This is a genomic window from Variovorax paradoxus EPS (genome assembly GCF_000184745.1).
Taxonomy (GTDB): Bacteria; Pseudomonadota; Gammaproteobacteria; order Burkholderiales; family Burkholderiaceae_C; genus Variovorax; species Variovorax paradoxus_C.
Map to the genome: position 1 here is coordinate 279,559 of NC_014931.1, position 226,313 is coordinate 505,871.

A 226,313-nucleotide genomic window follows, 5' to 3' on the forward strand; every position below is an offset into this window, starting at 1 on the left:
CGGCCACGGACACGGTGCGCGCGTTGCGGTCGATCTCCAGCGTGCCGAAGCGCATCACGGTGGAGGCTTCGCTCTCGGTGGCGTTCTCGCTGCGGCGGCGCAACACGGCGCGGATGCGCGCCAGCAGCTCGCGTGGCTCGAAGGGCTTGGGCAAGTAGTCGTCGGCGCCGATTTCCAGGCCGATGATGCGGTCCATCGGGTCGCCCTTGGCGGTGAGCATCAGCACCGAGACCTTGGAGATCGGGCCGGGCAGCGCGCGGATGCGGCGGCAGACTTCGAGCCCGTCGGTGTCGGGCAGCATCAGGTCGAGTATCACGAGGTCGGGGGCGTGCTGCTGCAATTGCTCCAGGCCGCTCGCGCCGTCACCGGCGTGGTTGAAGGCGAAACCCGACTGCGTCAGGTACTCGCCCACCATCTGCGCCAGGCGGGCGTCGTCTTCGATCATCAGGAGTTGGGGGGTGCTCATGCGCTTCATGGTCGTCCACAGGGAGCAAGCGGGCTTGAACGCTCCGTAAAGTTGGGTAAACCTCAGGCGTGGGTGTCAACCGGAGGTGCTGCGAAAAGCATAGCGTCGCGGGCCGTGGTCGCGGGTGTTTTCCCACGGTTTTCTTCGAGAAGCGCCAGCAGGGCGCCGGCCTCCACGTCCGGATCGGCGGTGCGAGCCCGCCCGAGGATTTCGCCGGCCAGTTGCCGCAGCATGACCGTCGAAGCCCGGATGCGGTCCTTGAAGCCGGCGTCGTCGAGCGTGTCCTTCAGGCTGCGGTTGAGCTCGGCGAACCACGGCATCGCGGCCTGGTCGAGCATCGCGGCCGGGTTGCTCTTGTTGCTCGACGCCGACCAGTCGCGCATCAGCCGCTGCACCGCGACATTCAGGCGCTGGCAGTGCTGCAGTTCGTCCTTCAGGCTTCCGAGCGCCGGCAGGTCGGTCAGGCGCCGCTGGAAGAAGATCTGCGCGAGCACGCCCCAGTAGTACGCGTAGTCCCAGATCACCTTCACCGGCAGCACCTCCGGGTCACCGAAGAGCGGGTACTGGTCCTGGTAGAGCGCGAGCGTGCTTTCGTAGAACGAGTGGTAGATCTGGTCGTAGAGCTGGGCTCGGGCTTCCAGGGGGCGGCCCGCGCGGTCCTGCGCAATGAGGTCGGTGATGTAGGTGTTGGCGATCGCGATGAAGTCGCTGCCGGGCGAATAGAACGGGTCGAGAAAGAGCCCCGCCTCGCCCGTCATCGCCCAGCGCTCGCCCGAGAACACCTGCTTGCAGCCGTGCGAGAAGTGCCTGAGGAACGCGAAGTCCTGCAGCAGGTGGCGCTTGCCGTCCAGCGCCTCGTACAGGCGCGGCTGGTAGGTGGCGAACCAGGCCATCGCCTTCTCGAAGGTGTCGATGGTGTCCAGCGGATGCAGCGCCGGGTCGGCCACGATGCCCACCGAGTGCGAGCCCGAGGCCAGCGGAATCAGCCAGGCCCAGTAGCCGGCGCCCACGAAGTGGTTGGTCGAGAGCCAACGCGCCTGCGGGTTGCAGCGTTCGCGCCATTCGGCGTTGTCGCTCCAGTCGTCGACCGCGATGCGCTCGCCGATGCGGAACCACACCGCGTTGACGTCGTGCGCGTTGGGCTCGGCAAGGCCGAGCTTGCGCTTGAGCATGCCGGCGCGGCCGCAGGCGTCGATGAGCCAGCGCGCCTCTGTGGCGTGGGTTTCTTCGCCGCGCGTCCATTCGATGCGGTGGGGCGTCGCGGGGTCTGCGGCCAAATCGATGCGCCGCACCAACGCGCTGTCGACGAAGCGCACGCCGTGCCGCACGGCTTCCTCGGCCAGGAAGTTCTCGAAGATGCCGCGGTCGATCTGGTAGCTGGGCACCGCCAGGTAGCGGCTCGCGCCGATCTCGGTGACGTTGTCGATGTCGCTGCGGCCTTCGCTGAAGAAGAAGCGAAAGCCGAACTTGCGCAGCTGCGCTTCGTCCATGTGCGCCTTGAGCCCGAGCACCGTGTCGAAGTAGTGCGCCCCGATCTCGACCGACGATTCGCCCACCTTGTGGGCCGCGTGCGGCACCGGATGCGTGCGGCGCTCCAGCACCAGCACCTTCAGGTCGCCGAAGCGCTGCTTCAGCTGGATCGCCAGCGTGAGGCCGGCGAGACCGCCTCCCATGATCACTGCGTCAAACGAATCCAGCGCAGTGTCGGTCATGGTCTCAGTCCTTCGGAGGAGGCCGCAGCTGCAGCCTGAGTGACAGGGTGGGCGAGAGCTGCAGGCCGAACGCCGGTTCGTCCTCGCCTTCGACGTGCGCCAGCGATTCGAACAGGCCGAGCGCCTGCGCCATCGGGTTGATGGCCACCAGCGACTTTGCGGCTTCCGATCGCAGCGGCGTGTAGGTGGCCGCCGCGTCGTCGCCCGCCGCACCGTGGGAGGCCAGCGACCACTGCAGCGCGGCCACGCTGCGCTCGGTGCGCACGGGCGCGATCACCATCGCCACCGCGAGCATGCCGCGGCTTTCGGTCACCGATGTCAGGGCGCCGACGGTGGGCGTGTCGTAGCCCACCAGCAGCACCGGCTCCTGGTCGGCCGCGCATTGCACGGCCGCTTCGAGCAGGCCGGAGGCGAAGCTGTTTTCATAGGCCGACACGGCATTGCTCGCCGCCATGCAGCCCGTGCCGATGGTCCAGTACCCCACGGCCGCGTTGTGCACGGAGTTGTGGAACTTGGTGGGCGAAAGCATCTTCGGATCGCTCGCGAGCGTGCCGCACATGTAGTCGTTGATCGACAGGTCGCCGTGCGCCGAGGCGAACACGCAGGGCACGTCGGCCGCGTTGCGGCCCGAGGCGGCCATGGCGGCGGCGGCCACTTCGAGCGCCAGCGCCACGGTGTCGGGCGCACGGCGGCGCTCGGCCGGGGCCAGCACCTGCGGCGAGGGCCGCTTGGCCGGCGGATCGGCCAGCGCACCTTCGCCGCGGAAGGCCGCGCGCGCGGCGTCCCAGCCGGGGAGGGTCGGCGTCCAGAAGGCCGGGCCTTCGATGTAGAGGGTGGGGGGCATCGGGGGCATCGGGGGCGTCGGGGGCGTCGCTGTCGTGCTCATGCGGCGTCCGCCTTGCCGAACACGAGCGAGCAGTTGTTGCCGCCGAAGCCGAAGGAGTTGGAGAGCGCATAGCGCACCTCGCCGTGTTCGGGTGCGAGCCGGATCTGCGGGCCGAAGCCTTCGTCGATCGTGCGGGTGCCCACCGTGCCCGGCTTCAGGCCGCGTTCGATGGCCAGCAGGCTGATCACCGCCTCGACGATGCCCGCCGCGCCCAGCGTGTGGCCCATGAAGCCCTTGGTCGAACTCGCGTGCGTCGTGGCCGGGAAGCGGCGCGCCACCAGGGCGCCTTCGACCTCGTCGTTCTTCTGGCTCGCGGTGCCGTGCATGTTGATGTAGTCGATCGCCTCGGGCGGAAGGCCCGCGCGCAACAGCGCCTCGTCGAGCGCGCGCTCGGCGCCCAGGCCCTCGGGATGCGGCGTCGACATGTGGTGCGCGTCGCTCGCCTCGCCGTAGCCCAGGAGGCGCAGCGGTGCCGCATCGGCCCCGCCCTGCACGCGCTCGACCAGCGCGAAGCCCGCCGCTTCGCCCAGACTGATGCCGTCGCGTCCGGCATCGAACGGACGGCAGGGCTCCGTCGACACCAGCTCCAGCGAGTTGAAGCCGAACAACACGCTGCCGCAAAGCGTGTCCACGCCGCCGACCACCGCCGCATCGGCCAGGCCCAGGCGGATCAGCCGCTCGGCCGAGGCGAACACCTTGGCGCTCGACGAACAGGCGGTCGAGATCGTCTCGGCCGGGCCTTCGAGGCCGAGCACCTGCCGCACGAACATGGCGAGCGAATGGGGCGTGTGCACCGCGGCGCGGCGCTGGTCCGGCGGGAACATGCCGTTCCCGTCGAGCTGGGTGTAGGCCAGCTCGGTCTCGCCGATGCTCGAGGTCGAGGTGCCCAGGATCAGCGCGACGCGCGAGGCGCCGTACTTCTTGCGCGCGGCGGCCACCGCTTCGAGAAAACCATCGGCCTGCAGGCCCAGCCAGGCGAGCCGGTTGTTGCGGCAGTCCCACGAGGCCAGCGGCTCCGGCAGGCGAACGTCTTCGAGCCCTTCGACGCGGCCGATCCATGTGGGCAGGGGCGCATCGCCGAAGTCGTTGGCACGCAGGCCGCTGCGCGAGTTTTCGAGCGCTTCGGCCAGCGGCGCCTTGCCGACGCCGACGGCCGAGGTGGCCGTGTAGGCGCTGATCTGTAGAGGGGAAATACGGGAGAGCACGATGATTCTTGGAGCTGCGACAAGCGAAAGAACGTCGGTGTGACGACAGGCGTAATTTTCAGGCAATGAATGTCACGCAGCCTACCAGCAGAGCGCCCGGGCCCGCGTCGGCTGTTTCCCATAAGTGCAGCGTAGGGCCACGGCCCTATTGACGGTCGGCGGCGCTTGTGGTCGTCGTGAGGCGCGAGGCCAGCGCGACCAGGAGCAGCACCGGCACGCCCAGCAGCGCGGTGGCGGTGAAGAACTGGCTGTAGCCGTAGGCGTCGACGAAGGCGCCCGAGTAGCCGGCAATGAATTTGGGCAGCAGCAGCATCAGCGAGCTGAACAGGGCGTACTGCGTCGCCGAGTAGCTGATGTTGGTCAGGCTCGACAGGTAGGCGATGAAGGCCGCCGAGGCGATGCCGCCGGCCAGGTTGTCGGCCGAGACCACCGCGATGAGTGCTGTGAGGTCGTGCCCGCGCGAGGCCAGCCAGGCGAACAGCAGGTTGCTCGCGGCACTGAGCACCGCGCCCAGCATCAGCACGCGCATCACGCCCAGGCGCATCGAGAGCACGCCGCCCACGAAGGCGCCCACCAGCGTCATGACCACGCCGTATATCTTGCTGACCGTGGCCACCTCGTCCTTGGTGAAGCCCATGTCCACGTAGAACGGGTTGGCCATGATGCCCATCACCACGTCGCTGATGCGGTAGATGGCGATCAGCGCGAGGATCAGCGCGGCCTGCCACTTGTAGCGGCGGATGAAATCGGCAAAGGGATCGATCAGCACGTTCTGCAGCCACTCGGCCGCGTTCTTCGCCTTGGGCAGCACGAGCCGTACCGGCTCGGGCGACAGCAGCACCGTGAGCACGCCGACGCCCATCGAGGCGGCCATCACGAGGTAGGCGGTTTTCCAGGCGCCGTTCTGGTAGGCCGCCGCGCCGGTGGCGGCGACGGCGGGCGCCACCTCGGCCCAGGCCGCGACCCACAGCACGCCGGCGCCGGCCCAGATCATCGCGAGCCGGTAGCCCGTTTGATACGCGGCGGCGAGCGCGGCTTGCTTGCGCGTCTCGGCCGATTCGATGCGGAACGCGTCCAGCGCGATGTCCTGCGTGGCCGAGCCGAAGGCCACCAGCAGCGCGCACCAGACCAGCGGCGCGAGCCCGTTGCGCGGATCGTTCATCGCCATGCCGACCAGCCCGACGATCACCAGCGCCTGCGCCAGCAGCAGCCAGCCGCGGCGCCGCCCGAGCAGCGTGGTCAGCGGCGGCAGCGGCATCCGGTCGACCAGCGGCGCCCAGACCCACTTGAAGCCGTAGGCCAGGCCCACCCAGCTCAGATAGCCGATGGTGGTGCGGTCGATGCCCGCTTCGCGCAGGCGAAAGCTCAGCGTGCCCAGCACCAGCAACAGCGGCAGCCCGGCCGAGAAGCCCAGCGCCAGCATGCGCAGCGTGGCCGGCTCGAGGTAGACCTTCAGCGTGTCGCGCCAGGACGGTGAGGGGGTGGTGGGGGTTTCGAGCGGCGGAGCGGACATGAGCCCCGGATTGTCCATGAGCCGCCGCGGGAATCGGCCGGCCCGTTTGTCTTCATTTGTTCCTATGATCCGCCCCCTATGTGCACACGATGCGAACGCCCCATTTCCGCCGCCTCGGCCGCTTCCCCGGCCTCGCCCTGGCAGCCGCGAAGAGCCTTCCTGCTGGCCGCGGCCGGTGCGGCCACCACGGCGCTCGGCGGTCCGGCCTTCGCGCAGGTCAACGTCGGCAACGCCTCGGTGGCGCGCAACCTCGTGCCCGCGGACAAGATCGAGGCGGCCGGCGTCCAGCAGTACGGCCAGTTGCTTGCCCAAGCCCGCGCCAAGAACGCGCTCGCCGGCGACAACAACGCGCAACTGCAGCGGCTGCGTGCCATCGCGCAACGGCTCATTCCCTTTGCCACGCCCTGGAACACGCGGGCGCGCGAATGGAAGTGGGAGGTCAACCTGATCGGCAGCAAGCAGATCAACGCCTTCTGCATGCCCGGCGGCAAGATCGCTTTCTTCACCGGCATCCTCGAGCAGCTCAAGCTGAGCGACGACGAGGTCGCGATGGTGATGGGCCACGAGATGGCCCACGCGCTGCGCGAACACGCCCGCGCCCGCATGGCCAAGAGCGCCGGCACCGGTGCGGCGCTGTCGATCGGCGCGCAGCTGCTGGGCCTCGGGCAGGTGGGCGACATCGCGGCGCGCGCCGGCACGCAGCTCATCACGCTCAAGTTCAGCCGCAGCGACGAGACCGAGGCCGACCTCGTGGGGCTCGAACTCGCGGCACGCGCGGGCTACGACCCGAAGGCTTCGGTGTCGCTGTGGAACAAGATGGCGACCGCTTCGAAGAACCAAGGCGGCTTGAGCTTTCTCTCGACGCACCCGAGCGGGACGGACCGGATTGCGAAGCTCGAAGCGAACATCCCGAAGGTGGAGAGCCTCTACCGGAACGCCAAGCGGAGCTGAGTCCGGCTCCCTGCATGACTCCCTCTCCCTCTGGGAGAGGGCGAGGGTGAGGGCAGCGGCCTTCATATAAGAGTTGCGCCTCATCGGCGGCACCTCACCCTCACCCCAACCCTCTCCCCGAGGGGAGAGGGAGCAAATCTCTCCAACCCGGTCTTCAGCACAGCCGTCATTCCGGCTGGCACATTGCTTGCATCTCGACTTGTACACAAGTTTGGATGCCTGAAGATGGTGCATGAATACGACCCGCTGACCGCCGCCGCCTGGATCGCGAAATTCCCGACGCCCGTGGCCGGTGCCGAAACTGCCGACACCCCCGGCGTGACCCTGCCGCTCGCCGGGCTGCGCTTCGCGGTCAAGGACAACATCGACGTGGCCGGCGTGCCCACCACCGCCGCCTGCCCGGCCTTCGACCGCCGCCCGACGGCACACGCGGCCGTGGTGCAGCGGCTGCTCGAAGCCGGTGCGTCGCTGGCCGGCAAGACCAATCTCGACCAGTTCGCCTGCGGCCTGAACGGCACGCGCTCGCCGTATGGCGAGGTGCCCAACGCCTTCGATGCGCGCTACGTTTCCGGCGGTTCCAGCTCCGGTTCGGCGTACGTGGTGGCTGCGGGCGAGGTCGACTTCGCGCTCGGCACCGACACCGCCGGCTCCGGCCGCGTGCCCGCCGGGCTCAACAACATCGTCGGCCTCAAGCCTTCGCGCGGGCTGCTCAGCACCTTCGGCGTGGTGCCGGCTGCGCAGAGCGCGGACTGCGTTTCGATCTTCGCGCGCACCGTGGCGCTGGCCGTCGACGTGATGCTCGCCGCCTCCGGCCACGACCCGCGCGACCCGTACTCGCGCGACATCGCGATGCACCGCAAGCCGCTGCCCGCACGCTTCAACTTCGGCGTGCCCGACACGCTGAGCTTCTTCGGCGACACCGTGGCCGAAGAAGCCTTCCGCGATGCGCAGGCCAAGCTCGTGGCATTGGGCGGCACGGCCGTCACCATTCCCTACGCGCCGCTCGCCGAGGCCGCAGCACTGCTTTATGAAAGCGCACTCGTCGCCGAACGCTACGCCGCCGTGCGCGAGTTCTTCGACGCGCATGCCGACGAGGTGATCGAGCCCGTGCGCAGCATCCTCGCGAGCGGAAAGAAATATGTCGCCGCCGACGTGTTCGACGCGCAGACCCGCCTTCGCGCCATCGCGCAACAGGTCGAGCCGATGTGGCGCGACATCGACGTGCTGCTGGTGCCCACCGCGCCCACGCACTACACGCGCGAAGCCATGCGCGCCGACCCGGTCGTGCTCAACCGCAACCTCGGCGCGTACACCAACTTCGTCAACTTGCTCGACTACGCGGCCCTTTCTGTGCCGAGCAGCCTGCGTGCGGACGGCCTGCCGTTCGGCATCACGCTGATCGGCCCGAGCGGGAGCGATCTCGCACTGGCCGACCTCGGCCAGCGCTATCACCACGCGACCGGCCTTGCGCAAGGCGCGACCGGCCAGCCGCTGCCCGCACCGCGCCCGGTGCCGGGCCTCATGGCACCGGTGCCGCAGACGCTCGCCATCGCCGTGGTCGGCGCGCATCTGTCGGGCATGCCGCTCAATGGCCAGCTCACCGAGCGCGGCGCCACGCTGCTGCGCGCCACGACCACATCGCCGGCCTACCGCCTCTTCGCACTCCCCGGCACCACGCCGCCCAAGCCCGGCCTGCAACGCAGCGCGGAAGGCGGCGCCGCCATCGCGCTCGAAGTGTGGGCCGTGCCCATCGCGCAGGTCGGCAGCTTCCTCGCGCTGATCCCGCCGCCGCTCGGCCTCGGCAGCGTCGAGCTGGCCGACGGCAGCTGGGTCCACGGCTTCATCTGCGAAGGCCATGCGCTGGCCGACGGGCAGGACGTGACCCACCACGGCGGCTGGCGCGCTTACGTCGCGAGCCGCGCCACCACCCCTTCCAACTGACCGACCGATCCAGGAGTCCCGATGAGCACCTTCGACAAATCTTCCGCCTCGCGCCGGCAGTTGCTGCAGGCCGGCATCGGTGCAGCGGGCCTGGCCGTGCTGGCCGCGCCCGCCATCGTGCGTGCACAGGCCGCGCCCAAGCTGCGCATCGGCTACTGGCCCGTGGCCGCCGGCCTGCCGTTCTTCGCGGCGGTGGACCGCGGCTACTTCAAGGAAGCGGGGCTCGACGTGGAGCCGCTCAAGTTCGCCGCCGCGCAACAGATCATGGAAGGCATGCTCGCGGGCCGTTGCGACGGCAGCGCCAACGGCACCGGCTCGGCCAACCTCGCGATCGGCGAGATCGCGCAGCCGGGCCTCTTCAAGATCTTCTGCACCAACCCGAGCAACGCCAAGTTCGTGCTCGACGAGTTCATCGTCGCCAAGGACAGCCCCGTCAAGACCGTGGCCGAACTGGCCGGCAAGAAGGTCGCCTCGGGCCCCGGCATCCAGAACGTCACGCTGTGCAAGACCATGCTGGAGCGCGCCGGCGCCAAGGGCGCGGTGGTGAGCGAGCTGCCCATCGGCCAGCACGTGGCGGCGCTCGCCGCAGGCCAGGTCGATGCCTGCTACACGCTGGAGCCCACCGGCACCGTCGGCCGCATGAACGGCACCACGCGGGTGATCGAGGCGGGCGTCGTCGCCAGGTACATCCTCGGCGACCCGATGGCGCCGTGGCATGGCGGGGCAGCGAGCCTCACCTCCGAGTTCATCAAGAAGAACCCCGAGGTCGCGAAGAAGTACATCGCGGCGTACGCCCGCGGCGTGGAACTGGTGCGCACCAAACCCGACGACGCACGACAGCACATGAAGGGCTACACCGCCATCGAAGGCAAGCTCACCGCCGAAGTGCCGCTCGCCTCGTACATGCTCTACAACGAGTTCAAGCCGAGCGACGTCGCGTACTTCCAGAAGTTCTACGACCTGTTCACCGAGAAAGGCATCTTCGAGAAGAAGGTGCCGGTGGACGCACTTCTCTACAAGGCCTGACCATGGCCGACGCAAGCACGACCACGGCCGCGCCGTGGACCCCGCCGGCCAGCCTCAACGCCGCTGTGCCCAAGCCGCCCCTGCGCGACCGCCTGCTGCCCTTCATTGGCCCAGTCGCTCTCTTCATCGCATGGGACCTGGTGGTGCGCCTGGGCTTCATCAAGCCCATCCTGCTGCCCTCGCCGGCCGACACCATCGCCGCGCTCATCACGGGGCTCGCGGGCGGGCCGCTGCTCACCGACTTCGCGATGACGGTGTGGCGCACGCTGCAGGCCTTTGTCATCGCTGCGGTGGTCGGCGTGCCGCTGGGCGTGCTGCTCGGCAGCAACGAGAAGGCGTACCGCAGCGTCGAGTTCCTGATCGACTTCTTCCGCTCCACGCCATCGTCCGCGCTCATTCCGCTGTTCCTCCTGATCTTCGGCGTGAGCGACGTCAACAAGATCGCCATCGCGGCGTTCGGCGCGCTGCTCATCGTGGTGTTCAACAGCGCCTACGGCGTCATCAATGCGCGCAAGCAACGCGTCATGGCGGCCAAGGTCATGGGCGCCTCGCGCTGGCAGGTCTTCAAGGACGTGCTGATCTGGGAGAGCCTGCAGCCCAGCTTCGTCGGCCTGCGCTCGGCGGTGTCGATGGCGCTGGTGATCGTCATCGTGGCCGAGATGTTCATCGGCTCCGACACCGGCCTCGGCCACCGCATCATCGATGCGCAGCAGGTGCTCAACGTGAAGAGCATGTACGCGGCGATCCTGGCAGCCGGAGCGCTCGGCTACGCGCTCAACATTCTTTTCCTCCTCGCCGAGCGCCGCATCGTGCACTGGAGCGGACGATGAAAGTCACGCAAGACATCGTCATCAACGGCCCGGTGTACGCCGACGTGCCCAAGCCGGTCTTCAAGCCCGGCCCGGCCGGCACGCACATCACCATCCGCGGCCTCACCAAGTACTTCGCGGGCTGGCCGCTGTACGAGAACTTTGACCTCGACATTCCCAAGCACAAGATCGTCTCGGTGTTCGGACCCAACGGCTGCGGAAAGTCCACGCTCATCAACATGATCGCGGGGCTCGTTCCCATCGACGCGGGCGAGATCCTGTTCGATGGCAAGCAGCGCAAGGACACCAAGATCGGCTACGTGTTCCAGAACTACCGCGAGGCGATGTTCCCGTGGATGCGCACCATCGACAACATCGCCTATCCGCTGAAGCTCGAAGGGCGCAGCAAGGCCGAGGTCGATCGGCGCATGGAAGAACTCGTCGCATCGTTCGATGTGAAGTTCGACCTCAAGCGCTTTCCGTATGAGCTCTCGGGCGGCCAGCAGCAGACCGCATCGATCATGCGGGCCCTCGCCCCCAACCCCGAGGTGCTGTTCCTCGACGAACCCTTCTCCGCGCTCGACTTCGAGATGACGCTCTTCATCCGCGAGAAGCTGCAGGAGGTGTTCATGCAGACCGGCACCACGATGCTCCTGGTGTCGCACGATCTCGAAGAGGCCGTGTACCTCGCCGACGAGGTGTTGCTGCTGACCAAGCGGCCCACCAAGGTGGCCGAGATCCTGCGCTACGGCGATGCGCGCCCGCGCACCGTCGAGACGCTGAGCACCGAGAGCTTCGTCGCGACGAAGAAGCTCAGCCTCGACATCTTCCAGCGCGAGGTGCGCCGATGACATTGGAAATCAATATCCCCGAGGTGCACGCCGAAGTCAGCGCCGTGTTCGCGCGCTACGAAGAAGCCCTCGTGACCAACCAGCGCGCCGTGCTCGACGAGCTGTTCTGGAACAGCCCGCACACGCTGCGCTACGGCTTCTCCGAGAACCACTACGGCCACGCCGACATCAGCGCCTTCCGTGCATCGCTGCCGGTGCAGAGCCCGCCGCGCGAGCTGCTGCGCACCGTCATCACCACCTACGGGCACTACTTCGCGACGGCGAACGTCGAGTTCCGGCGCGAAGGCAGCCGCGAGATCGGCCGCCAGAGCCAGACCTGGATCCGCACCGCCGACGGCTGGCGCGTGGCCGCCGCGCACGTGAGCCTGCCCGTCTGAACGGACGGCACATTTTTTGCACTTCATCCTCACCCCTCGAAAGAACGCCATGACAACCCCACTCAATCGTCGCGATTCCCTCAAGTCCCTGGCCGCGCTCGGCGCCGCCGGCACCCTCGGAGGCTGGAGCGCCCTCGCCAGCGCACAAGCCAAGCCGCTTACCGTCGGCGTGATCTACGTCGGCGCGCGCGACGACTACGGCTACAACCAGGCGCACGCCATGGCCGCCGCCGAAATCAAGAAGCTGCCCGGCATCAAGGTGGTCGAGGAAGAAAACGTGCCCGAGACCGCCGCCGTGCAGAAGACCATGGCCGGCATGATTTCGCAGGACGGCGCCAAACTCCTGTTCCCGACCTCGTTCGGCTACTTCGATCCGCACATCCTGGCCGTGGCGCCCAAGTACCCCGACGTGCGCTTCTCGCACTGCGGCGGCCTCTGGACCGAAGGCAAGCACCCGAAGAACGCGGGCAGCTTCTTCGGCTACATCGACGAGTGCCAGTTCCTGAACGGCGTGATCGCCGCGCACATGACCAAGAGCAACAAGATCGCCTTCGTTGCCGCCAAGCCGATTCCGCAGGTGCTGCGCAACATCAACGCCTTCACGCTCGGCGCGCGCTCGGTCAAGCCGAACATCACCTGCAGCGTGATCTTCACCGGCGACTGGTCTATGGCCGTGAAGGAGGCCGAGGCCACCAACAGCCTGGCCGACCAGGGCTGCGACGTGTTCACCATGCACGTCGACGGCCCCAAGGTGGTGGTCGAGACAGCAGCCAAACGCGGCAAGATGGTCTGCGGCTACCACGCGAGCCAGGCCAAGCTCGCGCCCAATGCGTACCTCACCGGCGCCGAGTGGAACTGGCTCACCGCCTACAAGACCGCCATCGAGGCTGCGCAAGCCGGCAAGCCGCATCCCAACTTCCTGCGGGGCGGCCTGAAGGAGGGCTACGTGAAGATGTCCGCCTATGGCCCGATGGTGCCGGACGCCGCGAAGAAGCAGGCCGACGACATCAAGGCCAAGATGATTGCGGGCACCTTCGACATCTTCAAGGACGGCATCAAGGACAACAAGGGCGCGGTCGTGGTGCCGGCCGGCAAGGTGCTGAAGCAGACGGACCTCGAACTTGAAAAGATGAACTATCTCGTCGAAGGCGTCATCGGCCAGGCCTGAGTTCCGAGTTCATGCCCATGCCCATGCCCATGCCTTCGCCCATGCGCAGCGCGCTCAAGGAATTCGCCCTGCCGGTGTTCGCCATCGCGGCGGCGCTGTTGCTGTTCGGCGTGCTCGTGGCCTTCGCCGGCGTCGATCCGGTGGAGGTGTGGGCAACCCTCTTCAAGGGCGCGTTCGGCGACTGGTTCTCGTGGCAGAACACCTTGCAGCGCGCCGCACCGCTGATGCTCACCGCGCTGTGCGTGGCACTGCCGGCGCGTGCGGGGTTGATCGTCATCGGCGGCGAAGGCGCGCTGGTGCTGGGCGGGCTGGCCTGTGCGGCGCTCGCGCATGCGGTGCCGCTGCCCGGCAATGTCGTGGGCACGGCGATCGTTTGCGTCGCGGGTGCGCTCGCCGGTGCGCTGTGGATCGTGCTCGCGGGCTGGCTGCGCCAGTACCGAGGCATCAACGAAACCATCAGCAGCCTGCTGCTGGCCTACATCGCCATCGGCATCTTCAAGCACCTGGTCGAAGGGCCGCTGCGCGACCCGGCGAGCCTGAACAAGCCATCGACCTATGCACTGAACGACGGGCTGCTGATCGGCGGCATCGGCGGATCGGATGTGCACTGGGGCCTGGCGATCGGCGTCGTGGCGTGCCTGGGGCTCGGCTGGTGGCTGCGCGCGACCGCCTCCGGCTTCTCGGTGCGCGTGGTCGGCGGCAATCCGCGCACCGCGCAGCTCGTGGGCCTGCCGGCCACGCGGCTCATTCTCGGCAGCTGTGCATTGGGCGGCGCCTGCGCGGGTCTCGCGGGTGCGGTCGAGGTGGCGGCGGTGCACACCAACGCCAACGCCTCGCTGATTGCGGGGTACGGCTACGCGGGCATCCTCGTGTCGTTCATCGCGCGGCACAACCCGGTGGCCATCGTGCCGGTGGCAATTTTGTTCGGCGGCTTCGGTGCGGCGGGCAGCCTGCTGCAGCGGCGGCTCGGGTTGCCCGATGCGTCGGTGCTGGTGCTGCAGGGCATCGCGTTCGTGCTGATCCTTGCGAGCGAGGGCCTGCGCATGATCGACTGGAAGGCGCTGCGTGCGCGCCTGTTCCGCGCTTCGGGGAGCCCGGCATGACCGCCCTTTTCATGCTCCCTCCCCTTCCGGGGGAGGGCTGGGGTGGGGGCACGACGGCGCTCACTCAACCACGGCGCTTGATCAAGGGCCTGCCCCCATCCCAGCCTTCCCCCGGAAGGGGAAGGAGCAAGAACGGGGAGGTTGCCGCATGACCGCCGATCAATGGATTGCTCTTGTGGCCGGCATCGTCGGCGGCGCGCTGCGCGTGGGTGCACCTTTTCTTTTCGTGAGCCTCGGCGAATGCCTCACCGAGAAATCGGGCCGCATCAACCTCGGTCTCGAAGGCGTGCTGGTGCTGTCGGCGATGGCGGCGTTCGGCGGCGCCTACCTCACCGACTCGGCCTGGCTCGGCGTGCTGATCGGCGCGATGGCCGGGGCCGTGCTCGCGTTGTTGCACGGCCTTCTGTGTTCGCTCGATCGCGTGAACGACGTGGCGACGGGCATCGCGCTGATGCTGCTCGGCACGGGCCTCGCGTTCTATCTCGGCAAACCGCTGATCCAGCCGCAGGCGCCACAGATTCCCGCGATACCGCTGGGCTTCTGGAGCGACAACACGGTGGTGCGCTCGGCGCTGCAGCTCAATGCGCTGGTGCCCATCGGCGTCGCGCTGGCGGTGCTGCTCTGGTGGGGCTTTGCACGCACACGCGCGGGCTTGCTGGTGCGCATGGCCGGCGATTCGGCGCAGGCCACTCGCGCGCTCGGCTACTCGGTCTCGGGCCTGCGCATCGCGGCGACCACGGCGGGCGGCTTCATCGCCGGGCTCGGCGGCGCATCGCTCACGCTGTTCTATCCGGGCAGCTGGAACGAAGGCATCTCCAGCGGCCAGGGCCTGATCGCCGTGGCGCTCGTGATCTTCGCGCGCTGGAGCCCGCTGCGCTGCGTGGGCGCGGCCTTTCTCTTCGGCGGTGCGGGCGCCATCGGGCCCGCGCTGCAGTCCATCGGCATCGGTTGGGGCTATCACCTCTTCAACACCGTGCCGTACGTGCTCACGCTGGTGATCCTGGTGCTCACCTGCAAGCCGGGCAGCGCGGCCATCGGCAGCCCCGGCGAACTGTCATCGACAAGGAACTGAACACCATGAGCGGTCTGGGTGGCCTCAACAAATCGGCGCATGGCGTCGTCGTCGGGCTGGTGCAACTGCAGTTGCCGAACGTGAAGACGCCGGCCGACCTTGCCGCGCAGACGCAGCGCATCTGCGACATGGTGGGAAAGGCGCGCCGCAACCAGTCGACGATGGACCTCGTGGTGTTTCCCGAGTACGCGCTGCACGGCCTCTCGATGGACACCAACCCCGAGATCATGTGCACGCTCGACGGCCCCGAAGTGGCGGCCTTCAAGCGCGCGTGCATCGAGCACCGCATCTGGGGCTGCTTCTCGATCATGGAGGCCAACCCCGGCGGCAACCCCTACAACAGCGGGCTCGTCATCGACGACCAGGGCGAGATCAAGCTCTACTACCGCAAGCTGCACCCGTGGGTGCCGGTCGAACCGTGGGAGCCCGGCAACCTCGGCATTCCGGTGTGCGACGGACCCAACGGCAGCAAGCTCGCACTGATCATCTGCCACGACGGCATGTTCCCCGAGATGGCGCGCGAGGCCGCATACAAGGGCGCCGACATCATCCTGCGCACAGCGGGCTATACCGCGCCGATCCGCCATGCGTGGAAGATCACCAACCAGGCCAACGCCTTCTGCAATCTCGCCTACACAGCGAGCGTGTGCCTGTGCGGCAGCGACGGCAGCTTCGACTCGATGGGCGAGGGCATGTTCTGCAACTTCGACGGCACGGTGCTGGTCGAGGGCGGCGGCCGGGTCGACGAGATCATCACCGCCGAACTGCGGCCCGACCTCGTGCGCGAGGCGCGCACCGGCTGGGGCGTGGAAAACAACATCTACCAGCTCTACCACCGCGGCTACGTCGCGGTGAAGGGCGGCGCGCAGGACTGCCCCTACACCTACATGCACGACATGGCTGCCGGCACCTACAGGCTGCCGTGGAGCGCCGACGTGAAGGTGACCGACGGCACCTCCTGCGGCTTCGCGCCGCCGGAACGCAACTACCAAGGATGAGCATCGACATGACCACAGCAGCAGCAACCACCGCCGAACGCCATGTGGCCGCCGAGCCCTACGCCTGGCCCTACAACGGCGACCTGCGACCCGAGAACACCGCGCTGATCGTCATTGACATGCAGACCGACTTCTGCGGCAAGGGCGGCTACGTCGACGTGATGGGCTACGACCTCTCGCTGGTGCAGGCGCCGATCCAGCCGATAGCGCGCACGCTCGCCGCGCTGCGGCCGCTGGGCTTTCACATCATCCACACGCGCGAAGGCCACCGGCCCGACCTCGCGGATCTGCCGGCCAACAAGCGCTGGCGCTCGCGGCAGATCGGCGCCAACGGCGTAGGCATCGGCGACGACGGCCCGTGCGGCCGCATCCTCGTGCGCGGCGAGCCGGGCTGGGAACTCATTCCCGAACTCGCGCCGCTGCCCGGCGAGGTGGTGATCGACAAGCCCGGCAAGGGCTCGTTCTATGCCACCGACCTGGAGCTGATCTTGCGGACCCGCGGCATCGAGAACCTGATCCTCGCGGGCATCACGACCGACGTGTGCGTGCACACCACGATGCGCGATGCGAACGACCGCGGCTTCGAATGTTTGCTGCTGTCGGACTGCACGGCCGCCACCGACCACGGCAATCACCTCGCGGCGCTGAAGATGATCACGATGCAGGGCGGCGTGTTCGGCGCGCACACGACCTCGCAGCAGCTGCTGGCCGCGCTGGGCTGATGCGGGCATGAGCGCCGTTCCTCACGCCATCGGCGCACTGCCCGCGGGCAGCGGCGCACTCGCGCTCGACACCTACGAGTTGACCAAGCGCTTCGGCGCCTTCACCGCGATGGACCGCGTGACGATGCGCGTCGAACCCGGCACGGTGCATGCGCTGCTTGGCGAGAACGGCGCGGGCAAGAGCACGCTGGTGAAATGCGTGGCCGGTTTCCAGCGCGCGGAGGAGGGCAGCATCCTGATCGACGGGCGCGAGCAGGACATCGCCAACCCCATCGTCGCGCGCGCGCTGGGCATCGGCATGGTCTACCAACACTTCACGCTGGCGCCGGGCATGACTGTCGCCGAGAACCTGCTGCTGGCCGGCGGCAAGACGCCCGCGCTGATCGACTGGAAGACCAAGCGCGCGGAGCTGAAGGCGTTTCTCGCAACCACGCCCTTCAGCCTCGACCTCGATGTGCGGCCTTCGGAGCTTGCAGCGGGCGAGAAGCAGAAGCTCGAACTGTTGAAGCAGCTGTACCTGAAGCCGCGCCTCCTGATCCTCGACGAGCCCACCTCGGTGCTCACGCCGCAGGAGGCCGACGAGGTGCTGGGCCATGTGCGCGAGTTCGCGCGCAGCGGGCTGTGCACCGTGCTCATCATCACGCACAAGTTTCGCGAAGTGATGGCGTATGCGGACAGCGTGACGGTGCTGCGCAGGGGCAAAGCCGTGCATCACTGCCGCGTGGCCGACACGAGCCCGGCGCAATTGGCGCAGGCCATGATGGGTGGCGAAGATGCGGCGGTTGCCACGCCGGCTTCATCGCCTGCCATCAGGAAGCCCGTGGCCGATGCGGCGCCCATCGCGTTGAAGGTCGAAGGCCTAAAGGCGCAAGGCGACCGCGGCACGCTCGCGCTGCATGACCTGAGCCTGGCCGTGCGCGCGGGAGAAATACTCGGCGTGGCGGGCGTCTCCGGCAACGGACAACGCGAACTGGTCGAGGCCCTGGTCGGGCAGCGCCCGCGGCTGGCCGGCCGCGTGAGCGTGATGGGCCAGCCGTACAACGCGCGCCGCGCCGAGAACCGCAGCCTCAAGGTTCGCAGCCTTCCCGAGGAGCCGCTGCGCAACGCCTGCGTGGGCGACCTCAGCGTGGCGGAGAACATGGCGCTGCGCGATTTCGACAGGCCGCCCTTGTCGCGCGGCGGCGTGCTGAACTTTCCGTACTGGCGCAGCCGCGCACGCGAATGGATCGCCGAGTACGGCGTCAAGACGCAGGGCGAGGGCGCGCCGATCCGCAGTCTTTCGGGCGGCAACGTGCAGCGCGCGGTGCTCGCGCGCGAGCTGGCCGGCGACATCAACGTGCTGATCGCGGCGAACCCGGTGTTCGGCCTCGACTTCGCCGCCGTCGCGGAGATTCACGAACGCATCGTGCAGGTGCGCGAGAAGGGCGGGGCGGTTTTGTTGATCAGCGAAGACCTCGACGAGCTGCTCGAGCTGGCCGACCGCATCGTGGTGATGAGCGAAGGGCAGATCGTGTTCGAGACTTCTGCCGCGGGTGCGGAGCGCCACGTCATCGGCGCGCACATGGGCGGCGGACACCACTGACCGGAGCCAGCATGCGCATAGAACAAGCCAACCCCTTCGCCTACGAATTCGAGATCAGGAACACGGCGCTGGTCCTCATCGACATGCAGCGGGATTTCATCGAGCCCGGCGGCTTCGGCGAAACGCTGGGCAACGACGTATCGCTGCTCGAGGCGATCGTTCCCGCGACGCAAGCCGCGCTGGCGGCATGGCGCAAGGCCGGTGGCCTGGTGGTCCACACGCGCGAGGCGCACAAGCCGGACCTCTCCGACTGCCCGCCCGTCAAGCGCAACCGCGGCAACCCGAGCCTGCGCATCGGCGACGAAGGCCCGATGGGACGCATCCTCGTGGCGGGCGAGCCCGGCAACCAGATCATCGATGGGCTTGCGCCCATCGACGGCGAACTCGTCATCGACAAGCCCGGCAAAGGCATGTTTTACGCGACCGGCCTGCACAAGGTGCTGCAGCAGCGCGGCATCACGCACCTGCTGTTCGGCGGCGTCACCACCGAGGTCTGCGTGCAGACCAGCATGCGCGAAGCCAACGACCGCGGCTACGACGGCCTGCTGCTCGAGGACTGCACCGAGAGCTACTTCCCGGCGTTCAAGGCAGCCACGCTCGACATGATCCGCGCGCAAGGCGCCATCGTCGGCTGGACCGCGCCGAGCGCGGCGTTGCTCGCCGCGCTGAGCCACGCGACCTGAAGCCGGTGCCAGCGACTACCATCCCCACGTGTCTACCGTCCGACCCCGCCCAGCTCCCTCCGCGCCCGCGCCCGCCGCCGATACGGCCGTTTTTCGTACACGCGCCGACGAGGTCTACGCGCAGCTCAAGCGCGATGTGGCCGAGTTCATCCTCGTGCCCGGCGACCGCTTCACCGAGAACGAGATCAGCGACCGGCTCGGCGTCTCGCGCACGCCGGTGCGGCAGGCGCTGTTCCGGTTGCAGCAAGAAGGTTTCGTCGAGGTGCTGTTCCGCAGCGGATGGCGCGTGCTGCCCTTCGACTTCGACCAGTTCGAGCAGCTCTACGACCTTCGCATGGTGCTGGAGACCACCGCGGTGCACCGCATCTGCGAGGCCGACCACCGCGTCGACCGCAGCCTGCTCGACATGCTGGCCGGCATCTGGCTCGTGCCGGTGGCCGAGCGCAGCACCGACACGGCGCAGGTCGCGCAGTGGGACGAAGCCTTTCATTGTTCGCTGGTCGCGGCCGCCGGCAATGCCGAGATGGCGCGTGTGCACAGCGACGTGACCGACCGCATCCGCATCATCCGCCGGCTCGACTTCACGCAGCAGCCGCGCATCGAAGCCACCTACGACGAGCACGCGAAGATCCTGAAAGCGATCCGCGCGAACCGGGGCGATCAGGCCGCGATGCTGCTGCGCGCACACATCGAGACCAGCCAGGCGGAGGTGCGGAAGATCACGTTGCACCAGGTGCATCTGGCGCGGCATGCGGGGAAGACGGCTCCGCGCTAAGGGTTTGCTCCTTCCCCCAGCGGGGGAGGGAGAAAAACGGGGACTCAGTCCGCGGTGATGTTCCCCCGCTTCACCACCCCCGCCCACCGCTCCGCATCCTTCTTCACCAGCGCCCCGAACTCCCCCGGCGTCGAGCTCGCCGGCACCATCCCCTGAGACTCGAAGGACTTCGCCACGTCGGGTTGCTTCAACACCGCAGCGATCTCCTTGTTGAGCCGCGCAACCACATCAGGCGGCGTGCCCTTGGGCGCGAGCACGCCGTACCACATGTCCACGTTGTCGGCAGTCACGCCAGCCTCGGCGAGCGTGGGCACATCGGGCAATTGCGGCAGCCGCTTGCTGCTGCCGGTGGCAATGGCCTTGAGCTTGCCGGCCTGGATGTGCTGCAGCGCCACGTGCACCGGCAGGAACATGTAGTCGATGCGCCCGCCGAGCAAGTCTGTCACCGCGCCGGCCGTACCCTTGTACGGCACGTGCAGCAGGTCGGTGCCGGTGCCCTGCATCAGGAGCGCCATCGAAAGGTGATGCGGCGTGCCCACGCCTGGCGTGGCGTACGTCAGCTTGGCCGGCTCCGCCTTGGCCGCGCTCACCATCTGCGCGACCGACGTCGCCTTCTGCACGTTCGGGTTGGTCACCAGCAGCAGCGTGCCCCACGAGGTGAGCGACGCCGGCGCGAAGTCGGCCACGGGGTCGTAGCTCAATGACTTGTAAAGGCTGCGGTTCATCACCAGCGTGTTGACCTGCACCAGGAGCGTGTAGCCGTCGGGCTTGGCGCGCGCGACTTTCTCGCTGCCGATGTTGCCGCTCGCGCCGGCGAGGTTCTCCACGATCACCGGCTGGCCCAGCAGCGCGGGCAGGCGCGCGGAGAGTTGGCGCGCGACGAGGTCGATGCCGGTGCCCGGCGTGTAGGGCACGACGAGTGTGATCGGCTGGTCGGGCCAGGCGTGGGCCGCGGCGGCGCTTGCCGCAACGAGCAGGGTGGTCAGGGTCTTGGCAATGAATCGCATGGTGTCGTGTCTCCGTCTTGTTCTGTGAGGGAAGTGCAGGCGCTCAGAGGTAGGAGGCGCGCGCCTTCAGCGCGACCGGGTCGTAGCCCGCCACGCGCTTGTAGTTGTCCGAAATGGCCTGCAGCTCGGCGTGGCTCACCACGTCCTCGATCTGCCCGAAGCGCTTGCCGCCCGAGCGCTCGAACACTTCGCGCAGGATCGCGTCGGGCGGGTTGCTGCGGTTGGTCAACACCACGTTGGTGGTGGCCTTCACGCGCGCGCGGTCGTAGTCCTCCAGCGCCGCGGTGCCGACGCCCAGGTCCTTGAGCGCGCCCGCAAGAAAACGCGCATCGATGATCGCCTGTCCCGCGCCGTTGGAGCCGCGCGGCACCATCGGGTGTGCGGCGTCGCCCAGGAGCGTGAGGCGGCCGTGCGTCCAGCGCGGCAGCGGGTCCTGGTCAACCATCGGGTACTCCAGGATGGTGTCCGATGCGCGGATCAGCGCGGGCACGTCGAGCCAGTAGAAGTGCCAGTCGGCGAACGCCGGGAGAAAGTCCTCGAGCCGGCCGGCGCGGCTCCAGTCGCGCATCGCGGGCTGCGGCGCGTGGATCTCGGCGACCCAGTTCACGAGCTGGTGGCCTTCGGCGTCGATGTCGTTGCGGATCGGGTAGATCACCATCTTGCCGACCGCGAGCCACCCCGCGCGCACCATGCTCGCGCCCGAGAGAAAAGGCTTCCATCGCGCGGTGCCGCGCCACATGTTCACGCCCGAATAGCGCGGCGCGCCTTCGTTGGGATAGAGCTGCTTGCGCAAGGCCGAGTGAATGCCGTCGCAACCGATGGCTACGGCACCGCGTACAGCAGGTGCGTCAGCGAAATGCACGGTGACGCCGCCCGCGTCCTGCGTCACGCCGGTGCAGCGGTGGTTGCAGACCACGCTGTCGGGGCCGAGGCGCTTGAGCGTTTCTTCGAGCAGCACCGTCTGCAGATCACCGCGATGGATCGAGAACTGCGGCCAGTCGTAGCCCGCATGTTCGCCCGCGGCCTCCTGAAAGATCAACTGCCCGTGCTCGGTGAAGAAGATCGACTCCTTCGTGCGCACGCCCACCTTGTCCAGTTGTGGCAGCAGGCCGAGCTCGGTCAGCTCGCGCACCGCATGCGGCAGCAGGTTCACGCCCACGCCCAGCGGCTCGAGTTCGGGCACGGCCTCGTAAACGCGGCATGCGATGCCGGCCTGATGCAGGCTCAGCGCGAGGGTCAGGCCGCCGATGCCGGCGCCCAGGATGATCACTTGCTTGTCGTTCATGGCTCTTTCGAAAGGGTTCCGTTTGTCTCCAGCCGTATTGGGAACGGAAGTTCGCCATTTGTGAAATTTAGATGTGCTATGGATTTATCATGAATCCTTATGAACCTCTCGACCCGCCAGATGCGCGCCTTCCTGCAGGTGGCGCGCCTGGGCAACTTCACACGCGCGGCGGAGCAGGCCCACATCACGCAGGCGGGGCTCAGCATCCTGATCCGTGAGATGGAAAAGCAGTTGGGCTGCCGGCTCTTCGACCGCACCACGCGCGTGGTGACGCTCACGCCGGCGGGCCGGCGGCTGCTGCCGGTGGTGGAGCGCCTCGTCACCGACCTGGACGACGTGGCCGCGCAGCTCGGCGCCGAGGGCGATGAGGCGCGGCAGACCCTGCGCATCGCGGCGACGCCGCTGGTGTCCTCGCACCTGCTGCCGCAAGTCTTCAACACCTTCCGCCAGGCGCATCCGCAAGTGAGCCTGCGTCTCTTCGATGCCGACCTGCGCGATGTGGAAGCGATGGTCACGGCCGGCGATGCGGACATGGGCCTCGGCTTCTTCTTCAAGGCGGCAGCGGGCCTGGAGCGCACGCCGGTCGGGCGCTTTCACCTGATGCGCGTGGCGTCGTCTTCAGCGGATGAAGTTGATGAAGCGCCGGCCATCGGCACCGCGCCGTGGTCCGCGCTGCGCAGCGCCGAACTCATCGGCCTGCCGCCGGGCAACCCGATCCAGAAGGTGATCGACCAGCACCTGGTGGCCACCATCGGCCGCGCCGATGCGCAGCGGCCCACCTTCAATTTCTTCGGCACGCTGATCTCAATGGTCGAGGCCGGCTTCGGCACCGCGGTGATGCCGACCTTCGCGCTCGCGGCCTGCCGCCGCCACCGGGTGCGCACCGACGTGCTGGTCAAGCCGAAGGTGGGGCTGGACTTCTATCGCATCGCCAAGCGCGGCACGCACGAGACCGAGGCGATGCAGGCCTTCGTCGCGACGCTGGAGAAGGCGCTGCCCGCGCTCTCGCGCTGAACGCTCAGCTCAGAGCGTGAAGTCGTAGTCCACCGTGATCGGCGCGTGGTCGCTGAACTTGATGGTCTTGAAGATCTGTTCGGTGCGCGCGAGCGCCGCGGTCTTCGGCGTGGCCAGGTGGTAGTCGAGCCGCCATCCCACGTTGTTCGCATAGGCCTGGCCGCGGTTGCTCCACCAGGTGTAGGCCTCGTCGGTGGTCTCGGGCTTGAGCATGCGGTAGACGTCCACCAGGCCCGCACCCTCGGCACCGGCGTCCAGCAGCTTCGTCATCCAGGCGCGTTCCTCGGGCAGGAAGCCGCTGTTCTTCTGGTTGCTGCGCCAGTTCTTCAAATCGATCTGCTGGTGCGCGATGTTGATGTCGCCGCACAGCACGAACTCGCGCTCCTTCTTGAGCGCCACCAGGTGCGGGAAGAAGCCCTTGAGAAAACGGAACTTGGCCAGTTGCCGCTCCTCGCCCGAACTGCCGCTCGGGAAGTAGCAGCTGATGACGGAGAACTTGCGTTTGGGCGTGTCGAAGCGCAGTTCGAGGTAGCGGCCCTCGGCGTCGAACTCGGCATCGCCCCAGCCCACGATGACCTGGCTCGGTGCGTGCTTGGTGTAGATCGCGGTGCCGGCATAGCCTTTCTTCTCGGCGAAGTGGAAGTGGCCCTTGAGGCCCGCCATCTCCTCGAAGCGGCCTTCGATGTCGCTCGCCTGGACCCGGATCTCCTGCATGCAAATACAATCCGGCGCAAGTTCGGCCACCCAATCGGCGACGCCCTTGGTGGCCGCCGAACGCAGGCCATTGAGATTGAGACTGGTCAGTTTGAACACAAGGAATTTCCCGATGGCTGTAGATGGTGAGAAAAGCAGCGCGGTGGCGCAGGACTTCGTCCAGTTCGCGCGCGATGCCGGCGTGCTTCGCTTCGGCGAGTTCAAGACCAAGGCCGGCCGGATGAGCCCCTACTTCTTCAATTCGGGGCTCTTCGACGACGGCGCCAAGATCGCACGGCTCGCGGGATTCTATGCAGACCGGCTGATCGAGAGCGGCCTCGAATTCGACATGATCTTCGGCCCCGCCTACAAGGGCATTCCGCTGGGCGCCACAGTGGCCGCCGAGCTGGCGCGGCGCGGCCGCAACTACCCCTTTGCCTACAACCGCAAGGAAGCCAAGGCGCACGGCGAGGGCGGCAACCTGGTGGGCGCGCCGCTCCAGGGCCGCGTGCTGATCGTCGACGACGTGATGTCCGCCGGCACCGCGGTGCGCGAATCGATCGCCGCGATCCAGGCCGCCGGCGCCACGCCGCATGCCGTGGCCATCGCGCTCGACCGCCAGGAAAAAGCCACCGAGAACGGCGTCGACGTGGACCACAGCGCCGTGCAGTACGTGCGCAACCAGCTCGGCCTTTCGGTGATCGCCATTGCCACGCTGGACGACCTGCTGAGCTACCTCTCGGGCGATGCCGCCGCCGACCTGGGCGCGCACCGCGAGCGCGTGCTGGCCTACCGCACGCGCTACGGCGCCCACTGAGGAACCAACAGCGATGCGCACACGCGATCACGGCAAGCCCCACCGCCTGCTGGCGGCGGCATCGTTTTTCCTGGTGGCCTTTGCTGCTGTTGGCGTTGCGCATGCACAGGGCAAGGACGTGCCCGCCGGCAGCATCTACACCTGCACCGATGCGCAGGGCCGCACGCTCACGGCGGACCGTCCGATTCCTGCCTGCAACGACCGCGAGCAGCGCGAGCTGAGCCCGAGCGGCCTCACGCGCCGCAAGATCGAACCGACGTACTCGGCGCGCGAAATGGCCGAGCGTGAAGACCGCGCCCGCGAAGCCGCGGTGCAGGCCGCCAAGGCAACCGACGAGCGCCGCCGCGAGCGCGCGCTGCTGGTGCGCTACCCGAGCCCCGCCTCGCACGATCGCGAGCGCAAAGAAGCGCTGTCGCAGGTCGATGCCGTGATCCAGGCGGCGCAGAAGCGCATCGCCGAACTGAGCGAAGACCGCCAGAAGATCGACGAGGAGCTCGAGTTCTACAAGAAGGACACGAGCAAGGCGCCGGGCGCGATGCGCCGCAAGCTCGAAGACAACACGCAGAGCGTGGCGGTGCAAAACCGCTTCATTGCCGAGCAGGAAGAAGAGAAGAAGCGGGTGAATGCGCGCTTCGATGAAGAGCGTGGGCGGTTGAAGCCGCTGTGGGGACCCGCCCCGAGCGCAGCCGCAGCAGCAGCATCACGCTGAACCTGCCGGGGCCGCGATGGCCCCGGGATTCGTTGATCGATCTCAGCCCAGCTTGGCTTTCAGCAGCTCGGTGACCTGCGCGGGGTTGGCCTTGCCGCCGCTGGCCTTCATCACCTGACCCACGAGGCCGTTGAGCGCCTTCTCCTTGCCGCCGCGGTATTCCTCGACGTTCTTCGCGTTCCTGGCGATGACTTCGTCGAGGATCGCGTCGAGCGCACCGGTGTCGGCCATCGGCTTCAGGTCCTTGGCCTCGATGATCGCGTCCACGTCGCTGCCTTCGCCGATCCAGAGGGCATCGAACACCTGGCGCGCCGCGTTGTTCGGCAGCGTGCCGTCGGCGATGCGCTTGACCAGCTGGCCAAGCTGCTGCGCGCTGACCGGTGCCGCTTCGATGCCGATCTCTTTTGCGTTCAGACGACGCGCCATCTCGCCGGTGATCCAGTTGCTCGCGAGCTTCGGCGTCGCGCCGGCCTTCACCGCTTCATCGAAATAGTGCGCGAGCGCAAGGCTCTGCGTGAGCTGCGCCGCGTCGTATTCCGACAGGCCATGGTCGCGCACATAGCGCTCGGCCATCGCGCGCGGCAGCTCGGGCATTTCGCCGCGCACGCGTTCGATCCAGTCGGCCGCAATCACCAGCGGCGGCAGGTCGGGGTCGGGGAAGTAGCGGTAGTCGGCCGAGTCTTCCTTGGCGCGCATCGCGCGCGTCTCGCCGGTGTCGGGGTTGAAGAGCACCGTCGCCTGCTCGACCTTGCGGCCGTCCTCGATCTCCTCGATCTGCCAGCGGATCTCGTAGTCGATCGCCTGCTGCATGAACTTGAAGCTGTTCAGGTTCTTGATCTCGCGCCGCGTGCCCAGCTTGTCGCCGGGCTTGCGCACCGACACGTTGGCGTCGCAGCGGAAGCTGCCTTCCTGCATGTTGCCGTCGCAGATGCCGATCCACGTGACGATCTTGTGCAGCTCGCGCGCATAAGCCACGGCCTCGGCGGTGGAGCGCATGTCGGGCTCGGTCACGATTTCCAGCAGCGGCGTGCCGGCGCGGTTCAGGTCGATGCCGCTCTGGCCGATGAAGTCCTCGTGCAGCGACTTGCCCGCGTCTTCTTCCAAGTGGGCGCGCACGAGGCGCACGGTCTTCTTCTCTTCGCCGAGGAAGAACGACACCGAGCCACCCTGCACGACCGGAATCTCGAACTGGCTGATCTGATAGCCCTTGGGCAGGTCGGGATAGAAGTAGTTCTTGCGCGCGAAAACGCTGCGCGGCGCCACGTGCGAGCCGAGCGCGAGGCCCAGCTTGATGGCGCGTTCGACCGCGCCCTTGTTCATCACCGGCAGCGTGCCGGGCAACGCGAGGTCCACCGCGCAGGCCTGCGTGTTCGGCTCGGCGCCGAAGGCCGTGGAGGCGCGGCTGAAGATCTTGCTGTTCGTCGACAGCTGCGCGTGCGTCTCGAAGCCGATGATGACTTCATAGCCGCGCACCAGCGGGCCGGTCGGGCGGCCTTGTTGTTGTGCTTCGAATGTGTTCACGGTCTCGCTCATCTCAAAAGCCCTCCGGCGTGCGCGTGTGCCAGTCGGTGGCTTGCTGGAAGCGGTGGGCTGCGTTCAGCAGCTTGGCTTCACCGAAGTAGTTGCCGATCAGCTGCAGGCCCACGGGCATGCCGCCGTCGAAGCCCGCGGGCACGCTCATGCCCGGCAGGCCGGCCAGCGATGCGGGCAGCGTGAAGATGTCGGCGAGGTAGTCGGCCACCGGGTCGTCGCCGTGTTCGCCGATCTTCCATGCGGTGGTCGGCGCGGCGGGGCCGGCGATCACGTCGCATTGCTTCAGCGCCTGCTGGAAGTCGTCGGCGATCATGCGGCGCACCTTCTGCGCCTGCAGGTAGTAGGCGTCGTAGTAGCCGTGCGAGAGCACGTAGGTGCCGATCATGATGCGGCGCTTCACTTCGTCGCCGAAGCCTTCGGCGCGCGTCTTCTCGTACATGTCGGACAGGTCCTTGTACTGCTTCGCGCGATGGCCGAACTTCACGCCGTCGAAGCGGCTCAGGTTGCTCGACGCTTCGGCCGCGGCAAGGATGTAGTACACGGGAATCGACAACTCGGTGCGCGGCAGCGACACCTCGACGCGCTTGGCGCCGAGCTTCTCGTACTGCGCGAGCGCTGCGTCGATGGCGGCGCGCACGCCGGGTGCCACGCCTTCGCCGAAGAACTCCTTCGGCACGCCGATGCGCAAGCCCTCGAGCGAGTCGTTCAATGCGCGGCCGAAGTCTTCGGCGGGCTTGTCGATGGAGGTCGAATCGCGGTCGAGATCGGGGCCGCAGAAAGCCGACAGCAACAGCGCGCAGTCTTCGGCCGAACGGGCCATCGGGCCGGCCTGGTCGAGGCTCGATGCGAAGGCCACCATGCCGTAGCGCGAGGCGCGGCCATAGGTCGGCTTGATGCCGGTCACGCCGCAGAACGATGCGGGCTGGCGGATCGAGCCGCCGGTGTCGGTGCCGGTGGCTGCGGGCGCAAGGCGTGCCGCCACGGCCGCCGCGCTGGCGCCCGAGGAGCCGCCCGGAATGCGGTCGCGGTTCCACGGGTTCCGCACCGGCACGGCTTTGTCGTGGCCCACGGCGGGCACGGCGACGTTCTCGTTGGCTGAGCCCATCGCGAACTCGTCGCAGCTCAGCTTGCCGAGCGTGACCGCGCCGGCCTCGGCCAGGCGGCGCACCACGGTGGCGTCGAAGGGCGAGCGGTAGCCCGCGAGCATCTTCGAGCCGGCGGTGGTGGCGAAATCGGTGGTGACGAAGATGTCCTTGTGCGCGATCGGCACGCCGGCCAGCGCCGGAGCATTGCCGGCGGCGAGGAGCGCGTCGGCCTTGCGGGCCTGGGCCAGCGTGACTTCCTCATTGACGTCGACAAAGGTGCCGAGCGATTCGTGGGCCTTCATGCGGCCGAGAAAAGCCTGCGAGGCTTCGACGGCCGAGACCTTGCGCTCGGCCAGGGCCTTGGCCAGGGCGACCACGCCCATCTGGTGCAGTTGCTGTTCGCCGCTCATTATTCGATCACCTTGGGCACGAGGAAAAGGCCGGCTTCGACGGCGGGGGCGCTCTTCTGGTTGGCTTCGCGGTTGTCGGGTTCGCTCACCACGTCATCGCGCAGGCGCAGGGTGATGTCTTCGATGGCGGCAACCGGATGGGCCAGGGGCTCGATGCCGGCGGTGTCGACCGAACGCATACGTTCGACTAAATCGAAAAAGCCGTTGATCTGGCTGAGCATGCGCTCGCTTTCGTCGGAGGCAAGCTGCAGCCGCGCCAGGGAGGCGATGCGTGCGATATCTGAAGCGTCAAGGGACATGGGTCGGACCGGTCAAAAAACCGAAGGTAATCGCACGCCTAAGGGGGTGCTAACACGGGAATCAGAGGGGATTCGGGTATTATCCCGCCTTTGCCGCAACCCCCGCGAACGCGCCGGCTTTTGCGCCAAAAACGATCAATTCACCCCGTCAAACGACCCAAAAATAGAGCGACGACCTGCCGATGCGCAGGCCGTGCTCAGAGGATTCCGCACATGTTTGGAGCTTTCCGTCGGTACTTTTCCACCGACCTTGCGATCGACCTCGGCACCGCCAACACCCTGATATTCGCCCGCAACAAGGGCATCGTGCTGGACGAGCCCTCGGTCGTCGCGATCCGCCACGAAGGCGGCCCCCACGGCAAGAAGGTGATCCAGGCCGTCGGCCGCGAAGCCAAGGCCATGCTGGGCAAGGTGCCCGGCAACATCGAGGCGATCCGCCCGATGAAAGACGGCGTGATCGCCGACTTCGTGATCACGGAGCAGATGATCAAGCAGTTCATCAAGATGGTGCACCCGCGCACGCTGCTCACGCCGAGCCCGCGCATCATCATCTGCGTGCCTTGCGGCTCGACCCAGGTCGAGCGCCGCGCCATCAAGGACGCGGCCGAAGCTGCCGGCGCCACGTCGGTCTATCTCATCGAAGAACCCATGGCCGCGGCCATCGGCGCCGGCCTCCCCGTCAGCGAGGCCTCGGGCTCGATGGTGGTGGACATCGGCGGCGGCACCACCGAAGTGGGCGTCATCTCGCTGGGCGGCATGGTCTACAAGGGGTCGGTGCGCGTGGGCGGCGACCGCTTCGACGAAGCCATCATCAACTACATCCGCCGCAACTACGGCATGCTGATCGGCGAGCCGACGGCCGAAGTCATCAAGAAGACCATCGGCTCGGCCTTCCCGGGCTCCGAAGTCAAGGAAATGGAAGTCAAGGGCCGCAACCTTTCCGAAGGCGTCCCGCGCAGCTTCACCATCAGCAGCAACGAAGTGCTGGAAGCCCTGACCGATCCGCTCAACAACATCGTCTCGGCCGTGAAGAACGCGCTGGAGCAGACGCCGCCCGAACTGGGCGCCGACATCGCCGACCGCGGCATGATGCTCACCGGCGGCGGCGCCCTGCTGCGCGACCTCGACCGCCTGCTGGCCGAGGAAACGGGCCTCCCGGTGCTCGTGGCCGAAGACCCGCTGACTTGCGTGGTGCGCGGCTGCGGCATCGCCCTGGAGCGCATGGACCGTCTGGGCAGCATCTTCACTAGCGAGTAAAAGGCGAAAGCCATCATCGGCCGGCCTCTGCTTGCATAGGCCGGCTTTTTGTTATTTGATTCCGCACCACCGCCGGGTCTGAATTCATGCCTCTGGGCACGCTCGATCGCACAGCGCCACCCCTGTTCAACCAGGGACAGTCGGCACTCAGCAAGCTGATCTTCTTCGGCGCGCTCTCCCTGTTCCTCATGGTGGCCGATGCACGCTTTCATATCGTGCAGCCGATCCGCGCGACCCTCGGCGCGGTGCTCTACCCGGTGCAATGGGTGGCGCTCAAGCCGGTGCAGCTCATGATGGGCGGCGGGCGCTACCTCGAAGACCTGCAGACCGCCCAGCGCAACGAGGCCGATGCCCGCAAGGCGCTGATGATGCAGGCCCAGCGCGCGAGCCAGGCCGACACGCTGGCGCAGGACAACGCGCGCCTGCGCGAGCTGCTCGAGCTGCGCCAGACCACCGCAACGCCGGGCCGCGCGGCCGAGGTGCTCTACGACGCGGCCGACCCCTACACCCGCAAGATCGTCATCGACCAGGGCCTCGCCCACGGCGTGGCCGCCGGCTCGCCGGTGATCGACGCGCACGGCGTGCTCGGCCAGGTCACGCAGGTGCTGCCCCTCACGAGCGAAGTCACGCTGGTGATCGACCGCGACCTCGCGATTCCCGTTCAGAACACCCGCACGGGCGTGCGCAGCGTGGCCTTCGGCGACGCCTCGGCGCACGGCGGCGGGCTGGAGCTGCGTTTCATGGCCGCCAACGCCGACCTGCAGGAGGGCGACCTGCTCTCCACCAGCGGCGTCGACGGCATCTACCCGGCGGGCCTTCCGGTCGCGAAGATCGAGCGCATCGAGCGCCGCGCCGACTCGGGCTTCGCCCGTATCTACTGTGTGCCGCTCGCCAGCGTGACCGCCGCGCGCTACGTGCTGGTGCTCGAGCCGACCGGTGCCCCGACCGCGCCGCCACCCGCCGCGCCCGCGACCACGCAGCGCAAGCGCGCCGAGGGCAAGCCCGGGGCCGGCAAGAACGAGAAAAAGCCCGCGGCACCCGCGGGCGCAGGAGGCGGCCGATGATCAAGCGTCCCGGCCAGCAGCAGCTCCTGCTGCCCGTCAGCCCCCTCTTCATGTGGACCAGCCTCGTCGTGGCGCTCCTGGTCAACATGATCCCCATCGGCCGTGCCGCCTGGATGCCCGACCTGCTGGCGCTGGTCATCGTGTTCTGGGGCGTGCACCAGCCCTCGCGCGTGGGCATCGGCGCGGCCTTCGTGTTCGGCCTCTGCATGGACGTGCACCAGGCCTCGATGCTCGGCCAGCATGCGCTGTCCTACACGACGCTGGGCTTCTTCGCGATCACGATCCATCGGCGCCTGCTCTGGTATCCGGTGCTGTCGCAGGCGCTGCAGGTGCTGCCGCTCTTTGCGCTGTCGCAGCTTATCGAGGTCATCACGCGGATGATCGGCGGTGGCGTGTTCCCGGGCTGGTCGGTGCTGATCTCGCCAGGCGTGGAGGCCGCGCTGTGGCCTCTGGCCTCCGCTCTCTTGCTGGCCCCCCAACGCCGCACCCCGGAACCCGACGAGAACCGCCCCCTCTAAGCCTTGCCCGCGGCATTTGCCATTGCCCCAGCGCGCGCCTAAGCTCCCACCGCCATGACCGAAATCCGCAACGTCGCCGCCGACCTCGCGCGCTTCAAGCGCCGCGTGATCGTGATCGGCCTCGCTGTGCTTTTCGCGTTCGGCCTGCTGAGTTCGCGGCTGATCTACCTGCAGGTCACGCGGCATGAAGACCTGGCCGAGCAGGCCGAGAGCAACCGCACGGCCATCGTGCCGGTGGTGCCCAACCGGGGCCTGATCCTCGACCGCAACGGCATCGTGCTGGCCTCGAACTACTCGGCCTACACGCTGGAGATCACGCCTTCGAAGGTGAACGATGTCGAGGAGACCATCGACAACCTCACGCAGGTGCTCGAAGTCTCGCCGCGCGACCGCCGCCGTTTCAAGCGCCTGCGCGAAGACTCTCGCAGCTTCGACTCCATTCCGATCCGCACCCGCCTGAGCGACGAAGAGGTCGCGCGCTTCGCGGCCCAGCGCTACCGCTTTCCGGGCGTGGAGATCAAGGCACGGCTCTTCCGCAACTACCCGAACGGCGAGACCGGCGCGCACGTGCTCGGCTACATCGGCCGCATCAACCAGCGCGAGAAGACCGCGATGGAAGACTGGGAAGAAGAGGAACAAGCCAACTACAAGGGCACCGACTACATCGGCAAGCTGGGCATCGAGCAGAGCTACGAGAAAACGCTGCACGGCCAGACCGGCGTGGAGCAGATGGAAACTTCGGCCGGCGGGCGCGCCATCCGCCGGCTCGCAAGCCACCCGGCCACACCGGGCAATACCGTGATGCTGTCGCTGGACATCAAGCTGCAGAAGCTGGTGGAAGACATGTTCGGCGACCGCCGCGGCGCGCTGGTGGCCATCGACCCCAAGACGGGCGAGGTGCTGGCCTTCGTGAGCAAGCCCACGTTCGATCCGAACCTCTTCGTCGAAGGCATCGACACCGAGAGCTGGAAAGAGCTGAGCGAATCGCTCGACAAGCCGCTCCTGAACCGCGCGCTGCGCGGCACCTACCCGCCCGGCTCCACCTACAAGCCCTTCATGGCGCTGGCGGCGCTGCAGACCGGCAAGCGCGGCGCGAGCGTGGTGGTGAACGACCCGGGCTACTTCAACTTCGGCGGCCACCGCTTCGGCAGCCCCGAAGGCAACCTGGGCGGCGTCGACATGCGGCGTTCGATCCAGCTGTCGAGCAACATCTACTACTACTCGCTGGCCAACGAGATGGGCGTGGACCTGATCCACGACTTCATGAAGCCGCTGGGCTTCGGCCAGATCACCGGCATCGACCTGGGCGGCGAGGTGCGCGGCGTGCTGCCCAGCACCGAGTGGAAGCGCAACGCCTACAAGCGGCCCGAGCAGAAGAAGTGGTATGCGGGCGAAACCATTTCGCTGGGCATCGGCCAGGGCTACAACACCTTCACGATGCTGCAGCTCGCGCAGGCCACGGCCATCGTGGCCGACGGCGGCATCAAGCGCAAGCCGCACCTCGTGCTGGCGACGCGCAACACGGTGAGCGGCCAGGTGGTGCCGCTGCCGCAGCCGCCGCCGGAGAACCTGGGCTACACCGCGGCCAACGTGGCGGTGATTCGCGAGGGCCTCACCAGCGTGGTCACCAGCGGCACCGCGCGCAGCGTGTTCGCGGGCGCGGGTTACCAGGCGGCCGGCAAGACCGGCACGGCGCAGGCGGTGACGCAGGCGCAGAACACCAAGTACAACGCCCGCGCGCTCGAGGAGCACCAGCGCGACCACGCGCTCTTCATGGCGTTCGCACCGGTCAGTGATCCGAAGATCGCGGTGGCGGTGATCGTGGAGAACGCCGGCTGGGGCGCTGGCGCCGCGGCACCCATCGCGCGCCGGGTGTTCGACTACTGGCTCATGGACCAGTACCCGAGCGAGGCCGACATGGCCGCCATCAAGATCGGCAAGGCCGGCGCGCCGATGGGCAAGCCGCGCGTGGCGAGCGAAGTGGCGTGGCCGGTGGCGACGACGACGCCTGCCACTGCTCCCTGATCTCTTGCTCCCTCTCCCCTTGGGGAGAGGGTTGGGGTGAGGGTGAGCGGCATTCGAGGCCGCGCGATGCTGTGAGGCCGACTGCCCTCACCCTAGCCCTCTCCCGCTAGCGGTAGAGGGAACAACGCGGAAGCCTCTCAGCCAGCCACCGTGCCGCTGACTTCACCCAGCCCGATACGCACAGCCCCCGCGCGCTCGCAGTAGCCGCGCATGACCAGCGTGTCGCCGTCTTCCAGGAACGTGCGCTTCTCGCCGTTCGGCAGCGTGATCGGCTGCTTGCCGCCCAGCGTGAGTTCCATCAGCGAACCGGCCTCGTCGGGCTTCGGCCCCGAGAGCGTGCCCGAGCCCAGCAGGTCGCCCGGCTGCAGGTTGCAGCCGTTCACCGTGTGGTGCGTGATGAGCTGCGCGGCGGTCCAGTAGGCGGCCTCGGTGGTGTTGCCGCGCGTGAGGCGCGCGGGCGCGATGCCTTCGGCGCGCATCTTCGCGGTCTGCAGCAGCACTTCGAGCGTGATGTCGAGCGCGCCGGCCTCGCGGTTCGACGGCGCATCGAGATACGGCAGCGGTTGCGGATCGCCCGCGGGCCGCTCGAACCTCGCGCGGAACGGCGCGAGCGCCTCCATGGTCACGATCCACGGCGACAGCGTGCTCGCGAAGTTCTTCGCGAGGAACGGGCCGAGCGGCTGGTATTCCCAGGCCTGCAGGTCGCGTGCCGACCAGTCGTTGAGCAGCGTCACACCGAACAGGTGCTCTTCGGCCTCGCCGATGGCGATCGGCTCGCCCAGCGCGTTGCCCTGGCCGACCAGAAAGCCCAGCTCCAGTTCGTAGTCGAGGCGCTTGGACGGGCCGAAGCTCGGCTCGGCCGCATCGGGCGCCTTGGTCTGGCCCTGCGGGCGCTTGAAGACCTGGCCGCTCACGCCGATGGACGAGGCGCGGCCGTGATAACCGATGGGCACCCACTTGTAGTTGGGCATCAGCGGCTGGTCGGGGCGGAAGAGCTTGCCGATGGTGGTCGCGTGGTGGATACCCGTGTAGAAGTCGGTGTAGTCGCCGATGCGGCAGGGCACCGTCATCTCGGCCTTGGCTTGCGCGAGCAGCGCCTTCGACCATGCGGCCTGCTTGTCGCTGCCTTCGGCGAGGCCCGCGGAGATCGCGGCGCGCAGGGCCTGGCGGTCCTTCACGCTCGCGCCCATCAGCGCGTTCATGTCGTCGGTGTCCACGAGGCCCGCGGCCTTCAGGTCGAGCACCTGGTCGCCGATCGCGACGCCGATGCGGAAGGCCTCGCTGCTGCCCGCGGTGCGGAAGCGGCCGAAGGGCAGGTTCTGGATCGGGAAGTCGGTGCCGGCTTCGTTGGCCGAGGCGACCCAGCTGCGCAGCTTGGGGTCGTGGGTGGCGTTCAGTGCGGTCATGCGTGTCCTTGAATTGGGTGGGAGAGGAATCCGGATTGGTGGAAGGAAATCCGGCACCGTTCGGACTGAGCTTGTCGAAGTCTTGCGCGGCGCTTCGACAAGCTCAGCGTGAACGGTGGGTGGATGGTGTGTGAGTGGATTGCGTGCGCGTCGGTCTTCAGTCCGCGGTCATGCCGGCTTTCCTGGCCACATCACCGAGGCGCTGGTATTCGGTCTGCGTGAGCGTCGCCAGCTCCTGCGCGGTCGAGCCGCGCGGCGAGAAGCCGGCCTGCTGCAGCTTGGCCTTCACGTCCGGCATCGCGAGCGCTTCGACGAAGGCTTCGTTCAGCGCTTTGACCACGGGTGCCGGCAGGTTCGCCGGTCCGTACACACCGAACCACGGATCGAGCGCGTAGCCCTTGAGGCCCGCCTCAGCCATCGTCGGCACGTCGGGCAGCGAAGGCGACCGCGCCGGCCCGGCGACAGCCAGCGCGCGCAGCTTGCCGGCCTGGATGTGCGGCAGCGACGCCGGCAGGTTGTCGAACATCAAGCCGATGTTGTTGCCCAGCATGTCGGTGATGGCCGGGCCGCTGCCCTTGTAGGCCACGTGCACGAGCTCGGTGCCGGTCATCTGCGCGAACATCACGCCCGCCAGGTTCATCGAGGTGCCGGCGCCCGCGGTGGCGTAGGGCAGGCCCGGGTTCTTCTTCGCGGCGGCGATCAGGTCGGGCACCGACTTGATCGGCGAGGCGGCCGGCACTTCGAGCACGATGGTCGAGGTGCCCAGCAGGCTGATCGCTGTGAAGTCCTTGCGCGGATCGAAGGCCATCGACTTGTAGATGTGCGGGTTCAGCGCATTGGTCGAGATCGCGCCGAAGCCGATGGTGTAGCCGTCGGGGGCGGCCTTGGCCACGGCGTCCATGCCGATGTTGCCGCCCGCGCCGCCGCGGTTGTCGATGAGCACCGGCTGGCCGAGCTTTTCCGACACCTTCTGGCCCACGGTGCGCGCCACGAGGTCGGTGGTGCCGCCGGGCGTGTAGGGCACGATGAAGCGAATCGGCTTCGACGGAAAGTCCGCCGCGTGCGTGAGCAAGGGCGCAGCGAGCAGGGCGAGAGCCGCCGCGCGGCGCGTGAGAGCGAAGGCGTTCTTCATCATGGCTTGAACTGGTCCTTCAGCCCCGCCCAGCAGTCGGCGTAGTCGGTGTCGAGCGCCGGGCTCTTCAGCGCGAAGTTCGTCGGAATGAAGCGAAAGCGGCTCTCGAACATGAAGGCCAGCGTGTTGTCCAGCTTGTGGGGCTTGAGGTCCGCGTGCGTCGCCTTGTCGAAGGCTTCCTCGTCCGGGCCGTGCGGCACCATGCAGTTGTGCAGGCTCGCGCCGCCGGGCTTGAAGCCGCCCGGCTTGGCGTCGTATTCGCCGAGCACCAGGCCCATGAACTCGCTCATGAGGTTGCGGTGGAACCAGGGCGGACGGAAGGTGTTCTCCATCACCATCCATCGCGGCGGGAAGATCACGAAGTCGCAGTTGGCGGTGCCGGGCGTGTCGCTGGGCGATGTCAGCACGGTGAAGATCGACGGATCGGGATGGTCGAAGCTGATCGAGCCGATGGCCATGAAGCGCGCCGTGTCGTACTTCACCGGCGCGAGGTTGCCGTGCCAGGCGACCACGTTGAAGGGCGACTGCTTCGTCGGCGCTTTCCAGAAGCGGCCGGCGAATTTCTTGACCAGTTCATAGGCGCCGCCGTCTTCCTCGAACGCCGCCACGGGTGCCTGGAAATCGCGCGCGTTCGCGAGGCCGTTCGAGCCAATGGGACCCAGCTCGGGCAGCCGGAAATGCGCGCCGTAGTTCTCGCAGACGTAGCCGCGCGAGAGACCGTCCGGCAGCGCCACCTTGAAGACCATGCCGCGCGGCAGCACCGCGATTTCGCCGGGCTTCACGTCGAGCACGCCGAGTTCCGTCGTGATGACGAGGCGGCCTTGCTGCGGCACGACCAGCATCTCGCCGTCGGCGTTGACGAAGGCGCGCTTGTCCATCGAGCGGCCGGCCAGGTACATCAGCGAGCCGATGCCGACCTGCGATTCGGCATCGCCGTTCGCCGCGACCGTGTGCATGCCGTCGATGAAGTCGGCCTCGGCCGCGCCATCGAGCGGCATCGGGTGCCAGCGCATCGGCTCGGGCGGCAGCGCGATCTCGCGGGCGCCACCGGTCGTCCAGTGCGGCTGTGCGTAGGGCTGGTAGCGGCCTGACACCACCGAGGGCTGGCGGCGGTAGAGCCAGGTGCGGCGGTTCTCATGGCGCGGCGCGGTGAAGGCGGTGCCCGAGAGCAGTTCGGTGTAGAGATCGAAGGGCCCGCGCTGCGGGTTGTTGCGGCCCTGCGGCAGGGCGCCAGGCACAGCTTCGGAGGCGTATTCGTTGCCGAAGCCGCCGAGGTAGCGCCGTTCGGTGGCGGGAATGTCGGTCATGGTGTTCTCTTTCGAAAATCGCGATGAGGTGGGAACGCGCGCCTAGCTGCCGCGCGCGGCTTCGAAGGCCTCGCGCAGCACGGCGAGCGAGCCGATGTGGTTGGCCAGCACGAGCGCGAGGCGCGCGTTGAAGGCGTGGCTCTCCTCGGTGGAAAGCCCCTGGTGCGCCGCGATGAGCGCTTCGTAGAAATCGTCGGGCGCCTCGAGGTTCGGCGTGGTGATCAGTGCTTGCATGCTCATGCCTTTGTCATGCTCTTGCCAGTGCGCGGTCGATGGCCGCACGGATGTTCGCAGGTGTGGGTTGCCGCCAGCGCGCGCACACATGCTGGTCGGGCCGCAGCAGGTAGACGGTACCGGGTTGCGCGTCGTAGCGCTGGGTGGCGAGTTCGCCTTCGGGCGTCGTGCCTTGCACGCGCACGATGTGCAGCGGCGCGTCGAAAGCCTTCAGCACCTCTGCACTGCGCTCGGCGGCTTCGCCCGCGCCGAAGACCAGTGCAGTGAACTGCTGGCCATGGCATTCGCGCAGCAGCCAGCCGGTGCTTCCGTCGGCTCGCACGGCCGGCGCATCGGCCGCGGCAGCGCCCGGCACCATAGCGCCCTTGAAGGCGTCGGCATCGACCGTGTTGAGCGGCGAATCGCGCAGCACCGCCGGCACCGAGAGCCGCCCGCTGTTGACCAGCGTGCGCGCGAACGCATGGCGCTTGGTCAGTTCCAGCACCGCGTCGCGGAACAGGCGGCTCACCTCGCTCTTGGGCGTGATGAAGTCGGTCGCACGCGTGGAGTGGCGGATGTTTTCGTCTGCCGCGTATTCGCGCTCGCTCGCGTAGCTGTCGAGCAGTGCATCGGGCGCATCGCCCTTCAGCACGGCAGCAAGTTTCCACGCGAGGTTGTCCGCGTCCTGCACGCCCGAGTTGGCGCCTCGCGCGCCGAAGGGCGACACGCCGTGCGCCGAGTCGCCCGCGAACAGCACGCGGCCGTGGCGAAAGCGCTCCATGCGCTGGCAGGCGAAGGTGTAGACGCTGGCCCAGCCGATCTGGAACTGCACGTCCGCAAAACCGATGCTGTCGAGCAGCGCGCGCACCCGCGGCGTGATGTTCTCGGGCTTGCGCTCTTCCACCGGGTCGGCGTCCCAGCCGAGCTGGAAGTCGACGCGCCACATGCCATCTGCCTGCTTGTGCAGCAGCACGCTCTGGCCCGGGTGGAAGGAGGGGTCGAACCAGAAGCGGCGCTCGGTGGGGAGAATGTCGCCCCCCACGCTCGGCACTTCGTGTCCTCGCTGCCCCCCCGAGGGGGGCGCGTCCGCCTTGGGGCGGCCCGGCGGCGGACCGGCATCCATCGTGATGTCGGCGATCAGGAAGCGGTCGCGGAAGGTGCGGCCCTTGGCCTCCTGGCCGAGCAGCTGGCGCAGGTTGGAACGCGAGCCATCGCAGGCGGCGACGTAGCCGGCCGCTAGTTGATAGTTGCCTTCGGGCGTCTCGACCGTGAGCACCGCGCCTTCGTCGCGCTGTTCGATGCCCGTCACCTTGTTGTTCCAGCGCAGGTCGATCAGCGGCAGCGCGGCGGCACGTTCGACGAGGTAGCCCTCGACGTAGTACTGCTGCAGGTTGATGAACGCGGGCCGCTCATGGCCGGGCTCGGGCAGCAGGTCGAAGCGGTAGACCTGCTCGTCGTGGAAGAACACCTTGCCCACGCTCCACGAGACGCCCTTGTCGACCATGCGGTCGCCGCAGCCGAGGCGGTCGAACACTTCGAGCGAGCGCTTGGCAAAGCAGATCGCGCGCGAGCCGCTGGAGAGGGTGTTGTCGTTGTCGAGCAGCACGACAGGCACCTGGCGCAGCGCGAGGTCGATGGCGAGCGTGAGGCCGACCGGGCCGGCACCGACGATCACAACGGGGTGATGAGCGGGGGGCGCTGCGTCCTGGTCGGCGTGGCGGCGGTAGTCGAAGCGCAGACTTTGATAGTCGATCACGTTTGTCTCCGTGTCTTTTGTCTTTGTCTTGCTCCTTCCCCCTTTGGGGGAAGGTTGGGATGGGGGCGAGCGGCGCTCGAAACCGGCGCTCTGCCTGCCCCCACCCCAGCCCTCCCCCAGAGGGGGAGGGAGCAAGGCAGGACCGATCAGCCTTCCAGCGCCTTCCACATCTCGATGTCCCGCTCGGCCGTCCACACGCGCGGATCGGCGTGGCCCGAGGCCTCGTCGTACGCGCGGCTCACGTCGAACGGCATGCAGTGGTCGAAGATCACCCACTGGCTGTACTTGGGCTTGAGCTTCGCGTAGGTGTCCTTGTAGACCGTGTTCAGGTCGCGGCCTGCCTTCACGCCTTCCTGCACGCTCGCATACACGTCGGAGATGAAGTTGCGTGTGCCGGTGAGGCCCTCGGCCACTTCGGCCGGCGTGGTGAGCGCCGCGCCGCGGCCCGGCACCAGTGCGGCGGGCTGGAGGGCTGCGATGTTGTCCAGCGTCTGCGGCCAGTCCTGGAAGTAGGCGTCGCCGGCATACGGCGTGGCGCCGAACTCCACCAGGTCTCCCGACAGCAGCGTCTTCTCGCCTGGCAGCCAGACGACCGTGTCGCCCTTGGTGTGGCCGCGGCCCAGCTGGATCAGCTGCACCTCGAGCTTGCCGAGCCACAGCGTCATCTTGCCGGCGAAGGTCATGGTGGGCCAGGTCAGGCCCGGGGGCACGGTCTCGACGTTCTGGAACAGGCGCGGGAAGCGGCCGATTTCGCTGGCCTTGTCGGCCTCGCCGCGCTCCACGATCAGGTCGCGCGTGTCCTGGCTGGCCAGGATGTGCTCGGCCCCGTAGCCCGCCGCGCCCAGCACGCGCACCGCGTGGTAATGGGTGAGCACCACGTACTTGATGGGCTTGTCGGTCACTTCGCGGATGCGCCGCACCACGTCGGCGGCCATGGCGGGGGTGGCTTGCGTGTCGGCGACCAGCACGCAGTCGTCGCCGATCACGATGCCGGTGTTCGGGTCGCCCTCGGCGGTGTAGGCCCAGGCGTGCTCCGAGATCTGGCTGAAGGTGATCTTCTTTTCTTCCATGTCGGCCTGGCTGGCGAACTTCTTGGCTTGGCTCATCGTGTTGTCTCCGGTCTGTGTGGGGTTGGAAAGCGTTGTGAAAATTCGTTTAGGGCAAATGAATTCGCGGATAACGAATTTTCGCAGTGTAAGCCTCGGATCAGGTAATGTCTAATCCCTTCTTCATGAACGAACGATCGGCAGCCCTGTGACCAAGGACTCCAGCCACACCGGCGACAGCAGCGACCCCCCCGAGACCGACCGCTCCGCCCAGCGCGGCATCCAGAGCATCGAGGTCGGCGGCCAGTTGCTGCGTGCGCTGGTGCACCACGGCAGGCCGATGGCGCTGAAGGACCTGGCGCGCGAGGCCGAAATGACGCCCGCCAAGGCCCACCCCTACATGGTGAGCTTCGGACGGCTCGGGCTCATCGAGCAGGACCGCGCCAGCGGCCACTATCTGCTCGGTCCGCTGGCCTTGCAACTGGGGCTCATCAGCCTGCAGCAGGCCGATCCGGTGCACATCGCCACCCCGCTGCTCAGCCCGCTGGCGCTGCAGATCGGCCACACGGTGGCGCTGGCGGTGTGGGGCGCGCGCGGCGCGACCATCGTGCGCACGGCCGAATCGCCGTCGCCGGTGCATGTGACCATGCGGCACGGCACGGTGTTCTCGCTGACCAACACCGCTTCGGGCCGCATCTTCGCGGCCTACCTCGATGCCGACGCGGTGCGGCAACTGCTCGAAGAGGAGCGCCAGCGCCAGAAACCGCGCAAGGGCGCAGCCGCCGAGCCCGCTGCACCCGCCGGCGGCATGCCGGCCGTGCAGCCGCTGCCGTCGTGGAGCGACTTCGAGCGTCAACTCAAAGAAGTGCGCGCACACGGCATCAGCCGCTCCGACGGCGAGGTGATCAAGGGCGTGAGCGCCATGGCCGCGCCGGTGTTCGACCACACCGGCGCCATCGTGCTGGCCGTGACCGCGATCGGCCCGGCCGGCGTTTTCGACACCGCGTGGGACGGCGAGCTTTCACGCGCACTCAAGGCCTGTGCGGGCGCCGTGTCGCAGCGGCTCGGCGCGCCCGCCGCGGGACCTTCCGGATCTTCGAAACCTGAGCGATGACGCGACCCGACGCCACCGACACCACCTCTATCTCTTCCCCGCTGGCAGCCGCCATCGCGCTGCTCCGCGACGCCCGGCGCATCGTCGTCTTCTCGGGCGCCGGCTTGTCCCGCGCCTCGGGCATCCCGACCTACCGCGATGCCGACGGCCTCTGGAAAAGCCAGAACGCCCTGCAGTTTTCCCATGCCGAAGACCTCAAGCGCGACCCTGCGGGCTTCACGAAGTTCTGGGGGCAGCGTATGTCGGTCGTCGAATCGGCCACACCCAATCCGGGGCACCGGGCGCTCGCGCAGTTGCAGCGGCTGCGCCCGGCGACGCGGCTGGTCACGCAGAACGTCGATGGGCTCCTCACCCAGGCGGGCGGGCTCGACGTGCTCGAACTGCACGGATCGCTGCGCCGCTGGCGCTGCGATCACTGCGGCAACCGCAGCGGCCCCTGGCCCTTTCACCGGTGCCTGCGCTGCGGCTCGCATGCGCGGCCCGACGTCGTGATGTTCGGCGAGATGCTCAACCCCGGCGTGCTGCTCGAGGCCCAGGTGGCGGCGCAGGAGTCGGACCTCTTCATGGTGGTCGGCAGCACGACCATCGTCTATCCGGCGGCCGAACTGCCCGAGCTGGCGATGGCGCGCGGCAGCCGGCTCATCACGCTGAACCTGGAGCCGCTGCCGCACCTGGACGATTCGGCGGCGGTGGTGCTGCGCGGGACTTCGGAAGACCTGTTGCCGCGCTTGCTGGCAGGGCTGGGCGGCTAGCGCAGCACCACTTCTCCGTCAGTTGATGCGCGCGTTGGTGAACTGCATGTCCTCGAACCGGCTTCCCGTGAAGTCCACCTGCTCGCCGACGAGGTCGGCGGCGCTCACTTGCTGGCCCCGGCAATCGAGCAGCTTGACCCGGGACCAGTGGCTCGCATCGAAATTCAGCGAGATGAGGTTGCAGTGACTGAACGTGCAGTCGCTGAAGATGCTGGCCCTGAGTTGCGATGCCGCGAAGGTGCAGCCCACGAATGAACAGCCGTTGACCTTGATCCGCTGCATGTCGCACCGGCTGAACGAGCAGCCGGTGAAGCGGCACGCGGTCCACACGGCATCCACGAAGCTGGTGGTGCCGAAGCGGCTGCTCTTGAAGGTGCTGGACGTGAAGGTGATCAGGCCGAGATCGAGGCCGAGGTAGACATTGCCGTCGCTTTCACCCGCCAGTCCCGCGGGCGCGCCGCCCGTGCCTTTGCGCCATTTGTCGTGGTCCTGGATGATCTGAAGAGAGCTCATGGAAGTGCGCCAGAAATGAAGGAGGGCGCATTGTGCGAAGGCACCCTCGGCGCAAGAACTGCGAGAAATGTTCCGGCCACCATTGCACCGCCAGCAGCGTGACGGATTGCATGGGAGGCCGGCTTCGCCCCGCCGCGACCTTCCTCTTCACCCACCGATCCCGCAGCGCGCGGGGCGGGCGCTCAACTCTTCTTGCCGCCCAGCAGCACCAGCGCGCCGCCCACCACGATGGCGGCCACGCCGGCCCAGGCCGGGAAGTTGACGGTCTGCTTTTCCTTCACCGAGAACTCCAGCGGCCCGAGCTTGGCCTGGTGCGTTTCCTTGGTGAAGCTGAAGCCGCCGAGGCCCAGCCCCGCGATGCCTGCCACGATCAGCAGGATGCCGACGATGCGTGTTGCGTTCATGGGGCGGGTCTCCTCGTCTTTGGTTTGAAGCTGCGCGCTGCGCAGGGGGATTGCAGCTTACTGCCGCGGTTGCCGCTGCAATGCATCCATCCACTGCGTGACTTCGGCCACGGCCGCGTCGCTGGCCGCCGCGAGGGCCTTCACGCCGCCGGGCGCGTCGGCGCTGGGCGCGGGGCGGCGCACGGTGAAGGTCTTCTGGCCGAGCACGCGGTCGCCGCCGGTGCCGCCGCGAATCAGCGTGGCGCGCAGGCGCACCAGGCCGGCGCTGCTGGCGGGCGAATCGAAGTAGTGGCTGAACTCGTCCAGCGAGATGCGCAGCGTGTCGGGCACCTCGCCCTTGCTGCGCGCGAGCGTGGCGCTTTCCTCCGGGCCGAGCACGGTGCGGCGCTCCGCAAGGCTGTCGCGCAGCCGCTGGCGAAGCAGTTGCGCGGGCGGCTGGCTCCAGCGCGACTGGCCATAGGGGCGCAGTTCGTTGGTGTCCGCGTACCCGAGGCGATAGAGGATCTGCGTGCCGTCCAGCCGGGTGTTGGCCTCGATCTCGGCCAGCGCGAGCATCGGCAGCGCGGGTGAAGCCGCGGCGGCCGGCGCCGTGGCCATGGCTGAAACGCCGGGGCCGAAGTCGTACAGCTTGGCGCGCGCCGGCTTGTCGGGCAGCGCGCCGCAACCGGCGACCAGCAGCGCGATGCCGAGGCCCGCCAGGGCCGATGCAAGAGGATGGGTGGTTGTCTTCATGCTCATCACCTTCGATCAAGGACGCGCGGCCGGCGCGGAGAAACCCGGCTCGCCCGGGCCCGCCGCGGCGCCGCCGTTGCCGAACAGGAGCGATTGCGGGTTGTCGTTGATGCTGTCCGCCGCGCGGCCCAGTCGGCGCACCGCGTGCGAGGTGTCGTCGGCCACGCGGTTCACGCGCGGCAGCGTGGCGGCGTTGAATGAATCGACCGCCTGCGCGAGCGCCTTGGTGCCGTCGCTCAGCCGCTCGACCGGGCCGTCGGGCGCATTCAGCCGGCCCACGGTGGTGTTGAAGTTGTTGGCTACGCGCGAGACATCGCTGGCCGCTTTCTTCACCGTGCCCAGCGTGTCGGGCAGCTTTTCCAGCGCGGGGTTCAGGCCGGTCTTCACGGTGTTGTCGAGCGTCTTGAGCAGCGTGTTGGCGCTGGCCGAGGCGGCTGCGATGTTCTCCAGCGCATCGGCCGCGCGCTTCTGGTTCGGGTCGCTCAGCAACTGGTTGGCGCGCTTGGTCACTTCCTCGACCTGGTTGATGATGGCTTCGCCCCGGTCCTGCAGCTGCGCGAGCATCGAGGGCTTGAGCGGAATGCGCGGCGGATCGTCGTCGTTGGGCTTGAGTGCGACCTGCGATTCGCCCTTGTCGTCCAGCGCGATGAAGGCCAGGCCGGTCACGCCCTGGTAGCTCAGCGTGGCGAAGCTGGAGGTGGTGAGCGGCACGCGCTGGTCGACCGTGATGCGCACGCGCACATTGCCCTTCACCTTGGGGTCGAAGTCGATCGACGCCACCTTGCCGACCGCGATGCCGCGGTAGCGCACCATCGCCTGCGGCTGCAGGCCGCTGACGGCATCGCGGGTGGACAGCTCGTAGACGTTGCGCACGGTGTTGTCGCGCGTGAACCAGATCACCAGCCCGACGAGCACGGCCAGAAGGCCGAGCACGAAGGCGCCGGCGGCGAGGGCATGGGCCTTGTTTTCCATGGTGGCTACCTACCTTTCGGCGCGCGCGGCTTCGGGCCGCGGCGCGTGTTGTTCTGTGGCTGGCTTGTCATGCAGCGCCTCCAGGGCGCGCTGGCCGCGCCCTCCTAGAAAGTATTCGTGGATGAACGGATGCGGGTAGGCGATGACCTCGCGCGCCGTGCCGCTGACGATGACTTTCTGGTCGGCCAGCACCGCGATGCGGGTGCTCAGGTCGAACAGCGTGTCCAGGTCGTGCGTGACCATCACCACCGTCAGGCCCAGCTCGCGGTGCAGGCCGCGCAGCAGATTGCAGAAGCTGTCGGAAGCCTCGGGGTCCAGGCCCGCGGTGGGCTCGTCGAGCAGCAGCAGCGGCGGGTCCATGATGAGCGCGCGCGCCAGCGCCACGCGCTTGATCATGCCGCCCGACAGGTCCGACGGGCTCTTGTTCGCATGCTGCGGCTCCAGCCCGACCATCTGCAGTTTCACGAGCGCCGCGTGGCGGATCAGCTCGTCGGGCAGCAGCTTCAATTCGCGCAGCGGAAAGGCGATGTTCTCCAGCACGCTGAAGGCCGAGAACAGCGCGCCGTGCTGGAACAGCATGCCCACGTTGGCCGCGCCCGAGGCGCTGAGTTCGCCCGGCTGCTGGCCCAGCACCTCGACCACGCCCTGCGTCGGCTTTTCCAGTCCGAGGATCTGGCGCAGCAGCACCGTCTTGCCGGTGCCCGAGCCGCCCACCAGCGAGAGCACCTCGCCCCGGTCGATATGCATGTTGAGATCGCGATGCACCACCTGCTCGCCGTCGGCGTTCTTGAATACCGTCCAGAGCTTGCGGATGTCGACGACGGTGGGGTCGCTGCTGCTGCTGCTGTTGTTCACGGCGGTATTCATCCCCGGAATCCGATGCCTTTGAACAGCACCGCGAACAGCGCGTCGACCAGGATCACCGCGGTGATCGAGGTCACCACCGACGAGGTCGTGCCGCGCCCGAGGCTTTCGGTGTTGGGCTTGACCTTCATGCCGAAGTAGCAGCCGATCAGAGCGATCAGGATGCCGAACACGGCCGACTTGGCCATCGCGAGCCACAGGTTGGCAATCGGCACCGCGCGCGGCAGCGCCGAAAGAAAGTAGGCCGGCGAAATGTCGAGCGCCGCGTCGGCCGCGAGCATGCCGCCCAGCAGCGCCGCCATCGAGGTCCACAGGCTGATGAGCGGCATCGCGATGGCCAGCGCCAGCACGCGCGGCATCACGAGGCGAAAGCCGTGCGGAATGCCCATGACGCGCATCGCGTCGAGTTCCTCGGTCACCCGCATCACGCCGATCTGCGCGGTGATAGCCGATCCCGAGCGCCCGGCGATCAACACCGCGGCCAGCACCGGCCCGAGTTCGCGCACCAGCGAGAGCCCGAGGATGTTGACCACGAAGGCCTCGGCGCCGTAGTTGCGCAGCTGCTGGGAGATCAGGTAGGCCAGCACCACGCCGATCAAGAGGCCGACCAGCGCCGTGATGTGCAGCGCCGTCGCGCCGAACTGATAAAGATGTCCCGAGAAGTCGCGCCACGGCGCGCGGTGCGGGGCACGGATCAGCGTGCCGACATCGATCGCGAGCTGGCCGATCAGCCCGATGAAATCGCGCGCCACGACCATCGCGCGCGGCCCGTTGTGCGAGAAGGTGCGGATGCGGTCGGCCAGCGTCTTGGGCGGTTCGACCGGCGTGGCGACGGTGTACTGCGCCACCTGGTCGAGCACCGCCTTGTGCTGCGCTTCCATCTCCAGCGTGGCGGGCCATTCGTGGCGCCAGTGCTCCCACAGGAGCTGGGCGCCGATGTGGTCGAGCTGCTCGATGGGGCGCAGGTCCCAGGCGCGGTCGTCCGCGGGAGGTGCCGCCGCCAGGCTTTTGGAGAGCGCCTGCCAGGCCGGCAGCGACGACATGCCCAGCGCGGTCCAGCGGCCGGTGGCCACCGTCCATTGACGGCCTTCCTGCTCCTGCTGCGCTACACGCGGCCACGCGCTGTCGGCGGCTGGGGCGTCGGCAGTCTGGGTGGCGGAAGGCATGGGTCGGAGGATGAGCAGAAAGTTAACAAATGACCGGTTTTGGGGGACGCGCGCATCGTAACCGGGTGCATCCCGCGCCCATGTGCTCCAGACCCCTCATTGGCGTAGGGCAGAGCGCCGTTTTTTCAGCTTTCTTCAGTTCCAGGCTTTAGCCAATGCGTCCCAGGCGCTCGCGATCACCGGCTCGTCTCGCCGCGACGCGAGCGAGACGAAACGCAGCGCGCAATCGAGCTGCACCCGGTCGGCCATCGCGAGGCCGTGGGCCTGGCATTCGCGGATCGCGATCGAGTCGCGCACGAGGCTCAAGCCGATGCCCGATTTCAGCAAGTCGAGCATCGATGCCTCCTGGTCGACCATCGCCACCCGCCGCGGCGAAAGGCCCAGCGGCGCGAACACGCGTTCCAGCAGCCGGTGGTGCGCCGACTCGGGCGGCGTCGCGAGCCAGGGCAACGCGGCCAGCGCCTTCCAGTCGCGGCCCTGCACCTGCGGGCCCCAGCCGGCAGGCGCGACCACGCGGTAGGTGAAGCGGGTGAGGGGGCGGACCGAGAGCGCGGGCGCGGGTGTTGTCGCGGCCTGGTCGTCGTCGCCGGGGTCAAGGTGAAAGCCCACGTCCAGGTCGCCGCGCAGCACCTGCGCGAGCACGCTGCCGCTCATGCCGTGGCGCAGCTCGGTCTCGATCTGGGGCGCGGCCTCGACCAGCTCGCGCAGGAACACGCCCAGCCGCGTGAACTCCGGATCGAGGATGGTGCCGATGCGCAGCGCCCCGCGCACCGTGCCCTGCAGCTTGCGCGCGGCCTGCTGCAGGTCGCCGACGGCCGCCAGCACCCGCTCGGCCTGCGGCAGCATCGCCGCGCCGTCGGCCGTGAGCGCCAGCCCGTGCGGCGTGCGCGTGAAGAGCACGAGGCCGGTTTCCTCGGCAAAGCGCTTGAGCTGCAGGCTCACCGCCGGCTGCGTGAGGTGCAGCCGCTCGGCGGCGCGGGAAACGTTGCCTTCCTTCGCTGCGAGAACGAAGGCGCGCAAAATCTGGAGGTCCATGGCGGCGGTAGTCATATAAGTCCGATTTATAAGGCTGCGGCGCCGAATTCATTGGCCTTTCCTTCGAGGAACGGGCCAAATTGCCTTCAGGAGACCCCAACATGTCCATGAATATCAGAAATATCGATCATTACATCGCCGGCCTGCCGGCCGCCAACGCCTCGGGCCGCACGCAGGACGTGACGAACCCCGCCACGGGCGCCGTCACCGGCAAGGTCGGCCTCGCCGACGCCGCGCAGGTCTCGGCCGCCGTGGCCGCCGCCCAGGCCGCCTTCCCCGCCTGGGCCGACACCCCGCCGATCCGCCGGGCGCGCGTGATGTTCAAGTTCCTGCAGTTGCTCAACGAGCACAAGGACGAGCTCGCCCACCTCATCACCGCCGAGCACGGCAAGGTCTTCACCGACGCGCAGGGCGAGGTCAGCCGCGGCATCGACATCGTCGAATTCGCCTGCGGCATCCCCCAACTCCTCAAGGGCGACTTCACCGACCAGGTGAGCACCGGCATCGACAACTGGACGCTGCGCCAGCCGCTGGGCGTGGTCGCCGGCATCACGCCCTTCAACTTCCCGGTGATGGTGCCGATGTGGATGTTCCCGGTGGCCATTGCCGCGGGCAACACCTTCGTGCTCAAGCCCAGCCCGACCGACCCGAGCCCGTCGCTGCTGATCGCCGAACTGTTCAAGCAGGCCGGCCTGCCCGATGGCGTGTTCAACGTCGTGCAGGGCGACAAGGTCGCGGTCGATGCGCTGCTCGAGCACCCCGACGTCAAGGCCATCAGCTTCGTGGGCTCCACGCCGATTGCCAACTACATCTACGAAACCGGCGCGCACCACGGCAAGCGCGTGCAGGCCCTCGGCGGCGCGAAGAACCACATGGTCGTCATGCCCGACGCCGACATCGACCAGACCGTGGATGCGCTGATCGGCGCGGGCTACGGCTCGGCGGGCGAGCGCTGCATGGCGATCAGCGTCGCGGTGCTGGTGGGCGACGTGGCGGACAAGGTGATTCCGAAGCTCATCGAGCGCACGAAGACGCTCAAGGTCTTGAACGGCACCAACCTCGCGGCCGAGATGGGCCCGATCGTCACGCGCGCGGCGCACGAGCGCATCACCGGCTACATCGCGCAAGGCGAGAAGGAAGGCGCGAAGCTGCTGGTCGATGGTCGTTCGTTCGATGGCAGCGTGGCTGGCGAAGGCTGCGGCGACGGCTTCTGGATGGGCGGCACGCTGTTCGACCACGTCACGCCCGAGATGCGCATCTACAAGGAAGAGATCTTCGGTCCGGTGCTCAGCTGCGTGCGCGTGGAGAACTTCAAGGACGCGGTGGACCTCATCAACGCCCACGAGTTCGGCAACGGCGTGAGCTGCTTCACCCGCGACGGCAACGTGGCGCGCGAATTCAGCCGGCGCATCCAGGTGGGCATGGTCGGTATCAACGTGCCGATTCCGGTGCCGATGGCCTGGCACGGTTTCGGCGGCTGGAAGAAGAGCCTGTTCGGCGACATGCACGCGTACGGTGAAGAGGGCGTGCGCTTCTATACGAAGCAGAAGTCGATCATGCAGCGCTGGCCAGAGAGCATCGGCAAGGGTGCCGAGTTCGTCATGCCGACGGCCAAGTAACAACGAACGCCACGCGCCGAAAGCAGGCATGCAAGAAAGCGGCTGGCAGCCGATCGCGGGCCGCGTCGGGCATGTGGGCGGCATCGAGTCGTTCACGCTCGATGGCAGGCACCACTACTTCGGCTTCGACCACAAGCGGGGGCTCGTGCTGTCCCCGGCCATCGACGATGCGGCGGCGATGGCGCATTTCGCGAGCCGCCACATGCAGGCGATTTACAGGGGCCGCCTGTTCGGGCTGCTCGGCAAGACCGGGCCGCGCGATGAAGCCTTCTGGGCCGAGGCGGTGGAATGGTCGGAAAACGCCACCGACCTGCCCGGACAGCCCGAGCGCGCGCTGGCAAGCGCGCAGCTTGCCGCGAGCGTATCGAAGCTCGGCCTTGCCGCACAAGAGAACCGCATCGCGCGCGAGTTCATCCCCGACGCATTGCCGTGCATGCTGCTCGCAGCCGCGGGCGACGGATCGCCCGATGAAGCCGAAGGCATCCAGGCCGAGGTCGCCATCGTCTGGGGCCGCGAGCCGCTGCCGCCGGGGCGCGAGATCGCCGATGTGGCGCGCGCGTTGCAGGCCCGCCTGAACGCGCTGGTCGACCGCGCGCAAGGCAACTGGGCGCAGATTTTTTCGATGCTGAAATCCTGAGCAGTGATCCCAAGAAAAGAAGAACCATGCGAGACAACGACAACACCTTCGACTACATCATCATCGGCGCCGGCACCGCCGGTTCGCTCATCGCCAACCGCCTGAGTGCCGACAAGAGCAAGCGCGTGCTGCTCATCGAGGCGGGCCGCAAGGACGACTACCACTGGATCCACATTCCGGTCGGGTATCTCTACTGCATCGGCAACCCGCGCACCGACTGGCTCTACAACACCGAGCCGGACGCCGGCCTCAACGGCCGCGCGCTGCGCTATCCGCGCGGCAAGACGCTGGGCGGGTGCTCCAGCATCAACGGCATGATCTACATGCGCGGCCAGTCGCGCGACTACGACCAGTGGGCCGACCTCACCGGTGATGACGACTGGCGCTGGCAGAACGTGCTGCCGGCGTTCAAGAAGCACGAGGACTTCTATCTCGGCGCCGACGAACTGCATGGCGCGGGCGGCGAGTGGCGCGTGGAGAAACAGCGCCTGCGCTGGGACATCCTCGATGCCTTCGCCGAAGCGGCGGTGCAGGCCGGTGTGCCACACACCACCGACTTCAACCGCGGCAGCAACGAAGGTGTGGGCTACTTCCAGGTCAACCAGAAGAACGGCTGGCGTTGGAACACGGCCAAGGCGTTCCTCCGGCCCACCTGCTACGGCCGGCCCAACTTCGAACTGTGGACCGGCGCGCAGGTCTCGCGTCTCCTGTTCGAGACGCAGCCCGACGGCACGAAGCGCTGCATCGGCGCCGAAGTCTGGAACGGCAGCGAGATGGCGACCGCGCATGCCGAGCGCGAAGTGATCCTCTCTGCGGGCGCCATCGGCTCGCCGCAGATCCTGCAGCTTTCGGGCGTGGGCCCGGCTGAGTTGCTGCGCCAGCACGGCATCGACGTGGTGCTCGATGCCCCCGGCGTCGGTGCCAACCTGCAGGACCATCTGCAGATCCGCGCGGTCTACAAGATCGACGGCGCGCCCACGCTCAACGTGCTCGCCTCGTCGATGCTCGGCAAGGCGAAGATCGGCCTCGAATACCTGATGAAGCGCAGCGGCCCGATGAGCATGGCGCCTTCGCAGCTCGGCGCCTTCACGCGCAGCTCCGACGCCTACGAATGGCCGAACCTCGAATACCACGTGCAGCCGCTCTCGCTCGATGCCTTCGGCGATCCGCTGCACAGCTTTCCGGCTTTCACCGCGAGCGTGTGCAACCTCAACCCGACGAGCCGGGGCTCGGTGCGCATCAAGAGCAAGCGCTTCGAAGATGCGCCCGCCATCGCGCCCAATTACCTGAGCACGGATGAAGACCGCAAGGTGGCCGCCGATTCGCTGCGCGTGACGCGCCGCATCGCCGCGCAGCCCGCGCTCGCCAAGTACAAGCCCGAGGAGTGGAAGCCCGGCGTGCAGTACCAGACCGACGAAGACCTCGCGCGCCTGGCCGGCGACATCGCGACCACCATCTTCCATCCGGTGGGCACCACCAAGATGGGCGCTGACGGCGACCCGATGGCGGTGCTCGATGCGAAGCTGCGCGTGCGCGGCATCCAGGGCCTGCGCGTGGTGGATGCGGGCGCGATGCCCACCATCACGAGCGGCAACACGAACAGCCCGACCTTGATGATGGCCGAGAAGGCCGCGGGCTGGATTCTCGAAGCCAGCCGCGCGGCGTGAGGCCCGAGCCTACTTCTCTATCGTCTTGTTCCAGCGCGAATTCCACGCGGGCCGGTTCGCGTTGATGCTCTCCCAATCGATGGTGATCGCCGTCTTCATCCACTTGTTGATGTCCGCCACCTGCGTCGCGCCTTCGCCCACGGCCGGCGCCTTCGGGTTGGTCGGGATCTGCGCGCCGTACTGAAGCACGTTGGCTTGCGCAAGCGGGCTCAGCAGGAACTCGGCGAGCTTTTGCGACAGCTCGGGCTCGCTGTTGTTGGCAATCACGCACTGGCCCACCATCAGCACCACGGCGCCTTCCTTGGGCGGCGCGTACTCCACCGGAATGCCCTTGGTCTTGAGCGCGGCCACCGCAGTTGGCGTGAGCGGGAAGATCGCCGCTTCGCCCGTCTGCACCATCTCCGAGAGCTTGGCCGAGCTCGGGATGTACTCCAGCACGTTGGGGCCGACGGTGGTCGGCCAGGCCTTGAAGCCGGGCTCCACGTTCTTGTCGTTGCCGCCCTGGATGCGGTTGAACATCAAAAAGCCGTGCAGCCCGAACGACGAAGACGACATCGACTGGAACACCACCTTGCCCTTGAACTTCGGATCGGCCAGGTCCATCCACGACGTGGGCGCGGCCCAGCCCTTTTCCTTGAACATCTTCGCGTTGTAGGCCAGGCCCGTCATGCCCAGGCTCACGCCGCTGGCCATGTCGTCCTTGAAGCGCGCGGCGGGGTAGATCTCGGCGAGCGACGGGTTGGGCTTCTGCTTCTGGCACAGGCCCATGCCGATGGCGCGCACCATGATCCCGTCGTCCAGGAACATCACGTGCATCTGCGGGCGGTCCTTGTTGGCCTGTGCCTTCGCGAGGATGTCCGACGAGGTGCCCGGCACCACCACCACCTTTGCGCCGTACAGCTTCTCGAAGGCCGGGAACACGTACTGCGTGTACGCCTTCTCCATGGTGCCGCCGTTCATGCCGATGTAGAGCGTCTTGGTCTGCGCGCTGGCCGCGCCGGTGGCCGCGAGCAGGGAAACCGCCGCCGCCCCGAGCAGGGTCCGGCGAAGGGAAAAGGTCTTCTGGGTACGGGACATGGTGGTTGCCTTTCAGGGAAGGGTGGGAACGGAAGTGAGAGGGGAGTGGGTCTGTTCTTCATCCGCTGCTTCCCCGTCTTCTTCGGGAAAGGAGCGGTCGACCGCGAACGCGTCGATCGGCGTGCTGCTGTGGCCGTCGCGCACCAGCTCGGCCAGTACTTCGCCGGCAGCAGGTCCGATCTGGAAGCCCGCGCCCGAGAAGCCGAAGCCATGGAACAGACCCGGCGTGGTGCGGCTGGGGCCGAGCACCGGCTGGCGGTCGGGCATGTTGCCCTCGGTGCCGCTCCAGGTGCGAATGAAGTGCGCATGGCGCAGCGCGGGCAGCAGTTCGATGGCCTGCGTCGCGAGCGTGGCGATGGCGTCGCGATCGACACGCGCGCGGTCGGCATCGAGCGCATAGCCCCGGCCGCCGCCGAGCACGAGGTTGCCGCGCGCCACCTGCCGGCCGTAGATGCCGCCGCCCTCGACGCCCAGGCTCCAGACCATGAAGTGCGGCAGCGGCTCGGTCACCACCATCACCGGATGGCTCGCGCGCAGCGGCACCGCTTCGCCGAACTGGGCGGCGAGGGGGCCGGCCCACGCGCCCGCGCAGTTGAGCAGCACCGGCGCATGCACTTCGAGCGCATTGCCCGAGCGCAGCATGAACATCGCGCCGTCGTGCGCCACCTCGTCGACCTTGTGGCGCTCGAAAATCTGCGCGCCCGCGCGCTGCGCCGCGAGCGCGAAAGCGGGCGACACCAGCCGCGGGTTGGCCTGCCCGTCTTCCACGCACAGCGAGCCGCCGACCGCGCGCGGGCCGAGCCAGGGGCAGCGCTCGCGCAGGCGGGCGGCGGAGATCAGTTCGAGCCCGAGGTCGAAGTCCAGGCTCTGCGCGCGATAGCGCTCGAGCGAGGCCATGTCGGATTCGCTGCGCGCGATCTTGAAGTGCCCCGAGCGCAGGTACTCGCCATCGGTGTCGAGCAGCGACGGCAGGCGGCCCCATATCCGATGCGCGCGCTGCGCGAGCGGCAACTGGCTCAGCGGTCGTCCCTGCCGTCGCACGCCGCCGAAGTTGACGCCGCTGGAGCGCGAGCCGCAGAGGTCGCGCTCCAGCAGCGCGACGCCGATGCCCATCTGCCGCAGCGCGAGCGCGGCCGACGAACCGACGATGCCGCCGCCGACGATGGCGACGTCGGTACGCAGGGTCCGAATCGAACTCATGCGCCGGCTCCTTCGCTGGCCGCGTGCACGGCGAGTTGGATCGGGATCGGCTTGATCGGCGCCTGTCCGCGCAGCCGGCCCACCTGTTGCAGCGGCTGGCCCGTCGCATGCGCGAGGATTTCTGCCGCTGCCACGCCGCACATGCGGCCCTGGCAGCGGCCCATGCCGACGCGCGACAGCGCCTTGAGGCGGTTCATTTCGTCGGCGCCGTTGACAGCAATGGTCTGGCGCAGCGTGCCGGCGGTGACGTTCTCGCAGCGGCAGACGACAAGGTCGTCGGGCGCGTTCGCGGCCCAATCGTGTGGCAGCGGAAAGGCGCGTTCCAGCCCGCGGCGAAAACCCATCAATCCTTCGAGCTTGGCCTCGAGCGCAGCGGCGCGCGCGGCGTCGATGGCCACGCCGCGGTCCGCGAGCAACGCGAGCGCGGCGCGCTCGCCGGCCCACTCGGCCGCATCGGCACCCATGATGCCGGCGCCATCGCCCGCGAGGTACACGCCTTCGACGCTGGCGCGGCCCGCCGCATCGCGCACCGGCAGGTGGGCGCGGTGCATGGGCGCGAACTCGAAGCGGCAGCCGAGCAGGTCGGCCAGTTGCGTCTCGGAGCGCAGCGCATAGCCGAAGCCGACGGCATCGCAGGCCAGCGTGCGCTCTTCGCGGCCGTCATTCCAGGCGACGCCGGTGACACGCCGCGCCTCGTCGTCGCCGATCACGCGCAGCGGACGCACGCCGCTGTGCAGCGGCACGCCGTGCGCACGCAACCATGCGACGAAGTACACGCCCTTCGCGAACACGGCCGGTTGGCGCAGCATCGCGGGCGTTGCCGCGATCTGGTCTGCGAGCCGCGCGGTGTCGAGCACCGCCGCGACCTTCGCGCCGGCTTTTGCATATTGATAAGCCACGAGGTACAGCAGCGGCCCGGTGCCCATGAACACCACGCGCTGCCCGATGGCGCAGCCCTGGAACTTGAGCGCCACCTGTGCGCCGCCGAGCGTGTAGACGCCGGGCAGCGTCCAGCCCGGCACGGGCAGCACGCGGTCGGTCGCGCCCGTTGCGACGATCAGCGCGCCATGCGGCACGCGCGTCGTGGTGCGCGTCGGGTTGTGCAGCACGTCGAGCATGCCGCCCTGTGCGTTCCACACGAGGCTGTCGGGGCGGTAGTCGATGTGGTCGTGCAGTGTGTCGAAGGCCAGGTGCACCGCGTTCGCGCGCGAGGCCTCGAAGCCGTAGAGCGTGGCCGCCGTGCGCTGGATGAAGTTGGCGGGCGGGCGGCGGTAGATCTGTCCACCGGCCCGCGAAGCCTCGTCGATCACGAGGGGCCGCAGTCCATGCGCGACCAGCGCCTCCGCCGCGCGCACACCGGCCGGCCCGGCGCCGACGATCACGGGTTGAAGCCCGGCATTCGTCGTCATGCGCCGCTCCGCCCAGTGACCAGCGCCATGCCCGGCGCGATGAAGGTCGAGCAGGCGCGCAGGCGTTCGCCTTCGGCGGTCGCGATCCAGCAGTCCTGGCACGCGCCCATCATGCAGAAGCCGGCGCGCGGCATGTCGCTGAATTCGTTGCGGCGAAGTTGGCCTGCCTGCGTGAGCACGGCCGTGAGCACCGTGTCGCCGGCGAGTGCCGAAGCGGGCTCGCCATCGAGCGTGAAGGCCACGGCCGCGCGGCCGGTCTCGGCTACGCGATGCAGCAGTGCGTGTGATGCAGTCGATGCCATCTACTTGCGTCCCACCAGCACCCGGTCCAGCCCGTAGAGCCGGTCGAGGATCACCATCGCGATGGCGGTCACCGCCACCATCAGCGCCGACACCGCCGCCATCAGCGGATCGATCGATTCGGTCGCATACATGTACATGCGCACCGGCAGCGTCACGGTGCTCGGCGAGGTCACGAAGATCGACATCGTCACTTCGTCGAAGCTGTTGATGAAGGCGAGCATCCAGCCGCCCGTGACGCCCGGCAGGATCATCGGCAGCGTGATGCGCCTGAATACCGTCGCCTGGCTCGCGCCGAGCGAGAGCGCCGCCTGCTCGGCGCTGCGGTCGAAGCCCACGAGCGCGGCGACGACGAGGCGCAGCGTATAGGGCGTGACGATCAGCGCATGCGCCATCACCAGCCAGCCGAAGCTGCCCGTGCCGCCCACCAGCGCGAAGAGCCGCAAGAGCGCCACGCCCAGGACCAGGTGCGGAATGATCAGCGGCGAGAGAAACAGCGCATTGAGGAAGTCGCGCCCCGGAAACTCGTAGCGCGTGATCGCCATGCCGGCTGGCACCGCCAGCAGCGTGGCGATGGTGGCCGAGGCCAGCGCGAGCCACAGGCTGTTCCAGAACGACTGCATGAAGTCGGGGTGCGCGAACACCGCGGCGAACCAGCGCAGCGAGAAGCTGGTGGTCGGAATCGTCAGCGTGTTCTCGGGCGTGAACGCGACGATGCACACCACCAGGAGCGGCGCGAGCATGAAGGTGATGACGAGTGCGTTGAACGCGAGGGCGAAGGGGCCGTTCTTGCTCATCGCTTCAGCCCAGCGCTTTCTTGTAGCGGCCTTCGACGAGGCGGTTGTAGCTCAGCATCACGATGAGGTTCGCGGCGAGCAGCGTGAGTGCGATCGCTGCGCCGAGGGGCCAGTTCAGCTCGCTCAGGTACTCGTCGTACACCACCGTCGCGACCATCTTCAGGCGGCGCCCGCCGAGCAGCCCCGGAATCGCGAACGAACTCGCGGCGAGGCCGAAGACGATCAGGCTGCCCGAAAGGATGCCGGGCATCACTTGCGGCAGCACGATGCGCCGCAGCGTGGTGAATGGCGAGGCCTTGAGCGAGAGCGCCGCGTTCTCCACGCCCGCATCCAGCTTCTGCAGCGAGGTCCACACCGGGATCACCATGAACGGCAGCATCACGTGCACCAGCGCGACGATCACCGCGATCTCGGTGTAGAGCATCTTCACCGGCCCGATACCCACGAGGCCCAGCAGCGAATTGACCGCGCCCTCGGGCCCGAGCAGCATGCTCCAGCCGAAGGCGCGCACCACCACCGACACCAGCAGCGGCGCGAGCACGACCAAGAGCAGGATCGAGCGCCACGGGTTGCGCATGCGGCTGAGCACATAGGCCTCGGGTGCGCCGATGACCACGCAGATCAGCGTGACCAGCGCCGAGATCCAGAAGGTGCGCCAGAAGATGCCGTGGTAGTACGAGTCGGTGAACACATGCGCGTAGTGCGCCAGCGTGAATTCGCCGGCCTTCGGCCCGGTGGCCGGGTCGTATACGTTGAACGACAGCACCGCGGTGAGCAGCAGCGGCACCAGCAGCAGTGCGGTGAAGAGCAGCAGGGCGGGGCCCGAGAGCCACCACGGTGCGGCCTTGTTTCGGATGCCGCTCATGCCGCGACCGCCTCCTCGGCCGGCAAGAGCCGCGTGCAGTGCGCGGGCCAGTCGATGCCGACGGCGTTGCCTTCGTCCAGCGCATCGCGGCCGTCGTTGGGGCTCAGCACCATCAGGTCGCCTGCGGGCGTGGCGATGCGGTAGAGCCACTGGCTGCCGAGGAAGAAGCGCTCCTGCACCGTACCGTCGAGGCGGCCACGGCCTGCGGTGACCAGCTGGAGCTTTTCGGGCCGCACGCTCAGGAGCACCGCAGCGCCGGACTTGAAGCCGTCTTCGTCGACCTGCACCGCGAGTGGGCCGACCTCGACGTTGCAACTGCCGGTGCTGCAGGCCGTCACGCGTCCGTTCAGCAGGTTCGCCTTGCCCACGAAGGTGGAGATGAAGCGCGTGCTCGGATGCTCGTACACGCGGTGCGGATGGTCGATCTGCGTGGCGCAGCCGCCTTCCATCACCACCACGCGGTCGCTGATCGACATGGCCTCGCTCTGGTCGTGCGTGACCATCACCGTGGTGGTGCCGACCTTGCGCTGGATCTGGCGCAGCTCGAACTGCATCTCCTCGCGCAGCTTGGCGTCCAGGTTGGAGAGCGGCTCGTCCAGCAGCAGCACCGGCGGCTCGATCACCAATGCACGGGCGAGCGCCACGCGCTGCCGCTGGCCGCCCGAGAGCTCGCGCGGGTAGCGCGTGGCGTGCGGCTCCAGGTGCACCAGCGCCAGCGCCTGCTTCACCCGGTCGGCGCGCTCGGCCTTGGGCATCTTGCGCATCTCCAGGCCAAAGCTCACGTTGTCGGCCACCGTCATGTGCGGAAAGAGCGCGTAGCTCTGGAACACGATGCCCAGACCGCGCGTGTTGGCCTTGGCGTTCGTGATGTCCTTGCCCGCGAGTTCGATGCGGCCGCTGCTGACGGCCTCGAAGCCCGCAATCATCTGCAGCGTCGTGGTCTTGCCGCAGCCCGAGGGGCCGAGCAGCGAGACGAACTCGCCTTTTTCGACGCTGAGGTTCATCGCCGACACCGCGCGGGTGCTGCCGTAGAACTTGGTCACGTCGGTAAGCCGTAGGAATGACATGGAAGCGCCTTTCGTGGGAGACCCAAAGATGGCGTGCGACACCTTGGTGCAGGCCATGGACTGCTGAGTACTTTCAATTCACTCTATTGCAACGATTGCGCCAGAACGCCTCGGGTATTCCATTAATCAGAATATTTCTGCGATTTATTCCGTTCATTGGAATATCATCGCCAAAATCTATCCACAGAATTCCACGGGAGCAAGGTATGGAAAGCAATTCGGAGGCGGCCGCAGCGTCGCCCGCGTCCAGCGGCGGCGTGCCGCGCGTCTTTTCGGTGATCCGCGCGCTCGGCGCTGTGCAGGCCGAAGGCGGCCGCGTGACCCAGATCGCACGGTCCGTGGGCCTGACGCAAGCCACCACGCACCGTTTGCTGCAATCGCTCATGGCTGAAGGCATGGTCGAGCAGGACGAGCGCAGCAAGCTCTATCGGCTGAGCATCGATTTCTTCGCGCTTGCGGCCAGCGCGGGCAACCCCGGCGACCTGCGCTCGATATGCCGGCCAGTGCTGCTGCGGCTGTGCGCGAGCCTGGGCGACAGCATCTTCCTGTTGGCGCGCAGCGGCTTCGACGCAATCTGCCTGGACCGCAGCGAAGGGCCGTTTCCGATCCGCTCGTTCACCGGCGATATCGGCGGGCGCATCGCGCTCGGAGTGGGGCAGGGGGCGCTGGCGATCCTGGCCTTCCTGCCGGAAGCCGAGCGTGAAGAAGTGATCCGCTTCAACCTTTCGCGGGTGCGCGAGTACGGCGTGTACGACGAGGTTTATCTGCGCACCGAGATCGAGCGCGTGCGTCAGCAGGGTTATGCCGGGCGCAACACCGGGCTGCTCGAAGGCATGGCGGGCGTGGCGGTGCCGATCCTCGACCGCGAAGGCCGTGCGGTGGCCGCGCTGAGCGTGGGCACGATTGCCGATCGACTCAATGCGGACCGCATGCCGACGGTAGTGGAACTGCTCAAGCGGGAAGCGGCGGCCATCGGGCCGAAGATCAACCCGTTCGATGCGACGCTGAGGCGGCCGGCGCAGAGCCTCGCGGGCTCGCCGGGCGGGCAGAAGATCGCGTTGCCCGAGGCGCCCGGGCCGGGCTGATCACTTCAGCTTGCGGTCTTCGCTCTTGGCTTCTTCCATCGCCTCGGGCTCCAGCTCTTCCGCATAGCGGTTGAAGCGGATGAAGAGGCCCCAGCCCGCCATCAGCAGCCCGACCGCACCCAGCATCGTGGCGGCATGCAGCATCAGCTCGGGCGCCTCGCGCGCCTTGAAGGTCGCGACCAGCCCTTCGACCGCGACGGCCACGACGATGACGACCATGAAGCGCGAGAGAAAGCGCCGCACACGGGTCGGCGCGCTGATGTGCGCCTCGCGCAGCACTTCTTCCTCGAGCACGGTCTGCGAGATCTGCAGCGCGACCACGCCGGCCGCCAGCACGCCCACCGCTTCGATGATGGCCTCGGCCGTCGGAAGGCCCAGGCCCTGCATCACGGCGCCCCAGCCGGCACGCGCCGCGATCACGACCAGCACGATCGAGGCGATGGCGAACGCGAGCGCCATCAGCGCATGGATCGCGGCGTAGAGGGCGTGGATGAGCTTCATGGCGCTCCGGGCGGTGAAGTGAAGGTGCGGAATCTTCAGCGCGCACCGCCGCGCCGTGCGTAGGCGCGCAGCCCGACGCGCGGGGAGCGGACGCCGAGTTCATTCCGCAAACGCATCAAGTCCTTCCTTTTTTTCACTAGGCAAGCGCGCGGGATTCGCAGATATTGGCCGCATTTCCCCGGCCTCCTGTTGCCTTTCTTCTTCTCCCTCCTTCCCGGAGCGCGCCCATGTCCGAAGCCCAAGCCATCCTCTCTGTCCCCACCGAAGTCGAACAACTGCTGCAGCGCCTGGGCGTGCCCCGCACCGCCTATACCGGCGGCGAGCTGACGGTGCGCTCGCCGGTCAGCGGCGAGGTCATCGCACAGGTGCCGCAGACCACGGCCGTGGAAGCCACCGGCGCCATCGGCCGCGCGCACGAGGCCTTCAAGGCCTGGCGCAATGTGCCGGCGCCGCGCCGTGGCGAGCTGGTGCGCTTGCTCGGCGAAGAGCTGCGCGCCGCCAAGCGCGACCTGGGTAGCCTCGTCACGCTGGAGGCCGGCAAGATTCCGTCCGAAGGCGCGGGCGAGGTGCAGGAAATGATCGACATCTGCGACTTCGCGGTCGGCCTCTCGCGCCAGCTCTACGGCCTCACGCTGGCCACCGAGCGCGCCGAGCACCGGATGATGGAAACCTGGCATCCGCTGGGCGTGTGCGGCGTGATCTCGGCCTTCAACTTTCCCGTGGCCGTGTGGTCGTGGAATGCGGCGCTCGCGCTGGTGTGCGGCGATTCGGTGGTGTGGAAGCCGTCCGAGAAAACGCCGCTCACCGCACTGGCCGTGCATGCCATCGCGCAGCGCGCCATCGAACGTTTCGGCGATGCGCCTGAAGGCCTGCTGGGTCTCTTGCTGGGCCAGCGCGACATCGGCGAAGTGCTGGTGGACGACCACCGCGTGCCGATCCTCTCGGCCACCGGCTCCACGGCGATGGGCCGGCAGGTCGGGCCGAAGCTCGCTGCGCGCTTCGCCCGTGCCATTCTTGAACTGGGCGGCAACAACGCCGCCATCGTCACGCCCTCGGCCGACCTCGATCTCACGCTGCGCGGCATCGCGTTCTCGGCGATGGGCACGGCCGGCCAGCGCTGCACGACGCTGCGGCGCCTCTTCGTGCACGACAGCGTGTACGACCAGCTCGTGCCCAAGCTCGCGAAGGTCTACGGCAATGTGCAGGTGGGCGATCCGCGCGAGGCCGGCACGCTGGTCGGTCCGCTGATCGACCGCGCGGCCTTCGACGGCATGCAGAAGGCACTGAGCGAAAGCCGTGAGATCGGCGCCAAGGTGCACGGCGGCAGCCGTGTCGACGGCATCGGCACGCAGGACGCCTACTACGTGCGCCCCGCGCTGGTGGAACTCAAGTCGCACGACGGCCCGGTGCTGCGCGAGACCTTCGCGCCCATCCTCTACGTGGTGCGCTACAGCACGCTCGACGAAGCCATCGAATGGCACAACGCTGTGGGCGCGGGCCTGTCGTCGTCGATCTTCACGCTCAATGTGCGCGAGGCCGAGCGCTTCATGTCGAGCGCGGGTTCGGACTGCGGCATCGCCAACGTCAACATCGGCCCGAGCGGCGCCGAAATCGGCGGCGCCTTCGGCGGCGAGAAGGAAACCGGCGGCGGGCGCGAAGCAGGCTCGGACAGCTGGAAGGCGTACATGCGCCGCGCGACCAACACCATCAATTACTCGACCGCACTGCCCTTGGCCCAAGGCGTGACCTTCGACATCGGCGACTGATCGACCCCGGCCTGTTGTTCTTGCCGCGCAGCGTTTCGCTGCAGCGGCGAGGCGACGGCCGCGCGCATCCAAGAAAAAACCACCAGGAGACAGAGAAGATGAAGAAGCAACTGAAGACCCTCGCCACCGCAGCGCTGCTCGCGCTCGCGTTCGGCGCCACAGCCACCGCGCAGCAGGCCCCGACTGGCGGCACGCTCGACAAGATCAAGGCGAGCGGCAAGGTCGTGCTCGGCGTGCGCGAAGCCTCGCCGCCGATGGCCTACATGCTGGGCGCGGGCGAGAAGTACGTGGGCTACCACGTCGAGCTCTGCGAGCGCGTGCTGAAAGACATCACGCCGAATGCGAAGCTCGAATACATGGCGGTGACCGCGCAGAACACGATTCCGCTGGTGCAGAACGGCACGCTGGACATCGGCTGCGGCCCCACCACCAACAACACCGCGCGCCAGCAGCAGGTGGCCTTTGCGCTCACCACGTATGTGAGCGAAGTGCGCATGGCGACCAGGGTCGATTCGGGCATCACCACGCTCGACCAGCTCGCGGGCCGCAACGTGTCGGCCTCGACCGGCACCACCGCCGTGCAGTTGCTGCGCAAGCGCGAGCGCGCGCAGAACGTCTCGTACAACACGATGCTCGGCAAGGACCATCTGGAGAGCTTCCTGCTGATGGAGTCGGGCCGCGCCGATGCCTTCGTGCTCGACGACAACCTGCTTGCCGGGATCATTGCGAACTCGAAGAACCCGGCGGCCTACCGCATCGTGGGCGATGCGCTGGGCTCGGAGCCGATCGCGCTCCTGTTCCGCAAGGACGACCCGGCGTTCAAGACCGCGGTGGACGAGTCGCTGCGCAAGCTCATGAAGAGCGGCGAGCTCGAGAAGATCTACACCAAGTGGTTCGTGGCCGCGATTCCGCCGAAGAACACCAGCCTCAACCTGCCGATGAGCCCGGCCCTGAAGCAACTGCTGCTCGAACCCAACGACAAGCCATTGGAAGCCTACGCCAAGTGACAGACGCAGCCGTGTTCTCGCCGGCGCAACGTGTGCGCGCCATCCACGTCTCGGAGATCCTGCGCATCACCGATCATGCGCAGGCGCTCAAGCGCGCCGGCCGGCCGGTGATCGTGCTCGGTGCGGGCGAGCCCGACTTCGACACGCCCGAGAACATCCGGCATGCGGCCTCGCAGGCGATTGCGCGCGGCGACACGCGCTACACGGTGCTCGACGGGAGCCCCGCAATGAAGGCGGCCGTGCAGCTGAAGTTCAAGCGCGACAACGCGCTGGACTTCGCGCCCGACGAGATCAGCGTGAGCGCGGGCGCCAAGCAGGTGATCTTCAATGCGCTGATGGCGAGCCTTGATCCGGGCGACGAAGTGATCCTGCCCGCGCCGTACTGGACCTCGTACGCGGACATCGTGCAGATCTGCGGCGGCGTGCCGGTGTCGGTGGCGTGCGGCGAGGAGAACGGCTTTCGCCTGACCGCGGCGCAGCTGCAGGCGGCCATCACGCCGCGCACGCGCTGGCTGTTTCTCAACTCGCCGTCGAATCCGAGCGGCGCGGCCTACAGTGCCGCGCAACTCAAGCCGATCACCGATGTGCTGCTCGACCACTCGGGTGTCTGGGTGTTGGCGGACGACATCTACGAACACATCCTCTACGACGGCCTCGCCTTCGCAACGCCGGTGGCTGTCGAGCCGCGGCTGCGTGATCGCACGCTCACGGTGAACGGCGTGTCGAAGGCCTATGCGATGACCGGCTGGCGTGTCGGCTACGGCGCCGGGCCGCGCGCGCTGATCGCGGCGATGGCGGTGGTGCAGAGCCAGTCGACCTCGTGCCCGTCGTCGGTGAGCCAGGCCGCAGCGATCGAGGCGCTCACCGGCCCGCAGGGCATCGTGGCCGAGCGTTGCGCATCGTTTCAACAGCGCCGCGATTTCGTCGTGGCCGCGCTCAACCGCACGCAAGGCCTGCACTGCCGCGTGCCCGAGGGCGCCTTCTACACATTCGCAAGCTGCGCCGGCGTGCTCGGCAAGCGCACCGCCACGGGCGCGCTGCTGCAGACCGACAGCGACTTCTGCCGCTACCTGCTGCAGGACTTCGACGTGGCGGTGGTGCCGGGCAGCGTGTTCGGGCTCGCGCCGTATTTCCGCATCTCGTATGCGACGTCGATGGCGCAGCTCGAAGAGGCTTGCGCGCGGATTTCCGCCGCTTGCGCCGCGCTCACATGACCCCGCATTTCTCCCTCCCCTTCCGGGGGAGGGTCGGGGTGGGGGCGCGCGGCGTATCCATTGCCATCGGCGCATCCAACGCCGCTTGCCCCCATCCCAGCCTTCCCCCGGAAGGGGAAGGAGCGAACACCAAGACCTTCATTGCATTGGACACAGCATGACTTCCTCCCGCACCGGCGGCCAGATCCTGGTCGACCAGCTCATCACCCACGGCGTCCAGCAACTCTTCTGCGTGCCCGGCGAAAGCTTTCTCGCCGTGCTCGATGCCTTGCACGATGCATCGATCGACGTGACGGTGTGCCGGCAAGAGGGCGGCGCCACGATGATGGCCGAGGCGCAGGGCAAGCTCACCGGCAAGCCCGGCATCTGCTTCGTCACGCGCGGCCCCGGCGCCACCAATGCGGCAGCGGGCGTGCACATCGCGCACCAGGACTCGACGCCGCTCCTGCTGTTCGTCGGCCAGATCGCACGCGATGCGATGGGACGCGAAGCCTTCCAGGAGTTGGACTACGGCGCGGTCTTCGGCACGATGGCCAAGTGGGTGGTGCAGATCGACGATCCGGCGCGGGTGCCCGAACTGGTGTCGCGCGCCTTCCATGTCGCGACCTCGGGCCGCCCCGGTCCGGTGGTGATCGCGCTGCCGGAAGACATGCTGACCGAAGCCGCCGTGGTGGCCGATGCGCTGCCCTACGCAGTCACTGAAACCCATCCCGGCGCGGCGCAACTGGCCGAGTTGCAGCAGCGCCTGTCGCAGGCGCAGCGGCCGGTCGTCATCCTGGGCGGCAGCCGCTGGTCCGAAGCCGCGACGCAGCAGTTCGCGAAGTTCGCCGAGGCGTATGCGCTCCCGGTGTACTGCTCGTTCCGCCGCCAGATGCTGATGTCCGCCGAGCACCCCTGCTACGCGGGCGATCTGGGGCTCGGCGCGAATCCGCGCATGCTGGCGCGCATCCGCGATGCGGACCTCGTGCTGCTGGTCGGCGGCCGGCTGTCGGAAGTGCCGTCGCAGGGCTACGAGCTGTTTGCGATTCCGCAGCCGAAGCAGGCGCTGGTGCATGTGCATGCCGATGCCGACGAGCTCGGCAAGCTCTATCGACCGGCGCAGGGCATCCATGCCACGCCGCAGGCTTTCGCGGAGGCGGTGTCCGCGCTGCGTCCGGCGTCGGCGCCCGCCTGGCAGGCCGAGACGAAGACCGCGCGCGAAGATTTCCTGCGCTGGAGCGACCCGGCCCCCATCCGCATTCCCGGCCCGCTGCAGATGGGCGAGGTCATGCAGCACCTGCGCGAGGTGCTGCCGGCCGACACCATCTTCTGCAACGGCGCGGGCAACTTCGCGACGTGGGTGCATCGCTTCTGGCCGTTCCGCGCGTTCGCGAGCCAGCTCGCGCCGACCAGCGGCTCGATGGGCTACGGCCTGCCGGCCGGCGTCGGTGCCAAGCGTCTGTGGCCCGAACGCGAGGTGGTCGTGTTCGCGGGCGACGGCGATTTCATGATGCACGGCCAGGAGTTCGCCACTGCCGTGCAGTACGGCCTGCCGATCCTCGTCGTGCTGCTGGACAACGGCATGTACGGCACGATCCGCATGCATCAGGAAAAGCACTACCCCGGCCGCATCAGCGCCACGCAATTGAAGAACCCCGACTTCCGCGGCTATGCCGAGGTGTTCGGCGGCCACGGCGAGCGCGTGACCACGACGGAAGAGTTCGGCCCCGCACTCGCGCGTGCGCGGGCGAGCGGCAAGCCGGCCATCCTGCATTGCCTGCTGGACCCCGAGGCGATCACGCCGGCCAGCACGCTGCAGTCGATCCGCAAGGCTGCGCTGGCGGCGAACTGAAGCGTTGTTCGGGACGGCCCTTGCCGGCCGCACACCGAACCAACGGTCAGCCGTTCAACCGTTCAGGCCATCCACCGCCTGGAACATCGCCTGCCGCGCCTGGCTGACGATCTGCCCGCGCCAGGCGTCGGTGTCCGTATAGAACGCCTCGACCATCCGCGCACGGATGCCGTCGGCGAGGTCGGCCGGCGCATCCGGGTGCTTGTGCAGCCAATGGTCGGCGCGGAGGGCACCCGTCACTTCCAGGATGGGCAGCGTGCCGTATTCAAGCGCGATGCCGGTGTATTCGGCCTTCGGGCATTCCTCGTAGACGGCGTCCCACATCAGCCCGCGCAGCAGCGCCGAAGTCGATGAGCCGTCGTAGATCGACGTGACGGGCGCCGCGGGCGTGCCCCACCAGGCGTTCGCGCGGGCGTAGGCGGTCTTGTCGTCCTTGCCCGCATAGATGCGCTCGCCCAGGCCGTTGGGGCCGAGCCCCGTGTGCAGGTCGATCCAGGCGATGCGTTTGGCATTGCCCGCGTGGCGGCGCAGCACGCCGCGGATGGTCTTGTTGCTCCAGGTGGGCGCCTTGCCGCCGAAGAACAGGCCATCGTCGAACTGGTACTGGCCGCTGGTAACGGCCGCTTGGTAAGCAGTGGTGCCGTGCTTCTCGATCCACTTCTCGACCGCCGCCTGGTTCTCGGGCGTGGGCGGCCAGGTGTCGGGCAACAGCAGCGGATGCAGCTTGGCGTAGGGCTCGTTGACCGGCACCGGCTGCGAGAAATCGATGAAGTTGCGGTTCAGGTCGACGTTCTCGTGCGTCACGCGCCGGGCGTACGAAAAGCCGTGCGGGTTGAGCGCGTGCACGTAGAGCACCGCCACGCCCTGTGCCTTGGCCTTGTCGCGCCACTCGGCATCGTGCAGCGCGAACACCTGCACGCCGCTGCCGCAATGGCCCTCGACGCCGTGGCAGGCGCTGGTGACGAGCAGCAGGCGCTCGGCGTTCGCGTCACCGTCCAGCGCCACGTCCATCGACAGGTCTTCGCCGTCGCGGCCCTTGAGCGGATGTGCATGCGGCTCGACGGTAAGGCCTGCGCTCACGCAGCCTTGCAGGAACTTCTGGCGCGCCTGGGCATAGCGCGGCGAAAAGGCCTCGCCGATGCCGATCATGAGACGTTGCCGCCCGGCTTGTTCAGGAACTGCTCGGCGATCTGCACCCAGCAGGTGGCACCCAGCGGGATCAGGTCGTCGTTGAAGTCGTAGCTCGCGTTGTGCAGCGTGCAGGGGCCTTCGCCGTGGTGCACGTCGCGGTGCGTGCCGTCGCCGTTGCCGATGAAGGCATAGGCGCCGGGCTTGGCCTGCAGCATGAAGGCGAAGTCTTCGGAGGTCATGGCGGCCTCTTGCTTGAGCACGTTCTCGGGGCCGACGATGCCGGCCATCACGTCGCGTGCGAAGTGGGCCTCGGCCTCGGTGTTGATGGTGGGCGGGTAGTAGCGCTCGAAGCGGAAGTCGCAGGTCGCGTCGTGCGCCGCGCAGATGTGCTCGGCGATCTGGCGCATCTTGGCCTCGATCATGTCGAGCACCTCGATCGAGAATGTGCGCACCGTGCCCGACAGCTCGCAGTTGTCGGGAATCACGTTGTTGGCTTCGCCCGCATGGATGGTGGTGACCGAGATCACGGCCGAATCGGTCGGCTTCATCTTGCGGGTGAGCACGGTCTGGAAGGCCTGCACGATCTCGCAGGCGATCGGCACCGGGTCGATGCCGGTCTGCGGCAGCGCGGCGTGGCCGCCCTTGCCGATCACGTTCACGAAGAACTTGTTGCCCGAGGCCATCACCGGGCCGGGGCTCACGGCGAACTGGCCGGCCTTCATGCCGGGCCAGTTGTGCATGCCGAAGACGGCGTCCATCGGGAACTGCTCGAAGAGCCCTTCCTTGATCATTTCGCGGGCGCCGCCGCCGCCTTCTTCAGCCGGCTGGAAGATCAGGTAGACGGTGCCGTCGAAATTGCGGTTCTTCGCCAGGTGCTGGGCGGCTGCGAGCAGCATCGCGGTGTGGCCGTCGTGGCCGCAGGCGTGCATCTTGCCGTGGTGCTTGCTGGCGTGGGCGAAGGTGTTGAGCTCGGTGACGGGGAGGGCGTCCATGTCGGCCCGAAGACCGACCGCGCGGTTGCTGGTGCCGTTCTTGACGATGCCGACGACGCCGGTGGTGCCCAGGCCCCGATGGATGGGAATGCCCCATTCGGTGAGCTTGCCTGCCACCACGTCGGCGGTGCGGACTTCCTGGAAACAGAGTTCGGGGTGGGCGTGGAGGTCACGTCGGACGGCGGCGATGCCGGCCGCCTGCGTGACGAGCGAATCGATGAGTTTCATAGGACACAGTCTAGGCTTTGCAAACTGCTCCGCAAAGACCGTGCCGGGCAAACCCTCAGGCTGCGTTCAAGAACCCGATCAGCGCCCCATGCTCTTCAGATAGTCGGCCCGCGCAGCCAGCGCGGTATCGGTGAAGTCGGTGAAAACGCCGTCCACGCCGAGCTTGTAATAAATCGCGTACTCGTTCTTGCCGTCCTTGTTGTAGTCCGCAGCCAGGCGGCGCGACTCGTTGCGGAAGGTGAAGGGGTGCACGAAGAGACCCGCCTTGTGGGCGTCGGCGATCAGCGTGGTGGGCGAGACCGAGGTGGCGTCGGCGTCGTTGACCTTGCCGTCCTTGTTCACGTCCAGCGGCTTGCCGTCCGGGCCGATGCTGCCCTTGATGGTCACGATGTAGCGCTTCCACGGGCCAATGCCGTCGGCATAGGTCTTGATCTCGGCCAGGCCCGCGGGCGTGACCATGACGTCGAAGTTGCGCGTGTCGCCGGCCTTGGTCCATTCATAGGGGCGGTCGACCGGAATCGCATAGGTCATGGCGCCGGTCTTCATGTCGATGCCGTCGCCGTCGATCAACTGGATGAGCTTGGTGTTCAGGCCCTTGGCCTTCATGTACTTGAGGCTCCCGGGCTCGAACGACTGCACGTAGATCGGCGCGGTCTTGCTGTTCCAGCCGGCCGCGTTGATGGCGGCGACAACCTTGTCTTCCATCGGCATGCCGAGGTCGCGGAAGTAGGTCGGGTTCTTGGTTTCTGGGTAGATCGCGATGGTGCGGCCGGTTTCCTTCGACTTGGCCTTGGCGAAATCGATGATCTCCTGGAAGGTCACGATCTTGAACTTGCCGTTGAATTCCTGCGGGCGCTCGGCATCGGTCGAGATGCCGCCCAGCGTCTTGATCTCGGCCAGCGTGAAGTCGTTGCTGAACCAGCCGGTCTGGGTTTCGCCGTCGACCTTGATGGTCTTCTTGCGCGAGGCGAAGCGGGCGTGCTTGGCCACGTCGGTGCTGATGGCCAGGTTGGGATCGTGGCGGGCGATGAGCACGCCGTCCTTGGTGGAGACCAGGTCCATCTCGATCACGTCGGCACCCAGTTCGATGGCTTTCGCATAGGCCTCCAGCGTCTGTTCCGGCAGGTAGCCCGAGGCGCCGCGGTGGGCGATGACCAGCGGCGGATTGCCGTCGAGCGTCAGCAGCTTGGCGGGGCCCGAGGGGCCGGTGCCGCTGCAGGCCGCAACGCACAGGGCGGCGGTGGCGGTCAGTGCGATCTGAAGGGTGCGCATGGTTTTTTTCTCCATCCAAAAGAGGCGCAGGGTACCCGCTCCCGATGACAGCCGGGACAACCGCAGACGCGGGGCATCGACTTCTTGGACAATCTGTTGCATGCCCCACACGCTTTCCCCCCAAAGCCTCGCGCTGGCCCAGTCGCTGGTGCGCATGAACACCGTCAGCGAGAACAGCAACCTGCAGCTGATCGACCTCGCGCAGAGCCACCTCGCCGCCCTCGGCGTGAAGAGCCGCATCACCTACAACGCCGAGCGCACCAAGGCGAACCTCTTTGCCACACTGGGCGAGGGCAAGCCAGCCGGGGTGATCATTTCGGGGCACACCGACACGGTGCCCTGGGACGGCCAGGACTGGAGCGTCGATCCGCTCTCCGCCGTGGTGCAGCACGAGCGCCTCTACGGCCGCGGCTCGGCGGACATGAAGAGCTTCATCGCCATCGCGCTCTCCAATGCCAAGCGTTTTCTTGAAAGCGACTCGCCCTTCGCGGTGCACTTCGCCTTCAGCTACGAAGAAGAAATCGGCTGCTTCGGCGTGAAGGAACTCATCGCCGACATGCGCGATGCGGGCATCAAGCCGCTCGCCTGCATCGTGGGCGAACCCACCAGCATGGTGCCGGCCATCGCCCACAAGGGCGTGTACCGCTACAAGTGCTGCGTGCGCGGCAAGGAGGCGCATTCGTCGCTCACGCCCAAGTCGGTCAACGCCATCGAGATGGCTGCGCGCGTGATCGGCAAGGTGCGCGACATGGCGGAAGACTTCGAGCGCAGCGAGCCGCGCTACGAGGGCTTCGATGTGCCCTTCAGCACCGCGAGCGTGGGCCAGTTCCATGGCGGCATTGCCGACAACGTGGTGCCGCGCGATGCCGAGTTCCGCTATGAATTCCGCGACCTGCCCACGGCCGATGCCAAGCGCATGCAGTCCGATGTGCTGGCCTATGCGGCGGGACTGGAGCCCGCGATGAAGAAGGTCGCGCCCGATGCGGGCTTCAAGTTCGAAACGATCTGCGAGATACCGAGCTTCCTCGGCGCGGCGAACGATCCGGTCACGCTGCTCGCGCAGCGCCTGGCGGGCGAGGACCGCACCACGCTGGTGGCCTTCGGCACCGAAGCGGGCCTGTTCAAGAACGCGGGCATCCCCACGGTGGTGTGCGGCCCGGGCAGCATCGAGCAGGCGCACCAGCCCGACGAGTTCGTGAGCCTGGAGCAACTCGCGCGCTGCGAGCTGTTCATGGAGCGCCTCGCGACCTCGCACACCATTGGCTGAAGAAGACCCAAGCAGCGCCGCGCTGCGGCGCATGAAGCGCGTCGCGCTCGGCCTCTTGTGCGCGGCGGCGCTGCTTTACGCGCTGGCCAGCGCGCTGCACGCGCAGCATCCGGCCTGGGGCTACGTGGCCGCGTTCGCCGAGGCCGCGATGGTCGGCGCAATTGCCGACTGGTTCGCCGTGGTGGCGTTGTTCCGCCATCCGCTGGGCCTGCCGATCCCGCACACCGCGATCATCCCGAGCAACAAGGACCGCATCGGCGCCAAGCTCGCGGGCTTCATCTGCAACAACTTCCTGAGCACCGCGCAGGTGCTCGCCAAGCTGCGCGAGTTCGACACCGCCGGCCGCATCGCCGATTGGCTCGCGCGGCCCGCAAGCGGCGAGAAGCTGGGCGAATGGGGCGTGGCCGCCACGCGCTACGGGCTCACGGCGTTCGACGACGACCGGGTGCGCGATTTCATGGGCCGCGCTGCCGCGGCGGGCCTGGAAAAGATCGACCTCTCGCGCCTCACCGGCCAGGCGCTCGATGCGCTCACCGCGGGCGGCCGTCACCAGGCGCTGCTCGACGACGTGCTGCAGCAGGTGGCGGGGCTGCTCGAAGGCGAGGAGGTGCAGGCGCACATCACCGAAGCCATCGCGCGCGAGATCAAGACGCTGCGCTACGTCGGCCTCGACCAGGTCGCGGCCAAGCTCGCCACGCGCAAGATCGTGGCCGCCGTCGCGCACACCATCGGCGAACTGGCTGCCGAGCCCGACCACCCGATGCGCAAGCGTTTCGATCATTTCGTCGACGACTTCGTGGTGCGCCTGAAGCTCGACCCCGAGTTCCAGCAGCGCGGCGAGCAGATACGCGCCGAGCTGATGGCGCACCCTGCGCTCGGCGACTACCTGCACGGGCTTTGGGGCGAGCTGCTCGCGTGGCTGGACCGCGACCTGCGCCGCGGCGACTCGACGATCCGCCAGCGCATCGCGTCGATGGCCGGCGCGCTGGGCACGCGGCTGCAGGCCGACGAGGCCATCCGCCACTGGATCAACGAGCAGATCGAGGCCGCCGCGCCGCTGGCCATCGAGCGCTATCGGGAGGACATCCGCCGCTACATCGAGGAGCGGGTCGGCGAGTGGAACGCCGAGGAGATGACGGTGGAGCTCGAGCGCCACATCGGGCGCGACCTGCAGTTCATCCGCATCAACGGCACGCTGGTGGGCGGGCTCGTGGGCCTTGCGATCCACACCGCCACGCAGTTGCTGCGCGGCTGAGTGGCCCTTGATCCGCGGGTAATCCGCAGCGGACGAAAGTCCGCATGTCGCGGAAGAGATCGCGCCACGGCCCTGGACTCCTTCTAGACTGCGCGCGCATTCACAAGAAGGAGAAGACATGCCTCGTGGCTCGTTCCGCAGCGCTGCTGCGCTGGTCGCCGTGCTCGCCCTGCTGGGCGCCTGCAGCACCGTTGCACCGCTTTTGCCCTCGCCCACGCCTGCGGTTCCGGCATCGACGCCGCCCTCGCCGTCGCCCACGGCGGCCGGCCGGCCCGCTTCATGGGCCGCGCCCGAGGCGCTGGTGCCGCCGTCGTCGTTCTCGGGCGTGCACGGCCTGGCCATCGATGCCAAGGGCCGGCTGCTCGCGGGCTCGGTGCTCGGCAACACGCTGTGGGAAGTCGACCGCACCACCGGCGCGGCCAAGGTGCTGATCGACGCGCCCGAAGGCCAGGCCGACGACATCGCGGTCGGCCCGCAGGGCGAGCTGGCGTGGACCAACTACCTCATGGGCATGCTGCGCTACCGCGAGAGCGACGCCGCGCCGATGCGCGTGCTCGCCAAGGACCTGCCCGGCCTCAACTCGCTCGACTTCGACCGCAAGAACGGCAAGCTCTACGCCTCGCAGGTGTTCCTGGGCGATGCGCTCTGGGAAATCGACCGCGCCGGCCAGAAGCCGCCGCGGCTCATCAAGAAGGACATGGGCGGCTTCAACGGCTTCGAGGTCGGGCCCGACGGCCTGCTCTACGGGCCGCTGTGGTTCAAGGGCCAGGTCGTGAAGATCGATCCGGCGAACGGCAACATGACCGTGATTGCCGATGGCTTCAAGATCCCGGCCGCGGCCAACCTCGACGGCAAGGGCAACCTGTGGCTGGTCGATGCGCGCAGCGGCGAGCTGGTGCGGGTCGAGCTCGCCACCGGCAACAAGACCGTCGCCAAGCAGCTTCGGCCCTCGCTCGACAACCTCGTCATCGCGCCGGACGGCACGATCTACGTGTCGAACATGGCCAACAACGAGGTGCAGGCCTTCAATCCCGCCACGGGCGAGCTGCGCACCCTCACCAGCGGCAAGGTGGCGGTGCCCGCGGGGCTGAAGATCGACGGCAACGACCTCTGGGTGGCCGACGTCTTCGGCTTCCGTCAGGTGGACGTGCGCACCGGCGAAGTGCGCGACGTGTTCCGCATGCAGCGCGAGCCGGAGCTCGACTATCCCTTCGCGGTCGGCCTCTCGCCCACGCGCTTCGCGCTGACCTCGTGGTTCACCGGCACGGTCCAGCTGGTCGACCGCCAGACGCTCAAGACCGTCGCAACCATCCATGGCCTGAAGGCGCCGTTCGATGCGATCCCCATGCCCGACGGCAGCGTGATCTACGCCGAAATCGCGACCGGCAGCATCACGCGGGCCAGCGGGCCGAAGTTTGCAGACAAGTCAGTGCTTGCTAGCGGCTTGAATGGCCCGGTGCAGATGGTCCTGGGCCAGGACGGCGCGCTCTACGTCACCGAGGCCGCCGGCAAGCTGCTGCGCATTCCGCTGGATGCCAGCGCGCCGCTGCGCACCATCGTCGACGGGCTCGCGCTGCCCGAGGGCGTGGCAGAGACGCCGTGGGGCACCTTCATCGTGGCCGAGAGCGCGGCGGGGCGGCTGGTGGAAATCGACCCGGCCAACGGCACCCGCCGGACCATCGCCGAGAACCTGCCGATCGGCCTCGCTCCCGGGCCCGCCCTCCCGCCGCCCTATGTGGTCACCGGCGTTGCGGTCGGTGCCGACGGCACCGTTTACGTGAGCGCTGATCGCAACAATGCGATATATCGAATCCGCGCCGTAAGGTAGGGTAACGATAAGTACATTTTTCGATTTACTTTTAAAAACAAATATTACAAACTGGCCGGGACGCCGCTCTGGTGCCCCGGTCACCTCCGTTTTTCCGGGGTTTTGCAGGCGTTTGGCTCTGAAAGGAAAAACGCATGACTCCCCTCGTCGTAGGCCAGTTGCTGTCGCCCGAGTACTCATTGGGGCTGGTGGCGCTTTCATTCCTCATCTCGTTCGCGGGATCGCTGGTGGCGCTGATCTGCGCGGGCCGCATGGTCAACGCGGACGGCAAACCCAACTTGGCCCTCGTGGCCTGCGCCGCAGTGGCGCTCGGGGGCATCGGCATCTGGTCGATGCACTTCATCGGCATGCTGGCCTACCGGTTGCCGGTGGCCATTTCGTACAACATGCCGCTGACGATCGTGTCGCTCGTGGCGGCCATCCTGATCTCCGGCATCGCCCTCTACCTGGCCGGTGGCCGGCGCAAGTTCAGCAAACCCGGCTGGGCAGCCGGCAGCCTGCTGGCAGGCGTCGGCGTCTGCGTGATGCATTACATGGGCATGTTCGCGATGAACATGCGCGCCACGATGGAGCTCGACATGGGCACCGTCGCGCTATCTGTGGTGATCGCCATCACCGCCGCCGCGGCCGCCTTGTGGCTGGCCTTCAACCTGCGCAAGTTGAGCCACCAGATCGGCGCCGCTGCGGTGATGGGCGTGGCGGTCTGCACGATGCACTACGTGGGCATGACCGCCGCCAGCATGATCTGCACGGCCGCGGCGCCGACCGATGCGCTCGCCATCGGCGGCAGCTACATGGGCCTGTCGGTGTTCGGCACGGCCGGTGCGGTGCTGATCTTCATCTACTGGGTGGCCACCGGCAACAGCCTCGACGCCCCGACGCCGCAGCGCGCCCGCCCCCGCACCAGCTAGTTGGCGCAAGCGGGCGGAAGGCCCGGTCCCTACAGTCTGTGCAGAGCGAAAACCAGCGACCTGCACAGACCCCCATGCCCGTCATCGAATCCCGGCTGTCATCGGCCAGCGACACCTTCCAGGCCAACCGCACCGGCATGCTCGCGCTGCTGGACCAGGTGCGTGCGCACGAGGCCCGCGCCGCGTCTGCCTCGGGCGCCTCGGCCGAGCGCTTTGCCAAGCGCGGCCAGCTCTTGCCGCGCGAACGCATCGCGCTGCTGCTGGACACCGGCGCGCCCTTTCTTCCGCTGGCTTCTCTCGCAGGCCTTGGTCATGACAACCCCGATCTTTCGAAGAGCGTGCCCGGCGGCGGGTTGATCTCCGGCATCGGCCAGGTCGCGGGCGTGCGCTGCATGGTGAGCGCCTCCGATTCGGGCATCGACGCCGGCGCGCTGCAACCGATGGGCCTGGACAAGCAGCTGCGCGTGCAAGAGATCGCGCTCGAGAACAAGCTCCCCTACGTGCAGCTGGTCGAAAGCGCCGGCGCCAATCTCATGCAGTACCGCGTCCAGGACTTCGTGCGCGGCGGCAGCATCTTTCGCAACCTCGCGCGGCTCTCGGCGGCGGGGCTGCCCGTGGTGACGGTGACGCATGGCTCCTCGACCGCGGGCGGCGCCTACCAGACGGGTTTGTCGGACTACATCGTGATGGTGCGCGATCGCACCCGGGCCTTCCTCGCCGGACCGCCGCTGCTGAAAGCCGCCACCGGCGAAATCGCCACCGAAGAAGAACTCGGCGGTGCCGTGATGCACACCCACATTTCGGGCCTGGGCGACTACCTCGCCGAAGACGACCGCGACGCCATCCGCATCGCACGCTCGATCCTCGGCGGCATCGACTGGACCCGCGACGAAGCACCGCGCGCCTTCACGCCGCCGCGCTACGACGCCGAAGACCTGCTGGGCATCATGCCGAGCGACGGACGCCGGCCGGTGGACATGCGCGAGGTCATCGCGCGCATCGCCGACGGCTCCGAGTTCCTCGAATTCAGCGAGCACTACGGCAGCGCCACCGTCTGCGCCCACATCCGGCTCGAAGGCCATGCGGTGGGCATCGTCACCAACAACGGCCCGATCGATTCCGACGGCGCGACCAAGGCCACGCACTTCATCCAGGCCTGCTGCCAGTCGCGCACGCCCATCGTCTACCTGCAGAACATCACCGGCTACATGGTGGGCCGCGCGCACGAGGAGGCCGGCATCATCAAGCACGGCGCCAAGATGATCCAGGCCGTGACCAACGCCACGGTGCCGCAGATCACGCTGTACTGCGGCGCCTCGTACGGCGCGGGCAACTACGGCATGTGCGGCCGAGGCTTCGCTCCGCGCTTCTGCTTCTCGTGGCCGAACGCGCGCACCGCCGTGATGGGCGGCGAGCAGGCCGCCAAGACCATGGCCATCGTCATGGAGGCCGGCATGGCGCGCAAGGGCGCGGTCGACACCGCGAAGATCGATGCGATGCAGCAGCAGATCGTCGAGCGCTTCGACCGGCAGATGAGCGTGTTCACCACCAGCGCGATGCTGCTGGACGATGGCGTGATCGATCCGCGCGACACGCGCGCGGTGCTGGCCGAGGTGCTGTCGGTGTGCCGCGATGCCGATGCGCGCGTGCCGCAGGCGATGCAGTTCTCGGTGGCGCGGCCATGAAGGGGTTCAACAAGATCCTCATCGCCAACCGCGGCGAAATCGCGGTGCGTGTGATGCGCACCGCACGCACCATGGGCTATCGCACCGTCGCCGTGTATTCGAGCGCCGACGCCGATGCGGAACATGTGCGGCAAGCCGACCAGGCCGTGTGGATCGGTGAGTCGCTGCCCGCGCAGAGCTACCTCAACATCGCCGCGATCATCGAAGCCGCGCGTGCGAGCGGTGCACAAGCTGTGCATCCCGGCTACGGCTTCCTTGCGGAGAACGCCGGGTTCGCAGAGGCCTGCCGCAACGCTGGCCTCGTCTTCATCGGCCCCTCGCCCGAAGCCATTCGCGCGATGGGCGACAAGGCGGGCGCCAAGCGGCTGATGCGGGCGGCCGGCGTGCCGTGCATTCCCGGCTACCAGGGCGAAGACCAGAGCCAATCCACGCTCGCAGCCGAAGCTGCCCGCATCGGCTGGCCCGTGATGATCAAAGCAACCGCCGGCGGCGGCGGGCGCGGCATGCGGCTGGTGCCATCGGCCGCGGCCTTTGCCGATCTGCTGCAGAGCGCGCAGTCCGAAGCACTCAACGCCTTCGGCAATGCGACCGTGATCCTGGAGCGCGCCGTCGTCGCGCCGCGCCACATCGAAATCCAGGTGTTCGCCGACCGCCACGGCAATGGCATCCACCTCGGCGAGCGCGACTGCTCGGTGCAGCGTAGGCATCAGAAGGTGATCGAGGAATCGCCGTCGCCGGCGGTGTCCGCCGAGTTGCGCGAACGCATGGGCGCGACCGCCGTTGCCGCGGCAAAAGCCATCGCGTACGAAGGCGCTGGCACGCTCGAGTTTTTGCTCGACGCCGACGGCCAATACTGGTTCATGGAGATGAACACGCGGCTGCAGGTGGAGCATCCCGTGACCGAGGCGGTGACGGGGCTCGACCTCGTCGAACTGCAACTGCGCGTCGCCGCCGGAGAGCCATTGCCGCTCACTCAGCAGGACGTGCAGATGAACGGCCACGCGATCGAAGTGCGCCTGTGCGCCGAGGACCCGCAGCAGGGCTTCATGCCGCAGAGCGGCACGCTCGCTGCATGGCGGCCGTCGCCGGCTCTTCGTATCGAACATGCGTTGCGCGATGGCGCCGAAGTGCCGGCGTTCTACGACTCGATGATCGCCAAGCTGGTGTCGCACGGACGGACCCGCGACGAAGCGAGGCAGCGTCTCATCGCAGGCCTGCAGGACACTGTGGCGCTCGGCATCGCGACCAACCAAGAGTTTCTGCGGCGCGCGCTGTCGCACCCCGTGTTTGCCGAGGGTGCGGCGACGACGGCGTTCATCGCCGAGCATGCCGAGGCGCTGCTCGCGCCTGACGCCGCAATGGAAGGCCGCGCCGCGTTGCTCGCCGCACTACTGCTTCAACTCGGCGAACGTGGCTGGCCTTCACCGCTTGCGCACACGCTGCCTAACGCACTGCGCTTCTCGCTCAACGGCGAGGTGCATGCAGCGCGTGTGACGCCGCAGGGCGCAGGTCGTTTCGATGTCGCAGTCGATGCAACCGGGCCTGAGCGCATCGAACTGCTTGCGCTGCCCGGTGACGGCGTCGTGCGCTTCTCATGCGGCGGTGTTTCCGAGCAGGCCATGTCGGTGCGCAAGTCCGCCACGCACCTGTGGATTCATTTCAGCGGCCAGGCCTTCGAACTCGAGAATCTCACGCATGTGGCGGTGCCTCGCGCCGGTGCTGCTGGCGGCGACGGCCTGCTGCGCGCCTCGATGAACGGCCGCGTCATCGCCCTGCTCGCCGCCGAGGGGGACACGGTCGCTGCCGGCCAGCCCCTCGTCACGCTCGAAGCGATGAAGATGGAACACGTGCATTGCGCACCGCGCGCCGGCCGCGTCGCCGCGCTGCATGTCGCGGTGGGCGCGCAGGTGGCCGCGCGCCATGTGGTGGCGGAGATTGCCGACGCATGACGCGGCGCACCGTCTTCCCGATTTCCTGAAAGCCATTCGAATGAACGCCTCTTCCCGCTACCGCTCCGTGTTCTCGCCCGGCCTGTTCGATGGACAGGTGATCGTCGTTACCGGTGGCGGCTCGGGCATCGGCCGCTGCACGGCGCACGAGCTCGCATCGCTCGGCGCGCAGGTCGTGCTTGTCGGCCGCAATGCCGAGAAGCTGCAGCAGGTACAGAAAGAAATCGCCACCGCCGGCGGCAAAGCCAGCACCCAGGCCTTCGACATCCGGCAAGAAGAAGCCGTGCGTACGGCGATTGCCGAGGTGGTCGCAGCACACGGCCGCATCGACGGCCTCATCAACAACGCCGGCGGTCAGTACATCACGCCGCTCGCCGCCATCTCGGCCAAGGGCTGGGAAGCGGTGATCCACACCAACCTCACCGGCGGCTTCCTCGTCGCGCGCGAATGCTTCGTGCAGAGCATGCAGGCGAACGGCGGCGCCATCGTCAACATCGTGGCCGACATGTGGGGCTCGATGCCCAACATGGGCCACAGCGGTGCCGCGCGCGCGGGCATGGTGAGCTTCACCGAAACGGCCGCGCTCGAATGGGCCGCGAACGGCGTGCGCGTGAACGCGGTGGCGCCGGGCTACATCGCATCGAGCGGCATGGACCACTACCCGCCCGAGGCCGGCGACATGCTGCGCGCGATGCGCAAGACCGTGCCTGCCGGCCGCTTCGGCAACGAAGCCGAGACCTCCGCGGCCATCGCCTTCCTGCTGAGCCCCGCGGCGAGCTTCATCAGCGGCAGCGTGCTGCGCGTGGACGGCGCGCGGCCGCAGGTGCGCATGGGCTGGCCGATGGCGCTGCCGGATGCAGCGGCGCAGCAGCGCCCGGCAGTGCGGGCGTTCGACGGCTTCCATCTGGCGCAGACGCCCCGCGTGTTCCAGGACAAAGAAACGAACGACTGATTGATTGATTGACTGATCGGAGACAAGCGACATGCAGTACACCCACGAACACCTCGAGATTCAGAAGACGCTGCGCCGCTTCATCGATGACGAGATCAACCCGCACGTCGACGAATGGGAAGCGGCCGAGATCTTCCCCGCGCACGAGGTCTTCAAGAAGCTCGGCAACCTGGGCATGCTGGGCCTCAACAAGCCCGAAGCCTTCGGCGGCGCCGGCCTCGACTACTCGTATGCGATGGCGATGGCCGAGGCGCTCGGCCACGTGAGCTGCGGCGGCGTGCCGATGGCCATCGGCGTGCAGACCGACATGTGCACGCCCGCGCTCGCACGCTTCGGCAGCGACGAGCTGCGCCGCGAATTCCTCGCACCCGCCATCGCGGGCGACACGGTCGGCTGCATCGGCGTGAGCGAGCCCGGTGCGGGCAGCGACGTCGCGGGCTTGAAGAGCCACGCACGCAAGGACGGCGACGACTACCTCATCAGCGGCCAGAAGATGTGGATCACCAACAGCCTGCAGGCCGACTGGATGTGCATGCTGGTCAACACCAGCGACGGCCCGGTGCACCGCAACAAGTCGCTGGTGATGGTGCCGATGGACAGCCCCGGCATCGAGAAGGCCAAGAAGATCCGCAAGATCGGCATGAACTCCAGCGACACCGGGCTCATCTATTTCGACAACGTGCGCGTGCCGCAGCGCTATCGCATCGGCGAGGAGGGGCAGGGCTTCGTCTACCAGATGCAGCAGTTCCAGGAAGAGCGCCTCTGGGCCGCGGCCAGCTCGCTCGAGCCGATGGAAGACTGCATCGCGCAGACCATCGAGTGGGCGCAGCAGCGCCACATGTTCGGCGGCACGCTGGCCGACCAGCAATGGGTGCAGTTCAAGCTGGCCGAACTGAAGACCGAAGTGGAAGCGCTGCGCGCGCTCACCTACCGCGCCTGCGACCTGCATGTGCAGGGCGAGGACGTGCTCGAACTCGCCTCGATGGCCAAGCTCAAGACGGGGCGGCTCACGCGGCAGGTGTCGGACACGTGCCTCCAGTTCTGGGGCGGCATGGGTTTCACGCTGGAGAACCGGGTCTCCCGGCTTTATCGCGACGGCCGCCTCGGTTCGATTGGCGGCGGTGCGGACGAAGTGATGCTCGGCATCCTCGCGAAGACGATGGGCATCGCCAAACGGCCACCGCGCGGCTGACGGCGGCTGAAACGCATGGACGCCGAACTGCAAGCCGACCGCGCGGCGCTCGCCGACACGGTGCGGCGCTTTGCCGAAAACGAGATCGCGCCGAATGTCGAAGCCTGGGACGACGCGGGCGAATTTCCGCGCGCGCTCTACACGCGCGCCGCGGAACTCGGGCTGCTCGGTCTCGGCTATGCCGAAGCGTTCGGCGGTACGCCGGCCTCGTATTCGCTCAAGCTTCCCGCATGGATCGCACTCGCGCGCCACGGCAAGAGCGGTGGCGTGCTCGCGAGCCTCTTCTCGCACAACATCGGCCTGCCGCCGGTGGTGCTGCATGCGAGCGACGCCGTGCGCCACGAGGTCGTGCCCGCCGTGCTGCGCGGCGAGAAGATCGCGGCGCTTGCCATCACCGAACCGGGCGGCGGCTCCGATGTCGCGGCGCTGCGCACGACGGCCAGACGGGAGAGTGCAGGCGACGGTGATCACTATGTGCTGAACGGCGAGAAGACCTTCATCACGTCGGGCATGCGAGCCCACTGGATCACGGTCGCCGTACGCACCGGAGAAGGACGCGGTGCAGGCGGCATCTCGATGCTGCTGGTGCCCGGAGATGCACTTGGCCTTTCGCGCAAGCGCCTCACGAAGATGGGCTGGTGGTGCTCCGACACCGCGACGCTGCACTTCGACAACGTGCGCGTGCCGGCGCGCTATCTGCTGGGCGACGAAGGCGCGGGCTTCCGAATGATCATGGGCAACTTCAACGGCGAACGCATCGGCCTCGCAGCCGGCGCGCTCGGCTTCGCGCAGGCCTGCCTCGACGAAGCATTGGCTTGGTCCCGCGAGCGCAAGACCTTCGGTGCCGCGCTCATCGAGCACCAGGCGGTGCGCCACAAGCTGGTGGACATGCAGATGCGCATCGCCTCCACCGAAGCGTGGCTCGAGGCGGTGTCGGCGGAAGGCGATGCGCACGAAGCCGCCGGCCGCTTCAACGCGCCCGAATGGGTCGCGCAGGTCTGCATGCTCAAGAACCATGCGACGCAGACCATGCAGTTCTGCGCCGACCAGGCGGTGCAGATCCTCGGCGGCATGGGCTTCATGCGCGGCACGGTGAGCGAGCGCATCTACCGCGAAGTCAAGGTGATGATGATCGGCGGTGGTGCCGAGGAGATCATGAAGGAGCTGGCCGCGCGGCAGCTCGGCTGGCTGTAGCGCACCGCATCGCCTTTCCTCCAGCGGAAAACTGTTCTTCACCGGCGAGGTGCGCGGCGCATGGCCTTTCGCACGAGGCCTGCTTACCATCGGCCGCACATTGCATGAAGCCGGAGCCGCCGTGATCCTTGTTTTCCATCTCTTCGACCAAACCGATTCAGTCGAATGACCGAAGCCCGCACCATGTTCAAACACATCGTGATGTGGGACCTGCGCGGCGAATCGCCTGAAGAAAAGGCGGAGGCCGTGCAGTTGCTCAAGCGCAAGTTCGAATCGCTGCGCGGGCAGATCCCTGGGCTGCTGCACCTAGAGGTGGGCGTCGATTCAAGCCGCATCGCCTACGCCTGCGACGTGGTGCTCTACAGCGAGTTCGACAGCCAGGCATCGCTCGACGGCTATGCCACGCACCCCGCGCATCTGCGGGTGCGCGAGGAGTTGGGCGATCTGCGGATCGCGCGGCACCAGGTCGACTACGCGATGGAGTGATCGGGCGCGGGTCAGTCGTTCTTTTCGGACTCGCCCTGCTGCGCGGCCTGCGCCGCCGCACGCAGCTTGTCCTTCTTGCTCGGCCGCTTGCCCTTGATGCCGCCGGTGCCCGATGCATCGACGAGCGGCACGGCCACCTCGGTCGGCTCGAACCCTTCGATGCGCTCGCGCGGCAGTAGGAGGCCCTGGCGCTTTTCGATCAGGCGAAAGTGCGCCTCGGTCGATGCGCTCACGAAACTGATCGCCAGCCCGCTCTCGCCCGCGCGGCCGGTGCGGCCGATGCGGTGGATGTAGTCGGTGGGCGAGCGCGGCAGGTCGTAGTTGATGACCACGGGGAGCTGCGCGATGTCGATGCCGCGCGCCGCGAGGTCGGTAGCGATCACCACGTCCCACCGGCTCTCCTTGAACTGCGCGAGGATGCCGGTGCGCGTGCCCTGCGCGATGTCGCCGTGGAAGGGCACCGCGTAGACACCGTTCTTGTAGAGCTTCTCGGCAACGATCTGCGCCGAATGCTGCGTGGCGACGAACACCAGCACGCGCTCCCATTCGTTTTCTTTGAGCAGATGGCGCAGGAGCTGCGTGCGGCGGTTCGCATCGACCTCGATCACGCGCTGCACGATGTTCGGCTCGGTGCCCGGCTCGCCCTGCATGTCGATGACCGCGGGGTCGCGCAGCATGCCGTCGGCCAGCGACTGGATGGCGGGCGGGAAGGTGGCGGAGAAAAGCAGGTTCTGCCGTTGCGCTGGCAGCAGCGCGAGGATGCGGCCGAGCTCTTCGGCAAAGCCGAGATCGAAGAGGCGATCGGCCTCGTCGAGCACCAGCATCGAGACCGCGCCCAGCTTGAGCGCGTTGTGCTCGACCAGGTCGAGCAGCCGGCCGGGCGTGGCGACGACGATGTCGGCGCCGCCGCGCAGGCTCATCATCTGCGGGTTGATCGAGACGCCGCCGAAGGCGATGGCGATCTTCAGGCGCTCGGGCAGGTGCTGCGCAAGGCTGCGCATGGTTTCGCCGACCTGGGCCGCGAGTTCGCGCGTGGGCACGAGCACCAGCGCGCGCACGCGACGCGGCGACTGTGCGGGCTCGGCGGCCAGGCGCTGCAGCAGCGGCAGGGAAAATGCGGCGGTCTTGCCGGAGCCGGTCTGCGCCGAGCCCCGCACGTCGCGGCCCTGCAAAATTGGGGGGATGGCCGCGGCCTGGATGGCGGTCGGCGCGGCAAAACCGCTTTCGGCGGCAGCCTGCACGAGCGCGGGAGCCAGGCCCAGTGAGTCGAATGGCATGTGAGCAGACAGAGAGAAGAACCCAGAGATAAAAGAGAGATGGATCGAATGGCGACGACGACGAAAAGCAATCAGGCCAGCACCCTGGTGTATTCCACCGAGGGGGGCGGCCGCATGTGCCCCGATTGCCGTGCGCCGATGGCGCAATGCCGCTGCAAGGAACTCGAGAAGGCGCGCGCGCCGGCCACTGACGGCATTGTGCGTGTATCGCACGAGACCAAGGGCCGCAAAGGGAAGGGCGTGACGGTCATCAAGGGCCTCGCACTGGACGCCGCGGCGCTCGCGGCGGTGGGCAAGCAGCTGAAAACGGCCTGCGGCTCGGGCGGCACGGTGAAGGACGGCGTCATCGAGATCCAGGGCGATCACCGCGAACTGGTGATCGCGGCCCTCGTGAAGCAGGGCCACACCGTCAAGCGCGCCGGAGGCTGAGGAAGAAACAACCCATGAACCCCGAAGACCTGCAGCGCCTCGTGACCCTCGAAATGCCTTTTGGCAAGCACAAGGGCACGCTGATCGCCGATTTGCCCGGAAATTACCTGACCTGGTTCGCACGCGAGGGTTTTCCCTCGGGAGAAATCGGCCGACTGCTCCATTTGATGCATGAAATAGACCACAACGGCCTATCAGACCTGCTCAAACCGTTGCGAAACCGCCCGTCGCGCCGGGATGTTTCTCAATAACACACGATTTATCCACGTTTTTTCGCAAAGTGGCGTGGATAATTCCCCCCACGTGTCTGTGAGACCTTGTCTCCCGTGCACGTAATTTGGTGATCGGTCAGTTTCGCGCCACAGCGCACTTGTTTGTTGTGATTCTGGGACTCCATCGCTTTTGTTTTGTTGGTTTGAATTAGGAGTCCCTCCATGGGCAAGAAACTCTACGTAGGCAACCTCGCCTACTCTGTGCGTGACAACGACCTGGAACAAGCTTTCGGCGAGTTCGGCGCAATCGTCAGCGCCAAGGTCATGATGGAACGTGACACCGGCCGTTCGAAGGGCTTCGGCTTTGTCGAAATGGGTTCGGATGCTGAAGCACTCGCAGCCATCGAAGCCATGAACGGTCATTCGCTCCAGGGCCGTGCCCTGACGGTGAACGAAGCCCGTCCGATGGAAGCTCGTCCTCCCCGCACCGGCGGTGGTGGCGGCTACGGCGGCGGCGCTGGTGGCGGCGGCTACGGTGGTGGTGGCGGCGGCGGCGGTTACGGCGGCGGCGGCGGTGGCCGTAGCGGCGGTGGCGGCGGCGGTTACGGCGGCGGCGGCGGTGGTCGCGGCGGCTACTAAGCCCTCACCCACACTCACGAGAGCCTCGGCTCTCTGAATGAAAGAAAGCTCCTTCGGGAGCTTTTTTCGTTTCCGGACCGTCCCTTTCCAGGGGCACCGGGGACAACCCTTGCCTTGCGGTAAGCATTTGTCCGTACAGGCAAGGTCAGCCAACGGTCAGCCGCGGACGACGACCCTCACTGCTCCAAAACAGAGGGTCGAGGCGATGAAGATCAAGAGTCAGGCGGACTTCTTTTCAGGAGTCATGTTCACCACCGTGGGGGGTGCCTTCGCGATAGGCGCCACCACCTACACCGTCGGCAACGGCGCCCGCATGGGCCCCGGCTATTTCCCGCTCATGCTGGGCATCCTCCTGGCCATCCTCGGGGTGGTCATCATGTTCCAGGCGATGGTGGTGGAGACCACCGATGGCGACAAGATCGGCAAATGGGCCTGGAAGCCGCTGGCCTTCGTGCTCGGCGCCAACCTCGCGTTCGGCATCCTCCTGGGCGGCCTGCCAAGCATCGGCTTGCCGGCGATGGGAATGATCATCGCGATCTACGCGCTCACGATCATCTCGAGCATGGCGGGCACGCAGTTCAAGCTGCGCGACGTGTTGGTGCTCTCCACCATCCTGGCGGCCGGCAGCTATGTGGCCTTCATCTGGGCGCTCAAGCTCCAGATCCAGGTCTGGCCCACTTTCATCTCGGGCTGAGGAGCACGCACCATGGACCTGATCCACAACCTTTCCATCGGTTTCGGCGTTGCCTTCACCTTCACCAACCTGCTGTATTGCCTTTTGGGCTGCATCCTGGGCACGCTGATCGGCGTGCTGCCGGGCATCGGCCCGGTCGCGACCATCGCGATGCTGCTGCCCGCGACGTACGCGCTGCCGCCCGTGTCGGCGCTGATCATGCTGGCCGGCATCTACTACGGCGCGCAGTACGGCGGCTCGACGACGGCCATTCTGGTGAACCTGCCCGGGGAGTCGTCCTCGGTGGTCACCTGCATCGACGGCTACCAGATGGCAAGGCAGGGCCGCGCAGGCCCCGCGCTCGCGGCTGCGGGCCTGGGCTCGTTCTTCGCGGGGTGCGTCGGCACGCTGATCCTGGCTGCCTTCGCTCCGCCGCTGACCGAGTTGGCCTTCAAGTTCGGCCCGGCCGAGTACTTCTCGCTGATGACGCTGGGCCTGATCGGCGCCGTGGTGCTGGCCTCGGGCTCGCTCCTGAAGGCCGTGGCCATGATCGTGCTGGGCCTCTTGCTCGGCATCGTGGGCACCGACGTCAACTCGGGTGTCGCGCGCTTCAGCTTCGACATTCCCGAGCTCACCGACGGCATCGGCTTCGTGGTGATCGCCATGGGCGTGTTCGGCTACGGCGAAATCATCGGCAACCTCTCGCAGCCCGACGACGAGCGCGAAGTCTTCACGCACAAGGTCAAGGGCCTGTGGCCCACCAAGGACGACTTCAAGCGCATGACGCCCGCGGTGCTGCGCGGCACGGCGCTGGGCTCGGCCCTGGGCATCCTGCCCGGCGGCGGTGCGTTGCTGGCGGCCTTCGCGGCCTACGCGCTGGAGAAGAAGATCAAGATGCGCCCCGGCGAAGTGCCCTTCGGCAAGGGCAACATCCGCGGCGTGGCATCGCCCGAATCGGCCAACAACGCCGGCGCACAGACCTCCTTCATCCCGCTGCTGACGCTGGGCATTCCGCCCAACGCGGTGATGGCGCTGATGGTGGGCGCGATGACGATCCACAACATCCAGCCCGGCCCGCAGGTGATGACCAGCAACCCCGAGCTCTTCTGGGGCCTGATCGCCTCGATGTGGATCGGCAACGCGATGCTGATCATCCTGAACCTGCCGCTGATCGGCATGTGGATCAAGCTGCTGACCGTGCCCTACAAGTTCCTGTTCCCCGCCATCGTGCTGTTCTGCGCGATCGGCGTGTACTCGACCAACAACAACACCTTCGACGTGTGGATGGTCGCGATCTTCGGGTTCATCGGCTACCTGTTCCTGAAGCTCAAGACCGAGCCGGCGCCGCTGCTGCTGGGCTTCATCCTCGGGCCGATGATGGAAGAAAACCTGCGGCGCGCGCTGCTGCTGTCGCGTGGTGCGTGGAGCGTGTTCGTCACGCGGCCGCTGTCGGCCGGGCTGCTGGTGGCTGCGGCGGCGCTGCTGTGCATCGTGCTGCTGCCGTCGATCAAGGCGAAGCGCGAAGAGGCTTTTGTCGAGGAATAGGCTCGCCCGCCGCTCCCGGAACAAGCCCCCGCACGAAAGCGCAGGGGCTTTTTTCATTTCAGGACGCCGCGGCGGCGGCCACGCCCCATATCGACGCGCTCTAGTTGGTGCTCGGCGGCGGTGCCGGTGGTGCGCCAGGAAGGCCGTGAACAGCGCCGATACCGGATCAATCCGTCTCGAATTGGCAAGTTCCGCAGGCACCGAGGCGCCCCTCGCCGACGGCATTTCAAGGACGAGCTTGCGTGCCTCGGATTGCTACCTAAAAGATAGCAATAAAGATCCACTGCACGAGGTCAATCCCGAGATTCGATAGGGAGGAAAAGACCCGCAAACGCCTTCCGCACGGACATAAAAAAGGCGCCGACCAGCGGCGCCTTTCAAGTTCGAGCTGGCATCTCGTATGGATGCCTTGAAGGATTTTTCTTTTTGAAGGGGAAGTTGTCTCCTCGGACCCTCGGCAGTACGAGCAGGGCCCGTTCGCGAGTGCGCAGACTTTATGTGCTGCACCGCACCAGTGCATTGGGAATTACCCGCTTTGCCTTACTGCGGACGGCCGATTCGCAAACCAAAGTGTTTCCGGGAGTTAACGATGTGGCACGACTCATGCACGTAGCGCCAGACCCGACAACTCGAAGAAGCGCAACGCCATGGCCCTGGTCCCGCAAGCCTCCATCAACGCGGCCGACACCGCCTGGATGATGACGTCGACCGCGCTGGTGCTGCTGATGACGCTGCCCGGCATCGCGCTCTTCTACGCCGGCATGGTGCGGCGCAAGAACGTGCTGGCCACCATGGCGGCCGTGGTGGCGATCGCCGCGGCGGTGTCGCTCACCTGGTTCACCCTCGGCTACTCGCTGGCCTTCACGCCGGGCTGGCCGTGGCTCGGCGGTACCGGGCGCTTCTGGTTCTCGGGCTTCGAATACCTGAAGGAAGCCGGGCAGATCGCGGTGAGCCACGTCGCACCCAACGTGCCCGAGTCGGTCTACGCGATGTTCCAGCTCACCTTCGCGATCATCACCACCGCGCTGGTGCTGGGCGCCTTCGTCGAGCGCATGCGCTTCTCGGCGGTGCTGTGGTTCGCGCTGCTGTGGAGCGTGCTGGTCTATGCGCCCGTCGCGCACTGGGTCTGGGAGCCGGGCGGCTGGCTCGCGCAGATGGGCGCGCTCGATTTCGCGGGCGGCTCGGTGGTGCACGTCAACGCGGGCATCGCGGGGCTGGTGTGCGCCTATGCGCTCGGCCCGCGCAAGGGCTACGGCCGCGAGGCCTTCGAGCCCTACAGCCTGGCGATGACGATGATGGGCGCCGGTCTCCTGTGGGTGGGCTGGTTCGGCTTCAATGCGGGCTCGGCGGTGGCGGCGGACGGGCGCGCGGGTCTCGCGATGCTGGTCACGCACATCGCGGCGGCGGCCGGTGCGATGAGCTGGATGATCGGCGAGTGGATCGTGCGGCGCAGCCCTTCGCTGCTGGGACTCTGCTCGGGCCTCGTGGCCGGGCTGGTGGCGATCACGCCAGCGGCGGGTTTCGTCACGCCGCTCTCGGCGCTGGCCATCGGCGCCATCGCGGGCCTGGCCTGCTATTGGGGCGCCACGGGCCTGAAGCACATGCTCGGCGCGGACGATTCGCTCGACGTCTTCGGCGTGCACGGCATCGGCGGCATCGTGGGGGCGCTGCTCACGGGCGTGTTCGCCGATGCACGCATCTCGGGCGCGGCCGGCAACGTGCTGACGCAGGCCATCGCCGTCGGCAGCGTGGCGATCTACAGCGCGGCGGGAACGGCGATCGTGCTGTTCCTGGTGCATGTGCTGGTCGGATTGCGCGTCGATCCCGAGAGCGAACAGCTGGGCCTCGATCTTGCTCAGCACCGTGAACACCTGGGAGCCTGACCACCCGAGGGAGACACCATGCCATCCATGTCCGAAAGCGAACGCATCGCGCTTGCAGCCCGTCTTCACGTGGCACTGCGGCGAAAGCACGGGCGCGTGACCGACACCGAATGGATGGCCACCAATGCCGAGTACGCCGCCGAGATCGTGCGCATGACGCGTGCGCACGCGGCGGAGACGAAGGACGAGGAACTCGACCAACTCGCGACGCGGCTCGAGCTGGCGATGGAGCCGCTGGCTCGAGCCGCGCGGCTGGCGGCGCGGCAGCCCGATGGGACGCCGCCTACGCCGCCGCCTCGCTATGTGGGCGGGTTGCGGTGACGCTTTGAGTCGGCTGGCGTTCGGGGCAGGTGCATGCGCCCCCTGAACAAGAGCCCCAAAAACTAGGTCCGCACCCGCCCGTCGCCAGTCAGCATCGACAGTTCGACGAACTTCGATCCCACGTGGTTCTTCGCCGAGAACGACACCTCGAACCCGCCGAACTGCTGCCGGTCGATGCTCTCCAGCCCCGCGACGAGGCTGTCTCGCGTGAGCTTGCCCGAGGCCTTGCGCAGCCCCTCGGTCAGCACCTTCGCGGCCAGGTAGCCCTCCATGCTCGAGAAGTTCGCGCTGGCCCCGCCGCCGGCCTTGCGCACCGCCTCGACGAATTCGCGCGTGATCGCGTTGGCCGGGTTGTAGGGCGAGGGCACCACCTGCGTCACCATCACGCCCGCGGCTTCCTTGCCGAGCTCGTCCGCCAGCGCCTGCGTTCCGACGAACGAGAGGTTGATGAAGGTGCCGCCATAGCTCGCCTTGCGCGCCTCGCGGATGAATGCCGCGCAGGCCTTGTACGCGCCCACCTGCACCACCGCATCGGGTTTTGCGCCCACGATGGATTTCACGGCCTGCGCCACGTCGGCCGAATTGCGCTCTACCGTGGCCATCGCGACCGGCTTCAGGTCGAGCTGCGACAGCGCCAGCGTCACCCCGTCGAGCCCGGCCTTGCCGTAGGCATCGTTCTGATAGAAGACCGCGATTTTCTTGAGGCCCAGGTGGGTGAGCTGTTTGACCATCAGCGCCGTCTCGTCGTTGTACGAGGCGCGCAGGTGGAACACGTTCTTCTGGAAGGGCTCGCGCAGCGACATGGCGCCGGTGAACGGGGCGATGAACGGCACCTTGTCCTTCACCGCCAGCGGCAGTGCGGCCAGGCTGGTCGGGGTGCCGATGTAGCCGAAGAGGGCGAACACGTCCTCCTCGATCAGCTTTTGCGTGTTGGCGGCGCAGCGGTCGGGCTCGTAGCCGTCGTCCAGGTTCTTGATCACCACATTGCGGCGGCCGGACTGGGCGTTGTACTGGTCCAGGAACACCTTGGCGCCCTGATGGAACTGGATACCCAACTGCGCGGCCGGACCGGTGAAAGGCGCGGACTGGCCGAGCACCAGGGGCGCTTCAGTCTGCGCCTGCGCGATCCTGAAGCTGGCCAGCGTGGCGGCGGTGCCCACGGCCAAGGAAAAATGCCTGCGATTCACCATGGTGAAAACTCCCTCTGCGCCCGCTGCGCGTTTTTCTCGCACTCAAATTAGACTTGTCCGATGCCCCACGCAACGGACTCCCTGGAAGCCACGACTTCCCCCGCCCCGACCACCGAGACCATCACCGTGCTGGGCGCCTGCCCCCACGATTGCCCCGACACCTGCGCGCTCGTCACCACCGTCAAGGACGGCGTGGCCGTGAAGCTGCAGGGCAATGCCGCCCACTCGCACACCGGCGGCGTTCTGTGCACCAAGGTGTCTCGCTACATCGAACGCAACGACCATGCCGAGCGGCTGGTGCAGCCCCTGAAGCGCGTCGGCCCCAAGGGCAGCGGCCAATTCGAGCCGGTCTCGTGGGACACCGCACTGGACGACATCGCCGCGCATCTTCGGTCATTGCGGTCCGATCCGGAAACAATTCTCCCCTACTCTTATGCGGGCACCATGGGCCTGGTGCAGGGCGAATCCATGGACCGGCGCTTCTTCCACAAGCTGGGCGCCTCGCTGCTGGACCGCACGATCTGCTCGATGGCCGGCGGCGAGGCCATGGTCCACACGCTGGGCGGCAAGGTCGGCATGCGAATCGAGTTCTTCGCCGAGGCGAAGCTGATCCTGATCTGGGGCAGCAATTCCATTGCCAGCAACCTGCATTTCTGGCGCCACGCCCAGGCCGCCAAGCGCGCGGGCGCACGGCTGGTGTGCATCGATCCGCGCAAGACCGAAACCGCCGACAAGTGCGACGAGCACATCGCGCTTTTGCCCGGCACCGACGCCGCGCTGGCCCTGGCGCTGATGCACGAGCTGATCGTGCACGACTGGCTCGACCACGACTACATCGCCAACCACACGCTGGGCTGGGAGCAACTGCGCGAGCGCGCACTGCAATGGCCGCCGTCGCGCGCGGCAGAGGTCTGCGGCATTCCCGAAGCGCAGATCGTGACGCTGGCCGAGGCCTACGGCACGACCAAGCCCGCCGCCATTCGCCTGAACTACGGCATGCAGCGCGTGCGCGGTGGCGGCAATGCAGCCCGCGCGGTTGCTTGCCTGCCGGCGCTGGTGGGCGCTTGGCGCGGCCGGGCGGGCGGGTTGCTGCTGAGCAGCTCGGGCCATTTCCCGGTCGACCGCGCCGCGCTGCAGCGGCCCGACCTGCTCGAAGGCCGCCGCCCGCGCACCATCAACATGAGCACCATCGGCGACGCGCTGCTCGATGCGGCGAAGCCGGTGAAGGCCATCGTGGTCTACAACAGCAACCCCGTCGCGGTGGCGCCCGATTCGGCCAAGGTGGTCGCGGGTTTCGCGCGCGACGATCTCTTCACCGTGGTGCTGGAGCAGTTCCGCACCGACACCGCCGACTACGCCGACTACCTCTTGCCCGCCACCACGCAGTTGGAGCACTGGGACATCCACACGAGCTACGGCCACACCGACGTGCTGCTGAACCGCCCCGCGGTCGCGCCGCGCGGCGAGGCACGCAGCAACGCCTGGGTGTTCCGTGAACTGGCGCGCCGCATGGGCTTCGACGAGCCCTGCTTCTCGGACGACGACGAAGCGCTGTGCCGCACCGCGTTCGCCGAGAACGCGATCGACTACGCGCAGATGCTGACCCAGGGCTTCACCACCGTGAAGCTGCCCGAGGCGCCGTTCGCCGAAGGCCAATTCCCCACGCCCTCGGGCCGCTGCGAATTCTTCAGCGCGCGCTTGCAGGCCATGGGCATGGACGGCCTTCCGGACCACGTGCCCAACTGGGAGCCGGCCGGCAGCTCGACCGAATTCCCGCTCGCGATGATCTCGCCGCCCGCGCGCAATTTCCTCAACTCCACCTTCGTCAACGTGACGAGCCTGCGCGCCATCGAGGTCGAGCCGCTGCTCGAAATCCACGCGGCCGACGCCGCCGCGCGCGGCATCGAGGACGGCGCGATGGTGCGCGTGTTCAACCAGCGCGGCGAGCACCGCTGCCGCGCCGAGGTGTCGCGCCGCGCGCGCCAAGGCGTGGTGCACGGCATGGGCATCTGGTGGCGCAAGTTCGGCGGCGACGGCACCAACGTCAACCAGCTCACGAGCCAGCGGCTGACCGACATCGGCCGCGGCCCGACGTTCTACGATTGCCTGGTGCAGGTCGAACGCGCGTGAGGGGGCTGTCCGCATTGGCGCTGGCCGGCGCCCTGTTCCTCACGGGCTGCGCCGACCTCGGCTACTACTGGCAGTCCGCCAGCGGTCACATCGGCATCATGCGGGCCGCCAAGCCCGTGCCCGAATGGCTCGCGGACCCGGCCACCTCGGCGCCACTGAAGGCCAAGCTCGAACTCACCCAGCGCATCCGCCGCTTCGCCTCGGCCGAACTGGGCCTGCCCGACAACGCGAGCTACAAGTCGTACGCCGACCTGCACCGCCCCGCCGCCGTGTGGAACGTGGTGGCCGCGCCGCCGTATTCGCTCACGCTCAAGAACTGGTGCTTTCCGGTGGCCGGCTGCGTGGGCTACCGCGGCTACTACAGCGAGGATGCAGCCAAGGCCGAAGCCGAGGCGCAGCGCGCCCTCGACCTCGAAGTGGCCGTGTACCCGGTGCCCGCGTACTCGACGTTGGGTTGGATGAACTGGGCCGGCGGCGATCCGCTGCTCTCCACCTTCATCGGCTACCCCGAGGGCGAGCTCGCGCGCCTCGTGTTCCACGAGCTCGCGCACCAGGTGCTGTACGTGCCGGGCGACACGGTGTTCAACGAGTCGTACGCCACCGCGGTCGAGCGCATCGGCGGCGGCATGTGGCTGCAGCGCGAAGCCGGCGAGGCGGCGCGCCGCGAGTACGCGCAGTTCGACGGCCAGCGGCAAGAGTTCCGCGCGCTCGCCCTCAACACGCGCCGCGCGCTCACGCAGGTGTACGAGTCACCCGAGGCCAAGGCCAAGGACTGGCCCGCCGTCGAGGCGATGAAGAAGGCCGCGATGGCCGACTTCCGCGCCCGCTATGCCGAGCTGAAGCAGGGCTGGCAGGGCCCTCGCCAGAACGCCTACGACGGCTGGGTGGCGCGTGCCAACAATGCGGCCTTCGGCGCCCAGGGCGCCTACGACGACCTGGTGCCGGCCTTCGAGGCGCTGTTCGACCGCGAAGGCCGCGACTGGCCGCGCTTCTACACTGAGGTCCGGCGCATTGCCGCGCTGCCGACCACGGAAGAACGCCGGAGTGCCCTGCAGACTGCCACGGGCATCCTGCAAACCCATTCCAGCGAAGACAACAACAACGGAGAACACGGTGCCTGACATCCATATCGAGAGAAACCACACGCTGGGCATTGCCGGCGCCCGCGAAGTCGCGCGCCAATGGGTGCAGCAGGTCGAGCAGGACTACGGCCTGGAGTGCACCTACACCGAAGGCAAGACCTGCGACGTTGCCCGGTTCAGCCGCCCCGGCATCGACGGCACGGTCGAGGTGACGGCCGACACCTTCAAGCTCGAAGCGACGCTGGGCTTTTTGTTCAGCAGTTTCAGCGAGCAGATCGAGCAGAAGATCTCGCGCAACCTCGACGCGCTGCTCGAGTCGCCGAACGGCGGCACGCGCTTCGCGTGATCGGGTTCAGGCCAGGCTGCGTTCACCGGCAAAAAACCCGTTCACGCTGAGCTTGTCGAAGCGCCGCGCGAGGCTTCGATCCTTCGACAAGCTCGGGACAGGCCAAGCTCAGCACGCCCTCCAACCACTCGCCCTGAGCCTGTCGAAGGGTTGTCTCCACCGCGAGCAGGGCTTCGACAAGCTCAGCCCGAACGGTTCATGCGCATCAGACGATCGTGTAGCCCCCGTCGACCGGCAGCGCCACGCCGCTGACCATCGACGCCCCATCGGAGAGCAGGAAGAGGATCGGTGCCACCACCTCCCCGACTTCTGCAAACCTTCCCATCGGAATGCTCCTCAAGACCGCCGCGCTCTTGGCCGGATCGGCCCAGGCCTCCGCGGCCATCGGCGTGAGCGTGACCGTCGGATTCACGCTGTTCACGCGGATGCCGTGCGGTCCGAATTCGAGGCACAGCGAGCGCGTGATCGCATCCATTGCGGCCTTCGATGCGCAGTAGCAAAGATGCGCATCGAGCGCGACGAGCGAGGCTTGGCTCGACACGTTGACGATGCTGCCGCGCACGCCGGACGCGATCATCGCCTTGCCGCAACGCGAGGCGACCAGTGCGGCGGCGCGGGCGTTGACGGCCATCACGGCGTCGAAGCTTTCGGCTTGCAGATCGAGCGCGGATTCGAGCAATGCGATGCCGGCGCAGTTCACAACGAGATCGAACGCTGGCAGTGTTGCGAGCGCGCGTTCCAACGCAGCGGCGTCGCTCACGTCGATCACGAGCGGCGTGCAGCCGGCCTCCGCGTGCAGCGCATCGAGCGCCGCCGCGTTGCGCCCCACGGCCGTCACCGTCGCGCCCGATTGAGCGAGCTGCAACGCTACTGCGCGGCCGATGCCGCTGCTGGCGCCGGTCACGAGCGCGCGCCGGCGGGAGAAGTCGAAGGAGGTCGTCATTTCAGCCGATGCATCGCATCCCGCAACGCGGGATAAAGAGATTTGTAGATTTCGAAGCGCTCCCGGTACACGGCCTGCGCCGCGGGCTCGGGCCGCGCGCGCTCCACCAGCGTGACCCAGCCGCGCTCCGCCGTCGCCGCATCGACCAGCCCCGCGCCGAGCGCCGCGAGCATCGCCGCACCGAGGGCCGCCTCGACCTCTTCCTCGATGGTGAACACGGGGTAGCCCGTGATGTCCGCGACGATCTGCATCCAGAGGTCCGAATGCGCGGCACCGCCGACCACGATGAGGCGATCGTCCAGCGGCTGCCCGCTTTGCCGGCCCGCTTCGATGTTGTGCTGCAGCGCGAAGCTCACGCCTTCGAGCACCGCGCGGTACAGGTGCGCGCGGCTGTGCGCGAGCGAGAGGCCGATGAATGCGCCCTTGGCCTGCGCGTCCCAGATAGGGCTGCGCTCGCCCATGAGGTACGGCAGGAAGACCAGGCCCTCCGCGCCGGCCGGCACGTCGATGGCCTTGCGCTCGATCAGCGCGTGCGCGTCTTCGCCAGTGCGCGCGGCCTCGGCCACTTCGGCCTGGCAGAAGGTTTCGCGAAACCAGGTGACGGCGGCGCCCGCGGTGATCGCGCCGCCGAACACATAGCTGCGGTCCGCGCCGCGGTACACGTGCGGCATCGTGATGAGCTTGTGGCGCGCATCGACGGTCGGGCTCACGAAGCCCCAGCACATGCTGGTGCCGATCATCGCGACGTGGTCGCCGCTGCCGGTCACGCCCGCGCAGAAGGTGGCCACGGCTGCATCGACGCCGCCCGCCATCAGCGGCATGCCTTCGGCGAGGCCGAGCTTCGCGGCCCATTCGGCGCTCAACCCACCGACCACATCGCTCGATTCGACGAGGCGCGGCGGCATCATGCGCGCCGGAATGCCCAGCATGCCGAGCGCTTCCTCCGACCACGTGCGCCGCGCCGCGTCGTACACACCGCCGATGTTGCCGGCCGAGCTGTGGTCCACCGCGAGCTCGCCGGTGAGCCGCCGGTTGATGTAGCTGTTGGGCGGCAAGAAGTAGCGCGTCTTCGCCCACACCTCGGGCAGGTGCTCGCGCACCCACAGGATCTTGGTGTAGCCGTAGTAGCTGTCCACGCCGTTGCCGGTGATCGCCTGCAGCCGCTCGACATCGACGTTCGCGTTCACCGCATCGACCTCGGCGGTGGCGCGTCGGTCCATCCAGATGAGGCACGGGTGCAGCGGCTGCATGGCTTCGTCGACCGGGATGCCCGCGCCGCCGTAGAGGCTGCTCACGCACATCGCGGCGATGTCCGTTGCCGCGACGCCGCTCTTCGCCACGCAGGCGCGCACGCTCTCGCACACGGCATCGAACCAGACCGCGCAGTCCTGTTGCGCCCACAGCGGCTTGGGTGTTTCCGGCTGATAGGCGACGCTCGCCTGCGCATGCACCTTGCCGTCGATGCCGACCAGCAGGCACTTGGTGCTCTGCGTGCCGATGTCGACGCCGATCACGTATTTCATGGTGTGTTGTCTCTCAGGCTTTCAGGATCGGGGCTGCGGCTTGAGCAGCACCTTGATGGAGTCCAGCGAGTTTGCCAGCGCGAAAGCGCGCTCCCATTCGGTCAGGGGAAAGTCGTGCGTCACGATGCCCTTCGAAGTGACGAGGCCACGCGCCAGCAGGTCGATGGCGATCGGGTAGCAGTAGGGGCCCAGGTGCGCGCCGCGCACGTCGAGTTCCTTGCGGTCGCCGATGATGGACCAGTCGGCGCTGGTCTCCGAACCGAACACGCTGAACTCGACGAAGCGGCCGAGCTTGCGGATCATCTCCAGGCCCTGCGTCACGCCGATGGGCGCGCCGGTGGTCTCGATGTACACGTCGCAGCCGTAGCCTTCGGTCAGGCCCTTGACGATGGCGTCGGCGTTCTCGGTCTTGGGGTTGATGGTCACGTCCGCGCCGAACTCCTTGGCCAGCGCGAGGCGCTCGGGCACGAGGTCGATCACGATGAGCTTCTTGGGCGTCTTCAGCCGCGCGGCCTGAACCATCATCAACCCGAGCGGGCCGGCGCCGGCGATCACCACCACGTCGTCCAGCTGGATGTCGCCACGGTTCACCGTGTGGATCGCGCACGAGAGCGGCTCGATGATGGCCGCATCTTCAAGCGAAATGCCGTCGGGGATCTTGTGCACGCGCGAGGTCGGCGGCAGCCGCATGTAGTCGGCCATGCCGCCATCGGCCACGATGCGCTGGAAGCCGAAGATGTTGTGCACCTCGCACATCCAGTACTTGCCGGAAGTGCAGAAGCGGCACTTGCCGCAGGGCACGATCTGCTCGGCGATCACGCGGTCGCCTTTCTCCACGCCGAAGTGTTCGGCGGCGCCTTCGCCGAGCGCTTCTACGTAGCCGAAGAATTCGTGGCCCGGGATGACAGGCGCCTTGACCCACGAGGGCTGGCCGTCGCCGCCCCAGAACATCTTCGCGCCCGAGTGGCATTTGCAGTCGGAGGCGCAGATGCCGCAGGCCGCGATGGAGATCAGCAGTTCGTTGCGGCCGATGGTGGGCATCGCGACGGTTTCAAGGCGGTAGTCCTTGGGGCCGTGGCACACGACGGCCTGCATGGCAGCGAGTTCGCCGATGGCGCCCGAGGCGCCGGGCTGGAGCTTTTGATAAGACATGGGTTCCTTGTGATCAGAGAGGGTGTTGGGTATTGGTTTTTCTCCCTCCCCCTCTGGGGGAGGGCAGGGGTGGGGGCAAGCGGCGTCACTACTGGGCACGCTCTGCCTGCCCCCATCCCAGCCTTCCCCCAGAGGGGGAAGGAGCAGTGCAGGGCGTCAGCGTTTTGCTTCTCGGCTGATGAAGATGGCGAGAAGGACGATCCCGCCCTTGATGATCAATTGCAGGTACGGCGACACGCCGATCATGTTGAGACCGTTGTTCAGCACGCCGAGCAGCAACGCGCCGACCAGCGTGCCGACGATCGCGCCGCGTCCGCCGGCGATGGACGTGCCGCCCATCACCACCGCCGCGATGGCATCGAGTTCGAAGCCCACGCCCACGCCGGGCTGTCCGCTCGTGACGCGCGCTGCCTGCACGATGCCGGCAATGGCCGCCGTAAAACCGCTCAACGCATACACGAGCAGCTTGTAGCGGGACACGCGCACACCGGACAGGCGCGTCGCCTCTTCATTGCCGCCAATGGCATACACGTAGCGTCCGAACGGCGCCATGTTCAGCAGCACATACGCCACGAGGTACGTTGCCAGCATGATGAGGATCGGCACCTTGATGCCCGCGAGCACGCCGCCGCCGAGGAAGGCGAACGAATCGGGCAGTCCGTCGATCGGGTAGCCGCCGGTGTAGATGAGCGCAATGCCGCGCGCGATGCCCATGGTGGCCAGCGTCACGATGATCGGGGGCATGCGCAGGTACGCCACGCAGTAGCCGTTGAAGAGGCCGATCACCACGCCGACTGCCAGCCCGAGCGGCACGGCAAGCATCGGCGGCAGGCCGAACTGCACCATCATTCCCGAGGCCAGCGTGCCCGACAGCGCCACCACCGCGCCCACCGAGAGGTCGATGCCGCCGGTGAGGATCGCAGCCGTCATGCCCACCGCGATGATCGCGTTGATCGAGGACTGCAGTGCGATGTTCTGCAGGTTGCCCCACGAGAGAAAGTTGTCGGTCGCGACGATCATGAAGACCGAGATCGCGACGAGGCCGACCAGCGGCAGGAAGGCCGTCGAGCGACGCAGTTGGGTGAAAAATCCGCCGGAAAGAGCTTGAGGCGTGGGCGGCGTGGGATGGCTGGCGGTGGCATTCATTGCGAACCCCCTGTGGTTGCGTGGCGCATGATGTCGCCCGAGTTGATGGAGTCGCCCTCGAGCGTGGCCACGATGGACCCGCCCGAGAACACGGCGACGCGGTCGCACATGCCGACGATCTCGGGCAGCTCGCTCGAGATCATCACGATGGCTTTGCCCTGGCGCGTGAGTTCGCGCATCAGGCTGTAGATCTCGGCCTTGGCGCCGACGTCGATGCCGCGCGTGGGCTCGTCGAAGATCAGCACCTCGCTCGCGTGGCCGAGCCAGCGCGCGATCACCACCTTCTGCTGGTTGCCGCCCGAGAGCGTGGCCACACGCGTCTCGATGCTGGGTGCCTTCACGCCGACGCGCTTGGCCAATTCGCCGGCCGACTGCTTCTCGGACTTCTGGCTCACCAGACCCGCGCTCTTGTGCTTGCCCAGGTTGTTCATCGAGATGTTGAAGCGGACCGTGAAGTCGGTGATCAGCCCCTCGACCTTGCGGCTCTCGGGCAGGAGGCCGATGCCGTTTTCCAGCGCCTCGGTCGGGTCCTTCAGGCGCACGGGCTTGCCGTTGCGCAGCACCGTCTTGCGGTGCACGCGGTCGGCGCCCATCATCCCGAGCGCGAGTTCGGTGCGGCCCGATCCCACGAGCCCCGCGAAGCCGAGGATCTCGCCTTCGTGCAGCGTGAAGCTGTTGACCGGACCGCCCTTTGCGAGCTGGATTTCGGGCACTTCCAGCACCTTGCGTCCGCGCGGCGCGGGCTGCGGCTTCGGTGGAAAGTTGTGCTCGATCCTGCGGCCGACCATCATCTCGACCAGCGCATCCACATCGGTCGCGCCCACGTCCGCATGCCCCGCGTTGGCGCCGTCGCGCAGCACGCTGATGCGGTCGCACACCTCGAAGATCTCGTCCAGGTGGTGCGAGATGAAGATCATCGCCACGCCCTTGGCGCGCAGCTCCCGCATGATCTTGAAGAGGTGCCCGGCTTCGTTCGGTGTGAGCGTGGCGGTCGGCTCGTCGAGCACCAGCAAGCGCGCCTTCAGCGACAGCGCCTTGCCGATTTCCACGAACTGCTGCTGCGCGACCGAGAGGCGGCAGATCGGCACATCGAGATCGATCTGCACGCCCAGCTCGTCGAAGAGCCGCTCGGCCGAGCGCTTCATCCCCGCCTTGTCCATCAGCCCGAAGCGGTTCTTCAGGTAGCGGCCGAGAAAGATGTTCTCCACCGCGTTCAGGTACGGGATGAGGCTGAACTCCTGGAAGATGATGCCGATGCCCGCCGCGATCGCGTCGTTGTAGCCCGCGAACCTGCGCTCGCTGCCTTCGATGAAGATGCGGCCCTCGTCGGCCTGGTAGATGCCGCCGAGGATCTTCATCAGCGTCGACTTGCCCGCGCCGTTCTCGCCGAGCAGCGCATGCACCTCGCCCTTGCGGATCGAGAGGTCGATGCCCGAGAGCGCCTTCACGCCCGGAAAGCGCTTGGACACGCCTTCCAGCCGGAGCATTTCTTCGCCTTCTGCAAAAGAGGTCATGACGGAGCCGATGAGCCGCTTACCAGGTGAAGGTCTTCGCGCCTTCGGCGTCGATCAGCTTCACATCCACTGGCACGGCGGCCGGCACGTTGGCGCCCCACTTCTTGGCGAGCGCGATGCCGATGGCCAGGCGGATCTGGTCGCGCGGGTACTGGGCGGTGGTGGCGATGAACTTGGAGCCCGGCTTCTGCATCGCCTTGATGGCTTCGGGTGCGCCGTCCACGCTGGCGAGCTTCACGTCCTTGCCGCTCGCGTCGATGGCCGCGAGCGCGCCCATCGAGCCGCCGTCGTTCACGCTGAAGATGCCCTTCAGGTCCTTGTTGGCCTGCAGGATGTTCTCGGTCACGGTGAGCGCGGTGGCTCGCTCCTGCTTGCCGTTCTGCGTGCTCACGACCTTGATACCGGGGTACTTGGCGAGCGCTTCGCGGCAGCCCTTCACCCGCTCCAGGATCGGCACGACGGGGATGCCGTCGAGGATCGCGACGTCGCCTTTTTCGCCGATGCTCTTGGCGAGGTATTCGCAGGCGAGGCGCCCGGCGTCGGTGTTCTTGGAGCCAACGAAGGAGTCGACCGGGCCCTGCGCATTCGCATCGACAGCCACCACGACGAGGCCCGCCTTCTTGGCCGAGCGCACCGCCGATTGCACGCCGGTGGAGTCGGTCGGGTTCAGCAGGAGGATGTCGACCTTCTTCTGGATCATGTCTTCCACGTCGCCGATCTGCTTGGCCACGTCGTGCCGCGCGTCGGTGGTGACAACGGTGGCGCCGATGCTGGCCGCGGCTTCTTCCAGCGCCTGCTTCATCGTCACGAAGTAGGGGTTGTTCAGTTCCTGGAAGGTCATGCCGATGCGCAGCGGCTGCTTGGGCGCTTGCGCCTGGGCGGCAGATGCTGCGCAGACCAGTGCGGCGGTGAGGGCGGTGGTTTTGAGAAGGTTCTTCATGGTTGCGGTCTCCTGGGGTGTTTGACTGACTGAGTGGCTGACAAAAAACGCGGGCAAAGGCGTGCCCCGCGCGGCGCCCGGAGCGCCGCGCCGGTAACGACGCGGGGAACGAAAAAAAGAACGCCGGCTACGGCGCGTTGGTGGCACGCGAGGCCGCGGCCTGCATGCGGTGGAAGTTGCGGAACTTGGTCGGCGGCATGCGCTTGTGCAAGAGGAACTGCCGGTTGAAGTTCGACACGTTGTTGAAGCCCACGTCCATGCAGACGTCGAGCACCGGCTTCTCGCTGTTGGTGAGCAGCTCGCAGGCGCGGCTGATGCGCAGCCGGTTCACGTAGCGCACGAACGACTGGCCCGTGTGCTTGCGGAACGACCGAGAGAACGCGCTCGGGCTCTGGCCCACCAGTTCGGCCAGCATGGGCTCGCGCAACTCGTCGCCGAGGTTGGCCGAGATGTGCGCGAGCACGTTGTTGATGGCGTGCGACATGAAGGCCTTGGGGTCGGGCTTGAACGCGGGGCTCGCGAGCCGCTGGCGGTCGTGGCTGTCGACCAGCAGTTCGAGCAGCGAGAGCAGCAGGATCACGCGGCGCAGGCCCCGCGCCTCCAGCAACGATTCCATGACCGGCTTGGCAGCGAGGGCCGTCTCGGCGGAGAACAGCAGCCCCGAGCCCGACTCGGCCAGGAGCGGCGCGATGCGTTGGAACTCGGGGAAGGCGGCGCTCATGTTCTTCATCAGCTCGGCCGGAAACTGGATCACGATGCCGCGCCGCTCGACGCTCTGGCCCGCGGGCACGTCGCTGATCCAGTTGTGCGGGAGGTCCGGACCCATCAGCACGAGGTTGCCGGGCTCGAAGTGGCCGACGTGGTCGCCCACGAAGTAGACGCCCTTGGTCTCCACGATCAACTGGATCTCGTACTCGGGATGGAAGTGCCAGCGCACCGTGCGGTACGGATAGCCGTGCGCCCAGGCGGTGAACGATTCGTCCCCGCGGACTTCGACGATTTCCAGATCGGGTTGCATCGGTGGTCTCCTGTTCTTTCTTTCTTGTCTCTTCGTTTGTCTTGCGATCGACACATGACAACGTGGGGCGGACTGTACGAATCGCCCAGGACGCCAACAACCAGAGATGAGGCTTGAAATCGATACTTTTTTGACCTTTGCACCAGCGGTTCGGCGAGGGCATTGCGGTGCAGCAAACGCCTTTCTCCTCGGGGGAGAGGGCCCGGCGGCAGGCGATTGCTGCGGTGCGGAAGGCGCTGGAAATGCGAAGTCAAGAATTCATAGGTGTTTTCCCGCCCCGGAGGGCGCTCGCCGCGACGCGGCACACTCTGGCGCCATGACGAAAACCACTTCTTCCCAGGCCACGCCGACCGCGGCGGGCCCGCTCGCCGGCCTCAAGGTGGTCGAACTTGGACAACTGGTCGCCGGCCCCTTTGCCGCACGCACGCTGGCCGACTTCGGTGCCGCGGTGGTGAAGATCGAGCCGCCCGGCGCGGGCGATCCGCTGCGCACCTGGCGGCTCATGAAAGACGGCACTTCCGTCTGGTGGCAGGTGCAGTCGCGCAACAAGCGCTCGCTGGCGCTCGACCTGCGCGAGCCCGAGGCGCAGGCCATCGTGCGGCAACTCGCGGCCGAGGCCGATGTGCTGATCGAGAACTTCCGCCCCGGCGCGATGGAAGGCTGGGGCCTCGGCCCCGACGCGCTGCTGGCCGCCAACCCGGCGCTCGTGATGCTGCGCATCAGCGGCTACGGCCAGACCGGCCCCTACCGCGACCGCCCCGGCTTCGGCGTGGTGGCCGAGGCGATGGGCGGGCTGCGCCACCTCACGGGCGAGCCGGGCCGCGTGCCGGTGCGCGTGGGCGTGTCGATCGGCGATACGCTGGCGTCGCTGCACGGCGTGATCGGCGTGCTGATGGCAATGCAGCACCGCAACGCGACGGTGAGCGCGCAATACCCGAAGGGCAGGGGTCAGGTGATCGACGTGGCGCTCTACGAGGCGGTCTTCAACTGCATGGAAAGCCTGCTGCCCGAGTACGGCGAATTCGGCGCGGTGCGCGAGGCCGCCGGCAGCGCGCTGCCCGGCATTGCGCCGACCAATGCCTACCGCTGCGCGGATGGCGGCTACGCGATCATTGCCGGCAATGGCGACGGCATCTTCCGCCGCTTGATGGAATGCATCGGCCGGCCGGACCTGGCCGCCGACCCGGCGCTGGTGGGCAACGCGGGCCGCGTGGCCCAGGTGGACATGCTCGATGCCGCCATCGGCGACTGGGCCGCCGCGCGCACCGTGGACGAAGTGCTCGCCGCGCTCGATGCGGCGCACGTGCCGGCCGGCCGCATCTACACCATCGCCGACATCGCGACCGACCCGCACTACGCCGCGCGCGGCATGTTGCAGCAGGTACGGATGCCCGACGGCAGCGCGCTCGCGGTGCCCGGCTTCGTGCCGAAGCTCTCGCTCACGCCAGCCAGCCATCGGCACAACGCGCCGGCGCTGGGTGCGGACACCGATGCGGTGCTGAAGGAAATCGGCCTGAGCGCCGAGCAGATCGCCGCGCTCCACGCACGCGGGATCGTGGGTTGAAAAGGCAAATCCGTTCGCGCTGAGCTTGTCGAAGCGTCGCGCAAGGCTTCGACAAGCTCAGCCCGAACGGTGCTTTGCGCAGTCTCAGCCGCGCAGAGATTCGATCAGGTCGATGTACTTCTGCTTGGCCTCGTCGCTGCTCGCACCCTTCTGGGCGGTCCAGGCGTCCCACTTGGCGCGTGCGACGATGTCGCTGAAACTGGGCTTCTTGGCGGTGTTGTCGCCTTCGGTGGCCTGCTTGAAGAGGCCGTAGATCTTCAGCAGCGTCGGGTTGTCGGGGCGCTCGGCCAGGAGCTTGGAGTTGGCCTGGGCGGCTTCGAATTGGGCGTTGAGGTCGGACATGGCGGTGGGAAGAAGATGAGTCGAAACGGCAATCTTAATAACCGGGAGCGGGAGGAACATTCATGAAGAAGACATCCGCACTCTGGTGTGCCGTGCTGCTGCAGCTTCTGCTGCTGGCCGCGACGAGCGCGCATGGCGCCTTGCGCGAGGAGCAGTTCGACGTGCCGGTGCAGGTCAGCGACATCTACGGCAAGCGCGTCGAGCAGTCCATCCGGGTGACTGTCTTCTCGGACGACGCGAACCCGGTGCCGGCTCCGCTGATCGTCCTCAACCACGGGCGGGCGGCGCAGTCCGCGGAGCGCGCGGCCATGGGGCGCGCGCGCTATTCGGTGGCGTCGCGCTTCTTCGTGGCGCAGGGCTTCGTCGTCGCTGTGCCGACCCGCATCGGCTACGGCGTGACCGGCGGCGAAGACGTGGAGGCCAGCGGCCAGTGCGGCGCCAGGCGCTACGCACCGGCCTACGAAGCGGGGCTGGCACAGACGCTGCGGGTGCTCCAGGTGATGCGCGCGAGGCCCGATGTCGATCCGGCGCGCGCCGTCATCGTCGGCCAGTCGTTCGGCGGAACCATCGCCATCGCGGCGGCCGCCCAGAACCCGGCGGGCGTGGTGGCGGCCATCAACTTCGCGGGCGGCGGTGGCGGCAATCCGAAAACGCAGCCGCAGCGCCCGTGCTCGCCGGAGGCGCTGGAGCGGCTGTTCGGCCACTACGGCAAGACGGCGCACATGCCCACGCTGTGGATCTACACCGAGAACGACCAGTACTTCGGGCCCACCTATCCGCAGGAATGGTTCAAGGCCTTCAGGGATGCGGGCGGCAAAGGCGAGTTCACGCAGTTCCCGCCTTACGGCGAGGACGGGCACGCGCTGTTCTCGCGCTATCCCGAGGTGTGGCAGCCGCGGGTGCGGGCGTTCCTGGAGCAGGTCGGGCTGATGCGCCAGCGGCGGTGACGCGCGCCGCTCAGTCCGACAGGCCGGCCCGAGCCAGCTCCACGTCCAGCCGCTCCCGCGCATCCGCCGGTGTCATCGCCGCGGCCTTTTCATAGAGCTGGGTGGCTTCGGCCATGCGCGAGTCGCCATGCAGCATCAGGAGGGCGCGGGCGTATTCCATCATTCCGGCGGGCGAGTGCGGGTGCAGTTCGAGCCCGCGCTCGAACAGCTCCACCGAGGTCTCGGCGCGCACGCCGTAGGTCATGCGGCCGACCAGCGCGCCCACCTTGTCGATCACCTCGGCATGGAACGCGGCCAGCGCGAGGTGCGCGTCGGCGTGCGCCGGCTGCAGCGCGATCACATGCTCCAGCGCGCCCTTGAGCTTGGTGCCGAGGCCCTGGGCCAGCGCGCGCGCCACGCTGATGCCCTGGCTGTAGCGGCCCAGTGCATAGGCCTGCCAGTAGAGCGCCTGGCAGTTGTCGGGTTCGGCGGCGGCCTGCGCACTGGCGCGCTCGATCACCTGGCGGAACATCGCGAGCCGGGTGGCCTCGCGCGGCTCGAGGTAGTTGGCGTAGATGGCGGTGGCCTGGTTGGCCAGCACCAGGCCTTCGGAGCCGTGCAGAAGGCCGATGGCGGCGGCGCGTTCGAATTCGCCGCTGTGGTACAGCGCCCAGCCTTCTGCCAGCGGCGCGTCGGGAGCGGGCGGCGGCAGGTGGTGGCCGGCGTGCAGGCGCGGCCAGTGCGGCAGCACGCTGCGCGCATCGAAGCGCGGCACGTCGGCGTAGGGAAGGGGCGTCCAGGGTTCCGCGTTCGCGGCGACCGGGCCGGCGGACATCAGCGAGAGCGGTTTGAAATCGGGGTGGGGCATGGTGTGAACAGGGCCCTAGGCCGCCATGTCGACCGTGGGAGCCACGTTGTGCGTGGCATCTTCGCCGTTGTAGGCATTGCTCAGTGTCAGCAGATGCCGCCGTTGTTCGCGTCCGAGATAGGGCGCGAGCAGGTGCAGGGTGTGGTGGCCGCCGCGCATCAGCGCGCCCTGCGCATGCGCGGGCTCGAGCGCCTCGCGCGGGTTGCGCACGTACTCGTAGCTCAGCCAGTAGGTGAGCACCACGACCATGCTCTGGGCCAGCGGATCGATCTCGTGCGCGTCGATGTCCAGGTGGCCGGCGCGGCCGAGGCCGGAGATCAGCTGGCGGATCGCGCGGGTCTTGTTCTTGAGCACCAGCTGGAACTGCGTTTCCAGGTGACGGTTCTTGCTCAGCAGGTCGTTCAGGTCGCGGTAGAGAAAGCGGTAGCGCCAGATCAGCTCGAACAGCGTGTGCATGAAGAACCATGCGTCCTCCACGTCGTGCACGCCTTCGCTCGCATGCAGCAGCTCGTTGAGCTCGGCCTCGTAGCCTTGGTAGAGCGTGTTGATCAGCTCTTCCTTGGCGGGGTAGTGGTAGTAGAGGTTGCCGGGGCTGATGTTGAGCTCGCCCGCGATCAGCGTGGTCGAGACGTTCGGTTCCCCGAAGCGGTTGAACAGGTCCAATGCGGCTTCGAGGATGCGTTGCGCTGTGCGGCGTGGCGCCTTCTTTGCCATGTCGGTGCCCCCGGTGTGTCTCTTGGTCTTGGGAACACTCTAGCGTATGTGCACTGCACCATGAACGGTGCGGGACATGTTTTGCGGCGCTGATTTTTTGTGCAGCGCCGCAATTCGGGCGAGGTCAGCCGGCCTTGGTGCGGCGCAGCGTCTTCTTCGCGGCGGGGGCGGGTGCCGCGGTTTTGCGCGCGGTGGTCTTGCGGCTGGTTGCGGCTGCCTTCGCGCTGCCTTTCAACTGCGCTTCGAGGGCCTCGACGCGCGCCTGTAGCGCGGCCATGTCGGCCGCCGAAGGGACACCGAGTTTTTCGAGGGCGCGTGCCACGCGCTCTTCGAAGATGTTCTCCAGCTTGCCCCACTGACCCGCGGCCTTGGTGCCGAACTCGCTGGCGAAGCCGGCCATGCGCTGCTGGGCCTGGGCGAGGGTTTCTTCGGCGGCGGCCTGGGTCTTCTTCTGCATGCCGGCGCCGTCCTTGACCAGCGCCTCGAAGGCCTTGCTGCCTTCCTGCTGCATCTTGGCGAAGGCGCCGAGGCCGGCCAGCCAGATCTGCTGCGCGGAATCCTTGATGCGGTCGGAGGATTTGTCGTTGCCGTTGTTGCTGTCGTCGTCTTGAGTCGCCATTGCGAAGTAGTCCTTTGAAAACTTGTCGCCTGACTCTAGCCGCTGGGCATCGCTTCCGTTAGAGCTTCGCCTCTACGACGATGACGGTGGCTACGGCGTGGCGCCGGCTGCGCGGCTGGCATCGAGATGCGCCTTCGCCCGTTCCGCCAGTGCCATTTCGCCGGGCGTGCCGGGCACGAAGGCTTCCACCGGAAGCGGCCGGCCGTGCGAATCGACCGAGACGAAGACGATCAGGCACTCGGTGGTCTTTTCCATCATGCCGCCCTTCATGTCGCCGCTGCGCACCTCGACCGAGATGTTCATGCTGGTGGTGCCGGTGTAGGCGAGGCGGGCTTCGACCTCGACGAGGTCGCCGATCATGATCGGCCGGTGAAAGCGGATGCTGCCGATGAAGGCGGTGACGCAGTAGCGCTTGGCCCAACTGGTCGCGCAGGCGTAGCCCGCCTCGTCGATCCACTTCATGACCGTGCCGCCGTGGACCTTGCCGCCGAAGTTGACGGTGTTGGGTTCGGCCAGAAATCGCAGGGTGATCGAGGACATTGGGGCGCCTTATAAGGGTGGCTGTGGGTGAGGAGCCGCGATTATGCGAGCGGGCGCCCGCTTCCGGCCGCGCCGCCTGTCGTCCCGACACACACGCTCAGCTGCCGCTGAAGAGTTGCGCCAGCGTGCGCCGAAGCCACGCGTTGCCCGGGTCCGCATGGAAGCGCTCGTGCCAGTGCTGCTTGACCGCGTAGTCCGGCAGCGCGAAGGGCAGCTCCAGGAGCTTCACTGGCTCCTGCGTGGCCAGCACCTTGCCCAGGATGCGCGGCACCACGACGAGCAGCTCGGTGTGCGCCACGATCCGCGCCACGCTCAGGAAGCTCGACAGCCGCACCACCACGTCGCGCTTCAACCCGAGCCGCGCGATGGTCGTGTCGACGATGGCATGCCCCGTGCCCGACGTGGACACCACCGCATGCGCCTCCGCCTCGAAGCGCTTGCGCGCGAGCCTGGCGCCGATGCGCGGATGGTTCTGTGCCGCGAGGCACACGAAGTTCTGCATGAACAGCGTCTGCTGGTAGAAGCCCGCGTCCAGCTGCGGCATGAAGCCCACGGCCAGGTCGACCTCGCCGTCCTGCAGGCGGCGGCCGCTGTTGGTGGAGATGATCTCGGTCTCGATGTGCACGCCCGGCGCCACGTGCCGCAGGTGGTCGAGGAGGCCGGGCAGCAGCACCACCTCGCTGATGTCGGTCATGCAGATGCGAAAGCGCCGCTGCGCCCCGGCGGGCTCGAAGCTGCTGCGGTTGCCCTGCGCCTGCGCCAGTTGGGCCAGTACCTCGCGCAGGTTCGGGTAGATGCGCTCGGCATGCGGCGTGGGCTGCATGCCCTGCGCGGTGCGGGTGAAGAGGCGATCGTCGAAGTGCGCACGCAGCTTGTTGAGCGCGGTGCTGGCCGCGGCCTGCGCCATGCCCAGCCGCTCGGCCGCCTTGGAGACGTTGCCGGTCTTGTAGACCTCGTCGAACACGGCGAGCCATTCGAGATCGAGCTTGGACATGGTGTTCTCCGGGCTTCTTGGCTTAGGGCGAAAGACACCATTATCGAAATTTTCAATTCCGTGTATTGGCTGCCGGTCTTGAGGAAATAGTGGGGCGGCTCAACAATGCCGCAACGGAGACAACCACGCATGAATTCCGCTTCCCAGAGCCCCGCCAAGAGCCCCGCAAAAAGCGCCCCGGCCAACGCCGCCGAACGCAGCGACTACTACGCCCGCATCCGCCCCCTGAACCTCACGCCGCTGTGGGAATCGCTGCACGCCCTGGTGCCGCGCGAGCCGCAGACGCCATGCGTGCCCGCGCTCTGGCGCTACGACGAGATCCGCCCGCTGCTGATGGAGTCGGCCGAGCTCATCACCGCCGAGGAGGCCGTGCGCCGCGTGCTGGTGCTCGAGAACCCGGCGCTGCCCGGCAATTCGTCGATCACGCAGTCGATCTACGCGGGGCTGCAGCTCATCATGCCGGGCGAGGTGGCGCCCTCGCACCGCCATGTGCAGTCGGCGCTGCGCTTCATCGTCGACGGCAAGGGCGCCTACACCACGGTGGGCGGCGAGCGCACCACCATGTACCCGGGCGACTTCATCATCACCCCCTCGTGGGCCTGGCACGACCATGGCAACGAAGGCATCGAAGGTGTGAGCGAACCGGTGGTGTGGCTCGACGGGCTCGACATTCCGATGCTGCGCTTCTTCGACGCCGGCTTTGCCGAGAACGACGACGCCAAGGTGCAGCATGTCGCGCGCCCCGAGGGCCACAGCCTCGCGCGCTTCGGCCACAACATGGTGCCGGTGCGGCACGACCACGTATCGGCCACCTCGCCGATCTTCAACTACCCGTATGCGCGCAGCCGCGAGGCTCTCGCGCAACTGCAGAAGCAGGAAGCGCCCGATGCGTGGCTGGGCCACAAGCTGCGCTACATCAACCCGCTGACGGGCGGCTCGCCGATGCCGACGATCTCGACCAACCTGCAATTGCTGCCGAAAGGCTTCGCGGGCAAGACGCACCGCGCGACCGATGGCGCCGTGTACAGCGTGGTCGAAGGCCACGGCATCGCCGAGATCGCGGGCCAGCGCTTCGAGTTCGGCCCGCGCGACACCTTCGTCGTGCCGTCGTGGGCGCCGCTGCGGCTTTTGTCGCCGGTCGATGACGTGGTGCTCTTCAGTTTTTCCGACCGGCCCGTGCAGCAAGCCATGGGCATCCTGCGCGAAGCCTTTCTCGAAGACGCCTGAACGGCGGCCGACCTCTTTTCATTTCATCATTTTTGACCGTGTGCCGTTTCGTGCGGCAGGAACCCTCCATGTCCTTCGTCTTCACGCCTCCTTCCATCGTCGGCCTGCCCATCGTCGACTCCGACAAGCTATTCCCCGTGCGCCGCGTCTACTGCGTCGGCCGCAACTACGCAGCACACGCCCGCGAGATGGGGTTCGACCCCGACCGCGAACCGCCGTTCTTCTTCTGCAAGCCCAACGACGACGCCTCGGTCGTGCCGGTGGCTGAAGGCGAGACCGGCAAGATCCCGTACCCGCCGCTCACGAGCAACTACCACTACGAGGCCGAGCTCGTGGTCGCCATCGGCAAGGGCGGCAAGGACATCCCGGTGGACCAGGCATCGAGCCACATTCACAGCTACGCCGTCGGCCTCGACATGACGCGCCGCGACCTGCAGATGAAGATGCGCGAAGCCGGCCGCCCTTGGGAAATCGGCAAGGCCTTCGACTTCTCGGCGCCCATCGCGCCGCTGCGCACGCTCGCCGACGTGGGCGAGATCAACGCGGGCGCGATCACGCTCACCGTCGATGGCGAGGTGCGCCAGAACAGCGACATCACGCACCTGATCTGGTCGGTCAACGAAGTGATCGCCAATCTCTCGACGCTCTTCACGCTGCAGCCCGGTGACCTGATCTTCACGGGCACGCCTGAAGGCGTGGGCGCGGTGAAAGCGGGGCAGACGATCAAGGTGAGCATCGAGCGGCTGCCGTCGCTCACCGTTCGCATCGACTGATAGGGAATGCGGTCTGTCGTTGCAACCGTTCGGACCGAGCTTGTCGAAGCCTCGCGCAGCGCTTCGACAAGCTCAGCGTGAACGGATTTTTCTTGAACTCAATTTGTACGAGGCCGCAGTCCCCATGAGTGCATTCCCCTCCGAAACAAGACACCCGTCTGTGCTGCTCGTCGGCGGCGGCATCGGCGGCATGGCCGCGGCACTTGCGCTCGCGCGCCTCGGTGTTTCCATCGACCTGCTCGAACAGAGCGCAGCCATCGGCGAGATCGGCGCGGGCCTGCAGCTCGGCCCCAATGCCTTCGCCGCGCTTGATGCGCTCGGCGTGGGCGAGGCGGTGCGCCGGGGCTCGGTCTTCACGGACAGGCTCGTGATGATGGATGCGGTCGATTGCGGCGAGGTGGCCTCGGTGCCGGTCGGCGAGGCTTTCCGCGCGCGCTTCAGGAATCCGTATGCGGTGAGCCACCGCGCCGACCTGCATGGCGCGATCCACGAAGCGGTGAAGCAGCATCCGCTGATCCGCTTCCACACCTCGGCGCAGGTCGAATCGATCGATAGCGGTGCGCACGGTGTCACCGCGGTCACGCGCGATGGCCGGCGCTTCCAGGCCGATGCCATCGTGGGCTGCGACGGCGTGAAGTCGGTGGTGCGCGCCAAGCTCATCGGCGATGCGCCGCGTGTCTCGGGCCACGTCGTCTACCGCGCGGTCGTGCCCGCGGCCGACATGCCGGCCGACCTGCGCTGGAACGCGCCCGTCGTCTGGGCCGGCCCCAACTGCCACCTGGTGCACTACCCGCTGCGCCATGGCGAGCAATACAACCTGGTCGTCACCTTCCACAGCCGCGAAGAAGAGGAATGGGGCGTCACCGACGGCAGCAAGGAAGAAGTGCTCTCGTACTTCGAGGGCGTGCACGCGCGCCCGCGTCAGTTGCTCGACCGGCCCACCTCGTGGCGCCGCTGGAGCACCGCCGACCGCGACCCCGTCGACCGCTGGAGCGAAGGCCCGGCCACGCTGCTGGGCGATGCGGCGCATCCGATGATGCAGTACCTCGCGCAGGGCGCCTGCATGGCGCTCGAAGATGCGGTGACGCTGGGCGCGGCGGTCGAGGCCTGCGATTTCGACATGACCGCCGCCTTCAAGCTGTACGAAGCGGCGCGCGTTGCCCGCACGGCGCGTGTGGTGCTGTCGGTGCGCGAGATGGGTCGCCTGTACCACGCGAAGGGCGTCGAGCGGTTGGTGCGCAACAGCCTCTGGATCGGCCGCACGCCGGAGCGTTTCTACGATGCGGTCGAGTGGCTCTATGCGTGGCGGCCGGAGCACTGTCTGGACGATGCACCCACATCGCTGCAACCTGCCGCGGCCGAGTTTTCGTTGCATTGAAACGAGTTTCTTCCATCATCACTATTCGAGGCCAAAGGCCCAGGAGACAAGCACCATGAATTTCTCGCGCACATTGCTGACGGGCGGCCTCGCCTTCACCGTTACCGTCGCCACCACCGGCGCGCTGGCGCAGGCCGGCGACTTCCCGAACAGGCCCGTGACGCTGGTCACGCCCTTCGCCGCCGGCAGCGGCCCCGACGCGGTGCTGCGCCTCGTGTCCGACAAGCTCTCGCGCCTGTGGAACCAGCGCGTGGTGATCGACAACAAGCCCGGCGGCGGCGGCTTCATCGCCATCGACCAGGCGCGCCGCGCCGCGCCCGACGGCTACACGCTGCTGCAGCTGGACAGCGAGCACGTCGCCGCGCTGCCGCACCTCTACAAGTCGAAGAACTTCGTGACGCTGCAGCACTTCGACCCGGTGGCCTCGCTGTTCCGCACGCCTTTCTTCGTGGCCGTGGGCACCGATTCGAAGTGGAAGACCATGGGCGATCTCATCGCCGCCGCCAAGGCCGAGCCCGAAGGCGTGGTGTACGGCTCCTGGGGCGTCGGGAGCCCGGGCCACCTGGGCGCGCAGCAACTGGAGGCGCTCACCGGCATCCGCATGCGGCATGCGCCGTACCGCGAGGTGTCGCAGCTCTATTCCAACGTGGGCACGGGCGAGGTGCCGTGGGCCTTCGCGAGCATTCCGTCGAGCCAGGGCATCTACAAGGCCGGCAAGCTGCGCTACATCGCGGTCGCGGCGCCCAAGCGCATTCCGCAGATGCCCGACGTGCCGACCATGGCCGAGGCGGGCGGGCCGGCCTCGCTCGAAGTCAACTCCTTCGTCTCGCTGCTCGCGCCCAAGGGCGTGCCGGCGGCGGTGAAGGCAAAGATCAACGCCGATGTCGCCAAGGTCATCGCCGACCCCGAGATCCGTGCGCGCTTCGACACCTTCGCCTTCGAGCCGCTGGCGTGGTCGCCCGAGGAGATCCAGCGCAACGCCGAGGCCAAGTCGAAGGTGTACGGCGAACTGGTGCGCAGGGGCAACATCAGCCTCGAGTAGCGGCTGGCCTGCCTTCCCAGGGGTGTGGCCCGCAGTTAAGCTGCCCCTCTTTGCTTTCTTTGACAAATTTTTCACGTTCTTTTCGCCCATGCAAGCCCAAAAAAGAGCCCTCCTGATCGCCTGCGGCCTGGCCGCCGCCGCCCTGCTGCCGCTCGCCGCCCACGCACAGGCCGCCGACTGGCCGACCAAACCCATCCGCCTGCTCGTGGGCTTTCCGGGCGGTTCCACCCCCGACATCGCGGCGCGCACCATCGCCGAGCCGCTGGGCAAGGCGCTGGGCCAGCCGATCGTGGTGGACAACAAGGCCGGCGCCTCGGGCAACATCGCGGCCGACCAGGTGGCCAAGGCCACCGACGACCACACGCTGGGCCTGGTCATCAACGGCAATCTCACCTCGTCGAAGATGCTGTACCCGAAGCTGCCCTACGACCCGGTCAAGGACTTCACGTATCTCTCGCTGATCGCGACGGCGCCGCTGGTGCTGGTGGCGCAGAACAACCTGCCCTCGGGCACCGCCTTCTTCGACGCCGCGCGCCAGGCCGGCGACAAGTGGAACTACGGCTCGGTGGGCATCGGCTCGGTGGGCCACCTCGGCATGGAACTGCTCAAGAGCCGCGTGGCCGGCTTCAAGCCCGAGCACGTGCCCTACCAGGGCAATCCGCAGGTCATCACCGCCATGCTGGGCGACCAGGTGCAGATGGGCCTGATCCCGCCGGGCGTGGCCATGCCCCAGGTGCGCGCCGGCAAGCTCAAGGCGATTGGCCTCACCGGCGGACGCAGCGCGCTGGTGCCCGAACTGCCGCCGCTGTCCGAAGCCGGCGTGAAGGACTTCAGCCTCGAGGTGTGGGTGGCGCTGCTCGGTCCGGCCAACCTCTCGAAGGCCGCGCAGGCGCGCATCAGCCGCGAACTCGAGGTCGTCATGAAGACCCCCGAGGTCCGCCGCAAGCTCTTCGAGCAGGGCTGGCAGGCCGTGGGCACCTCGCCGGACGGCATGCGCACCCGCGTGACGGAAGAGGCTGCGATCATGACCAAGATCATTTCCACCCGCGGAATCAAGCTGCAGTGATGGCAGCCCAGCAGAAGACCCTGACCGAACCGGCGCGCGAACTGCCGGTCTTCGGCGAATACGACGTGGTGGTGGTCGGCGGCGGCCCCGCCGGCATCGCGGCCGCCGTGAGCGCCGCGCGCCACGGCGCCAACACCCTGCTGGTGGAGCGCTACGGCTTCCTCGGCGGCATGGGCACCGCGGGCGGCGTGACCAACTTCGCCGGCCTCTACGGCAAACGCAACGGAGAGATGACGCTGCTGGTGCGCGGCGTGGCCGACGACCTGCTCGATCGCATCGGCGCACTCGGCGGCCTCAACAAGCCGCAGGACGGCATGCAGGGCCGCATCCGCGTTCGCTCCTACGACACCTCGGCCTACAAGATCGCGGCCGACCAGTTGCTGATCGATGCGGGCGTGAACCTGCTGTTCCACGCGTGGGCGGCGGCGGTGATCCGCGACGGCGACCGCATCGCGGCGCTCGTGGTCGAGACCAAGTCGGGCCGCCAGGCGATCCGCGCCAACGCCTTCATCGACGCCAGCGGCGACGCCGACGTGGCCGCCTTCGCAAGCGTGCCCTTCGAGGTGGGAGACGGCCACGGCAGCGGCCTCTTTCCGACCACGATGTTCCGCGTCGGCCAGGTCGATGCCGAACCCGCGCTTGCGGCCGTGGGCGAGTTCAAGGCCATCAACGACCTGATGGCCGAGGTGCAGCAGCAGAAGCCCGGCACCTACAGATTTCCGCGCGAAGGCGCGATCCTGCGGCCCAACATCGATCCGCGCGAATGGCGTGCCAACGTCACGCAGATCCGCAACGCGGCCGGCCGCGCGATGAACGGCGTCGATGCACGCGAACTCACCGAGGGCGAGCTCGAAGGCCGCCGCCAGATCGCCGAGTACTTCAATTTCATGAAGGCCGAGGTGCCGGGTTTCGGGCATTCGGCCATCGTGGAGATCGCGCCGCAGGTCGGCATCCGCGAAACGCGCCGCATCGAGGGCCTCTATGCGCTCACCGGCGAAGACATCCTTTCGTCGGCACGGTTCGACGACAGCATCGGCATCAACGCCTGGCCGATGGAGATGCATGCCGACGGCCGCATCGAATGGGCCTTTCCGCGCGACGACAACCACACCTACAACCAGCTGCCCTGGCGCATGCTGGTGCCGCGCACGGTCGACAACCTGCTGGTGGCCGGCCGCTGCGCCGCGATGACGCACGAAGGCCAGTCGGCCGCGCGCGCGAGCGGCGGTTGTTTCGTGATGGGCCAGGCCGCGGGCACGGCGGCGGCATCGCTGGGCAGCGCAAATTTTGCGGATGTCGACGTGCCGGCGCTGCAGAAGAAGCTGGTCGCCGACGGCGCGGACATCGATCGCTGAAGCCACCGAATCCACGGTATGGCGCTAGAGTCCGGGGCTTGATGAACTCCAACCCCGGACGAAAAGTGCACCTCCTTTCGTTTTCGACCCCAGCGCGTCGTCTCCTCCTCGCCGTTTCCTGCGCCGCGCTCGGCCTCATGCAATGGGGCTGCGCCAGCACCCCCGAAGGCGAACCCGTCCACGGCAAGGACGAAGTGGTGAGCTTCCTCGCCGCCAAGGACGGCCGCAAGGTCGTCGTCGCCGCCGAGAAATATCACTACGTGTTCGACGGCGACCCGTCCGTGGCCGCGCTGCTGCGCTGGAGCGGACGCACCAAGGTCACGCCCAGCCTCAACGGCGAACTCAAGGTGGCGCGCAACAACAGCTTCGAAGGGTCGTACACGCTCGTCGCCTTCGATGCCGATCTGACGCCCGAAGACCGCACTTTCCTCATCCAGACAGGTTTTGCCAAGACCGACATGAAATACGGCGACCGCACCGGCCCGGCGCTGCGCTACTTCGGCACCGTCTACGGCACGCGCTACGCGGCCGCGCCGCTCAAGCCGGCCGACACGCTCGACTTCTCCCGTTCGTTCCTCATCAGGTACGTCGAGCAGGAAACCGCCACCGGCCCCGCGGCCCAACCCGCCCCGTCGCCGCTGATCTATGACGACGGCGGCAAGCTGCTGGTGGGCGGCGTGCCCATGTTCATCGTGCAGGGCGGCACCGACTACCGATGCCGGGCGCGCTTCATGGACATCTGCTTCTACAAATAGCGGCGGCGCGCTGACTGAGAGGCTGCTCGGTCACGCCGAATTGCCTCTCAGCCTCTGACCGGGCCGCGACAGCTCGCCGGCCCGTCCTTTGCTATGGTCGAAGGCTGCTTTTTTCCTGCACTGACGACTGCCCTTTGCCGATGACCACCGATCCCGCCACCGCCGCCCGCCTCGTCGACGAACTCGTCGCCCTCATGCAGCTCGAACCGCTCGGCGGCGACCGCTTTCGAGCCCAGAGCGAAGACATCGGCACCCCGGCCGTCTTCGGCGGCCAGGTGCTCGGTCAGTCGCTCGCAGCCGCGAGCCTCACGGTCGGTGCCGACCGGCCGGTGCATTCGATGCACGCCTACTTCCTGCTGCCGGGCGAGCACGCGCCCATCAAGTACAGCGTCGACCGCGTGCGCGACGGCCGCAGCTTCACCACCCGCCACGTGGTGGCGCGCCAGGGGGAGCGGATCATCTTCGAGATGTCGGCGTCGTTCCAGACGGTGGACGACGGCGTCGAGCACCAGCTCGCGATGCCCGCTGTCGAAGGCCCCGAAGGCCTGGTGAGCGAACTCGACCAGCGCCTCGCCCTCGGCGACCGCCTGCCCGAGCGCTGGCGCATCAAGGGCCTGGAGCCGCACGGCATCGAATACCGCCGCGTCGAGGCCGACGACCTGCTCACGCCCATCGTGCGGCCGTCGGAAAGCGCGATCTGGATGCGCGCCATCGCGCCGCTGCCCGACGACCCGGTCGTGCACCGCGCGCTGCTCGCCTACGCCTCCGACCACGGCTTGTTGCGCGCCGCGATGCTGCCGCACGGCCTGAGCTTCATGAGCGGCCAGGTGCGCCCCGCGAGCCTGGACCACGCGATGTGGTTCCACCGCGATTTCCGCATGGACGACTGGCTGCTCTACGTGCTCGACTCGCCCAGCGCGAGCGGTGCGCGGGGCCTGTGCCGCGGCAGCCTGTTCACGCGCGACGGCCGGCTCGTGGCCTCGACCGCGCAAGAGGGCATGCTGCGCATCGTGCGCTGAGAAGACAGACCCGCAACCCAAGGACACATCGAATGAAGATCTTCCACTCGCCCGCTTCGCCGTTCGTGCGCAAGTGCATGGTCGTCGCGCACGAGCTCGGCATTGCCGACCGCATCGAGAAACTGCCGAGCGCGGCCGGCCCGGTGAAGCGCGACGCGACCATCCTCCCGAAGAATCCGCTCGGCCAAGTCCCTACTTTCCTGTGCGACGACGGGCAGGTGCTGTACGACAGCCGCGTGATCTGCGAATACCTCGACGCAAAGCATTCGGGTTCGCTGTTTCCCGCCGATGGCACGCAACGCTGGGCCCGTCTCACCGAACTGGCCCTCGCCGACGGTATGACAGCCGCCGCACTGCTCGCGCGCTACGAAACCATGCTGCGCCCCGAAGCCCTGCGCTGGAATGACTGGACCGAGGGCCAGCTCGCGAAGGTGCGCACCGGCCTTGAATGGCTCGAAACGGCGGCACCGTCGTTCGGTGATCGCGTCGATATCGGGACCATCGCCTTCGGTTGCACGCTGGGCTACATGGACTTCCGGTTTCCGTCGGTCGATTGGCGCGGCGAGGCGCCGAACACGGCGAAGTGGTTCGAGGTGTTCAACCAGCGGGCCTCGATGCAGGCGACGCTGCCGGCTGTCGCCTGAGTCCGTTCAGGGCGGCACTCGCGCCGACGGTGGGCCCTGTTTCGCGAATGTCCCCCGCCTTCGGCTCCTCCTTTATCTCGCGAAACAGAGCCCACCATCAGCGAGCGCTTTCAGAGCGGTCGTTGATCGCCGATCACCAACAGCGTGCCCAAGTGCGCAGGGCATCGGGTGCTCCCCGCAGCGAAATGAATGCGAAGGGACTTCTCGCTTTCTGGTCACGGCATCGAGTGCCAAGATTGATTTGCGAAGTCAATCTGAAACCTTTGAAAGGAGAAGCCCCATGAACGAGATTACCCGAGTCGGCGTGGATTTGGCAAAGCGCGTGATCCAGGTCTTTGCGGTCAATGCCGCGGGCTTGCGCGTCACCGGGCGCGCCTTGGCACGCGATAAATTCCTGGCTTGGTGCGCGCAACTGCCCGCGGGCTGCCTGGTTGCCATGGAGGCCAGCTCCAGCGCCCATTACTGGGCGCGCAAGCTGCTTGCTCTGGGGCTGGATGCCCGCATCATTGCCGCCCCGCACGTCGTGCCTTATCGCCTCCAAGGCAAGAGCGGCAAGAACGACGCCAACGATGCCGCTGCGATCTGCGAGGCGGCCTCGCGCCCGCACATGCACTTCGTGCCGATCAAGAGCGTGGAGCAGCAAAGCATGCTGTGCATTCACCGCCTGCGAGAGGGCGTCAAGGCAGACCGCACCGCCTGCATCAACCGCATCCGGGGCCTGTTGGCGGAGTTCGGATTGGTGTTCGCCCAAAGCCCCGAGGCGCTGCGCCAGGTGCTTCCCGACGCGATGGAAGATGCCAGCAATGAACTGGGCGCTCTGGCCCGGTTGACGCTGCAGCGGGCCTATGCGCAATGGCAAGAACTCGATGCACACCTGCGATGGTGCGACGAGCGCATCGCTGCACACGGCAAGGCCAGCGATCAGGTGCGCCAGGCCGAGCAGTTGCTGGGCGTGGGACCGGTCACGGCATCCGCGGTGGTGGCCACGGTGGGCGACTTCAAGCAATTCAAGAACGGTGCGCAGTTCGGCGCCTGGCTGGGTCTGACGCCTCGACAGAACTCCAGCGGCGGCAAGAACAACCTGGGGCGCATCACCAAGCGAGGCGACGCGTACCTGCGCACGCTGCTGATCCAGGGGGCCAAGTCGATCGTGCTGACGGCGCACAGACGCGACGACCCGATCTCGCGCTGGGTGCAGGCCTTGCGCGAGCGCTCCGGGTGGCAGAAGGCCGTGGTGGCGTTGGCCAACAAGAACGCGCGCATCCTGTGGGCCGTGTTCGCACGCGGGCGGGCCTTCGATGCGCACCACGTCAGTACCAAACCACCAGGCGCCATCGCTGCGGTCATCGCGGTGTAGCGCGAGCTGTTCGAAGAGCCTTTGTTGATGTTTGTTTGTTTGCCAGACGTGAGTTCCAAGATGCAATGAACAGGTCAGACCGGCAGCGGGCAAGCTCGACTCCCCCTTGGTGATGCCAATTGAAGTGGGCATCACGAGAAATGAATGGAGCCCCGCTGAGCGGTTCGTATCTGGGTCCGCACGGCCACACGCCCGTGCAACAAGACCGTCGGTAGATGTGCAGTCTGTTCCTCGTTTCGTTGCGACTCGATCCTCACCGCCTTGCAGGCAATACAGCATGGCAAGAAAACAACCCTGAACCCGTGCTTGACCGCGCGAGAAGTCCCGGTACAAGGGGGAGGCCGCAGGCCGGAGGACATTCGCGGAGGGGAGTACCCGGTGGCCTGTGCGCACGCCCCGAAATCTTGGCTAAATGCACCCCTCGCCCGAAACGAAAAAAGGAATCCGCATGTCTTCTGAAGCACAAAAGAAAGTAGCCGTCGTCACCGCCGGCGGCAGCGGCATGGGCGCCGCCGCAGCCCGCAAGCTCGCGGAGGACGGCTTCCGCGTCGCCATCCTCTCGTCGTCGGGCAAGGGCGAAGCGCTGGCCCAGGAACTCGGTGGCATCGGCGTGACCGGCTCGAATCAGTCGAACGACGACATCAAGCGCCTGGTCGACAAGGTGACGGACACATGGGGCCGCGTCGACGTGCTGGTCAACAGCGCAGGCCACGGCCCCCGCGCACCGATCCTCGAGATCTCCGACGAAGACTGGCACCGCGGCATGGACGTCTACCTGCTGAGCGCCGTGCGCCCCAGCCGCCTCGTGGCACCGCTGATGGTGAAGCAGGGCGGCGGTTCGATCATCAACATCTCCACCTTCGCGGCCTTCGAGCCCGACCCCGTGTTCCCCACTTCCGGCGTGTTCCGCGCCGGCCTCGCGGCCTTCACCAAGCTCTTCGCCGACCAATACGCCGCACACAACGTGCGCATGAACAACGTGCTGCCCGGCTTCATCGACAGCCTGCCCGAGAAGGAAGTGTTCCGCGAGCGCATCCCGATGGGGCGCTACGGCAAGAGCAGCGAGATCGCTGCCACCATCGGTTTTCTCGCTTCGGAAGGCGCGGGCTACATCACCGGGCAGAACCTGCGCGTGGACGGCGGCATCACGCGCTCGGTGTGAAGGAAGGCGCGGGTCGCTCTCTACAATCGCGCGCCATGTGTCCGAGGATGCCCCGCTTCCCCATCCGCCGCCGGCAGTCAGGCTGCTCGCGGCCTACGCCTCCTTGACGATCGCGCAGTGACGCGTCGTGGCTTCGGCCACGGCGACACCCGAGGCCGCAGCGCCGGCCCCTTCCTTCTGCCCTTGTCCCGCATCGCCTCGCCGGCGCATCCGGGCTGCTTTTCTTTTTCCATGTCCTCCTCCCACAGCCGCCTGCGCACCGAGTGGTGCCCGAGCATTCCGCGCGAACTGATGGCCGGCGCGGTCGCCACCTTCGCGCTCATTCCCGAAGTCATCGCTTTCTCTTTTGTCGCGGGTGTCGATCCGGCCGTCGGGCTGTTCGCATCGTTCGTGATCAGCCTCGTCATCGCCTTCACCGGCGGCCGCCCGGCCATGGTGTCGGCCGCCGCGGGTTCGGTCGCGCTCGTGGCCGCGCCGCTGGTGCATGCGCACGGGCTGCAATACCTGCTGGCCGCCGGCGTGCTCGCGGGCGCGATGCAGATCGTGTTCGGCCTGCTGCGCCTGGGCGTGCTGATGCGCTTCGTCTCCACCTCGGTGCGCACGGGCTTCGTCAACGCGCTCGCCATCCTGATCTTCGCGGCGCAGATGCCGCACTTCATCGGCGCTAATACGGCCACCTGGGCGATGGTGGGGCTCGGCCTCGCCGTCATCTACCTGCTGCCGCGCATCACACGCGCCGTGCCTTCGCCGCTGGTGTGCATCGTGGTGGTGACGCTGGTCGGCCACTGGCTCGACCTGCCGCTCAAGACCGTGGCGGACCTCGGGCACCTGCCCGATGCGCTGCCGGCGTTCGCCTTTCCCTCGGTGCCGTTCACGCTCGACACGCTGCGCATCATCGCGCTGCCCGCCTTCGCCATCGCGATGGTCGGCCTGCTCGAATCGATGATGACCGCGAGCGTGGTGGACGAGCTCACCGACACGCCGAGCTCCAAGAACCGCGAGTGCAGCGGCCTGGGCGTGGCGAACGTGGCAGCCAGTTTCTTCGGCGGCATCGCGGGCTGCGGAATGATCGGCCAGACGGTGAGCAATGTGCGCTACGGCGGGCGCGGCCGGCTGTCGACGCTGTTCGCGGGCGCCTTCCTGCTGATCCTCATGGTGCTGCTCAAGCCCTGGGTGTCGCAGGTGCCGGTGGCGGCGCTGGTCGCGATCATGGTGATGGTGTCGGCATCGACCTTCGACTGGGGGTCGCTGCGCACGCTGGTGCGCCACCCGCGCATGTCGAGCGCGGTGATGCTCGCCACGGTGGCGGTCACCGTCGCCACCGACAACCTGGCCGCGGGCGTGGCCGTCGGCGTGCTGCTGAGCGGCGTGTTCTTCACCTTCAAGGTGGCGCGGCTGCTGCACGTGCATGCCGAAGTGGGCGAAGAGGGCCTGCGCACTTACCGCATCACGGGGCAGGTGTTCTTCGCGTCGGCCGACATGCTGGTGGATGCCTTCGACGTGCGCGAGATCGACGGGGCGCCCGTGCACATCGACGTATCGAACGCGCATTTCTGGGACGTGACCGCCGTGGCCGCGTTGACGAAGGTGGTCGAGCGGCTGCGCAAGCACGGCAGCGTGGTGGAAGTGACGGGGCTCAACCAGGCCAGCCGCGACCTGATCCTGCAGCTCGACGCCGCGCCCGAGTAATGCGCGGGTGTAGTGCTTGGGTCCTAGGTAGTTTTCCCCGTGAACGGGTGCTGCCCTGGACCTAGCCTTTCCGGTTTCGCTGGATGTCCGGCGAAGCGGAAAGGCGCCCATGGAAATTCCCGCCCCGGTGTTGAAGAACATGGATCGCACCATCCAGTCCTACGAGGACTCCGCCCGTGAATACAACGCGATCGTGGCGGGTCACCGGCCGCCCGAGATCGTGGACGCGCTGCGCCGGATGATGCAGCTCGTGCCCGCTGGCGGCACGGTGCTGGAGATCGGTTCCGGATCGGGGCAGGACGCCGACTTCATCGAGTCCCTGGGCGGCGTCGTCCGGCGCACCGATGCGGCGCAGGCGTTCCTCGACCTGCAGGCCGAGCGCGGCAAGAAGGGCGAGCTGCTCAATGTCGTGACGGATGCGTTGGGCGGACCCTACGGCGCGATCCTTGCGATGGCCGTGCTGATCCATGTCGATCGTGAGCAGGTTGCGCCCGTTCTCAGCAAAGTGTTCGACGCGCTCGAGCCCGGCGGGGTCTTCCTCGCGGGCATGCGCATCGGCGAAGGCGAGACGAACGGCGACTACCAGACCGTCTACTGGGCGAAAGACCGGTTCGCCGAAGCGCTCGAAGCGGCCGGCCTGCGCCTGCAATGGGACACGGAGTGGATCGGCCGCAAGGACGTGCGGTGGGCTGGCTTCCTCGCGTGCCGTCCGCCCGAGTGAAGGCGGCCTACACGCCCAGGTAGCGCGTCCAGAGCGACCGGTCGGCGTCGAGCGCGGCCGAGTCGCCCCGCCACACCACGCGTCCGCGTTCGAGGATCACATGCCGGTCGGCCAGCGGCAGCAGGCGCTGCACGTACTTGTCGACCACCAGGATCGCTTCGCCCTCGGACTTGAGCGTGGCGATGCAATGCCAAATCTCCTCGCGGATCACCGGGGCCAGGCCCTCGGTGGCTTCGTCGAGGATCAACAGGCGCGGGTGCGTCGACAGCGCACGCGCAATCGCGAGCATCTGCTGCTCGCCGCCCGAGAGCTGGTTGCCCGCGTTGGCCTTGCGTTCCGCGAGGCGCGGAAACAGGCCGTACAGCGCCTCGACCGTCCAGCGCGGCGCGCTGCCGGGGCGCGGCCGTGCGAAGGCGCGCAGGTGCTCGTCGACGCTGAGGTTCGGGAACACATGCCGCCCCTCGGGCACGATGGCCACGCCGCGCCGTGCGATCGCATCGGGCCGCATCGACTTGTTCGGGCCGCCGATGGCCGCGCCGCCGAACTGCACGTCGCCGCGCATCGGCGAGAGCGTGCCGGTCAGCACCTTCAACAGCGTGCTCTTGCCCATGCCGTTGCGGCCCAGCAGCGCGAGCACTTCGCCCGCGCCGATCGTGAGGTCGATGCCGAACAGCACCTGGCTCGCGCCGTAACCGGCCTCGATGGACTTTGCCTCGAGCAAAGTCTTCGTTGTCGTCGCCGTGCTCATGCGTGTCCTTCTGCTTCCGTACCGAGGTACACCGCTTGCACATCGGGATGCCCGCGCACTTCGTCGGCCGTACCGCTCATCAGCACGCGGCCTTGCACCAGCACCGTAAGCCGGTTGGCGAGGCGAAACACCGCGTCCATGTCGTGTTCGATCAGGAGGATGGCCATCGATTCGCGCAGCGATTCGATCAGCTCCACCATACGCGCCGATTCGTCCGGGCCCATGCCCGCCATCGGCTCGTCGAGCAGCAGCAGCTTGGGTTCGGCCGCGAGCGCGAGCGCCACGTCGAGCGCGCGCTGCGCGCCGTGCGGCAGCGTGCCCGCGATACGGTCGCGCTCGCCGCCGAGGCCTACGCGGTCGGCCAGCGCGATGGCGCGCTGCACCAGGTCGCGCTCGGTCGCGCGCGGCGCCATGAAGCGCAGGCTGCTGCCCGCGTGCGCCTGCGCCGCGAGCATCAGGTTGTCGTGCACGGTCTCCTTGGCGAACACGCGCGTCACCTGGAAGCAGCGCGACATGCCGGCCGCCACGCGCTGGTGGTCGCGCAGCTTGGTGATGTCGATCTCGTCGAGCAGGATGCGGCCCGCGTCGGCCTTGAGCAGGCCGGTGATCAGGTTCACCAGCGTGGTCTTGCCCGCGCCGTTGGGGCCGATCAGCGCATGCACCTCGCCGCGTTCGACGGTGAGGCTCACATGGTCGGTCGCCAGCAGGCCGCCGAAGCGCTTGACCAATCCTTCGATTCTGAAAAGGCTCATGGTGTTGCCTTGGTGAGTGGCGCCGCCTGTCGGCGGCGCGCGAGTGCGGCCAGTCCCTTGGGTGCCCACAGCGCGACGGCGATCAGGAGCAGGCCCAGGGGCATGTGCCAGTGCTCGGTGTGCTGCTTCAGGAACTCCTCGAGCAGCAGCCAGACGATGGCGCCCACGGGTCCGCCCCAGCTGCGGCCGAGGCCGCCGATCACCACCATCACCAGCAGCGTGGCCGACTGCGTCCAGTGCATCGTCGCGGGACTGACGAAGCCGTTGCCGCCTGCAAGAAGCGCACCCGCGAGCCCGGCGATGGCGCCGGCAATCGCGAACGCCACAAGCTGCAGCCGGAACACCGGGTAGCCCAGCGCGCGCATGCGCGTCTCGTTGTCGCGGATGCCCATGAGCGCATGGCCGAAGCGCGATTGCGTCGCGCGGTGCAGCCACCAGAGCGCGAGCGCCACGATGACCAGCACGACCCAGTAGAAGTTCGATTCGTTGCCCAGATCGAGGCCGGGCAAGAGCGTCGGGCGGCTCATGAGCGTGTAGCCGTCGTCACCGCCATAGCGGCGCAGCGACACCACCACGAAGTACAGCATCTGCGCGAAGGCCAGCGTGGTCATGATGAAGTAGACGCCGCGGGTGCGCAGCGCCACCGTGCCGATCAGCGCGGCGACGAGGCCGGCCACCAGCGCGGCCAGCGGCCACATCACCCACGCCGACATCACGCCCGCATCGCTGAGTGCCACCACCGTGTACGCGCCCATGCCGATGAAGCCCGCATGCCCGAGCGCCACCATGCCGCCGAAGCCGAGGATGAAGTTGAGGCTCGCCGCGGCCAGCGCCACGATGAGCACGCGGCGCACGAAGCCGATGTAGAAGTCGAGCCCGAACAAGGGCGCGATCAGCGGAAACGCCGCAAGCAGCAGAAAGACCAGCCCGAGGCCGATGGAGCGTGAGGAGAGCTTCATGTGCGCGCCGAAAAGAGTCCGGAGGGCCGGAAGATCAGGACAATCACCATCAGCGCGTACATCGCGACTTCGGCGAAGAGCGGCCCGAGATCGGCCGCGGTGGCCGGCGGCAGCGTGGCGCGCAACAGCATCGGCACGAACGCGCGGCCGATGGTGTCGACCACGCCCACCAGGAGGGCGGCCACGAAGGCGCCGCGCACTGAACCGATGCCGCCGATCACCAGCACGACGAGGGCCGGAATCAGGATGGCTTCGCCCATGCCGACCTGCACGGCAACGATCGGCCCCATCAGCGCGCCGGCCAGTGCGGCGAGTGCCGCGCCGAGCAGGAACACGCCGTTGAAGATGCGGCCCACGCGCACGCCCATCAGCTCAGCCATCGGCCGGTCGGACGCGCCCGCGCGCACACGCATGCCGATGCGCGTGTGATTCACCAGGAGGTAGAGCGCGAGCGCCACCAGGAGCCCGCCGATGAGGATCACAAGGCGATAGGCCGGGTAGGGCAGGCCGTCCATGAGGTTCACCGGACCCGAGAGCGCGGCAGGCGTGGGCGACATCACTGGCGAGGGGCCCCAGGCCATCTTGACGATGTCGTCGGCCACCAGGATCACGCCGAAGGTGGCGAGCACCTGCGCAAGGTGGTCGCGTGTGTAGAGGCGGCGCATCAGCAGCACTTCGAGCAGCAGCGCCACCACCACGGTGACCGCCACCGCGATCACGATGGCGGCGGTGAACGAACCGGTGCGCGTGTGCGCCTCGGCCGCCACGTACGCGCCCGACATGAACAGCGAGCCGTGCGCGAGGTTCAGCACGTCCATGATGCCGAACACCAGCGTGAGGCCCGCAGCCAGCAGGAACAGCATCAGGCCGTAGCCGAGGCCGTTGAGCAGCTGCTCGAGAACAAGAATTCCACTCATAGGTTGAAGAGCGTTGCCCGTGGTTTCATTCGAAAAACACCGAGGAGCCGGCTTTGCCGGGCCTCAGGTGTTGCCCCGCTAGGGGAAGGAGAAGCGGACACGAAGTGCCGCGCAGCCTGCGGGCGAGCTTTACTTCAGCGGGCACTTGTCGGCGTAGCTGTCGCCGTAGTTGGTCAGCACGGTGTTGATCAGCTTGTTCGTGACCTTGCCCTGCGCATCCTTGCCGATCACGCGCAGGTAGAAGTTCTCGATGGGGTAGTGGTTGTTCGCGTACTTGAAGGCGCCGCGCGTGGAGGCGTAGTTGGCCTTCTTCAGCGCTGCGACCACTGCTTCGCGGTTCTGCGCGTTGCCGCCCGATTGCTTCACGGCCGCGTCCATCGCGAGGATCGCGTCATAGGCCTGCGCCGCGTACACCGACGGGTAGCGGCCGTTGTATTCCTTGCGGAACGCGGCCACGAACGCCTTGTTGGCGGGGTTGTCCAGGTCGTGCGCCCAGTGCGAGGTGTTGAACAGGCCGAGCATCGGCTCGCCGACGGCGCCGATCACATCTTCATCGGCCGAGAAGCCGCTGGTCACGAGCGTGATGTCTTTCGACAGACCCGCGCCCACGAACTGCTTGATGAAGTTGATGCCCATCGCGCCGGGCAGGAAGAAGTAGATCGAGTCGGGCTTGGCCGCGCGCAGTTGCGCGAGTTCGGCGGCGTAGTCGATCTGGCCGAGCTTGGTGTAGAGCTCGTCGGCCACCTGGCCCTTGAACTGGCGCTTGAAGCCGCCCAGTGCGTCCTTGCCGGCGGGGTAGTTGGGGGCGATGAGCACCGTTTTCTTGAAGCCGCGGTCCTGCGCGAACTTGCCGGCGGCCTCGTGGAACTGGTCGTTCTGGTAGGCGGTGCCGAAGAAATACGCATTGCATTGCGCACCCGCGAACTGGCTCGGGCCGGCGTTGGCCGAGAGGTACGGCACCTTGGCGTTGAAGAGCGTGGGGCCCACGGCCAGCGCCACGTTGGAGCCGATGGGGCCGCTGAAGATGTCGATCTTGTCGCGCTGGATCATGCGGTCGACCAGCTGCTTGGCCTGGTCGGGGCTGCCGGCCATGTCGGCCTGCACGAATTCGACGTCCTGTCCGCCGAGCTTGCCGTTCAGTTGCTTGATGCCGAGAGCGAAACCGTCGCGCGCCTCGGCGCCCAACGCTGCGAAAGGCCCCGAAATGTCGAGGGCCAAACCCACCTTCACGGGGGCGGCCATGGCCGACGCCGCGGTGCCAAGGGCTGCGCCGCAGAGCAGCAACGAGACGAGGGTGCGCGGCAGCGCGGGCGACTTCGGGGACAGGTGGCTCATGGGTTCTCCGAGGGAGGAAGGATGAAACGACGCACCGGCACCGCGTCATGCAGCACCGGCAACATCGAACCGTTGATGGCTAAATACTTTAGCCGTAAACGATTTAGTGTCAACGGTGCTAGCACGAATGGTGCCAATGAAACGTGTCACTTCCTGGTGCGGAGGCCCCGTTTCCGGGGCTCGCGAACCGTGTTCAGCCGAAGGGATTTGCCGTCGCAAACCAGAGGCCGATGCCGGTTGCGATGATGAATGCGCCGTCGGTCACGCCCGCGATCAGGAAGAACTTGGTCTGCAGCACGTCGACCATCTCGGGCTGGCGCGCGGTGCTCTCGAGGAACTTCTGGCCGACCAGTCCGATGCCCAGGCACGAGCCGAGGGCTGCGATGCCGATCAGCAGGGCGACTGCGAGGGGAAGGATGTTGAAGCCGGTCATGGTGTCTTCTCCTGGTGGTTGGTTGATCGATGGACGTACTTTCCCGCAACGAGTGCGCACGGTCCATGACGTGGGAGGTCATGCCCAGGACGCAAAAAAGCCGGCCGCGGTGAGGCGGCCGGCTTTCAGGGGAGCGTCAAACGGTCAGGGCAGTTGAGTCCAGCTCTGGTTGGTGCCGCCGTTGCAGGTCCAGGTGATCAACGCCGTGTCCTGCGCCGTCGAGGCGTTCGGAACGTCGAGGCACGAACCCGAGGCGCGGTTCTTGATCGTGCCGCCCACCAGGCTCCACTGCGTCGTGTCGCCGGCCGAGCAGGCCAGCTGCACCACCGCCGCGTTCGTCGTCGCGGTGCCGCTCTGTGCCAGGCACAGGCCGCTGTGTTCGGCCTTGAACTGCACGTAGCCGCCCGTGAGGCTCGTCACCGTGAACTTCTCGTTGCTCGCAGTGCCGCACGGCCACTGCACCGCCGTCGCGCCGCTGGTCGTCGACACGCCCTTGATGTTCACGCACAGGTTGCTCAGGTTCGAGCGGATGCGCGTGATCGTCGGCGTCGGGTCGCTGTCCTGCGATCGCACGTACTCGCGAATCGCCACCACGTCGGCGGGCGGCAGGCTGCTGGCGTTGCCGTGACCGCCGGCGAGCACGTCCTGCAGCGTCGCGGCCTGTCCGTTGTGGAAGAAGGCCGTCGTGTTCCAGGTGCCCAAGAGCGTCGGCGTGTCGAAGCCCACGCCCGCCAGCGGCTGGTTCATGCCCTTGCCCGACGAGAGCTGGATGGTGCCCACGTCGTGCCGCTGTCCGTCGCGGAAGGTGGCGCCGGTGTGGCAGGTCACGCACTGCGCCGAGGCGAACAGCGCCTGGCCCCGCGCCGCGTCGACGCTGAGGCTGCCGTCTGCGTTGCGCGCCGGGCTGCGCATGTACTTGTTCAGCGAGGTGAGGTAGGCCGCGAGATCGTCCAGCTGCGCGTTCTTGCCGGCCTTGGGGGCACCCAGCGGGTCTTGCGTGGCTGTGAAGTCCGCGTTCGAGAGGAAGCCGGTGCCGCCGAACTCGTTGCGGATGTCGTTCTCGAAGTCCTGCACCTCGTCGAAGTTGGCCGTCCAGTGCAGCTTGCCGTGGCCGAGACCGCGCCGTCCCATCAGGCTGATGGTGCGGCGCAGGCCCTCTCCGCGCTGGGTGAAGTCCCACACCATGCCGTCGTCGCCGGCATCCGCATGGCAGCTCGCGCAGGAGATGTAGTTGTCCTTGCTCATGCGCCGGTCCGACGCGTTGTAGAACACCTGCTTGCCGCGCAGCGCAGCGGCCGCCATCGGCTCCTGCGCGACCGTCGAGACGTTCTGCAGGAAGACCGGCGCCGCGGTCTCCGAAGCCAGCACCGAGGCCACGTCGTGCACCGACACCGAGCGCGCGAGGAAGTTGTTGACGAACAGGCGCTTCCTCGCCGCGTCCAGGTACAGGCCATGCGGCGCGCTGCTGGCGTTGATTTCGCCTCGCACCGAGCGGCTGTACGGATCGACGATCGCCACGCGATTGCCTTCCATCTGCGCGACGAAGAGGTAGTCGCCCGACGGCGAGTACAGCGCGGCGCGTGCCGGTGCCCGGTCGTCGAAGTCGATCTGTTCGGCGAACACTTCCGCGGCCGTCTGCAGGTTGACCTGCGAGAGGATGGAACGCACCGTCTGGTCGTGCGACAGGTTGATACCGTCCCTGAACTTGCCGCGCACGATGTTGTCCTTCTTCGAAGGCAGCACCGCCCGCGTGCCGTCCGGCGAAATGATCACCTGGCTCAGGTAGTTGGCGACGCCGCGCGCACGGCTCTCGGTGTCGACCGTGGTGGTGTCGACCGGCAGGGCGATGGTGGGCATCGCGCTCATGCTCTGCAGGTTCACCTTGTGCAACTGGCCGCCGGTCATCTTCGACTTGAAGCGCGTGACGTAGGCCACCTGCGCATCGCCGCTCACGGCGATGCCGCGCAGGTTGCCTTCGAGCGCGACCGCGCCGGTGGTGGCGCCGTTGCTCGGGTCGAAGCTCATCAGCACCGACTTGCTCTCCAGCGTCAGCAAGCCCTTGGCGCCATCGGGCGTGAAGGCCACGCCATAGGGGCCGCTGCCGTAGGCGAGCGGCACGGTGGCCGAGACGCTGCCGTCGGCCGCGTTGAGCGCCACCAGCTTGTCTTCGCCCTGCACCGTGACCCAGATGCGGCCGTCGGGGCCGACCGCCAGTGTCTTCGCCTCGTCGCCCACGCGCACTTCCCAGCGCTTGGCCAGCGTTTCGGAGTTGATGGCGGCGACCGTGCCGCTGTCGGGGTTGACCGAGTACACCGAGTTCGCATCGCCCGCGATGTTGGTGGTGTGCGTGGGCGCCCGCGCCGTGGTCGGAACGATCACGGTGAGGTTGTAGGTGTAGAAGGTTTCGCGGCCGTTGGCGTCCTTCACCGTCAGCGTCACCGTGAAGTGGCCGGGGCGCGTGTAGGTGTAGGTGTAGTTCGGCTGATTCGAGTAGGCCGTCTGCGTGCCGTCGCCGAAGTTCCAGCGGAACTGCGCGCCGCTGCTCCCCAACGTGCCGGGGTTGAACACCAGTTGGCCGTTGACCAGCTTCGGTCCGCCGCCGATGCCGGGGTCGCCGATGATGGCCTGCCCGCGCAGCGTGTTCACCTCGGTGTCGGACAGCACGCGGCCGTAGACCCGCACCTCCGCCAGCGTGCCCTTGAAGAGCGCCGTGTTGCCCTGGATCTGGCCCAGCACGCTGAACTTGTTCGCGAGGCCCTTGGTGCCGGTGAGGCCCGCGGAGGTGGTCTTCACGCCGTCGACGTACACCGCCTGCGCGCCCGAGGCCGCATCTCGCGTCAGCACCACGTGATGCCAGTTGCCGTCGTTCACCGCCGCGGTGGAGGCGGTGCCGCCGTCGTTGCCGACCGAGAGCTTGATGCGCCCGTTGCTGTCGAGCCAGCCCCAGAACACATCGTCCGCACCGCTCGGCTGGTCGCGCCCGAAGATGCCGGGCGCGGTCCAGGAGTTCGCACCGCCCGCCTGCGTGGTCTTCATGTAGAAGCTCAACGATGCGGTGCCGCCGAGCACGGTGGCCACGCCGTCGTTCTTCAGCGGCACACCGGCGGTGCGGTTCGCGAAGTTCATGCCGATGCTCTCGAACGCGTCGCCCGAGGCCGGTGTGCCGCTGTTGTTGCCGATCTGGTCGGAGAGGTTGCCCGCCAGCGTCCAGTAGTGCATCAGGTTGATGTCGGTCGCGTTGCCGGTGTTGAAGGTCGAGCGGTAGTCCGCGCCGATGGCGTTGCCCGCATAGTCCTTCAGGCCGTTGGCCGGCAGGAACACTTCATAGCTCGTGCCCGGCTGCAGCGGCTGCTCGGGATGGAAGTTGACGATGCCCAACTGCACGCTGTAGGTGCCCGCCAGCGTGTTGCCGCCCACCGGACGCACGATGAAGGTGTTGGAGTTCACGCTCTCGGGGCGGATGTTGTCGGTCATGCCCAGGCCGATGCGCGATGTCAGCGCCTGCTGCTTCGCGCCGTTGGCGGGCGAGACCTGTTTCACTTCCGGCTTGACGATGTCCGGGTCCACCGCATGCACGACGAAGCCGCTGCCCGAGCCGTGGTCGTTGCCCACGAAGACGAGGTTGCCGAAGATCGCGACCTGGCCGTTGTCCGAGTGCGAGAAGTTCGGATCGTCCTCGCGCAGGATGCTGCCGCGGCCCACTTCCACGTGGTTGAGCGGATTGCTCACGTCCACCTTGTGGATGCGCGTCTGCGCGCCTTGAATGACGTAGTTGTCCTGCGTGGCGCAATAGAGCTGCTCGTCGATGACCAGCCGGTTGTCCTCGGCCACGAAGCGCGATCGGTCGGAGAGGTCGTAGCTGTACATCTTCGCGCCGCTGTTGCGCGTGGAGACGTGCAGGTTCCTGCCATCGAAGCAGGTCGCGTAATAGAACGGCGTGGTGCCCACGATGGAATCGAGCACCTTGGGGTTGAGCGGGTCGGAGATGTCCAGGCTCGCGAAACCGCCGTTGCTTTCCATCGCGGTCAGCACCATGTGGTTGCCCATCGTGAAGATCGGGCCGAGGCGGAAACCGCCGAGTTCGCCGGTGGGCACCGGGTTGGGCTTGCCCGCGCCGCGGTTGGCGACCACGGCATTCGCCGGGTCCCGTGCATCGACGATGAACATGCCGCGGCCGGCCGAGGCCACGTACAGGTAGGGCGCCTGCCACCAGAGCTGCCACGCCACGTTCTCGTAGTCGCCGGAATTGACACCGGGCAGCGCGAGTTTCTTCACCTGCTTGATGTCGTTGATGTCGGTGAAGTCCCAGAACTCGACGCCGTTGATGCTGGGCAGCACCACATACGTCTTGCCGCCGATCTTCGCGGTGCCGAAGGAGTGCGTCTCGCGGAACTCCTTGGTGCGGGCCTCCGGCTCGTAGATCTTCTTGACGAGCTGGATCTGCCGCGGGTTCGACACGTCGTACAGCAGGAAGCCGCCCGGGCCGAGGCCGCTGTCCGGCGCGAAGGAGGTGAGGAAGTAGCCGTTGACCATGATGCCGGCGTTCATGCCGTAGTCCTTGCGGCCCGCGTAGGTGGCGGGCACCTCGCGCGACTCGTAGGCGCTGCTGTGCGCCGGATCGAGCGGGTGGTTGGGGCTGGTGATCATCGACACCGGCTTGAACAGTTCCGCCGAGGTGTAGGTGAGATTGCCCAGGCCCGGTCCCTGCAGCGGGAGCGGGTCGGCCACTGCTTCGGAGACCGCCGTGGCCATGTTGCTGAGGGTCGTCATCGGACTGACCCCGGTGATTGCCGCGTGCGTCAGCAGTGTGACGAACGGCACCATCAATGCCATCACGTAGTACCGGATCTTCATCGTTGCCTCCAAGTTGTTAGAAGTTCGCAGGGGGACCCACTGACTCGTTTCTTCTTCTCTGGCTCGACTTGCAAAGTGCGCGCGCAGCACGCACCCCGGCAGGCGACGGGTGATCGCCTGCCGTAAACCCTCCAGGAACCGTTCACGCTGAGCTTGTCGAAGCGCTGCGCGAGGCCTCGCCAAGCTCAGCCCGAACGGTTCTGGTTTTCGCTCCCACTGGCAGCGGCTTTACTTGCCTTGCTTCGTGCCGCCGGATTCGTAGATGTCCAAGGCCGCCTCGGCGCTGGCATCGCGATGGATCATGGCCATCAGTGCGCTGACCACCGCGGACGGATTGCCGTGCTGATAGACATTGCGTCCGTACACCATGCCGACCGCGCCCTGGTCCAGCAGCGTGCGCGAGCGCGCGAACACCTGCGACAGGTCTTCGCGTCCGCCGCCGCGCACAAGCACGGGGCAGCGCGCGGCCTGCACCACGCGGTGGAAATCCTTCGGATCGCTGGTCGGGTCGGCCTTGACGATGTCGGCGCCCATCTCGCGCGCGAGGCGCACCAGCGTCACGATCTTTTCGGCATCGCCATCGACCATGTAACGGCTGCCGGGCGTGGGCGACTGCATCACCAGCGGCTCGATCATCAGCGGCATGCCGTAGCGGTCGCAATCGGCGCGAACGCGCGCGATGTTCTGCACGCACTGGCGGAACAGGTCGGGTTCGTTCGGCAGCATGAAGAGGTTGACCACCACGCAGGCCGCGTCGCGCTGCACCGCCGGCAACACCGGGTCGTGCTCGTTCTGCAATTGCGCCCACATCACGCGGTGCAGCGTGGCGTTGTAGGGGTTGCCCATGTCGATGCGCATCACCAGCGCGGGCTTGTCGCGGCCGGGGCGGTCCTGCAGCAGGTCGGACTGGCCGTAGTTGAGTTGCAGCGCATCGGGGCCGGCGGCCACGAGCTTGTCGATGACCTGGGGCATGTCCTCCAGGCCGTCTAGGAATGAGGGCTCGTTGCACACGCCGTGATCGAGGGCGATGTCCAGGCAGCGGCCGTTGGTGAGCAGGCGGTTGAGCCGTGCTGTCTTGTCTTTCGACATGGGAAAGAACTCCTTGTGGGGATCTGAAAAGAAGAGGGAGGTATCAGGCGAGCGCGGAGAGGTGGCGCTTCGCCGCGGCGTCGATCAGTCGCAAGGCTTCGTCGCCCAGTTCGACCGCGCCGGCACCGGCGTTCTCGATGGCCTGCTGGCGCACGCGCGCGCCGCAGAGTGCGACGGCGACCGTGCCGCGCGCAACGGTCCACGCGATCATCATCTGGCCGAACGAGCAGCCCAGCTTTGCGCGAATGGGCTCCAGCTCTTCGAAGAAAGCCTTGAGCGTCGCGCGATTGGCGGCGCTGAAGCGCGGGTTGCTCGCGCGCTGGTCGTCGCCCTTGAATTCGCGCTCGGGATCGATCGGGCCAGCCAGAAGGCCGAGGGCCAGCGACGAGTAGCCCAGCACCGCGACGTTGTGCTCGCTGCACAAGGGCGCGAGCGTCGTTTCGATCTCGCGGTCGATCAGGCTGTAGCGCTCCTGCGCCGCATCGACCGGGCCGTAGCGCAGGTACTCGGCGAGCGTCTCGGGGTTAACGTTGCTCACGCCGATGGCGCGGATCTTTCCCTGCTTCTTGAGGTCGAGCAACGCGTCCATGGTCTCGGCCACGGGCGTGGTGCTGTCCTGCCAGTGGGTGATGTAGAGGTCGATGTAGTCGGTCTGCAGGCGCTTCAGGCTCTCTTCGCACTCATGGAAGATCGACTCGCGCCCTAGGAAGCGGTACACCGGGTGGCCGTCTTCTTCGAAGAAGTGCGTACCTTGTTGTGTGTGCCAGACGAGGCCGCATTTGGTGGCGATCACGGCTTCTTGCCGGCGCCCCTTGAGCGCGGTGCCGACGATGCTTTCGGAGCGGCCGAGGCCATAGGCCGGCGCGGTGTCGATCAGGTTCACGCCCGCGTCGAGCGAGGCCTGGATCGCGATGACGGCGGCCGCGTTGTCCCCACCGCCCCACATCCAGCCGCCCATGGCCCAGGTGCCCAGGCCGATGGCCGAGCATTCGATGCCCGACGGGCCCAGCGTTGTCTTCTTCATCTCGCTCTTCATCGGGTCTTCTTTCTGGTGTTCATGATGTGGTCGATGGTCACGGCCGCGAGCAGGATCAAGCCCTTGATCACGTCCTGCCAGTAAGGCGACACGTCCAGCAGGATCAGCGAGCTGGTCACCACCGAGAGGAGCGCCAGGCCGAGGACGGCGCCCAGCACCGTGCCCGAGCCACCCTTGAGGCTGGCGCCGCCGATCACGGCAGCCGCGATCACGTTCAGTTCCATGCCCATGCCGAAGGTCGGCGTGGCGGCGCCGAAGCGCGCGGTGTAGATCACGCCGGCCAGGCCCGCCGAAGCCGAGCACAGCACCGTGACCCAGAACTTCACACGGCCCACGCGAATGCCCGAATAGAGCGCCGCCTTCTCGTTGCTGCCCGTGTAGAACACGCGGCGCAGGAGCGTCGAGCGGCGCAGCACGAAGTCGCTCACCACCACGATCGCCAGGAAGATCAGGATGACCGCCGGCACACCGAAGAGCGTGCCTTGGCCGATGAACTTGAACTCCGCCGGCAGCGAGAACAGCGACTGCGGCGTGCCCTGCGTGAGCGCGAGACACAGCCCCCGCACGATCACCATGAAGGCCAGCGAGGCGATGAAGTGATTGAGGCCGATGCGCGTGACGCAGCCGCCGATCATCGCGCCGATGAGCCCGCACATGCCGATGGCCACCAGGCTCGCGAGCCACGGGTCCACGCCCATCAGGAAGAGCTTGCCCGTCACCACCATCGCGAAGCACACCACCGAGCCCACCGAGAGGTCGATGCCGCCGACGATCAGGAGGATCGTCATGCCCACCACCACGATGCCTTCGATGGAGAAGGACAACAGCATCGCGCGCACGTTGTCCCAGGTGAGGAAGTAGGGCGATGCGAAGCTCATCGCGATGCAGAGCACCGCAATGATCAGAAGCAGCCCTGCTTCTCGCATGCTCGTGAGTTTGTTGGCGGGTTTCACGGGGTCGCCTCCTGATTGGCCAGATTGCCCAGAATTCCGAGGAGGAAGGCCCGCATCGAGTTGTGCCGGGTAGTTCATGCTGTTTCCTGTTCGCAGAGTCCGGAAGCCAGCCGCAGCAGGGCTTCTTCCGTCATTTCGTTAGCTTCAAGTTCGCCCGCGACCTGGCCGTCGCGGATCACGAGAGCGCGGTCGCAGAGGCCGATGATCTCGGGCAGCTCCGACGAGATCACGATCACGCCCACGCCCTGGTTCGCGAGCTCGCGCAGGATGTGGTGGATCTCCGACTTCGCACCCACGTCGACGCCGCGCGTGGGCTCGTCCATCAGCAGCACCGAGGGGTTGGTGGCCAAGAGCTTGGCGATGGCCACCTTCTGCTGGTTGCCGCCCGAGAGGCTGGAGACCTCGATGGCGACGCCGTCGGATTTCAGGTTCAGCTTGGCGCCGAGCGTCTTCGCGAGCTTGTGTTCGGCCGAGCGCTGCAAGAGGCCCCAGGCCGAGCTCACGCGGCTGAGTGCCATCGACGAGACGTTCTGCGCGATCGGCAGGTCGAGGAACACACCGGCCGCCTTGCGGTCTTCGCTGAGGTAGGCGATGCCTGCGCGCAGCGCGTCGCTGTACTTGCGGATGGTGAGCGTCTTGCCGTTCAAACGTACTGCGCCGCGCTTGGCGATGCGCAGGCCGCAGATGGTTTCGGCGAGTTCGCTGCGGCCGGCGCCCATGAGGCCCGCGATGCCGAGGATCTCGCCGCGCTTCAGCGCAAACGAGACGCCGTGCACGCGCTCGCCATCTGCAATGTCGTTCACTTCGAGCACGGGGCCGGAGGATTCGGCGGTTGGGGACGCGGATTGCTTCGGCGGATAGTAGTTGCCGAGATCGCGCCCGACCATGCGGCGCACCAGCTCATCGGGCGTCGATCCGGCCAGCGGTCCGCAGTGCACATTGCGCCCGTCGCGCAGCACGGTGACGCGGTCGCAGTGCGTGAAGATTTCCGCCATGCGATGGCTGATGTAGATGATGCCGATGCCCTGCGCCTTCAGGTCGTGCAGCACGCGGAACAGCGCCGCCGACTCGTTGTCGGTCAGCGCGGCCGTGGGCTCGTCCAGGATCAGCACCTTGCAGTCGAGCGTGAGGGCCTTTGCGATCTCCACCAGTTGCTGGCTGGAGATGCTGAGGTCGCCCACCGGCGTGGCGGGGTCGATGTCCTGCCCCAGCCGGCGCAGCACCTTGGCCGCGCGTTCGTTGAAGCTGGCGTAGTTCATCCACGCCGCTTTGCCGGCGTTGATTTCCGGCATGAAGATGTTCTCGGCGACGGTTGCGTCTGCGCACAGCGCGATCTCCTGGTGCACCAGGCCGATGCCCAGGCGCATCGCGTGCGCAGGGCCGTCGATCACGACCTTCTGGCCGTTCAGCAGGATCTCTCCCTCGTCGGGGCGGTGGATGCCGTCGATGATGTTCATCAACGTCGACTTCCCCGCGCCGTTCTCGCCGCACAGGGCGTGGATCTCGCCCGCATGCAGCGAGAAGTCCACGCCCGAGAGCGCGCGCGAAGCGCCGAAGCGCTTGCTGATCCCCTTCAGTTCGAGCAAGGCGCTCACTCGCCGATTCCCTTGGTGCCGCGGCGCGCGAGGTACTTGTCCCAGTAGAAGTCGTCGGCGTTGGCCTTGCTCACCACGGCCAGGCCGTTGTCCAGGAAGGGCACGGCCATCGGGTTCGTGCCGTTGCGCTTGGCGTCGTTCATCGGGTCGATGAGCGAGGGGTTCTTGGCCAGGAACAACATCATCATGCCCATGTAGCCCTGCATGCCCTGGTTCGGGTTGATGGCGCCGAACACGTCGCCGGACTTGATCATGTCCAGGATCTTGGCGTTGACGTCGCAGCACATCACCTTGATGTTCTTCTTGGTCTCGACCTTGGCCTGCGCCGCGCCGAGCGCCGAGTTGGCCTCGGGCATGAAGAGCGCGCCCAGGTTCGGGTTGGCTTGCGCAAGACTCAGCACGGCTTGGTAGGCCTTGTTCGGGTCCTGGTTGCTGGCGGCGCGGCCGACCAGCTTCATGCCCGTGTGCTTGGTCTTCATGCGGTTCACGAAGGCGGCGATGCGGCGGTCGTGGTTGTCCTGGCCCGGGTTCTCCAGCACGGCGTATTCGCCCTTGCCGTTGAGCGAGGCGGCAATCGCGTCGGCCGCCTGCGTGCCTTCGCGGTCGTTGTCCGAGGTGACGAACGAGGTGCGCTTCGAATTCGGCGAATCGGCCGCGAAGGTGACGACCGGGATGCCCATCGCCGCGGCGCGGTTGATCGGCTCGATGAACGGATCGGGGTTCATCGGGTGCAGCAGGATGCCCGCGGGCTTGCGCGCCAGTTCCTGCTCGAACGACGCGAGCTGCTTGTTCACGTCGTACTCCGGGGTGCCGGTGTAGCGCGTCTTCACGCCCAGCGTGCGGCCGAGCTGCTTCATCATTTCGTAGACCGGGAACCAGTACTCCACGCCGGAGACCATCACGTTCATCACGTAGACGTCGCTGGCATTGCCGCGCAGGCCGGTGCCTGCAGCAGGGGCAGCTGCTTGCTGTTGCGCGAACGCGCTCGCACCGGCCAGGCCGATACCGGCGGCGGCTGCGGACTTCAGGAAATTACGCCTCATTCTTTGTCTCCTCACGTTGACTGGCAGAGCTTGCGACCTGCTTTTCGGGCAGGTCTTCGGGACCTCGGTGTCACATCAGTTGTTATGACAGGCTAGAATGTAATCCCGGCCCGATTGCCCCGAGTACTAGGGGAAACGCTACTGGCGATGGGCTTTTTTTCCGCCGAAGCTGTTATGACATGATGCCAAACATACTGATCGGCGTGGACATGGGCTCGAGCAGCCTGAAAGCCCTGGCCCTCGAAGTCGGAAGCGGCCGAGCCGTTGCCCTGTCCCGCATGCCTTTGCCGCACGACCGGCTCGCCGGCGGCGGCTGCGAAGTCGGCGCCGCCGCCATTCGCGCCGCGCTCACCCACGTGCTGCGCGACGTGGCCCACCAGCTCGGGCCGCGCGCCGCAGAGGTTCGCGCCATGGCCTGCACCGGCCACGGCGCCGGCCTCTACGCGCTCGATGCGAACAACGAACTGGTCGGCGGCCGCGCCGTCGCATCCACCGACCAGCGCGCCGATGCCCGCGCACGGACATTGGCCAAAAGCCAGGGCGCGCGGCTCTTCGAAGACGTGGGCTGCGGCCCCTGGCCCGGCCAGCCGACGGTGATTGCCGCCGAGCTCCTGGGCGCAGATGCCGTGCAGCGCGGCGAACTGCGCCGCTTGCTGTTCGCCAAGGACTACCTCGGCTTCCTGCTCACCGGCGAAATCGCCACAGACGCCAGCGATGCGAGCACCGCCGGCCTGGTGTCGCTCGCCACCGGCGGCTGGTCGCAGATCGCCTTCGACGCCTCGGGCCTCACGGACCTGGGCGCGCACAACTTCGGCCCGATCCTGCCGAGCGGCACGGTGCTCGGCAAGCTGCGCGCCTCCGAGGCTGCGCTGTGCGGCCTGCCTGCAGGCATTCCCGTTGCGATGGGCGCCATCGACCTGCTCGCTTCGATGACCGCCATCTGCGCCGAACGCCGCGGCCGCGCAGTTCAGGTGTTCGGCACGTGGTGCGTGAACGCCGTCATCGGCCCGGTCATGGAGCCCAAGCCGGCGGTCGCCTCCATCGTGAATTTCGGCCGCACGCATGAGCGGCTCTACATGGAGAACAGCCCGTCTTCGATGGCCAACATCGCGTGGCTCGCGGGCGTGCTCGCGCTGCCCGATGCGCGCGCTGTGGTCGACCTCGCGATGACCGTGCCGCTCGGCGCCAACGGCCTGCGCTTCGCGCCTTTCATCAATGGCGGCGGTGGCGTGACGGCGGGCTTCGTGGGCATGAAGAGCCATCACACCCGCGCCGACATGGCACGCGCCGTGGTCGATGCCGTGGCGGCGCTGCATGTGCGCCAGACGGCGCGCCTGGCGGCCGGCGGCCTCGCCGTGTCCGCATCGACCGTGCTGGGCGGCGGTGCGAGCGATGCACGCCTCGTGCGCCTGCTCGCCTCGTTCCTGGGCCGCCCGGTCGAGCGCTGCGCCGACGACGAGACCGGCGCGCGCGGCGCGGCGCTTTACGCCGCCATGTCGCAGGGCATGGACGACGCGGCCGAGGGCAGCGCGCTGCTCGCGCCGTGCGACCTCATCGAACCCGATGCACGGGACGCACGCGCCCATGCGGATTTCAACGCCGATTTCAACGAACTGATCGACAGCATGTCACCTGTATTCACCCACATCGCGGGCGGTGCGCAGAGCGCCGCACGGCCGCCCGAAGGCGCTCGCACCGCAGCGCGCAGCGCGGAGGTTTCTCCATGAGCGCTTGGCAACTTCCCTTCGTGCGTCCTGCCTCTTTGGCGGACCGTCATTTTTCGACCGTGATCGTCGGTGCCGGCATCAACGGCGTCGGCGTGTTCCGCGATCTCTCGCTGCAGCGCGTCGATTGCCTGATCGTCGACAAGGGCGACTTCGGCGCCGGTGCCAGCAGCGCACCCTCGCGCATGATCCACGGCGGCCTGCGCTACCTGGAGAACGGCAGCTTCTCGCTGGTGGCCGAGGCCACGCGCGAGCGCAACCTGCTGCTGCGCAACGCGCCGCACCTCGTGCGCCCGCTCAAGACCGTGGTGCCGCTCGCGAACTTCTTCGGCGGCCTCATGAGCAGCGCGCTCAAGTTCTTCGGCCGCACGCCGCCGCAGCGCACGCGCGGCCTGCTGGCGGTGGCGCTGGGCCTGCGGCTCTACGACATCCTCGGCCGCCGCCAGCGCGTGATGCCGGGGCACCGCATCAGCCGCGTGCCGACCAACGACCGCGGCCTCTTCCGCGCGGCGATCCGCTGGACCGCGACCTTCTTCGATGCGTGGATCAGCCATCCCGAATGGCTCATTCTCGAACTCATCGGCGATGCCTGCCGCGACCAGCCGCGCTCGGCCGCCGCCAACTACTGCCGCGTGATGGGGTGTGCGGGCAACATCCTCACGCTGCGCGACGAACTCACCGGCGCACTCGTGCGCGTGACCGCCGACACCGTGGTGAACGCCACGGGCGCGTGGCTGGACCGCAGCGCGGCCGTGCTCGGCGGCGCAGGCCCGCGCGTGATGGGCACCAAGGGCTCGCACCTCGTGCTCGACCACCCCGCGCTGCGCGATGCGCTCGACGGCCGCATGGCGTATTTCGAGGCGGTGGACGGGCGCGTGTGCATCGTCTATCCCTTCCTCGACCGCGTGCTCGTGGGCTCGACCGACATCCCGGTCGAAGACCCGGACCAGATCGTCACCGAACCCGCCGAGGTCGACTACCTCATCGACGTGCTGCGCGAGGTGTTCCCCAACATGGCCTTCGGGCGTGACCACGTGGTCTACACCTATGTCGGCGTGCGGCCGCTCGCGCGCTCCGATGCCGACAAGCCGGGCCAGATCTCGCGCGACCACTCGGTGGTGGTCGATCCGCCGAGCGCGACGCGCGACATTCCCATCGTTGGCCTCGTCGGCGGCAAGTGGACGACCTTCCGTTCGCTCGCCGAGGAAGCGACCACCGAAGTGCTGCAGCTTCTGGGGCGCTCGCGCACCGCATCGACCGAGCTGCTGCCCATCGGCGGTGGTGCAGACCTGCCGGCCGATGCGGCCGCGACCGAGCGTTTCATCGAGAAGATGACGGCCTCGGGCATGGGCCGCGCGCGCGCACTGACGCTGCTCGCGCGCTACGGCTCGAAGGCACTGCCGCTCGCGCAGCGCCTCGCCGCCTCGGGCGACGTGCCGTTGCAACACGCACCCGACTACTCGGCCGCCGAGCTCTCGTACCTGTGCCTGGAAACCGGCGTGGTGCATCTCGATGACCTCGTGATCCGCCGCACGCTGCTGGCGATTCGCGGCCTCGTCACCGATGCCGCGTTGGCCGAAATCTCGGGCATCGCGGCCGAGGCGCTGGGCTGGGACGCGGCGCGCGCGCACAAGGAGCTGCGCACCTGCGCGACGGCCCTGCGCGAGCATCACAACGTGCGCCTGCAGGCCGTGGCGCCCGACGTGGAACCTTCTTTCGATGCATCATTGATGGCCAGCTCCGCCCTCGGCCAGTCCTAAAAGTGAACAGTCCCAACGACACCCTGTCGACCGTGCTCGACCGCAACTCCGAGTCCCCGCTGTGGGCCCAGTTCCGCGATGCGATCCGCCTGCAGATCCTGAAGGGCGTGCTGCCCATCGGCGCCAAGCTGCCATCCGAAGCCGAGCTGGGCGACCAGTTCGGCATCTCGCGCATCGTGGTGCGCGAGGCCCTGGCCGACCTGGTGCGCAACAACCTCATCTACAAGATCAAGGGCCGCGGCGCTTTTGTGTCGGCGCGGGAGCGCGACGAGGATTTCGTCTCCACGGTGCTCGGCTTCTCCGACGAAATGGAGCGCAAGGGCCGCTCGGTGCGCACGCAGATCCTCACGCAGGAACTGCGCGCGCCCACCGAGCAGGAAGCCGCATCGCTGGGGCTCACCGAGCCCGATGCGCAGGTCGTTGCGCTCAAGCGTCTTCGCAGTGTCGATGGCGAGCTGCGCCTCCTGGTCGAGACGGTGGTGCCCGCAGACCTCACGCCGGGGCTGCATCGCACGCGGCTGGACGACCGTTCGCTCTACGACGTGCTGCGTCGCCAGTACGGCCTGCGCCTGGTGCGCGCCGAGCGCTGGATCGATGCGGTGCTGCCCGATGCCGAAACCTGCAAGCTGCTGGACCTGCCGCACCCCGAGCCGCTGTTGCGCATCGAGTCGATCGCCTATGGCGCGAACGGCCGGCCGCTGGAGCACTACCGCGCGCTGCACCGCTGCAAGACGAGCCGCCTGCACGTGCAGACGACGACCTGAGTTCTCTGCTCGGTCAGGCCTTGGCGGCGTTGCCGCGCGAGGGCCAGAGCACCGAGGCGATCGCGACCATCATCAGCGCGACCGCGACCCAGTCCTGCCAGTGCACGACCTCGCCGAGCCACACCGCGCCGCTGAACACGCCGAGCACGGGGATGAACATCACGCTCAGGGTCGAAGCCACCGGCGGCAGGCCGCGCGCGAGGTAGAACCACGCCGCGTGCGCGAAGCCGAAGATCAGCACCGCGTTGTAGAGGATCGATCCCCAGGTCACCGTGCCCGGCCAGCGCCACGGGCCGCGCTCGAAGAGCAGCGAGAGCACCGTCATCACGACGGCGGTCATCGCCGTCATCCAGAACGAGAGCGTGAGCGTCGGCAGCCCGATGCGCGTGTGGCGCAGCAGCTGCGTGCCCAGCGCCCATGTCGCTGCGGCCACCAGCGCGAGTGCGACGTAGCCGGGCCGCCCCGCGAAGTCGGTGAGCTCATGCCACAGCAACAGCCCCACGCCGACGGCACAGGCTCCCACGCCGATCCAAGAACGCCGCGTGAGCACGGCAGAGAACAGCAGCGCACCGATCACCGCCGAGAACACCGGCATCGTGTACCCCAGGATCGCCGCGCGCCCGCCCGACAGCGCCTTCACCGCAAGAATGATGCAGGCGTGCCAGACGAACATGTTGGTCGCGCCCAGCCACACCAGCTCGGGCCAGGCGCTGCGCGGCACGCGGAACGGCACCTTCATCCACACCAGCGCGATGCCCAGCACGGGCAGGCCCAGCCAGATCGAGATCGCGCGGAAGGCGAGCGGCGGATAGTCGGCCACGCCCAGCTTCATCACCGGCCAGTTGAAACCCCAGGCGAGGGTCAGTAGGACGAGCAGGACGAACTGGCGCGGGGTGAAGGAGGGCATGAACAGGTCTGAGGCTTACAGCAAACGCTTGAGATAACGCCCCGTGTGACTCGCCTCGTTCGCCGCGATGTCTTCCGGCGTGCCTTCGCCCACCACCGTGCCGCCGCCGGCACCGCCTTCGGGGCCCATGTCGATGAGCCAGTCGGCCGTCTTGATGACGTCCAGGTTGTGCTCGATCACGACGATCGTGTTGCCCGCGTCGCGCAGCTGGTGCAGCACCTTCAGCAGCAGTTCGATGTCGGCGAAGTGCAGCCCGGTCGTCGGCTCGTCCAGGATGTAGAGCGTGCGGCCCGTGTCGCGCTTGCTCAGCTCGAGCGCAAGCTTCACGCGCTGCGCCTCGCCGCCCGAGAGCGTGGTGGCCGACTGGCCGAGCTTGATGTACGAGAGGCCCACGTCCAGCAGCGTGCGCAGCTTGCGCTCGATGGTCGGCACGGCCTTCAGGAACTCGTGTGCGGTCTCGACCGTCATCTCGAGGATCTGGGCGATGTTCTTGCCCTTGTACTGGACCTCGAGCGTCTCGCGGTTGTAGCGCTGGCCGTGGCAGACCTCGCAGGGCACGTACACGTCAGGCAGGAAGTGCATCTCGACCTTCACCACGCCATCGCCCTGGCAGGCCTCGCAACGGCCGCCCGCCACGTTGAAGCTGAAGCGGCCCGGGCCGTAGCCGCGCTCGCGCGCGGTGTTGGTCTCGGCCATCAGTTCGCGGATGGGCGTGAAGAGGCCCGTGTAGGTGGCCGGGTTGCTGCGCGGCGTGCGGCCGATGGGCGACTGGTCGACGTTGATGACCTTGTCGAAATACTCGATGCCCTCGACCGACTCGTGCTCGGCGGGCTCTTCGTGCGCGCGGTACAGCGTGCGCGCGACGGCGGTGTAGAGCGTGTCGTTCACCAGCGTCGATTTGCCGGAGCCCGAGACGCCGGTCACGCAGGTCAAAAGGCCGACGGGGAAGGCGACGCTCACGTTCTTGAGGTTGTTGCCGGTGGCGCCGACGACGCGGATTTCCTGCAGGTCGGTCTGCGAGGCGATGTGCGCCGCTTCACGCGCCGCACGCCGTTCGGCCGCAGGGCTCTGCGGAAAACGCGAGGGCTTCTTGCCTTCGTTGAAGGCCGGCTTCTTCACGGCCGGCAGCCATGCGGTGCGGTGCTTGGGCACCTCGATCTTCTTCGTGCCCGAGAGGTACTGGCCGGTGAGCGAATCGGGATTGGCCGACACCTCGGCATAGGTGCCCTGCGCCATCACGCGGCCGCCGTGCACGCCGGCGCCGGGGCCCATGTCGATGACGTGGTCGGCGGCGTGGATCATGTCCTCGTCGTGCTCGACCACGATCACGCTGTTGCCGATGTCGCGCAGGTGTTTCAGCGTGCCGATGAGCCGGTCGTTGTCGCGCTGGTGCAGGCCGATGCTGGGCTCGTCGAGCACATACATCACGCCCGTGAGGCCCGAGCCGATCTGCGAGGCCAGGCGAATGCGCTGCGCCTCGCCGCCCGAGAGCGTCTCGGCGCTGCGGTCCAGGCTCAGGTAGTTGAGGCCGACGTCGTTGAGGAATTTCAGGCGCAGGCCGATCTCGCGCACCACCTTGTCGGCGATGTCGGCCTTGGCTCCGCGCAGCTTGAGCGTCTGGAACCAGGCGAGCGAGTCGCGCAAGGTGAGATGACTCAGCTCGAAGATCGCCATGCGCGGCGGCTCGCCGCCATCGGCCGGTCGGGCCGATTCATCGACCAGGAACACGTTGCGCGCTTCACGACGAAGGCGCGAACCGCCGCAGTCGGGGCACGGCTGGAGGTTCCGAAAGCGCGCGAGGTCTTCGCGCACCATCACCGAATCGGTCTCGCGGTAGCGCCGCGTCATGTTCGGGATGATCCCCTCGAAGGGATGCTTCTTCGTGAGCTTCTTGCCCGCGAAGTTGCCCGATTCCATGGTGTAGTTGAACTTGATCTCTTCGGCGGCCGAACCGTTCAGCAGCACCTGCTGCACCGAGGCGGGCAGCGACTCGAAGGGCGCATCGACGTCGAACTTGTAGTGCTTCGCGACGCTCTCGATCATGCTGAAGTAATAGCCGTTGCGGCGGTCCCAGCCCTTGATGGCACCGCTGGCGATCGAGAGCGACGGGAAGGCCACCACGCGCGCCGGATCGAACACCTCGCGGTGGCCGAGGCCGTCGCAGCTCGGGCACGCGCCCACGGGCGAGTTGAACGAGAAGAGGCGTGGCTCGAGCTCCGACAGCGAGTAGTGGCAGATCGGGCAGGCGAACTTGGCGTTGAACAGGTGTTCCTTGTCGGCCACCCCTTCAGCGCCCAGCTCGAGCGCAATCGCACGGCCTTCGGCAAGGCGCAGCGCGGCCTCGAAGCTCTCGGCCAGGCGCTGCTGCATGTCGGGGCGTGCGCGCAGGCGGTCGATCACGACGTCGATGTCGTGCTTCTCGGTCTTCTTGAGCTTGGGGAGGTCGTTGTATTCGTACGTTTGCCCGTCGACGCGGAAGCGCACGTAGCCCGCGGCCTGCATCTCGGCGAAGAGCTCGAGGAACTCGCCCTTCTTCTCGCGCGCCACGGGTGCCAGGATCAACAGGCGCGGTTCGTCGGGGATGGCGAGCGTGGCGTCGACCATCTGCGAGACCGTCTGCGCCTGCAGCGGCAGGTGGTGGTCGGGGCAGTAGGGTGTGCCGGCGCGGGCGAAGAGCAGGCGCAGGTAGTCGTGGATCTCGGTCACCGTGCCCACGGTGGAGCGCGGGTTGTGGCTGGTGGCCTTCTGCTCGATGCTGATCGCGGGCGACAGGCCCTCGATCACGTCCACATCGGGCTTGTCCATCAGCTGCAGGAACTGCCGCGCATACGCCGACAGGCTCTCGACATAGCGCCGCTGCCCTTCGGCATACAGCGTGTCGAAGGCCAGGCTCGACTTGCCCGAGCCCGACAGGCCGGTGATCACCACCAGCTTGTTGCGCGGAATGTCCAGGTCGACGTTCTTCAGGTTGTGGGTGCGCGCACCGCGGATGCTGATGCGCTGCTGCGCCAGCACCGCGCCGAGGTAGGTGTCGCGTTCGCGTTGCGCGTCGCGTGCGCTTTCCTCTTGGGCGGCGAGTTCTTCAGTGGCTTTGGAATTCAAGGGGGCGATCGTCCGAGGGCAACCGGACATGATAGTCCGAGCAGCATTTCATGGCCAATGGACGGCTTCTGGCGCTTTCATGGCTGCTTCGCTGGTCGGCGCGTTCCAGGAGCCCGGCGGTGGCGCCCCGCCGGCCGGCATCGGGCACAATCCCCGGTTCTCTTTCTCCTCCTCCTTCATCTACTTATCAGGGGCAGTGCATATGGCATCGGTCAATAAAGTCATCGTCGTCGGCAATCTGGGGCGCGACCCCGAAATGCGTACCTTCCCGAGCGGCGACCAGGTCGCAAACGTCACAGTGGCCACCACCGATCGCTGGAAAGACAAGCAAAGCGGCGAAATGCGCGAAGCCACCGAATGGCACCGCATCGTCTTCAACGGCCGCCTGGCCGAAATCGCCGGCCAGTACCTGCGCAAGGGCTCGCAGGTGTATGTCGAAGGCTCGCTGCGCACGCGCAAGTGGACCGACAAGGACGGCATCGAGAAATACACCACCGAAATCCGCGCCGACCAGATGCAGATGCTGGGCAGCCGCCAGGGCCAGGGCGGCCCGTCGGGCGGTCCGGAAGACGACGGCGGGTATTCGCAAGGCGGCGGCGGTGGTGGCTACTCGCAGGGTGGCAATGGCGGCGGCGGCGGCGGCGGTGGTGGTGGTGGCTACGCTCCCCGCGCTCCGGCTGCGGCACCCCGGGCACCTTCGGCTGCTCCGCGCCAGGCACCGGCCAAGTCGTCGACGGGCTTCGACGACATGGATGACGACATCCCGTTCTGACCCGACCCTTCTCTCCCGTATGACCGAAGCTCTCTCATTGCTGCTTCGGTCATGCGTCTTGCCCGGCACATCCTCGTCCCCGGCAACGCCTTGAACCCCGTCCCGCAGCCCGCACCCCGATGAACGTCCCCATGGTGCGCGAGCTGCGCGCGTGGTTCTTCGAAGGCCTCTCGAAATACCGCGCCGCGCCCCTCTGGGCGAATGTGGTGCTGGTCGTCTCCCTCGCCCTCCTGGCGCTCATGATCGTCTTCTTCGGCGGTTCCTCCGCCGCGCCAGGCGTGCCGGCGACCCGGATCACCCATGCCGACTGGCAGGTCACCGAAGCGCCGGGCTTTCGCGAACCCTCGATCGTCATGGACAGCCGGGCCTTGCCAGACACCTGGCAGTCCATCGAGCTGCCCCTGTCCCTGCCCATCGCGCTGCTGCGCCAGACCGACGACCGCTTCATCGCCAGCGCAACGCGCACCACGTGGCTTCGCGTGGCCGTGCACGACCTGCCCGTCACCACGGGCCCGCTCGCGCTGTACGGCGTGCGCATCAAGACCGACGGCACCATCGCGGTGTACGCCGACGGCCGGCTGGTTCACCGCGACCAGGAAAACGGACCGCTGTGGAACAGCACCCGCACGCCGCTGTGGGTGGTGATCGAGAAAACGCCCGATGCCGTACCGCTGAAGGAAATCCTCATCCGCCTGGAGCACACGCGCAATGCGCAGGTGGCGGTGTCTTCGCTTTGGCTGGGCCCGGTCGATTCGCTGAAGGACCGCTACAACAAGCGCCTGTGGTTCCAGCAGGACCTGCCCGCCATGCTCGGCGCGGCCTTCATGGCGGTGGGCCTGTTCGCACTGTTCGTGTGGTTCCGGCGCCGGCACGAGACCGGCTACCTGCTTTTCTTCAATCTCGCGACCACGTCGTTCCTGCGAAGTCTGCATTTCTACGTGAGCCTGCCGGTGGCCAACGACTGGTTCGCCTGGCTCACGGTCAACTCGCTGTTCTGGCTGGTCGCGGTGGTGCACTTTGCGCTGCGCCAATTGCATGGCCGACCGCTCCAGTGGCTCACGTACGCGGTGGTCGGCTGGACTGCGCTGATCGGCGTGCTGACCCTGCCGGGCCTCGGCATCCTGACGAACACCCCGCAGGTCACGCCGCTCATCTACGTCGGCGCGGCCGCCATGGGCGCGGCCGTGGCGCTGGTGGGAGGCATCAGCGCCTGGCGCCGCTCGAACGAAGGCCGGCTGGTGGCCGTCGGCATCGGCGTGTGCGTGCTGCTGGGCCTGTCCGACTGGCTGCTGCAGAACAACTTCGCGAATCCGGAGGGCTGGTACCTGGGGTCCTACACCAACGCCGTGACCTTCGCCGTCTTCGGCACGCTGATGTACCGGCGCTACGTCAACGCCATCGCCGAGGTCGAACTGGTCAACGCCAGCCTGGCCGAGCGCCTGCAGGCGCGCGAGGCCGAGCTCGAACAGAGCCACCGCCGGCTGCGCGAGGTGGAAAAGCGCCAGACCATCAGCGACGAGCGCCAGCGGCTGATGCAGGACATGCACGACGGCCTGGGCTCATCGCTCATCAGCGCGATCCGTTCGGTGGAGAACGGGCGCCTCAGCGACGAGAAGGTGTCGCATATCCTCAGAAGCTGCCTGGACGACCTGAAGCTCACCATCGATTCGATGGAGCCGCTCGAGGAAGACCTGCTGCTCCTGCTGGCCACGCTGCGCTACCGCCTCGGTCCCCGGCTCGAGGGCTCCGGCGTCGCGCTGCGCTGGGAGGTGCAGGAGATCCCGCCGCTCGACTGGCTCGACCCGACCAGCGCGCTGCACATCCTGCGCATCGTGCAGGAGAGCATCGCCAACATCCTGCGCCACACGCGCGCCACCGAAATCCGCGTGGGCACCGCGCCCGAGGCCGAGGGCGTGCGGGTGACCATCGAGGACAACGGCCAGGGCTTCGACGTCGACAAGGCGATGGCCGAGGCCGGCGGGCGCGGCATGCAGAACCAGTTGCGCCGTGCGCAGGCCATCGGCGGGGGCGTGAGCTGGCGCTCGGGGCCGACGGGCACGCTGTTCACGCTGTGGCTGCCGCTGCAGCGCAAGCCGCGGAAGGCTTGAAGCCCGCGCTCAGTCGGCGCCCGCGTGCCCTTGGTGCTGCGGCAGGTCGTCGTTGATGGCGAACCAGGGGGCCTTCGAGCCGACGAAGATGTGTGCGCTGGGTCGGATGGACGGATCGTCGACCAGCGTGCCCAGGGTGACGTGCACGAACATGCCATCGCGCACCACCGAATACAGGAACGAGCCGCACTTGCCGCAGTGGATGTCGCCGGCGTCTTCTTCGCCGTGGATCAGCAGCGTGTCGGCGCCCTGCGTGATCGCCAGCTTGTGCCGCTCGATGCCGGCAAAGGGCTTGAAGGCCGAGCCCGTCGCGCGCCGGCAGTCCGCGCAGTGGCAATTCAGGGCGTAGGTGAATTCGTCGGCCACCGTGTAGTGGACGGCCCCGCACAGGCACTTGCCGGCGAGGCTGCGGACGGTGGTTGTCCCGGGGCTTGTCACCGGTGTCTCTCGCAACCGAAGAAGGCGTCAGCCCGCCAGGCCCACGTACACGTTCTGCACATCGTCGTTCGCGTCGATGGCTGCCAGGAAGACTTCGACTTCTTCCAGATCCGCGGCGCTCAGGCTCGCCGGATCGACCGGGTTCTTCGGCTTGTAGCCCAGCTTGGCCGAGAGCACCGTGAAGCCCTGCGCCGGCAGCGCGCGGCTCACGAGGTCCAGGTCGGTCGGGTCGGTGAGGAACACCGTGGCGTTGCTTTCGCCGGCCGGCTCGAAGTCCTGCGCGCCGGCTTCGATGGCGGCGACCTCGGCATCGGCCGTGGCGTTCGCGGGCTCGGCTTCGATCATGCCGACGTGATCGAAATCCCACGACACCGAGCCCGAGGTGCCCAGTTGGCCCTTGCGGAACAGCACGCGCATTTCAGGTGCGGTGCGGTTCACGTTGTCGGTCAGGCACTCGACCATCACCGGCACGCGGTGCGGCGCGAAGCCCTCGTAGATCACATGCTCGAAATGCACCGCCTCGCCCGTGAGGCCCGCGCCCTTCTTGATGGCCCGATCCAGCGTGTCCTTGGGCATCGAGACCTTGCGGGCCTGCTCCACCACCAGCCGCAGGCGCGAATTGGAGGCCGGGTCGGCGCCGTTGCGCGCGGCCATCATGATTTCCTTGGCCAGCTTTCCGAAGAGGCGGCCCTTGGCATTGGCGGCCAGGTCCTTGTGCTTTGCTTTCCACTGTGCGCCCATGGCGGTGTTCCTTCGATTCGGGGGAGCTACTGTAGCCGCAGCGCGCCGGGCCGCAGTTTTCTCCAAGTTTCGGGGGCGGGGCGTCGCTACGCTCGCGTCGTTTCCTCATCATCGATACAGACGACACCATGCCCTCCATCGAAACAAGACAACAGCAAACGGAAACTTTCCATCGACTCCACGCCGGCGCCGATCCTTTGGTGCTCGTGAACGCATGGGACGCGGTCAGCGCGCGGATCGTCGAGCGCGCCGGGGCGAAAGCCATCGCCACCACCAGCGCGGGCATCGCCTGGGCGCTCGGCTACCCGGACGGCGAGCGCGTGCCCGTCGATGAACTGCTCGCCGCCACCGCGCGGATCTGCCGCGTGAGCCGCGTGCCGGTCACGGTCGACATCGAACGCGGCTTCGGCGACAGCACCGAGACCGTATGCGAGGTGGTGCGCGCGTTCATCGACATGGGCGTGGCCGGCATCAACATCGAAGACGGGACGCTGCCCGGCACGCGGGAACTCGCGCCGCCGGAAATCCTTTGTGAGCGCGTCGCTGCGCTGCGCAAGCTGGATGTGCGCCTCTTCATCAACGCCCGCACCGACACCTACTTCGTCGCCAACGACGACCCCGCCGCGCGCTACGCAGACACGCTGCGGCGCGCCCGGCTCTACGCAGCGGCCGGCGCCGACGGCATCTTCGTGCCGGGCATGTCGAAGCTGGAGGAAATCGCGAGCCTTGCTGCTGCGGTGCCTTTGCCGGTGAACGTCTACGCCGGCCACACCCAGGCACCGCCGGTCGCGGTGCTCGCCGGCGCTGGCGCGAGGCGCATCAGCCTGGGCTGCGGCCCGCTGCAGGCGGCGCTCGGGTTGCTCGGACGCATCGCCGCCGAGGCCTTCGACGGCAGCGACGCCGGCTTTCGCGCGATGAGCGCCGGGATGCTGTCCGCAGGCGAGATCAACGCCCTTTTTTCCGGCACGTCCTGAGAAAAAGGCTGCAGGAAGGCTTGGGGTACAGTGGCGACCCCTTGCCGCAGCCGACCCCTACCGACCCCCTCGTCCCGTACAGCATCCGCCTCGAATCGGTCACGCTGGTTCGCGGCGAACAGCGCGTTTTCGACGAGCTGACGCTCAGCCTCGACGAAGCGCGCATCGGCCTCGTCGGCGACAACGGCGCGGGCAAGAGCAGCCTGTTTCGCCTCATCAGCGGGCTCGACCAGCCGCAGCAAGGGCGCGTCGTGGTGCATGGCTGCGACACGCAGGGGACGCAGGCCGACCGCCGCCAGCTCTCGCAGCACGTGGGGCTGATGTTCCAGAACCCCGACGACCAGATCATCTTTCCCACCGTGGCCGAGGAGCTCGCGTTCAGCCTCACGGCGCGCGGCGAAACGCGGCAGGCGGCGCGCGAGCGGGCGCGCGAATTCCTGGCCGAACGCGGGCTCGCGGCGTGGGCCGGGCGCGCGATCGGCGAACTGAGCCAGGGGCAGCGGCAGCAGGTGTGCCTGCTGGCGCTGCAGATCGGCCAACCCGCCACGCTGCTGCTCGACGAGCCCTTTGCAAGCCTCGACCTCTTGAGCCAGGCGCGGCTCGCGGCGCAGCTCGAAGCGACGGGCCAGCAGATCGTCGTCTCCACGCACCTGCTCGAACATGTGTACGACTTCGAGCGCGTGCTGTGGCTCGAACAAGGCCGGGTGCGTGCCGATGGCCCGGGGCGCGAAGTCTGCGAGGCCTATGCCGAGAACGTGCGCCAGCGCGCCGAGGCCGAGCGGGGCCCACGCCATGCGTAGCCTCTACTCGTCGCATCCGACCTGGACGCATGCGCTGCCGGCGTGGGTCAAGCTCGCGGTGCTTTCGGTGTGCGGCACGCTGCTGGTGCTGGTCGAGCGGCCGGTTCACCTGGGCATCGCCTGCGTCGTCGTGTTGCTGCTCTTCGCATCGCTCGGCCGCACGGCGTGGCTGCGCGTGCGGATGCTGGCGGGCATCGCGATCGGCTGCGCGCTGATCGTCGGCTTTCACTGGTTCCTGGGCACGACTGTGCTCGGCGTGGCGAGCGCGCTGCGGCTCGCGAGCGCGGCCGTGCTCGCGCTGATGCTGACGCTCACCACGCGCTTCGAAGACCTGCTGGCCGTGCTCGAAACCGTGATGCGGCCGCTGCAGCGTTTCGGCGTGCCGACCGAGCGGATCGCGCTCGGCATCGGCCTGATGCTGCGCTTTGCCGAGAACTTCTACGTGCAGTGGCAGCGCCTGGACGACGCCTACCGCGCCCGCGCCGGGCATGGCGGCGGGCTGCGCCTCCTGGCGCCGCTGACCATCCGCACGCTGCAGACCGCCGAGCGGGTGGCCGATGCGCTGGCCGCGCGGCTGGGCCGATAGCAGCGCGGCGCAGAATCCGACGAACACCCCTCTCCGAATCGCGTCATGACCACCACCGGCTCCATCACCTCGTCCCGTTCGCTCTCGTACATCGCGCTGTTCGCCGCGCTGATGGCGGTGTTCGGCCTGATTCCCAAGGTCGACCTGCCGTTCGGCGTGCCGATCACGCTGCAGTCGCTGGGCGTGATGCTGGCCGGCTGCCTGCTCGGGCCTCGGCGCGGCTTCTTCGCGATTGCGCTGTTCCTGCTGGCGGTGGCGCTCGGGCTGCCGCTGCTGCCGGGCGGGCGCGGCGGGCTGGCGGTGTTCGTCGCGCCGGCCGGCGGCTTCCTGTTCGGCTGGATGTTCGGCGCCTTTGCTTGCGGGCTGCTGATGCGCCGCATGGCCGGCGCGACCGGCAAGGGGCTGCTGGCCGCGGCGTTCCTGTCGTCGGTGGTCGGCGGGATCGTCGTGGTCTATGCCTTCGGCATCGTCGGGCTCTCGCTGATCGCCCACATGTCGCTCACGCAGGCGGCGCTGGCGATGCTGGTGTTCATTCCCGGCGACCTCATCAAGTGCGGCATCTGCGCGATGCTCGTGCAGACGGTGATGCGCGGCATGCCGAGCTGGCGGCTCGACCGCGACTGAGCAGCGCTACAGCCCGCGCCGCTTGAAGACGGTGCGCGAGAGGTAGTCCTTGCGCGGGCCCTTCACCAGGTGCTCGATGACGAATGAGCCATCCGCGCGGAACCGGTAGACGCTGTCGTACTGGTCGGCAACGCAGAGGTGGCCGGCCGATCCGACGAGTTCGTCGCCTTCGCGCACGATGGCGATGTCATGAAAGAGCCGCGGCGGGACTTCGGCAAAGAAGACCGAGAACCCTTTAGGACTGCGTTCGAAGACGTACTCACGGTGCCCATCGAACGCCTGCCCGTTAGGCAGTTGGATCCGGCCCTCTTCGCGGTATTTCAGCTGGCCGGCGTCGAGCCGCACGAACCGGGCGGTTCCGGCCATCGTGGCCTTGCCCTCGATGACGCGGTCCAGGTCCCAGACGCCTTCCAACAGGTCGAAGACCGTGTCCGGCATGCCCCAGGCGAGGGGCGGGAGAGGCGTCGTTTCCATGTCCCGAACTCTAAGCCAGCCCGAGTTCCCTGACCTTTGAGCATTGATTGTTTCCGTTCTGTGAACGCCGCGGTTCCTTTTGCTAAGGGTTTTTACGTAGATGGCGTCGCACAATACATCCACAGACCGGCCCCCAAGCCGATCTGGGTGAACAGGGCCCCGAGCGAGGTGGCCGCCCCCCGGAGGGACGGTGACCCACCCAAGACCGGTTCGAAATCATCCGAAGCAAAAACTGAACTGAATTGAAGGAAATCCAAATGACCGCCTCGAAGATCCTCTCCGCCGTTGCTGTTGCCCTGATGGCTGTTGCCGGTGCCGCCCACGCCGAAAGCTATGACGGCGTCCACCAACTGACCTCGGCCGCCTCCCGCGCCGATGTCGCCAGCCAGGCCGTGGTTGCCGCGCACAGCGCCAACCCGTACGCCACCGGCGCCAATGCAGGCCCTGCGCAAGTGTTCGTCTCGTCGACCAGCCGCGCTGCCGTCCGGTCGGAAGCCGTTGCCGCCGCACACAGCGCCGATCCGTACGCCGAAGGCGCATCGGCTGGCGTGGCCCCGCTGGTCGCCAGCACCGTGGACCGCAACGCCGTTCGCGCCGCAGCCCGCGCTGCCGCTCGTGGCGACGCACTGCCGCTGTAATCCTCCGAGAGCGTCAGCTCTTGTCGAAGCCGGCCCTGCGAAAGCAGGGGCCGGCTTTTCTTGTCGTCTCGTTTCGCACGCCCGAGTCAGCGCGCGGGCAGCAGCCGCAGGCCGGCGACGACGAAGGGCGCGCTGTCCGGCGCGGCCGCTTCGTGCAGCGTGACGAACCACTGCGCCGACGCGTCGTCGGGAGCGGGGCGCGCGCAAAGCTCGCACGCATAGAGCACCCGGCCGGCGCGGGTCAAGTCGTCTCGCAGGGCAACCGCTTCGTCGCGGCATTCGTCCATCACGCTCCAGCGGCCGTCGGTTTCGCTGCGGATCGACCGCCGCATCAGCCGCACGGCAATGCGCTCCGGCGCCACCGTGCGCTCGCCTGCATGCGCGTCGGGCACGGTTGCCAGCAGACGCACGTCGAGCGGCTCGCCGACGCGAAAGCCTTCCCCGCGCTCCAGCGACATGCCGCTCAAGGCCACGCGCACACGGCGCCGCTCGCGCAAGGTCGTGGCGACGAAGACCACCGTCAGCACCGAGAACATCGCGAACACCGGCAAGCCGACCGCCATCCAGAGCCATTGCCAACCGCCGGCCAGCGCCCAGGTCATTGCCCTGACGCCGAAGACCGCGAAGAAGGCCAGCACCGCCAGCGCGACGAACCAGGCCACCCAGTCGCCGACGGATCTGCGCACGCGTTCCGTGGCTTGCGGTGCATCGGAGGTCCATTCGGCAGGGAGCGTTTCATCGACCGTTGGCAAGTCGGCTGATCGTCGATCGGGTGGATCGGGCCATGGCGTCCAGAAATCTTCCGCCGTGTTCTCCAGCGCGATCCATTGGAGATCCGTCCAGGCCGGCAGGTAGGCCGTGGCGGTTTCCTCGCCTTCCACCCGCAGCGTGGTGCCTGTCGCGCCATCGGGCGCCGCCTCCTCGAAGCCGCGCGGGTACACGCCGGGCGCCCGGTGCATCCGCCGCGCCTGCAGGTCGACGATCAGCGTGTCGCCGCCGGCCTCCACCGCCTGGTAGCGGCCGTCGGGCGAGACATACCCGTAGCCCGGCGTGTGTCCGGAAAGATGGGCGATGCGTGCGACGGACGGATGAAGGCGGGCCATGGAGGAGGCGACGAGCATAGCCATGCGTCCGGCGTTCCACGTGGCCCCATGCCGGTGCGCCACTAGGCCGAAAGTTCGCGTGAGCCGGCCGTGCGGCGGGCGGCCACTGGGCCAAAAGGCGCATTGCCTTGCCGCAGCGCATCAATCATGATGGCGGCGCGGAAGGGATGGCCTCCCGACCTCATGCTTTCGCATTACTGCGCCACTGTGGTGCGGACACGCGAAAATACGACGACGTTTCCGCCAGGAAAAATGAAAGCATGACCCGTCGCCCGTGATGCGACAACCCAACACGCATGGCTCTAACTCTTGCCCCTGAAGATACGCGCGGACGCATTCACGACCTTGTGTGGTGCGGCTTCTATCCCGATGCCGATGTCGAGTGGATGATCACCGACGAGTATCTGGACCCCGACGAGCTCACGAGCGAAGACAGGGCCTGGGTCAAGGCCGAGGTGGCCAGCATCTGCGCCGCCAAGCACGCAGCCGAGGCCCAGTGGCCGGCAGAGACCGAGTACGACCGGCTCGAAGCCGTGTTCGCCCAGCTGCGCAGCGAGAAGATCATTGCCCTGCACCGCGCCGGCAACACCCTCTCCGACGGCCACGACGACGTGCGCGAGCACTGGCGCGCGGCCGGGCGGCTGGGCTCGGGCATCCGGGGCTGCTGCTTCTATCACTCGCAGGACCTCGATACGGCGGTGCGCACCGGCCGGCTGCATCTGGCGTTCAGCGGCGGGATGATTCCCGAGATCGAGCAGCGCGAGGCCAACACCGTGGTGATCGGCCACCGCATCATCGAACTGCTGCGCGCGGCCGGCTTCCAGGCGAACTGGAGCGGCAACATCAACGAGCGCATCGAGGCCGACCTCGGCCAATGGCGCAAGCGAGGCCCGTCGGTGTGAGCGTGCGGGCCTGGCAGCCGCCGCGCCGCATCGACGCCATCGATTTCTGGCTGCGCTCCCGGCTGCTGGCCAGCGCCCACGCGTTGCGCGAGGCGCTGCGGCCTTCGGCGCGGCGCTGGCACGGCGATGCCCATGCATTGGCCGATGCGCCGGTGCTCGCGCAGTACCGAACCCCGCTCTGGTCCGACGGACGCGCGGACGAATTTCCCCTCGTGGCCGGCAAGGTGCAGAACCTGCGCGTGGCGCGCCGCGCCTTCGATGCCATCGAGGTGCCCGCCGGGGAGGTGCTGAGTTTCTGGCGCCAGCTGGGCCGGCCGAGCGCTTCGCGCGGCTTCGTGCAGGGTCGCGAACTGCGCGGCGGCTGCGTGGTGCCGACGCTGGCCGGGGGCCTGTGCCAACTCTCGAATGCGCTCGCCACCGTGGCGGCCCGCGCCGGGCTCGAACTGGTGGAGCGCCACGGACACACCGCGCGCATCGAACAGGCCGCCGATGCCGCGGGCGATGCCGTGGATGCGACGGTGTTCTGGAACTACGTCGATCTGAAGGTACGCGCGAAGCATGCGTGGCGGCTCGAGGTCGAGCTGACCTCCGATGAGCTGGTGCTGCGCATCCGCGCGCGCTCGCCGATCGCGATGCCGGCGGTGCCGATGGCGCTGCGGCGGGCGAGCGAAGAGGGCGCCAGCGCTGCGTTGCCGCTGGCACGCGGCTGTCTGAGCTGCGACCAGACGGCCTGCTTCCGGCACCGCCTGCTCCCTGCTGTGGCGCAGCAAGGACGCACGGCCGTCCTGCTCGACGCGTGGACGCCCGAGTTCGCGCGCTATCTCGCCGCACACCACACCGGCGCCGACCGCATGCAGCCGGTGCCGCTGCGGCTCGCGTTCTGGCGCGCCGGGCCGGCCACGGGCCGGCACCGGGAAGCCGTCGCGGATGGCGCCGCATCCGTCCAGTCGCCGTGGTGGGCCAGCCTGCGCAGCACCGTGTGGCAGCGGCTCTGGGCGCGGCATGCGGGCCGGCGGCAGGGCAGCCTGATCGGCGGTCAGCGTTGGCTGGCGCTTGCCTTCGCCGCACGCCTGAAGCCCGAGCACACGCAACTCGTGATCGACCAGGCGCTGTTGCCGCATCTGCAGCAACTCGGCGCGCTCGACGGTCGCCGCGTCACGGTGCTGGCCAGCGCCTTGCCGATGGCGGAGATCGAACGCCGGCTCGATGCGGCCGCGCAGCGCTGGCCCGGTGACGCCACGCTGCGCGACTTTCGTGCGGATGCCGCGCTCGTGCAGGCGGAGGCCGCGGCGTTGGCGCGGGTTGCAGCGGTGGTCACGCCGCATGCCGAAGCCGCAACGCATCTGGCTGCGATGGCGCCGCGGGCGGCATTGTTTCGGCTCGATTGGGTGCTGCCTGCCGCGCGCGACATCGATGCCGCATGCGATGCGCCGCCGCTGATAGTGTTCGCCGCAAGCGCGCTCGCGCGAAAGGGCGCGCGCGAACTGGCCGCGGCGCTGCAAGGCTGGCCCTGCCGCCTGCGCGTGCTCGGATCGCCCTCGGACGATGCCCAGCTCTGGCGCGGCATCGGCAGCGTCGAGCATATGCACTGGCGGGGCGACGGGCTGAACGGCGCCCGCGTGGTCGTGCTGCCCGCGCACATCGAGCACGCACCGCGCGCGCTGCTGCGCGCCCTGGCAGCCGGCGTGCCGGTGGTGGCATCGAGCGCTTGCGGCCTCGCCGGACTGTCCGGCGTGCGCGAAGTGGCAGCGGGCGATGTGGAGGGTCTGCGTGCGGCATTGAAGAACGCGTGCAACGCGGACGACGGCAACAACAAGAACGACGAAAGCGCTTCATGACCATCGATCTCCAGACGCTCAAGTGCGGCGAGTGCGGCAGCAGCGTGCTCAAGCGCACCGGCCTCAATGAATACACCTGCGATCACTGCGGCTCGGTCACGCTGGTGGAAGACAAGGTCTCCGACCGGCTCGAGCGCGTGCTGGACCAGGTCAAGAACGAGGCGGGCCGGCGGCTCGCGGCCGAAGAGGCGCTGCGGCAGAAGCTGATGCTGCGCAAGGTCGGCATCGGCATCGCCGTGGTGCTGGCCGTGGTGCTGGTGGCGCGCATCGCCGAGCTGCTGATCGCGTCGCGCCAGCCCGCCGGGACGCAGCAGCCCGTGGTGGCCGCGTTCGTCGACCGCACCATCCCGGTGGACGGCCTGAAGCTCGGCGAGCCGCGGCAGGTGCTGCTGGGCAGCGGCAGTTCGGCGCAACCCAAGCTGCTGGTGGTGGCGCGCAACGAGACCGGCAAGCCGCTGTCGCGCGCGGGCATCCGGGCGACGTATTACGACGGCGACAGCAAGGTGGACGAGCGCACCGAGACGCTGCCGATCTTCGTGCTGGAGCCGGGCGAAAGTGCGCCCGCGCTGATCGACATGCCGAACGGAAAGAACGTCACGCGGCAGGAGCTGCAGGTGCAGAAGCTCGCCGAGCCCTACACCGCGACCGACGGGCCGCGCATGACTTTTTCGCGCGTGCGGCTGGTGCAGCAGGGCGAGCGCGTTCGGCTGGTCGGCCGCATCGACAACACGCGCAAGGACGCGGCCATCGTCGGCGGCATCGACGTGCTGGCCACGCTGTACGACGACGCCGGGCAGGTGATCGGCTTCGGGCACGGCTATGCGCAGGCGAGCGAACTCAAGCCCGGCGGGCAGACCTCGGTGGACGTGAGCGTCGCCCGCTTCGGCCGCGGGGCTGCGATCGCGGCCTGGGACTACCGCATCGGCTACAACATCGTCGATGCCTCGGGTTCGCGCACGCCGGTGCGGAGCGCCGACCGGGTGATCCGCACCGCGGCCGGGCCGGAGAGCTTCAACCCCGACCTGCGCCTGGGCACCGAAGATCTGCTGGCCGAGGACAGCGAGCGCTTCGATCCGAAGGACCTCGAATTGCTGCCGCTGGTCGATGGGCGCAACAACATCCAGCAGCGGCTCTTTCTGGGCGAACTGGTGAACCGCAGCACCGATGCAGTGGTGCTCGCGCCGGGCGGCGTGATCTCGCGCTTCAGCGGGAGCAAGGCGCATGGCACGACGAACATCACGGGCCTCGCGTACCTCTATCCGGGCGAGCGCTTCCCGATCTTCCTGGAGCCGGAGGACATGGAGCGCTTCACCTCGACCCGCATCGAATGGAAGCCGATGCGCCGCGCCGCATTGCCGGGGCCGCGCAAACCGCTGGAGGTGAAGGTGACCGGCACCAAGGCCGAGCTGGGCAGCGTGCTGCTCAACTTCAGCCAGCGCTTCACCTACAAGAGCGTGGAGGTCTCGGGCAGCGTGAAGAACCCGGGCAACGCCATCATCGGCAAGGTGCGGCTGTGGGTGAGCCTGCGGGACCGCAACGGGCAGCTCACCGGCTTCAAGCTGGTCGACAACCTGCCGGCCATCGCGCCGGGCGAAAGCGTGCCGTTCCAGGTGGACATCACGCAGAACGGCCGGGACTTTGCAAGCGTTTCGACGCTATATCAAACCGAATAGCCCCTGCCGGGGCGACGTTGGACGGATCGCGCCATGATGGCGCCCATGATTCCGTTCTCGATCCTCGACCTCTCCCCCATCACCGAGGGCAGCGACGCCGCGCAGTCGTTCCGCAACTCGCTCTCGCTGGCGCAGCACGGCGAAAAGCTCGGCTACACGCGCTACTGGCTCGCCGAGCACCATGGCATGCCGGGCATCGCGAGCGCGGCGACCGCGGTGCTGCTGTCGTACATCGGGGCGGGCACCACGTCGATTCGCATCGGCGCCGGTGGCGTGATGCTGCCGAACCATTCGCCGCTGGTCATCGCCGAACAATTCGGCACGCTCGCGTCGCTGTACCCGGGGCGCATCGATCTGGGACTCGGACGGGCGCCGGGTTCCGACCAGCGCACGGCGCGTGCGCTGCGCCGCAATCTCGAATCGGATGCCGACCAGTTCCCGCAGGACGTGGTCGAGCTGATGGATTTCATGTCGAAGACGCCGCAGCAACCGGTGCGGGCGGTGCCCGGCGAGGGGCTCGAGGTGCCGGTGTGGATCCTCGGCTCCAGCACCTTCGGCGCGCAGCTCGCGGCGCACCTGGGCCTGCCTTATGCCTTCGCCTCGCACTTTGCGCCGCAGCAGATCATGCAGGCCATCCAAATCTACCGCGAGACCTTCAAGCCTTCGGCGCAGTTGAAGAAGCCATACGTGATGCTGGGCTTCAACGTGTTCGCGGCCGACACCGACGAGGAGGCCGAGTTCCGCGCCACCTCGTGGCAGCAGGCTTTCGTCAACCTGCGCAGCGGCCGGCCCGGCCGCCTGCCGCCGCCGGTGGAGAACTACCGCCAGAAGGTCGGGCCGGCGGAGAACGCGCTGCTGGACTCGGTGCTGTCGTGCTCGGCGGTCGGTTCGGTCGAGACGGTACGCAAGGGCGTGGAGGCCTTCGTCGCGCGCACCGGGGCCGATGAACTGATGATCACCTCGCAGGTCTTCGACCACGCGGCGCGGCTGCGCTCCTACGAGCTGCTGGACGGCATCCGCTGAAGGCCGATTTCCCCCACGCCCGAGCCCGCTACCTCCGGGCTGGGACAATGGCGGGCTTATGGCAAAGCAACGGATCGTGGTCGGACTGAGCGGCGGAGTGGACTCCGCCGTCACCGCGCACCTGCTCAAGCAGCAGGGGCACGAGGTGGTCGGCATCTTCATGAAGAACTGGGAAGACGACGACGACAGCGAGTACTGCTCGTCGAACATCGACTTCATCGACGCCGCCAGCGTGGCCGACGTGCTGGGCATCGAGATCGAGCACGTCAACTTCGCCGCCGACTACAAGGACCGCGTGTTCGCCGAGTTCCTGCGCGAATACAAGGCCGGCCGCACGCCGAACCCCGACGTGCTGTGCAACGCCGAGATCAAGTTCAAGGCCTTTCTCGACCACGCGATGCGCCTGGGCGCCGAGAAGATCGCGACGGGCCACTACGCACGCGTGCGACACAACGAAGTCACCGGCCGGCACGAGCTGCTCAAGGGGCTCGACCCCTCCAAGGACCAGAGCTATTTTCTGCACCGCCTGAACCAGGCGCAGCTGTCGAAGACGCTGTTCCCGGTCGGCGAACTGCACAAGACCGAGGTGCGTCGCATTGCGGAAGAAATCGGCCTGCCCAATGCGAAGAAGAAGGACTCGACCGGCATCTGCTTTATCGGCGAGCGGCCGTTCCGCGACTTCCTGAACCGCTACATCTCCAAGGAGCCGGGCCCGATCAAGGACGACCGCGGCCGCAAGCTCGGCGAGCACCAGGGGCTGAGCTTCTACACGCTGGGGCAGCGGCAGGGGTTGGGTATCGGCGGCGTCAAGGAGAAGGGCGCGCAGCGCGGCTCGGGCGACCATTCGCCGTGGTTCGTCGCACGCAAGGATATCGAGAAGAACACGCTCTGGGTGGTGCAGGGCCACGACCATCCGTGGCTGCTGTCATCGGCGCTAAATGCTGACGATGCGAGCTGGGTGTCGGGCGAGGCACCCGCGGCGGGCAGCTACGGCTCGAAGGCGCGCTACCGGCAGGCGGATGCGGGGTGCGAACTCTCTGATGACGCGAACGGCGCTTTCAGCCTGCGCTTCGGCGCGCCGCAATGGGCCGTGACGCCGGGGCAGTCGGCCGTGCTCTACGACGGCGAGCGCTGCCTCGGGGGCGGCGTCATCGTTTGACCGGCGGCGGGGTCCGCACCGATTCGTCGATGTGGATCAATTCGAGCGGGTGGCGCTGGCCAGCCAGATAGTCTTCGACGCACTGCAGCAACAACGGGCTGCGATGCCGCGCCACGCTGGCGCGGATTTCATCGGGCGTCATCCACAGTGTGCGCACGATGCCTTCGTCGAGTGCGCGGCCGTCTTCCTTGGCGCCGAGCACGCCGGTGAAGGCGAAGCGCATGTAGGTCACGTCTTCTCCCTGCTCGGCCTTCGGCCGCGAACGCGCCATGTAGATGCCGACGAGCGCGGTGGGGGTGAATCGGTGGGCGGTTTCCTCAAGCGTTTCGCGAATGCATCCTTCGGCCGGCGATTCACCGGGATCGAGATGGCCCGCGGGCGTGTTGAGCATGAGGCCGTCGGCGGTGTGCTCCTCGACCAGCAGGAAGCGGCCGTCCTGCTCGATCACCGCGGCCACGGTGACGTTGGGCTTCCAGCGTGCGGCCATGGCCGGCTCAGCGCAGCACGTAGCCGCTGAAGCGCCAGGTGCGGTCGCGGTCGAGGTGAAAGCTCACGAGTTCGCGCAGGGTGCCGTCCGGCTTGTTGGCGAAGCGGGTCTCGTATTCGACGCTGACGTACTGGCCGGCGGTATCAGCGTCGGCATCGGCCACGACCTGGCGGTTGACTGCCACCCAGGTGCGCTGCTGGGGCGCGCCGAGCGAGGCGCGGCTCTTGGCGACTTGCCCGGTGAAATCGGCGCGGGTCACGCGCTTGCGAGTGGCCGGCGTGGCGCCGTCCCAGAGTTCGCCGGCCTTGCCCTGGTCGATCATCTGGATCGCCTGCATGCCGCCGCGCACCATGTCGCTGGGCTCCACGATGTCCTGTGCGGCCGCCAAGCCGGTGAAACTGCTCCAGAGCAGTGCGGCGGAGACCAGCAGCCGGGTCATGCGGTTCATCGTCTCTTTCCTTGTTGCGTAGTGCGGTTGGAGACTGTAGCCCGGCGGAGATTCCCGGCCTGTCGGGTCGGCACCACGCTGCACGGGGTGCTATCGCGAGGACAGCGTGTTCGCCTCGATCGTTTCCAGCCGGTAGCCCAGTCCATAGATGGCCAGCAGCAGGAAACCGTTCGCAGGGCGAAGATCGAGCTTGGTCCGCAAGCGCGACACGTGGGTGTCGAGCGAGCGCGAGAGCGCCTCGACGCCCAGCCCCCACACCGCCTCGTGCAGGTGTTCGCGCGAGAGCAGCCGACCGAGGTTCTGGAACAGGAAGAGCGCCAGCTCGTACTCGCGGTTCTTCAGTTCGACCAGCTTGCCCTGTACCTTCAGCACGCGCGAAGGCGGATAAAAATGATACGGGCCGAAAACCAACTCCGACTCGTGCTTCGCGGGGTAAGACCGGCGCAGTAGCGCGGTAACCCGGGCTTCGAGTTCGCCGGCCCGAACGGGCTTGTCCATGAAATCGTCGGCCCCGCTGTTGAGGGCTTCCACCATGTCGGCTTCATCGCGACTGTCGGTCACGAAAAGTATGGGCAACCGGCTCTTGAGTTCGTGCCGGATGGCCTTCACCACATCCAGCCCCTTGATATCGGGAAGGCTCCAATTGAGGATCAACAAGTCGAAGGTCTGCCTGCGCAAGGACTGCAGCAGCGTTTTTCCTTCGGTGTACATGTGGGACTCGTGCCCGAGTCCCGCCATGGTGTGATTGATCAACTTGAGCTGTTCCGCTCCGTTGTCCAGTACGGCAATACGCATTCCATCCCCTTTTCCTCCCTTCGCCAGCCTCAGTGAGCGGACGATTGGCAGGAAGTGTATCTATCTGCGTCTGGCGTAATAAATAGAGTTTGCAACTAATGCACGCTAATCGCCTTTTTCGGGCCGAAGCTAAATATAGTTGACTACAGTTAAATACAAATCCTGTTAATTGTGCCCCTGGCGTTTACGTATTTGACGTATTGCATTGATCCGCGGGTTCTTGATCGCGATCAAGACGCCGATCAGGGCTTCGGGCGAGACTGCCGGCTCCGACCGGCGAATACCCGAAGTCGCTATAAATTGAATAGCTATGTCGATAGCATGCATGGGGCTTGGCAGGCAAATTCGTTGCGACATTCTTGCGACACGAGCATCTGTAATCTTGCTGTAAGCTCTGCCCGCATTCCGTGCTGCCCCTTCCCCTGAGGAGATCTCTATGCTGATAGGCGTGCCTGCCGAAACCGCGGCTGGCGAAACCCGAGTGGCCGTGACACCTGAAACGGTGAAGAAACTGGTCGCTTCCGGGCATATCGTTCGTGTTCAGTCGGGAGCGGGCGTCGCAGCCAGCGTCACCGATGCGGCTTACCAGACCGCCGGCGCGGAAATCACGGACCAAGCGGGCGCTCTGTCCGCCGACATGGTGCTCAAGGTGCGCACGCCCAGCGATGCCGAGGCGGGGCTGATGAAGCCCGGCGCCGTCGTCATCGGCATGCTCAACCCCTTCGATGCCGCGGGCCTGCAGCGCCTGGCATCGGCCGGCGTGACCGGCTTCGCCCTCGAAGCCGCCCCCCGCACCACCCGCGCCCAGAGCATGGACGTGCTCTCCTCGCAAGCCAACATCGCCGGCTACAAGGCCGTGATGATCGCGGCCGACCGCTACCAACGCTTCTTCCCGATGCTCATGACGGCAGCCGGCACGGTGAAGGCCGCGCGCGTCGTCATCCTGGGCGTCGGCGTTGCCGGCCTGCAGGCGATCGCCACGGCCAAGCGGCTGGGCGCCGTCATCGAAGCTTCCGACGTTCGCCCGAGCGTCAAGGAGCAGATCGAATCGCTCGGCGGCAAGTTCATCGAGGTCTCCTACGACACCGATGAAGAAAAGGAAGCCGCCGTCGGCGTCGGTGGCTACGCCAAGCCGATGCCCCCGAGCTGGCTCGCACGCCAGCAGGTCGAGGTCGCCAAGCGCGTGGCACTGGCCGACATCGTCATCAGCACCGCGCTCATTCCCGGCCGCGCCGCGCCCACGCTCATCACCGAGGACATGGTCAAGTCCATGAAGCCCGGCTCGGTGATCGTGGACATCGCCGCCGGCAAAGGCGCCGATGGCGTGGGCGGCAACTGCCCCCTCTCCGAAGCCGACAAGACCGTCGTCAAGCACGGCGTGACCATCGTCGGCGAGACCAACCTCGCGGCGCTCGTGGCGGCCGACGCATCGGCGCTCTATGCGCGCAACGTGCTCGACTTCCTCAAGCTCATCGTCACGAAGGAAGGTGCGCTCAAGATCGACCTCGAAGACGACATCGTCGCCGCCTGCCGCATGACGCAAGACGGCCAGGTCACGAAGAAATAAGCGAACACGCGAACAAGCGAGGAGAAGAGTCCATGGATCCCGTTTCCCACACAGTCATCAACCTGATCATCTTCGTGCTGGCCATCTACGTCGGCTACCACGTGGTCTGGACCGTCACTCCCGCGCTGCACACGCCGCTGATGGCCGTGACCAACGCGATCTCGGCGATCGTGATCGTGGGCGCCATGCTGGCGGCCGCGCTCACCACCACGCCGCTGGGCAAGACCATGGGCGTGCTCGCGGTGGCCCTGGCCGCGGTGAACGTCTTCGGCGGCTTCCTGGTCACGCGGCGGATGCTGGAGATGTTCAAGAAGAAGGACAAGAAAGCCGCCGCACCCAAGGCTGAAGAGGGAGCTTCCAAGTGAGCATGAACCTCGTCACGCTGCTGTACCTGGTTGCCAGCGTCTGCTTCATCCAGGCCCTGAAGGGCCTGTCCCATCCCACCACCTCGATCCGCGGCAACATCTTCGGCATGACCGGCATGGCGATCGCCGTGCTCACGACCATCGCGCTGATCCACGGACAGGCGCGCTCGCTCAACGTGGATTTCGGCACCGGCCTCGCCTGGGTGCTCGCGGCCGTGGTGGTCGGCGGGGGCCTTGGGGCCTTCATGGCCAACAAGGTCGAGATGACCAAGATGCCCGAGCTGGTCGCCTTCATGCACAGCATGATCGGCCTGGCCGCGGTCTTCATCGGCGTGGCCGCGGTGGCCGAGCCCTGGGCCTTCGGCATCACCGCTGCGCCCGTGGCCGCGCTCATCGGGGCGCAGACGCCGGACGGCGCCGTCATCCTGGACGGCTTCGTGCGCTACGCCATTCCCGCAGGGAACCGGCTCGAGCTCTTCCTGGGTGCGGCCATCGGCGCCATCACCTTCAGCGGCTCGGTCATCGCCTTCGGCAAGCTCTCTGGCAAGTACAAGTTCCGCCTGTTCCAGGGCGCGCCGGTGCAGTTCTCGGGCCAGCACATGCTCAACCTGGTGCTGGGTCTCCTGACCGTCGCACTGGGTCTGGTGTTCGTCTTCACCGAGAGCTGGCCCGCCTTCTTCGCGATGCTGGCGCTGGCCTTCGTGATGGGCGTGCTCATCATCATCCCGATCGGCGGCGCCGACATGCCGGTGGTGGTGTCGATGCTCAACAGTTACTCGGGCTGGGCGGCCGCGGGCATCGGCTTCAGCCTGAACAACGCGATGCTGATCGTGGCCGGTTCGCTGGTGGGCTCCTCGGGTGCGATCCTCTCGTACATCATGTGCAAGGCGATGAACCGCTCGTTCTTCAACGTGATCCTGGGCGGCTTCGGCGGCGAGGCTGCCACGACCGGCGGCGCGGCCAAGGAGCAGCGCCCGGTGAAGACCGGCAGCGCCGACGATGCGGCCTTCGTGCTCGGCAATGCCGAGACCGTGGTGATCGTGCCGGGCTACGGCCTGGCCGTGGCGCGTGCCCAGCATGCGGTGAAGGAGCTCGCGGCCAAGCTCACCGAGAAGGGCATCACCGTCAAGTACGCCATTCACCCGGTGGCGGGCCGCATGCCCGGCCACATGAACGTGCTGCTGGCCGAGGCCGAGGTGCCCTACGACCAGGTGTTCGAGATGGAGGACATCAACGGCGAGTTCGGCCAGGCCGACGTGGCGATCATCCTGGGCGCCAACGACGTGGTGAACCCGGCCGCGCACACCAAGGGCAGCCCGATCTACGGCATGCCGATCCTGGAAGCCTACAAGGCCAAGACCGTCATCGTGAACAAGCGCTCCATGGCCGCGGGCTATGCCGGCTTGGACAACGAACTCTTCTACATGGACAAGACCATGATGGTTTTTGGGGATGCGAAGAAAGTAGTGGAAGATATGGGCAAGGCCATCGAATAGGCCGGCGATCCAGGCCCGCAGCAATGCGGGCCAGATCATCGCGGCGCCATTCGAGCGCCGTTTTCGTTTCAGTTACCCGCAAGTTCCAAGACCTGGAGGAGACACATCCATGACCGACCGCCCCTGGCTCAGCAGCTATCCGCAAGGCGTGCCCGCCGACATCGACGCTTCGCACTATTCATCGCTGGTCGGGCTCATGGAAGAGAGCTTCACCAAGTACGCCGACCGCACCGCCTACAGCTTCATGGGCAAGGACATAAGCTACGCGGAGACCGACAAGCAGAGCAAGGCCTTCGCCGCGTACCTGCAGGGCCTGGGCCTCGCCAAGGGCGACCGCGTGGCCGCGATGATGCCCAACTGCCCGCAGTACCCGATCGCGGTGGCGGCAATCCTTCGCGCGGGGCTGATCCTGGTGAACGTGAATCCGCTCTACACGCCGCGCGAACTGGAGCACCAGCTCAAGGATTCGGGCGCCAAGGCCATCGTCATCATGGAGAACTTCGGCACCACGCTGCAGCAATGCATCGCGGCCACGCCGATCAAGCACATCGTGCTCACCTCGATGGGCGACCGCCTCGGTTTCCTCAAGGGCGCGCTGGTCAACTACGTGGTGCGCAACGTCAAGAAGATGGTGCCGCACTTCAGCCTTCCGGGCGCCGTGCGCTTCAACGATGCGCTCGACAAGGGCGCGAGCCGCACGCTGCAAGCCCCGACCATCGGCCCCGACGACGTGGCCGTGCTGCAGTACACCGGCGGCACCACCGGCGTCTCGAAGGGTGCGGTGCTGCTGCATCGCAACGTGATCGCCAACGTGCTGCAGTCCGAGGCCTGGAACGAACCCGTCATGGCGCAGGTGCCGGCCGGCGAGCAGCCCACCAGCGTGTGCGCGCTGCCGCTGTATCACATCTTCGCGTTCACGGTCGGCATGATGCTGAACATGCGCACGGGCGGAAAACTGATCCTGATCCCGAATCCGCGCGACCTCGCGGGCGTGCTGAAGGAGCTCTCGAAGCACACGATCCACAGCTTCCCCGCGGTCAACACGCTCTTCAACGGCCTGGCGAACCACCCCGACTTCAACACCGTCAACTGGAAGAACCTCAAGGTCTCGGTCGGCGGCGGCATGGCGGTGCAGGCTGCGGTCGCGAAGCTCTGGCTCGAGAAAACCGGCTGCCCGATCTGCGAGGGCTACGGCCTCTCCGAGACCTCGCCTTCGACCACCTGCAACCCCACGAACAGCAAGGCCTACACCGGCACCATCGGCCTGCCGCTGCCGGGCACCTGGCTCAAGCTGCTCGACGACGACGGCCATGAAGTGCCGATGGGCCAGCCCGGCGAAATCGCCATCAAGGGTCCGCAGGTGATGGCGGGCTATTGGCAGCGCCCCGACGAAACCGCCAAGGTCATGACGCCCGACGGCTACTTCAAGAGCGGCGACATCGGCGTGGTCGACGAGCGCGGCTACTTCAAGGTGGTCGACCGCAAGAAGGACATGATCCTGGTGTCGGGCTTCAACGTGTACCCGAACGAGATCGAGGACGTCGTTGCACAGATTCCGGGCGTGCTCGAATGCGCGGCGGTGGGCGTGGTCGATGACAAGACCGGCGAGGCCGTGAAGCTCGTGATCGTGAAGAAAGACGAGTCGCTCACCGAGGCGCAGGTGAGCGAATACTGCAGAGCAAACCTTACGGGTTACAAGCAGCCGCGAATCGTAGAGTTTCGTACGGACCTCCCGAAAACGCCGGTCGGAAAAATCCTCCGCCGCGAATTGCGCGACGCCAAGAAGTAAGGGTTCGGCCCGGGTAGGGCCACGGCATCGATCTTGCATATTCGCGGGTCGATGTTTAAGTTCATTTGCGTTCGTTTAAGTTTGCTCGTGCCGACCTTCATCGGCATGACGCTGCTGGCCTTCTTCCTCATCCGGCTGGTGCCGGGCGACCCCATTGAAACCATGGCCGGCGAGCGCGGGATCGATCCCGCGCGCCATGCCGAACTGCGCACCGCCTACGGCTTCGACAAGCCGATCCTCGTGCAGTACGGCATCTACATCGGCCGCGTGCTGCATGGCGACCTCGGCAAGTCGATCATCACGCAGGACAAGGTGATGAGCGAGTTTCTCGCGCTCTTCCCGGCCACCGTCGAACTCGGCGTTTGCGCGATTCTTTTTGCGCTGCTGCTGGGGCTGCCTGCCGGCATCCTCGCGGCCGTGCGGCGCAATTCCATCTTCGACCACGGCGTGATGGCCACCTCGCTCACCGGCTATTCGATGCCGATCTTCTGGTGGGGGTTGCTGCTGATCCTGTTCTTCTCGGTGCAGCTCGGATGGACGCCCGTTTCCGGGCGCATCGCGGTGCAGTATTTCATCGAGCCCGAGACCGGCTTTCTCTTGATCGACTCGCTGCGCGCCGGCGACACCGATGCCTTCTGGTCGGCGCTGCACCACCTCATTCTTCCAGCCATCGTGCTGGGCACCGTGCCGCTCGCGGTGATCGCGCGCATGACGCGCTCGGCCATGCTCGAAGTGCTCGGCGAGGACTACATCCGCACCGCGCGCGCCAAGGGCCTCTCGCGCTTTCGCGTGGTGGGACTGCATGCGTTGCGCAATGCGTTGATTCCGGTCGTTACCGTGATCGGCTTGCAGGTGGGCGTGCTCTTCACCGGCGCGATCCTGACCGAGACGATCTTCTCCTGGCCCGGTGTCGGCAAGTGGCTCATCGAAGCCATCGGCCGGCGCGACTATCCGGTGCTGCAGGGCGGCATGCTGCTGCTCGGCGGCATCGTGATGCTGGTCAATCTTCTGGTCGACGTGGCTTACGGCGTCATCAATCCCCGCATCCGACGCTGATGATGAACACGACTTCGACCCCCACCATTCCGACGACCGGTGCGAGCACCGCGCCGCCCGGCCCCTGGCGCGAGTTCTGGACCGCCTTCTCTGCAAACCGCGGCGCGGTCATCGGGCTCGTGACCATCGTCGTGCTGCTGCTCGTTGCGTTGTTCGCACCGTGGATCGCGCCGCACGCGCCCAACGAAACCAACAGCGCCGTGTTCCTGCAGCCGCCTGCATGGCAGCAGGGCGGAACGTGGAGCTACCTGCTGGGCACCGACGCCATCGGGCGCGACATCCTGTCGCGCCTCATGTACGGCGCGCGGCTCTCGCTGTCGATCGGTGTCGCCGTGGTGGCGTTGTCGGTGGTGGCGGGCGTGGTGCTCGGGCTCATCGCGGGATTTTTCCGCGGCGTGCTCGAGATCGCGATCATGCGGCTCATGGACATCGTGCTCACGCTGCCGAGCTTGCTGCTTGCCATCGTGATCGTCGCGATTCTCGGCCCGGGGCTCGTCAACGCGATGCTCGCGGTGGCCATCGTGGTGCTGCCGCATTACGTGCGCATCACGCGCGCGGCCGTCATCGCCGAGGTCTCGCGCGACTACGTCACCGCGGCCCGCGTGAGCGGCGCCGGCACGCTGCGCCTGATGTTCCGCGAGGTGCTACCCAATTGCGCGGCACCGCTGATCGTGCAGGCCTCGCTCGGCATCTCCACCGCCATCCTCGATGCGGCGGCGCTCGGCTTCCTCGGTCTCGGCGCGCAGCCGCCATCGCCCGAGTGGGGAACGATGCTGGCCGATGCGCGCGAGTTCGTGCTGCGCGCGTGGTGGGTCGTGACCTTCCCGGGTCTCGCGATCCTCGCGGCCGTGCTGGCTTTCAATCTGCTGGGCGACGGTCTGCGCGATGCGCTCGACCCCAAGCTCAAGCGCTGATTCAACGCAAAGGAGAGAAACGATGCCTTTGCTGGACATCAAAGATCTGCACGTGGAATTTCCCACGCAGGGTGGCGTGCTGCACGCCGTCGATGGCGTGAGCCTCACGCTCGAAGAAGGCGAGGTGCTCGGCATCGTCGGCGAATCGGGCTCGGGCAAAAGCGTCACCATGATGGCGCTCATGGGCCTGGTCGGCTTCCCCGGCCGCGTGCGCGCGGAGCACATGCGCTTCGCGGGAAAAGACCTGCTCGGCATCTCCGACAAGGCTCGCCGTTCGCTGGTCGGCAAGGAGGTCGCGATGATCTTCCAGGAGCCGACCACCAGCCTCAACCCCTGCTTCACCATCGGCTTCCAGCTCATGGAAACGCTGCGGCTGCACCTGAACCTCGACAAGCGCACCGCGAAGAAGCGCGCGACCGAACTGCTGGAGCAGGTCGGCATTCCCGCCGCGTCGTCGCGCCTCGCAAGCTACCCGCACCAGCTCTCGGGCGGCATGAACCAGCGCGTGATGATCGCAATGGCGATCGCCTGCAACCCGCGCCTGCTGATCGCCGACGAGCCGACCACCGCGCTCGACGTGACGATCCAGGCGCAGATCCTCGACCTGCTGCGCGACCTGCAGAAGGAGCGCGGCATGGCGCTGGTGCTCATCACGCACAACATGGGCGTGGTGAGCGAGATGGCGCAGCGCATCGCCGTCATGTATGCGGGCCAGGTGATGGAGCACCAGCGCGTCGACCGGCTCTTCGCATCGCCGCAGCACCCCTACACCGAAGCACTGCTCGCGGCATTGCCCGAGCGAGCGGCGCCCGAAGGACGGCTTGCCACCATCAGCGGCGTGGTGCCCGGCGTGCACGACCGGCCTTTGGGCTGCCTGTTCGCGCCGCGCTGCAGCTATGTCACCACGCGCGCCTGCAACGTGCGCCCCGCATTGCGCGAGTGGCAGGGCGCGGAGGTGCGCTGCCACTATCCGCTCGGCGAACCGGGTCGCATCGTGGCCATCGAGCAAGACCGGCCGCAGCAGGTGCCCGCGGCGGAGGTGCTGCAATGAACAACGACAAGGGCGCGCCCGGCGACGTCGTGGTCGAAGCGACCAGTCTGCAGCGCACCTACGACGTGCGGCGCGGGCTCTTTCGCGCGCCGGCGCATCTGCGCGCGGTGGGCGACATCTCGTTCCGCCTCGAGCGCGGCCGCACGCTGGCGGTGGTGGGCGAATCGGGCTGCGGCAAGTCCACGCTCGCGCGCATGGTCGCGCTGATCGAGAAGCCGACGGCCGGGCAGCTCACGCTCGTCGGCGCCGATGCGGTGAACCCGCCGGCCGAGCGCAAGCGCGAGCTGCGCCAGGCCGTGCAGCTGGTGTTCCAGAACCCCTACGGCTCGCTTAATCCGCGCAAGAAGATTTCGGCCGTGCTCGAAGACCCGCTCGCGATCAACACCACGATGGGCAAGTCGGAGCGCACTGCAAAGGCGCGCGAAATGCTCGCCCGAGTCGGCCTGCGCCCCGAGTACGCGAACCGCTATCCCCACATGTTCTCGGGCGGCCAGCGCCAGCGCATCGCGATTGCGCGGGCGCTCATGCTGTCGCCGCGCCTCCTGGTGGCCGACGAGCCGGTGTCGGCGCTCGATGTGTCGATCCAGGCGCAGGTGCTGAACCTGCTGGCCGACCTGCAGGCGGAGCTGGGGCTCGCCTACCTCTTCATTTCACACGACCTCGGCGTGGTGCGCCACATCGCGCACGACGTGCTCGTGATGTACCTCGGCCACGCGGTGGAGCAAGGCCCGAAGGGACGCATCTTCGCGCGGCCGCTGCATCCGTACACGCAGGCGCTGCTGGCCTCGACGCCGGGGCTCAGCAGCCAGCGCATCGTGCTCAAGGGCGAGTTGCCGTCGCCGCTGAATCCGCCCACGGGCTGCGTCTTCAACACGCGCTGCCAGCACGTGCAGCAGCGCTGCCGCGAAGAGCGCCCCTTGCTGCGCGCGCTCGACGAGCGGCTGGTGGCCTGCCACTACGCAGAGAAGTTCCTCGATGGCGCGCCGCCCGTGCGCGCCGACGTTCCCGTGCTCGCCGTTCCGATGGCGACGAATCCCTGAGCTCATCCGTTTTTTTCAACCGTGTCTGAAGGAGTCCTCATGAAGACCCAATCCTCCGTTTCGCGCCGCTCACGAATGCTGGCGCTCCTGGCACCGACAGCGCTTGCGGCCCTTACCCTGGCCGCGGGTGCTGTGTCAGCCAAGACGCTGGTGTATTGCTCCGAAGGAAGCCCGGAGAATTTCTATCCGGGCATGAACACCACCGGCACGTCGTTCGACGTGACCACGCAGGTCTACAACACCATCGTCGAGTTCGAGCGCGGCGGCACCAAGGTCATGCCGGGACTCGCTGAAAAGTGGGACATCTCGCCCGACGGCACGGTCTACACCTTTCATCTCCGCAAGGGCGTGAAGTGGCACACCACGAGCAAGAGCTTCAAGCCCACGCGCGACTTCAACGCCGACGACTTCATCTTCATGCTCGAGCGCCAGTGGAAGGAGAGCGATCCGTTCTTCAAGGTCACGAGCCAGAACCACTCGTACTTCAACGACATGGGCATGCCCAAGCTCCTGAAGTCGGTGGACCGCATCGATGATTTCACGGTGAAGATCACGCTCAACCAGGCCGAGGCGCCGTTCCTCGCCAACCTGGCGATGCAGTACGCGGGCATCCAGTCGAAGGAGTACGCGATCGCGATGCTGAAGGCCGGCACGCCCGAGAAGGTCGACCAGGACCCGATCGGCACCGGCCCGTTCTACCTCGTGCAGTACCAGAAGGACGCGATCATCCGCTTCAAGGCCTTCCCGCAGTACTGGGGCGGCAAGGCGAAGATCGACGACCTCGTGTTCGCGATCACGCCCGATGCGTCGGTGCGCTGGGCCAAGCTGCAGAAGGGCGAATGCCACGTCATGCCGTACCCGAACCCAGCCGACCTCGACGCGATCCGCAAGGACCCGAACGTGCAGGTGCTGGAGCAGCCGGGCCTGAACGTGGGCTACCTCTCGTACAACACGACGAAGAAGCCTTTCGACGATGTGCGCGTGCGCAAGGCCATCAACATGGCGATCAACAAGAAGGCGATCATCGACGGCGTCTACCTCACGACTGGCGTTGCGGCGAAGAACCCGATTCCGCCGACCATGTGGTCCTACAACGATGCGATCAAGGACGATCCGTACGACCCCGAAGCCGCGAAGAAGCTCTTGGCGCAGGCCGGGTTCCCCGACGGTTTCTCGACCGACCTGTGGGCCATGCCGGTGCAGCGCCCGTACAACCCGAACGCCAAGCGCATCGCCGAGCTGATGCAGGCCGACCTCGCCAAGATCAACGTCAAGGCCGAGATCAAGAGTTTCGAATGGGGCGAGTACCGTAAGCGCCTGCAGGCCGGCGAGCACCAGATGGGCATGCTGGGCTGGACCGGCGACAACGGCGATCCGGACAACTTCATGTACACGCTCCTGGGCTGCGCCTCGGCCAAGTCGGCGAGCGGCAGCAACATCTCGAAGTTCTGCTACCAGCCGTATGAAGACCTCGTGGTGAAGGCCAAGAGCACCGTGAAGCAAGCCGACCGCGACGCGCTCTACAAGAAGGCGCAGGTCATCTTCAAGGAGCAGGCGCCGTGGTTCACCATCGCGCACGCTGTGCAACTCAAGCCCGTGCGCAAGGAAGTGATCGACTTCAAGCTGAGCCCGTTCGGCCGCCACACCTTCTACGGCGTGGACATCAAGTAAGCGGTGGCTGCGCCCATCGCCATCGTCGCGGCGATGCACGAGGAGCTGAAGGCGCTCCTCGCGCAGATGCCCGACGAGCAGCGCGTGCGCGTTGCCGGGCGCGACTTCTGGGTCGGCCATCTGCAGGGCCAGCCCGTGGTCGCGGTGCTGTCGCGCATCGGCAAGGTCGCCGCGGCAATAACGGCCACGGTGCTGCTCGAACGCTTCGGCGTGAGGGCCATCGTGTTCAGTGGAGTCGCGGGCGGACTCGCGCCGGGCGTGAATGTCGGCGACGTGGTCGTGGCGACCGAGCTGCTTCAGCACGACATGGATGCCTCGCCGCTCTTTCCGAAATACGAAGTGCCCTTGATGGGGCTTTCGCACTTCGCGACCGACGCTGCGATCAGTGAGGCACTGGCGGCTGTGGCCGAAGAGACGCTGCGCGACCCGGTGGCGTTGGTGGGGCAGGGGGCCGTCGATGAGTTCGGCCTTCATTCACCGAAGGTGCACCGCGGCTTGCTGATCAGTGGCGACCGCTTCGTCTCGACCGCCGCCGAAAGCGAAACGCTGCGCCGCCATCTGCCCAAAGCGCTCGCCGTGGAAATGGAAGGCGCCGCGGTGGCGCAGGTGTGCCACGACTACGGCGTGCCCTTCGCGGCGATGCGGACGATTTCAGACCGCGCCGACGACGAGGCTCATGGCGACTTCGCGCGCTTCGTCGCCGAGGTCGCGAGCCGCTACAGCCTTGCGCTGGTCGGCGCGTGGCTGGCCACGCTGCCGGCTGTCGACTGAGCGACGAGCAGGCGCAGATCGCGGCTCAGCGATAAGGGTTGCGTCGAATTCGAGCGCGTCGATGGCGTGATCCAGCGAGAAGCACGGTTTCTGGCCGCCAGATGAAACCTAGAATCGCGCAAACAAATGTAGGAGTTCGACATGCGAGGAGTTCTGGGAGCGCTTTCCGCCGTTTTGTTCTGCAGCCTGTTGCTGGCGGGATGCGGTGGAGGTGGAGGTGGAGGTGGTTTTCCATTCAACCTGGGTGGAAATACCCCCGAAATCAAGGATTTCGCCATCGGTGGCGGAGTCACTGGCATTTCCCCCGGCGGGCAAATCGTGTTGAAGAACAACGGAGGGGATCCGCTGACGCTGTCCGCCGATGGGCCGTTCAGCTTCAAGCAACGCATACGCGAGGGCGCGAACTACACCGTCTCGGTGTCCTCCACGCTGCCGACTCAGGCCTGCACGGTCGTCTTTGCCAGCGGCGTCGCCACGGCGGACGTCGCAAGCGTGAAGGTCGTTTGCGGGCCGGCGCAGGAAGCGGTGTTTCAGCCGGCAGCGGCCATGCTCACGCCGCGCGTGGAACATACGTTGATCGCATTGCCTGATGGAACAGTGCTTGCCCTGGGAGGGCAGGATCTGGGCCTCAAAGGTGTCACTTCCATCGAGCGATACGACCCGGCGTCGAATCTCTGGAAGTCCGCCGGGACCTTGCCGTTTCAGAGCCTGCAGGCCGCGGTCTTCCTGCCTTCCAGCGGGAAGGTCCTGGTGGTTGGAACAGGTGCGGGATCGCAACTCTATGACCCGGCTACGCAGGCATTTACGCCCAGTGGGGGCTTCGTGACATTGGCAACCGTGCGGCAACTCATTTTGCTGCTCGATGGCCGAGTGCTCGCGTCTGATGGCAATCTCGTCGAGTTGTACCGCCCCGATACAGGCGTTTGGCGGGCAAGCGCCACGGCCTCGATGGATCACCAGGGCGGTGCATTCACGTTGATGGCGAATGGGAAGATTCTCGTTTCGGGTGGCCTGCTCGGAGGCACCATTGCCGACAGTGAAGTGTTCGATCCTTCCACCGAAAAGTGGACCACGGTCGGACGGCTGGCAACTTCCCGCTCGGGCCATCGCGGCGTACTGCTTTCCACAGGGAAAGTGCTCGCTGTCGGGGGCGCGACTGGAACGGTTGCGCACGCCTGCTCCTGTGGCCTCAGGACCGTTGCGCAGGCTGAGTTGTTTGATCCTTCCACCAACATGTGGTCGTCGGCAGGCAGTCTGCTCGTCGGTCGGAATGGTTTCTCGTCGACGTTGATGCCGACAGGGCGGGTGCTCGTCGCCGGTGGGAGCATTCAGGGTGAGATCGATCAATCGACGCAGGGGTTTCGCAGAACGATCCCCTCCCCACTGAGCAACGTCGAGGTCTACGATCCGCTGACGAACATGTGGCAGTCGTGGGGGACGTTGCTGGCAGCTCGCTCCGGGCATTCGGCTTCGCTCATGTCCAGCGGGAAGCTGCTGTTATCTGGCGGTTCGGCAGCAAACCCCGATAACCCGACGAACCCAGATCCCTACGCATGGCACATCGAATTCGTGACCTCCAGTGAAATCGGCTGGTAGCCGCTGTAGAGAGCGTGGCGGTTGTGAGTTCCGCCGCCGGCTACTTGAGCCAGCCGCGCCGGCGGAAGTACCACATCGGCACCAGCGCGCTCGCCGCCATCAGCACGATGGCATACGGATAGCCCATGGCCCAGTCGAGCTCGGGCATGAACTTGAAGTTCATGCCGTAGATGCTCGCGATCAGCGTGGGCGGCAAGAGCGCGACGCTCGCCACCGAGAAGATCTTGATGGTCTTGTTCTGGTTGATGTTGATGAAACCGACGGTCGCATCCATCAGGAAGTTGATCTTGTCGAAGAGGAAGGCCGTGTGGTTGTCCAGCGATTCGATGTCGCGCAGGATCTGCCGGGCCTCTTCGAACTGCTCGGCGTTGAGCATCTTGCTGCGCATCATGAAGCTCACCGCGCGGCGGGTGTCCATCACATTGCGGCGGATGCGGCCGTTCAAGTCTTCCTGTCGCGCGATGAGGCCGAGCACCTCGCCGGCCAGCTCGTCGGTGACGTTGCCCGAGAGCACTTTCTTGCCCGCCACTTCGAGCTCGTCGTAGATGTTCTCCAGCGTGTCGGCCGAGTATTCGGCGTCGGCGTCGAAGAGCTTGAGCATCACTTCTTTGGCGTCTTCGATCAGCCCCGGCGCGCGGCGTGCGCGCATGCGCAGCAGGCGGAACACGGGCACGTCTTCGTCGTGGATCGAGAACAGAACGCCGCGGCTGCGCAGATCGGTGTTGTGCTGGTTGAGGATGAAGGCCACACGCACGGTGCGCGGGTCTTCGTCGTCGTCGATCAGGAAGTCGGAACGGATGTGCAGCTCGCCGTTGTCTTCCTCGTAGAAGCGGGCGGACTCCTCGATGTCCTCGTCCATCGCGTCTTCGGGAATCGAGAGGCCGTAGTACTGCTTGATCCAGCGCTTTTCTTCGAGCGTGGGCGATTCGAGGTCGACCCAGATCGGCTGGAACTTGGAGAGCTCTTCCAGCGACTCGATCTCTTCCTGGACGAGGCGGCCGTTGGCGAGCGTAAAGATGTTGAGCATGGGCTCACTCCCGGGGATGACTGAAACGGTGGGCGAGGGAGGGGCGCTTTCAATTCCCGGGCCCGGCGCGAGCGCGTCAGAGGGGAGTTGAAAGCTGCCGAGACGGGGCGGTTTCCATGGGGAGTCTCCGGTTGCAGCGAGGCGCGATTATGTCACCGGGCACATGTCGGCAACCTGACTGAACTGGACGGACATACAGTAAAGTCGTGCCCATGCAGACCGCTGCGCCCCCCGTAATTTCCGCTGCGCCGAAGACGCAAGCCGAGCGCCTTGCCGCGGCGTTGGCCACGCTCAACGACGACCAGCGCGCAGCCGTCGAGCACGGCGTCGGCGCTGCGGTGGCCGACGATCACCGCCCGCTGCTGGTGATTGCCGGTGCCGGTTCCGGCAAGACCAGCACGCTGGCGCATCGGGTGGCGCACCTGATCGCGGACGGGGTCGATCCGCAGCGCCTGCTGCTGCTGACTTTCTCGCGCCGCGCCGCGCAGGAAATGGAGCGCCGCGCGGGCCAGGTGCTGGCCAAGGTGCTCGGCCTCAAGTCGGAACGCCCGCCCGCGCTGCCGTGGGCCGGCACCTTTCACGGCATCGGGGCGCGGCTCTTGCGCGAGTACGCGCAACAGATCGGACTCGACGAGAACTTCACGATCCATGACCGCGGCGATGCCGAAGACCTGATGGGGCTGGTGCGCCACGAGCTGGGCCTGTCTTCCACGGTCAACCGCTTCCCGCGCAAGGGCACGTGCCTCTCGATCTATTCGCGCTGCGTGAACACGCGCGCCTCGGTGGCCGAGGTGCTGAAGGAGGCCTTCCCCTGGTGCGGCGAATGGGAGGCCGAGCTCAAGACGCTGTTCGGCGCCTACGTCGAAGCCAAGCAGCAGCAGAACGTGCTCGACTACGACGACCTGCTGCTCTACTGGGCCGAGATGGTCGCCGAGCCCGCGCTGGCCGAAGCCGTGGGCGCGCGCTTCGACCATGTGCTGGTCGACGAGTACCAGGACACCAACCTGCTGCAGGCTTCGATCCTGCTGGCGATGAAGCCCGATGGGCGCGGCGTCACGGTGGTGGGGGACGACGCGCAATCGATCTACTCGTTCCGCGGCGCGACGGTGCGCAACATCCTCGATTTCCCTTCGCAGTTCAGTCGGGAGGCGAGGGTGGTCACGCTGGAGCGCAACTACCGCTCGACGCAGCCGATCCTCGACGTATCGAACCGCGTGATCGCGCAGGCGGCCGAGCGGCATGCCAAGACGCTCTGGACCGACAAGCCCTCCGCCGGCAAGCCGCAACTGGTGCTGGTGCCCGACGAGGCCGGGCAGGCGCGCTGGGTGGCCGACAAGGTGCTCGCGCACCGCGAGGGCGGGCTTGCGCTCAAGTCGCAGGCGGTGCTGTTTCGCACCTCGTCGCACAGCGCGGCGCTCGAACTGGAACTGGCACGCCGCAACATCCCCTTCGTGAAGTTCGGCGGGCTCAAGTTTCTCGAGGCTTCGCATGTGAAGGACCTGCTTGCCGTGCTGCGGTTTGCCGAGAACCCGCGCGGGCGCATGGCGGGGTTTCGCGTCACGCAGCTGATTCCCGGCATCGGGCCCGTCACCGGCACGCGCTTGCTCGATGCGATGGACCAGGCGGCCGATCCGGCCGCGGCCGTGCGCGACTTCGTGCCGCCGTCCGCGGCACGCGAGCAGTGGGCCGGGTTCGCCGAGGCCTACGCCGCGTTGCGTGCGCCGTCGCTGGCGTGGCCGGCCGATGTGGAGCTGGCGATGGGCTGGTATCTGCCGCACCTGGAGCGGCTCTACGACGACACCTCCGGCGTGCGCCGCCAGGACGTGGAGCAACTGGTGCGCCTCGCCGCGGGCTACGGTTCGCGTGAGCGCTTCCTGACCGAGCTCACGCTCGATCCGCCCGAAGCCACGAGCGATCGCCCGGGGCCGCCGCTGCTCGACGAGGACTACCTGATCCTCTCCACCATCCATTCGGCCAAGGGCCAGGAATGGAACTCGGTACATGTGCTCAACGTGGTCGACGGCTGCCTGCCGGCCGACGTGGCGCAGAGCGCGCACGAACTCGAGGAAGAGCGGCGCCTGCTCTACGTCGCGATGACGCGGGCCCGCGACCATCTGCACCTCCTGGTGCCGCAGCGCTTCTACATCACGCAGCAGGCGGTGCGGGGCGACCGGCATCTGTATGCGAATCGCACGCGCTTCATCACGGAATCGGATCTCGCTGGCTTCGAGCAGCAGACCTGGCCACCACCGCCGGTTCAGCCGCCCGCGGTGCCTCCGCCCGCCGCGGTGATCGACCTGCGCAACCGCATGCGCGCGGCCTGGCGCTGAAGCGGCTGGCCCTTCGCCCGGGAGGGTCACCAGGCGAGAAGTGCGTTAACACTTGCAAGCAAAGCGCCACGAAGGCGGGCCAAGCTGCACGGGCAGCTATCGATTCAATAGCGGATTGAAGCAGGCCCCAGGCGCTCTCGCCACCCGGAGAACCCAGGTATTGCAATACCGTGACAGCTTGGGCATAGTGAATCGACCGACCCCTCTTTCCTCCCCTTCCTCCTCTTCTCTCCCTTTCCCCGCACCACACCTGTTTCGCCGGCCACGCTCCAATCCGGAGCGGGGTCATTTCCCCAACCGTCAATTCTCAGGAGGTCATTCATGAATTTGACGATCAGCGGTCATCACCTCGACGTCACCCCTGCCTTGCGCACCTACGTCACGAGCAAGCTGGACCGGATCACACGGCACTTCGACCAGGTGGTCGATGTGAAGGTGATCCTCACGGTGGAAAAGCAGAAGGAAAAGGAACGCCGCCAAAGGGCGGAGTGCAACATTCACGTCAAGGGCAATGACATGTTCGCGGAGTCGAGCCACGCTGATCTCTACGCTGCGGTCGATGAGCTGGTCGACAAGCTCGACCGCCAGGTTGTTCGCCACAAGGACCGCCTGCAGGACCACCATCACGTCGCGCCCAAACGCGTGATGTGAACAAGGAGCGGGGCTCTCGGGCCCGCTCGCACCACAGGCCGCCTTCGGGCGGCCTTTTGCTTTTCCGACCATCGCCGTCGGACTTTTGGGTTTTCTGTTGGTTTCTGCCGGCTTCTGCCTGGGGCAGCGAGGCCTCTGGGCAACATGTAAACAGAAAGTAGATAGGGGGACTGGGGGTTTTTACCAACCGGGTGCATAATCGCCCCCGCTCTGCTCCCACCATGAATCGCCTCGCGTCCATCCTGCCGCCCGCCCAAGTGCTTGTGAGCGTTGACGCTACCAGCAAGAAACGTGCTTTCGAAGAAGCTGGCCTTCTGTTCGAAAGCCTCCATGGCCTGGGGCGCGCCCTCATCACCGACAGCCTCTTTGCGCGCGAGCGCCTCGGCTCCACCGGCCTGGGCCACGGCGTTGCCATTCCGCATGGCCGCATCAAGGGCCTCAAGGCGCCGATGGCCGCGGTGTTCCAGCTGGCGAATCCCATCGGCTTCGACGCTCCCGACGAGCAACCCGTCGCGCTCCTGATCTTTTTGCTGGTGCCCGAAGCGGCCACGCAGAAGCACCTCGAAATCCTCTCCGAAATCGCCGAACTGCTGAGCGACGCCGGCCTGCGCGAGCAAATCAAGTCCAGCACCGATGCCACCGCGCTCCACGGCCTGATCGCCGGCTGGCAGTCGACCCAAGTCGCCTGAGCGCATGCGTCGGCGTGCGCGGCTGCTGCTAAGCTGCGCGACACCTCCCCTGTCACTCATCCATCCAATGCCGGCGCCGAGCGCCGCCTTCTGACCGCATGAAGCCGACCGTCATCAGCGCCGATGCCATGTTCGAGGAGTTCCGCGGGTCGCTCCGCTGGGAATGGCTCGCGGGACTCGGCGCTTCGGAGCGCCAGTTCGATCCCGAGGTCATCAGCCGCGCCCAGTCTGCCGCCGACCTGGTCGGTTACCTCAACTACATCCACCCGTACCGCGTGCAGATCCTCGGCGCCCGCGAGGTGGCCTACCTCACGCGCGGAAGCCCCGACGACTGCGCACGCCGAATCGCCCGCATCGTCACGCTGGAGCCGCCGATGCTGGTGCTGGCCGACGGCCAGGCGCCGCCCGACGAACTGCTGTCGATCTGCGAACGCGCCCAGTTGCCGCTCTTCGCCACGCGCGAATCGTCGGCTTTCGTGATCGACCTGCTGCGCGCCTACCTGTCCAAGCACTTCGCCGAGCGCACCTCGATGCACGGTGTGTTCATGGACATCCTGGGGATGGGCGTGATGATCACGGGCGAGTCCGGCCTCGGAAAAAGCGAGCTGGGGCTCGAGCTGATTTCACGCGGCAATGGCCTGGTGGCCGACGATGCGGTCGACCTCTACCGCATCAACCAGAACACCATCGAGGGCCGCTGCCCCGACCTGCTGCTGAACCTGCTGGAAGTGCGCGGCATCGGCCTCCTGGACATCCGCGCGATCTTCGGCGAGACGGCGGTGCGCCGGAAGATGCGCCTGAAGCTCATCGTGCACCTGGTGCGCCGTGACAGCTTCGAGCGCGACTACGAGCGCATGCCCTCGGCGCCGCTCACGCAGGACGTGCTGGGCATCCCGGTGCGCAAGGTCATCATCCAGGTGGTGGCGGGGCGAAACATCGCCGTGCTGGTCGAGGCGGCGGTGCGCAATTCGATCCTGCAGCTGCGCGGCATCGACACCTATGCGGATTTCGTGGCGCGCCACCACAAGGCGATGGAAACCGGCCAAGACTGACCCCGTTTTGCCAGGGACACCGCGGAACCGGCTTTGCCGGGCCGCCGGTGTCGCCCCCTGAAAGGGGGTTGGCGAAGCGACACGAAGTGCGCGAAGACTGGGGGTAAGCCCTGTTCTAGCGCTTCTTTACGCAGTCGCCGCAGAGGCCGTAGAGCGACATCGCGTGGTCCTGCAGGATCCAGCCCTTGTCCTTGGAAATCATCTGCTGGCGGCGCTCGATCTCGGCGTCATAGAACTCCTCGACCTTGCCGCACGAGGTGCAGATCAGGTGGTCGTGGTGCGTGCCTTCGTTGAGTTCGTAGACCGCCTTGCCGCTCTCGAAGTGGCTGCGCTCCAGGATGCCGGCCTGCTCGAACTGCGTGAGCACGCGGTAAACGGTGGCAAGGCCGATGTCGGAATGTTCGTTGAGCAGGACGCGAAACACGTCTTCGGCCGTCATGTGCCGCTGGCTGCCCGTCTGGAAGATTTCCAGAATCTTCAGGCGTGGCAAGGTGGCCTTGAGGCCGGTATTTTTGAGTTCGTCGATATTGGCCATGATGGTTCCTGCGCCCTGTGCCGCGGTCAGGTCCTGAAAAGGCCAGCCGCTACAATGGCCGATCATATCGCTACCCCCTTTTCCTCCCATGCTTGCCATTTTCCAACGCCGTTCCTGGCTGCTGGCTGCTGCCGTCGCCGCGACGCTCTGCCTCGGTGCCTGCAGCGGTTTCAGCGATCGCACGCGTGGCGCGCTGGCCGCGGTCACGCCCTACAAGGTCGAAGTGGTCCAGGGCAATTTCGTGTCGAAGGAGCAGGTCGCGGCGCTCAAGCCCGGCATGTCGCGCCAGCAGGTGCGTGAAATCCTCGGTACTTCGCTGCTGAACGACGTGTTCCATGCCAATCGCTGGGACTACGTGTTCACCATCCGCCGCCAGGGCGTCGAACCCCAGGAGCGCCACCTGACCGTGTTCTTCAACGGCGAGCTGATGGACCGCTTCGTAGGCGACGAGATGCCCAGCGAAGAAGAATTCGTCGCCACGCTCGACACCCGCAAGAAAACCGGCAAGGTGCCCCCGCTCGAAGCCACGGAAGACGAGCTCAAGAAATTCGCGCCGGCCAAGGACGGGAAAGCCGATGCCTCCGCCTCGGCAACGACCGTGCCCCCGCTGCCGGCCGCCTACCCACCGCTCGAAGCCGCGCGCTGAGCGCAACCAGAGCGGGCGGCGCCCGCCGAGTCAGGCGGCGTCCGTCCGGTCCCCCATGGTTCCAAGTGGCCTGCGGGCCATTCCGATGACTGAATCCGCGTGACTCAACCTACCTCTTCCTCCCCCTCCGCCACCTCCGTGCCTCGCCGCATCGCCATCGCTGGCGCTTCGGGCCGCATGGGCCACATGCTGATCGAGGCCGTGCGCAATGCGCCTGACTGCCGCCTGGCCGGTGCCCTCGACATCGCCGGCAGCGAAGCCATCGGCAACGATGCCGCCGCTTTCCTCGGCTTCACGAGCGGCGTGCCCATCGTGGCGGACCTGCGCACGGGTCTCAAAGACGCGCAGGTGCTCATCGACTTCACCCGCCCCGAAGGCACGCTCGCGCACCTCGCGGTCTGCCGCGAGCTCGGCGTGCAGGCCGTCATCGGCACCACCGGCTTCAGCGACGCGCAGAAGGCAGAAATCGCCGAGATCGCGAAAGACGTGGCCATCATGCTGGCCCCCAACATGAGCGTGGGCGTCAACGTCACCTTCAAGCTGCTCGAGATGGCCGCCAAGGCGATGTCGACCGGTTACGACATCGAGATCATCGAGGCCCACCACCGCCACAAGGTCGACGCGCCCTCGGGCACCGCGCTCAAGATGGGCGAAGTCATTGCCGACGCGCTGGGCCGTGATCTCAAGGACTGCGCCGTCTACGCCCGCGAAGGCATCACGGGCGAGCGCGATCCGTCGACCATCGGCTTCTCGGCCATCCGCGGCGGCGACATCGTCGGCGACCACACCGTGCTGTTCGCGGGCATCGGCGAGCGCATCGAGATCACGCACAAGTCGTCGAGCCGCGTGACCTACGCGCAGGGCGCCCTGCGCGCGGTGCGCTTCCTGGCCGAGCAGAAGTCCGGCCTGTTCGACATGTACGACGTGCTCGGTCTACGTTAAGGTCAACTCCGATGAGCGTCCTCGAACTGCTGACCCATGGCGACGGCGTCAGCCGCTCGGTGGCGGCGCTCTTGCTGGCGATGTCGATCGCGAGCTGGGTCGTGATTCTCTGGAAGACGTGGCTGCTGCGCGGCGGCACGCGCGATGTGCTGCGCAGCATCGCGGCGTTCTGGCAGTCGGCCACGCTGGCCGATGCCGAGCAGAAGCTCCAGGCCTTCGACCGCGCGGCGCTGGTCTTGCCCGCGGTCGTTGCCATCAAGAATGCGGCGGCCGTCAACGTCAATGGAACGCTGGGCGCCACGGCCGATCGCAACCAGCGTCTCACGCGCGTGCTGCGCGATGCCTTGCACGGCGCATTGCGGCGCCTGCAGGCCGGGCAGATTCTTCTTGCCACTGTCGGCGCCACGGCGCCCTTCGTCGGGTTGCTCGGCACGGTCTGGGGCATCTACGGCGCGCTGACGGGCATCGCGGGCCAGACCGGCGGCTTCACTATCGACAAGGTGGCCGGCCCCGTCGGCGAAGCGCTCGTCATGACCGCCTTCGGTCTGGCGGTCGCCATTCCGGCCGTGTTGGCCTACAACGTCTTCGGACGCGTCATCGGCCGCATCGAAGCCGAGCTCGAAGGCTTCGCGCACGACCTGCTCGGCAGCTTCGGCGCGGCGCCCGCGCCCGTTGCACCGCCGCCCGCGCGGCCGATGCCGGTCTAGGAGCTGCGAGAACCATGGCCTTCGGACGCACTTCGCTCGGCAGCAGCGCCGCAGGCGGTGGGCGTGCGACGGGCGCTGGCGGACAACGGCCGCTCTCGGACATCAACGTCACGCCGCTGGTCGACGTGATGCTGGTGCTGCTGGTGATCTTCATCATCACGGCGCCGCTGATGGCCAGTTCGATCAAGCTCGACCTGCCGCAAACCGATGCCGGCCAGCCCAACGACACGCCCAAGTTCGTGAGCCTCGCGGTCGATGCATCGGGCAAGGTGTTTCTGAACGACAAGCCCGTGACCCACGAAGAGCTGGCGGCCCAGCTCGAGAAGTCCGCGGCGGACAGCAAGGACACCGAAGTGCAATTGCGCGCCGATCAGACCGTGCCCTACGGCAAGGTGGTGGCGCTCATGGGCATTGCGAACAAGGCGGGGTTGAGCCGCATCGGGTTCGTGACCGAGGCCGAAGCGCCCCCCGAAAAACCGCGCTGAATTTGTCTTGCTCCTTCCCCCTTTGGGGGAAGGTTGGGATGGGGGTGGGCAGAGCGCTCGATGGATGCGCCGCGTGCCCCCACCCCGGCCCTCCCCCGGACGGGGAGGGAGAAATTCCGGAGACTCAGCCGAGCACCACCGGCTTGGTGTTCCAGATCTCATGCGCGTACTGCGCAATCGTGCGGTCCGAAGAGAACGCCCCCATCCCCGCCACATTGAGAATCGCCATCCGCGTCCACGCGTCCGAATCGCGGTAGAGCGCATCGACCTCGGCCTGCTTCGCGACATAGCTCGCGTAGTCGGCCAGCAGCAGGTAATGGTCGCCCCAGTTCACCAGCGCGTCGTAGATGCCTTGGTAGCGCGACGGCTCGCCCGGCGAGAACGCACCGTCGCGGATCGCGTCCAGCACGCGCTTCAGGTCCGCGTTCTCCTCGTAGATCTCGCGCGGCTGGTACCCGCGTGCCCGGATCTCCGCCACCTCCGGCGTCGTGTTGCCGAAGATGAAGATGTTCTCCGGCCCCACGTTCTCGCGCATCTCCACGTTGGCGCCGTCGAGCGTGCCGATGGTGAGCGCGCCGTTCAGCGCGAACTTCATGTTGCCGGTGCCGGATGCTTCCGTGCCCGCGGTCGAGATCTGCTCCGACAGGTCGGCCGCCGGCATGATGATCTCGGCCAGGCTCACGCTGTAGTTCGGCAGGAACACCACCTTCAGCAGCTTGCCCACGCGCGCATCGGCGTTGATGGTGCTCGCCACGTCGTTGATGAGACGGATCACCAGCTTGGCCATCGCGTACGCCGAAGCCGCCTTGCCTGCGAACACCACCACGCGCGGCACGATGTCGAGGGGCGTGCCGGCCGCTTGCGCGTCGAGGATGCGGTGATAGCGCGTCACCACATGCAGCACGTTGAGCAGCTGCCGCTTGTATTCGTGGATGCGCTTGACCTGCACGTCGAACATCGCGTCGGTGTCCAGGTCGATCTTCAGGTGCTCCCCGACCCAGTTGGCCAGCCGCAGCTTGTTCTCGCGCTTGGCGTGGCGGAACGCGCGCACGAACGCGGGTTGCGCGGCCATGGGCTTGAGCGCCTCGAGTTGCGACAGGTCGCGCCGCCAGCCCTTGCCGATGCGCTGGTCGAGCAGCCCGGCCAGCGGCGGGTTGGCCTGCGCCAGCCAGCGGCGCGGCGTGACGCCGTTGGTCTTGTTGTTGAAGCGCTCGGGAAAGATCTTGTCGAAGTCCGCAAAGATCGACTGCTTCATCAGCTCCGAATGCAGCCCCGACACGCCGTTGATCGAGTGGCTCGCGAGCACCGCCACATACGCCATGCGCACGCGCCGCTCGCCCGCTTCATCCACCAGCGAAAGCCGGCGCATCAGCTCCACGTCGTTGCCGACCTTCTGCGTCACGGTGGCGAGGAACTTCGCGTTCATGTCGTAGATGATCTGCAGGTGCCGCGGCAGTATGCGGCCCAGCATTTCCACCGGCCAGGTCTCCAGTGCCTCGTGCATCAGCGTGTGGTTGGTGTAGCTGAACACCTTCTGCGTGTGCGCCCAGGCCTCGTCCCAGGCGAGGCCGTGTTCGTCGAGCAAAAGGCGCATGAGCTCGGGCACTGCGAGCACCGGGTGCGTGTCGTTCAGGTGGATGCTGACCTTCTCGGAGAGCTGGTCGAAGGTCTTGTGGCTGCGCAGATACCGCCGCAGCAGGTCCTGCACGCTCGCGCTGCAGAAAAAATACTCCTGGTGCAGCCGCAGCTCGCGCCCCGAGGGCGTGGAGTCGTCGGGGTAGAGCACGCGCGAGACGTTCTCCGACTGGTTCTTGCTTTCCACCGCGCCCATGTAGTTGCCGCGGTTGAACGCCGAAAGGTCGATTTCCTCGGTGGCCCGCGCCGACCACAGCCGCAGCGTGTTGGTGGCCTGCGTGCCGTAGCCCGGGATGATGGTGTCGTAGGCCACGGCCAGCACGTCGTGCGTGTCGACCCAGTCGGCCGCGCCGTAGGGTGCGTTGGTGCCCTCGCGCTTTTGCACATGGCCGCCGAAGCGCACGCGGTAGTTCACCTCGGGCCGCTGGAACTCCCAGGGGTTGCCGCGCGTGAGCCAGTAGTCGGGCGTTTCCACCTGCTGGCCGTCGACGATGCGCTGGCGGAACATGCCGTATTCGTAGCGGATGCCGTAGCCCATGCCGGGTACGCCGAGCGTGGCCATCGAATCGAGGAAGCAGGCCGCGAGCCGGCCGAGGCCGCCGTTGCCGAGCGCCGCATCGGGCTCGCGTTCGGCGAGTGCCGACATGTCGACACCGAAGTCGGCCAGGGCTTCCCGCACCGTGTCGTAGAGGTCGACCGCGAGCAGCGCGTTGGTGAAGGTGCGCCCGATGAGGAACTCCATCGAGAGGTAGTAGACGCGCTTCAAGTCCTGCGCATAGTTGGCGCGCGTGGTCATCATCCAGCGCTCGACCAGCTGGTCGCGCACGGCTTGCGAGGTGGCGTTGAGCCAGTCGTCCTGGCTGGCGGCGACCGGGTCCTTGCCGACCGCGTAGATCAGCTTGTTGGCCACGGCGCGCTTGAAGGCCGCGACGTCGCGGTCGGGATGGTCGTAGGCGAAGTCTTTGATCGTCATGGTGGGTGGCGTTCTCGGAGTGAGTGGTGTTGTGTCTGCCGTGCGCTGGATCAGGTGGGCGCCTGCGCCTGCCGGTAGACGTCGATGTATTGCGCGGCGGCCGTGGCCCAGTCGGCCGGGCGCCGCATGGCGTTGCCGCGCACGCGGCGCCAGTCGGGCGCGCGCTCGTAGAGGGCGAAGGCGCGGCGCAGCGCGCGTTCGTAGTCGGCTGCGTCGAAGCGGTCGAACACGAAGCCGGTGGCCTCGCCGCTCGCCATGTCTTCCAGCGTGCTGTCGACCACCGTGTCGGCGAGGCCGCCCACGCGGCGCACCAGCGGCAGGCTGCCGTACTTCAGGCCGTACATCTGCGTGAGGCCGCAGGGCTCGAAGAGCGAAGGCACCAGCGTCACATCGCCGCCGCCGAAGAGCTGGTGCGCCAGCGTTTCGTTGTAGCCGATGGTGACGCTGACCGATTGCGGCGCCGCCGCCGCGCGCTGGCGAAAAGCCTCTTCGAGCCACGCTTCGCCGCTGCCCAGCAGCGCGAGCTGGCCGCCTTGGGCGAGCAGCGCATCGATGCCGCCGAGCACGAGGTGCAGGCCCTTCTGTTCGGTGAGCCGGCTCACCAGGATGAAGAGTGGCGCGTCCGGCCGCTCGGCCAGGCCGAGCTGGTGTTGCAGCACCGCCTTGCAGCGCGCCTTGCCCGCCATGTGGCGGCCTTCGGGCGAGTGATAGCCCTGCACCAGCGCAGCGTCGGCGGCGGGGTTCCAGACCTTGTCGTCCACCGCGTTGAGGATGCCGGTGAGCGCGCCGCTGCGCTGGCGCAGCAGGCCGTCGAGGCCGCAGCCCTGCTCGGGCGTCTGGATCTCGCGCGCGTAGGTCGGGCTCACGGTGGTGATGCGGTCGGCGAAGTACAGGCCGGCCTTCATGAAGGAGACCTGTCCGTGGTATTCGAGCCCGTTCATGTGGAAGGCAGGCGCGGGCAAGCCGAGGTCGGCAAAGTTCCAGGGCGCGGAAATGCCCTGGTAGGCGAGGTTGTGCACGGTGAACACGCTGCCGGCGCGCGTCGAGCCGGCTTCGCGCGCGAAGTGCAGGTAGGCCGGCGCCAGGCCCGCGTGCCAGTCGTGCGCGTGCACGACCTCGGGCCGCCACGCCGGGTCCAGTCCTTGCGCGAGTTGCGCCGCCGCCCAGCCGAGCAGCGCGAAGCGCCGGTGGTTGTCGCCGTAGGGCTGGCGCGTGGCGTCTTCGTAGGGATTGCCGGGCCGGTCGTATAGCGCCGGCGCATCGATCACGTAGGCGGGTATCGGCGGCGCACCGTCGATGGCGATGTGCCCCGCGCGCAGCGCGAAGCGCTCGCTGCCCCAGGGCGCGGTGAGCTCGGCCACCGGCGCCAGGTCGCGCACGCCGGCCACGATGGCCGGAAAACCCGGCAGCAGCACGCGGGCGTCCTGCCCCGCGGCCATGAGCGCGAGGGGCAGGGCGCCGGCGACATCCGCCAGGCCGCCGGTCTTGAGGAGGGGAAAGAGTTCGGCGCTGACCTGGAGGATTCGCATCGTTCGTGGCGGTGACGGCGGCGGCGTCAGGCGGTCAATCGTTTGAGCATTTCGCGGGTGACCAGCACCACGCCGGTCTCGGTGCGCTCGAAGCGGGCCGCATCGGCGGCGGCATCCTCGCCGATCACCATGTCGTCGGGAATCACGCAGCCGCGGTCGATCACCACCTTGCTGAGCCGGGCGCCGCGGCCCACCTCGACATCGGGCAGCAGCACCGCCTCGTTGATCTCGCAGAACGAATGGATGCGCACGCCCGAGAACAGCACCGAGCTGCTCACCTTGGAGCCCGAGACGATGCAGCCGCCCGAGACGATGGTGTTGACCGTCATGCCGTGCTTGCCGTCGCGGTCGAGCACGAACTTGGCAGGGGGCAGTTGCCGCTGGTAGGTCCAGATGGGCCAGTCGGTGTCATAGATGTCGAGTTCGGGGGTGATCGAGGCCAGGTCGAGGTTGGCTGCCCAGAATGCATCAATCGTGCCCACGTCGCGCCAGTAGGCCTTGGCGTCGGGTCCGCGCGAGGCCCGCGTGACGCACGACATCCCGAAGGGATGCGCCAGCGCGCGGCCCTGCGCCACGGCGCGCGGGATGATGTCCTTGCCGAAATCGTGGCTCGAATCGGGGTTGGCGGCGTCTTCCTCGAGCAGCTGGTAGAGGTAGTTGGAGTCGAACACGTAGATGCCCATGCTGGCCAGCGCGACGTCGGGGTGGCCGGGCATGGCGGGCGGGTCGGCCGGCTTCTCGAGAAATGCGGTGATCTGGCGGCCGTCGTCGATGGCCATCACGCCGAACGCGGTGGCCTCCATGCGCGGCACCTCGATGCAGCCGACGGTACAGCCCAGGCCGCGCTCGGCATGGTCCTTCACCATGATCGAGTAGTCCATCTTGTAGATGTGGTCGCCGGCCAGCACCACCACGTAGTCGTGCTTGGTCGAGCGGGTCTGGATGATGTCCAGGTTCTGGAACACCGCGTCGGCCGTGCCGCGGTACCAGTGCTCGTCGCCCACGCGCTGCTGCGCGGGCAGCACGTCGACCATCTCGTTGAGCTCGGCCCTGAGGAAGCTCCAGCCGCGCTGCAGGTGGCGCATGAGCGAATGCGACTTGTACTGCGTGACCACCGCCATGCGCCGGATGCCCGAATTGAGGCAGTTCGACAAGGCGAAATCAATGATGCGGAACTTGCCGCCGAAGTACACGGCCGGCTTGGCGCGCCGGTCGGTGAGCTGCTTGAGGCGCGAGCCGCGGCCGCCGGCCAGCACCAGGGCGATGGTGCGGCGAACCAGTTGATGGGCCTGCAGGGGTTCCTGCGAGGGGGGTGTGCCGAGCTTGTTGTCCATCCTGTGTCTCCGTTCGTTCGTTCGTTCGTTGGAATTCGGCCATCAGAGTTTCTATCGCGAGGCTAGCACCGCGCCGCGCGCATGGCTTCTACGTTCTTGCAATCCGGATGCTCGAGCAAGACACCTCCACCGCATCGCCGAGTGCCTGGGGCGAGGCGTCGTGGTCATGCCCCGGATCGGTCGAGAGACGGTGGCGCCAGTTGCCCGGGAGCAGCGTGAAATTCACTGTCTCCGCCCCCGCATTGACCAGCACCAGCCATGCGCCCGCGTCCTTGCTCTCCGCGCTTTCGTTGTTGTCGAAGAGGATCGCAAGCGCCGTGCCCGCATGCCAGTCGTGTGGCGTCATCGGCTGGCCGTCGGGGCGCAGCCAGCGGATGGCCGGTGCGCCTTCGGGCGGATCGGCCGGCCACCAGCGCGTGCTGCGCAGCACCGGCGCTTCGCGGCGCAGGGCCGAAAGGCGCGCGACGAAATCGCTCGTGCGCGCCATGTCGCTGGCGGGGTCGGAGGCGCCGATCCATGCGAGCCAGGTGGTCTCGTTGTCCTGGCAGTAGGCGTTGTTGTTGCCCTGCTGGCTGTGGCCCAGCTCGTCGCCGGCCAGCAGCATCGGCGTGCCTTGGGAGAGCAGCAGCACCGCGAGCAGCGCGCGCTGCAGGCGGCTGCGCTTCGCCAGCACGCCCGCATCGTCGCTCGGGCCTTCGACCCCGCAGTTGTTGCTCAGGTTGTGGCCGTGGCCGTCGCGGTTGTTCTCGCCGTTCGCGAGGTTGTGGCGCTCTTCGTAGCTCACGAGGTCGCGCAGCGTGAAGCCGTCGTGCGCGGTGATGAAGTTGACGCTCGCCGTCGGCGCGCGGCCGTGGTGGGCGAACTGGGTGCTCGAGGCGGTGAAGCGGTGCGCGAAATCGCCGAGGCCGCTTGCGTCGTCGCGCCCTTGCCGCAGCCAGAAGCCGCGCTGTGTGTCGCGGTAGCGGTCGTTCCATTCGAGCCAGCCTGATGGGAACTCGCCGAGCCGGTAGCCGCCGGGGCCGATGTCCCACGGCTCCGCGATCAGCAGCGTGCGCGAGAGCACCGGGTCTTGCGCGATGGCCGCGAAGAAGGGCGCGCGCGCATCGAACCCCGTCTTCGCATCGCGTCCCAGCACCGGTGCGAGGTCGAAGCGGAAGCCGTCGACGCCCATCTCGCACGCCCAGAAGCGCAGGCTGTCCATCACGAGTTGCAGCACGCGGGGCTCGCGGAGGTTCAGGCAGTTGCCGGTGCCCGTCCAGTTTTCGTAGAGCGCGCGGTCGTCCTCGCGCAGGTGGTAGTACAAGGCGTTGTCGATGCCGCGCATCGAGAGCGTCGGGCCGACCTCGTCGCTCTCGGCGCTGTGGTTGTAGACCACGTCGATCACGAGTTCCATGCCGCGCGCATGCACCGCGTCGGCCATCGCGCGGAACTCGCTCGCGGGCGTGGTGCCGGGGCGGCCGCTCCAGTAGCGCGCCTCGGGCGCGAACCAGCCGATGGTGTTGTAGCCCCAGTAGTTGGAGAGGCCCATGGCGAGCAGGCGCTGTTCGTCGGCGCGATGCTGCACGGGCATGAGGCTGAGCGTGGTGACGCCCAGGCGCTGCAGGTGGTCGAGCACTGCGGGCTCGGCGAGGCCGGCGTAGGTGCCGCGCAGGGGGGCGGGCACGCCGGGGTGCAGGCGGGTCTGGCCGCGGACGTGCAGTTCGTAGAGGACGCGATCTGTTGCCGCGATGCGTGCGTGGCCTGGAGGCGTTGCGTTGCTTCTGCTCGCCGTCGTCACGCGTCCCTTGAGGGCGACTGTTCCGTTGTCGCGGGTGTCGCGTTGATCGGGATTTGCCGGGTCGTGGCCGAGGAAGAGGTCGCTGCCGTTGTAGCGGCCGACGATCTCTCGCGCATACGGATCGAGCAGCAGCTTGGCGGGGTTGAAGCGTTGGCCTTCATGCGGCGCCCAAGGGCCGTGGACGCGGTAGCCGTAGACGAGGCCTTCGTGCCCGCTCGGCAGCAGGCCGTGCCAGATGCCATCGGTGCATGCAGGCAGCTGGAGGCGTTGCTGTTCGTTCTGCCCCGTGCTGTCGAAAAGACAGAGTTCTACGGACTCTGCGGTGGGGGCTGCTAATGCGAAATTGACGCCTTCTTTTGATGGCGTTGCGCCCAAGGGGAATGGAGTGCCTGGGCTCAGCATTCTTGTTGCCCTTGGGTTTGTTTTTTTTCCGAGGCCGGGTCTCGCCCCGGCAGGCGACCTACTTTTCTTTGCTTCGCCAAAGAAAGGTAGGCAAAAGAAAGGCGACCCCACTGTCTGCGACCCTCCGCTTCGCTGCGGGCAACCTGCGGTGCTCGCGGTTCGCGGGGTCTCGCCGAACTCGCTTCGCTCAGACAGCGGCGAGCCCTTGTCCGCGAACCGCTGCGCTCCTCGGCGCAGCCAGAGGGGGGTGGAGACAACCCGGGCCATTGCTTCGCTCGGCTTGCAGTCGGGCCATTGCTTCGCTCGGCCGCGGTGCCCCCACCCCGGCCCTCCCCCGGGAGGGGAGGGAGAAAGACAAGACATGGGACACCGGGCTTGGTGCATTGCTCCTTCCCCTTCCGGGGGAAGGCTGGGATGGGGGCACGACGGCCCTTGCTGCACAGCCGCGTCTCATCGAGCGTCGCGTGCCCCCACCCCAGCCTTCCCCCGGAAGGGGAGGGAGCCAAACCAAGCCGAGCGAAGCGAAGGCCCGAGGGCGCCGCCGAGCGCAGCGATGGCGTGTGGGGTCCCCAAAGCCCTTCTGTATGCGCCGAGGAGCGCAGCGTTTCGCGGATCAGGGCCGCAGCTGTTTGAGCGAAGCGAGTTCTGCGGACCCCGCGAAACGCGAGCACCGCAGGTTGCCCGCAGCGAAGCGGAGGGACGCAGACAGCAGGGTCGCCTTTTCTTTGCTTACGTTCTTTTGGCGAAGCAAAAGAAAGTAAGTCGCCCGCCGGGGCGAGACCCGGCCTCGGGAAAAAAGACGATTCAAGACCCATCAAACCAACACCCACATCACAGTCGCGAGAGGCGGAACACTGACCGAAACCGAATCTGCCTTCCCATGCCAAGGCACAGGCGAGCTTTCAACGATCCCGTTCCCCACACCGCTCCCGCCATACACCGCCCCATCCGTATTGATGATCTCCCGGTAAGCCCCCGCAACAGGAACCCCCAGCCGATACCCATGCCGAGGCAACGGCGTGAAGTTGCACACGACAACAACAAACGCCCCGTCCCGCGCACGACGAACAAACGCAAACACCGACTGATCCGCATCGTCATGCGCGATCCACTCGAACCCGGCCGAGTCGTTGTCCAGCTCATGCAACGCAGGAAAGTGCCGATACACGTTGTTCAGATCGCGCACCAACCGCCGCACCCCCTGGTGCGCAGCGTGCTCCAGCAGATGCCAATCCAGGCTGCGATCCGCATTCCACTCGGCGACCTGCGCGAACTCGCCCCCCATGAACAACAGCTTCTTCCCCGGATATCCCCAGAGGTATCCATACAGGTTTCGCAGCCCCGCAAACTTCTGCCACTCGTCACCCGGCATCCGCCCGATCATCGAACCCTTGCCGTGCACCACCTCGTCGTGCGAGAGCGGCAACACGAAGTTCTCGGTGTGCGCGTACATCAGCCCGAAGGTGATCTGCTGGTGATGGTGCTTGCGGTAGACCGAGTCGGTGCCGGCATACGCGAGCGTGTCGTTCATCCACCCCATGTTCCATTTGTAGTGAAAGCCCAGCCCGCCGTTTTCCGGCGGCCGCGTCACGCCCGGAAAGCTCGTCGATTCCTCGGCCAGCGTCACCGCGCCGGGCCGCTCGATGCCCACCACGCGGTTCATGCGGCGAAGGAAATCGATGGCCTCGAGGTTCTCACGGCCACCTTGCGCATTCGGCACCCACTCGCCGGCCTTGCGGCTGTAGTCGCGGTACAGCATCGACGCCACCGCATCGACCCGCAGGCCATCGACGCCATAGCGCTCCAGCCAGTACAGCGCATTGCCGACCAGGTAGTTGCGAACCTCCGTGCGCGCGAAGTTGAAGATCAGCGTCTGCCAGTCGTTGTGAAAGCCCTCGCGCGGATCGGCGTACTCGTACAGCGCCGTGCCGTCGAAGTTGCCCAAGCCATGCGCATCGGTCGGAAAGTGCGCGGGCACCCAGTCGAGGATCACGCCCAGCCCCGCCGCATGCGCGGCCTCCACGAAATGGCGGAAGTCGCCTGGCGTCCCGAAGCGCGAGGTCGGCGCATAGAGACCGATCGGCTGGTAGCCCCACGAGCCGTCGAAGGGGTGCTCGCTGATCGGCAACAGCTCGATGTGCGTGAAGCCCATGTCGCGCGCATACGGCACGAGCGTGTCGGCCAGCTCGCGGTAGTCGAGCCATTCTTGGCCGTTGTGACCGTTGTTCTTGCGGCGCCACGAGCCCAGGTGCACTTCATAGATGCTGACCGGCGCATGGCGCTCGTTGGCCTCGGCGCGGCCTTCGGGCATCTTCACCGCGGCCGGCAACGGCGCCACAATGCAGGCGGTCTCGGGCCGCAGGCGCGAGGAGAACGCGAACGGGTCGGCCTTGCGCAGCACCTCGCCCTTGGCCGAAAGGATCTCGAACTCGTAGCTGTCGCCGGTCGCCACGTGCGGCGCGAAGATTTCCCACACGCCGCATTCGCGGCGCAGCCGCATCATGTGGCGCCGGCCGTCCCAGTTGTTGAAGTCGCCGACCACCGAGACCCGGCGCGCGTTCGGCGCCCAGACCGCGAAGGCCACGCCCTTCACGCCATCGATCTCGCGCAGGTGCGCGCCCAGCCGTTCCCAGGGCCGCAGGTGCGTGCCCTCGGCCAGCAGCCATACGTCGGTTTCGCCGAGCACAAACGGAAAACGATACGGGTCTTCGAGCCGCGAGGTGTGCGAGTCCCAATCGACCTGGAACGAATAGCCCAAGCGCGCTTCCGCGGCCGGCACCAGCCCGCTGAACAGGTCGGAGCCCTCGTGCCGCGTGAGCATCGCCAGCGGCCAGCCGGTGCGCGAGTGCATCACCGCGACGCTGTGGGCGCCGGGCATCAGCGCGCGCACTTCCAGCCCCTCGCGCGTTTCGTGCGGCCCGAGCACGGCAAAGGGATCGCCGTGTTCGGCGCGCATCAGTGCGCGGATTTCGGAGGCGGGCAGGGACTTCGGTGGCATGGCGTTCAGCTCTGTCCTTCTTCTTCGTTGGCGGGTGTTCCGAAAAAGACGCCGTAGGGCGCCAGCGCCAGCATGCGCTTTTCGCTAGTGCCCTGCACGCTGGCGGTCGCGGCGAGCGGATGGCCTTGCGGCGGCACCAACGCCTCGCGCAGCGCAATCGTCACAGGCTCGCTCCCCATATTGAAGATCGCCTGCAGCGATCGGTTCCCGTCGCGCCGCTCGAACCACAGCAGGGGCTCGGGCGCGTCGAAGAACACGATGCCGCCGGTGCGCAGCAGCGGCTGCGCGCGGCGCCAGTGCAAGAGGGCACGGCTGAAGGCCAGCATCGAGCCCGGGTCGTCGGCCTGGTTGTCGATGGCCAGCGGCAGGTGCGGGCCGTACACCGGCAGCCACGGCGTGCCGGTGGTGAAGCCGCCGTGCGGCGCGTCGGCCTGCCACGGCATCGGCGTGCGGCAGCCGTCGCGGCCCTTGAACTCGGGCCAGAAGGTGCGGCCGTAGGGGTCTTGCAGCAGTTCGAAGGGCACCTCGGCTTCGGGCAGGCCGAGCTCCTCGCCCTGGTAGATGCTGGCGCTGCCGCGCAAGATGAGCAGCAGCGCGAGCCAGAGGCGGTCGCGGCGGGTGTCGGGCGCCTTGCCGTCGCTCCAGCGGGTTGCCACGCGCGGCACGTCGTGGTTCGACACCGCCCAGCAGCCCCAGCCCCCCGTTGGCGCCAGCGCGAGGTCGAGCGTCTCGACCTGGTGGCGCAGGTGCTTGGCGCGGTGGTCCGCCGTCAGCAGGCTGAAGCTGTAGGCCAGGTGCAGGCGCTTGCCGAACTCGGTGTACTGCGCCATGACGGGCGGCGCGTTCTCGTCGCCGACCTCGCCCAGCGCGACCGCGCCGTAGCCGTCGAGCAGTTGGCGCAGGCGCTCGAGGAACACCAGGTTTTCCTGCTGGCTCTTGTCGTACAGGTGCTGCTGCATCGCATACGGGTTGTCGGCGCGCACCGTGCTGACTTCGTCGATCGACGCGAGCGAGGCCGGCGGGTTGTCGCGCAGCAGCGCGTCGTGGAACTGGTGGTTGCAGGCGTCGAAGCGGAAGCCGTCCACGCCGCGCTCGCACCAGAATCGCACCTCGCCGAGCAGCGCGTCCTGCACGGCGGTGCAGTGGAAGTTGAGGTCGGGCTGTTCGGTGAGAAAACTGTGCAGGTAGTACTGCCTGCGGCGCGAATCCCACTGCCATGCGGAGCCGCCGAAGACCGAGAGCCAGTTGGTGGGCGGCGTGCCGTCGGGCTTGGGATCGGCCCAGACGTACCAGTCGGCCTTGGGGTTGTCGCGCGAGCTGCGGCTCTCGGCGAACCAGGCGTGCTGGTCGGAAGTGTGCGAGAGCACCTGGTCGATGATGAGCTTCAGCCCCAGCGCATGCATGCGCGCGAGCATCGCGTCGAAGTCGGCGAGCGTGCCGAAGAGCGGATCGACCGCGCGGTAGTCGGACACGTCGTAGCCGAAGTCCTTCATCGGCGAGCGGAAGAAGGGCGAGACCCAGATGGCATCGACCCCGAGGCTGGCCACATGGTCGAGCCGGGCCGTGATGCCGGGCAGGTCGCCGATGCCGTCGCCGTTGCTGTCCATGAAGCTGCGCGGGTAGATCTGGTAGATCACCGCGCCACGCCACCATTCGCTGTTGCTGCTATTGATGCTGCTGCCCATGCCTGCCCCTGTGGTCGGAATTCATTGTGGCATGCGAAATTCGGGCCAGTCATACGCACTTGCGGGCCGCCGGTCGGGATTCGCCGGGCAGCGGAGCTTTCTACACTGGGCGCTGTTTCCGGCTCTCTCAAATGACGACCTCAGATCCCGTTTCATCCCTCGCCGCGCTCGAAGCGCGGCTCGCCCAGGACCTGGACTATCTCGGCTTTCCCGGCCGCCAGTGGATGCCCGTGCGGCAGAAGGACGGCGAGGCGATGCTCGACGTGGCCGTCATCGGCGGCGGGCAGGCCGGCCTCGCGGCCTCGGTGGCGCTGGCGCAGCAGAGCATCCGCGCCGTGATCTTCGACAGGTCGCCCGCCGGCAAGGAAGGCCCGTGGGCCACCACCGCGCGCATGGAAACGCTGCGCTCGCCCAAGGAACTCACCGGCCCCGCACTCGGCCTGCCGTCGCTCACCTTCCGCGCGTGGTTCGAAGCGCAGTTCGGGCGCGAAGCGTGGGCGGCGATGGACAAGATCCCGCGCCTCCAGTGGATGGACTACCTCGCCTGGTACCGCCGCGTGATGCACGTGGACGTGCGCAACGACACCGCGGTCACCGGCATCCACCCGCTGCCCGATGGCACGGCGGTGCGGCTCGATCTGCGCACGCGGGCCGGCGTCGGTCGCGTGTTCGCGCGCCGCGTCGTGCTGGCCACCGGCCGCGACGGCCTCGGCGGCCCGGCGGTGCCGGCGTTCGTCAACGCGCTGCCCCGTTCGCAATGGGCGCACTCGTCTGACGCCATGGACTACGGCCAGCTCGCCGGCCTGCGCGTCGGCGTGGTCGGCGCGGGCTCCTCGGCGATGGACAGCGCGGCCACCGCGCTGGAAGCAGGCGCGCGCAGCGTCGAGCTCCTGATCCGCCGGCCCGACCTGCCGCGCGTCAACAAGGGCAAGGGCGCGGGCGTGCCGGGCCTTACGCAGGGGCACTTCGACCTGTCGGACGAGCGCAAATGGCGCATTCGCCACTACATCAACGTCGCGAACGTGCCGCCGCCGCATGGCAGCACGCTGCGGGTGTCGGCATTTTCGAATGCGTTCTTCAACTTCGGCTGCCCGATTCTTTCGGTGGCGCCGCAGGGCGACTCGATGCGCGTCTCGACACCCAGGGGCGATTTCGAATTCGATTTCCTGATCGTCTCGACCGGCTTCAAGGTCGATTGGCCGAACCGCCCCGAGTTCGACGCCATCGCCTCCCACATCCGGACGTGGAAGGACCGCTTCGTGCCCGCGCCCGGCGACGAGGACCAGGAGCTTGCCGATTCGCCGGACCTCGGCCCGGTCTTCGAGTTCAAGGAGCGCGTGCCGGGCGAGTGCCCGGGGCTCGAGCGCATCCATTGCTTTTGCTACCCCGCGGCGCTCTCGCACGGCACGGTGTCGGGCGACATTCCAGCGATCAGCGACGGTGCCAAGCGGCTTGCGAGCGGTATCGCGAGCCTGTTCTATCGCGAGGATTTCGATCACCACTTCGCCAACCTCGAGGCCTACAGCGAGCCCGAGCTGTTCGGCGACGAATGGACGCCCGCGCCGCCGCCTGGCGAACGCGGCTGAGGCGCCGGCCGGCCCTTGCGGGAGGGCAAAGCGGCCGGAAGCACGCAAAGCCCCCGGGGGGACTTCGCTCCGGCGCGATAATCCGCCTTCCCCGGCTACCCCGTGCCGGGCTCTTGCCGTACCGACATGAACCCCAGCTACAAACCCAGCGACGTCGAGTCCGCTGCCCAGGCGCAATGGAGCGCCGCCGATGCCTACCGCGTCACCGAAGACGCGAGCCGCAAGAAGTACTACGCCTGCTCGATGCTGCCGTACCCCAGCGGCAAGCTGCACATGGGCCACGTGCGCAACTACACGATCAACGACATGCTCACGCGCTATCTGCGCATGAGCGGCTACAACGTGCTGATGCCCATGGGCTGGGACGCCTTCGGCCTGCCGGCCGAGAACGCGGCCCTGAAAAACGGGGTTCCGCCGGCCAAGTGGACCTACGAGAACATCGACTACATGCGCGGCCAGCTCCAGGCCATGGGCCTGGCGATCGACTGGAGCCGCGAGATCGCCACCTGCGATCCGAGCTACTACAAGTGGAACCAGTGGCTGTTCCTGAAGATGCTGGAGAAGGGCGTCGCCTACCGCAAGACCCAAGTCGTGAACTGGGACCCGGTCGACCAGACCGTGCTGGCCAACGAGCAGGTGATCGACGGCAAGGGCTGGCGCACCGGCGCCACGGTCGAGCGCCGCGAGATTCCCGGCTACTACCTCAAGATCAGCGACTACGCCGAGGAACTGCTCGAGCACACCCAGCACAAGCTGCCGGGCTGGCCCGAGCGCGTCAAGCTGATGCAGGAAAACTGGATCGGCAAGAGCGAGGGCGTGCGCTTCGCCTTCACGCACGACATCCAGGACGCGAGCGGCCAGCTCATCCAGGACGGCCGCATGTATGTGTTCACCACGCGCGCCGACACGATCATGGGCGTCACTTTCTGCGCCGTGGCGCCAGAGCATCCGCTGGCTGCGCACGCGGCCACGCTCGATCCGAAGGTCGCGGCCTTCATCGAGGAATGCAAGAACGGCGGCACCACCGAGGCCGAGCTCGCCACCCAGGAGAAGAAGGGCGTGCCCACGGGCCTGACCGTCAAGCACCCGATTACCGAGGAACAGGTGCCGGTGTGGGTGGGCAACTACGTGCTCATCGGCTACGGCGACGGTGCCGTGATGGGCGTGCCCGCGCACGACGAGCGCGACTTCGCCTTCGCCAACAAGTACGGCATCGAGATCATCCAGGTCGTGCTGGTCGATGACGAGCCGCACTTCGACTATCACAAGTGGCAGGACTGGTACGGCGACAAGCAGCGCGGCGTGACCATCAACTCCGACAACTTCAGCGGCATGACCTACAAGGAGGCCGTGGCCGCCGTGGCGCATGCGCTGGGCCAGAAGGGCCTCGGCGAACTGCAGACCACCTGGCGCCTGCGCGACTGGGGCGTGAGCCGCCAGCGCTACTGGGGCACGCCGATCCCGATCATCCATTGCGAAGAACACGGCGCGGTGCCGGTCCCCGAGAAGGACCTGCCCGTGGTGCTGCCCACCGACTGCGTGCCGGACGGCTCGGGCAACCCGCTGAACAAGCACGAAGGCTTTCACGCCGGCGTGGTGTGCCCGGTGTGCGGCAAGGCCGCGCGGCGCGAGACCGACACGATGGACACCTTCGTGGATTCGTCGTGGTACTTCATGCGCTACTGTGACCCGAAGAACGACCAGGCCATGGTCGCCGAGGGCGCTGATTACTGGATGCCCATGGACCAGTACATCGGCGGCATCGAGCACGCGATTCTTCACTTGCTCTACGCGCGCTTCTGGACCAAGGTGATGCGCGACCTGGGCCTTGTGAAGGCCGACGAGCCCTTCGCCAAGCTGCTGACGCAGGGGATGGTGCTCAACCACATCTTCTACAAGCGCAACGAGAAGGGCGGCAAGGACTACTTCCCGCCTTTGGAAGTGACGCCCGTGCTCGATGCGCAGGGCCGCATCACCGGCGGCACCACGGCCGACGGCACGAAGGTCGAGTACGGCGGCGTCGGCAAGATGGGCAAGAGCGAGCGCAACGGTGTCGATCCGCAGGACCTCATCGAGAAGTACGGCGCCGACACCGCGCGCCTGTACACCATGTTCACCGCGCCGCCCGAAGCCACGCTCGAGTGGAACGATGCGGCCGTCGAAGGCAGCTACCGGTTCCTGCGCCGGGTGTGGAATTTCGGCGTGACGCAGGCAGACGTGGCCCCCGCCAAGGCCGGCACGCAGGCGTTCGGCAAGGCCGCCCAGGCGCTGCGCCGCGAGGTGCACACGGTGCTGCGCCAGGTCGATTACGACTACCAGCGCATGCAATACAACACGGTGGTGTCGGGCGCGATGAAGCTCCTGAACGCGCTCGAAGGCTTCAAGCCCGACGGCAGCGCGGGCGATGCGGCCGCGGTGCGCGAGGGCTTCGGCATCCTGCTGCGCTGCCTGTACCCCGCCACCCCGCACATCGCCCAGCAGCTCTGGACGGAACTCGGCTACGACAAGGACCTCGGCGGCCTGCTCGACGCAGCCTGGCCGACGGTCGACGTCGAGGCGCTGGTGCAGGACGAGATCGAGCTCATGCTGCAGGTCAACGGCAAGCTGCGCGGCAAGCTGCTGGTGCCGGCCGGCGCCTCCAAGGACGAGATCGAGAAACTCGCGCTCGCCTGCGACGACTTCGTCGCCTTCGCCGAGGGCGCGCCGCCCAAGCGCGTGATCGTGGTTCCCGGCCGTCTGGTCAACGTGGTCCTCTAAACGATAGAAGCATGAACAAACGCAATGCCTCGTTGCCGCGCCGCGGCTTTCTCCTCGGTTTGACGGCCGTGGGCGCCAGTGTGGGCCTGGCCGGCTGCGGCTTCGAGCTGCGCAAGGCGCCGGTCTTCGCGTTCAAGACGCTGTCGGTGGAGGGCAATTCCGCGCTGATCAACCAGATTCGGCGCGACCTGCGCGCGGCCGGCACGGTGACGCTGGTGCCCAAGGAAGACGCCAAGACCGCCGACGCGGTGCTGGTGGTGCTGGGCGAAGACCGCGACCGGTTCGTGATCTCGACCAATTCGGCCGGCGCACTGCGCGAGTTGCAGCTGCGCCTGCGCGTGCGCTTCAGCCTGAAGACGCCGGGCGGCAAGGAATTGCTCGCGGCCTCCGAGGTGTCGCAGACGCGCGACCTGAGCTTCAACGAGACCAACGCGCTCGCCAAGGAAGGCGAGGCCGAACTGCTGTTCCGCGACATGCAGAGCGACATCGCGCAGCAGTTGATGCGGCGCCTCGCAGCCGTCAAGGAACTCTAGGCGCCGCGCCGCAGCGATTCCATGCAACTTGCCAGCGCCCAACTCGGGGGCCACCTGCAGAAGGGGCTCAAGCCGCTCTACACGATCCATGGCGACGAGCCGCTGCTCGCGCAGGAGGCGGCCGACGCCATCCGCGCCGCCGCGCGCGAGCAGGGCTACACCGAGCGCAGCTCGTACACCGTGGCCGGCGCGCACTTCGACTGGAGCGCGGTGCTGGCGGCGGGGGGCTCGCTCTCGCTCTTCGCCGACAAGCAGATCGTGGAGATCCGCATCCCTTCGGGCAAGCCCGGCAAGGACGGCAGCACGGCGTTGCAGCAATTGGCCGAAGCCGCGCCCGGCAACGACAGCACGCTCACGCTGGTGATGCTGCCGCGCCTGGACAAGGCCACGCGCACCGGCGCCTGGTTCTCGGCGCTGGAGAACAACGGCGTGAGCATCCAGGTCGATCCGGTAGAGCGCAATGTGTTGCCGCAGTGGATCGCGCAGCGCCTCGGGCAACAGGGCCAGCGCGTGATGCCGGGCGACGAAGGCCAGCGCACGCTGCAGTTCTTTGCCGACCGCGTCGAAGGCAACCTGCTCGCGGCGCACCAGGAAATCCAGAAGCTCGCGCTGCTGCACCCGGCGGGCGAGCTGAGTTGGGAGCAGGTCGAAGGCGCGGTCAACAACGTGGCGCGCTACGACGTGTTCAAGCTTTCCGAAGCGGTGCTGGCCGGCAATCCGCAGCGTGTGGCGCGCATGCTCGACGGCCTGCAGGCCGAAGGCGAGGCCGAGGTGCTGGTGCACTACACGATCGCCGAGGACATTCGCGCCCTGAAGCGCGTGAAGGACGCCATGGCCGCCGGTCGGCCGCTGCCGATGGCGCTGCGCGAGAACCGCATCTGGGGCCCGCGCGAACGCGCCTTCGAGCGCGTGCTGCCCCGGCTGGACGACCGCATGCTGGCACGCCTGCTGCGCGCGGCCCACCTGGTGGACGGCATCTGCAAGGGCCTGAAGCAGCCCGACTGGCCCGCCAGCGGCTGGCAGGCGCTGCAGCGGCTCGCGCTGATGCTGTGCCGTGCGTGCAGCAGCGCGCCGGCGGCCGCGCGCCGCGCCTGATCTTTTTTCTTTCTTTGGCGGCTCCAGGCACCAAAAGGCCTGTGTAAGCCGGGCCACAGGTCGGCGTGGGAAAATGTTCGCATGAATGCGTTCAACGTCAGCGAGCACATGCAGGCCCTAGGGCTGCAGGCAAAGACCGCTGCTTTCCTCATGGCCCGTGCGGATGCAGCTACCAAAAACATAGCATTGAAGGCGCTCGCGCGGCGCCTGCGCGAAGCCGGCCCGGCGCTGTCGGTCGCCAATCAGAAAGACCTGGAACGAGCCACCGCCGCCGGACTTTCGGCCCCGATGGTCGATCGCCTCAAGCTCACGCCGAAGGTCATCGAGACCGTGGCCCTGGGCTGCGAGCAACTCGCCGGCATGGCCGACGTGATCGGCGAAATGATCGGCATGAAGCAGCAGCCCAGCGGCATCCGCGTGGGCCAGATGCGGGTGCCGATCGGCGTGTTCGGCATGATCTACGAGAGCCGTCCCAACGTGACCATCGAGGCCGCGAGCCTCGCGATCAAGTCGGGCAACGCCGCCATCCTGCGCGGCGGCTCGGAAGCCATCGAATCGAACAAGGCGCTGGCGCTGCTGGTGTCCGAGGCGCTGGCCGAGGCCGGCCTGCCGGTCGAGGCGGTGCAGCTGGTGCAGACCACCGACCGCGAGGCCGTGGGCCAGCTCATCGCCATGCCCGAATTCGTGGACGTGATCATTCCGCGCGGCGGCAAGGGGCTCATCGAGCGCATCAGCCGCGACGCCAAGGTGCCGGTCATCAAGCACCTGGACGGTAACTGCCATGTTTATGTAGACGACACGGCCGAGTTCGGCATGGCGCTGCGCATCGTGGACAACGCCAAGACTCAGAAGTACAGCCCCTGCAACGCCGCCGAAGGCCTGCTGGTCTCGGAGGTGGTCGCGGAAGACTTTTTGCCCCAGATCGCCGCGATCTTCGCCGCCAAGGGCGTGGAAATGCGCTGCGACCCGGCCGCCGCCCGCATCCTGCGTTCGGACGAGGCGGCGCTCGACCCGGCTGCCAAGGTCATCGATGCGGTCGAGACCGACTGGTCCGAGGAATACCTGGCCGCCGTGATCAGCATCAAGGTCGTGGCCGGCGTCGATGAGGCCATTGCGCACATCAACCGCTATTCAAGCCACCACACCGACGCCATCGTCACGCGCGACCACGTGCATGCTCAGCGCTTTTTGCGCGAGGTCGATTCGGCCAGCGTCATGGTCAATGCGAGCACCCGCTTCGCGGACGGTTTCGAGTTCGGCCTGGGCGCTGAAATCGGCATCAGCACCGACAAGTTCCACGCCCGCGGCCCGGTCGGCATCGAAGGGCTGACCTCGCTCAAGTACGTGGTGCTCGGCCAAGGCGAAGTGCGGACGTGATGCCTGCTGCTCCCGCGGTCTTGTCATCGGGGCATGTACCCCCAATTCCTACAATTCCGCTCCACCTCTAAGAAATCGAAGAAGGCCGCCGCATGGTTCCGCATCTCGTCACCGCCCTGACCGGCCCGATCAACGAACTGGAACAGCGGGTGCTCGACTCGATGCCCGCCATCGAGCGCTGGTTCCGCCTTGAGTGGATGGAGCACACGCCGCCGTTCTACAGCTCCGTCGATATCCGCAATGCAGGCTTCAAGCTCGCGCCGGTCGACACCAATCTCTTTCCGGGTGGCTGGAACAACCTCACCAAAGAGATGCTGCCGCTGGCGGTGCAGGCCGCGCAGGCAGCCATCGAGAAGATCTGCCCGGAGGCGCGCAACCTGCTCGTCATTCCGGAAAATCACTCCAAGAACACCTTTTATCTCGCCAACATCGCGCAACTTGTGCGCATCTTCCATATGGCGGGGCTCAACGTGCGAATCGGCTCCGTCGATCCGGCGATCAAGTCGCCCAAGAAGATCGAATTGCCCAACGGCGAGACCGTGACCCTGGAGCCGGTGGTGCGCGGCAAGCGGCGGCTGGGTTTGAAGAATTTCGATCCCTGCACAATTCTGCTCAACAACGAGCTTTCGGCAGGAACGCCGGGCATCCTCGAGGACCTTCACGAGCAGTACCTCTTGCCGCCGCTGCACGCGGGCTGGTCGGTGCGCCGCAAGAGCAACCACCTGCACAGCTATGAGGAGCTGTCCAAGCGCCTGGGCAAGCTCTTGGGCATCGATCCCTGGCTCATCAACCCGATCTACGCGCGCGCCGAAGGCGTCGACATTGCCGAGGGGCGCGGCATCGACGTGCTGACCAGCCATGTCGATGCGGTGCTCACCAAGGTGCGCCGCAAGTACAAGGAATACGGCATCAACGAAAAGCCCTTCGTCGTCGTCAAGGGCGGCCACAGCGGCAGCGGCAGCCCGGGCGTGGTGACGGTGCGCGATGCCAAGGAAGTCGAGGCGCTGATCGGCAAGTCGCGCACCAGCACGTCCTCGGCAGCCAAGACCTCCGCCGGCCGCGACCTGCGCGAACCCACCGAGCTGATCGTCCAGGAAGGCGTGCTGACCAACGAGCGCGTGCACAACGGCGTGGCCGAACCGGTCGTCTACATGATGGACCGCTACGTGGTGGGCGGCTTCTACCGGGTGCACGCCGAGCAGGCGGCCGACGAGAACCTCAAGCTGCCGGGCGCGAGCTACGTGCCGCTGGCTTTCTCGGAAAGCACGCACATGCCCCAGCCTGGTGCCAAGCCCGGCGCGAGCGCCCCGAACCGTTTCTATATGTATGGCGTGGTCGGCCGCCTGGCCATGGTCGCGGCCAGCTACGAGATGGAAGCGACCGACCCGGACGCCGAAATCTACGAATGATTGCCGCCGCCGGGTTGCGGCGTCACCGGGCAACGGCAAAATAGCGACCCCACAGCAAACGGAAACAAAAGGGCGGGAGGGGTGACGCGTGGTGGAACAACGAATGAATGTTCCGCCGCCACGGCACCTTCGCGTGTCTGACGCGTCGATCCACAACGGCCAGCCCTTTTTCCCATCGACTTCGTGTCAGCCCCCAAAACAATCTCTGCCGGCCTGATCGTCGGCGCCATCGGCGTCGTCTACGGCGACATCGGCACCAGCGTGCTGTATGCGGTCAAGGAAGTGTTCGGCCACGGCCACGTGCCGTTCACCGTCCAGAACGTCTACGGCATCCTGTCGATGTTCTTCTGGACGCTCACCGTCATCGTCTCGATCAAGTACGTGGTGCTGGTGCTGCGCGCCGACAACGAAGGCGAGGGTGGCCTCGTCGCCATGCTCGCGCTGGCGTCCCGGGCGGTCGCCGACAAGCCGCGCCTTCGGCATGTGCTGCTGGTGATCGGCATCTTCGGCACCTCGCTCTTCTACGGCGATGGCGTCATCACGCCGGCCATTTCGGTGCTGTCGGCGGTCGAGGGCCTGGAGGTGGTGTCGCCGCACTTCAAGCACTACGTGATCCCGATCACCCTGGTCGTGCTGTTCTGCCTCTTCGCCGTGCAGAAGCGCGGCACCGCAGGCATCGGCAAGTTCTTCGGCCCGGTCACGCTGGCGTGGTTCGCGGCCATCGCGGTGCTGGGCGTGTGGCAGATCCTGCACCACCCCGAAATCGTCAAGGCGCTCAACCCCTGGTATGCGCTGAAGTTCATCTGGGACAACCCGGGCACCAGCTTCATCCTGCTGGGCGCGATGGTGCTGTGCGTGACTGGCGCCGAGGCGCTGTACGCCGACCTGGGCCACTTCGGCAAGAAGCCGATCCGCATCGCGTGGTTCTCGGTCGTCATGCCGGCGCTCACGCTCAACTACCTCGGCCAGGGCGCGTTGCTCTTGGAGAACCCCGAGGCGGTGAAGAACCCCTTCTTCATGATGGCGCCCGAGTGGGCGCTGATTCCGCTGGTGCTGCTGGCCACGCTGTCGACGGTGATCGCGTCGCAGGCGCTCATCACCGGCGCGTTCAGCGTCACGCGACAGGTGATCCAGCTGGGCTACCTGCCGCGACTGAACATCGAACACACCAGCGTGCGCACGGCCGGGCAGATCTACATTCCGCTCGTCAACTGGGGCCTGTTCGTGGCCATCGTGCTGGCGGTGGTGATGTTCCGCACCTCGAGCAGCCTGGCCGCGGCCTATGGCATCGCGGTGACGACCGACATGCTGATCACCACGATCCTGACCTTCTTCGTGATCCGCTACGCGTGGAAGCTGCCGCTGGCGCTGTGCATCGCATCGACCGCGGTCTTCTTCGTGGTCGACTTCCTGTTCTTCGCCTCGAACCTGCTCAAGATGTTCGAAGGCGGCTGGTTCCCGCTGTTGATCGGCGGCTTCGTGTTCACGCTGATGATCACCTGGAAGGAAGGCCGCCGGTTGATGGGCGAGGCGCAGCACGCCGACGCGATCGATCTCAAATCTTTTCTCGACTCCGTGTTCGTGAGCCCGCCGGCGCGCGTGGACGGCACGGCCGTGTTCCTCACCGCCGAGCCGGGCGTCGTGCCCAATGCGCTCCTGCACAACCTGAAGCACAACAAGGTGCTGCACGAGCAGAACATGTTCGTCACCGTGCGCAACCACGAGGTGCCCTGGATTCCGATGGACAAGCGCATCGAGATCGAAGCGTTGGGCCACCACTGCTGGCAGGTCATCGTGCATTACGGCTTCAAGAACGACATCGACCTGCCGCGCGCGCTCGAGCATGCGCGCCTGCGCGGCTGCCAGCTGGAGCCGATGGCCACGAGCTACTTCCTCTCGCGCGACGTCGTGATTCCGACGCTGGGCAGCGGCATGGCGCCGTGGCGCGAGAAGCTGTTCGCGCAGATGCACCACAACGCGAGCGGAGCGGCGGCCTTCCTCGGGTTGCCGAACAACGCGGTGGTGGAGCTGGGGTCGAAGATCGAGATCTGAAGCAGGGTGAAGGAGCGATCGCTCCTCAGCCGAACTCTTCGGGCCGTTCCGCCGCAAGCTGCGTCATGTGCCCCGCGATCGCCCCCGGCGTCGTGAACCAGATCTCCCCACGATCCCGCGCACGTGCCAGATGCGCGAGCGCCGTGCGCAGGTGGCGCAGCCGGTATGGCTGGCCGACGATGTACGGATGCAGCGCGAGCCCCATCACCAGCGGCTGCGCGCGCGACTGTTCCAGCATCTCGTCGAAGTTGTCGACCACCATCGCGCTGAAATCCTTCGCATCCATCAGGCGTCCCACGATCATCGGAATATCGTTGAGCTCCTGCGGATAAGGCACCGACCAGATCGAGCCGCCGCCGCGCGTACGCATGCGCACTGGCTGGTCGTCGTGGCACCAGTTGAGCGTGTAGCCGTAGCCGGTTTCGCCGAGCAGGTCGGGCGTGACAGCGCTCTCGGAGATCCACGGCGACAGCCAGCCCGCGGGCGCCTGTCCGCTTTCGCGCAGCATGCGTTCGCGGCAGCGCAGCAGCAGCGCGCGTTCGTGTTCTTCGTCCAGCGCGCCCTGGCGCTCCGCGTTGCTGTGGCCGTGGCCGATGAGTTCGTCGCCGCGCGCCACGCAGGCCGCAACCAGTTCCGGGCAGTGGTCGTAGAGCGCCGTGTTGATGAGCGCACCGGTCGGCAGCGCGAGCGCGTCGAAGAGTTCGAGGCAGCGCCATGCGCCCACGCGGTTGCCGTATTCGCGCCAGCCGTGGTTCAGCACATCGGGCTGCGGCGAGGCCGGGCCGATGCACGCGCCCAGGCCGTCGCCGAAGGCGAAGTGCTCGATGTTGAAGCCGAGGTACACGGCCAGCCGCGCGCCGTTCGGCCAAACGTAGTCGGGGCGCCGCGTGATCGGCCGGTAGTCGAAACGATCGTGCGAGGGCAGGAGGTCGGGCCAGCGTGTCGTCATGCGCTGTGCCTCACAGCACCGCGAGGCCGGCGCGCACCAGCAGCCATTCGGCACTGTCGTTCCACACGTCCATCTGCACGATGAGCCCGTGGCTCACCACGTAGCGGTCGACATACCGGTTGCCTTCGAAGGCCGTGCCGTCGGGCCAGGCGCCGTACAGCGTGCCGAGGCTGTAGACCACGGTGGCTTCGGGCGTGCCGCCAGCCACCGTTTCGGTGCGCTCGATCTTCTTCTTGACCCAGGCGTAACGCTTGGCGTTGAAGGCCGAGGTGTCGCCGGGCGCGTGCATCTCGCGGTTGCCGGTGAAGCGGATGCGGATGTCGGGCGCGGTGAAGCGCGAGGCCGATTGCGGGTCGGGGATCATCACGAGCCGGAGGAATTCGTCGACGATCGCAGCGGGGTCGAGTGGGGCGGGCGTGTTCATGAGGAGTCTCCGTCGAGCGAGCCACGCCGGTGCATGGCATCGCATGGTGAAAGAAATGAGTCCGGAAAGCCCGCAAGTCCTGTGCCGATCGGGCGTCGGGCGGCGACTCTTCCGCTCCCGGCACAATCGCGCGATGCCGTTTTCCAGAGACCTGCGCCTTCGGGTGCCCGCGGCCCGACAGAGTGGACGCCGCCGCTTCGCAAAGGCCTCCGCCGGCAAGGGCATGGCAGCCTCCGGCAACATCGCGCCACAAACCAACGCGGCCGCCGCATCCGGCGCCGGAAAGAACGCCAGATGAAAAACATCCTCTTCGTCGCCGACCCGCTCGATCACTTCAAAATCTACAAGGACACCACCTTCTCGATGATGCGCGAGGCCCAGCGCCGCGGTCACCGCATCGCGGCGTGCCTGCCGCAGGACATCCAGTGGAAATCGGGCGGGCTGGTCACGGCGACGGTGCAGCAGATCACGCTGACCGGTGACGCCAAGGACTGGTACACCGTCGACATCACCGAATCGAAGGCGCTGAAAGACTTCGACGCGGTGCTGATGCGCAAGGACCCGCCCTTCGACGCCGAGTACATCTATTCAACGCACCTCCTGCAGCAGGCCGAGCGCGAGGGCGCGCAGGTGGTCAATTCGCCGCGCGCATTGCGCGACCACCCCGAGAAGCTCGCGATCATGGAGTTTCCGCAGTTCGTGACGCCCACGCTGGTCACCCGCAGCGCGCAGGCCGTGCGCGACTTCCATGCGGAGCACGGCGACATCATCCTGAAGCCGCTCGACGGCATGGGCGGCATGGGCATCTTCCGCGTGAAGCAGGACGCGCTGAACCTCGGCTCCATCGTCGAGACGCTCAACAAGGACGGCGCCGAAACGATCATGGTGCAGCGCTTCGTACCCGAGGTTTCTCAGGGCGACAAGCGCATCCTGATCATCGCGGGCGAGCCGGCGCCCTTCGTGCTGGCGCGCATTCCGCAGGGCACCGAGGTGCGCGGCAATCTCGCGGCCGGCGGCAAGGGCGTGGCGCAGCCGCTGACGCCGCGCAACCGCGAGATCGCCGAGGCCATCGGCAAGGTGCTCGCGCCGCGCGGGCTGCTGCTGATCGGGCTCGACGTGATCGGCGACTCGGTCACCGAGATCAACGTGACCAGCCCGACCTGCTTTCAGGAAATCACGGAGCAGACCGGCTTCGACGTGCCGAAGATGTTCATCGACGCGCTGGAGAAAACCCTGCGTCCTGCCTGAACCCGGGCGCCGCGGTGCGGGCCTGTTCGCGCTCGCGCCGGGCCTGCAGTCGCCGTGAGCGCAGCTTGCGCGCCCAGATGACGATGCCGGTGATCGACAGCATCGCCACCACCAGCCCCAGCGCCGACATCATGATGCGCCCCGGCATGCCCAGGATGCGCCCGCCGTGCAGCGGCAATTGCAGCTGCGCGAACACGTCGGCGGCGGTGCCGTGCCATGGGCGATTGCTGCTGATGACGTGGCCGTCGCGGCCGTCGAGGTAGAGGTTCGACAGGCCCATGCCGTCGCTGTCGTCGTGCGTGGCGTGGTCGAAGAACGAGATGTTGTAGAAGCCGCCGCGCGCGTTGTAGAACGCGCCGCCCAGCGGCGTCGTCCAGCCGCGGCGTCGGGCCTCCGCTTCAGCCTGCGCCACGATCTCGCGGAAGCCGATGGTGGGCTCGATGCGCGTGCCCAGCGGCGCGAGCGGCACCAGCGCCGACGGTCCGGGCGTGGTCTTGGAAACCAGCGAGAGCATCGGGTGGAACACCTCCTTGTAGAGGTTCAGTGAGAACGAGGTGAAGGCGACGACGATGATCAGCCCCCAGATCCACAGCCCGCCCGCGCGGTGCAGGTCGAAGTTGAGCTTGTAGCCGCCGGCCGCCCAGCGCACGGTCCACGACGGCTTCCAGCGCTGCCACCAGGCGGCTGCCGGCCGGTGCGTCGGGTGCACGGCCTTGCGCAGCCGTCGCGGCATCGTGAGGTAGAGCGCGACGAAGCTGTCGAGCAGCCACACCAACGCCACCGTGCCCATGATCCACCAGCCGATGCGGTCGGTGCCCCACATCGCCGGCACGTGCAGCATGTAGTGGAGCTTGCGGAGGAACGGCATCAGCGTCTCGGGCTTGAGCGAGATGGCCGTGGAGTCGCGCCGGCCGCGCACCTCGGCCGTGACCGGGTCGACGAACACCTGGTTGTAGCCGAGCCTGAAGGGCTTTCCGGTGGCCGGATCGACGCGGGGCTGCACGAAGTAGCCGGCGGCATGGCCCTCTTCGAAGCCGAGCGGCATGTACGCGACCCGCGCGCGCGGATCGTGCGCCTCGACCGCGGCGGCCAGCTCGAACGGGTCCTTGAAGGGGCCGCGGCTTTGCGTGTCGTAGAGCTTGCGGTTGAGCCAGCCGTCGATCTCGTGGTCCCACGAGATGACGGCGCCGGTCAGGCCCGAGACGACGAGGAACAGCGCAACCGCCAGGCCGGCCCAGCGGTGGATGCCGGTCGCGAAGGCGCGCATCAGAAGTCGATGGTGCCGCTCACCGCGAAGGTGCGCGGTGCGCCCAGCGTCAGATAGTTGGAGCCCTGCGTGCCACCTACCGAAGCCCAGTACGACTTGTTGAACAGGTTGTCGATGCGCGCGCGCAGCGTGAGCGCTCGGCCGTTGCCCAGGTCCACCAAGTAGCGTGCGCCGATATCGAAGCGCGTCCAGCCCGGGATCTGCTGCGTGTTGGCGGCGTTGGCGTACTGCTTGGAGGTGTAAAGGAGGCGCGCATTCAGCGAAAGGTTGCGCACGCCCGGCACGTCCCACTCGGCACTGAGGTTGGCCTGCTGCTTGGCCACGCCGATGGCGGTCAGGCCGTCGGTGGCGCCACCTTGCGTGTTCTTCTGCTTGGCGTCCAGCAGCGTCAGGCCGCCGAGCAGGCGCAGGCCCTTCGTGGGTTCGCCGAACACCGAGAACTCGAGGCCCTGGTTGCGCTGCTTGCCGTACAGGCCGTAAACCTGGCCCGCGGCCTCGTCCGCGTATTGGTAGACGGGCTGGTCGATCGTGAAGAACGCGGCGCTCGCGCCCAGCGAACCGCCGTCGTACTTGACGCCGATTTCCTTTTGCTTGGCCTGGTAGGGCGCAAAGACTTCGCCGCCATTGGCGACCGGGCGATTGTTTGCCGTGGCGGGGGCCACCTTGCCCTGGACCAGGGCTTCGATGTAGTTGGCGTAGGCCGACACGGTCGGCGTGATCTTGAACACGACGCCGGCCACCGGCGTGGTCTTGCTCTTGTCGTAGGCGCTCGTTTCCTTGATCGTGTTGTAGGCGAAGCTGGTCTGCTTGATGGTCTGGCGGCGTGCGCCGAGCGTGACCAGCAGGCGGTCTTCCATGAAGGACATGGTGTCGGCGACGGCGACACTCGAGGTGTCGATCTTGTCGGTCAGGCGCGGGTCTTCCAGCCGGTTGCCCACGAAGCCACCGGTCCCGTTGGCGACGGGGTAGGGCGAGAAGAAGGGCGCGTAGATGTTGTTGCGCACGCTGCCCGAAGAGATCGCATAGGCGTTGTCGCGGTCGTTGCTGTACGTGGTGGCCGAGGCCACGACCGTGTGCTTCACCGGGCCGGTGGTGAAGTTGCCGCGCACGCCGATCTCGGCGGTGCCGATGCGGTCCTTGCGGGTGTTGCTGAAGCGCGTGTTGCTGGTGTTGCCGAAGGAGTTGACGAGGGCCGGGTTCGACAGCACGTTGTCTTCGTCGCTGCGGCGCACGCCGCCGGCGGCCCAGGCCGTGATGTTGTCGGTGATGTCGACTTCGCCGCGGAAGGTGGCGAACTTGTCCTTTTCCTTGGAGTAGGTCCAGGGCTGGGCGAAGTTGCTCTTGGCGTCGGGCACGCGCGGGATCGGCAACGTCGAGGAGGGCGTGAGGCTCGGGCGGCCGTCCTTCAGGTCGTAGTCTTGGTAGCCGAAGTCGGCCGAGAGGCGCACATTGCGGCTGTGCCAGTCGAGGCCGACGCCGAAGGCGCTCAGTTGCTGGCTTTCCTTGAAGACACCCGTGCCGCCTTCGCGGCGCACGGCGTTCACGCGAACGCCCAGGCTGTCGTCGCGGCCGAAGCGGCGTGCCAGGTCGAGATTCACGAAGCCCTGGCCACCGCTCTGCACGCCAAAGCCGACACGGGTGAGCGGCTCGTTGGGCGCGCGCTTGGGCAACAGGTTGATCGCGCCGCCGATGCCGCTGCCGCCGGGCGCGGCACCGTTCAGGAAGGAGTTGGCGCCGCGGAACACTTCCACGCGCTCGAAGAATTCGGAGGCGATGTACTGGCGCGGCAGCATGCCGTAGAGGCCGTTGTACGCCACGTCGTCGGAGTACACGGGGAAGCCCCGCACCACGTAGAGCTCCTGGAAGTTGCCGAAGCCGCGCGCCTGGCGCACCGACGGATCGTTGAGCAGCACGTCGGCGACGCTCTTGGCCTGCTGGTCCTGGATCAGTTCGTTGGTGTAGTTGGTGCTCGAGAACGGCGTGCTCATCATGTCCTGGTTGCCCAGAATCCCGACCCGCCCGCCGCGCGCCACCTGGCCGCCGGCATAGGGCTTGGTCAGGCCTTCGGCCGAGGCGTCGGCGCTGGCTTCGACGTTGACCGTGGCCAGGGTGCCGCTCGATGCAGCCGGTTCCGCAGCGGGTGTCTGCGCCATGGCGCCGAGAGCGTGGAGGGCAAGAAGCGAAGCCGCCACGGTCGGGCGAAGGCGAAGGGAGGAAACTGCGGGCATGAACGGTCCGATAGGGTGCAAATGAGAACCGTTATTATTCCCTCGGACATGCGCGCCATCGATACTTTCTTGCAATGTTGCAAAAAAGTGTCAGTCAAAAGGCTTCGTTTGGATCTCGGCCGACCGACCGTTGCCCGTCCACGAACACATGCAGTTCGCCTGGCGCGAACTGGGTCCACGTTTCGTTCGTGGTGAGTGGGGTCGTCACGACCACGGCCACGCGATCGGTGGGCGTGGTGTGCTGGGCGAAGTCGATTTCCAGGTCTTCGTCGGACAGCTGCGCCGTCACGAACGGATGCCGGCGCTCCACGTACCAGAGGTTGGTCGATGCATGCGCCCACAGCGCCTGCCCGTTCGACAGCATGAAGTTGAAGGTGCCGTGGCTCGCGAGTTGCGGAGCCAGTTCGCGCAGGGTGAGCGTCAATTCATCGATGCTCGGCACGCCCGCATGCGACTTCGCGAGTTCCTGCATCAGCCAGCAGAAGGCGTGCTCGCTGTCGGTGTTGCCCACGGGATGGAAATTGCCATGCAGTCGCGGCCGAAAGTCCTTCAGGTCGCCGTTGTGGGCGAACACCCAGTAGCGCCCCCACAGCTCCCGCACGAACGGATGGCAGTTCTGAAGGTTGACCTCGCCCTGCGTCGCCTTGCGGATGTGCGCGATGACGTTGCGGCTCTGGATCGGGTAGCGCCGGATCAGCTCCGCCACCGGCGATTCGCAGGCCGGCTGGTGATCGACGAAATGGCGCAGGCCCCGGTCCTCGAAGAACGCGATGCCCCAGCCGTCCGCGTGGTGGTCGGTGCGGCCACCGCGCTGCGCGAACCCCGTGAAGCTGAAGGTCACGTCGGTCGGCGTGTTGCAGTTCATCCCTAGCAATTGACACATGTTGCCGATTAGACCGCGATTCCCGTCGGCCTCCGCCTGCCGCGCCGCTTATCCGACCGTGCGACTGTCGTTGCAGCTAGCGGATGAACTTGCCTTCCTTGGTCACGCGCACCATCTCGATGAAGCGCGAGCCCGTGTTGCTGGCGCCGGTGAAGTCGATCTCCATGCCGCCGATGCGCAGCTTCATCGCCTTCAGCGCGGCGTGCAGCTTCGCGCGCGTGAGGTCGCGGCCGGTGCGGCGCAGGCCCTCGATCATCACGAGCGCGTTCACATAGCCCTCGTAGCTCAGGTAGCCCAGGTCCACCTTGGCGCGCTCGGCCAGTTGGCGGAATTCGCGCGCGGTGGCGTCGACCTCGCTCCACAGGTACGGCACGATCTGCGAGATCGCCAGTCCGCTGGTCTTGTCGCCCACGAGCTTGGCCGTGACATCGCCCGGCACGATCGACATCCCGTAGTACATCTGGCGACCGCCCGCGGCCCAGGCCGCCTTCATCACCTCGCCGCCGATGCCGCCGCCCAGATACATGATCACGGCCTGCGCCTTGCTCTCGGCGAGCGCCTTGCCCGATGCCTCGTTGGTCGTGCCATCGCCCTTGACCGCCACGGCGGCCTCCGGCTTCAGCTTGAGCGTGTCCAGCGCGGCTTCGACCAGCTTGGCGACTTCCGCGCCGCCGGGATTGTCGAGGTACGCCACGGCGATGCGCGAGACGCCGATGGTCGTCAGGTGCTGCACCAGCGCCTGGGCTTCGCGCGCGAAGGTGGCGCGCACGAAGTAGCCGGCACCGCCCATCTTCTCGCGGGCCGAATCCGACACCGCATAGCCGCCCACCGTCGGCGCGCCGCTCTGGTTCACGACCTTGGCGCCCGCGGCGGTGGTGCCCGAGCCCACGCAGCCGAAGAAGGCGAAGACACGGTGCTCCGCCAGCAGCTTTTCGTAATTGGCGAGGGCCTTCTCGGGCTTGAGCTCGTCGTCGAGCGACACGACCCGGATCTTGCGGCCCGACAGCCCGCCTTGCGCATTGACCGCGTCGAAGGCCAGCCCGGCCCCGGCCATCACGACCTTGACCGGCACGCCGAGCGGGCCGCTGAGGATGCCGGTGTGGCCGAGGACGATTTCGCTGTCGGAGACGCCGTTTTCGGCGCCAAGGGCTGGGAAGGAGAGAGGGCCGAGCCCGGCCGCTGCCGCAGCCGAGGCGGCAATGAAATTTCTGCGATGCATGAATTGTTTGTTATCAGATACAACTGATAACAATTGAATACGAAAGGGCTCCGTTGCACCGCCGGGGTTTACCCCGTGTTGCGCGCCGGCCCCTCGCGCAGCTGCCATGCCGCGCAGATCGCAAGCGCGCACAGGCCGGCCAGCATCGCGAACACTTCGTCGAAGGCCGCGAGCCGCGCCGGGCTGCTCAACGGATTGGCGAGCGAATCGCCGTGCGCGGCAAGCCGCCACTCGAGCACGATGGCGCACAGGCTCACGCCGGCCGCGCCGCCCAGCATGCGCACGAAGTTGATCGCGCTCGCGCCCTGCGGAATCAGCGGCTTGGCCAGCGGCCGCATCGAACCCAGGTTGAGCGACGGCAGGATGAAGCCCAGCCCGATGCGCCCGATGATCGCGAAGGCCACCAGCAGCCACAGCGCGCTGTCGAGCCTGAGCACCATCATCAGCGCGAACGAAGCCGCCAGCAGTGCGAGACCGATGGTCACCAGCACCCAGGTCGGCTGCCGGTCGGCCAGCCGGCCCACGCCCGCGATGGTCACGGCCAGCACGATGCCGGCCGGCAGAAGAATGGTGCCGACGTGCGACGCCGACAGGCTCAGCCCCACCTGCATGTACACCGGCAGCAGGTAGGTCGAGCCGAAGAGCGCCGTGCCGTAGATGAAGGCGACCACGCTGCCCATCGCGAACTGCCGGTACTGGAAGAGCGCGAGGTTCATCAGCGGCGTGCCGCCCGAAGCCGCGAGCCGGCGCTGCCACCACACGAATGCGATGAACGAGACCAGCGCACCGGCCAGCAGCAGCACAGCCTGCAATGGCGAATCGCCGCGCAGCTCGACCAGTCCGTTCAACAAACACAGCGTGCCGACCGTGCCCAGCGCGAGCCCGCGCGCATCGAGCCCGCCGCCGCGCACCGCGGCCACGCCGCCCGGCGCCGTCTTGGGCACGAACTTGTAGGCCAGCCAGATCGACGCCAGGCAGAACGGCACCACCATGAAGAAGATCGAGCGCCAGCCGAACAGGTCGACCAGCACCCCGCCGATGCTCGGTCCGATGGCCGGCGCGAGCACCACGCCCATGCCGAAGATGCCGCTCGCGCGCCCCTGCTCGTGCGGCTCGAAGGCGCGCAGGATGATGATGGCCGGAATGGGCTGCACCACGCCCGCCGCGAGCCCTTCGGCCACGCGCGCGAACAGCACCAGCGAGAAGTTGTTGGCCAGCCCGCCGACGATGCCGCCCACGAGCAGCAGAAGCATCGTGCCGATGTAGGTTCGGCGGTAGCCGTAGCGCGACAGCAGCCACGGCGTGGTGAGCATCGAGACCGTCATCGCCACCATGAAGCCCGAACTCACCCATTGCGCGCGCTCCTGCCCGAGCGAGAAGTGATGGCTCATGCCGGGGATCGCGACATTGACGATGGTCGACGACATGATCGAGGCCATCGTGCCCACCATCACCGACAGCAGCAGATACCAGCGATAGCGCTCGCCATAGCGTTCGCGCAGGATGCTCATGGCGGGCGGCGCCGGCGTGGCGGCGGCTTCGGGCGTGGGTGGGGAGGTCATGGGGCGGCGGAATGTCTCGGGGTCCGTCGTCCTACAAGCATATCGGTGTTTGCGCGGCGAACGGCGCGGGGGCGCGCCCCACAATGCAGCGGCTGTCCCCTCCGCGTCAAGCCCAGCAAGAAGAGAACAACATGGATTCCCCGATCAACGACCCCGTCAACGAACAGTCCGCCGCCACGCTCGCGACCGAGCTCGCCGCGCCGACCGTCAGCCGCGCCTACCGCTGCCAGTGCGGCCGCCCCGTGTTCCTGCGCAACAGCGAGTGCCTGGCCTGCCACACGCCGCTCGGCTACGTGATCGACCGCCTCGGCGTCATGCCGCTGGCACCGGCCGAAGGCGGTGGCGCGCTGCCCGACACCTTCACCGTGTTCGGCGATCCGCACGGCAAGACCTATCGCCGCTGCGCCAACCTCATGACCCCTGCCGCCTGCAGCTGGATGGTGCCGGCCGCGCGCGAGGGCGAGGAGGCCCCGGCCGACGTGCACGGCCTGGCGCCCGGCTACTGCCTGGCTTGCAGCGTCACGCGGACCATTCCCGATCTCTCGGTCGAGGCCCACGGCGTCTTCTGGGGCAAGCTCGAACAGGCCAAGCGCCGCCTGATCTCGCAACTGCTCGCACTCGGCTTGCCGGTGGTGAGCCGGCATGCGGACCCCGTGCACGGCCTGGCCTTCGACTTCCTCAGCAACATGCCGGGCGGGCCGCACGTGATGACCGGCCATGAAGACGGCGTGATCACCCTCAACGCCGAGGAGGCCGAAGACGCGGTGCGCGAACGCATCCGTGCCGAAATGCGCGAGCCCTATCGAACGCTGCTGGGCCACTTCCGCCACGAAATCGGCCACTACTACTGGGACCTGCTGGTGCAGCCCACGCACTGGCTGGACGACTATCGCGCGCTCTTCGGCGACGAGCGTGCCGATTACGCGGCGTCGCTGCAGACGCATTACGAGCAAGGCCCGCCGCCCGACTGGGCCGACCGCTTCGTGAGCAGCTACGCAAGCACGCACCCGTGGGAAGACTGGGCCGAGACCTGGGCCCACTACCTGCACATGGCCGACACCGCGGACACCGCGATGAGCTTCGGCGTCGATGCGACCAACGTCGAGCTGACGAGCGACCTCTTCACAGCAGACGACCTCTCGCAGCCCGACCATCCCGACGCTGCGAAATTCCTCGACTTCATCAATGGCTGGGTGCTGCTGACGAACGTGCTCAACGAGCTGTCGCGCAGCATGGGGCAGCCTGACTATTACCCGTTCGTGCTGCCGCGCGCGGCGGTGGGCAAGCTGCAGTTCATCCACCGCGTGATCACCGAGCAGCGGGCCGGATCGGCGCCGACGATGGTGGTGGCCAGCGATGTGGCGGCGACCGAGCCCGAGCCCGCCGAGCCTGCGCCCGAGCAGACGCAGACGCAGACCCAATCCCAGGGCGGCGCTCAGTCCTGAGGCGGCGTCTCCGCGGCGCAGCGCGCGCAGATGCAGGCAAGGCCGCGCATCGACTCCGGCAACTTGGCGAGCGGCGCATTGCTGAAGTCGGCCTGCATGCACCAGCAAGGCGGCTGCGCCTGGCCCGTCTCGCGTTCGATCTCCATCGCGCAGCGGTTCGACTCGCCGCACAGCAGGCAGCGCGACACGTCGATGACCGCAGCGCTGGCCGTCATGCGAGCTCGAAGGCCGGCAGCTTCTTTGCCACCGCGACGTTCTGCAGCGTCACATACACCGGCAAGCCGTTGCGGTAGGCGGGGTAGTCCTCGCCCTCGATCAACGGCAGCAGGTAGCGCCGGCATTTCTCGGTGATGCCGTAGCCGTCGTCCGAAATGAAGTCGCGCGGCATCGGCTTCTCGACATTGGCCACCGATTCGAGCGGCGCGCTGCCGAGCGTGTACGCATAGGGCACATCGGACGTGCGCTCGATCGTCGGCATCACTGCATTGCGGCCTTCCAGCGCGAGCTCGACGGCGCGCTGTCCCAGCTCGTAGGCCTGCTTCACGTCGGTGGCCGAGGCAATGTGCCGCGCCGCGCGCTGCAGGTAGTCGGCCACGGCCCAGTGAAACTTGTGGCCGTATGCGTCCTTGATCATCTGCGCCACCACTGGCGCCGCGCCGCCGAGCTGCGCATGGCCGAACGCATCGCGCGTGCCTTGCTCCGCGAGGAAGGTCCCGTCGGGGTAGTGGCAGCCCTCGGACACCACGACCGAGCAGTAGCCGTGCTGCTTCACCAATTCATCGACACGCGCGAGAAAGCGCGGCTTGTCGAACTCGATTTCAGGAAACAGCACCACCACCGGAATGCCCTGGTCCGCGGCAAGCCCGCCGGCTGCGGCGATCCACCCCGCATGCCGCCCCATCACTTCGAGCACGAACACCTTGGTCGAGGTGGCGGCCATCGAGCGCACGTCGAACGAGGCCTCGATCGTCGACACCGCCACGTACTTCGCGACCGAGCCGAAGCCCGGGCAGCAGTCGGTCAGCGGCAGGTCGTTGTCGATGGTCTTGGGCACATGGATCGCCTGCAGCGGATAACCGAGCGACTGCGAGAGCTGGCTCACCTTGAAGCAAGTGTCGGCCGAATCGCCGCCCCCGTTGTAGAAGAAATAGCCGATGCCGTGCGCCTTGAAGACTTCGATCAGCCGCTCGTATTCGCGGCGGTTCTTCTCGAGCGACTTGAGCTTGTAGCGGCACGAACCGAATGCGCCCGATGGCGTGGTTCGCAAGGCCGCAATCGCTTCGGCCGATTCGGCGCCCGTGTCGATCAGTTCTTCCGTCAGCGCGCCGATGATGCCGTTGCGGCCGGCGTAGAGCTTGCCGATGCGGTCCGGGTGTTTTCGTGCCGTCTCGATCACGCCGCAGGCCGACGCATTGATGACCGAGGTGACGCCGCCCGACTGGGCGTAGAAGGCGTTGAGGATGGGCATGCGGGCATTCTCCCGCAGCCCCATGACAGGCGCCAGTGCCCGCGTGTCGGGATGTCAGCGGCTCTCGAACGCGGGCGGACGCTTCTGCAGGAACGCGCTCACGCCTTCGCGGAAGGTCGGGCGATCGATCAGCTCGCGCTGGCGTTCGCTTTCGTAGTGCAGCTGTTCCTTCAGCGTGTGGCGCTCGGAGGCCTCGAAGGCTTCGCGCGCCTCGATCACCGCGTGTGCCGGCAGGCGTGCAAGACGCTGCGCGATGGCGCGTGCTTCGTCCATCAGTTGTTCGTCGTCGGCGCAGGCCCAGATCAGGCCCCACTGCACCGCGCGTCCGGCGCTCAGGCGTTCGTCGAGCAGTGCCATGCCCATCGCGCGCGCCTTGCCGGCCCGCCGGGGAATCGCCCAGGTACAGCCCAGGTCCGGCACGATGCCAAGCTTCGGAAGAAAGGGAAGATAGAAGTACGCGCTGCGTGCCGCGATCGTCACGTCCGCCGCAAGCGCGAGGCCGACGCCCGCACCGGCCGCGGCGCCGTTCACCGCGGCGACCACAGGAACAGGCAGCGTGCGCAGCGTCTCGATCAGCGGATTGCTCAGCGACTGCATCCACTCGGCGGTCTGCGTGCCGAGCGACTTGCCTTCTTCGCCCGGCGTCATCGCGCTCAGGTCGGCGCCGACGCAGAACGCCTTGCCCGCGCCCGTCAGGATCACGGCGCGCACCGCGCGGTCGTCGCGGATGCGCTCCAGCGCGTCGCGCAGTTCGACCTGCAATCCATGCGCGATGGGATTCAGCTTGGCCGGCAGGTTCAGCGTGAGCGTCGCAATGCCGTCGGCCAGTTCGTAGAGGATCGGTGCTTGGGAGTCCATGGCATCGAGGGTCGATGCCGATGGCACCCCGGTCAAGCCGGGGACAACCCGTGGGGCCGGAGTCGCCAAGGCGACCAAGCGCGGGCCCGTGGTGCGAGGGGCATCGCGGCAGGCTGCGCGTCCGACACGGTGATGCACGACGAGGTCAAGGCCGACACCAGGATGCGCCGGTGCTCGGTGCCGTCGAAGCGGTCGCCGGCCTCCAGCACGATGTCGCGCGGATCGCGATCGAGCGTGATCCAGACGGTGCCGCTGCGGCATTCGATGCCCACGCCCGCGCCGTCGGGCACGGCAAAGACGGTGCGTGTCGGCAGCGTGATGTGAAAGCGGGAAGAGGTGGTCGGTCGGGTGCTCATGGCAAGCTCCATTGCATTCGGGATACGAATGAATATAGTGAGCCGGCCCTCTCTTTACACGCGGTCATTCGGAACTCGTTGCATGCCTCCAGCGAATGCGAAACCCTCAAAATTGCCGAGCAGCGAGCTCCCGCCGCTGGATTTGCTGCGCAGTTTCGAAGCTGCCGCGCGACAGCTCAGCTTCACGCTGGCGGCCGGCGAACTGCACCTCACGCAGTCGGCCGTCAGCCGGCAGATCCAGCAGCTCGAAGCCAGCCTGGGCGTGCTGCTGTTCGAGCGCCGCCACCGCGCGCTGGCGCTCACCGAGGCCGGCGGCGTGCTGCAGCGCGCGGTCACCGACAGCCTGGAGCGGCTGCGCGACGCCACGGCCCGCGTGCGCGCGAGCGCCGCGCCGCGGCAGGTGGCGATCACCTGCACGCCGGGTTTCGCATCGCTCTGGCTCATTCCGAAACTGGCGCGCTTCACCGGCACGCATCCGCAGGTCGACGTGCGCCTGTCGGCCACGCTCGATGTGCTCGACCTGGACGTGAGCCGCCTCGACCTCGCGGTGCGCTTCGCGCCCATCGCCCGCGGTGTCGGGCCGGCACTGTTCGAGGAATCGGTGATCCCGCTGTGCGCGCCGCAGGTTGCCGCGTCGCTGCGGGCGCTGTCGGACTTTTCCGGGCTCACGCTGCTCACCATCGAATACCCGGACCACAGCGAAGCCCCGACCGCCGACTGGGAGCCGTGGCTCAAGGTGATGGGGCTGGAAGACCTGCGCGTGAAGAGCACGCTGCGCTTCACCCAGTACGCCGATGCAGTCGCTGCCGCGGTGGCGGGGCAGGGCGTGGTGATCGGGCGCTTGCCGTTGCTGCGCGAACTGGTGCGCGACGGCCGGCTCGTGGCGCCGCTCGGCGAGGGCGCGGCATCGCACCGCGGCTATTTCATCGAGATGTCCAGGCGCGCCGCGAGCAACCGCGACGCGCAGGACTTCGCGCAATGGCTGCGCGACGAAGCGGAGGCTGCGCAGCGGACCTGAGAAAGCCCGCCGCGTTCATGCTCCGGGAGAACGATCAACCCGGCAGCAGTACCTTGTTCACGACGTGGATCACGCCGTTCGACTGGTACACATTGGCGATCGTCACGGTCGCGGTGCCGCCCTTGGCATCGGTCACCATCACGTTGCCGCCGCTCATCGTCGCGGTGAGCGTGCCGCCGCTCGCGGTCTTCAGCACGGCCTTGCCGCCGCCTGCGTTGATCGCGCTCATGAGCGCGGGGCCGTCCATCTTGCCGGGCACCACGTGGTAGGTCAGCACCTTTGTCAGCGTGGGCTTGTTCTCGGGCTTGAGCAGCGTGTCGACCGTGCCGGCCGGCAGCGCTGCAAAGGCGGCGTTGGTCGGCGCAAACACGGTGAACGGGCCCGGGCTCTTGAGCGTGCCGACCAGGTCCGCGGCCTTGACGGCGGCGACCAGCGTGGTGTGGTCCTTCGAATTCACGGCGTTGTCGACGATGTCCTTCGTCGGGTACATCGCGGCGCCGCCCACCATCGGGTTCGAAGCGCCGCTGCCGCTCATGCCCATGCCGCCCGCGCAAGCGCCGAGCAGGACCGAAACGCCGAGTGCGATCACGAGTTTTTTCATGGAAGTCTCCTGGAAAGAAATGGTTGTCGAGGTTCTCTGTGGAAACCGCCAACAGCTCGGAGGCGCGATGCGCTTGCAACCAATACGGAGGTCGGATGCAACTGGATTCGTAGGACGGCATCTCGTCGACATCGTGTGGACATCGCGTCGGCTTTGCGCCACAGCGGTGCCATTGGCGCTTGCGCATCGCGCGCGTGCTCGACAGAATCCGCCCTTCGTTTTTCAGCAACAGTTTTTCCAACGCGCCTGGCGACTTGCAACCTCCCGGGCGACAAACCAATTCAATGAACCGTTTCCTGAACACCTGACCCGCACACCGACCGCCCCGGCCGGATGTGCATCCATGCATCCGCCGAGGCCTTGTCGACAAAGGCCCCGCGCAGCCATTCGCCGGGGCCTTTTTGTTTTTGGAGTGTGCGCACATGAGTGCTCAACGAAAGGCCCGCGACGACGAGAAGCGTCTGGGCCGGTTCTACTTTTCGGTGCCGTCCACGGCACCTCGCAACCCCGTGGTGGCCGCGATGGCGCGCGGCGAATCGAGCCAGGGCGCAGGGCGGCATCTGCGCACGCATCGTGCGGAGCGGCGTGCGCAGAAGGTGGCGTTGCAGAAGGCTGCACGCAGCCTCGGGCGGGAGGACTGA

Annotated in this window: 202 protein-coding genes (1 of these 202 running past the window's edge); 111 read left to right on the forward strand and 91 right to left on the reverse strand. The window is 67.3% G+C overall.

Annotation, left to right across the window (positions count from 1 at the left end; translation table 11 throughout):
• From VARPA_RS01330 to VARPA_RS01350, 5 genes are all read right to left on the reverse strand, one after another.
• Positions 1-475, reverse strand: partial view of a response regulator transcription factor gene (locus tag VARPA_RS01330; protein WP_013538733.1) — the 5' portion only. 248 nt of this gene lie to the left of the window's left edge; the window shows 475 of its 723 coding nt (coding positions 1-475); it begins with the start codon at positions 473-475; the stop codon falls past the left edge of the window.
• Positions 476-528: 53 nt separating this feature from the next.
• The gene (locus VARPA_RS01335; RefSeq protein WP_013538734.1) at positions 529-2,178 is read right to left on the reverse strand and encodes an NAD(P)/FAD-dependent oxidoreductase; all 1,650 of its coding nucleotides are present in this window, start codon (positions 2,176-2,178) and stop codon (positions 529-531) included.
• Between the two features lie 4 nt (positions 2,179-2,182).
• Positions 2,183-3,022 (reverse strand): beta-ketoacyl synthase chain length factor, encoded by an 840-nt coding sequence (locus VARPA_RS01340; protein WP_234974905.1) that lies wholly within the window; start codon positions 3,020-3,022, stop codon positions 2,183-2,185.
• A 38-nt stretch (positions 3,023-3,060) separates the two neighbouring features.
• Positions 3,061-4,269 carry a beta-ketoacyl-[acyl-carrier-protein] synthase family protein gene (locus tag VARPA_RS01345; RefSeq protein ID WP_013538736.1) on the reverse strand — a complete coding sequence of 403 codons (1,209 nt, stop codon included), beginning with the start codon at positions 4,267-4,269 and terminating at the stop codon, positions 3,061-3,063.
• A 145-nt stretch (positions 4,270-4,414) separates the two neighbouring features.
• On the reverse strand, positions 4,415-5,800 hold the full coding sequence (locus tag VARPA_RS01350) for an AmpG family muropeptide MFS transporter (protein WP_013538737.1): 1,386 nt from the start codon (positions 5,798-5,800) through the stop codon (positions 4,415-4,417).
• A 60-nt stretch (positions 5,801-5,860) separates the two neighbouring features.
• Here VARPA_RS01350 and VARPA_RS01355 point away from each other — a divergent pair, with 60 nt between their 5' ends.
• The 14 genes from VARPA_RS01355 to VARPA_RS01420 all read left to right on the forward strand — a co-directional run bounded on the left by VARPA_RS01355 (position 5,861) and on the right by VARPA_RS01420 (position 19,840).
• Positions 5,861-6,733, forward strand: a complete 873-nt coding sequence (locus VARPA_RS01355; RefSeq protein ID WP_013538738.1) for a M48 family metallopeptidase — start codon at positions 5,861-5,863, stop codon at positions 6,731-6,733.
• A gap of 225 nt (positions 6,734-6,958) precedes the next feature.
• Positions 6,959-8,674, forward strand: a complete 1,716-nt coding sequence (gene atzF / locus VARPA_RS01360) for an allophanate hydrolase (protein ID WP_013538739.1) — start codon at positions 6,959-6,961, stop codon at positions 8,672-8,674.
• A 21-nt stretch (positions 8,675-8,695) separates the two neighbouring features.
• Positions 8,696-9,700, forward strand: a complete 1,005-nt coding sequence (locus VARPA_RS01365; protein ID WP_013538740.1) for an ABC transporter substrate-binding protein — start codon at positions 8,696-8,698, stop codon at positions 9,698-9,700.
• 2 nt (positions 9,701-9,702) lie between these two features.
• The gene (locus VARPA_RS01370) at positions 9,703-10,530 is read left to right on the forward strand and encodes an ABC transporter permease (protein ID WP_013538741.1); all 828 of its coding nucleotides are present in this window, start codon (positions 9,703-9,705) and stop codon (positions 10,528-10,530) included.
• The gene (locus VARPA_RS01375; protein WP_013538742.1) at positions 10,527-11,360 is read left to right on the forward strand and encodes an ABC transporter ATP-binding protein; all 834 of its coding nucleotides are present in this window, start codon (positions 10,527-10,529) and stop codon (positions 11,358-11,360) included. Before VARPA_RS01370 ends, VARPA_RS01375 begins: the two co-directional genes overlap by 4 nt.
• Entirely contained in the window at positions 11,357-11,737 is a 381-nt protein-coding gene (gene hpxZ, locus VARPA_RS01380) for an oxalurate catabolism protein HpxZ (RefSeq protein ID WP_013538743.1), read from the forward strand. The genes VARPA_RS01375 and hpxZ overlap by 4 nt, the downstream gene beginning before the upstream one ends.
• Before the next feature lie 49 nt (positions 11,738-11,786).
• Positions 11,787-12,905: a BMP family ABC transporter substrate-binding protein gene (locus VARPA_RS01385; protein WP_013538744.1), complete on the forward strand. Its 1,119-nt coding sequence runs from the start codon at positions 11,787-11,789 to the stop codon at positions 12,903-12,905.
• A gap of 41 nt (positions 12,906-12,946) precedes the next feature.
• Entirely contained in the window at positions 12,947-14,008 is a 1,062-nt protein-coding gene (locus tag VARPA_RS01390) for an ABC transporter permease (RefSeq protein ID WP_041943159.1), read from the forward strand.
• A gap of 148 nt (positions 14,009-14,156) precedes the next feature.
• Positions 14,157-15,080 (forward strand): ABC transporter permease, encoded by a 924-nt coding sequence (locus VARPA_RS01395; protein WP_013538746.1) that lies wholly within the window; start codon positions 14,157-14,159, stop codon positions 15,078-15,080.
• 5 nt (positions 15,081-15,085) lie between these two features.
• On the forward strand, positions 15,086-16,078 hold the full coding sequence (locus tag VARPA_RS01400; protein ID WP_013538747.1) for a formamidase: 993 nt from the start codon (positions 15,086-15,088) through the stop codon (positions 16,076-16,078).
• 8 nt (positions 16,079-16,086) lie between these two features.
• A complete protein-coding gene (locus tag VARPA_RS01405) occupies positions 16,087-16,800 on the forward strand; it encodes a cysteine hydrolase family protein (protein ID WP_013538748.1) in 714 nt (237 codons plus the stop codon).
• Positions 16,801-16,807: 7 nt separating this feature from the next.
• Entirely contained in the window at positions 16,808-18,382 is a 1,575-nt protein-coding gene (locus VARPA_RS01410) for an ABC transporter ATP-binding protein (RefSeq protein WP_013538749.1), read from the forward strand.
• A gap of 11 nt (positions 18,383-18,393) precedes the next feature.
• Positions 18,394-19,065: a cysteine hydrolase family protein gene (locus VARPA_RS01415; protein WP_013538750.1), complete on the forward strand. Its 672-nt coding sequence runs from the start codon at positions 18,394-18,396 to the stop codon at positions 19,063-19,065.
• A 28-nt stretch (positions 19,066-19,093) separates the two neighbouring features.
• Positions 19,094-19,840 carry a GntR family transcriptional regulator gene (locus VARPA_RS01420; protein ID WP_013538751.1) on the forward strand — a complete coding sequence of 249 codons (747 nt, stop codon included), beginning with the start codon at positions 19,094-19,096 and terminating at the stop codon, positions 19,838-19,840.
• A 44-nt stretch (positions 19,841-19,884) separates the two neighbouring features.
• On the opposite strand, the gene VARPA_RS01425 is transcribed toward VARPA_RS01420, so the two are convergent.
• Positions 19,885-20,847, reverse strand: a complete 963-nt coding sequence (locus VARPA_RS01425) for a tripartite tricarboxylate transporter substrate binding protein (RefSeq protein WP_013538752.1) — start codon at positions 20,845-20,847, stop codon at positions 19,885-19,887.
• 43 nt (positions 20,848-20,890) lie between these two features.
• Positions 20,891-22,132, reverse strand: a complete 1,242-nt coding sequence (locus VARPA_RS01430) for a flavin-dependent oxidoreductase (RefSeq protein ID WP_013538753.1) — start codon at positions 22,130-22,132, stop codon at positions 20,891-20,893.
• Between the two features lie 99 nt (positions 22,133-22,231).
• Here VARPA_RS01430 and VARPA_RS01435 point away from each other — a divergent pair, with 99 nt between their 5' ends.
• The gene (locus VARPA_RS01435; RefSeq protein ID WP_013538754.1) at positions 22,232-23,146 is read left to right on the forward strand and encodes a LysR family transcriptional regulator; all 915 of its coding nucleotides are present in this window, start codon (positions 22,232-22,234) and stop codon (positions 23,144-23,146) included.
• 9 nt (positions 23,147-23,155) lie between these two features.
• Here VARPA_RS01435 and VARPA_RS01440 read toward each other — a convergent pair whose 3' ends face one another.
• Entirely contained in the window at positions 23,156-23,959 is an 804-nt protein-coding gene (locus VARPA_RS01440; protein WP_013538755.1) for an exodeoxyribonuclease III, read from the reverse strand.
• Positions 23,960-23,972: 13 nt separating this feature from the next.
• Between VARPA_RS01440 and pyrE the strand changes: the two genes are divergently transcribed.
• Together pyrE and VARPA_RS01450 are read left to right on the forward strand one after the other, a co-directional pair.
• Positions 23,973-24,656 (forward strand): orotate phosphoribosyltransferase, encoded by a 684-nt coding sequence (pyrE, locus tag VARPA_RS01445; protein ID WP_013538756.1) that lies wholly within the window; start codon positions 23,973-23,975, stop codon positions 24,654-24,656.
• Positions 24,657-24,669: 13 nt separating this feature from the next.
• A complete protein-coding gene (locus tag VARPA_RS01450) occupies positions 24,670-25,365 on the forward strand; it encodes a DUF4124 domain-containing protein (protein ID WP_013538757.1) in 696 nt (231 codons plus the stop codon).
• Positions 25,366-25,407: 42 nt separating this feature from the next.
• Here VARPA_RS01450 and gatB read toward each other — a convergent pair whose 3' ends face one another.
• Genes gatB through gatC form a run of 3 tightly spaced genes read right to left on the reverse strand, consistent with a single transcriptional unit; the run spans position 25,408 to position 28,692 of the window.
• A complete protein-coding gene (gatB, locus tag VARPA_RS01455) occupies positions 25,408-26,898 on the reverse strand; it encodes an Asp-tRNA(Asn)/Glu-tRNA(Gln) amidotransferase subunit GatB (protein WP_013538758.1) in 1,491 nt (496 codons plus the stop codon).
• Position 26,899: 1 nt separating this feature from the next.
• Positions 26,900-28,393: an Asp-tRNA(Asn)/Glu-tRNA(Gln) amidotransferase subunit GatA gene (gene gatA / locus VARPA_RS01460; RefSeq protein ID WP_013538759.1), complete on the reverse strand. Its 1,494-nt coding sequence runs from the start codon at positions 28,391-28,393 to the stop codon at positions 26,900-26,902.
• Positions 28,393-28,692: an Asp-tRNA(Asn)/Glu-tRNA(Gln) amidotransferase subunit GatC gene (gene gatC, locus VARPA_RS01465; protein WP_013538760.1), complete on the reverse strand. Its 300-nt coding sequence runs from the start codon at positions 28,690-28,692 to the stop codon at positions 28,393-28,395. The genes gatA and gatC overlap by 1 nt, the downstream gene beginning before the upstream one ends.
• A gap of 213 nt (positions 28,693-28,905) precedes the next feature.
• Between gatC and VARPA_RS01470 the strand changes: the two genes are divergently transcribed.
• The 4 genes from VARPA_RS01470 to mrdA all read left to right on the forward strand — a co-directional run bounded on the left by VARPA_RS01470 (position 28,906) and on the right by mrdA (position 33,556).
• Positions 28,906-29,949, forward strand: a complete 1,044-nt coding sequence (locus tag VARPA_RS01470; protein ID WP_013538761.1) for a rod shape-determining protein — start codon at positions 28,906-28,908, stop codon at positions 29,947-29,949.
• 86 nt (positions 29,950-30,035) lie between these two features.
• On the forward strand, positions 30,036-31,013 hold the full coding sequence (gene mreC, locus VARPA_RS01475; RefSeq protein ID WP_013538762.1) for a rod shape-determining protein MreC: 978 nt from the start codon (positions 30,036-30,038) through the stop codon (positions 31,011-31,013).
• Positions 31,010-31,531: a rod shape-determining protein MreD gene (gene mreD / locus VARPA_RS01480; RefSeq protein WP_013538763.1), complete on the forward strand. Its 522-nt coding sequence runs from the start codon at positions 31,010-31,012 to the stop codon at positions 31,529-31,531. Before mreC ends, mreD begins: the two co-directional genes overlap by 4 nt.
• Before the next feature lie 54 nt (positions 31,532-31,585).
• A complete protein-coding gene (gene mrdA, locus VARPA_RS01485) occupies positions 31,586-33,556 on the forward strand; it encodes a penicillin-binding protein 2 (protein WP_013538764.1) in 1,971 nt (656 codons plus the stop codon).
• 137 nt (positions 33,557-33,693) lie between these two features.
• On the opposite strand, the gene fahA is transcribed toward mrdA, so the two are convergent.
• The 6 genes from fahA to VARPA_RS01515 form a co-directional block, all read right to left on the reverse strand.
• The gene (fahA, locus tag VARPA_RS01490) at positions 33,694-34,962 is read right to left on the reverse strand and encodes a fumarylacetoacetase (protein WP_013538765.1); all 1,269 of its coding nucleotides are present in this window, start codon (positions 34,960-34,962) and stop codon (positions 33,694-33,696) included.
• A gap of 157 nt (positions 34,963-35,119) precedes the next feature.
• Entirely contained in the window at positions 35,120-36,094 is a 975-nt protein-coding gene (locus VARPA_RS01495) for a Bug family tripartite tricarboxylate transporter substrate binding protein (RefSeq protein ID WP_041943163.1), read from the reverse strand.
• Positions 36,094-37,401: a homogentisate 1,2-dioxygenase gene (hmgA, locus tag VARPA_RS01500; protein WP_013538767.1), complete on the reverse strand. Its 1,308-nt coding sequence runs from the start codon at positions 37,399-37,401 to the stop codon at positions 36,094-36,096. The genes VARPA_RS01495 and hmgA overlap by 1 nt, the downstream gene beginning before the upstream one ends.
• Positions 37,402-37,443: 42 nt before the next feature.
• A complete protein-coding gene (locus VARPA_RS01505) occupies positions 37,444-37,635 on the reverse strand; it encodes a DUF2783 domain-containing protein (RefSeq protein WP_013538768.1) in 192 nt (63 codons plus the stop codon).
• 13 nt (positions 37,636-37,648) lie between these two features.
• Positions 37,649-39,370: an FAD-dependent oxidoreductase gene (locus VARPA_RS01510; protein ID WP_013538769.1), complete on the reverse strand. Its 1,722-nt coding sequence runs from the start codon at positions 39,368-39,370 to the stop codon at positions 37,649-37,651.
• Between the two features lie 146 nt (positions 39,371-39,516).
• The gene (locus tag VARPA_RS01515; protein WP_013538770.1) at positions 39,517-40,476 is read right to left on the reverse strand and encodes an MBL fold metallo-hydrolase; all 960 of its coding nucleotides are present in this window, start codon (positions 40,474-40,476) and stop codon (positions 39,517-39,519) included.
• A gap of 148 nt (positions 40,477-40,624) precedes the next feature.
• On the opposite strand from VARPA_RS01515, the gene VARPA_RS01520 reads away from it, so the two are divergent.
• Complete coding sequence (locus VARPA_RS01520; RefSeq protein WP_013538771.1) at positions 40,625-41,530, forward strand: IclR family transcriptional regulator; 906 nt, start codon at positions 40,625-40,627, stop codon at positions 41,528-41,530.
• On the forward strand, positions 41,527-42,282 hold the full coding sequence (locus VARPA_RS01525) for an SIR2 family NAD-dependent protein deacylase (protein WP_013538772.1): 756 nt from the start codon (positions 41,527-41,529) through the stop codon (positions 42,280-42,282). The genes VARPA_RS01520 and VARPA_RS01525 overlap by 4 nt, the downstream gene beginning before the upstream one ends.
• 18 nt (positions 42,283-42,300) lie before the next feature.
• On the opposite strand, the gene VARPA_RS01530 is transcribed toward VARPA_RS01525, so the two are convergent.
• The 7 genes from VARPA_RS01530 to VARPA_RS01560 all read right to left on the reverse strand — a co-directional run bounded on the left by VARPA_RS01530 (position 42,301) and on the right by VARPA_RS01560 (position 47,983).
• Entirely contained in the window at positions 42,301-42,795 is a 495-nt protein-coding gene (locus VARPA_RS01530) for a pentapeptide repeat-containing protein (RefSeq protein ID WP_013538773.1), read from the reverse strand.
• 182 nt (positions 42,796-42,977) lie between these two features.
• On the reverse strand, positions 42,978-43,199 hold the full coding sequence (locus VARPA_RS01535; protein WP_013538774.1) for a hypothetical protein: 222 nt from the start codon (positions 43,197-43,199) through the stop codon (positions 42,978-42,980).
• 57 nt (positions 43,200-43,256) lie between these two features.
• Complete coding sequence (locus VARPA_RS01540; protein WP_013538775.1) at positions 43,257-43,931, reverse strand: ABC-type transport auxiliary lipoprotein family protein; 675 nt, start codon at positions 43,929-43,931, stop codon at positions 43,257-43,259.
• A 15-nt stretch (positions 43,932-43,946) separates the two neighbouring features.
• The gene (locus VARPA_RS01545; RefSeq protein WP_013538776.1) at positions 43,947-44,903 is read right to left on the reverse strand and encodes an MlaD family protein; all 957 of its coding nucleotides are present in this window, start codon (positions 44,901-44,903) and stop codon (positions 43,947-43,949) included.
• Between the two features lie 9 nt (positions 44,904-44,912).
• Entirely contained in the window at positions 44,913-45,770 is an 858-nt protein-coding gene (locus VARPA_RS01550) for an ABC transporter ATP-binding protein (protein ID WP_013538777.1), read from the reverse strand.
• Complete coding sequence (locus tag VARPA_RS01555; protein WP_013538778.1) at positions 45,767-46,933, reverse strand: MlaE family ABC transporter permease; 1,167 nt, start codon at positions 46,931-46,933, stop codon at positions 45,767-45,769. The genes VARPA_RS01550 and VARPA_RS01555 overlap by 4 nt, the downstream gene beginning before the upstream one ends.
• 135 nt (positions 46,934-47,068) lie before the next feature.
• The gene (locus VARPA_RS01560; protein ID WP_013538779.1) at positions 47,069-47,983 is read right to left on the reverse strand and encodes a LysR family transcriptional regulator; all 915 of its coding nucleotides are present in this window, start codon (positions 47,981-47,983) and stop codon (positions 47,069-47,071) included.
• A 92-nt stretch (positions 47,984-48,075) separates the two neighbouring features.
• On the opposite strand from VARPA_RS01560, the gene VARPA_RS01565 reads away from it, so the two are divergent.
• The 3 genes from VARPA_RS01565 to VARPA_RS01575 are packed head-to-tail and all read left to right on the forward strand — an operon-like array spanning position 48,076 to position 51,891.
• Entirely contained in the window at positions 48,076-49,587 is a 1,512-nt protein-coding gene (locus VARPA_RS01565; RefSeq protein WP_041943170.1) for a CoA-acylating methylmalonate-semialdehyde dehydrogenase, read from the forward strand.
• Between the two features lie 28 nt (positions 49,588-49,615).
• Positions 49,616-50,224 carry a hypothetical protein gene (locus VARPA_RS01570; RefSeq protein WP_013538781.1) on the forward strand — a complete coding sequence of 203 codons (609 nt, stop codon included), beginning with the start codon at positions 49,616-49,618 and terminating at the stop codon, positions 50,222-50,224.
• A 26-nt stretch (positions 50,225-50,250) separates the two neighbouring features.
• Entirely contained in the window at positions 50,251-51,891 is a 1,641-nt protein-coding gene (locus VARPA_RS01575) for a GMC family oxidoreductase (RefSeq protein ID WP_013538782.1), read from the forward strand.
• A gap of 9 nt (positions 51,892-51,900) precedes the next feature.
• On the opposite strand, the gene VARPA_RS01580 is transcribed toward VARPA_RS01575, so the two are convergent.
• The 7 genes from VARPA_RS01580 to VARPA_RS01610 are packed head-to-tail and all read right to left on the reverse strand — an operon-like array spanning position 51,901 to position 58,606.
• Entirely contained in the window at positions 51,901-52,968 is a 1,068-nt protein-coding gene (locus VARPA_RS01580) for an ABC transporter substrate-binding protein (RefSeq protein ID WP_013538783.1), read from the reverse strand.
• 12 nt (positions 52,969-52,980) lie between these two features.
• Positions 52,981-54,168 carry an NAD(P)/FAD-dependent oxidoreductase gene (locus VARPA_RS01585; protein WP_013538784.1) on the reverse strand — a complete coding sequence of 396 codons (1,188 nt, stop codon included), beginning with the start codon at positions 54,166-54,168 and terminating at the stop codon, positions 52,981-52,983.
• Positions 54,165-55,577 carry an NAD(P)/FAD-dependent oxidoreductase gene (locus tag VARPA_RS01590; RefSeq protein ID WP_013538785.1) on the reverse strand — a complete coding sequence of 471 codons (1,413 nt, stop codon included), beginning with the start codon at positions 55,575-55,577 and terminating at the stop codon, positions 54,165-54,167. Before VARPA_RS01590 ends, VARPA_RS01585 begins: the two co-directional genes overlap by 4 nt.
• On the reverse strand, positions 55,574-55,879 hold the full coding sequence (locus VARPA_RS01595; protein ID WP_013538786.1) for a (2Fe-2S)-binding protein: 306 nt from the start codon (positions 55,877-55,879) through the stop codon (positions 55,574-55,576). The genes VARPA_RS01590 and VARPA_RS01595 overlap by 4 nt, the downstream gene beginning before the upstream one ends.
• On the reverse strand, positions 55,880-56,674 hold the full coding sequence (locus VARPA_RS01600; RefSeq protein WP_013538787.1) for an ABC transporter permease: 795 nt from the start codon (positions 56,672-56,674) through the stop codon (positions 55,880-55,882). It abuts the gene before it with no gap.
• Between the two features lie 4 nt (positions 56,675-56,678).
• Positions 56,679-57,539 carry an ABC transporter permease gene (locus tag VARPA_RS01605; RefSeq protein ID WP_013538788.1) on the reverse strand — a complete coding sequence of 287 codons (861 nt, stop codon included), beginning with the start codon at positions 57,537-57,539 and terminating at the stop codon, positions 56,679-56,681.
• Positions 57,536-58,606, reverse strand: a complete 1,071-nt coding sequence (locus VARPA_RS01610; RefSeq protein ID WP_041943173.1) for an ABC transporter ATP-binding protein — start codon at positions 58,604-58,606, stop codon at positions 57,536-57,538. Before VARPA_RS01610 ends, VARPA_RS01605 begins: the two co-directional genes overlap by 4 nt.
• 206 nt (positions 58,607-58,812) lie before the next feature.
• Here VARPA_RS01610 and VARPA_RS01615 point away from each other — a divergent pair, with 206 nt between their 5' ends.
• On the forward strand, positions 58,813-59,691 hold the full coding sequence (locus tag VARPA_RS01615; RefSeq protein ID WP_013538790.1) for an IclR family transcriptional regulator: 879 nt from the start codon (positions 58,813-58,815) through the stop codon (positions 59,689-59,691).
• Here VARPA_RS01615 and VARPA_RS01620 read toward each other — a convergent pair whose 3' ends face one another.
• On the reverse strand, positions 59,692-60,192 hold the full coding sequence (locus VARPA_RS01620; protein WP_013538791.1) for a hypothetical protein: 501 nt from the start codon (positions 60,190-60,192) through the stop codon (positions 59,692-59,694).
• A gap of 227 nt (positions 60,193-60,419) precedes the next feature.
• Between VARPA_RS01620 and VARPA_RS01625 the strand changes: the two genes are divergently transcribed.
• The 4 genes from VARPA_RS01625 (at position 60,420) to VARPA_RS01640 (ending at position 66,010) form a co-directional block, all read left to right on the forward strand.
• Positions 60,420-61,958 (forward strand): aldehyde dehydrogenase family protein, encoded by a 1,539-nt coding sequence (locus VARPA_RS01625; RefSeq protein ID WP_013538792.1) that lies wholly within the window; start codon positions 60,420-60,422, stop codon positions 61,956-61,958.
• Positions 61,959-62,056: 98 nt separating this feature from the next.
• Complete coding sequence (locus VARPA_RS01630; RefSeq protein WP_013538793.1) at positions 62,057-62,965, forward strand: amino acid ABC transporter substrate-binding protein; 909 nt, start codon at positions 62,057-62,059, stop codon at positions 62,963-62,965.
• The gene (locus VARPA_RS01635) at positions 62,962-64,179 is read left to right on the forward strand and encodes a pyridoxal phosphate-dependent aminotransferase (protein ID WP_013538794.1); all 1,218 of its coding nucleotides are present in this window, start codon (positions 62,962-62,964) and stop codon (positions 64,177-64,179) included. Before VARPA_RS01630 ends, VARPA_RS01635 begins: the two co-directional genes overlap by 4 nt.
• A 157-nt stretch (positions 64,180-64,336) precedes the next feature.
• The gene (locus tag VARPA_RS01640) at positions 64,337-66,010 is read left to right on the forward strand and encodes a thiamine pyrophosphate-binding protein (protein ID WP_013538795.1); all 1,674 of its coding nucleotides are present in this window, start codon (positions 64,337-64,339) and stop codon (positions 66,008-66,010) included.
• Between the two features lie 54 nt (positions 66,011-66,064).
• Here the strand turns inward: VARPA_RS01640 and VARPA_RS01645 are convergent, their stop codons facing one another.
• From VARPA_RS01645 to VARPA_RS01655, 3 genes are all read right to left on the reverse strand, one after another.
• Positions 66,065-67,159 (reverse strand): M14 family metallopeptidase, encoded by a 1,095-nt coding sequence (locus VARPA_RS01645; protein WP_013538796.1) that lies wholly within the window; start codon positions 67,157-67,159, stop codon positions 66,065-66,067.
• Positions 67,156-68,361 (reverse strand): M20 aminoacylase family protein, encoded by a 1,206-nt coding sequence (locus VARPA_RS01650; RefSeq protein ID WP_013538797.1) that lies wholly within the window; start codon positions 68,359-68,361, stop codon positions 67,156-67,158. The genes VARPA_RS01645 and VARPA_RS01650 overlap by 4 nt, the downstream gene beginning before the upstream one ends.
• Positions 68,362-68,439: 78 nt before the next feature.
• The gene (locus VARPA_RS01655; protein ID WP_013538798.1) at positions 68,440-69,633 is read right to left on the reverse strand and encodes a glycerophosphodiester phosphodiesterase; all 1,194 of its coding nucleotides are present in this window, start codon (positions 69,631-69,633) and stop codon (positions 68,440-68,442) included.
• Between the two features lie 100 nt (positions 69,634-69,733).
• Here VARPA_RS01655 and argE point away from each other — a divergent pair, with 100 nt between their 5' ends.
• The 10 genes from argE (at position 69,734) to VARPA_RS01705 (ending at position 82,352) form a co-directional block, all read left to right on the forward strand.
• The gene (gene argE, locus VARPA_RS01660; RefSeq protein ID WP_013538799.1) at positions 69,734-70,900 is read left to right on the forward strand and encodes an acetylornithine deacetylase; all 1,167 of its coding nucleotides are present in this window, start codon (positions 69,734-69,736) and stop codon (positions 70,898-70,900) included.
• On the forward strand, positions 70,893-72,155 hold the full coding sequence (locus tag VARPA_RS01665; protein ID WP_234974910.1) for a DUF445 domain-containing protein: 1,263 nt from the start codon (positions 70,893-70,895) through the stop codon (positions 72,153-72,155). The genes argE and VARPA_RS01665 overlap by 8 nt, the downstream gene beginning before the upstream one ends.
• A 118-nt stretch (positions 72,156-72,273) precedes the next feature.
• The gene (locus VARPA_RS01670; protein WP_013538801.1) at positions 72,274-73,983 is read left to right on the forward strand and encodes a hypothetical protein; all 1,710 of its coding nucleotides are present in this window, start codon (positions 72,274-72,276) and stop codon (positions 73,981-73,983) included.
• Between the two features lie 134 nt (positions 73,984-74,117).
• Complete coding sequence (locus tag VARPA_RS01675) at positions 74,118-74,894, forward strand: MHYT domain-containing protein (protein ID WP_013538802.1); 777 nt, start codon at positions 74,118-74,120, stop codon at positions 74,892-74,894.
• Positions 74,895-74,968: 74 nt separating this feature from the next.
• Positions 74,969-76,579, forward strand: a complete 1,611-nt coding sequence (locus VARPA_RS01680) for an acyl-CoA carboxylase subunit beta (protein WP_013538803.1) — start codon at positions 74,969-74,971, stop codon at positions 76,577-76,579.
• Positions 76,576-78,528: an acetyl/propionyl/methylcrotonyl-CoA carboxylase subunit alpha gene (locus VARPA_RS01685; RefSeq protein WP_013538804.1), complete on the forward strand. Its 1,953-nt coding sequence runs from the start codon at positions 76,576-76,578 to the stop codon at positions 78,526-78,528. Before VARPA_RS01680 ends, VARPA_RS01685 begins: the two co-directional genes overlap by 4 nt.
• Before the next feature lie 40 nt (positions 78,529-78,568).
• Positions 78,569-79,480 (forward strand): SDR family oxidoreductase, encoded by a 912-nt coding sequence (locus VARPA_RS01690; protein WP_013538805.1) that lies wholly within the window; start codon positions 78,569-78,571, stop codon positions 79,478-79,480.
• 31 nt (positions 79,481-79,511) lie between these two features.
• Positions 79,512-80,672, forward strand: a complete 1,161-nt coding sequence (locus VARPA_RS01695) for an acyl-CoA dehydrogenase family protein (protein WP_013538806.1) — start codon at positions 79,512-79,514, stop codon at positions 80,670-80,672.
• A gap of 15 nt (positions 80,673-80,687) precedes the next feature.
• A complete protein-coding gene (locus VARPA_RS01700; protein WP_013538807.1) occupies positions 80,688-81,866 on the forward strand; it encodes an acyl-CoA dehydrogenase family protein in 1,179 nt (392 codons plus the stop codon).
• A gap of 183 nt (positions 81,867-82,049) precedes the next feature.
• Entirely contained in the window at positions 82,050-82,352 is a 303-nt protein-coding gene (locus VARPA_RS01705) for a Dabb family protein (RefSeq protein WP_041943176.1), read from the forward strand.
• A gap of 11 nt (positions 82,353-82,363) precedes the next feature.
• Here VARPA_RS01705 and VARPA_RS01710 read toward each other — a convergent pair whose 3' ends face one another.
• Positions 82,364-83,629, reverse strand: coding sequence for a DEAD/DEAH box helicase (locus VARPA_RS01710; RefSeq protein ID WP_013538809.1), 1,266 nt, complete (start codon positions 83,627-83,629; stop codon positions 82,364-82,366).
• A gap of 48 nt (positions 83,630-83,677) precedes the next feature.
• On the opposite strand from VARPA_RS01710, the gene VARPA_RS01715 reads away from it, so the two are divergent.
• From VARPA_RS01715 to VARPA_RS01745, 7 genes are all read left to right on the forward strand, one after another.
• On the forward strand, positions 83,678-84,058 hold the full coding sequence (locus VARPA_RS01715) for a translation initiation factor Sui1 (protein ID WP_013538810.1): 381 nt from the start codon (positions 83,678-83,680) through the stop codon (positions 84,056-84,058).
• 14 nt (positions 84,059-84,072) lie between these two features.
• Positions 84,073-84,309 carry a DUF3820 family protein gene (locus VARPA_RS01720; protein ID WP_013538811.1) on the forward strand — a complete coding sequence of 79 codons (237 nt, stop codon included), beginning with the start codon at positions 84,073-84,075 and terminating at the stop codon, positions 84,307-84,309.
• A 183-nt stretch (positions 84,310-84,492) separates the two neighbouring features.
• The gene (locus VARPA_RS01725) at positions 84,493-84,909 is read left to right on the forward strand and encodes an RNA recognition motif domain-containing protein (RefSeq protein ID WP_013538812.1); all 417 of its coding nucleotides are present in this window, start codon (positions 84,493-84,495) and stop codon (positions 84,907-84,909) included.
• A 205-nt stretch (positions 84,910-85,114) separates the two neighbouring features.
• The gene (locus VARPA_RS01730; protein WP_013538813.1) at positions 85,115-85,603 is read left to right on the forward strand and encodes a tripartite tricarboxylate transporter TctB family protein; all 489 of its coding nucleotides are present in this window, start codon (positions 85,115-85,117) and stop codon (positions 85,601-85,603) included.
• Positions 85,604-85,615: 12 nt separating this feature from the next.
• Positions 85,616-87,127: a tripartite tricarboxylate transporter permease gene (locus VARPA_RS01735; RefSeq protein WP_013538814.1), complete on the forward strand. Its 1,512-nt coding sequence runs from the start codon at positions 85,616-85,618 to the stop codon at positions 87,125-87,127.
• Positions 87,128-87,774: 647 nt separating this feature from the next.
• A complete protein-coding gene (locus VARPA_RS01740) occupies positions 87,775-89,010 on the forward strand; it encodes an ammonium transporter (protein WP_013538815.1) in 1,236 nt (411 codons plus the stop codon).
• Between the two features lie 18 nt (positions 89,011-89,028).
• A complete protein-coding gene (locus VARPA_RS01745; protein ID WP_013538816.1) occupies positions 89,029-89,331 on the forward strand; it encodes a hypothetical protein in 303 nt (100 codons plus the stop codon).
• A 62-nt stretch (positions 89,332-89,393) separates the two neighbouring features.
• Here VARPA_RS01745 and VARPA_RS01750 read toward each other — a convergent pair whose 3' ends face one another.
• On the reverse strand, positions 89,394-90,521 hold the full coding sequence (locus VARPA_RS01750) for an ABC transporter substrate-binding protein (RefSeq protein WP_013538817.1): 1,128 nt from the start codon (positions 90,519-90,521) through the stop codon (positions 89,394-89,396).
• A 60-nt stretch (positions 90,522-90,581) separates the two neighbouring features.
• Between VARPA_RS01750 and VARPA_RS01755 the strand changes: the two genes are divergently transcribed.
• Genes VARPA_RS01755 through VARPA_RS01765 form a run of 3 tightly spaced genes read left to right on the forward strand, consistent with a single transcriptional unit; the run spans position 90,582 to position 94,079 of the window.
• On the forward strand, positions 90,582-92,651 hold the full coding sequence (locus VARPA_RS01755) for a molybdopterin-containing oxidoreductase family protein (RefSeq protein ID WP_013538818.1): 2,070 nt from the start codon (positions 90,582-90,584) through the stop codon (positions 92,649-92,651).
• Positions 92,648-93,772, forward strand: coding sequence for an aminopeptidase (locus tag VARPA_RS01760; protein WP_013538819.1), 1,125 nt, complete (start codon positions 92,648-92,650; stop codon positions 93,770-93,772). Before VARPA_RS01755 ends, VARPA_RS01760 begins: the two co-directional genes overlap by 4 nt.
• Complete coding sequence (locus VARPA_RS01765) at positions 93,765-94,079, forward strand: polyhydroxyalkanoic acid system family protein (protein WP_013538820.1); 315 nt, start codon at positions 93,765-93,767, stop codon at positions 94,077-94,079. Before VARPA_RS01760 ends, VARPA_RS01765 begins: the two co-directional genes overlap by 8 nt.
• A gap of 205 nt (positions 94,080-94,284) precedes the next feature.
• Here the strand turns inward: VARPA_RS01765 and VARPA_RS01770 are convergent, their stop codons facing one another.
• From VARPA_RS01770 to VARPA_RS01800, 7 genes are all read right to left on the reverse strand, one after another.
• Complete coding sequence (locus VARPA_RS01770) at positions 94,285-95,022, reverse strand: SDR family oxidoreductase (RefSeq protein WP_013538821.1); 738 nt, start codon at positions 95,020-95,022, stop codon at positions 94,285-94,287.
• Positions 95,019-96,545 (reverse strand): FGGY-family carbohydrate kinase, encoded by a 1,527-nt coding sequence (locus tag VARPA_RS01775; RefSeq protein ID WP_013538822.1) that lies wholly within the window; start codon positions 96,543-96,545, stop codon positions 95,019-95,021. Before VARPA_RS01775 ends, VARPA_RS01770 begins: the two co-directional genes overlap by 4 nt.
• A 21-nt stretch (positions 96,546-96,566) precedes the next feature.
• Positions 96,567-97,697, reverse strand: a complete 1,131-nt coding sequence (locus VARPA_RS01780) for an erythritol/L-threitol dehydrogenase (RefSeq protein WP_013538823.1) — start codon at positions 97,695-97,697, stop codon at positions 96,567-96,569.
• Between the two features lie 156 nt (positions 97,698-97,853).
• Complete coding sequence (locus VARPA_RS01785) at positions 97,854-98,843, reverse strand: ABC transporter permease (protein WP_013538824.1); 990 nt, start codon at positions 98,841-98,843, stop codon at positions 97,854-97,856.
• On the reverse strand, positions 98,840-100,357 hold the full coding sequence (locus tag VARPA_RS01790) for a sugar ABC transporter ATP-binding protein (protein WP_013538825.1): 1,518 nt from the start codon (positions 100,355-100,357) through the stop codon (positions 98,840-98,842). The genes VARPA_RS01785 and VARPA_RS01790 overlap by 4 nt, the downstream gene beginning before the upstream one ends.
• A 19-nt stretch (positions 100,358-100,376) precedes the next feature.
• Positions 100,377-101,297, reverse strand: a complete 921-nt coding sequence (locus VARPA_RS01795) for an ABC transporter substrate-binding protein (protein WP_013538826.1) — start codon at positions 101,295-101,297, stop codon at positions 100,377-100,379.
• Between the two features lie 127 nt (positions 101,298-101,424).
• Positions 101,425-102,315 carry a helix-turn-helix domain-containing protein gene (locus tag VARPA_RS01800; RefSeq protein WP_013538827.1) on the reverse strand — a complete coding sequence of 297 codons (891 nt, stop codon included), beginning with the start codon at positions 102,313-102,315 and terminating at the stop codon, positions 101,425-101,427.
• 316 nt (positions 102,316-102,631) lie between these two features.
• On the opposite strand from VARPA_RS01800, the gene VARPA_RS01805 reads away from it, so the two are divergent.
• Positions 102,632-103,879, forward strand: coding sequence for a CaiB/BaiF CoA transferase family protein (locus VARPA_RS01805; protein WP_013538828.1), 1,248 nt, complete (start codon positions 102,632-102,634; stop codon positions 103,877-103,879).
• An 84-nt stretch (positions 103,880-103,963) separates the two neighbouring features.
• On the opposite strand, the gene VARPA_RS01810 is transcribed toward VARPA_RS01805, so the two are convergent.
• Positions 103,964-104,221, reverse strand: coding sequence for an acyl-CoA-binding protein (locus tag VARPA_RS01810; RefSeq protein ID WP_013538829.1), 258 nt, complete (start codon positions 104,219-104,221; stop codon positions 103,964-103,966).
• 62 nt (positions 104,222-104,283) lie between these two features.
• Between VARPA_RS01810 and VARPA_RS01815 the strand changes: the two genes are divergently transcribed.
• Positions 104,284-105,168 carry a dienelactone hydrolase family protein gene (locus tag VARPA_RS01815; RefSeq protein ID WP_013538830.1) on the forward strand — a complete coding sequence of 295 codons (885 nt, stop codon included), beginning with the start codon at positions 104,284-104,286 and terminating at the stop codon, positions 105,166-105,168.
• 10 nt (positions 105,169-105,178) lie between these two features.
• Here VARPA_RS01815 and VARPA_RS01820 read toward each other — a convergent pair whose 3' ends face one another.
• From VARPA_RS01820 to VARPA_RS01840, 5 genes are all read right to left on the reverse strand, one after another.
• Positions 105,179-106,015: a hypothetical protein gene (locus VARPA_RS01820; RefSeq protein ID WP_013538831.1), complete on the reverse strand. Its 837-nt coding sequence runs from the start codon at positions 106,013-106,015 to the stop codon at positions 105,179-105,181.
• 15 nt (positions 106,016-106,030) lie between these two features.
• Positions 106,031-106,729 (reverse strand): TetR/AcrR family transcriptional regulator, encoded by a 699-nt coding sequence (locus VARPA_RS01825; protein WP_013538832.1) that lies wholly within the window; start codon positions 106,727-106,729, stop codon positions 106,031-106,033.
• 124 nt (positions 106,730-106,853) lie between these two features.
• Positions 106,854-107,348: a phasin family protein gene (locus tag VARPA_RS01830; RefSeq protein ID WP_013538833.1), complete on the reverse strand. Its 495-nt coding sequence runs from the start codon at positions 107,346-107,348 to the stop codon at positions 106,854-106,856.
• Between the two features lie 90 nt (positions 107,349-107,438).
• Complete coding sequence (locus VARPA_RS01835) at positions 107,439-107,888, reverse strand: acyl-CoA thioesterase (protein WP_013538834.1); 450 nt, start codon at positions 107,886-107,888, stop codon at positions 107,439-107,441.
• A 97-nt stretch (positions 107,889-107,985) separates the two neighbouring features.
• The gene (locus VARPA_RS01840) at positions 107,986-108,882 is read right to left on the reverse strand and encodes a LysR family transcriptional regulator (protein ID WP_013538835.1); all 897 of its coding nucleotides are present in this window, start codon (positions 108,880-108,882) and stop codon (positions 107,986-107,988) included.
• A 129-nt stretch (positions 108,883-109,011) separates the two neighbouring features.
• On the opposite strand from VARPA_RS01840, the gene gtdA reads away from it, so the two are divergent.
• From gtdA to VARPA_RS01905, 13 genes are all read left to right on the forward strand, one after another.
• Positions 109,012-110,109: a gentisate 1,2-dioxygenase gene (gene gtdA / locus VARPA_RS01845; RefSeq protein WP_013538836.1), complete on the forward strand. Its 1,098-nt coding sequence runs from the start codon at positions 109,012-109,014 to the stop codon at positions 110,107-110,109.
• Between the two features lie 68 nt (positions 110,110-110,177).
• Positions 110,178-110,882 carry a fumarylacetoacetate hydrolase family protein gene (locus VARPA_RS01850; protein WP_013538837.1) on the forward strand — a complete coding sequence of 235 codons (705 nt, stop codon included), beginning with the start codon at positions 110,178-110,180 and terminating at the stop codon, positions 110,880-110,882.
• Positions 110,883-111,006: 124 nt separating this feature from the next.
• Positions 111,007-112,260, forward strand: a complete 1,254-nt coding sequence (locus VARPA_RS01855) for a 3-hydroxybenzoate 6-monooxygenase (RefSeq protein ID WP_013538838.1) — start codon at positions 111,007-111,009, stop codon at positions 112,258-112,260.
• A gap of 55 nt (positions 112,261-112,315) precedes the next feature.
• Positions 112,316-113,302 carry a Bug family tripartite tricarboxylate transporter substrate binding protein gene (locus VARPA_RS01860; protein WP_013538839.1) on the forward strand — a complete coding sequence of 329 codons (987 nt, stop codon included), beginning with the start codon at positions 112,316-112,318 and terminating at the stop codon, positions 113,300-113,302.
• Positions 113,303-113,390: 88 nt separating this feature from the next.
• Entirely contained in the window at positions 113,391-114,368 is a 978-nt protein-coding gene (locus VARPA_RS01865; protein ID WP_013538840.1) for a Bug family tripartite tricarboxylate transporter substrate binding protein, read from the forward strand.
• Entirely contained in the window at positions 114,368-115,723 is a 1,356-nt protein-coding gene (locus tag VARPA_RS01870) for an FAD-dependent oxidoreductase (protein ID WP_013538841.1), read from the forward strand. Before VARPA_RS01865 ends, VARPA_RS01870 begins: the two co-directional genes overlap by 1 nt.
• Positions 115,724-115,860: 137 nt before the next feature.
• Positions 115,861-116,478: a hypothetical protein gene (locus VARPA_RS01875; RefSeq protein WP_013538842.1), complete on the forward strand. Its 618-nt coding sequence runs from the start codon at positions 115,861-115,863 to the stop codon at positions 116,476-116,478.
• Between the two features lie 140 nt (positions 116,479-116,618).
• Positions 116,619-117,497 carry an acyl-CoA thioesterase gene (locus VARPA_RS01880; RefSeq protein WP_013538843.1) on the forward strand — a complete coding sequence of 293 codons (879 nt, stop codon included), beginning with the start codon at positions 116,619-116,621 and terminating at the stop codon, positions 117,495-117,497.
• A 32-nt stretch (positions 117,498-117,529) separates the two neighbouring features.
• Positions 117,530-118,141, forward strand: a complete 612-nt coding sequence (locus VARPA_RS01885; protein ID WP_013538844.1) for a glutathione S-transferase — start codon at positions 117,530-117,532, stop codon at positions 118,139-118,141.
• Between the two features lie 280 nt (positions 118,142-118,421).
• Positions 118,422-119,498, forward strand: coding sequence for an IS110 family transposase (locus VARPA_RS01890; RefSeq protein WP_013538845.1), 1,077 nt, complete (start codon positions 118,422-118,424; stop codon positions 119,496-119,498).
• A 448-nt stretch (positions 119,499-119,946) separates the two neighbouring features.
• Positions 119,947-120,660: an SDR family oxidoreductase gene (locus VARPA_RS01895; protein ID WP_013538846.1), complete on the forward strand. Its 714-nt coding sequence runs from the start codon at positions 119,947-119,949 to the stop codon at positions 120,658-120,660.
• A gap of 231 nt (positions 120,661-120,891) precedes the next feature.
• A complete protein-coding gene (locus tag VARPA_RS01900) occupies positions 120,892-122,349 on the forward strand; it encodes a SulP family inorganic anion transporter (RefSeq protein WP_013538847.1) in 1,458 nt (485 codons plus the stop codon).
• Positions 122,350-122,458: 109 nt separating this feature from the next.
• Positions 122,459-123,070, forward strand: coding sequence for a class I SAM-dependent methyltransferase (locus VARPA_RS01905; RefSeq protein WP_013538848.1), 612 nt, complete (start codon positions 122,459-122,461; stop codon positions 123,068-123,070).
• A gap of 7 nt (positions 123,071-123,077) precedes the next feature.
• Here the strand turns inward: VARPA_RS01905 and VARPA_RS01910 are convergent, their stop codons facing one another.
• From VARPA_RS01910 to VARPA_RS01965, 12 genes are all read right to left on the reverse strand, one after another.
• Positions 123,078-123,818 carry an ABC transporter ATP-binding protein gene (locus tag VARPA_RS01910; RefSeq protein ID WP_013538849.1) on the reverse strand — a complete coding sequence of 247 codons (741 nt, stop codon included), beginning with the start codon at positions 123,816-123,818 and terminating at the stop codon, positions 123,078-123,080.
• Positions 123,815-124,570: an ABC transporter ATP-binding protein gene (locus tag VARPA_RS01915; RefSeq protein ID WP_013538850.1), complete on the reverse strand. Its 756-nt coding sequence runs from the start codon at positions 124,568-124,570 to the stop codon at positions 123,815-123,817. The genes VARPA_RS01910 and VARPA_RS01915 overlap by 4 nt, the downstream gene beginning before the upstream one ends.
• The gene (locus VARPA_RS01920) at positions 124,567-125,529 is read right to left on the reverse strand and encodes a branched-chain amino acid ABC transporter permease (RefSeq protein ID WP_013538851.1); all 963 of its coding nucleotides are present in this window, start codon (positions 125,527-125,529) and stop codon (positions 124,567-124,569) included. The genes VARPA_RS01915 and VARPA_RS01920 overlap by 4 nt, the downstream gene beginning before the upstream one ends.
• Positions 125,526-126,446, reverse strand: a complete 921-nt coding sequence (locus VARPA_RS01925; RefSeq protein WP_013538852.1) for a branched-chain amino acid ABC transporter permease — start codon at positions 126,444-126,446, stop codon at positions 125,526-125,528. Before VARPA_RS01925 ends, VARPA_RS01920 begins: the two co-directional genes overlap by 4 nt.
• A gap of 129 nt (positions 126,447-126,575) precedes the next feature.
• Positions 126,576-127,781: an ABC transporter substrate-binding protein gene (locus VARPA_RS01930; RefSeq protein WP_013538853.1), complete on the reverse strand. Its 1,206-nt coding sequence runs from the start codon at positions 127,779-127,781 to the stop codon at positions 126,576-126,578.
• A 193-nt stretch (positions 127,782-127,974) separates the two neighbouring features.
• Complete coding sequence (gene atpE / locus VARPA_RS01935; RefSeq protein WP_013538854.1) at positions 127,975-128,214, reverse strand: F0F1 ATP synthase subunit C; 240 nt, start codon at positions 128,212-128,214, stop codon at positions 127,975-127,977.
• A gap of 144 nt (positions 128,215-128,358) precedes the next feature.
• A complete protein-coding gene (locus VARPA_RS01940; protein ID WP_013538855.1) occupies positions 128,359-133,068 on the reverse strand; it encodes an RICIN domain-containing protein in 4,710 nt (1,569 codons plus the stop codon).
• Between the two features lie 228 nt (positions 133,069-133,296).
• A complete protein-coding gene (locus tag VARPA_RS01945) occupies positions 133,297-134,157 on the reverse strand; it encodes a class I fructose-bisphosphate aldolase (RefSeq protein ID WP_013538856.1) in 861 nt (286 codons plus the stop codon).
• A 43-nt stretch (positions 134,158-134,200) separates the two neighbouring features.
• A complete protein-coding gene (locus tag VARPA_RS01950; protein WP_013538857.1) occupies positions 134,201-135,193 on the reverse strand; it encodes an aldo/keto reductase in 993 nt (330 codons plus the stop codon).
• A complete protein-coding gene (locus tag VARPA_RS01955; protein ID WP_041942736.1) occupies positions 135,190-136,224 on the reverse strand; it encodes an ABC transporter permease in 1,035 nt (344 codons plus the stop codon). Before VARPA_RS01955 ends, VARPA_RS01950 begins: the two co-directional genes overlap by 4 nt.
• On the reverse strand, positions 136,221-137,741 hold the full coding sequence (locus VARPA_RS01960) for a sugar ABC transporter ATP-binding protein (RefSeq protein WP_013538859.1): 1,521 nt from the start codon (positions 137,739-137,741) through the stop codon (positions 136,221-136,223). Before VARPA_RS01960 ends, VARPA_RS01955 begins: the two co-directional genes overlap by 4 nt.
• Positions 137,738-138,784 carry a substrate-binding domain-containing protein gene (locus VARPA_RS01965; protein WP_013538860.1) on the reverse strand — a complete coding sequence of 349 codons (1,047 nt, stop codon included), beginning with the start codon at positions 138,782-138,784 and terminating at the stop codon, positions 137,738-137,740. Before VARPA_RS01965 ends, VARPA_RS01960 begins: the two co-directional genes overlap by 4 nt.
• Positions 138,785-138,963: 179 nt before the next feature.
• Between VARPA_RS01965 and VARPA_RS01970 the strand changes: the two genes are divergently transcribed.
• The 3 genes from VARPA_RS01970 to VARPA_RS01980 are packed head-to-tail and all read left to right on the forward strand — an operon-like array spanning position 138,964 to position 143,032.
• A complete protein-coding gene (locus tag VARPA_RS01970; protein WP_013538861.1) occupies positions 138,964-140,511 on the forward strand; it encodes an FGGY family carbohydrate kinase in 1,548 nt (515 codons plus the stop codon).
• Complete coding sequence (locus tag VARPA_RS01975) at positions 140,508-142,268, forward strand: glycerol-3-phosphate dehydrogenase/oxidase (protein WP_013538862.1); 1,761 nt, start codon at positions 140,508-140,510, stop codon at positions 142,266-142,268. Before VARPA_RS01970 ends, VARPA_RS01975 begins: the two co-directional genes overlap by 4 nt.
• Positions 142,269-142,270: 2 nt before the next feature.
• Complete coding sequence (locus VARPA_RS01980) at positions 142,271-143,032, forward strand: GntR family transcriptional regulator (RefSeq protein WP_013538863.1); 762 nt, start codon at positions 142,271-142,273, stop codon at positions 143,030-143,032.
• Between the two features lie 13 nt (positions 143,033-143,045).
• On the opposite strand, the gene VARPA_RS01985 is transcribed toward VARPA_RS01980, so the two are convergent.
• Entirely contained in the window at positions 143,046-143,939 is an 894-nt protein-coding gene (locus tag VARPA_RS01985) for a DMT family transporter (RefSeq protein WP_013538864.1), read from the reverse strand.
• Positions 143,940-143,954: 15 nt separating this feature from the next.
• Positions 143,955-147,071, reverse strand: a complete 3,117-nt coding sequence (gene uvrA, locus VARPA_RS01990; protein WP_013538865.1) for an excinuclease ABC subunit UvrA — start codon at positions 147,069-147,071, stop codon at positions 143,955-143,957.
• Between the two features lie 172 nt (positions 147,072-147,243).
• Here uvrA and ssb point away from each other — a divergent pair, with 172 nt between their 5' ends.
• Entirely contained in the window at positions 147,244-147,813 is a 570-nt protein-coding gene (gene ssb, locus VARPA_RS01995) for a single-stranded DNA-binding protein (protein ID WP_041942737.1), read from the forward strand.
• A gap of 119 nt (positions 147,814-147,932) precedes the next feature.
• Complete coding sequence (locus VARPA_RS02000) at positions 147,933-149,921, forward strand: sensor histidine kinase (protein WP_013538867.1); 1,989 nt, start codon at positions 147,933-147,935, stop codon at positions 149,919-149,921.
• 9 nt (positions 149,922-149,930) lie between these two features.
• On the opposite strand, the gene VARPA_RS02005 is transcribed toward VARPA_RS02000, so the two are convergent.
• Positions 149,931-150,359: a GFA family protein gene (locus VARPA_RS02005; RefSeq protein WP_013538868.1), complete on the reverse strand. Its 429-nt coding sequence runs from the start codon at positions 150,357-150,359 to the stop codon at positions 149,931-149,933.
• Positions 150,360-150,386: 27 nt separating this feature from the next.
• Entirely contained in the window at positions 150,387-151,100 is a 714-nt protein-coding gene (locus tag VARPA_RS02010; RefSeq protein ID WP_013538869.1) for a YebC/PmpR family DNA-binding transcriptional regulator, read from the reverse strand.
• Positions 151,101-151,228: 128 nt separating this feature from the next.
• Here VARPA_RS02010 and VARPA_RS02015 point away from each other — a divergent pair, with 128 nt between their 5' ends.
• The 4 genes from VARPA_RS02015 to VARPA_RS02030 are packed head-to-tail and all read left to right on the forward strand — an operon-like array spanning position 151,229 to position 154,084.
• Entirely contained in the window at positions 151,229-152,074 is an 846-nt protein-coding gene (locus VARPA_RS02015; protein ID WP_013538870.1) for an isocitrate lyase/PEP mutase family protein, read from the forward strand.
• 41 nt (positions 152,075-152,115) lie between these two features.
• The gene (locus VARPA_RS02020) at positions 152,116-152,874 is read left to right on the forward strand and encodes an energy-coupling factor ABC transporter ATP-binding protein (protein WP_041942739.1); all 759 of its coding nucleotides are present in this window, start codon (positions 152,116-152,118) and stop codon (positions 152,872-152,874) included.
• Complete coding sequence (locus VARPA_RS02025; protein WP_013538872.1) at positions 152,867-153,460, forward strand: energy-coupling factor transporter transmembrane component T family protein; 594 nt, start codon at positions 152,867-152,869, stop codon at positions 153,458-153,460. Before VARPA_RS02020 ends, VARPA_RS02025 begins: the two co-directional genes overlap by 8 nt.
• Positions 153,461-153,505: 45 nt before the next feature.
• Complete coding sequence (locus tag VARPA_RS02030) at positions 153,506-154,084, forward strand: biotin transporter BioY (protein ID WP_013538873.1); 579 nt, start codon at positions 153,506-153,508, stop codon at positions 154,082-154,084.
• 6 nt (positions 154,085-154,090) lie between these two features.
• On the opposite strand, the gene VARPA_RS02035 is transcribed toward VARPA_RS02030, so the two are convergent.
• A complete protein-coding gene (locus VARPA_RS02035; protein WP_013538874.1) occupies positions 154,091-154,558 on the reverse strand; it encodes a DUF6314 family protein in 468 nt (155 codons plus the stop codon).
• A 257-nt stretch (positions 154,559-154,815) separates the two neighbouring features.
• On the opposite strand from VARPA_RS02035, the gene VARPA_RS02040 reads away from it, so the two are divergent.
• The gene (locus VARPA_RS02040) at positions 154,816-155,196 is read left to right on the forward strand and encodes a hypothetical protein (protein WP_013538875.1); all 381 of its coding nucleotides are present in this window, start codon (positions 154,816-154,818) and stop codon (positions 155,194-155,196) included.
• An 86-nt stretch (positions 155,197-155,282) separates the two neighbouring features.
• On the opposite strand, the gene VARPA_RS31535 is transcribed toward VARPA_RS02040, so the two are convergent.
• Entirely contained in the window at positions 155,283-156,323 is a 1,041-nt protein-coding gene (locus tag VARPA_RS31535; protein WP_234974911.1) for a hypothetical protein, read from the reverse strand.
• Between the two features lie 272 nt (positions 156,324-156,595).
• Here VARPA_RS31535 and VARPA_RS02050 point away from each other — a divergent pair, with 272 nt between their 5' ends.
• The 5 genes from VARPA_RS02050 to mnmA are packed head-to-tail and all read left to right on the forward strand — an operon-like array spanning position 156,596 to position 162,894.
• Complete coding sequence (locus VARPA_RS02050; protein ID WP_013538877.1) at positions 156,596-157,201, forward strand: DUF6891 domain-containing protein; 606 nt, start codon at positions 156,596-156,598, stop codon at positions 157,199-157,201.
• Positions 157,174-159,039 carry a VanW family protein gene (locus tag VARPA_RS30070; protein ID WP_013538878.1) on the forward strand — a complete coding sequence of 622 codons (1,866 nt, stop codon included), beginning with the start codon at positions 157,174-157,176 and terminating at the stop codon, positions 159,037-159,039. Before VARPA_RS02050 ends, VARPA_RS30070 begins: the two co-directional genes overlap by 28 nt.
• Positions 159,036-160,712, forward strand: a complete 1,677-nt coding sequence (locus VARPA_RS02060; protein ID WP_013538879.1) for an FxLYD domain-containing protein — start codon at positions 159,036-159,038, stop codon at positions 160,710-160,712. Before VARPA_RS30070 ends, VARPA_RS02060 begins: the two co-directional genes overlap by 4 nt.
• A 45-nt stretch (positions 160,713-160,757) precedes the next feature.
• Positions 160,758-161,735, forward strand: coding sequence for an LLM class flavin-dependent oxidoreductase (locus VARPA_RS02065; protein ID WP_041943188.1), 978 nt, complete (start codon positions 160,758-160,760; stop codon positions 161,733-161,735).
• A gap of 58 nt (positions 161,736-161,793) precedes the next feature.
• On the forward strand, positions 161,794-162,894 hold the full coding sequence (gene mnmA, locus VARPA_RS02070; RefSeq protein ID WP_013538881.1) for a tRNA 2-thiouridine(34) synthase MnmA: 1,101 nt from the start codon (positions 161,794-161,796) through the stop codon (positions 162,892-162,894).
• On the opposite strand, the gene VARPA_RS02075 is transcribed toward mnmA, so the two are convergent.
• The 3 genes from VARPA_RS02075 to VARPA_RS02085 all read right to left on the reverse strand — a co-directional run bounded on the left by VARPA_RS02075 (position 162,884) and on the right by VARPA_RS02085 (position 164,624).
• Positions 162,884-163,381, reverse strand: coding sequence for an NUDIX hydrolase (locus tag VARPA_RS02075; protein WP_013538882.1), 498 nt, complete (start codon positions 163,379-163,381; stop codon positions 162,884-162,886). The genes mnmA and VARPA_RS02075 overlap by 11 nt on opposite strands.
• 7 nt (positions 163,382-163,388) lie before the next feature.
• A complete protein-coding gene (locus tag VARPA_RS02080) occupies positions 163,389-163,829 on the reverse strand; it encodes a DUF4019 domain-containing protein (protein WP_013538883.1) in 441 nt (146 codons plus the stop codon).
• Positions 163,830-163,919: 90 nt separating this feature from the next.
• Positions 163,920-164,624, reverse strand: a complete 705-nt coding sequence (locus VARPA_RS02085) for a response regulator transcription factor (RefSeq protein ID WP_013538884.1) — start codon at positions 164,622-164,624, stop codon at positions 163,920-163,922.
• Positions 164,625-165,060: 436 nt separating this feature from the next.
• On the opposite strand from VARPA_RS02085, the gene VARPA_RS02090 reads away from it, so the two are divergent.
• The 11 genes from VARPA_RS02090 to VARPA_RS02140 all read left to right on the forward strand — a co-directional run bounded on the left by VARPA_RS02090 (position 165,061) and on the right by VARPA_RS02140 (position 177,940).
• The gene (locus VARPA_RS02090; protein WP_013538885.1) at positions 165,061-166,191 is read left to right on the forward strand and encodes a Re/Si-specific NAD(P)(+) transhydrogenase subunit alpha; all 1,131 of its coding nucleotides are present in this window, start codon (positions 165,061-165,063) and stop codon (positions 166,189-166,191) included.
• A 32-nt stretch (positions 166,192-166,223) separates the two neighbouring features.
• Positions 166,224-166,556: an NAD(P) transhydrogenase subunit alpha gene (locus tag VARPA_RS02095; RefSeq protein WP_013538886.1), complete on the forward strand. Its 333-nt coding sequence runs from the start codon at positions 166,224-166,226 to the stop codon at positions 166,554-166,556.
• Complete coding sequence (locus tag VARPA_RS02100; RefSeq protein ID WP_041942740.1) at positions 166,553-168,052, forward strand: NAD(P)(+) transhydrogenase (Re/Si-specific) subunit beta; 1,500 nt, start codon at positions 166,553-166,555, stop codon at positions 168,050-168,052. The genes VARPA_RS02095 and VARPA_RS02100 overlap by 4 nt, the downstream gene beginning before the upstream one ends.
• Positions 168,053-168,161: 109 nt before the next feature.
• Positions 168,162-169,841 (forward strand): long-chain-fatty-acid--CoA ligase, encoded by a 1,680-nt coding sequence (locus VARPA_RS02105; RefSeq protein WP_013538888.1) that lies wholly within the window; start codon positions 168,162-168,164, stop codon positions 169,839-169,841.
• Positions 169,842-169,892: 51 nt separating this feature from the next.
• Complete coding sequence (locus VARPA_RS02110; protein ID WP_013538889.1) at positions 169,893-170,897, forward strand: ABC transporter permease subunit; 1,005 nt, start codon at positions 169,893-169,895, stop codon at positions 170,895-170,897.
• A complete protein-coding gene (locus VARPA_RS02115) occupies positions 170,897-171,811 on the forward strand; it encodes an ABC transporter permease subunit (protein ID WP_013538890.1) in 915 nt (304 codons plus the stop codon). The genes VARPA_RS02110 and VARPA_RS02115 overlap by 1 nt, the downstream gene beginning before the upstream one ends.
• 22 nt (positions 171,812-171,833) lie before the next feature.
• The gene (locus tag VARPA_RS02120) at positions 171,834-172,862 is read left to right on the forward strand and encodes an ABC transporter ATP-binding protein (protein WP_013538891.1); all 1,029 of its coding nucleotides are present in this window, start codon (positions 171,834-171,836) and stop codon (positions 172,860-172,862) included.
• The gene (locus VARPA_RS02125) at positions 172,859-173,902 is read left to right on the forward strand and encodes a dipeptide ABC transporter ATP-binding protein (RefSeq protein ID WP_013538892.1); all 1,044 of its coding nucleotides are present in this window, start codon (positions 172,859-172,861) and stop codon (positions 173,900-173,902) included. Before VARPA_RS02120 ends, VARPA_RS02125 begins: the two co-directional genes overlap by 4 nt.
• Before the next feature lie 39 nt (positions 173,903-173,941).
• Positions 173,942-175,573 (forward strand): ABC transporter substrate-binding protein, encoded by a 1,632-nt coding sequence (locus tag VARPA_RS02130; protein ID WP_013538893.1) that lies wholly within the window; start codon positions 173,942-173,944, stop codon positions 175,571-175,573.
• Positions 175,574-175,576: 3 nt separating this feature from the next.
• Entirely contained in the window at positions 175,577-176,344 is a 768-nt protein-coding gene (locus VARPA_RS02135) for a 5'-methylthioadenosine/adenosylhomocysteine nucleosidase (RefSeq protein WP_013538894.1), read from the forward strand.
• A gap of 141 nt (positions 176,345-176,485) precedes the next feature.
• On the forward strand, positions 176,486-177,940 hold the full coding sequence (locus VARPA_RS02140; protein WP_013538895.1) for a Kelch repeat-containing protein: 1,455 nt from the start codon (positions 176,486-176,488) through the stop codon (positions 177,938-177,940).
• Positions 177,941-177,980: 40 nt separating this feature from the next.
• Here the strand turns inward: VARPA_RS02140 and corA are convergent, their stop codons facing one another.
• Positions 177,981-178,967, reverse strand: coding sequence for a magnesium/cobalt transporter CorA (gene corA, locus VARPA_RS02145; RefSeq protein WP_013538896.1), 987 nt, complete (start codon positions 178,965-178,967; stop codon positions 177,981-177,983).
• A gap of 212 nt (positions 178,968-179,179) precedes the next feature.
• On the opposite strand from corA, the gene VARPA_RS02150 reads away from it, so the two are divergent.
• From VARPA_RS02150 to hprK, 4 genes are all read left to right on the forward strand, one after another.
• Positions 179,180-181,297 carry an ATP-dependent helicase gene (locus tag VARPA_RS02150; RefSeq protein WP_013538897.1) on the forward strand — a complete coding sequence of 706 codons (2,118 nt, stop codon included), beginning with the start codon at positions 179,180-179,182 and terminating at the stop codon, positions 181,295-181,297.
• Between the two features lie 321 nt (positions 181,298-181,618).
• Complete coding sequence (gene hpf, locus VARPA_RS02155) at positions 181,619-181,948, forward strand: ribosome hibernation-promoting factor, HPF/YfiA family (RefSeq protein WP_013538898.1); 330 nt, start codon at positions 181,619-181,621, stop codon at positions 181,946-181,948.
• Positions 181,949-182,169: 221 nt separating this feature from the next.
• Positions 182,170-182,637, forward strand: a complete 468-nt coding sequence (locus VARPA_RS02160; RefSeq protein WP_013538899.1) for a PTS sugar transporter subunit IIA — start codon at positions 182,170-182,172, stop codon at positions 182,635-182,637.
• 98 nt (positions 182,638-182,735) lie between these two features.
• Positions 182,736-183,689, forward strand: a complete 954-nt coding sequence (hprK, locus tag VARPA_RS02165; protein ID WP_013538900.1) for an HPr(Ser) kinase/phosphatase — start codon at positions 182,736-182,738, stop codon at positions 183,687-183,689.
• A 115-nt stretch (positions 183,690-183,804) separates the two neighbouring features.
• On the opposite strand, the gene fur is transcribed toward hprK, so the two are convergent.
• Positions 183,805-184,224 carry a ferric iron uptake transcriptional regulator gene (gene fur, locus VARPA_RS02170; protein ID WP_013538901.1) on the reverse strand — a complete coding sequence of 140 codons (420 nt, stop codon included), beginning with the start codon at positions 184,222-184,224 and terminating at the stop codon, positions 183,805-183,807.
• An 88-nt stretch (positions 184,225-184,312) separates the two neighbouring features.
• Here fur and VARPA_RS02175 point away from each other — a divergent pair, with 88 nt between their 5' ends.
• The 4 genes from VARPA_RS02175 to VARPA_RS02190 all read left to right on the forward strand — a co-directional run bounded on the left by VARPA_RS02175 (position 184,313) and on the right by VARPA_RS02190 (position 187,004).
• Positions 184,313-184,870, forward strand: coding sequence for an outer membrane protein assembly factor BamE (locus tag VARPA_RS02175; RefSeq protein WP_013538902.1), 558 nt, complete (start codon positions 184,313-184,315; stop codon positions 184,868-184,870).
• A gap of 138 nt (positions 184,871-185,008) precedes the next feature.
• Positions 185,009-185,812 carry a 4-hydroxy-tetrahydrodipicolinate reductase gene (gene dapB / locus VARPA_RS02180; protein ID WP_268741631.1) on the forward strand — a complete coding sequence of 268 codons (804 nt, stop codon included), beginning with the start codon at positions 185,009-185,011 and terminating at the stop codon, positions 185,810-185,812.
• Between the two features lie 11 nt (positions 185,813-185,823).
• A complete protein-coding gene (locus VARPA_RS02185) occupies positions 185,824-186,519 on the forward strand; it encodes a MotA/TolQ/ExbB proton channel family protein (protein WP_013538904.1) in 696 nt (231 codons plus the stop codon).
• 14 nt (positions 186,520-186,533) lie between these two features.
• A complete protein-coding gene (locus VARPA_RS02190) occupies positions 186,534-187,004 on the forward strand; it encodes an ExbD/TolR family protein (RefSeq protein WP_013538905.1) in 471 nt (156 codons plus the stop codon).
• Positions 187,005-187,128: 124 nt separating this feature from the next.
• Here VARPA_RS02190 and VARPA_RS02195 read toward each other — a convergent pair whose 3' ends face one another.
• From VARPA_RS02195 to VARPA_RS02220, 6 genes are all read right to left on the reverse strand, one after another.
• Positions 187,129-189,612: a glycogen/starch/alpha-glucan phosphorylase gene (locus tag VARPA_RS02195; protein WP_013538906.1), complete on the reverse strand. Its 2,484-nt coding sequence runs from the start codon at positions 189,610-189,612 to the stop codon at positions 187,129-187,131.
• A gap of 50 nt (positions 189,613-189,662) precedes the next feature.
• Positions 189,663-191,141 carry a glycogen synthase GlgA gene (gene glgA, locus VARPA_RS02200; protein WP_013538907.1) on the reverse strand — a complete coding sequence of 493 codons (1,479 nt, stop codon included), beginning with the start codon at positions 191,139-191,141 and terminating at the stop codon, positions 189,663-189,665.
• Between the two features lie 26 nt (positions 191,142-191,167).
• On the reverse strand, positions 191,168-192,475 hold the full coding sequence (gene glgC / locus VARPA_RS02205; protein WP_013538908.1) for a glucose-1-phosphate adenylyltransferase: 1,308 nt from the start codon (positions 192,473-192,475) through the stop codon (positions 191,168-191,170).
• An 88-nt stretch (positions 192,476-192,563) separates the two neighbouring features.
• Positions 192,564-194,654, reverse strand: a complete 2,091-nt coding sequence (gene glgX, locus VARPA_RS02210) for a glycogen debranching protein GlgX (RefSeq protein WP_013538909.1) — start codon at positions 194,652-194,654, stop codon at positions 192,564-192,566.
• An 814-nt stretch (positions 194,655-195,468) separates the two neighbouring features.
• Positions 195,469-197,652 carry a 1,4-alpha-glucan branching protein GlgB gene (gene glgB, locus VARPA_RS02215; RefSeq protein WP_013538911.1) on the reverse strand — a complete coding sequence of 728 codons (2,184 nt, stop codon included), beginning with the start codon at positions 197,650-197,652 and terminating at the stop codon, positions 195,469-195,471.
• Positions 197,653-197,657: 5 nt separating this feature from the next.
• Positions 197,658-199,337 carry an alpha-amylase family glycosyl hydrolase gene (locus VARPA_RS02220; protein WP_013538912.1) on the reverse strand — a complete coding sequence of 560 codons (1,680 nt, stop codon included), beginning with the start codon at positions 199,335-199,337 and terminating at the stop codon, positions 197,658-197,660.
• Between the two features lie 131 nt (positions 199,338-199,468).
• On the opposite strand from VARPA_RS02220, the gene VARPA_RS02225 reads away from it, so the two are divergent.
• From VARPA_RS02225 to VARPA_RS02255, 7 genes are all read left to right on the forward strand, one after another.
• On the forward strand, positions 199,469-200,923 hold the full coding sequence (locus VARPA_RS02225) for an NAD(P)-binding domain-containing protein (RefSeq protein WP_013538913.1): 1,455 nt from the start codon (positions 199,469-199,471) through the stop codon (positions 200,921-200,923).
• Positions 200,924-201,049: 126 nt separating this feature from the next.
• On the forward strand, positions 201,050-203,680 hold the full coding sequence (leuS, locus tag VARPA_RS02230; protein ID WP_013538914.1) for a leucine--tRNA ligase: 2,631 nt from the start codon (positions 201,050-201,052) through the stop codon (positions 203,678-203,680).
• An 11-nt stretch (positions 203,681-203,691) separates the two neighbouring features.
• On the forward strand, positions 203,692-204,213 hold the full coding sequence (gene lptE / locus VARPA_RS02235; protein WP_013538915.1) for an LPS assembly lipoprotein LptE: 522 nt from the start codon (positions 203,692-203,694) through the stop codon (positions 204,211-204,213).
• Positions 204,214-204,234: 21 nt separating this feature from the next.
• Positions 204,235-205,308 (forward strand): DNA polymerase III subunit delta, encoded by a 1,074-nt coding sequence (gene holA / locus VARPA_RS02240; protein WP_013538916.1) that lies wholly within the window; start codon positions 204,235-204,237, stop codon positions 205,306-205,308.
• An 81-nt stretch (positions 205,309-205,389) separates the two neighbouring features.
• Entirely contained in the window at positions 205,390-206,685 is a 1,296-nt protein-coding gene (locus VARPA_RS02245) for a glutamate-5-semialdehyde dehydrogenase (RefSeq protein WP_013538917.1), read from the forward strand.
• A gap of 92 nt (positions 206,686-206,777) precedes the next feature.
• Complete coding sequence (gshA, locus tag VARPA_RS02250; protein ID WP_013538918.1) at positions 206,778-208,094, forward strand: glutamate--cysteine ligase; 1,317 nt, start codon at positions 206,778-206,780, stop codon at positions 208,092-208,094.
• 183 nt (positions 208,095-208,277) lie between these two features.
• The gene (locus tag VARPA_RS02255; protein ID WP_013538919.1) at positions 208,278-210,146 is read left to right on the forward strand and encodes a potassium transporter Kup; all 1,869 of its coding nucleotides are present in this window, start codon (positions 208,278-208,280) and stop codon (positions 210,144-210,146) included.
• A 25-nt stretch (positions 210,147-210,171) separates the two neighbouring features.
• On the opposite strand, the gene VARPA_RS02260 is transcribed toward VARPA_RS02255, so the two are convergent.
• Both VARPA_RS02260 and VARPA_RS02265 read right to left on the reverse strand, forming a co-directional pair.
• Positions 210,172-211,095, reverse strand: coding sequence for a polysaccharide deacetylase family protein (locus tag VARPA_RS02260; RefSeq protein ID WP_013538920.1), 924 nt, complete (start codon positions 211,093-211,095; stop codon positions 210,172-210,174).
• 10 nt (positions 211,096-211,105) lie between these two features.
• Positions 211,106-211,519, reverse strand: a complete 414-nt coding sequence (locus VARPA_RS02265; protein ID WP_013538921.1) for a hypothetical protein — start codon at positions 211,517-211,519, stop codon at positions 211,106-211,108.
• A gap of 294 nt (positions 211,520-211,813) precedes the next feature.
• Between VARPA_RS02265 and gshB the strand changes: the two genes are divergently transcribed.
• Positions 211,814-212,767, forward strand: a complete 954-nt coding sequence (gshB, locus tag VARPA_RS02270) for a glutathione synthase (RefSeq protein ID WP_013538922.1) — start codon at positions 211,814-211,816, stop codon at positions 212,765-212,767.
• On the opposite strand, the gene VARPA_RS02275 is transcribed toward gshB, so the two are convergent.
• The 5 genes from VARPA_RS02275 to VARPA_RS02295 form a co-directional block, all read right to left on the reverse strand.
• Positions 212,730-214,034, reverse strand: a complete 1,305-nt coding sequence (locus VARPA_RS02275; protein ID WP_013538923.1) for a PepSY-associated TM helix domain-containing protein — start codon at positions 214,032-214,034, stop codon at positions 212,730-212,732. The genes gshB and VARPA_RS02275 overlap by 38 nt on opposite strands.
• Positions 214,034-216,262, reverse strand: coding sequence for a TonB-dependent receptor (locus tag VARPA_RS02280; RefSeq protein WP_041942743.1), 2,229 nt, complete (start codon positions 216,260-216,262; stop codon positions 214,034-214,036). The genes VARPA_RS02275 and VARPA_RS02280 overlap by 1 nt, the downstream gene beginning before the upstream one ends.
• A 94-nt stretch (positions 216,263-216,356) precedes the next feature.
• Entirely contained in the window at positions 216,357-217,145 is a 789-nt protein-coding gene (locus VARPA_RS02285; RefSeq protein WP_013538925.1) for a class II glutamine amidotransferase, read from the reverse strand.
• Between the two features lie 76 nt (positions 217,146-217,221).
• The gene (locus VARPA_RS02290) at positions 217,222-218,364 is read right to left on the reverse strand and encodes an ABC transporter substrate-binding protein (RefSeq protein WP_013538926.1); all 1,143 of its coding nucleotides are present in this window, start codon (positions 218,362-218,364) and stop codon (positions 217,222-217,224) included.
• A gap of 68 nt (positions 218,365-218,432) precedes the next feature.
• Complete coding sequence (locus tag VARPA_RS02295; protein ID WP_013538927.1) at positions 218,433-219,926, reverse strand: DHA2 family efflux MFS transporter permease subunit; 1,494 nt, start codon at positions 219,924-219,926, stop codon at positions 218,433-218,435.
• A gap of 131 nt (positions 219,927-220,057) precedes the next feature.
• On the opposite strand from VARPA_RS02295, the gene VARPA_RS02300 reads away from it, so the two are divergent.
• Positions 220,058-221,371, forward strand: coding sequence for a zinc-binding metallopeptidase family protein (locus tag VARPA_RS02300; RefSeq protein WP_013538928.1), 1,314 nt, complete (start codon positions 220,058-220,060; stop codon positions 221,369-221,371).
• Here VARPA_RS02300 and VARPA_RS02305 read toward each other — a convergent pair.
• Genes VARPA_RS02305 through VARPA_RS02320 form a run of 4 tightly spaced genes read right to left on the reverse strand, consistent with a single transcriptional unit; the run spans position 221,362 to position 224,053 of the window.
• Complete coding sequence (locus VARPA_RS02305; protein WP_013538929.1) at positions 221,362-221,586, reverse strand: cysteine-rich CWC family protein; 225 nt, start codon at positions 221,584-221,586, stop codon at positions 221,362-221,364. The genes VARPA_RS02300 and VARPA_RS02305 overlap by 10 nt on opposite strands.
• The gene (locus VARPA_RS02310) at positions 221,583-222,839 is read right to left on the reverse strand and encodes a 6-phosphofructokinase (RefSeq protein WP_041943191.1); all 1,257 of its coding nucleotides are present in this window, start codon (positions 222,837-222,839) and stop codon (positions 221,583-221,585) included. Before VARPA_RS02310 ends, VARPA_RS02305 begins: the two co-directional genes overlap by 4 nt.
• A 54-nt stretch (positions 222,840-222,893) precedes the next feature.
• Positions 222,894-223,697, reverse strand: a complete 804-nt coding sequence (locus VARPA_RS02315) for an enoyl-CoA hydratase-related protein (protein WP_013538931.1) — start codon at positions 223,695-223,697, stop codon at positions 222,894-222,896.
• Between the two features lie 32 nt (positions 223,698-223,729).
• Complete coding sequence (locus VARPA_RS02320; protein WP_013538932.1) at positions 223,730-224,053, reverse strand: DUF2917 domain-containing protein; 324 nt, start codon at positions 224,051-224,053, stop codon at positions 223,730-223,732.
• Positions 224,054-224,135: 82 nt separating this feature from the next.
• Between VARPA_RS02320 and VARPA_RS02325 the strand changes: the two genes are divergently transcribed.
• Positions 224,136-225,071, forward strand: coding sequence for a LysR substrate-binding domain-containing protein (locus VARPA_RS02325; protein ID WP_013538933.1), 936 nt, complete (start codon positions 224,136-224,138; stop codon positions 225,069-225,071).
• Positions 225,072-225,105: 34 nt separating this feature from the next.
• Here the strand turns inward: VARPA_RS02325 and VARPA_RS02330 are convergent, their stop codons facing one another.
• Positions 225,106-225,612, reverse strand: coding sequence for a fasciclin domain-containing protein (locus tag VARPA_RS02330; protein WP_416367506.1), 507 nt, complete (start codon positions 225,610-225,612; stop codon positions 225,106-225,108).
• Between the two features lie 482 nt (positions 225,613-226,094).
• Here VARPA_RS02330 and VARPA_RS02335 point away from each other — a divergent pair, with 482 nt between their 5' ends.
• A complete protein-coding gene (locus VARPA_RS02335) occupies positions 226,095-226,313 on the forward strand; it encodes a hypothetical protein (RefSeq protein WP_013538935.1) in 219 nt (72 codons plus the stop codon).

Bases quoted from the DNA above. Each gene is read 5' to 3' on its own strand.
- VARPA_RS01335 (WP_013538734.1), bottom strand. From the start codon at position 2,178: ATGACCGACACTGCGCTGGATTCGTTTGACGCAGTGATCATGGGAGGC.
- VARPA_RS01340 (WP_234974905.1), bottom strand. From the start codon at position 3,022: ATGCCCCCCACCCTCTACATCGAAGGCCCGGCCTTCTGGACGCCGACC.
- VARPA_RS01350 (WP_013538737.1), bottom strand. From the start codon at position 5,800: ATGGACAATCCGGGGCTCATGTCCGCTCCGCCGCTCGAAACCCCCACC.
- VARPA_RS01355 (WP_013538738.1), top strand. From the start codon at position 5,861: ATGTGCACACGATGCGAACGCCCCATTTCCGCCGCCTCGGCCGCTTCC.
- atzF (WP_013538739.1), top strand. From the start codon at position 6,959: ATGGTGCATGAATACGACCCGCTGACCGCCGCCGCCTGGATCGCGAAA.
- VARPA_RS01365 (WP_013538740.1), top strand. From the start codon at position 8,696: ATGAGCACCTTCGACAAATCTTCCGCCTCGCGCCGGCAGTTGCTGCAG.
- VARPA_RS01370 (WP_013538741.1), top strand. From the start codon at position 9,703: ATGGCCGACGCAAGCACGACCACGGCCGCGCCGTGGACCCCGCCGGCC.
- VARPA_RS01375 (WP_013538742.1), top strand. From the start codon at position 10,527: ATGAAAGTCACGCAAGACATCGTCATCAACGGCCCGGTGTACGCCGAC.
- hpxZ (WP_013538743.1), top strand. From the start codon at position 11,357: ATGACATTGGAAATCAATATCCCCGAGGTGCACGCCGAAGTCAGCGCC.
- VARPA_RS01385 (WP_013538744.1), top strand. From the start codon at position 11,787: ATGACAACCCCACTCAATCGTCGCGATTCCCTCAAGTCCCTGGCCGCG.
- VARPA_RS01390 (WP_041943159.1), top strand. From the start codon at position 12,947: ATGCGCAGCGCGCTCAAGGAATTCGCCCTGCCGGTGTTCGCCATCGCG.
- VARPA_RS01395 (WP_013538746.1), top strand. From the start codon at position 14,157: ATGACCGCCGATCAATGGATTGCTCTTGTGGCCGGCATCGTCGGCGGC.
- VARPA_RS01400 (WP_013538747.1), top strand. From the start codon at position 15,086: ATGAGCGGTCTGGGTGGCCTCAACAAATCGGCGCATGGCGTCGTCGTC.
- VARPA_RS01405 (WP_013538748.1), top strand. From the start codon at position 16,087: ATGACCACAGCAGCAGCAACCACCGCCGAACGCCATGTGGCCGCCGAG.
- VARPA_RS01410 (WP_013538749.1), top strand. From the start codon at position 16,808: ATGAGCGCCGTTCCTCACGCCATCGGCGCACTGCCCGCGGGCAGCGGC.
- VARPA_RS01415 (WP_013538750.1), top strand. From the start codon at position 18,394: ATGCGCATAGAACAAGCCAACCCCTTCGCCTACGAATTCGAGATCAGG.
- VARPA_RS01425 (WP_013538752.1), bottom strand. From the start codon at position 20,847: ATGCGATTCATTGCCAAGACCCTGACCACCCTGCTCGTTGCGGCAAGC.
- VARPA_RS01430 (WP_013538753.1), bottom strand. From the start codon at position 22,132: ATGAACGACAAGCAAGTGATCATCCTGGGCGCCGGCATCGGCGGCCTG.
- VARPA_RS01435 (WP_013538754.1), top strand. From the start codon at position 22,232: ATGAACCTCTCGACCCGCCAGATGCGCGCCTTCCTGCAGGTGGCGCGC.
- pyrE (WP_013538756.1), top strand. From the start codon at position 23,973: ATGGCTGTAGATGGTGAGAAAAGCAGCGCGGTGGCGCAGGACTTCGTC.
- VARPA_RS01450 (WP_013538757.1), top strand. From the start codon at position 24,670: ATGCGCACACGCGATCACGGCAAGCCCCACCGCCTGCTGGCGGCGGCA.
- gatB (WP_013538758.1), bottom strand. From the start codon at position 26,898: ATGAGCGAGACCGTGAACACATTCGAAGCACAACAACAAGGCCGCCCG.
- gatA (WP_013538759.1), bottom strand. From the start codon at position 28,393: ATGAGCGGCGAACAGCAACTGCACCAGATGGGCGTGGTCGCCCTGGCC.
- gatC (WP_013538760.1), bottom strand. From the start codon at position 28,692: ATGTCCCTTGACGCTTCAGATATCGCACGCATCGCCTCCCTGGCGCGG.
- VARPA_RS01470 (WP_013538761.1), top strand. From the start codon at position 28,906: ATGTTTGGAGCTTTCCGTCGGTACTTTTCCACCGACCTTGCGATCGAC.
- mreC (WP_013538762.1), top strand. From the start codon at position 30,036: ATGCCTCTGGGCACGCTCGATCGCACAGCGCCACCCCTGTTCAACCAG.
- mreD (WP_013538763.1), top strand. From the start codon at position 31,010: ATGATCAAGCGTCCCGGCCAGCAGCAGCTCCTGCTGCCCGTCAGCCCC.
- mrdA (WP_013538764.1), top strand. From the start codon at position 31,586: ATGACCGAAATCCGCAACGTCGCCGCCGACCTCGCGCGCTTCAAGCGC.
- fahA (WP_013538765.1), bottom strand. From the start codon at position 34,962: ATGACCGCACTGAACGCCACCCACGACCCCAAGCTGCGCAGCTGGGTC.
- VARPA_RS01495 (WP_041943163.1), bottom strand. From the start codon at position 36,094: ATGAAGAACGCCTTCGCTCTCACGCGCCGCGCGGCGGCTCTCGCCCTG.
- hmgA (WP_013538767.1), bottom strand. From the start codon at position 37,401: ATGACCGACATTCCCGCCACCGAACGGCGCTACCTCGGCGGCTTCGGC.
- VARPA_RS01505 (WP_013538768.1), bottom strand. From the start codon at position 37,635: ATGCAAGCACTGATCACCACGCCGAACCTCGAGGCGCCCGACGATTTC.
- VARPA_RS01515 (WP_013538770.1), bottom strand. From the start codon at position 40,476: ATGAGCCAAGCCAAGAAGTTCGCCAGCCAGGCCGACATGGAAGAAAAG.
- VARPA_RS01525 (WP_013538772.1), top strand. From the start codon at position 41,527: ATGACGCGACCCGACGCCACCGACACCACCTCTATCTCTTCCCCGCTG.
- VARPA_RS01530 (WP_013538773.1), bottom strand. From the start codon at position 42,795: ATGAGCTCTCTTCAGATCATCCAGGACCACGACAAATGGCGCAAAGGC.
- VARPA_RS01535 (WP_013538774.1), bottom strand. From the start codon at position 43,199: ATGAACGCAACACGCATCGTCGGCATCCTGCTGATCGTGGCAGGCATC.
- VARPA_RS01540 (WP_013538775.1), bottom strand. From the start codon at position 43,931: ATGAAGACAACCACCCATCCTCTTGCATCGGCCCTGGCGGGCCTCGGC.
- VARPA_RS01545 (WP_013538776.1), bottom strand. From the start codon at position 44,903: ATGGAAAACAAGGCCCATGCCCTCGCCGCCGGCGCCTTCGTGCTCGGC.
- VARPA_RS01550 (WP_013538777.1), bottom strand. From the start codon at position 45,770: ATGAATACCGCCGTGAACAACAGCAGCAGCAGCAGCGACCCCACCGTC.
- VARPA_RS01555 (WP_013538778.1), bottom strand. From the start codon at position 46,933: ATGCCTTCCGCCACCCAGACTGCCGACGCCCCAGCCGCCGACAGCGCG.
- VARPA_RS01560 (WP_013538779.1), bottom strand. From the start codon at position 47,983: ATGACTACCGCCGCCATGGACCTCCAGATTTTGCGCGCCTTCGTTCTC.
- VARPA_RS01565 (WP_041943170.1), top strand. From the start codon at position 48,076: ATGAATATCAGAAATATCGATCATTACATCGCCGGCCTGCCGGCCGCC.
- VARPA_RS01570 (WP_013538781.1), top strand. From the start codon at position 49,616: ATGCAAGAAAGCGGCTGGCAGCCGATCGCGGGCCGCGTCGGGCATGTG.
- VARPA_RS01575 (WP_013538782.1), top strand. From the start codon at position 50,251: ATGCGAGACAACGACAACACCTTCGACTACATCATCATCGGCGCCGGC.
- VARPA_RS01580 (WP_013538783.1), bottom strand. From the start codon at position 52,968: ATGTCCCGTACCCAGAAGACCTTTTCCCTTCGCCGGACCCTGCTCGGG.
- VARPA_RS01585 (WP_013538784.1), bottom strand. From the start codon at position 54,168: ATGAGTTCGATTCGGACCCTGCGTACCGACGTCGCCATCGTCGGCGGC.
- VARPA_RS01590 (WP_013538785.1), bottom strand. From the start codon at position 55,577: ATGACGACGAATGCCGGGCTTCAACCCGTGATCGTCGGCGCCGGGCCG.
- VARPA_RS01595 (WP_013538786.1), bottom strand. From the start codon at position 55,879: ATGGCATCGACTGCATCACACGCACTGCTGCATCGCGTAGCCGAGACC.
- VARPA_RS01600 (WP_013538787.1), bottom strand. From the start codon at position 56,674: ATGAGCAAGAACGGCCCCTTCGCCCTCGCGTTCAACGCACTCGTCATC.
- VARPA_RS01605 (WP_013538788.1), bottom strand. From the start codon at position 57,539: ATGAGCGGCATCCGAAACAAGGCCGCACCGTGGTGGCTCTCGGGCCCC.
- VARPA_RS01610 (WP_041943173.1), bottom strand. From the start codon at position 58,606: ATGTCATTCCTACGGCTTACCGACGTGACCAAGTTCTACGGCAGCACC.
- VARPA_RS01615 (WP_013538790.1), top strand. From the start codon at position 58,813: ATGGAAAGCAATTCGGAGGCGGCCGCAGCGTCGCCCGCGTCCAGCGGC.
- VARPA_RS01620 (WP_013538791.1), bottom strand. From the start codon at position 60,192: ATGAAGCTCATCCACGCCCTCTACGCCGCGATCCATGCGCTGATGGCG.
- VARPA_RS01625 (WP_013538792.1), top strand. From the start codon at position 60,420: ATGTCCGAAGCCCAAGCCATCCTCTCTGTCCCCACCGAAGTCGAACAA.
- VARPA_RS01630 (WP_013538793.1), top strand. From the start codon at position 62,057: ATGAAGAAGCAACTGAAGACCCTCGCCACCGCAGCGCTGCTCGCGCTC.
- VARPA_RS01640 (WP_013538795.1), top strand. From the start codon at position 64,337: ATGACTTCCTCCCGCACCGGCGGCCAGATCCTGGTCGACCAGCTCATC.
- VARPA_RS01645 (WP_013538796.1), bottom strand. From the start codon at position 67,159: ATGATCGGCATCGGCGAGGCCTTTTCGCCGCGCTATGCCCAGGCGCGC.
- VARPA_RS01650 (WP_013538797.1), bottom strand. From the start codon at position 68,361: ATGAAACTCATCGATTCGCTCGTCACGCAGGCGGCCGGCATCGCCGCC.
- VARPA_RS01655 (WP_013538798.1), bottom strand. From the start codon at position 69,633: ATGCGCACCCTTCAGATCGCACTGACCGCCACCGCCGCCCTGTGCGTT.
- argE (WP_013538799.1), top strand. From the start codon at position 69,734: ATGCCCCACACGCTTTCCCCCCAAAGCCTCGCGCTGGCCCAGTCGCTG.
- VARPA_RS01670 (WP_013538801.1), top strand. From the start codon at position 72,274: ATGCCTCGTGGCTCGTTCCGCAGCGCTGCTGCGCTGGTCGCCGTGCTC.
- VARPA_RS01675 (WP_013538802.1), top strand. From the start codon at position 74,118: ATGACTCCCCTCGTCGTAGGCCAGTTGCTGTCGCCCGAGTACTCATTG.
- VARPA_RS01680 (WP_013538803.1), top strand. From the start codon at position 74,969: ATGCCCGTCATCGAATCCCGGCTGTCATCGGCCAGCGACACCTTCCAG.
- VARPA_RS01685 (WP_013538804.1), top strand. From the start codon at position 76,576: ATGAAGGGGTTCAACAAGATCCTCATCGCCAACCGCGGCGAAATCGCG.
- VARPA_RS01690 (WP_013538805.1), top strand. From the start codon at position 78,569: ATGAACGCCTCTTCCCGCTACCGCTCCGTGTTCTCGCCCGGCCTGTTC.
- VARPA_RS01695 (WP_013538806.1), top strand. From the start codon at position 79,512: ATGCAGTACACCCACGAACACCTCGAGATTCAGAAGACGCTGCGCCGC.
- VARPA_RS01700 (WP_013538807.1), top strand. From the start codon at position 80,688: ATGGACGCCGAACTGCAAGCCGACCGCGCGGCGCTCGCCGACACGGTG.
- VARPA_RS01705 (WP_041943176.1), top strand. From the start codon at position 82,050: ATGTTCAAACACATCGTGATGTGGGACCTGCGCGGCGAATCGCCTGAA.
- VARPA_RS01710 (WP_013538809.1), bottom strand. From the start codon at position 83,629: ATGCCATTCGACTCACTGGGCCTGGCTCCCGCGCTCGTGCAGGCTGCC.
- VARPA_RS01715 (WP_013538810.1), top strand. From the start codon at position 83,678: ATGGCGACGACGACGAAAAGCAATCAGGCCAGCACCCTGGTGTATTCC.
- VARPA_RS01720 (WP_013538811.1), top strand. From the start codon at position 84,073: ATGAACCCCGAAGACCTGCAGCGCCTCGTGACCCTCGAAATGCCTTTT.
- VARPA_RS01725 (WP_013538812.1), top strand. From the start codon at position 84,493: ATGGGCAAGAAACTCTACGTAGGCAACCTCGCCTACTCTGTGCGTGAC.
- VARPA_RS01730 (WP_013538813.1), top strand. From the start codon at position 85,115: ATGAAGATCAAGAGTCAGGCGGACTTCTTTTCAGGAGTCATGTTCACC.
- VARPA_RS01735 (WP_013538814.1), top strand. From the start codon at position 85,616: ATGGACCTGATCCACAACCTTTCCATCGGTTTCGGCGTTGCCTTCACC.
- VARPA_RS01740 (WP_013538815.1), top strand. From the start codon at position 87,775: ATGGCCCTGGTCCCGCAAGCCTCCATCAACGCGGCCGACACCGCCTGG.
- VARPA_RS01745 (WP_013538816.1), top strand. From the start codon at position 89,029: ATGCCATCCATGTCCGAAAGCGAACGCATCGCGCTTGCAGCCCGTCTT.
- VARPA_RS01750 (WP_013538817.1), bottom strand. From the start codon at position 90,521: ATGGTGAATCGCAGGCATTTTTCCTTGGCCGTGGGCACCGCCGCCACG.
- VARPA_RS01755 (WP_013538818.1), top strand. From the start codon at position 90,582: ATGCCCCACGCAACGGACTCCCTGGAAGCCACGACTTCCCCCGCCCCG.
- VARPA_RS01770 (WP_013538821.1), bottom strand. From the start codon at position 95,022: ATGACGACCTCCTTCGACTTCTCCCGCCGGCGCGCGCTCGTGACCGGC.
- VARPA_RS01775 (WP_013538822.1), bottom strand. From the start codon at position 96,545: ATGAAATACGTGATCGGCGTCGACATCGGCACGCAGAGCACCAAGTGC.
- VARPA_RS01780 (WP_013538823.1), bottom strand. From the start codon at position 97,697: ATGTCTTATCAAAAGCTCCAGCCCGGCGCCTCGGGCGCCATCGGCGAA.
- VARPA_RS01785 (WP_013538824.1), bottom strand. From the start codon at position 98,843: ATGAATGCCACCGCCAGCCATCCCACGCCGCCCACGCCTCAAGCTCTT.
- VARPA_RS01790 (WP_013538825.1), bottom strand. From the start codon at position 100,357: ATGACCTCTTTTGCAGAAGGCGAAGAAATGCTCCGGCTGGAAGGCGTG.
- VARPA_RS01795 (WP_013538826.1), bottom strand. From the start codon at position 101,297: ATGAAGAACCTTCTCAAAACCACCGCCCTCACCGCCGCACTGGTCTGC.
- VARPA_RS01800 (WP_013538827.1), bottom strand. From the start codon at position 102,315: ATGCAACCCGATCTGGAAATCGTCGAAGTCCGCGGGGACGAATCGTTC.
- VARPA_RS01805 (WP_013538828.1), top strand. From the start codon at position 102,632: ATGACGAAAACCACTTCTTCCCAGGCCACGCCGACCGCGGCGGGCCCG.
- VARPA_RS01810 (WP_013538829.1), bottom strand. From the start codon at position 104,221: ATGTCCGACCTCAACGCCCAATTCGAAGCCGCCCAGGCCAACTCCAAG.
- VARPA_RS01815 (WP_013538830.1), top strand. From the start codon at position 104,284: ATGAAGAAGACATCCGCACTCTGGTGTGCCGTGCTGCTGCAGCTTCTG.
- VARPA_RS01820 (WP_013538831.1), bottom strand. From the start codon at position 106,015: ATGCCCCACCCCGATTTCAAACCGCTCTCGCTGATGTCCGCCGGCCCG.
- VARPA_RS01825 (WP_013538832.1), bottom strand. From the start codon at position 106,729: ATGGCAAAGAAGGCGCCACGCCGCACAGCGCAACGCATCCTCGAAGCC.
- VARPA_RS01830 (WP_013538833.1), bottom strand. From the start codon at position 107,348: ATGGCGACTCAAGACGACGACAGCAACAACGGCAACGACAAATCCTCC.
- VARPA_RS01835 (WP_013538834.1), bottom strand. From the start codon at position 107,888: ATGTCCTCGATCACCCTGCGATTTCTGGCCGAACCCAACACCGTCAAC.
- VARPA_RS01840 (WP_013538835.1), bottom strand. From the start codon at position 108,882: ATGTCCAAGCTCGATCTCGAATGGCTCGCCGTGTTCGACGAGGTCTAC.
- gtdA (WP_013538836.1), top strand. From the start codon at position 109,012: ATGAATTCCGCTTCCCAGAGCCCCGCCAAGAGCCCCGCAAAAAGCGCC.
- VARPA_RS01850 (WP_013538837.1), top strand. From the start codon at position 110,178: ATGTCCTTCGTCTTCACGCCTCCTTCCATCGTCGGCCTGCCCATCGTC.
- VARPA_RS01855 (WP_013538838.1), top strand. From the start codon at position 111,007: ATGAGTGCATTCCCCTCCGAAACAAGACACCCGTCTGTGCTGCTCGTC.
- VARPA_RS01860 (WP_013538839.1), top strand. From the start codon at position 112,316: ATGAATTTCTCGCGCACATTGCTGACGGGCGGCCTCGCCTTCACCGTT.
- VARPA_RS01865 (WP_013538840.1), top strand. From the start codon at position 113,391: ATGCAAGCCCAAAAAAGAGCCCTCCTGATCGCCTGCGGCCTGGCCGCC.
- VARPA_RS01870 (WP_013538841.1), top strand. From the start codon at position 114,368: ATGGCAGCCCAGCAGAAGACCCTGACCGAACCGGCGCGCGAACTGCCG.
- VARPA_RS01875 (WP_013538842.1), top strand. From the start codon at position 115,861: ATGCAATGGGGCTGCGCCAGCACCCCCGAAGGCGAACCCGTCCACGGC.
- VARPA_RS01880 (WP_013538843.1), top strand. From the start codon at position 116,619: ATGACCACCGATCCCGCCACCGCCGCCCGCCTCGTCGACGAACTCGTC.
- VARPA_RS01885 (WP_013538844.1), top strand. From the start codon at position 117,530: ATGAAGATCTTCCACTCGCCCGCTTCGCCGTTCGTGCGCAAGTGCATG.
- VARPA_RS01890 (WP_013538845.1), top strand. From the start codon at position 118,422: ATGAACGAGATTACCCGAGTCGGCGTGGATTTGGCAAAGCGCGTGATC.
- VARPA_RS01895 (WP_013538846.1), top strand. From the start codon at position 119,947: ATGTCTTCTGAAGCACAAAAGAAAGTAGCCGTCGTCACCGCCGGCGGC.
- VARPA_RS01900 (WP_013538847.1), top strand. From the start codon at position 120,892: ATGTCCTCCTCCCACAGCCGCCTGCGCACCGAGTGGTGCCCGAGCATT.
- VARPA_RS01905 (WP_013538848.1), top strand. From the start codon at position 122,459: ATGGAAATTCCCGCCCCGGTGTTGAAGAACATGGATCGCACCATCCAG.
- VARPA_RS01910 (WP_013538849.1), bottom strand. From the start codon at position 123,818: ATGAGCACGGCGACGACAACGAAGACTTTGCTCGAGGCAAAGTCCATC.
- VARPA_RS01915 (WP_013538850.1), bottom strand. From the start codon at position 124,570: ATGAGCCTTTTCAGAATCGAAGGATTGGTCAAGCGCTTCGGCGGCCTG.
- VARPA_RS01920 (WP_013538851.1), bottom strand. From the start codon at position 125,529: ATGAAGCTCTCCTCACGCTCCATCGGCCTCGGGCTGGTCTTTCTGCTG.
- VARPA_RS01925 (WP_013538852.1), bottom strand. From the start codon at position 126,446: ATGAGTGGAATTCTTGTTCTCGAGCAGCTGCTCAACGGCCTCGGCTAC.
- VARPA_RS01930 (WP_013538853.1), bottom strand. From the start codon at position 127,781: ATGAGCCACCTGTCCCCGAAGTCGCCCGCGCTGCCGCGCACCCTCGTC.
- atpE (WP_013538854.1), bottom strand. From the start codon at position 128,214: ATGACCGGCTTCAACATCCTTCCCCTCGCAGTCGCCCTGCTGATCGGC.
- VARPA_RS01940 (WP_013538855.1), bottom strand. From the start codon at position 133,068: ATGAAGATCCGGTACTACGTGATGGCATTGATGGTGCCGTTCGTCACA.
- VARPA_RS01945 (WP_013538856.1), bottom strand. From the start codon at position 134,157: ATGTCGAAAGACAAGACAGCACGGCTCAACCGCCTGCTCACCAACGGC.
- VARPA_RS01950 (WP_013538857.1), bottom strand. From the start codon at position 135,193: ATGAAGAGCGAGATGAAGAAGACAACGCTGGGCCCGTCGGGCATCGAA.
- VARPA_RS01955 (WP_041942736.1), bottom strand. From the start codon at position 136,224: ATGAACTACCCGGCACAACTCGATGCGGGCCTTCCTCCTCGGAATTCT.
- VARPA_RS01965 (WP_013538860.1), bottom strand. From the start codon at position 138,784: ATGAGGCGTAATTTCCTGAAGTCCGCAGCCGCCGCCGGTATCGGCCTG.
- VARPA_RS01970 (WP_013538861.1), top strand. From the start codon at position 138,964: ATGATGCCAAACATACTGATCGGCGTGGACATGGGCTCGAGCAGCCTG.
- VARPA_RS01975 (WP_013538862.1), top strand. From the start codon at position 140,508: ATGAGCGCTTGGCAACTTCCCTTCGTGCGTCCTGCCTCTTTGGCGGAC.
- VARPA_RS01985 (WP_013538864.1), bottom strand. From the start codon at position 143,939: ATGCCCTCCTTCACCCCGCGCCAGTTCGTCCTGCTCGTCCTACTGACC.
- uvrA (WP_013538865.1), bottom strand. From the start codon at position 147,071: ATGTCCGGTTGCCCTCGGACGATCGCCCCCTTGAATTCCAAAGCCACT.
- ssb (WP_041942737.1), top strand. From the start codon at position 147,244: ATGGCATCGGTCAATAAAGTCATCGTCGTCGGCAATCTGGGGCGCGAC.
- VARPA_RS02000 (WP_013538867.1), top strand. From the start codon at position 147,933: ATGAACGTCCCCATGGTGCGCGAGCTGCGCGCGTGGTTCTTCGAAGGC.
- VARPA_RS02010 (WP_013538869.1), bottom strand. From the start codon at position 151,100: ATGGGCGCACAGTGGAAAGCAAAGCACAAGGACCTGGCCGCCAATGCC.
- VARPA_RS02015 (WP_013538870.1), top strand. From the start codon at position 151,229: ATGCCCTCCATCGAAACAAGACAACAGCAAACGGAAACTTTCCATCGA.
- VARPA_RS02025 (WP_013538872.1), top strand. From the start codon at position 152,867: ATGCGTAGCCTCTACTCGTCGCATCCGACCTGGACGCATGCGCTGCCG.
- VARPA_RS02030 (WP_013538873.1), top strand. From the start codon at position 153,506: ATGACCACCACCGGCTCCATCACCTCGTCCCGTTCGCTCTCGTACATC.
- VARPA_RS02035 (WP_013538874.1), bottom strand. From the start codon at position 154,558: ATGGAAACGACGCCTCTCCCGCCCCTCGCCTGGGGCATGCCGGACACG.
- VARPA_RS02040 (WP_013538875.1), top strand. From the start codon at position 154,816: ATGACCGCCTCGAAGATCCTCTCCGCCGTTGCTGTTGCCCTGATGGCT.
- VARPA_RS31535 (WP_234974911.1), bottom strand. From the start codon at position 156,323: ATGGCTATGCTCGTCGCCTCCTCCATGGCCCGCCTTCATCCGTCCGTC.
- VARPA_RS02050 (WP_013538877.1), top strand. From the start codon at position 156,596: ATGGCTCTAACTCTTGCCCCTGAAGATACGCGCGGACGCATTCACGAC.
- VARPA_RS30070 (WP_013538878.1), top strand. From the start codon at position 157,174: ATGGCGCAAGCGAGGCCCGTCGGTGTGAGCGTGCGGGCCTGGCAGCCG.
- VARPA_RS02060 (WP_013538879.1), top strand. From the start codon at position 159,036: ATGACCATCGATCTCCAGACGCTCAAGTGCGGCGAGTGCGGCAGCAGC.
- VARPA_RS02065 (WP_041943188.1), top strand. From the start codon at position 160,758: ATGATTCCGTTCTCGATCCTCGACCTCTCCCCCATCACCGAGGGCAGC.
- mnmA (WP_013538881.1), top strand. From the start codon at position 161,794: ATGGCAAAGCAACGGATCGTGGTCGGACTGAGCGGCGGAGTGGACTCC.
- VARPA_RS02075 (WP_013538882.1), bottom strand. From the start codon at position 163,381: ATGGCCGCACGCTGGAAGCCCAACGTCACCGTGGCCGCGGTGATCGAG.
- VARPA_RS02080 (WP_013538883.1), bottom strand. From the start codon at position 163,829: ATGAACCGCATGACCCGGCTGCTGGTCTCCGCCGCACTGCTCTGGAGC.
- VARPA_RS02085 (WP_013538884.1), bottom strand. From the start codon at position 164,624: ATGCGTATTGCCGTACTGGACAACGGAGCGGAACAGCTCAAGTTGATC.
- VARPA_RS02090 (WP_013538885.1), top strand. From the start codon at position 165,061: ATGCTGATAGGCGTGCCTGCCGAAACCGCGGCTGGCGAAACCCGAGTG.
- VARPA_RS02095 (WP_013538886.1), top strand. From the start codon at position 166,224: ATGGATCCCGTTTCCCACACAGTCATCAACCTGATCATCTTCGTGCTG.
- VARPA_RS02105 (WP_013538888.1), top strand. From the start codon at position 168,162: ATGACCGACCGCCCCTGGCTCAGCAGCTATCCGCAAGGCGTGCCCGCC.
- VARPA_RS02110 (WP_013538889.1), top strand. From the start codon at position 169,893: ATGTTTAAGTTCATTTGCGTTCGTTTAAGTTTGCTCGTGCCGACCTTC.
- VARPA_RS02115 (WP_013538890.1), top strand. From the start codon at position 170,897: ATGATGAACACGACTTCGACCCCCACCATTCCGACGACCGGTGCGAGC.
- VARPA_RS02120 (WP_013538891.1), top strand. From the start codon at position 171,834: ATGCCTTTGCTGGACATCAAAGATCTGCACGTGGAATTTCCCACGCAG.
- VARPA_RS02125 (WP_013538892.1), top strand. From the start codon at position 172,859: ATGAACAACGACAAGGGCGCGCCCGGCGACGTCGTGGTCGAAGCGACC.
- VARPA_RS02130 (WP_013538893.1), top strand. From the start codon at position 173,942: ATGAAGACCCAATCCTCCGTTTCGCGCCGCTCACGAATGCTGGCGCTC.
- VARPA_RS02140 (WP_013538895.1), top strand. From the start codon at position 176,486: ATGCGAGGAGTTCTGGGAGCGCTTTCCGCCGTTTTGTTCTGCAGCCTG.
- corA (WP_013538896.1), bottom strand. From the start codon at position 178,967: ATGCTCAACATCTTTACGCTCGCCAACGGCCGCCTCGTCCAGGAAGAG.
- VARPA_RS02150 (WP_013538897.1), top strand. From the start codon at position 179,180: ATGCAGACCGCTGCGCCCCCCGTAATTTCCGCTGCGCCGAAGACGCAA.
- hpf (WP_013538898.1), top strand. From the start codon at position 181,619: ATGAATTTGACGATCAGCGGTCATCACCTCGACGTCACCCCTGCCTTG.
- VARPA_RS02160 (WP_013538899.1), top strand. From the start codon at position 182,170: ATGAATCGCCTCGCGTCCATCCTGCCGCCCGCCCAAGTGCTTGTGAGC.
- hprK (WP_013538900.1), top strand. From the start codon at position 182,736: ATGAAGCCGACCGTCATCAGCGCCGATGCCATGTTCGAGGAGTTCCGC.
- fur (WP_013538901.1), bottom strand. From the start codon at position 184,224: ATGGCCAATATCGACGAACTCAAAAATACCGGCCTCAAGGCCACCTTG.
- VARPA_RS02175 (WP_013538902.1), top strand. From the start codon at position 184,313: ATGCTTGCCATTTTCCAACGCCGTTCCTGGCTGCTGGCTGCTGCCGTC.
- VARPA_RS02185 (WP_013538904.1), top strand. From the start codon at position 185,824: ATGAGCGTCCTCGAACTGCTGACCCATGGCGACGGCGTCAGCCGCTCG.
- VARPA_RS02190 (WP_013538905.1), top strand. From the start codon at position 186,534: ATGGCCTTCGGACGCACTTCGCTCGGCAGCAGCGCCGCAGGCGGTGGG.
- VARPA_RS02195 (WP_013538906.1), bottom strand. From the start codon at position 189,612: ATGACGATCAAAGACTTCGCCTACGACCATCCCGACCGCGACGTCGCG.
- glgA (WP_013538907.1), bottom strand. From the start codon at position 191,141: ATGCGAATCCTCCAGGTCAGCGCCGAACTCTTTCCCCTCCTCAAGACC.
- glgC (WP_013538908.1), bottom strand. From the start codon at position 192,475: ATGGACAACAAGCTCGGCACACCCCCCTCGCAGGAACCCCTGCAGGCC.
- glgX (WP_013538909.1), bottom strand. From the start codon at position 194,654: ATGCTGAGCCCAGGCACTCCATTCCCCTTGGGCGCAACGCCATCAAAA.
- glgB (WP_013538911.1), bottom strand. From the start codon at position 197,652: ATGCCACCGAAGTCCCTGCCCGCCTCCGAAATCCGCGCACTGATGCGC.
- VARPA_RS02220 (WP_013538912.1), bottom strand. From the start codon at position 199,337: ATGGGCAGCAGCATCAATAGCAGCAACAGCGAATGGTGGCGTGGCGCG.
- VARPA_RS02225 (WP_013538913.1), top strand. From the start codon at position 199,469: ATGACGACCTCAGATCCCGTTTCATCCCTCGCCGCGCTCGAAGCGCGG.
- leuS (WP_013538914.1), top strand. From the start codon at position 201,050: ATGAACCCCAGCTACAAACCCAGCGACGTCGAGTCCGCTGCCCAGGCG.
- lptE (WP_013538915.1), top strand. From the start codon at position 203,692: ATGAACAAACGCAATGCCTCGTTGCCGCGCCGCGGCTTTCTCCTCGGT.
- holA (WP_013538916.1), top strand. From the start codon at position 204,235: ATGCAACTTGCCAGCGCCCAACTCGGGGGCCACCTGCAGAAGGGGCTC.
- VARPA_RS02245 (WP_013538917.1), top strand. From the start codon at position 205,390: ATGAATGCGTTCAACGTCAGCGAGCACATGCAGGCCCTAGGGCTGCAG.
- gshA (WP_013538918.1), top strand. From the start codon at position 206,778: ATGGTTCCGCATCTCGTCACCGCCCTGACCGGCCCGATCAACGAACTG.
- VARPA_RS02260 (WP_013538920.1), bottom strand. From the start codon at position 211,095: ATGACGACACGCTGGCCCGACCTCCTGCCCTCGCACGATCGTTTCGAC.
- VARPA_RS02265 (WP_013538921.1), bottom strand. From the start codon at position 211,519: ATGAACACGCCCGCCCCACTCGACCCCGCTGCGATCGTCGACGAATTC.
- gshB (WP_013538922.1), top strand. From the start codon at position 211,814: ATGAAAAACATCCTCTTCGTCGCCGACCCGCTCGATCACTTCAAAATC.
- VARPA_RS02275 (WP_013538923.1), bottom strand. From the start codon at position 214,034: ATGCGCGCCTTCGCGACCGGCATCCACCGCTGGGCCGGCCTGGCGGTT.
- VARPA_RS02280 (WP_041942743.1), bottom strand. From the start codon at position 216,262: ATGCCCGCAGTTTCCTCCCTTCGCCTTCGCCCGACCGTGGCGGCTTCG.
- VARPA_RS02285 (WP_013538925.1), bottom strand. From the start codon at position 217,145: ATGTGTCAATTGCTAGGGATGAACTGCAACACGCCGACCGACGTGACC.
- VARPA_RS02290 (WP_013538926.1), bottom strand. From the start codon at position 218,364: ATGCATCGCAGAAATTTCATTGCCGCCTCGGCTGCGGCAGCGGCCGGG.
- VARPA_RS02295 (WP_013538927.1), bottom strand. From the start codon at position 219,926: ATGACCTCCCCACCCACGCCCGAAGCCGCCGCCACGCCGGCGCCGCCC.
- VARPA_RS02300 (WP_013538928.1), top strand. From the start codon at position 220,058: ATGGATTCCCCGATCAACGACCCCGTCAACGAACAGTCCGCCGCCACG.
- VARPA_RS02305 (WP_013538929.1), bottom strand. From the start codon at position 221,586: ATGACGGCCAGCGCTGCGGTCATCGACGTGTCGCGCTGCCTGCTGTGC.
- VARPA_RS02310 (WP_041943191.1), bottom strand. From the start codon at position 222,839: ATGCCCATCCTCAACGCCTTCTACGCCCAGTCGGGCGGCGTCACCTCG.
- VARPA_RS02315 (WP_013538931.1), bottom strand. From the start codon at position 223,697: ATGGACTCCCAAGCACCGATCCTCTACGAACTGGCCGACGGCATTGCG.
- VARPA_RS02320 (WP_013538932.1), bottom strand. From the start codon at position 224,053: ATGAGCACCCGACCGACCACCTCTTCCCGCTTTCACATCACGCTGCCG.
- VARPA_RS02325 (WP_013538933.1), top strand. From the start codon at position 224,136: ATGCCTCCAGCGAATGCGAAACCCTCAAAATTGCCGAGCAGCGAGCTC.
- VARPA_RS02330 (WP_416367506.1), bottom strand. From the start codon at position 225,612: ATGGGCATGAGCGGCAGCGGCGCTTCGAACCCGATGGTGGGCGGCGCC.
- VARPA_RS02335 (WP_013538935.1), top strand. From the start codon at position 226,095: ATGAGTGCTCAACGAAAGGCCCGCGACGACGAGAAGCGTCTGGGCCGG.